This is a genomic window from Achromobacter sp. UMC46 (assembly GCF_014170335.1).
In the GTDB taxonomy this organism is placed as follows: Bacteria; Pseudomonadota; Gammaproteobacteria; order Burkholderiales; family Burkholderiaceae_B; genus Achromobacter.
In genome coordinates this window covers 1-216,637 of sequence record NZ_LZZS01000016.1, presented here as the reverse complement: position 1 = coordinate 216,637, position 216,637 = coordinate 1, and the positions used below count along the sequence as shown (strand labels likewise).

188 protein-coding genes, 1 tRNA gene and 2 pseudogenes are annotated in these 216,637 nt (G+C 66.1%); 89 read left to right on the top strand and 102 right to left on the bottom strand.

Annotated elements, in window-relative coordinates:
- From A9973_RS15520 to rpsP, 9 genes are all read right to left on the bottom strand, one after another.
- Window positions 1–386, bottom strand: a 386-nt coding sequence (locus tag A9973_RS15520) for a helix-turn-helix domain-containing protein (protein ID WP_183014628.1), incomplete at its 3' end; no start/stop codon positions are given.
- 89 nt (window positions 387–475) lie between these two features.
- Window positions 476–1,765: an FAD-binding oxidoreductase gene (locus A9973_RS15515; protein WP_183014627.1), complete on the bottom strand. Its 1,290-nt coding sequence runs from the start codon at window positions 1,763–1,765 to the stop codon at window positions 476–478.
- A 12-nt stretch (window positions 1,766–1,777) separates the two neighbouring features.
- Complete coding sequence (locus A9973_RS15510; RefSeq protein WP_006224000.1) at window positions 1,778–2,509, bottom strand: amino acid ABC transporter ATP-binding protein; 732 nt, start codon at window positions 2,507–2,509, stop codon at window positions 1,778–1,780.
- Complete coding sequence (locus A9973_RS15505) at window positions 2,506–3,159, bottom strand: amino acid ABC transporter permease (RefSeq protein ID WP_169270486.1); 654 nt, start codon at window positions 3,157–3,159, stop codon at window positions 2,506–2,508. Before A9973_RS15505 ends, A9973_RS15510 begins: the two co-directional genes overlap by 4 nt.
- A 120-nt stretch (window positions 3,160–3,279) precedes the next feature.
- Entirely contained in the window at window positions 3,280–4,035 is a 756-nt protein-coding gene (locus A9973_RS15500; RefSeq protein ID WP_183014626.1) for an ABC transporter substrate-binding protein, read from the bottom strand.
- Window positions 4,032–4,733, bottom strand: coding sequence for a helix-turn-helix domain-containing protein (locus A9973_RS15495; protein ID WP_255469171.1), 702 nt, complete (start codon window positions 4,731–4,733; stop codon window positions 4,032–4,034). The genes A9973_RS15500 and A9973_RS15495 overlap by 4 nt, the downstream gene beginning before the upstream one ends.
- Window positions 4,734–4,839: 106 nt before the next feature.
- Window positions 4,840–5,688, bottom strand: a complete 849-nt coding sequence (gene trmD / locus A9973_RS15490; protein WP_183014625.1) for a tRNA (guanosine(37)-N1)-methyltransferase TrmD — start codon at window positions 5,686–5,688, stop codon at window positions 4,840–4,842.
- Window positions 5,688–6,305, bottom strand: coding sequence for a ribosome maturation factor RimM (rimM, locus tag A9973_RS15485; RefSeq protein WP_183014624.1), 618 nt, complete (start codon window positions 6,303–6,305; stop codon window positions 5,688–5,690). The genes trmD and rimM overlap by 1 nt, the downstream gene beginning before the upstream one ends.
- An 83-nt stretch (window positions 6,306–6,388) precedes the next feature.
- A complete protein-coding gene (gene rpsP, locus A9973_RS15480; protein ID WP_006224007.1) occupies window positions 6,389–6,649 on the bottom strand; it encodes a 30S ribosomal protein S16 in 261 nt (86 codons plus the stop codon).
- Window positions 6,650–7,102: 453 nt separating this feature from the next.
- On the opposite strand from rpsP, the gene A9973_RS15475 reads away from it, so the two are divergent.
- Window positions 7,103–7,684 (top strand): hypothetical protein, encoded by a 582-nt coding sequence (locus tag A9973_RS15475; protein WP_183014623.1) that lies wholly within the window; start codon window positions 7,103–7,105, stop codon window positions 7,682–7,684.
- Window positions 7,685–7,752: 68 nt separating this feature from the next.
- Here the strand turns inward: A9973_RS15475 and A9973_RS15470 are convergent, their stop codons facing one another.
- From A9973_RS15470 to A9973_RS15445, 6 genes are all read right to left on the bottom strand, one after another.
- Window positions 7,753–8,022 carry a sulfurtransferase TusA family protein gene (locus A9973_RS15470; RefSeq protein ID WP_183014622.1) on the bottom strand — a complete coding sequence of 90 codons (270 nt, stop codon included), beginning with the start codon at window positions 8,020–8,022 and terminating at the stop codon, window positions 7,753–7,755.
- Window positions 8,022–10,646 (bottom strand): alanine--tRNA ligase, encoded by a 2,625-nt coding sequence (gene alaS, locus A9973_RS15465; RefSeq protein WP_183014621.1) that lies wholly within the window; start codon window positions 10,644–10,646, stop codon window positions 8,022–8,024. Before alaS ends, A9973_RS15470 begins: the two co-directional genes overlap by 1 nt.
- A gap of 17 nt (window positions 10,647–10,663) precedes the next feature.
- Window positions 10,664–11,080 carry a helix-turn-helix domain-containing protein gene (locus A9973_RS31375; RefSeq protein WP_183014620.1) on the bottom strand — a complete coding sequence of 139 codons (417 nt, stop codon included), beginning with the start codon at window positions 11,078–11,080 and terminating at the stop codon, window positions 10,664–10,666.
- Window positions 11,081–11,162: 82 nt separating this feature from the next.
- The gene (locus A9973_RS15455) at window positions 11,163–11,900 is read right to left on the bottom strand and encodes a sulfurtransferase (protein ID WP_183014619.1); all 738 of its coding nucleotides are present in this window, start codon (window positions 11,898–11,900) and stop codon (window positions 11,163–11,165) included.
- Between the two features lie 85 nt (window positions 11,901–11,985).
- Entirely contained in the window at window positions 11,986–12,783 is a 798-nt protein-coding gene (locus A9973_RS15450; protein WP_183014618.1) for an META and DUF4377 domain-containing protein, read from the bottom strand.
- A gap of 137 nt (window positions 12,784–12,920) precedes the next feature.
- Window positions 12,921–13,451 (bottom strand): META domain-containing protein, encoded by a 531-nt coding sequence (locus tag A9973_RS15445; RefSeq protein WP_183014617.1) that lies wholly within the window; start codon window positions 13,449–13,451, stop codon window positions 12,921–12,923.
- Between the two features lie 301 nt (window positions 13,452–13,752).
- On the opposite strand from A9973_RS15445, the gene A9973_RS15440 reads away from it, so the two are divergent.
- A complete protein-coding gene (locus A9973_RS15440) occupies window positions 13,753–14,901 on the top strand; it encodes an acyltransferase (protein ID WP_183014616.1) in 1,149 nt (382 codons plus the stop codon).
- Here the strand turns inward: A9973_RS15440 and A9973_RS15435 are convergent.
- Complete coding sequence (locus tag A9973_RS15435; protein WP_183014615.1) at window positions 14,882–15,277, bottom strand: helix-turn-helix domain-containing protein; 396 nt, start codon at window positions 15,275–15,277, stop codon at window positions 14,882–14,884. The genes A9973_RS15440 and A9973_RS15435 overlap by 20 nt on opposite strands.
- Window positions 15,278–16,003: 726 nt before the next feature.
- On the opposite strand from A9973_RS15435, the gene A9973_RS15430 reads away from it, so the two are divergent.
- Both A9973_RS15430 and kch read left to right on the top strand, forming a co-directional pair.
- Window positions 16,004–16,816 carry a response regulator transcription factor gene (locus A9973_RS15430; protein WP_183014614.1) on the top strand — a complete coding sequence of 271 codons (813 nt, stop codon included), beginning with the start codon at window positions 16,004–16,006 and terminating at the stop codon, window positions 16,814–16,816.
- 477 nt (window positions 16,817–17,293) lie between these two features.
- Complete coding sequence (kch, locus tag A9973_RS15425; RefSeq protein ID WP_183014613.1) at window positions 17,294–18,505, top strand: voltage-gated potassium channel protein; 1,212 nt, start codon at window positions 17,294–17,296, stop codon at window positions 18,503–18,505.
- A gap of 6 nt (window positions 18,506–18,511) precedes the next feature.
- On the opposite strand, the gene A9973_RS15420 is transcribed toward kch, so the two are convergent.
- Entirely contained in the window at window positions 18,512–20,068 is a 1,557-nt protein-coding gene (locus A9973_RS15420) for an EAL domain-containing protein (RefSeq protein ID WP_370539490.1), read from the bottom strand.
- Window positions 20,069–20,478: 410 nt separating this feature from the next.
- Here A9973_RS15420 and A9973_RS15415 point away from each other — a divergent pair, with 410 nt between their 5' ends.
- Complete coding sequence (locus A9973_RS15415; RefSeq protein ID WP_183014611.1) at window positions 20,479–20,949, top strand: hypothetical protein; 471 nt, start codon at window positions 20,479–20,481, stop codon at window positions 20,947–20,949.
- Window positions 20,939–21,682 (top strand): acetoacetyl-CoA reductase, encoded by a 744-nt coding sequence (phbB, locus tag A9973_RS15410; protein ID WP_183014610.1) that lies wholly within the window; start codon window positions 20,939–20,941, stop codon window positions 21,680–21,682. Before A9973_RS15415 ends, phbB begins: the two co-directional genes overlap by 11 nt.
- 21 nt (window positions 21,683–21,703) lie before the next feature.
- Here the strand turns inward: phbB and A9973_RS15405 are convergent, their stop codons facing one another.
- On the bottom strand, window positions 21,704–22,600 hold the full coding sequence (locus A9973_RS15405) for a LysR family transcriptional regulator (protein ID WP_183014609.1): 897 nt from the start codon (window positions 22,598–22,600) through the stop codon (window positions 21,704–21,706).
- 139 nt (window positions 22,601–22,739) lie between these two features.
- Between A9973_RS15405 and A9973_RS15400 the strand changes: the two genes are divergently transcribed.
- Entirely contained in the window at window positions 22,740–23,357 is a 618-nt protein-coding gene (locus A9973_RS15400; RefSeq protein ID WP_183014608.1) for a nitroreductase family protein, read from the top strand.
- Window positions 23,358–23,374: 17 nt separating this feature from the next.
- On the top strand, window positions 23,375–24,259 hold the full coding sequence (locus A9973_RS15395; RefSeq protein WP_370539493.1) for an EamA family transporter: 885 nt from the start codon (window positions 23,375–23,377) through the stop codon (window positions 24,257–24,259).
- A 26-nt stretch (window positions 24,260–24,285) separates the two neighbouring features.
- Here the strand turns inward: A9973_RS15395 and A9973_RS15390 are convergent, their stop codons facing one another.
- Window positions 24,286–24,960, bottom strand: a complete 675-nt coding sequence (locus tag A9973_RS15390) for a GntR family transcriptional regulator (protein WP_183014606.1) — start codon at window positions 24,958–24,960, stop codon at window positions 24,286–24,288.
- 178 nt (window positions 24,961–25,138) lie between these two features.
- Here A9973_RS15390 and A9973_RS31160 point away from each other — a divergent pair.
- From A9973_RS31160 to A9973_RS15360, 7 genes and pseudogenes are all read left to right on the top strand, one after another.
- Window positions 25,139–25,260 (top strand): annotated as a pseudogene (locus tag A9973_RS31160) (alpha/beta hydrolase); the annotation flags it as partial.
- A gap of 292 nt (window positions 25,261–25,552) precedes the next feature.
- Complete coding sequence (locus A9973_RS15385; protein ID WP_183014605.1) at window positions 25,553–26,989, top strand: cytochrome ubiquinol oxidase subunit I; 1,437 nt, start codon at window positions 25,553–25,555, stop codon at window positions 26,987–26,989.
- Between the two features lie 4 nt (window positions 26,990–26,993).
- The gene (gene cydB / locus A9973_RS15380) at window positions 26,994–28,001 is read left to right on the top strand and encodes a cytochrome d ubiquinol oxidase subunit II (RefSeq protein ID WP_183014604.1); all 1,008 of its coding nucleotides are present in this window, start codon (window positions 26,994–26,996) and stop codon (window positions 27,999–28,001) included.
- 8 nt (window positions 28,002–28,009) lie between these two features.
- Complete coding sequence (locus tag A9973_RS15375) at window positions 28,010–28,153, top strand: DUF2474 domain-containing protein (RefSeq protein WP_183014641.1); 144 nt, start codon at window positions 28,010–28,012, stop codon at window positions 28,151–28,153.
- Between the two features lie 40 nt (window positions 28,154–28,193).
- Complete coding sequence (locus A9973_RS15370) at window positions 28,194–29,606, top strand: PLP-dependent aminotransferase family protein (RefSeq protein ID WP_183014603.1); 1,413 nt, start codon at window positions 28,194–28,196, stop codon at window positions 29,604–29,606.
- A 133-nt stretch (window positions 29,607–29,739) separates the two neighbouring features.
- Window positions 29,740–30,462, top strand: a complete 723-nt coding sequence (locus A9973_RS15365) for a hypothetical protein (RefSeq protein WP_183014602.1) — start codon at window positions 29,740–29,742, stop codon at window positions 30,460–30,462.
- 63 nt (window positions 30,463–30,525) lie between these two features.
- A complete protein-coding gene (locus A9973_RS15360; RefSeq protein WP_183014601.1) occupies window positions 30,526–31,002 on the top strand; it encodes a hypothetical protein in 477 nt (158 codons plus the stop codon).
- Between the two features lie 13 nt (window positions 31,003–31,015).
- Here the strand turns inward: A9973_RS15360 and A9973_RS15355 are convergent, their stop codons facing one another.
- From A9973_RS15355 to A9973_RS15325, 7 genes are all read right to left on the bottom strand, one after another.
- Window positions 31,016–31,594 (bottom strand): hypothetical protein, encoded by a 579-nt coding sequence (locus A9973_RS15355; protein ID WP_183014600.1) that lies wholly within the window; start codon window positions 31,592–31,594, stop codon window positions 31,016–31,018.
- Between the two features lie 64 nt (window positions 31,595–31,658).
- Window positions 31,659–32,636, bottom strand: coding sequence for a tripartite tricarboxylate transporter substrate binding protein (locus A9973_RS15350; RefSeq protein ID WP_183014599.1), 978 nt, complete (start codon window positions 32,634–32,636; stop codon window positions 31,659–31,661).
- A 73-nt stretch (window positions 32,637–32,709) separates the two neighbouring features.
- Window positions 32,710–33,939, bottom strand: a complete 1,230-nt coding sequence (gene tcuB, locus A9973_RS15345; protein WP_255469170.1) for a tricarballylate utilization 4Fe-4S protein TcuB — start codon at window positions 33,937–33,939, stop codon at window positions 32,710–32,712.
- Complete coding sequence (gene tcuA / locus A9973_RS15340) at window positions 33,936–35,342, bottom strand: FAD-dependent tricarballylate dehydrogenase TcuA (protein ID WP_183014598.1); 1,407 nt, start codon at window positions 35,340–35,342, stop codon at window positions 33,936–33,938. The genes tcuB and tcuA overlap by 4 nt, the downstream gene beginning before the upstream one ends.
- Before the next feature lie 77 nt (window positions 35,343–35,419).
- Complete coding sequence (locus A9973_RS15335; RefSeq protein WP_183014597.1) at window positions 35,420–36,346, bottom strand: LysR family transcriptional regulator; 927 nt, start codon at window positions 36,344–36,346, stop codon at window positions 35,420–35,422.
- Between the two features lie 21 nt (window positions 36,347–36,367).
- A complete protein-coding gene (locus tag A9973_RS15330; protein ID WP_183014596.1) occupies window positions 36,368–37,069 on the bottom strand; it encodes a glutathione S-transferase N-terminal domain-containing protein in 702 nt (233 codons plus the stop codon).
- 122 nt (window positions 37,070–37,191) lie between these two features.
- Window positions 37,192–37,635, bottom strand: a complete 444-nt coding sequence (locus tag A9973_RS15325; protein ID WP_183014595.1) for a hypothetical protein — start codon at window positions 37,633–37,635, stop codon at window positions 37,192–37,194.
- A gap of 136 nt (window positions 37,636–37,771) precedes the next feature.
- Between A9973_RS15325 and A9973_RS15320 the strand changes: the two genes are divergently transcribed.
- Window positions 37,772–38,596: an alpha/beta hydrolase gene (locus A9973_RS15320; protein WP_183014594.1), complete on the top strand. Its 825-nt coding sequence runs from the start codon at window positions 37,772–37,774 to the stop codon at window positions 38,594–38,596.
- Window positions 38,597–38,616: 20 nt separating this feature from the next.
- Here A9973_RS15320 and A9973_RS15315 read toward each other — a convergent pair whose 3' ends face one another.
- The 12 genes from A9973_RS15315 to A9973_RS15260 all read right to left on the bottom strand — a co-directional run bounded on the left by A9973_RS15315 (window position 38,617) and on the right by A9973_RS15260 (window position 55,207).
- On the bottom strand, window positions 38,617–39,531 hold the full coding sequence (locus A9973_RS15315) for a DUF6708 domain-containing protein (protein ID WP_255469169.1): 915 nt from the start codon (window positions 39,529–39,531) through the stop codon (window positions 38,617–38,619).
- A 14-nt stretch (window positions 39,532–39,545) separates the two neighbouring features.
- Window positions 39,546–42,170, bottom strand: a complete 2,625-nt coding sequence (locus A9973_RS15310; protein WP_183014592.1) for a T6SS effector BTH_I2691 family protein — start codon at window positions 42,168–42,170, stop codon at window positions 39,546–39,548.
- Complete coding sequence (locus A9973_RS15305; RefSeq protein WP_183014591.1) at window positions 42,160–43,002, bottom strand: DUF4123 domain-containing protein; 843 nt, start codon at window positions 43,000–43,002, stop codon at window positions 42,160–42,162. The genes A9973_RS15310 and A9973_RS15305 overlap by 11 nt, the downstream gene beginning before the upstream one ends.
- 7 nt (window positions 43,003–43,009) lie before the next feature.
- Window positions 43,010–45,697, bottom strand: coding sequence for a type VI secretion system Vgr family protein (locus A9973_RS15300; RefSeq protein WP_183014590.1), 2,688 nt, complete (start codon window positions 45,695–45,697; stop codon window positions 43,010–43,012).
- A gap of 17 nt (window positions 45,698–45,714) precedes the next feature.
- Window positions 45,715–48,408 carry a type VI secretion system ATPase TssH gene (tssH, locus tag A9973_RS15295; protein ID WP_183014589.1) on the bottom strand — a complete coding sequence of 898 codons (2,694 nt, stop codon included), beginning with the start codon at window positions 48,406–48,408 and terminating at the stop codon, window positions 45,715–45,717.
- A 19-nt stretch (window positions 48,409–48,427) separates the two neighbouring features.
- A complete protein-coding gene (gene tssG / locus A9973_RS15290) occupies window positions 48,428–49,522 on the bottom strand; it encodes a type VI secretion system baseplate subunit TssG (RefSeq protein WP_183014588.1) in 1,095 nt (364 codons plus the stop codon).
- The gene (gene tssF, locus A9973_RS15285; protein ID WP_183014587.1) at window positions 49,486–51,324 is read right to left on the bottom strand and encodes a type VI secretion system baseplate subunit TssF; all 1,839 of its coding nucleotides are present in this window, start codon (window positions 51,322–51,324) and stop codon (window positions 49,486–49,488) included. Before tssF ends, tssG begins: the two co-directional genes overlap by 37 nt.
- A 54-nt stretch (window positions 51,325–51,378) precedes the next feature.
- Window positions 51,379–51,864 carry a type VI secretion system baseplate subunit TssE gene (tssE, locus tag A9973_RS15280; RefSeq protein WP_183014586.1) on the bottom strand — a complete coding sequence of 162 codons (486 nt, stop codon included), beginning with the start codon at window positions 51,862–51,864 and terminating at the stop codon, window positions 51,379–51,381.
- Window positions 51,865–51,935: 71 nt separating this feature from the next.
- A complete protein-coding gene (locus A9973_RS15275; protein ID WP_006395404.1) occupies window positions 51,936–52,439 on the bottom strand; it encodes a type VI secretion system tube protein Hcp in 504 nt (167 codons plus the stop codon).
- A 41-nt stretch (window positions 52,440–52,480) separates the two neighbouring features.
- The gene (gene tssC / locus A9973_RS15270) at window positions 52,481–53,974 is read right to left on the bottom strand and encodes a type VI secretion system contractile sheath large subunit (protein WP_169271377.1); all 1,494 of its coding nucleotides are present in this window, start codon (window positions 53,972–53,974) and stop codon (window positions 52,481–52,483) included.
- A complete protein-coding gene (gene tssB, locus A9973_RS15265) occupies window positions 53,967–54,491 on the bottom strand; it encodes a type VI secretion system contractile sheath small subunit (RefSeq protein ID WP_105557015.1) in 525 nt (174 codons plus the stop codon). Before tssB ends, tssC begins: the two co-directional genes overlap by 8 nt.
- Window positions 54,492–54,559: 68 nt before the next feature.
- Window positions 54,560–55,207: a M48 family metallopeptidase gene (locus A9973_RS15260; protein ID WP_183014639.1), complete on the bottom strand. Its 648-nt coding sequence runs from the start codon at window positions 55,205–55,207 to the stop codon at window positions 54,560–54,562.
- Window positions 55,208–55,405: 198 nt separating this feature from the next.
- On the opposite strand from A9973_RS15260, the gene tssJ reads away from it, so the two are divergent.
- The 5 genes from tssJ (at window position 55,406) to A9973_RS15235 (ending at window position 63,978) form a co-directional block, all read left to right on the top strand.
- The gene (tssJ, locus tag A9973_RS15255; RefSeq protein WP_183014585.1) at window positions 55,406–56,023 is read left to right on the top strand and encodes a type VI secretion system lipoprotein TssJ; all 618 of its coding nucleotides are present in this window, start codon (window positions 55,406–55,408) and stop codon (window positions 56,021–56,023) included.
- 65 nt (window positions 56,024–56,088) lie between these two features.
- Window positions 56,089–57,435 carry a type VI secretion system baseplate subunit TssK gene (gene tssK, locus A9973_RS15250; RefSeq protein WP_183014584.1) on the top strand — a complete coding sequence of 449 codons (1,347 nt, stop codon included), beginning with the start codon at window positions 56,089–56,091 and terminating at the stop codon, window positions 57,433–57,435.
- 25 nt (window positions 57,436–57,460) lie between these two features.
- Window positions 57,461–58,240 (top strand): type IVB secretion system protein IcmH/DotU, encoded by a 780-nt coding sequence (gene icmH / locus A9973_RS15245; RefSeq protein ID WP_183014583.1) that lies wholly within the window; start codon window positions 57,461–57,463, stop codon window positions 58,238–58,240.
- A 25-nt stretch (window positions 58,241–58,265) separates the two neighbouring features.
- A complete protein-coding gene (tssI, locus tag A9973_RS15240; RefSeq protein ID WP_183014582.1) occupies window positions 58,266–63,374 on the top strand; it encodes a type VI secretion system Vgr family protein in 5,109 nt (1,702 codons plus the stop codon).
- Window positions 63,355–63,978, top strand: coding sequence for a hypothetical protein (locus A9973_RS15235; protein WP_183014581.1), 624 nt, complete (start codon window positions 63,355–63,357; stop codon window positions 63,976–63,978). The genes tssI and A9973_RS15235 overlap by 20 nt, the downstream gene beginning before the upstream one ends.
- A gap of 82 nt (window positions 63,979–64,060) precedes the next feature.
- Here the strand turns inward: A9973_RS15235 and A9973_RS15230 are convergent, their stop codons facing one another.
- From A9973_RS15230 to A9973_RS15210, 5 genes are read right to left on the bottom strand one after another with little or no spacing between them, the layout of a single operon-like run.
- Window positions 64,061–66,373, bottom strand: coding sequence for a DUF2235 domain-containing protein (locus tag A9973_RS15230; RefSeq protein ID WP_183014580.1), 2,313 nt, complete (start codon window positions 66,371–66,373; stop codon window positions 64,061–64,063).
- A complete protein-coding gene (locus A9973_RS15225; protein ID WP_255469168.1) occupies window positions 66,366–67,175 on the bottom strand; it encodes a hypothetical protein in 810 nt (269 codons plus the stop codon). Before A9973_RS15225 ends, A9973_RS15230 begins: the two co-directional genes overlap by 8 nt.
- 6 nt (window positions 67,176–67,181) lie before the next feature.
- Window positions 67,182–68,162 carry a DUF4123 domain-containing protein gene (locus tag A9973_RS15220; protein WP_183014579.1) on the bottom strand — a complete coding sequence of 327 codons (981 nt, stop codon included), beginning with the start codon at window positions 68,160–68,162 and terminating at the stop codon, window positions 67,182–67,184.
- A gap of 13 nt (window positions 68,163–68,175) precedes the next feature.
- Window positions 68,176–71,049: a type VI secretion system Vgr family protein gene (locus A9973_RS15215; protein WP_183014578.1), complete on the bottom strand. Its 2,874-nt coding sequence runs from the start codon at window positions 71,047–71,049 to the stop codon at window positions 68,176–68,178.
- A gap of 26 nt (window positions 71,050–71,075) precedes the next feature.
- Window positions 71,076–72,005: a hypothetical protein gene (locus A9973_RS15210; RefSeq protein WP_183014577.1), complete on the bottom strand. Its 930-nt coding sequence runs from the start codon at window positions 72,003–72,005 to the stop codon at window positions 71,076–71,078.
- A gap of 191 nt (window positions 72,006–72,196) precedes the next feature.
- Between A9973_RS15210 and A9973_RS15205 the strand changes: the two genes are divergently transcribed.
- The 5 genes from A9973_RS15205 to A9973_RS15185 all read left to right on the top strand — a co-directional run bounded on the left by A9973_RS15205 (window position 72,197) and on the right by A9973_RS15185 (window position 80,129).
- Window positions 72,197–73,048, top strand: coding sequence for a M15 family metallopeptidase (locus A9973_RS15205; RefSeq protein ID WP_183014576.1), 852 nt, complete (start codon window positions 72,197–72,199; stop codon window positions 73,046–73,048).
- A gap of 78 nt (window positions 73,049–73,126) precedes the next feature.
- Complete coding sequence (locus A9973_RS15200) at window positions 73,127–74,530, top strand: hypothetical protein (RefSeq protein WP_183014575.1); 1,404 nt, start codon at window positions 73,127–73,129, stop codon at window positions 74,528–74,530.
- A 120-nt stretch (window positions 74,531–74,650) separates the two neighbouring features.
- Window positions 74,651–78,352, top strand: a complete 3,702-nt coding sequence (tssM, locus tag A9973_RS15195) for a type VI secretion system membrane subunit TssM (RefSeq protein WP_255469176.1) — start codon at window positions 74,651–74,653, stop codon at window positions 78,350–78,352.
- Window positions 78,349–79,332 (top strand): type VI secretion system-associated protein TagF, encoded by a 984-nt coding sequence (gene tagF / locus A9973_RS15190; RefSeq protein ID WP_183014573.1) that lies wholly within the window; start codon window positions 78,349–78,351, stop codon window positions 79,330–79,332. The genes tssM and tagF overlap by 4 nt, the downstream gene beginning before the upstream one ends.
- A 2-nt stretch (window positions 79,333–79,334) precedes the next feature.
- The gene (locus tag A9973_RS15185; RefSeq protein ID WP_105557032.1) at window positions 79,335–80,129 is read left to right on the top strand and encodes an OmpA family protein; all 795 of its coding nucleotides are present in this window, start codon (window positions 79,335–79,337) and stop codon (window positions 80,127–80,129) included.
- 42 nt (window positions 80,130–80,171) lie between these two features.
- Here A9973_RS15185 and tssA read toward each other — a convergent pair whose 3' ends face one another.
- Entirely contained in the window at window positions 80,172–81,302 is a 1,131-nt protein-coding gene (gene tssA / locus A9973_RS15180) for a type VI secretion system protein TssA (RefSeq protein ID WP_183014572.1), read from the bottom strand.
- A gap of 175 nt (window positions 81,303–81,477) precedes the next feature.
- Here tssA and A9973_RS15175 point away from each other — a divergent pair, with 175 nt between their 5' ends.
- The 3 genes from A9973_RS15175 to A9973_RS15165 all read left to right on the top strand — a co-directional run bounded on the left by A9973_RS15175 (window position 81,478) and on the right by A9973_RS15165 (window position 83,572).
- Window positions 81,478–81,729, top strand: a complete 252-nt coding sequence (locus A9973_RS15175; RefSeq protein ID WP_183014571.1) for a hypothetical protein — start codon at window positions 81,478–81,480, stop codon at window positions 81,727–81,729.
- 36 nt (window positions 81,730–81,765) lie between these two features.
- Entirely contained in the window at window positions 81,766–82,038 is a 273-nt protein-coding gene (locus A9973_RS15170) for a PAAR domain-containing protein (RefSeq protein WP_183014570.1), read from the top strand.
- Between the two features lie 142 nt (window positions 82,039–82,180).
- Complete coding sequence (locus A9973_RS15165) at window positions 82,181–83,572, top strand: hypothetical protein (RefSeq protein ID WP_183014569.1); 1,392 nt, start codon at window positions 82,181–82,183, stop codon at window positions 83,570–83,572.
- Between the two features lie 32 nt (window positions 83,573–83,604).
- Here A9973_RS15165 and A9973_RS15160 read toward each other — a convergent pair whose 3' ends face one another.
- Window positions 83,605–84,507 (bottom strand): LysR family transcriptional regulator, encoded by a 903-nt coding sequence (locus A9973_RS15160; protein ID WP_370539492.1) that lies wholly within the window; start codon window positions 84,505–84,507, stop codon window positions 83,605–83,607.
- Between A9973_RS15160 and A9973_RS31370 the strand changes: the two are divergent.
- The 5 genes and pseudogenes from A9973_RS31370 to A9973_RS15140 all read left to right on the top strand — a co-directional run.
- Window positions 84,481–84,549, top strand: a pseudogene (locus tag A9973_RS31370) (hypothetical protein); the annotation flags it as partial. The gene A9973_RS15160 and the pseudogene A9973_RS31370 overlap by 27 nt on opposite strands.
- Before the next feature lie 85 nt (window positions 84,550–84,634).
- The gene (locus A9973_RS15155; RefSeq protein WP_370539489.1) at window positions 84,635–85,792 is read left to right on the top strand and encodes an ABC transporter substrate-binding protein; all 1,158 of its coding nucleotides are present in this window, start codon (window positions 84,635–84,637) and stop codon (window positions 85,790–85,792) included.
- A gap of 9 nt (window positions 85,793–85,801) precedes the next feature.
- Window positions 85,802–86,869, top strand: coding sequence for an aromatic ring-hydroxylating dioxygenase subunit alpha (locus A9973_RS15150; RefSeq protein ID WP_183014566.1), 1,068 nt, complete (start codon window positions 85,802–85,804; stop codon window positions 86,867–86,869).
- A gap of 1 nt (window position 86,870) precedes the next feature.
- A complete protein-coding gene (locus A9973_RS15145; protein ID WP_183014565.1) occupies window positions 86,871–87,833 on the top strand; it encodes a PDR/VanB family oxidoreductase in 963 nt (320 codons plus the stop codon).
- A gap of 71 nt (window positions 87,834–87,904) precedes the next feature.
- Window positions 87,905–88,069, top strand: coding sequence for a hypothetical protein (locus tag A9973_RS15140; RefSeq protein ID WP_183014564.1), 165 nt, complete (start codon window positions 87,905–87,907; stop codon window positions 88,067–88,069).
- A gap of 9 nt (window positions 88,070–88,078) precedes the next feature.
- On the opposite strand, the gene A9973_RS15135 is transcribed toward A9973_RS15140, so the two are convergent.
- Both A9973_RS15135 and A9973_RS15130 read right to left on the bottom strand, forming a co-directional pair.
- Complete coding sequence (locus A9973_RS15135) at window positions 88,079–89,269, bottom strand: serine hydrolase (RefSeq protein ID WP_183014563.1); 1,191 nt, start codon at window positions 89,267–89,269, stop codon at window positions 88,079–88,081.
- Between the two features lie 67 nt (window positions 89,270–89,336).
- Window positions 89,337–90,383 carry a tripartite tricarboxylate transporter substrate binding protein gene (locus A9973_RS15130; protein ID WP_255469167.1) on the bottom strand — a complete coding sequence of 349 codons (1,047 nt, stop codon included), beginning with the start codon at window positions 90,381–90,383 and terminating at the stop codon, window positions 89,337–89,339.
- Window positions 90,384–90,512: 129 nt separating this feature from the next.
- On the opposite strand from A9973_RS15130, the gene A9973_RS15125 reads away from it, so the two are divergent.
- Window positions 90,513–91,415, top strand: coding sequence for a LysR family transcriptional regulator (locus tag A9973_RS15125; RefSeq protein ID WP_183014562.1), 903 nt, complete (start codon window positions 90,513–90,515; stop codon window positions 91,413–91,415).
- 17 nt (window positions 91,416–91,432) lie between these two features.
- Here the strand turns inward: A9973_RS15125 and A9973_RS15120 are convergent, their stop codons facing one another.
- A complete protein-coding gene (locus tag A9973_RS15120) occupies window positions 91,433–91,969 on the bottom strand; it encodes a thioredoxin family protein (RefSeq protein ID WP_183014561.1) in 537 nt (178 codons plus the stop codon).
- A 30-nt stretch (window positions 91,970–91,999) separates the two neighbouring features.
- Complete coding sequence (locus A9973_RS15115) at window positions 92,000–92,689, bottom strand: cytochrome c biogenesis CcdA family protein (RefSeq protein WP_183014560.1); 690 nt, start codon at window positions 92,687–92,689, stop codon at window positions 92,000–92,002.
- Between the two features lie 173 nt (window positions 92,690–92,862).
- Here A9973_RS15115 and A9973_RS31155 point away from each other — a divergent pair, with 173 nt between their 5' ends.
- The 3 genes from A9973_RS31155 to A9973_RS15105 are packed head-to-tail and all read left to right on the top strand — an operon-like array spanning window position 92,863 to window position 95,081.
- The gene (locus A9973_RS31155; RefSeq protein ID WP_255469166.1) at window positions 92,863–92,991 is read left to right on the top strand and encodes a hypothetical protein; all 129 of its coding nucleotides are present in this window, start codon (window positions 92,863–92,865) and stop codon (window positions 92,989–92,991) included.
- A gap of 36 nt (window positions 92,992–93,027) precedes the next feature.
- Complete coding sequence (locus A9973_RS15110) at window positions 93,028–93,768, top strand: response regulator (RefSeq protein WP_183014559.1); 741 nt, start codon at window positions 93,028–93,030, stop codon at window positions 93,766–93,768.
- A complete protein-coding gene (locus A9973_RS15105; RefSeq protein WP_183014558.1) occupies window positions 93,765–95,081 on the top strand; it encodes an ATP-binding protein in 1,317 nt (438 codons plus the stop codon). Before A9973_RS15110 ends, A9973_RS15105 begins: the two co-directional genes overlap by 4 nt.
- A 22-nt stretch (window positions 95,082–95,103) precedes the next feature.
- On the opposite strand, the gene A9973_RS15100 is transcribed toward A9973_RS15105, so the two are convergent.
- Window positions 95,104–95,865 (bottom strand): 5'-methylthioadenosine/adenosylhomocysteine nucleosidase, encoded by a 762-nt coding sequence (locus tag A9973_RS15100; RefSeq protein ID WP_183014557.1) that lies wholly within the window; start codon window positions 95,863–95,865, stop codon window positions 95,104–95,106.
- Window positions 95,866–96,109: 244 nt separating this feature from the next.
- Here A9973_RS15100 and A9973_RS15095 point away from each other — a divergent pair, with 244 nt between their 5' ends.
- On the top strand, window positions 96,110–96,535 hold the full coding sequence (locus A9973_RS15095) for an organic hydroperoxide resistance protein (RefSeq protein WP_183014556.1): 426 nt from the start codon (window positions 96,110–96,112) through the stop codon (window positions 96,533–96,535).
- Between the two features lie 126 nt (window positions 96,536–96,661).
- On the opposite strand, the gene A9973_RS15090 is transcribed toward A9973_RS15095, so the two are convergent.
- The 13 genes from A9973_RS15090 to A9973_RS15030 form a co-directional block, all read right to left on the bottom strand.
- Window positions 96,662–97,966, bottom strand: coding sequence for an ABC transporter substrate-binding protein (locus A9973_RS15090; RefSeq protein WP_183014555.1), 1,305 nt, complete (start codon window positions 97,964–97,966; stop codon window positions 96,662–96,664).
- Between the two features lie 36 nt (window positions 97,967–98,002).
- The gene (locus A9973_RS15085) at window positions 98,003–99,127 is read right to left on the bottom strand and encodes a zinc-dependent alcohol dehydrogenase family protein (RefSeq protein ID WP_183014554.1); all 1,125 of its coding nucleotides are present in this window, start codon (window positions 99,125–99,127) and stop codon (window positions 98,003–98,005) included.
- 61 nt (window positions 99,128–99,188) lie between these two features.
- Window positions 99,189–99,941: a glucose 1-dehydrogenase gene (locus tag A9973_RS15080; protein WP_183014553.1), complete on the bottom strand. Its 753-nt coding sequence runs from the start codon at window positions 99,939–99,941 to the stop codon at window positions 99,189–99,191.
- Between the two features lie 25 nt (window positions 99,942–99,966).
- Window positions 99,967–101,403: an aldehyde dehydrogenase family protein gene (locus A9973_RS15075; protein ID WP_183014552.1), complete on the bottom strand. Its 1,437-nt coding sequence runs from the start codon at window positions 101,401–101,403 to the stop codon at window positions 99,967–99,969.
- A 17-nt stretch (window positions 101,404–101,420) separates the two neighbouring features.
- On the bottom strand, window positions 101,421–102,077 hold the full coding sequence (locus A9973_RS15070; RefSeq protein WP_183014551.1) for an ABC transporter ATP-binding protein: 657 nt from the start codon (window positions 102,075–102,077) through the stop codon (window positions 101,421–101,423).
- 3 nt (window positions 102,078–102,080) lie between these two features.
- On the bottom strand, window positions 102,081–102,821 hold the full coding sequence (locus tag A9973_RS15065; RefSeq protein WP_183014550.1) for an ABC transporter ATP-binding protein: 741 nt from the start codon (window positions 102,819–102,821) through the stop codon (window positions 102,081–102,083).
- Window positions 102,822–102,823: 2 nt separating this feature from the next.
- Complete coding sequence (locus A9973_RS15060) at window positions 102,824–103,840, bottom strand: branched-chain amino acid ABC transporter permease (protein WP_183014549.1); 1,017 nt, start codon at window positions 103,838–103,840, stop codon at window positions 102,824–102,826.
- Window positions 103,840–104,745, bottom strand: coding sequence for a branched-chain amino acid ABC transporter permease (locus A9973_RS15055; RefSeq protein ID WP_183014548.1), 906 nt, complete (start codon window positions 104,743–104,745; stop codon window positions 103,840–103,842). Before A9973_RS15055 ends, A9973_RS15060 begins: the two co-directional genes overlap by 1 nt.
- A gap of 318 nt (window positions 104,746–105,063) precedes the next feature.
- Entirely contained in the window at window positions 105,064–105,615 is a 552-nt protein-coding gene (locus A9973_RS15050) for an electron transporter SenC (protein ID WP_183014547.1), read from the bottom strand.
- Entirely contained in the window at window positions 105,615–107,000 is a 1,386-nt protein-coding gene (locus tag A9973_RS15045) for a Gldg family protein (protein ID WP_183014546.1), read from the bottom strand. The genes A9973_RS15050 and A9973_RS15045 overlap by 1 nt, the downstream gene beginning before the upstream one ends.
- Window positions 106,997–107,710, bottom strand: a complete 714-nt coding sequence (locus A9973_RS15040; protein WP_183014545.1) for an ABC transporter permease — start codon at window positions 107,708–107,710, stop codon at window positions 106,997–106,999. Before A9973_RS15040 ends, A9973_RS15045 begins: the two co-directional genes overlap by 4 nt.
- Entirely contained in the window at window positions 107,707–108,663 is a 957-nt protein-coding gene (locus tag A9973_RS15035; RefSeq protein ID WP_183014544.1) for an ABC transporter ATP-binding protein, read from the bottom strand. Before A9973_RS15035 ends, A9973_RS15040 begins: the two co-directional genes overlap by 4 nt.
- Before the next feature lie 11 nt (window positions 108,664–108,674).
- Entirely contained in the window at window positions 108,675–109,541 is an 867-nt protein-coding gene (locus tag A9973_RS15030; protein WP_183014543.1) for an N-acyl homoserine lactonase family protein, read from the bottom strand.
- Between the two features lie 367 nt (window positions 109,542–109,908).
- Here A9973_RS15030 and A9973_RS15025 point away from each other — a divergent pair, with 367 nt between their 5' ends.
- A complete protein-coding gene (locus tag A9973_RS15025; protein WP_183014542.1) occupies window positions 109,909–110,466 on the top strand; it encodes a ribonuclease in 558 nt (185 codons plus the stop codon).
- 4 nt (window positions 110,467–110,470) lie between these two features.
- Here the strand turns inward: A9973_RS15025 and A9973_RS15020 are convergent, their stop codons facing one another.
- From A9973_RS15020 to A9973_RS15005, 4 genes are all read right to left on the bottom strand, one after another.
- The gene (locus A9973_RS15020) at window positions 110,471–112,486 is read right to left on the bottom strand and encodes an aconitase family protein (protein WP_183014541.1); all 2,016 of its coding nucleotides are present in this window, start codon (window positions 112,484–112,486) and stop codon (window positions 110,471–110,473) included.
- Between the two features lie 14 nt (window positions 112,487–112,500).
- Window positions 112,501–113,478 (bottom strand): tripartite tricarboxylate transporter substrate binding protein, encoded by a 978-nt coding sequence (locus A9973_RS15015; protein ID WP_183014540.1) that lies wholly within the window; start codon window positions 113,476–113,478, stop codon window positions 112,501–112,503.
- Window positions 113,479–113,630: 152 nt separating this feature from the next.
- Complete coding sequence (locus A9973_RS15010; RefSeq protein WP_183014539.1) at window positions 113,631–114,533, bottom strand: LysR substrate-binding domain-containing protein; 903 nt, start codon at window positions 114,531–114,533, stop codon at window positions 113,631–113,633.
- Window positions 114,534–114,617: 84 nt separating this feature from the next.
- Window positions 114,618–118,175: an indolepyruvate ferredoxin oxidoreductase family protein gene (locus A9973_RS15005; RefSeq protein WP_183014538.1), complete on the bottom strand. Its 3,558-nt coding sequence runs from the start codon at window positions 118,173–118,175 to the stop codon at window positions 114,618–114,620.
- A gap of 105 nt (window positions 118,176–118,280) precedes the next feature.
- Here A9973_RS15005 and A9973_RS15000 point away from each other — a divergent pair, with 105 nt between their 5' ends.
- Window positions 118,281–119,186, top strand: coding sequence for a LysR family transcriptional regulator (locus tag A9973_RS15000; protein WP_183014537.1), 906 nt, complete (start codon window positions 118,281–118,283; stop codon window positions 119,184–119,186).
- Window positions 119,187–119,203: 17 nt separating this feature from the next.
- On the opposite strand, the gene A9973_RS14995 is transcribed toward A9973_RS15000, so the two are convergent.
- Window positions 119,204–120,112: a LysR family transcriptional regulator gene (locus A9973_RS14995; protein ID WP_183014536.1), complete on the bottom strand. Its 909-nt coding sequence runs from the start codon at window positions 120,110–120,112 to the stop codon at window positions 119,204–119,206.
- Window positions 120,113–120,235: 123 nt separating this feature from the next.
- On the opposite strand from A9973_RS14995, the gene A9973_RS14990 reads away from it, so the two are divergent.
- The 13 genes from A9973_RS14990 to A9973_RS30975 all read left to right on the top strand — a co-directional run bounded on the left by A9973_RS14990 (window position 120,236) and on the right by A9973_RS30975 (window position 135,579).
- A complete protein-coding gene (locus A9973_RS14990; RefSeq protein ID WP_183014535.1) occupies window positions 120,236–120,829 on the top strand; it encodes an amino acid synthesis family protein in 594 nt (197 codons plus the stop codon).
- Window positions 120,826–121,611 (top strand): alpha/beta fold hydrolase, encoded by a 786-nt coding sequence (locus tag A9973_RS14985; RefSeq protein ID WP_183014534.1) that lies wholly within the window; start codon window positions 120,826–120,828, stop codon window positions 121,609–121,611. The genes A9973_RS14990 and A9973_RS14985 overlap by 4 nt, the downstream gene beginning before the upstream one ends.
- Before the next feature lie 50 nt (window positions 121,612–121,661).
- On the top strand, window positions 121,662–122,633 hold the full coding sequence (locus A9973_RS14980; protein WP_183014533.1) for a tripartite tricarboxylate transporter substrate binding protein: 972 nt from the start codon (window positions 121,662–121,664) through the stop codon (window positions 122,631–122,633).
- A 126-nt stretch (window positions 122,634–122,759) separates the two neighbouring features.
- Window positions 122,760–123,575, top strand: a complete 816-nt coding sequence (locus A9973_RS14975; protein ID WP_255469165.1) for a hypothetical protein — start codon at window positions 122,760–122,762, stop codon at window positions 123,573–123,575.
- Window positions 123,576–123,654: 79 nt separating this feature from the next.
- Complete coding sequence (locus A9973_RS14970) at window positions 123,655–125,547, top strand: sigma-54-dependent Fis family transcriptional regulator (RefSeq protein ID WP_183014531.1); 1,893 nt, start codon at window positions 123,655–123,657, stop codon at window positions 125,545–125,547.
- 211 nt (window positions 125,548–125,758) lie between these two features.
- The gene (locus A9973_RS14965; protein ID WP_183014530.1) at window positions 125,759–127,561 is read left to right on the top strand and encodes an NAD(P)/FAD-dependent oxidoreductase; all 1,803 of its coding nucleotides are present in this window, start codon (window positions 125,759–125,761) and stop codon (window positions 127,559–127,561) included.
- Between the two features lie 143 nt (window positions 127,562–127,704).
- Window positions 127,705–128,415 (top strand): GntR family transcriptional regulator, encoded by a 711-nt coding sequence (locus A9973_RS14960; protein WP_183014529.1) that lies wholly within the window; start codon window positions 127,705–127,707, stop codon window positions 128,413–128,415.
- Window positions 128,415–131,030: a Fe/S-dependent 2-methylisocitrate dehydratase AcnD gene (gene acnD / locus A9973_RS14955; RefSeq protein ID WP_183014636.1), complete on the top strand. Its 2,616-nt coding sequence runs from the start codon at window positions 128,415–128,417 to the stop codon at window positions 131,028–131,030. The genes A9973_RS14960 and acnD overlap by 1 nt, the downstream gene beginning before the upstream one ends.
- Window positions 131,031–131,105: 75 nt before the next feature.
- Window positions 131,106–132,290: a 2-methylaconitate cis-trans isomerase PrpF gene (prpF, locus tag A9973_RS14950; RefSeq protein WP_183014528.1), complete on the top strand. Its 1,185-nt coding sequence runs from the start codon at window positions 131,106–131,108 to the stop codon at window positions 132,288–132,290.
- Between the two features lie 89 nt (window positions 132,291–132,379).
- A complete protein-coding gene (locus A9973_RS14945; protein ID WP_183014527.1) occupies window positions 132,380–132,712 on the top strand; it encodes a type II toxin-antitoxin system PrlF family antitoxin in 333 nt (110 codons plus the stop codon).
- Window positions 132,709–133,182, top strand: coding sequence for a type II toxin-antitoxin system YhaV family toxin (locus A9973_RS14940; protein WP_183014526.1), 474 nt, complete (start codon window positions 132,709–132,711; stop codon window positions 133,180–133,182). Before A9973_RS14945 ends, A9973_RS14940 begins: the two co-directional genes overlap by 4 nt.
- 541 nt (window positions 133,183–133,723) lie before the next feature.
- Window positions 133,724–135,427 (top strand): sodium:solute symporter family protein, encoded by a 1,704-nt coding sequence (locus tag A9973_RS14935; protein WP_183014525.1) that lies wholly within the window; start codon window positions 133,724–133,726, stop codon window positions 135,425–135,427.
- Window positions 135,428–135,456: 29 nt separating this feature from the next.
- Window positions 135,457–135,579: a putative transporter small subunit gene (locus tag A9973_RS30975; RefSeq protein WP_220805524.1), complete on the top strand. Its 123-nt coding sequence runs from the start codon at window positions 135,457–135,459 to the stop codon at window positions 135,577–135,579.
- A gap of 19 nt (window positions 135,580–135,598) precedes the next feature.
- Here the strand turns inward: A9973_RS30975 and A9973_RS14930 are convergent, their stop codons facing one another.
- Both A9973_RS14930 and A9973_RS14925 read right to left on the bottom strand, forming a co-directional pair.
- On the bottom strand, window positions 135,599–136,039 hold the full coding sequence (locus tag A9973_RS14930; protein ID WP_183014524.1) for a PaaI family thioesterase: 441 nt from the start codon (window positions 136,037–136,039) through the stop codon (window positions 135,599–135,601).
- Between the two features lie 4 nt (window positions 136,040–136,043).
- Window positions 136,044–136,844, bottom strand: coding sequence for an IclR family transcriptional regulator (locus tag A9973_RS14925; protein ID WP_183014523.1), 801 nt, complete (start codon window positions 136,842–136,844; stop codon window positions 136,044–136,046).
- Window positions 136,845–137,023: 179 nt separating this feature from the next.
- Here A9973_RS14925 and A9973_RS14920 point away from each other — a divergent pair, with 179 nt between their 5' ends.
- Genes A9973_RS14920 through A9973_RS14905 form a run of 4 tightly spaced genes read left to right on the top strand, consistent with a single transcriptional unit; the run spans window position 137,024 to window position 142,069 of the window.
- The gene (locus tag A9973_RS14920; RefSeq protein ID WP_183014522.1) at window positions 137,024–138,610 is read left to right on the top strand and encodes an acyl-CoA synthetase; all 1,587 of its coding nucleotides are present in this window, start codon (window positions 137,024–137,026) and stop codon (window positions 138,608–138,610) included.
- Between the two features lie 20 nt (window positions 138,611–138,630).
- Complete coding sequence (locus A9973_RS14915; protein ID WP_183014521.1) at window positions 138,631–139,776, top strand: MaoC family dehydratase N-terminal domain-containing protein; 1,146 nt, start codon at window positions 138,631–138,633, stop codon at window positions 139,774–139,776.
- Between the two features lie 28 nt (window positions 139,777–139,804).
- Window positions 139,805–141,061, top strand: coding sequence for a CaiB/BaiF CoA-transferase family protein (locus tag A9973_RS14910; RefSeq protein WP_255469164.1), 1,257 nt, complete (start codon window positions 139,805–139,807; stop codon window positions 141,059–141,061).
- Window positions 141,062–141,103: 42 nt separating this feature from the next.
- Window positions 141,104–142,069, top strand: coding sequence for a tripartite tricarboxylate transporter substrate binding protein (locus A9973_RS14905; protein WP_183014520.1), 966 nt, complete (start codon window positions 141,104–141,106; stop codon window positions 142,067–142,069).
- A 37-nt stretch (window positions 142,070–142,106) separates the two neighbouring features.
- Here the strand turns inward: A9973_RS14905 and A9973_RS14900 are convergent, their stop codons facing one another.
- Window positions 142,107–143,519, bottom strand: a complete 1,413-nt coding sequence (locus tag A9973_RS14900) for an MFS transporter (RefSeq protein WP_183014519.1) — start codon at window positions 143,517–143,519, stop codon at window positions 142,107–142,109.
- Between the two features lie 158 nt (window positions 143,520–143,677).
- On the opposite strand from A9973_RS14900, the gene A9973_RS14895 reads away from it, so the two are divergent.
- On the top strand, window positions 143,678–144,565 hold the full coding sequence (locus A9973_RS14895; RefSeq protein WP_183014518.1) for a LysR family transcriptional regulator: 888 nt from the start codon (window positions 143,678–143,680) through the stop codon (window positions 144,563–144,565).
- Window positions 144,566–144,581: 16 nt separating this feature from the next.
- Here A9973_RS14895 and A9973_RS14890 read toward each other — a convergent pair whose 3' ends face one another.
- The 4 genes from A9973_RS14890 to A9973_RS14875 form a co-directional block, all read right to left on the bottom strand.
- Entirely contained in the window at window positions 144,582–146,144 is a 1,563-nt protein-coding gene (locus A9973_RS14890) for an argininosuccinate lyase (protein ID WP_183014517.1), read from the bottom strand.
- A 230-nt stretch (window positions 146,145–146,374) separates the two neighbouring features.
- Window positions 146,375–148,042 (bottom strand): ShlB/FhaC/HecB family hemolysin secretion/activation protein, encoded by a 1,668-nt coding sequence (locus A9973_RS14885; protein WP_183014516.1) that lies wholly within the window; start codon window positions 148,040–148,042, stop codon window positions 146,375–146,377.
- 104 nt (window positions 148,043–148,146) lie between these two features.
- Window positions 148,147–152,880, bottom strand: a complete 4,734-nt coding sequence (locus A9973_RS14880) for a YDG domain-containing protein (RefSeq protein WP_183014515.1) — start codon at window positions 152,878–152,880, stop codon at window positions 148,147–148,149.
- Between the two features lie 267 nt (window positions 152,881–153,147).
- A complete protein-coding gene (locus tag A9973_RS14875; protein WP_183014514.1) occupies window positions 153,148–155,190 on the bottom strand; it encodes a sensor histidine kinase in 2,043 nt (680 codons plus the stop codon).
- A 69-nt stretch (window positions 155,191–155,259) separates the two neighbouring features.
- Here A9973_RS14875 and A9973_RS14870 point away from each other — a divergent pair, with 69 nt between their 5' ends.
- Both A9973_RS14870 and A9973_RS14865 read left to right on the top strand, forming a co-directional pair.
- Window positions 155,260–155,958, top strand: a complete 699-nt coding sequence (locus A9973_RS14870; protein WP_183014513.1) for a response regulator transcription factor — start codon at window positions 155,260–155,262, stop codon at window positions 155,956–155,958.
- Between the two features lie 121 nt (window positions 155,959–156,079).
- Window positions 156,080–157,288 (top strand): benzoate/H(+) symporter BenE family transporter, encoded by a 1,209-nt coding sequence (locus A9973_RS14865; RefSeq protein WP_183014512.1) that lies wholly within the window; start codon window positions 156,080–156,082, stop codon window positions 157,286–157,288.
- Between the two features lie 11 nt (window positions 157,289–157,299).
- Here A9973_RS14865 and A9973_RS14860 read toward each other — a convergent pair whose 3' ends face one another.
- The 4 genes from A9973_RS14860 to A9973_RS14845 all read right to left on the bottom strand — a co-directional run bounded on the left by A9973_RS14860 (window position 157,300) and on the right by A9973_RS14845 (window position 161,824).
- Window positions 157,300–158,799, bottom strand: a complete 1,500-nt coding sequence (locus A9973_RS14860) for a PLP-dependent aminotransferase family protein (protein WP_183014511.1) — start codon at window positions 158,797–158,799, stop codon at window positions 157,300–157,302.
- Between the two features lie 80 nt (window positions 158,800–158,879).
- On the bottom strand, window positions 158,880–159,656 hold the full coding sequence (locus A9973_RS14855) for an SDR family oxidoreductase (protein ID WP_183014510.1): 777 nt from the start codon (window positions 159,654–159,656) through the stop codon (window positions 158,880–158,882).
- 32 nt (window positions 159,657–159,688) lie between these two features.
- On the bottom strand, window positions 159,689–160,603 hold the full coding sequence (locus A9973_RS14850; protein ID WP_183014509.1) for a 3-keto-5-aminohexanoate cleavage protein: 915 nt from the start codon (window positions 160,601–160,603) through the stop codon (window positions 159,689–159,691).
- A gap of 9 nt (window positions 160,604–160,612) precedes the next feature.
- On the bottom strand, window positions 160,613–161,824 hold the full coding sequence (locus A9973_RS14845) for an ABC transporter substrate-binding protein (RefSeq protein ID WP_183014634.1): 1,212 nt from the start codon (window positions 161,822–161,824) through the stop codon (window positions 160,613–160,615).
- A 148-nt stretch (window positions 161,825–161,972) separates the two neighbouring features.
- Here A9973_RS14845 and A9973_RS14840 point away from each other — a divergent pair, with 148 nt between their 5' ends.
- The gene (locus tag A9973_RS14840) at window positions 161,973–162,725 is read left to right on the top strand and encodes a Crp/Fnr family transcriptional regulator (RefSeq protein WP_255469163.1); all 753 of its coding nucleotides are present in this window, start codon (window positions 161,973–161,975) and stop codon (window positions 162,723–162,725) included.
- A gap of 40 nt (window positions 162,726–162,765) precedes the next feature.
- Here A9973_RS14840 and panB read toward each other — a convergent pair whose 3' ends face one another.
- From panB to A9973_RS14790, 10 genes are all read right to left on the bottom strand, one after another.
- Entirely contained in the window at window positions 162,766–163,641 is an 876-nt protein-coding gene (gene panB / locus A9973_RS14835) for a 3-methyl-2-oxobutanoate hydroxymethyltransferase (protein ID WP_183014508.1), read from the bottom strand.
- 99 nt (window positions 163,642–163,740) lie between these two features.
- On the bottom strand, window positions 163,741–164,784 hold the full coding sequence (locus tag A9973_RS14830; protein WP_183014507.1) for an RNA methyltransferase: 1,044 nt from the start codon (window positions 164,782–164,784) through the stop codon (window positions 163,741–163,743).
- Between the two features lie 72 nt (window positions 164,785–164,856).
- Window positions 164,857–165,579 carry an SDR family NAD(P)-dependent oxidoreductase gene (locus A9973_RS14825; protein WP_183014506.1) on the bottom strand — a complete coding sequence of 241 codons (723 nt, stop codon included), beginning with the start codon at window positions 165,577–165,579 and terminating at the stop codon, window positions 164,857–164,859.
- A gap of 2 nt (window positions 165,580–165,581) precedes the next feature.
- On the bottom strand, window positions 165,582–166,625 hold the full coding sequence (locus A9973_RS14820; RefSeq protein ID WP_183014505.1) for a histone deacetylase family protein: 1,044 nt from the start codon (window positions 166,623–166,625) through the stop codon (window positions 165,582–165,584).
- A 30-nt stretch (window positions 166,626–166,655) separates the two neighbouring features.
- Entirely contained in the window at window positions 166,656–168,254 is a 1,599-nt protein-coding gene (locus A9973_RS14815; RefSeq protein ID WP_183014504.1) for an ABC transporter ATP-binding protein, read from the bottom strand.
- A gap of 3 nt (window positions 168,255–168,257) precedes the next feature.
- Entirely contained in the window at window positions 168,258–169,094 is an 837-nt protein-coding gene (locus A9973_RS14810) for an ABC transporter permease (protein ID WP_183014503.1), read from the bottom strand.
- Window positions 169,091–170,068: an ABC transporter permease gene (locus A9973_RS14805; RefSeq protein WP_370539491.1), complete on the bottom strand. Its 978-nt coding sequence runs from the start codon at window positions 170,066–170,068 to the stop codon at window positions 169,091–169,093. The genes A9973_RS14810 and A9973_RS14805 overlap by 4 nt, the downstream gene beginning before the upstream one ends.
- Before the next feature lie 16 nt (window positions 170,069–170,084).
- A complete protein-coding gene (locus A9973_RS14800; protein WP_183014501.1) occupies window positions 170,085–171,677 on the bottom strand; it encodes an ABC transporter substrate-binding protein in 1,593 nt (530 codons plus the stop codon).
- A gap of 85 nt (window positions 171,678–171,762) precedes the next feature.
- Window positions 171,763–173,088 (bottom strand): aspartate aminotransferase family protein, encoded by a 1,326-nt coding sequence (locus A9973_RS14795; protein WP_255469162.1) that lies wholly within the window; start codon window positions 173,086–173,088, stop codon window positions 171,763–171,765.
- Window positions 173,089–173,099: 11 nt separating this feature from the next.
- Window positions 173,100–174,206 (bottom strand): phosphotransferase, encoded by a 1,107-nt coding sequence (locus A9973_RS14790; protein ID WP_255469173.1) that lies wholly within the window; start codon window positions 174,204–174,206, stop codon window positions 173,100–173,102.
- A gap of 316 nt (window positions 174,207–174,522) precedes the next feature.
- Here A9973_RS14790 and A9973_RS14785 point away from each other — a divergent pair, with 316 nt between their 5' ends.
- The 3 genes from A9973_RS14785 to A9973_RS14775 all read left to right on the top strand — a co-directional run bounded on the left by A9973_RS14785 (window position 174,523) and on the right by A9973_RS14775 (window position 177,363).
- Window positions 174,523–175,221 carry a GntR family transcriptional regulator gene (locus A9973_RS14785; protein WP_183014499.1) on the top strand — a complete coding sequence of 233 codons (699 nt, stop codon included), beginning with the start codon at window positions 174,523–174,525 and terminating at the stop codon, window positions 175,219–175,221.
- A 199-nt stretch (window positions 175,222–175,420) separates the two neighbouring features.
- Window positions 175,421–176,503 (top strand): type IV toxin-antitoxin system AbiEi family antitoxin, encoded by a 1,083-nt coding sequence (locus tag A9973_RS14780; RefSeq protein WP_183014498.1) that lies wholly within the window; start codon window positions 175,421–175,423, stop codon window positions 176,501–176,503.
- Window positions 176,491–177,363, top strand: coding sequence for a nucleotidyl transferase AbiEii/AbiGii toxin family protein (locus A9973_RS14775; protein ID WP_183014497.1), 873 nt, complete (start codon window positions 176,491–176,493; stop codon window positions 177,361–177,363). Before A9973_RS14780 ends, A9973_RS14775 begins: the two co-directional genes overlap by 13 nt.
- 81 nt (window positions 177,364–177,444) lie before the next feature.
- Here the strand turns inward: A9973_RS14775 and A9973_RS14770 are convergent.
- Window positions 177,445–177,518 (bottom strand) — tRNA-Gly (locus A9973_RS14770).
- A gap of 187 nt (window positions 177,519–177,705) precedes the next feature.
- Here A9973_RS14770 and trmB point away from each other — a divergent pair.
- From trmB to lysM, 5 genes are all read left to right on the top strand, one after another.
- Window positions 177,706–178,530, top strand: a complete 825-nt coding sequence (trmB, locus tag A9973_RS14765) for a tRNA (guanosine(46)-N7)-methyltransferase TrmB (protein WP_220805523.1) — start codon at window positions 177,706–177,708, stop codon at window positions 178,528–178,530.
- Window positions 178,530–179,471 (top strand): prolyl aminopeptidase, encoded by a 942-nt coding sequence (gene pip, locus A9973_RS14760; RefSeq protein ID WP_183014496.1) that lies wholly within the window; start codon window positions 178,530–178,532, stop codon window positions 179,469–179,471. Before trmB ends, pip begins: the two co-directional genes overlap by 1 nt.
- An 11-nt stretch (window positions 179,472–179,482) precedes the next feature.
- Window positions 179,483–179,683: a sulfur carrier protein ThiS gene (gene thiS / locus A9973_RS14755; protein ID WP_006222389.1), complete on the top strand. Its 201-nt coding sequence runs from the start codon at window positions 179,483–179,485 to the stop codon at window positions 179,681–179,683.
- Between the two features lie 338 nt (window positions 179,684–180,021).
- The gene (locus tag A9973_RS14750; protein ID WP_175174830.1) at window positions 180,022–180,342 is read left to right on the top strand and encodes a hypothetical protein; all 321 of its coding nucleotides are present in this window, start codon (window positions 180,022–180,024) and stop codon (window positions 180,340–180,342) included.
- A gap of 45 nt (window positions 180,343–180,387) precedes the next feature.
- Window positions 180,388–180,834 carry a peptidoglycan-binding protein LysM gene (lysM, locus tag A9973_RS14745; protein ID WP_006222391.1) on the top strand — a complete coding sequence of 149 codons (447 nt, stop codon included), beginning with the start codon at window positions 180,388–180,390 and terminating at the stop codon, window positions 180,832–180,834.
- Window positions 180,835–180,958: 124 nt separating this feature from the next.
- On the opposite strand, the gene ffh is transcribed toward lysM, so the two are convergent.
- Window positions 180,959–182,365: a signal recognition particle protein gene (gene ffh, locus A9973_RS14740; protein ID WP_183014495.1), complete on the bottom strand. Its 1,407-nt coding sequence runs from the start codon at window positions 182,363–182,365 to the stop codon at window positions 180,959–180,961.
- Window positions 182,366–182,471: 106 nt separating this feature from the next.
- Here ffh and A9973_RS14735 point away from each other — a divergent pair, with 106 nt between their 5' ends.
- The 4 genes from A9973_RS14735 (at window position 182,472) to A9973_RS14720 (ending at window position 184,865) form a co-directional block, all read left to right on the top strand.
- Complete coding sequence (locus A9973_RS14735; RefSeq protein WP_183014494.1) at window positions 182,472–183,314, top strand: inner membrane protein YpjD; 843 nt, start codon at window positions 182,472–182,474, stop codon at window positions 183,312–183,314.
- Between the two features lies 1 nt (window position 183,315).
- Window positions 183,316–183,570, top strand: coding sequence for a PP0621 family protein (locus A9973_RS14730; RefSeq protein WP_183014493.1), 255 nt, complete (start codon window positions 183,316–183,318; stop codon window positions 183,568–183,570).
- A gap of 76 nt (window positions 183,571–183,646) precedes the next feature.
- A complete protein-coding gene (gene ampD / locus A9973_RS14725; protein ID WP_183014630.1) occupies window positions 183,647–184,225 on the top strand; it encodes a 1,6-anhydro-N-acetylmuramyl-L-alanine amidase AmpD in 579 nt (192 codons plus the stop codon).
- A gap of 19 nt (window positions 184,226–184,244) precedes the next feature.
- Window positions 184,245–184,865 carry a glutathione S-transferase family protein gene (locus A9973_RS14720; RefSeq protein WP_183014492.1) on the top strand — a complete coding sequence of 207 codons (621 nt, stop codon included), beginning with the start codon at window positions 184,245–184,247 and terminating at the stop codon, window positions 184,863–184,865.
- A gap of 6 nt (window positions 184,866–184,871) precedes the next feature.
- Here the strand turns inward: A9973_RS14720 and A9973_RS14715 are convergent, their stop codons facing one another.
- From A9973_RS14715 to A9973_RS14705, 3 genes are read right to left on the bottom strand one after another with little or no spacing between them, the layout of a single operon-like run.
- Window positions 184,872–185,831 carry a tripartite tricarboxylate transporter substrate binding protein gene (locus A9973_RS14715; protein WP_183014491.1) on the bottom strand — a complete coding sequence of 320 codons (960 nt, stop codon included), beginning with the start codon at window positions 185,829–185,831 and terminating at the stop codon, window positions 184,872–184,874.
- Window positions 185,832–185,874: 43 nt separating this feature from the next.
- Window positions 185,875–186,897: an NAD(P)-dependent oxidoreductase gene (locus A9973_RS14710; protein WP_183014490.1), complete on the bottom strand. Its 1,023-nt coding sequence runs from the start codon at window positions 186,895–186,897 to the stop codon at window positions 185,875–185,877.
- A gap of 5 nt (window positions 186,898–186,902) precedes the next feature.
- Window positions 186,903–188,378: an aldehyde dehydrogenase gene (locus A9973_RS14705; protein ID WP_183014489.1), complete on the bottom strand. Its 1,476-nt coding sequence runs from the start codon at window positions 188,376–188,378 to the stop codon at window positions 186,903–186,905.
- Between the two features lie 102 nt (window positions 188,379–188,480).
- Here A9973_RS14705 and A9973_RS14700 point away from each other — a divergent pair, with 102 nt between their 5' ends.
- Window positions 188,481–189,425, top strand: coding sequence for a LysR family transcriptional regulator (locus A9973_RS14700; RefSeq protein ID WP_183014488.1), 945 nt, complete (start codon window positions 188,481–188,483; stop codon window positions 189,423–189,425).
- 6 nt (window positions 189,426–189,431) lie between these two features.
- Here A9973_RS14700 and A9973_RS14695 read toward each other — a convergent pair whose 3' ends face one another.
- The gene (locus A9973_RS14695; protein WP_183014487.1) at window positions 189,432–190,253 is read right to left on the bottom strand and encodes an IclR family transcriptional regulator; all 822 of its coding nucleotides are present in this window, start codon (window positions 190,251–190,253) and stop codon (window positions 189,432–189,434) included.
- A gap of 237 nt (window positions 190,254–190,490) precedes the next feature.
- Here A9973_RS14695 and A9973_RS14690 point away from each other — a divergent pair, with 237 nt between their 5' ends.
- The 8 genes from A9973_RS14690 (at window position 190,491) to A9973_RS14655 (ending at window position 200,622) form a co-directional block, all read left to right on the top strand.
- Entirely contained in the window at window positions 190,491–191,516 is a 1,026-nt protein-coding gene (locus A9973_RS14690) for a 2-dehydro-3-deoxygalactonokinase (protein ID WP_183014486.1), read from the top strand.
- Between the two features lie 9 nt (window positions 191,517–191,525).
- The gene (locus A9973_RS14685; RefSeq protein ID WP_183014485.1) at window positions 191,526–192,179 is read left to right on the top strand and encodes a 2-dehydro-3-deoxy-6-phosphogalactonate aldolase; all 654 of its coding nucleotides are present in this window, start codon (window positions 191,526–191,528) and stop codon (window positions 192,177–192,179) included.
- On the top strand, window positions 192,176–193,324 hold the full coding sequence (gene dgoD, locus A9973_RS14680) for a galactonate dehydratase (protein WP_105557095.1): 1,149 nt from the start codon (window positions 192,176–192,178) through the stop codon (window positions 193,322–193,324). The genes A9973_RS14685 and dgoD overlap by 4 nt, the downstream gene beginning before the upstream one ends.
- A gap of 25 nt (window positions 193,325–193,349) precedes the next feature.
- Window positions 193,350–194,660, top strand: coding sequence for an MFS transporter (locus tag A9973_RS14675; RefSeq protein WP_183014484.1), 1,311 nt, complete (start codon window positions 193,350–193,352; stop codon window positions 194,658–194,660).
- Window positions 194,661–194,835: 175 nt separating this feature from the next.
- Window positions 194,836–195,546, top strand: a complete 711-nt coding sequence (locus tag A9973_RS14670) for an ABC transporter ATP-binding protein (protein ID WP_183014483.1) — start codon at window positions 194,836–194,838, stop codon at window positions 195,544–195,546.
- Window positions 195,543–196,931 carry an ABC transporter permease subunit gene (locus tag A9973_RS14665; protein WP_183014482.1) on the top strand — a complete coding sequence of 463 codons (1,389 nt, stop codon included), beginning with the start codon at window positions 195,543–195,545 and terminating at the stop codon, window positions 196,929–196,931. The genes A9973_RS14670 and A9973_RS14665 overlap by 4 nt, the downstream gene beginning before the upstream one ends.
- Window positions 196,932–196,941: 10 nt before the next feature.
- The gene (locus A9973_RS14660) at window positions 196,942–198,402 is read left to right on the top strand and encodes an ABC transporter permease subunit (protein ID WP_183014481.1); all 1,461 of its coding nucleotides are present in this window, start codon (window positions 196,942–196,944) and stop codon (window positions 198,400–198,402) included.
- 45 nt (window positions 198,403–198,447) lie between these two features.
- Window positions 198,448–200,622, top strand: a complete 2,175-nt coding sequence (locus tag A9973_RS14655) for a TonB-dependent siderophore receptor (protein WP_183014480.1) — start codon at window positions 198,448–198,450, stop codon at window positions 200,620–200,622.
- 50 nt (window positions 200,623–200,672) lie between these two features.
- On the opposite strand, the gene A9973_RS14650 is transcribed toward A9973_RS14655, so the two are convergent.
- From A9973_RS14650 to A9973_RS14640, 3 genes are all read right to left on the bottom strand, one after another.
- On the bottom strand, window positions 200,673–201,869 hold the full coding sequence (locus A9973_RS14650; RefSeq protein WP_183014479.1) for an MFS transporter: 1,197 nt from the start codon (window positions 201,867–201,869) through the stop codon (window positions 200,673–200,675).
- A gap of 112 nt (window positions 201,870–201,981) precedes the next feature.
- On the bottom strand, window positions 201,982–202,755 hold the full coding sequence (locus A9973_RS14645) for an IclR family transcriptional regulator (RefSeq protein WP_183014478.1): 774 nt from the start codon (window positions 202,753–202,755) through the stop codon (window positions 201,982–201,984).
- Window positions 202,745–203,542, bottom strand: coding sequence for an IclR family transcriptional regulator (locus A9973_RS14640; RefSeq protein WP_183014477.1), 798 nt, complete (start codon window positions 203,540–203,542; stop codon window positions 202,745–202,747). Before A9973_RS14640 ends, A9973_RS14645 begins: the two co-directional genes overlap by 11 nt.
- A 211-nt stretch (window positions 203,543–203,753) precedes the next feature.
- Here A9973_RS14640 and A9973_RS14635 point away from each other — a divergent pair, with 211 nt between their 5' ends.
- The 6 genes from A9973_RS14635 (at window position 203,754) to A9973_RS14610 (ending at window position 211,333) form a co-directional block, all read left to right on the top strand.
- Window positions 203,754–204,920: an acyl-CoA dehydrogenase family protein gene (locus tag A9973_RS14635; RefSeq protein WP_183014476.1), complete on the top strand. Its 1,167-nt coding sequence runs from the start codon at window positions 203,754–203,756 to the stop codon at window positions 204,918–204,920.
- A 93-nt stretch (window positions 204,921–205,013) separates the two neighbouring features.
- The gene (locus tag A9973_RS14630) at window positions 205,014–205,997 is read left to right on the top strand and encodes a tripartite tricarboxylate transporter substrate binding protein (RefSeq protein WP_183014475.1); all 984 of its coding nucleotides are present in this window, start codon (window positions 205,014–205,016) and stop codon (window positions 205,995–205,997) included.
- 18 nt (window positions 205,998–206,015) lie between these two features.
- On the top strand, window positions 206,016–206,993 hold the full coding sequence (locus A9973_RS14625) for a tripartite tricarboxylate transporter substrate binding protein (protein WP_183014474.1): 978 nt from the start codon (window positions 206,016–206,018) through the stop codon (window positions 206,991–206,993).
- Window positions 206,994–206,998: 5 nt separating this feature from the next.
- Window positions 206,999–208,168 carry an acyl-CoA dehydrogenase family protein gene (locus tag A9973_RS14620; RefSeq protein ID WP_183014473.1) on the top strand — a complete coding sequence of 390 codons (1,170 nt, stop codon included), beginning with the start codon at window positions 206,999–207,001 and terminating at the stop codon, window positions 208,166–208,168.
- Window positions 208,169–208,187: 19 nt separating this feature from the next.
- Window positions 208,188–209,183, top strand: a complete 996-nt coding sequence (locus tag A9973_RS14615) for an acryloyl-CoA reductase (protein WP_183014472.1) — start codon at window positions 208,188–208,190, stop codon at window positions 209,181–209,183.
- A 44-nt stretch (window positions 209,184–209,227) separates the two neighbouring features.
- Complete coding sequence (locus A9973_RS14610; protein ID WP_183014471.1) at window positions 209,228–211,333, top strand: acetate--CoA ligase family protein; 2,106 nt, start codon at window positions 209,228–209,230, stop codon at window positions 211,331–211,333.
- On the opposite strand, the gene A9973_RS14605 is transcribed toward A9973_RS14610, so the two are convergent.
- The 4 genes from A9973_RS14605 to A9973_RS14590 all read right to left on the bottom strand — a co-directional run.
- Window positions 211,317–212,573 carry a type II toxin-antitoxin system HipA family toxin gene (locus A9973_RS14605; RefSeq protein ID WP_183014470.1) on the bottom strand — a complete coding sequence of 419 codons (1,257 nt, stop codon included), beginning with the start codon at window positions 212,571–212,573 and terminating at the stop codon, window positions 211,317–211,319. The genes A9973_RS14610 and A9973_RS14605 overlap by 17 nt on opposite strands.
- Entirely contained in the window at window positions 212,570–212,836 is a 267-nt protein-coding gene (locus tag A9973_RS14600; protein WP_183014469.1) for a helix-turn-helix transcriptional regulator, read from the bottom strand. Before A9973_RS14600 ends, A9973_RS14605 begins: the two co-directional genes overlap by 4 nt.
- Before the next feature lie 243 nt (window positions 212,837–213,079).
- On the bottom strand, window positions 213,080–214,978 hold the full coding sequence (htpG, locus tag A9973_RS14595) for a molecular chaperone HtpG (protein WP_183014468.1): 1,899 nt from the start codon (window positions 214,976–214,978) through the stop codon (window positions 213,080–213,082).
- Window positions 214,979–215,100: 122 nt separating this feature from the next.
- Window positions 215,101–216,637: DKNYY domain-containing protein (locus A9973_RS14590; RefSeq protein ID WP_255469161.1), on the bottom strand; the 1,537-nt coding region annotated here is incomplete at its 5' end.

Genomic DNA, 216,637 nt, shown 5'->3' with positions numbered 1-216,637 from the left:
TCCTTGGACACGGGCTCCGGTGGGTATTTATGGGGCATGCTTGCTCCTGGACGCTTGCGCGCCAACGCCTCTATACCCCCAGCATCATACTGGGCTCGCCACTTCCCAATATGACCTGAACTGCGGATCCCCAGCAGAGTCGCAGCCTCGGTGTCGGATAGCCCTTGGTCGCGGATCTTGCGCAACACAGACTGCTTAAAGGGTGCGCTGTACGTGCCTGACTGCCGGCGCAGGCCCGATAAACCATGCACGCGATAGCTCTCAACCCATCGTCGGACAACTGAATGGTCCAGTTCGTGACGCGCCGCCACCGACCGACCGCTCTCAGTACCCTTCAAATACTCCCGCACCACCTTTAACTTGAACTGCTCGTCGTACTTCGCCATGTAAAAACCCCCGAAGGTTGGATCAATGTCCAACTTTCGGGGGTCAGTTCAGCGGCGGGGTTTTTTCATTGCGGCGGCCGCCGGTGCGGTCAGACGCCTCCGTCGGTCATGCGATACCAGGTCACCACCGCATTGACGTAGAGCCGCCGCAGGCCGTACAGCGGGAACGGCACGACCGGCGACAACGGCACGGGCAGCGCGTTGGCATCGCCCGTCGCCACATACTGGGCCATCGCGCGCCCCATGCTGGTCTGCAACCCCACCCCGCGCCCCTGGCACCCGATATCCACCAGCAGGCCGGGTTGCGGCTCGTGCAGATGCGGCAGGTAGTCGCGGGTGACCGCGACGCGCCCGCACCATCGGTATTCGAACGGCGTGCCCGCCACCTGCGGGAACAGCTTCAGCATGACCCGTTCCAGGTGCGCCCAGTCTTCCGGCCCCCTGGGTTCGCGGAACGGTCCGCGCCCGCCCATCAGCAACCGGCCCTGATGGTCCAGCCGGAAATACAGCAGCAGGTTGCGGGTATCGGAGGTGACGTGCCCCTCGGGAAAGATGCCCGCCCGCACCGATTCCGGCAAAGGCGCCGTCGCAACCTGGAAGGTATTGGCGTCGATGATCGAGGTCTTCAGGCCGGGCAGCAAGTCGCCGCCATAGGCGTTGGTGCACATCACCACCCGGTCGGCGGTGACCGTCGCGCCACGCGCGGTCGCTGCCACCCACTTGCCGCCATTGCGGGTCAGGCCGGTGACCGGCGTGTCCGTATGCAGGATAGCGCCAGCATTCAGCGCGGCGCGCGCCAATCCGCGCGCATAGCTCAACGGCTGCACCGCGCCTGCGCGGTTGTCGACCCAGCCGCCCAGATAGCGGTCCGTGCCCAGCAGGCGGGCGACCTGCCCGCGGTCCAGTGGCTGCGCGTCCACGCCGTGGCGCGCCCACTGGGCCGCGCGGTCATGCGCGATACGCAGCGCCTCCGCATTGTGGGCGCCCTGGACCCAGCCTTTGCGGACATGCGGCACGTCCATCGCATGACGGTCGATCAGGTTGAACACCGAGTCGGCCGTCGCACCCGCGAACCGCAGCAGCCGCTCGCCGCGCTCCTGGCCGAACATCGAGACCAAGGCATCAGGGTCGTACTTCAGGCCCGGAATCACCTGCCCGCCATTGCGGCCCGAGCCGCCGAAGCCGATCTCGCGCGCCTCCAGCACCACGGTGTTCACGCCGCGCTCGGCCAGGTGCAGCGCCGTGCTCAGGCCGGCGTAGCCGCCGCCGATGACCAGCACGTCCGCTTGCGCCGAGGCGGCAAGCGGCTGGGTCGGCGGCGCCGCCGAAGCGGTCGCGGCCCACAAGGACGGGGAAAGAGGAAACGGCACTTGCTGCATGATGATTCCTTCCTACATGGGATGCAGCACACGGCGCAGGAAATCCTGCGTGCGGGGGTGCTGCGGATGATTCAAAAGCTCTCGGGCGGCGCCCTGCTCGACCATGACCCCGCCATCGAAGAACATGACGCGGTCTGCGACTTCGCGCGCGAAACTCATTTCATGCGTCACGACGACCATGGTCATGCCCGCCTCGGCCAGCTTGCGCATCACGCCCAGCACGTCACCCACCAATTCGGGGTCCAGCGCGGAGGTCGGCTCGTCGAACAGGATGGCCTTGGGCTGCATGGCCAGGGCGCGCGCGATGGCCACCCGTTGCTGTTGCCCGCCGGACAACTGGTTGGGGTGCGCATCGGCCTTGTCCGCCAGCCCCACGCTGGCCAGCAGTTCGCGCCCGCGCTCCAGCACTTGCGCGCGCGGCTCTTTCTTCACGAAGATCGGCCCTTCGATCACGTTCTCCAGCGCCGTGCGATGCGGAAACAGGTTGAAGCGCTGGAACACCATCGCCACCTGCGTGCGGATGGACACGATGGACGGCGCGTCGGCGTCGACCAGCTCGCCATCCACGGTGATGCGTCCGGCGTTGTAGCGCTCCAGCCCGTTGATGCAGCGCAGGATGGTGGATTTGCCGGAACCGGACGGGCCGATCACGCAGACGACTTCGCCCTTGGTGACTTCGGCGTCGATGCCCTTCAGCACCTCTAGCGGGCCGAAGCTCTTGCGGACTCCCTTGAGCTCGATCATTTCGTGGCGCTCCTTTTTTCCAAGTGCCGCACCAGCAGGATCAGCGGCACGCACATCACCAGGTACATCAACGCCACCAGCGAGAACACGGTGGCGTTCTTGAAGGTGGACACGGCGATCAGTTTGCCCTGCAAGGCCAGTTCGGCCACCGTGATCGTGGACGCCTGCGATGAATCCTTGAGCATCATGATCATGATGTTGCCGTAGGGCGGCAGCACGATCTTCACGGCTTGCGGCAGCACCACGCGCCGCATCGTCATGCTCCAGCTCATGCCCATCGCCATCGCGGCCTCGATCTGGCCGCGGTCGATGGCCTGGATGCCGGCGCGGAAGTTCTCGGCTTGATAGGCGGAATACGCCACGCCCAAGCCGATGATGGCGGCCTGCACGGCGGTCAGCGACACCCCCATGTCGGGCATCACGAAGTAGATGTAGAACAGCAGCACGATGATCGGGATACCGCGCAAGAGGTTGATGATCCCGCCGCTGAGCTTGGACAGGAACGTGTTCCCGGAGACGCGCATCAGCGCCCACACCAGGCCCAGCACCGTCGACAACGCCAGCGAACCCAGCGTCACCAGGATCGTCAGCTTCGCCCCTTGAAGCAATATCGGCAGGTATTCCGCCGAGTCCTTGAAGAATTCCGTCATGACTTCACCCACCCCGACAAGACAGCCCACGGGCACGCAGGATGCGCCCCGCCCGCCGGCACGCGAGAGCGCGCCGACCGGGCTTGCGACAACGTTTGATTGCTTCAGGTCAGGCCGGCATCACCCGCCGGACAGGCCCCACTTCTTCAGGATGGCGTCGATGGCGCCGTCCGCCTTCAGCTTGACCAGCGCCTTGTTGATGCGGTCGAGCAAGGCCGTATCGTCCTTGCGCGTGGCCAGGCCCAGGCTGCCCATGATGGTCGGCTGGTAGGACGTCGCCATCTTCAGGTTGGGATAGTTGCCCTGGGTCAGGATGTAGGCCGCGATGGGGTAGTCCATGAAACCGCCCTGGATGCGGCCGGCGTTGGCGTCGCGCATCATGTCGGGCGGATTGTCATAGAGCTTCACTTCCTTGAACATGCCGCTTTTCTGGATGGGCTCGACAAATGCGGTGCCGACCTGCACGCCGACGGTCATGCCCTTCATGTCGGCAAACGACTTGTATTCCTTGTTGTCGGTCTTCAGCACCATCAGGCCTTCGCCATAGCGGTACACGGGCTCAGAGAAACTGACGACCTGCTGGCGCTGCGGCGTGATGAACATGGCCGCGGACACGATGTCGATGCGCTTGGAGGTCAGCGAGCCGATCAGCGCCGAAAACGCCATGGGCTCGATCTGCACCTCGAAGCCCGCTTCTTTGCCGACGGCCTTCACGATATCGACCATCACACCTTCGATGCTGTTGGTCTTGGTGTCGAGAAAGGTGAATGGACTGCCGGTGGGTGTGGACCCCACTTTCAACACCGTCTGGGCTTGCGCGCCCGCGGCCATGGACAATGCTGCGAATACCGAGACAACCAGAGTCTTGAATTTCATGACATATCCTCATCTTGATTGATGTTGGAGATGGCCCAGATGACCTCTGTCGTCTGCGACCCGGGATTGCGCCAGCGGCGCGGCGAACTGCTGGCATAGCAAAAACTGTCGCCTTCATTGAGCAGCATGACGCGGTCGCCCACCCAGAGCTCAAGCGAGCCCTTGAGCACCACGCCGATCTGCTCGCCCTGCCCCGTCACGAAAAGCTCCTGCCCGGTGGAACCGCCAGGCTCGATGGTGGCGCGGCACAGGTCCATGCTGCGGCACGCGGGCGGCGTGTACATCTCTTTGCTGATGCCCTTTTCGCTCAGATCGATAAAGCGGTGCGTGCCGGCCCGGGCCACACGCCCGCCGTCTTCGCTTTGGGTGTGCTCGGCGTTGCGCAGCAGCGAGTTCACGGACACGTTGAATTCGCGCGCCAGCACGTGCAGGACTTTTACCGACGCGGAACTCAAGCCGCGCTCGATCTGGCTCAGCAAACCCAGCGACATGCCGCAAGCGCGCGCCACTTCCGCCAGCGAACGCCCATGCTGCTTGCGTAACTGGCGCAGTTGCTGGCCCAGCCACAAGTCGACGGCGGACTCCGGCCTGCCCGCCAGTGCGCTTGCCGCCAGCGGCAAGCCGGCGCGGCGTTCAGGGGCGGATTGGCCTGCAACGGGTCGACCAGACAAGGATCGACTGGAAGGAAGTCGGGTCATATGAAAATTTCATTTGCATGTAATTTTCAATACTAAGGAGCGGCCGGAATGCCCACAACCTAGGAACATCCCTAGCGCTTGCGGGCAGGACCGGATGACGAGCGGTTTACGACGCGTCGGGCGTCTTGGCAGGCTGGACGGGCTTGGCCGACGGTTTGCGCCTGCGTTTGGGCGCGTCGGCAGCGGGATCGTAAGTGCCGGCCAATTCGGCCAGGAAGCGCTCGTCGGCCTTGTTCAGCCACCCTTTGGCACGGGCCGATTCGATCAGCTCCGGACGCCGGGCAACCGTGAGCGCAAGCGAACGCTCGCGCCGCCAGCGGGCGATGTTGGCATGATGGCCGCTTAGCAGCGGCGCAGGCACGGACTCGCCCTCGTACACTTCGGGGCGCGTGTAATGCGGGCTGTCCAGCAAGCCTGACAAGGTGTCGTTGAACGAATCCTGCAAGGCGGAATCGCCATCGCCCAGCACGCCTGGCACCAGGCGCACGGCGGCGTCGATCACCGCCAGCGCGGCGATCTCCCCGCCGGACAAGACGAAGTCGCCCAGCGAGATCTCATGCGTGACGCAGCGTTCGATGAATCGCTGGTCCACGCCTTCATAGCGGCCGCAAATCAGGATCATCCCGTCGCTTGCGGCCAATGTTTCGGCGCCCGCTTGATCGTAGCGCTGGCCGACTGGCGCCAGCAGCGCCACGGGGGCACGGCCCAGGCCAAGCGCTGCGCGCGCATCCTGGGCGGCATTGACAGCGGTTTCCAAGGGCGCCGCCATCATTACCATTCCGGGGCCGCCGCCATAAGGGCGGTCGTCCACCGTGCGATGGACGTCCTGCGTGAAATCACGGGGATTCCAGGCGTGCAAGGACCACCGGCCCTGGGCATGCGCCCGGCCGGTGACACCCAGATCGCGCACTACCCCGAACATTTCGGGAAAGAGCGTAATGACGTCGAATCGCATCAAAGATCCGCCGGCCAGTCGCTGTCTATGCGGCGAGCAGCCAGATCGACGGCGTGTATGTGCGCGCGTACGAACGGAACAAGCATTTCGGCGGGTCGGCCCTTGGCGTTCAGGATAGGCTCAGGCCCTTCGGCCCCCACCTTCTGACACAAGACCTTCAAGACGGCATGGGCGCCGTTATCAAGGACTTCGTCCACCACGCCAATCAGCGCGGGTTCACCGTTGGCGCTGGTGTACAGCGAACAACCGATGAGGTCGACCCAGTAGTATTCGTCTTCCTTGGGCGCGGGAAAAGACCCGCGCGGCGCTTGCACGGAATATCCGCGCATGGCTTCCGCCTGATCGCGATCCGCAACGCCTGCCAGCTGGGCCACCACGGTGGCGCCCTGCGAACGGACTTGCAAGACCTTGATTGCGACAGGCGCAGACGCGACAGCGCCCCGCGCCAATTCAGGCACAGGGCGAGTCAACCACCATTGAGATGCTGAGAGCAGCACTTCGGCATTGGCCGAATGTGGCTGCACCTTAACCCAGCCTTTCACACCGTAGGCTGCACTGATGCGGCCCAGCTCGATCAAATCCGTAGGCGCCGCGTTAGAGGTTGCGGCATCAGACATGTATCGTGCTCTTCGTAATGATGAAACAGCTAAGAATGGTAGCTTTACAGCTGAACTAACGGCTTGGCTGTACGACGCGGCAATTAAGCAGCGGCGGAAACCTTGGCCGAGTAGTCCTTGACCAGACGCTCGACAGCGGGCGACAGTTGCGCGCCAGTGCCGGTCCAGTATTGCACGCGATCCAGCGCAATGCGCAGGTTTTCCGTGCCTTCGCTAGCTACGGGGTTGTAGAAACCCACGCGCTCGATGAAGCGGCCGTCGCGACGGTTACGCGAATCGGTGGCCACCAGGTTGTAAAACGGACGCTTCTTGGACCCACCGCGGGCCAGGCGAATCACCACCATAGGTAATCCCTTGAATTAGTTGTGAAAAACGGGAAATTCTAGCACTTAAACAAGCCGGCTGGCAAATGCAGGTGCTGAATCAGTCGTGGCGGCGCAATTTGTATCCTAAAACACCACATCCGGGTATTCTACAAATACGGGCCGGAGCCCGCCGCAGGTGAAAGTGTAGCCCCCAGCCGCGCTTCGCGCCTGCATTTCGTGCGTTTCGTGCGTTTGAACCTGAGTGCGTGTGAAGAATAACCCGATTGGAGAGATCGGTTTTATGTCGACCTGCGCAAGACCCAACGCTTTGCTCCCCCTGGCTACGCCGCAACGGCGCCGCCCTTCCCCTGTTTTCAAGCCTTCGTCCTGAGGGCGGCACACCCCCCTTCCGCCCTTTCGCCGTGCCCCCCGGTTTTTCCCGCGTTTTTTCGTGTTTTTTCCCAACACTTCCTCTTGGAGAGGTGCCACACCATGAAGAACCAGAAATCCGTCTTCACCCCCGTCGCGCGCCTGGCTCTGACCGGCCTATTGCTGGGCGCGCTGGCGATGCCGTTCGCCGCCTCGGCCCGCGTCGTCGGCGCGGCATTGACCACCGCATCCGGCAAGGTCACGGCCGTCGATCCCGCCACCCGCACCATCACGCTGCAAGGCACCAACGGCAACACCGTGAACGTGCTGGCCGGCCCGGACGTGCGTAATTTCCAACAGATCAAGCCGGGCGACACGTTGACGCTGGACTATTACGAGTCCGTCGCGATCGATGTGCGCCGGGCTGGTGCGGGCGCCCCCGAAGTGGTGACCGAAACCGCCGCCAACCGCAACGCTGAGGGCGCCAAGCCGGGCGGCGCGATGGGCCGCCAGACGACGATCACCGCCGAGATCTGGCATATCAACAAAAGCGCCAACCTGGTCACCCTGAAGGGCCCACAAGGCGGCATGCGCACGATCCAGGTGAAGGACCCCGCCCTGCAGGCACGCCTGCAGCAGCTCAAGGAAGGCGACCTGGTGGACTTCACCATCACCCAAGCCGTCGCGGCAGCCATTCACAAGTAAGCACACCACCACCGACGCAAAAAGGCCCGCGGAAAGCGGGCCTTTTCATTGAAGCGGGGCCAGGCCCCTCAGCGCCTGCGCAGGTAATGCACGCCGCGGCCGTCGTCCTCTTGCTGCAGGACCAGCGTGTTGCCGGTCTGCCGCGCGAACGCCTGGAAGTCGCGGATGGCATTGCGGTCCGTCGTGATGACGCGCAAGACTTCGCCGCTGGCCATCTGCGCCAAGGCCTTCTTGGCGCGCAGGATGGGCAAGGGGCACGTCAGGCCGCTGGCATCCACTTCCTGCTCGAAAGCAGGCGCTTGCGCACCCGCATCGAGGCCGGGTTCAGCGCCGCCCATCAAAGACGCTCGTCCACCCACTTCTGCACGCCGGCAATCGCCGCGGGCAAGGCGGCGAGGTCGGTGCCGCCGCCCATGGCCATGTCGGGGCGGCCACCGCCCTTGCCACCGACTTGGCTGGCCACGAAGCCCACCAGGTCGCCGGCCTTGATGCGGTCGGTCAGATCGGCCGTCACGCCACCCACCACGCTGATCTTGCCGTCGGCCGAGCCGGTGGCAAGCAGCACGACGGCCGGCTTCAGGCGGTCTTTCAGGTTGTCGACCATGCCGCGCAGGGCCTTGGGGTCCACGTCGCCGATGCTGGCGGCCAGGACCTTGATGCCCTTGACATCGACGGCCGCGCTGGCGGCCAGGTCGTTACCCGCGCTGGCGGCCAGCTTGTTGCGGGATTGCTCCAGGTCCTTTTCCAGCGCCTTGACCTGTTCCTGCACCTGCGCGATGCGTGCCGGCACGTCGGCCGGCGTGCTGCGCAGCATGCCCGCGATCTGGGTCAGCAAAGCGTTCTGGTTCTGTACCCAAGCCAGCGCGTTGTCGCCGGTGATGGCCTCGATGCGGCGCACCCCCGCAGCCACGCCGCCTTCGGAAATGATCTTGAACAGACCGATATCGCCCGTGCGGCTGACGTGCGTGCCGCCGCACAGTTCGCGCGAGAAGCCGATGTCCAGCACGCGCACGGTATCGCCATACTTTTCGCCGAACAGCGCCATGGCGCCGCCCTTGACCGCGTCGTCGTAGGCCATCACCTGGGCCACGGTGGGCTGGTTGGCCAGCACTTCGGCGTTGACGATGGCTTCGACACGCGCGATCTGCTCAGCGGTCATCGGCGCATCCTGCGCGAAGTCGAAGCGGGTCTTGTCGGGATCCACCAGCGAGCCGCGCTGCTGCACGTGCGAGCCCAGCACTTGGCGCAAGGCCTTGTGCATCAGGTGGGTGGCCGAGTGGTTGCGGATCGTGCGCGCACGGCGGACCGCGTCGACACGGGCCAGCAGGGTGTCGCCCACCGACAGCGAACCCGATTCCAGCACGCCGTGGTGGCCGGACACGCCGGCCTGGATCTTCAGGGTGTCGGCGACGGCGAAGCGCACGCCGTCCGCTTCCAGCAAACCGGTGTCGCCGACCTGGCCGCCCGACTCCGCGTAGAACGGGGTGGCGTCCAGCACGACCACGGCGCTTTGGCCGGCGCGCACTTCTTGCACCTGGGTGCCATCGACGTACAGGGCGGTGACCTTGACGTTGTCCAGCTCCAGCTTTTCGTAGCCTTCGAAGCGCGTCTCGGCGCCTTCATAGCTAAGGCCTTCGGCCATCTTGAACTTGCCGGCGGCGCGCGCCTGGTCACGCTGGCGTTCCATGGCGACCTCGAAGCCGGCCATGTCGATTTCCACTTCGCGTTCGCGGCAGATGTCGGCCGTCAAGTCGACGGGAAAACCGTAGGTGTCGTACAGCGTGAACAGCGTGTTGCCGTCCAGCACACCGCCGTTGGCCACATTGGCCAAGGCCGTGTCCAGGATGCGCATGCCGTGCTCCAGCGTTTCGCCGAAGCGCTCTTCTTCCTGCTTGAGCACCTGGCCCACGCGGTCGGCCATGGCGGCCAGTTCCGGATAAGCCTCGCCCATCTCGGCAACGAGGTCCGGCACCAGACGATGGAAGAACGGCTTGGTCTGACCCAGCTTGTAGCCGTGGCGCAGCGCGCGGCGCACGATGCGGCGCAACACGTAGCCCCGGCCTTCGTTGCTGGGGATCACGCCGTCGACGATCAGGAACGAGCACGCGCGGATGTGATCCGCGATGACCTTGAGCGAATTGTTTTCCAGGTCTTTGATGCCGGTTTCGCGGGCGGCCGCGTGGATCAGTTTCTGGAAAAGGTCGATTTCGTAGTTGGAATGCACGCCCTGCAGGACGGCGGCGATGCGCTCCAGACCCATGCCGGTATCGACACAGGGACGCGGCAGGCGCGGCATGTTGCCGGCGGCGTCGCGTTCGAACTGCATGAACACCAGGTTCCAGATCTCGATGTAGCGGTCGCCGTCTTCCTCGGGCGATCCCGGGGGGCCGCCCCAGATTTCCGGGCCGTGGTCAAAGAAGATTTCCGAGCATGGGCCGCAAGGGCCGGTGTCGGCCATCTGCCAGAAGTTGTCGGAGGCGTAACGCGCGCCCTTGTTGTCGCCGATGCGGATGATGCGCTCGGTCGGCACGCCGACTTCCTTGGCCCAGATGTCGTAGGCTTCGTCGTCTTCCTGGTACACGGTGACCCAGAGCTTTTCGGCCGGCAGCTTGTAGACCTGCGTCAGCAGTTCCCAGGCGTACTGGATGGCGTCGCGCTTGAAGTAGTCGCCGAAGCTGAAGTTGCCCAGCATTTCGAAGAACGTGTGGTGACGGGCGGTGTAGCCCACGTTCTCCAGGTCGTTGTGCTTGCCGCCGGCGCGCACGCTGCGCTGCGACGACGTGGCGCGCGTGTACGACCGCGATTCCTTGCCGGTGAAGACGTCCTTGAACTGGACCATGCCCGAGTTGGTGAAAAGCAGGGTCGGGTCGTTGCCGGGGACGAGCGACGACGAAGGAACAATGGTGTGCCCCTTCGACTGGAAGAATTGCAGGAACTGGCGGCGAATCTCAGAGGATTTCATCGTGGATGACGCAGGATTTAGGCGAATCTTTGATTATAGAGGGTTGGCGAAAAAGCGCGGAACGGACGGGCCCACGCCCTACCGGACGCAGACATAGCCGGTGGTCCACCCTTCGGTTTCGGTCCATTTCCCGCCCGCCGACACGATGACTGGCTGATAACCCGCCGGGCATGAACACGCCCCGGTGCGCGGATTTGCCGTCGACTGTCCGGAATAGTGCTGGCACCCGAAGCGGTTGACTGCTTAAAGGGTGCGCTGTACGTGCCTGACTGCCGGCGCAGGCCCGCTAAACCATGCACGCGATAGCTCTCAACCCATCGTCGGACAACTGAATGGTCCAGTTCGTGACGCGCCGCCACCGACCGACCGCTCTCAGTACCCTTCAAATACTCCCGCACCACCTTTAACTTGAACTGCTCGTCGTACTTCGCCATGTAAAAACCCCCGAAGGTTGGATCAATGTCCAACTTTCGGGGGTCAGTTCAAACTGGCGGGCTTTTTTTTGCATGACGGAAATCAGGCCTTGCTAGGCGCCAGCCCCGGGTCCAGCGAATGCCGTTCGTCGAACACGAAGCACTTGCCTTCGTAGCCCGGGCCGCCGGTTTCTTCGAAGTACTTCAGGATGCCCCCGTCCAGCTGATACACGTTCTGGATGCCGGCTTCGTTCATGTAGATGGCCGCTTTCTCGCAGCGGATGCCGCCCGTGCAGAAACTGACGACGGTCTTGCCGTCGAGTTCGGCGCGGTGCGCCTGGACAGCGGCGGGAAATTGCGTGAAGCGATCGATGCGCCAGTCGATGGCGTCCTTGAACGTACCTTCGTCCACTTCGAACGCGTTGCGGGTATCGAGCATGACGACGGGGCGGCCGGCGTCGTCCGCACCCTGGGCCAGCCAGCGGGCCAGCGTCTGCGCATCCACGCCAGGGGCGCGGCCGGCCTCGGGGCGGATCGTGGGGTGATCCATGCGGATGATCTCGCGCTTGATCTTCACCAGCAGCTTGCGGAAGGGTACGCCTTCGCTGTGGCTGAATTTGACTTCCAGGTCGGCGAAACGCGCATCCGTGCGCAGCGCTTGCAGGAAACCGTCGATGCCGCCGGCCGGGCCCGCCAGGAACAGGTTGATGCCCTCTTCAGCCAGCAGGATGGTGCCCTTGAGCGCGGCGTCGCTAGCCTTGGCCAGCAGGCGGGCGCGCAGTTCCGGCAGGGAATCCAGTGAGACGAATTTGTAGGCGGCGATATTGACGACGGAAGTCATGGCAAAGCGAATAAAAGCGGACGGCGAAGCCCGTAATAGTAATCGCTGGGCGGGTTATCCCGCCCCCTGCCCGCCTTGATCCGCCTCAACGATTGACGATTTCCTGCTCGACCACCACGTCCAGCACCCAGCGCATGGACGAGCCGCCGGCGGGCGGATTCGGGTCGGAGACTTCCACCACGCGCAGGCGGTAGCGGATGCCCGGCTGGAAATTGAAGCCGGTAATGTCCCCGTACCAGAGCTGCCAAGGCTGGGATGCGCTGTCGCGCACCTGGTAGCACATGGCGCGGCCCGCGCCGGCGTTGCAGGGCACGCGCTCCGAGTTCACGTAGACCAGCTTGCTGGGCCCCGCCTGGCCGCCCGCCACCGGATCGATGCGGCGACCGAAGTCCAGCGTATCGCCCGTGCTGAGCACCCACGTCATGCGCTGCGGGTTGTTGGTGTTGTCCAGCGACGTGGCCGTGATGCGGGTCAGGCCCGCCAGGAAGGCCTGTTCAAGCGCCATGTTCTGCGGGGCGCAGGCCATCATGGTCGCCACGGGGTTCGCCTGGACGATCAACTGGCCGTTGGCCACAGTGTAGGGCGCGTTGTACTGGTTGCAGCCCGAGAAGCCGGACATGCGGGGGGACCCGCGGTCATGGATGAACGTGACCGTGAGGGGACGGGAATTCGAGGACGGATGCGGAATGGTGCGCAGGCCCCCGCCCGGCTGGGTCCAGCGTGCCAGGTCCCAGCTGGTCTGCGCCAGGATGTCCGACGCCGAGGCCGGCTGGTAGCGGGGATCCTGCCCGTCCGCGGCCCGCTGGGGCGGCGATGCGCATGCGGCAAGGCCGACGGAGAGGACGCACGGCGCGAGCCAGCGCAAAGAAGCGGTAAAGGACATGGGGATCTCCCGGAATCGGCAAGGAACGCCCCGACCCCGCGAGAAGGCGCCAGGATCGGGCAGCGCCATTGTAGGCGCGCCCCGACCCTGTTTTCAGCCCGATAACGTCCTGAAATGGATATTCGCGGCGCCGGGCATTACGGCGTGGGGGGATCCTGGCGGCGCTCGAACTCCAGGACATCACCGCCGCGCAGATTGAACGTCAGGTGACGCGGGGCGCCGCCGTTGTCCAGCGTGAACGTATCGATGGCCGTCAGGCCACGCAGATAGTCCGCTTCCAGCTTGGCGCGCTCGGGCGCCGGGCAAGCCATGCGCGTCGAGGCAGGCGCATTGATGAAGAGCTTGCCGCTTTCCAGCTTGTACGAACCCATGTAGCGGTTGCAGCCCGAAAACCCGTTCACCTGGTACTGCTTGCCTTGGGCCAGGAACGTCAGTCGCACGGGTTCACCGTTGTCGCCATGCGGAATGTCGCGCAACGCGCCGCCGGCTTGCGTCCAGCGCACCAGCTCCCAGCTTGTCTGGGCCAGCGAATCCGAGCTGCTGGCGGCATTGGCCGCCGCGGCGCCTTCCGGGCGCGCGCCCCCGGTGGACCCCGCGCAACCCGCCAATGCCACGGTCAGAAGGCTCAGGCATAGCGCCCGGCCGCGCGAAGACAAATGGGTAAGCATGGATGGGACTCCTAAGAAATTCACACCCCCGACTGTAACCGGCACGGGGCCGGATCGTCCTTTTCTCCCCCCTACAGCCGTATCCAAAAGCAGCAAACGCAGGGATGGCGCTAACACCGATGGTGCAGGGGCTGCATCGAATGCCGCATGGCGGCGCCTCCGGCCGACGCGCAGAATCAATGCAGACCATCTTTCCGGCCCGCCCCGGGCAGCACGGGGAAACGCCACCGGTCGCATACGTACCGCAAACGCAGGTGTCCGGCCCGAGGGGCCAACAATAAGACGACCGGGAGACACGGCGATGGGCTTTTTGAGAACCTTACTGGCGCTGTCAGTGGTGCTGGACCACCTGGGCGGCGGCTATGCCGACCACCTGGTCGGCGGCCGGCTGGCGGTGCAACTGTTCTATGTGATTTCAGGCTTCCTGATTTCCTATGTGCTGACCGCGACGGACAACTACCAGGGAGCTACCGGCAAGTTCTACGCCAACCGCTTTCTGCGGCTGTTCCCCATCTACCTGGCGGTGGCCGCCCTGACGCTGATGGCCCACGTGTTGAGCGGCGGCGCGTTCTTCCGCTTCTACGACGCCCTGCCTTTTTCCGCGGAACTATTCCTGGTGCTGGCGAATCTGGTCATCCTGGGTCAGGACTGGCTGATGTTCTTCGGCATCGAACACGGCGCCCTGGCTTTCACGGGCAGCTTCGCCCACAGCGAGGTGCCCTTGTACCAGGGGCTGCTGGTGCCGCAGGCGTGGACGCTGGGCGTGGAGATGAGCTTTTACCTGGTCGCGCCCTTCGTGCTGCATTCCCCGCGGAGGCTGATCGCCCTGCTCGCGGCGTCGCTGGCGTTGCGCGCGGTGCTCGTCGCCGCCGGCATCGGCATGACGGACCCGTGGACCTACCGCTTCTTCCCGACGGAACTGGCGCTGTTCCTCGTCGGGTCGCTGTCCCATCAGGTGCTGCTGCCGCGATGCAAGGCCTGGACCCGGCGCATCCACCGGCTGCCGGAACTGGGCACCGCCGTGCTGTTCATCTATTGCCTGCTGCATTTCTCGATCGGCCTGAACCACAATGTGCGCGACGCGCTGGCGGTGCTGCTGTTCGCCTCCCTGCTGCCGCTGGCGTTCCTGTTCCAGTCGCGTCACCGGCTGGACAAGGCGATCGGGGAATTGAGCTACCCCATCTATATCTGCCATTCGCTGGTGATCATGTTCTTCAGCTGGCTGCTGAACGAAGTCGAAACACATCAGCCCATGCTCTTCGCGGGGCTGGTGGTCACGGGCTGTATCGGATTCTCGGCGCTGCTGAATGGATTGATCGCCGACCCGATGGAACGACTGCGCAGCCGTTTGCGCAGCGAACCGCCAGGACGCGGCCCGACGCAGGCGCCGGACACACGGCGGCCCGCGCAACCGGGCCAGGCGTTGGGTTCTATTCGCCGCGCGCCTTGATATAAGCGGCCAGCACCAGTTCGATCTGCCGCTTTTCCTGCGAGCTCAACCGCGAATAGGTCGCGTACGACACCGATTCGAACGGCCAGACAGGCGGCTGGGCGATATCGCCGGCATTCGCGGGTACATCGGCATAGCCCGAATTCAGCATCGCCCCCTCTCCGGTGCTGAGCCACATCGGGCTGACCCGCAATGCGCGGGTCAACTTGATGAGGGCATCGCTGGAGGGTTGCAGGCGTTGCCCGCTTTCGTAGTTGCCGATGGCGCTTTGCGACAGGTTGCTTGCGACTGCCAAGTCCTTTTGAGTCCATCCCTGAAGCATTCTTGCATTGCGCAGACGATGGCTAAACGTGTCCAATCGATCAACCTGAGACATTAATATGAATTTATTTATTTGATTAAAACATCTCAATACTGGCGCCAAATAAACGGATTGCACCCCAATTTCAGGGTTAATCCATAAATCGCAACATTCGCCTGCTTGCCCGCCTTGCCCCCGGGCCCGCTCCGGCAAAGCGCCTGCGGAAAATTCTAGAAAAAACCCATGCCTGCCATTGACTTACGATGGCGCCCCCAAGGAACCCCGTGTCGGCCGCCTGCCCACGCGCGGGCGATGCCCGCGCCGAAAAGCCGCACAAGTTTATGGGCATTCCCGCGTCAAAAATAGAAAATAATGTATCGGTAATACTTAATAATCAATTGCCGGAAAGACCGAAATGAACAGCGTTTCAATCGTTTCCAGCTGGTTTTCCCTGGACGCAAAGTTACCATCAGAAACTACAGAAACGTATCTTCACAAAAAAACACGCCCGTGTTTAAATGAAACACGGGCGTGACTTCCATGCAGGATCGGGTCATCGGCGGCCAGCGGCGACAACGCGTTGGCCACGCGCCGGACAGAATCCCGGATCCGGCCTTGGCAGGCCGCCAGCACACGGAACCTGGGCATGGGTCCAGACCTCTCGCCCACATTCCTACAACACCGCCAGACGGTCCCGTCATGGCGTGCACCTTAGAGGGGAGGTATGCCAGGACTGCCGACGCCGACGCGCTTCCCCGTCAAGCGCCGCGCCCATGCCGCGCCACCTCATTGGAAGCATCAATGAACAATACGCTGGATGTCATTTTCCTCGGACAGGACGACGCCAGGCACGCCAGGCTAGTGGACGCCCTGTCCCATCTGGGCTTCAGCGTCCGCCGCTGCTACGACCTGGTGGACGTCTATGACCGCTACTCCCGCCGGCCCAGCCCGCTGGTGGTGCTGGAGGCGCCGCTGCCCGACATCCATAACGCCGCGGTACGGCTGCGCGCGGTGGACCGGGGCCTGGGCATCGTGGCGATCGCCACATTCACGGATACCGAAAGCCGCATCCGCACCCTGCTGTGCGGCGCTGACGCCTGCCTGCCGCCCGACGTCAGCGGGCTGGAGCTTGCCGCCGTGCTGCAAGCGCTGGTGCGGCGCGCAGTGGGGCTGGACGGCATCGACGCCGCGCCGGACGCGCATACGGAAGAGCCTGTCCAGGAAACCTGGCGGCTGGCGAACAAGGGGTGGACCCTGATCAATCCCAGCGGCCGCATATTGGGCCTGACGACAGGTGAACGCGACTTCCTGTCGCGCCTGGTGACCGCGCCCGACCGCAAGGTCAGCCGCGACGCGTTCTACGCCGATGGCGCGGAAGATGCCGACAGCGGCATCACGCGCCGCCGCTTCGTGGACGTGATGATCAGCCGCCTGCGTCGCAAGGCCGCCGCCAACCAGATGACGCTGCCGATCCGCGCCGTGCACGGCTGGGGCTACATGTTCGCCGCGGACATCGCGCTGGACCTGGACTATCGGGATGCTGGGGATAACAGCCGCGTGGACGGGCTGGAAGACTGGCGCCGGGAGACGGCGGACGCAAGCGCCGCAACGTGAGGCGTGAGGCGGGCCGGGCTGCGAAGTCTGGGCTGAAAAGGCCGGGCGGCCTGCCCCGCGACGCAATGCGACAGGCGAAAAAAACGCGGCGCTGCCCCCGAGAGGTAAGACGCCGCGCTAAAACAACACGTGAACCCGGAGTCATCAGCCGGCACTGATGCCTTCTACCTGGATCACGCGATTCCAACATTCGTGCCTCATACTATTCACGCACGGTCCGACCGTGAACTTGAGCGGGGTCTCTAGTCCCCGCAAAAGCTGCAACGTGATCAACGCCTGGGGTCTACGTCCGCCCTGACTACTGGCGGGCTTATCGCCCGTATCAGCGGTTTTCCTCCTGGATAGCCGCGTGATGGAAGAAGTTTAGGACTTCGGGCCTGAATCCAGTAATTCTTTGTTGATAGCCTTCTATACCTATTAGATATAGCAGAGCGCTGTGCCCGCCCCCCTAAAATGGCGGAAAAGGACACGCCCCCCATGCCCATCACTCCCCCATCCCTGCGGCAGCGTTTGAGAAAAGTGCTGGCGTTCTTTCCGCCCAACTGGTGCCTGGCCATCCTGGTGGCGCTGGACGGATACGCCTTCATGCATCCCGTGCTGCGCGAAGTGCGCGCCCGCGAATATTCGTTCTGGCTGGCGCTGGACAACTGGCATGAGGTGATGCGCGTCGTCGGCCTGCTGGAGATTCCTCGCCTGGTGCTGGGCGTGGGCTTGCAGGTGATTGCGCTGGGCCTGATCTTGAAGGCCCGCATCGCGTGGGCGTTCTCGCTGGTGCTGCTGATCGGCATCGGCACCTTCGGCATCCTGGGCCAGGGCGGACGCGCGGGCTTGGGCATCTACACGCTGGTGCTGGTGATCGCGCTGATCGCCTATTGGCGGCGCTTCGACCGCGCCAGCGTCACCGCGGGTTCGCTGTTCGCGCTGGTCAGCGTGCTGTCGCTGCTGATCTACGCGGTATTCGGCACGCTGTACCTGGGCAGTGAATTCAATCCGCCCATCCTGGACGCGGGCACCGCGTTCTATTTCTCGATCGTGTCCATGTCGACGGTGGGCTACGGCGACATCACGCCGCACACCATCACGGCCAGGCTGTTCACCGCGTCGATTATCATTCTTGGCATCACCGTCTTCGCCACTTCCATCAGCGCGATCGCCGGCCCGGTGATCGGCGGAAATCTGAAGCGGCTGGTCAAAGGCAGGTTCTCCACCGCCATGCGTAAAAATCACATCATCATTGCAGGCGAGACTCCGCTGGCGCTGAGCGTCTACGACGGCCTGCGCCGCCGCGGCGAAGAAGTCACGGTCATCGTGCCCGCCGGCTCGCCGCAGGAATATCCTGCCGCCACCGATCTGATCGAAGGCGATCCCTCAAGCGTGGACGTCTTGCGTGCCGCCGGCGTGACGCGGGCGCGCTATGTGCTGGCGCTACGCGCCGACGACGCCGAGAACGCGTTCATCGTGCTGGCGGCCAAAGAAGCCACCGGCGACAGCGGCGCCAAGACGGTCGCGCTGGTCAACACCAGCAAGCACCTGGAGAAGATCCGGCGCGTGCAGCCGGACATGGTGTTCTCGGTGCAGTTGCTGGGCGCCGAATTGCTCACGCGCGCCATTAACGGCGAACCCATGGACAGCCAGGCCATCACGGACCTGTTCTTCGCCAAGGCCGCGACGCCGGCCAAGCCGGCCTGACCCGGCTCAGGCGCGTTGGGCGCCGGGCGGCGAGTGGCCCGCGTACCAAGGCACGAATTCCACCGAAGGCATGGGACGGGCGAACAGGTAGCCCTGGATGAACGCCACGCCGCGCGACGTCAGGTAGTCGAACTGCGCCTGTGTTTCGACACCCTCCGCCACGACCGCCAGGTTCAGCCGATGCGCCAGCGTGATGATCACGTCCAGTACCGGCGCCTCTTCGCCCGAGGGCTGGATGGCATGCACGAAGCCCTTGTCGATCTTCAGATAATCCACCGGAAACATCTGCAGATACGACAGTGAGCAATGGCCGGTGCCGAAGTCGTCGATAGCCACGCGCACGCCTTCCGCGCGCAATGCATCGATGTTGCGGCGCGCCTGCCCGTTGTCCGAGATCAGGCTGCGCTCGGTGATCTCGAGGACGATCAGGGGCTGGCGCGAGGCGATGTTCGCCCGGAAGGCCTGGATTTCCGGCACAAGCCCGGTGCTGGACAAGTGTTCAGGCGCGATGTTCACGGCGATATGGAAATCCGGCGGCGTTTGCCAGGTTTGCAGGTCGCGTTCAATCAGCCGCAGCACATGCTGCGTCAGCGGAATGATCATCTCTTCGGCTTCGGCCGCCGCAATGAAGATGTCCGGCCGCACGAACCCCACGCCGGGCCGGTTCCACCGCATCAATGCTTCGACGCCTTCGCATTGCCCCGTCTTCTGGCCATACACCGGCTGGTAGCACACCTGGAATTCGTCGGCCTTCATGGCGCGCCGCAATTGCTCTTTGAACGACAGGCGGTTCACTTGCAGGCGATACGCGGCGAACGCCAGCCCCGCCCCGATCGCGATGGCCGCGGGCAGATAGCTCATCATCAGTTGCTGCCAGGCGCTGACCACGCTTTCCCACGGCGCCATGACATTGATGGACAGCGCCACGCGGCCGTTGTTGCGCGTGACTTCCTCGTATATGAGATCCGCGGGGCCGGCCGAACCCTGCCAGGAATCGCTGCGGATAGGCGTCCCTTTCCCCACCTTCAGTTCAAGCCTGTAATCCCCCAGCGTCGCGACGGCATTCAGCAAGTCCAGCACATAGCGGCCGTCCACAGCGACCGCGCCGCTATACCCCGGTGCGCCCGGCTTGCCCAGCAGGATCGCCGGACGATCTGGCGCCAACGGCGTGCCCGCCACCGAGAACAGCCATTGATCTGGCGTGCCGTCGATCGGCCACTTGCGGAAATCCCCGATGGCGAAGTCCACGGTGCCGATCACCGACGAACAATAGATGTGGTCGCTGTTGGCCAGCACCAATGCGCGGAAGTAGGGGTTCAGCGCGCTCCAGCGTTGCAGCGAGGGCAGCACGTCGGCGCAAGGCTGGGGCGTCAGGTCCGCCACGCGGTCCAGCAGGGACCAGGCTTGCGACAGGATGTTCTCGACCTGGACGCGAACGATTTTGGCCGCGTCTTCGGCAGCATGGCGCTGTTCGCTCTTGGCATGCAGCCAGGTCCAGCCCACGCACAGCAGGACGGGAACGACCAGGGCGAATGCCACCGGCAGATAGCGCCAAGATGGCACGCGAACTGTCATTCCTGATGTCGACAAATGTGCCTCGCTGGAAATTCCGTCACGGTGCGGTGACTCCCTGAATGGATAGGACACCAAGCGCGGCGAAGCGTCAAGGAGCTAAGGCGGGCGCGACGGGCGGTGGCCGAGGTGCGCGGGCTGCCATTCTGCCTCAGGTCCGCCAACGTGGGCAGGTCACGGCTTCCCGGCCGGCTTGACACGGGTCAAGGACCACTTGGATCGGGGCGTTCACAATGAAGGGGCCGGAACTGGCCGTATCGCCCTTGGGTGGGCTATCGTTGACGTTCGCAGTTCGCTACGCCCTCCCCGGACAACTTCACGGCGGCGCCTATTCGCAAGACCTTGAGCCAGACGGCTTGAGGGCTGATTCGTTACCCCTTACCACTCTTGTAAAAGGACGGATGATGAAGAAGACTACTGCCCCCACGCCCCAAGGCATCGCCGGCGCCAACGCCGCCTACTGCCAACGGCTGGCTCAGCTTGCGCAAGAAAGCCAACAACGCTGGATGGAGCTTGGCCGCCGCCTGGCCGACGACAACGCGGCCCGATACCTGGCGACCCTCAGTCCGCTGAACCATGGCGGCGATTGGCAGGAGATCGCCCCGGCCCTGGGCGAGATCACCCGCAAGCAATGGCAATGCCAATTGGAAGCCAGCCAGGCCATCACCCACGCCGCGCTGGAAGAACAGGCGGCGCTGGCCGCCGGCCTGGGCGAAGCCATGAGCGGCTGGTTCAAAAGCGCCACCGGCGCCGGCATGACCGCTGGCGCGTCGCCCATGACGCAGATGTGGACCACGATGTCGAACCAGATGGCGGCGGCGTGCTCGGCCTTGCGCGACGCGAGCCAGCCGGGTGGGCGCCATGACGGCTAAGCGCACGGCGCTGGTCACCGGCGGCGGCGGCTTGGGGCGGGCCATCGCCCAAGCACTGTGCGACGCCGGCCATGACGTCATCGTCACCTACCACGCCAGCGAAATGGCGACGCGGGCGTGGGCCGACGAAGAAGCGGCCAACGGGCGCCGCTTCACCCTCTACCAGGTGGACGTGGCCGACTATGCCTCGTGCCAGGCATTGATGGGGCGACTGGAACGCGACGGCCAGCAGATCGACATCCTGATCAACAATGCCGGCATCACCCGCGACGCGCGCCTGCGCAAGATGAGCTTCGAGAACTGGTCGGAAGTCATGCGCAGCAATCTGGATTCGATGTTCAACATGACCCAGCCGCTGTGCGGCGGCATGGCCGACCGCGGTTGGGGCCGCATCGTGAACATCTCTTCCGTGAACGGCAGCAAGGGAGCGTTCGGGCAAACCAACTACGCGGCGTCGAAGGCCGGCATACACGGATTCACCAAATCGCTGGCGCTGGAGCTCGCCGGCAAGGGAGTCACGGTCAATACCGTATCGCCCGGCTATCTGGACACGCGGATGGTGCAGGTGGTACCCGAGGATGTCCTGAAGGAAAAGATCTTGCCGCAGATCCCGGTCGGGCGGTTGGGCCGGCCCGAGGAAGTCGCGGCCCTGGTCGCCTTCATCTGCAGCGATTCGGCAGGTTTCATGACCGGCAGCAATGTGGCCATGAACGGCGGCCAGCACATGGATTGACGTCTGGACGGCGCGTGGCGGTCACGACGGCTGCGCGCCCAGTTCCTCAAGCAGGAAATCAACGAACGCCCGCACCTTCGCCACCATGTGGCGGCGTGACGGATAGACCGCGTAGACATAGGTCTCGACAGGTTGCCAGTCGGGCAGCGCCGCTTGCAGCGCGCCGCTGTCCAGATCGTGCTGCACGTACACGCGCGGCACCAGGCTGACGCCGAACCCCGCCCGTAGCGCATCGCGCACCGCCAGGCTGGAACTGACCTTGTAGCGCCCCCTGACCGGCACGCGCTGGGTCTGCCCGGCCCGAGTGAACACCCATTCGTCCGCGTGGCCGGACAACGTGAACTGCACGCGCTCCATGGCGCGCACGGCGTCGGGCGAGGCCGGCATGCCCACGCGCTGGAAGTAGGACGGCGCCGCGCACAGGACATGGTCCAGCGTCATCAGCTTGCGGGCCACCAGGCTGGAATCTTCCAGGCGGTCGGTGCCGCGGATGGCCAGGTCGAACCCTTCTTTCACGATATCGACGCGCCGGTCTTCCAGATTCAGGTCCAGCGACACCTGCGGATAGCGTTCCAGGAACGCCGGAATGGCGGGACAGATGCGAAGCAGGCTCAGCGACATGGGCGCACTGACGCGCAACGTGCCCGAGGGCTCGCTCTGCATGGGGCCGAGTGACTGCTCGGCTTCCTGCAGGTCGTCCAGAATGCGCGCGACCTGCTCGTAATAGCGCGTGCCGGCCTCGGTCAGGCTCATGCGGCGGGTCGTGCGGTTCAGCAGGCGGGCCGCCACATGCCGTTCGAGTTCGGCGATGTTCTTGCTGACGGCGGCGGGCGACAAGCCCAGTTGGCGGGATGCCGACGCGAACCCGCCCTGCTCCACGACTTGCCTGAACACCTTCAGCGCCGTCAGATGATCCATTGATTATTCACCCATAGTGAATGATATTGCGAATGGAATGGATATTATCGTATCAGGAGGGTTCAATTAGTCTGTGGACATGGATCCGGCAACACGCAAACGCCGCCGGTGCCCCCCTCACCCACTGGACGATATCCCCATGAGCCACCCGCTGACCGACGCCATCGCCGCCCGTAATTCCGCCAACTTCTTCGACCCGGCCCGCACGCTGGAAGACGAAACGATCCACACCCTGATCTCGTGGGCCACCCGGGCGCCCACCGCCTTCAACTTGCAGAACTGGCGCTTCATCGCCGTGCGCAGCGACGCCGGCAAGCGCCGTCTGCGTGAATTGGCATGGAACCAGCCCAAGGTCACCGACGCGGCGGTGACTTTCATCGTCGTGGGCGTGCTGCCGCAAGCCGCCTGGACGGCCGATCGCCTGCAACCGTCGGTGGCGGCGGGCTTCATGCCCGCCGGCATGATCCCGTCCTGGGAAGCCGCCGCCAGCCAGCTTTACACCGGCGCGCCGCAGACGCAGCGCGACGAAGCGGTACGCAGCGCCACGTTCGGCGCATCCACCTTGATGCTGGCCGGCCAGGCGCAAGGGCTGTCGGCCAGTCCCATGACGGGCTTCGACCCGGCGGGCGTCACCAGCGCCTTCGGCTTGCAACCGGACGAGGTGCCGGTCATGCTGGTCGCCATGGGTTACGCCACGCCGGACAATTGGCCGCAGAAGCCACGCCGCCCGGTCGCCGACGTCCTTGAACTGGCCTGAGCCCACCGGGAGCGACCATCATGAGCCGCAGTTCCGATCTTCTGCTGACCGCGCTGGCGCCCGCCATCTGGGGCAGCACCTACGTCGTCACCACCTTGATGCTGCCTGCGGACTATCCGCTGACCGTCGCCATGCTGCGTGCGCTGCCCGCCGGCATCCTGCTGCTGTTGGCGGTGCGCCAGTTGCCGCACGGCATCTGGTGGTTGCGCGCCTTCATCCTGGGCGCGCTGAATTTCTCGGTGTTCTGGGCGCTGTTGTTCGTTGCCGCGTACCGCCTGCCTGGCGGCGTGGCGGCCACCTTGGGCGCGCTTCAGCCCCTGGTGGTGATCCTGCTGGCCCGCGCGCTGCTGGGCTCGCCGGTCCGCAGCCTGTCCGTCGTGGCGGCGATCAGCGGCCTGGCCGGCGTGGCGCTGCTGGTGCTGACGCCCAAGGCCGCGCTGGACCCGGTGGGCATCGCCGCCGGCCTGGTCAGCGCGGCATCCATGGCGTTAGGCACGGTGCTTAGCCGGCGCTGGCAGCCCCCCGTGTCGGCATTGACCTTCACGTCGTGGCAGTTGACCGCCGGCGGCATTCTGCTGCTGCCCGCGGCGTTGCTGGCCGAACCCGCCTTGCCGCCGCTGACGGCCCTGAATGTGACGGGACTGGCCTACCTGGGCTTGATCGGCGCCGCCTTGACCTATGTGCTGTGGTTCCGTGGCGTGGCAAGGCTGGAACCCGCGGTGGTGTCGTCGCTGGGGTTCCTCAGCCCGATATCGGCCGTGCTGTTGGGCTGGGGCGTGCTGGGCCAAAGCCTGAGCGCCGCGCAAATGGCCGGCATGGCGATCGTGGTGGCCAGCGTATGGCTGAGCCAGCGCGCGCAGCGGCTGCCATCCGCCCCGCTGGCCGCGCGGCCGGCGCCCTGACCATCAATGCGCGCCGGCCCTCGCCCTCAGCCGTCTTGCCGCATGCGGTGCATGGACACGAGGTTCTTCCGGGTTTCCCGGATGTGCGCTTCGACGAGGCTTGCTGCCAACTCGGCGTCCTGATTGCGGCAGGCCTCCAGGATGCGGCGATGGTCCGCCTGCGAGCCGTCCGCGCCAGCGGCCTGTGACATCACTTCGTGCGTGTAGCGGCTGGTGTTCAGGCCGTGTTCCTCGATCAGCCGGCGCAAGCGCGTGTTGTTCGCGGGCGCGCACAGGGCCAGATGGAAACGGCGTATGGCGTCCACCCGGCCCGGCACGGAATCCGCGTCGTCGTAGGCAAGCAGAATGGCTTCCAACGCTTCCAGATCCGCCCGCGCCATGTTCGGCACGGCGGCGCGCACCGCAAAGCCTTCCAGCGCGATCCGGATGTCCAGCAGTTCGCAGATCTGATCGATCTCCATGCCGATGACCACCGCGCCGCGGTTCAAGGGATAGGCCACCAGACCTTCCGTCTCCAATTGACGCAGCGCCTCGCGCACAGGGATGCGGCTGGCCTGGAAGCGCGCAGCCAGCGCGTCTTGCTTGAGGGGCGTGCCCGCGGGCAGGGCCCCCGTCAGAATGTCGAAACGCAGCTGGTCGCGGATCCGGTGCGGCAGGGCCTGGGCGTGACGGGGCGCGCCCTTTTTTCGGGTGATGCTCATGGCTATCGGGGTTCTCAGGGGCAAAGGCCGGCGGCCTGCTGCCAAACGTCGATGCGGGTTGATCCGACGGGCCCCCATCGTAGCCCAGCGGGCGGCCTCGGCGGGGCGCGCGTCCGGACGCAATCAGGCGCGTGGCCCGATAGCGAAATACGATGGCGACGCGCACCTGCCCCAGGCATGCCAGGACCTGCCGGCCGACGAAGACCTGGTGATGGGCATCACGCAGAAAGCGCCGCTGGGCAGCACATTCGGCGATACCGTGGCCCCCCCGCGTGGCACAGCAAGCCGTCGTGGTATCAGGGGGAAGGCCTGCCTTCCCCCGGCTAGCGGATCAGGGGACGCACCCTGCCCCTCTGTACTGCCTTTTTTGTAACTACCGTCAAAATATCAATTCTGAGCTGATAGTAATTCCCCTACGAAAATACGGATTTTTTGCGTCCTCGGCCCCCAACTGATCCGCTATTTTCTTCGTTTTCTGAATCTGTACTAATCAGAGCTGCTGTCCTAACTTCGTGTTGTAGGTTCAACACCCGCCCGCGCATGCCGTCTTGTGACGGTTGCCCGCGCCGGCAACGAAGTCAGGAAGACCGCTATGGATAGCGACGCGCTATTGCTTGCCCGAATACAGTTCGGCTTCACCATCTCTTTTCACATCGTTTTCCCCGCGATCACCATCGGGCTGGCCAGCTATCTGGCCGTGCTGGAAGGCCTGTGGCTCAAGACCCGGAAAACCGTCTATCGCGACCTTTACCATTTCTGGACCAAGATCTTCGCCGTCAACTTCGGCATGGGCGTGGTGTCCGGCCTGGTGATGGCCTATCAGTTCGGCACCAACTGGAGCTTCTTCTCCGATTTCGCCGGCAGCGTGACGGGGCCGCTGCTGGCGTATGAAGTGCTGACCGCCTTCTTCCTGGAAGCCGGGTTCCTGGGCGTGATGCTGTTCGGCTGGTCGCGCGTGGGCCCGGGCCTGCACTTCTTCTCGACCATCATGGTGGCGCTGGGCACGCTGGTGTCGGCCACCTGGATCCTGGCGTCCAACAGCTGGATGCAGACGCCTGCCGGCTACGAGATCCTGGACGGCCGCGTGGTGCCCACCGATTGGCTGGCCGTGATCTTCAACCCGTCGTTCCCCTACCGCCTGGCGCACATGGGCATCGCCGCTTTCCTGGCCACCGCGCTGATGGTGGGCGCGTCCGGCGCCTGGCACCTGCTGCGCGGCGACCGCAGCCCGGCCGTGAAGAAGATGTTCGCGATGGCGATGGGCATGCTGCTGCTGGTGGCGCCGCTGCAAGCGGTCGTGGGCGACATCCATGGCTTGAACACGTTGAAGCATCAGCCCGCGAAGATCGCCGCCATCGAAGGCCACTGGGAGAACGAGCCGGGCGCCGGCGTGCCGCTGACGCTCTTCGGCATTCCCGACATGGAACGCGAGGAAACGCGCTTTGCATTGAACGTGCCGCGCCTGGGCAGCCTGATCCTCACGCACAGCTGGGACGGCCAGTTCCCCGGATTGAAGTCGTATCCGCCCGAAGATCGCCCCAACGCGACCGTCGTGTTCTGGTCGTTCCGCGTCATGGCCGGACTGGGCATGCTGATGATCCTGCTGGCCGGCTGGGCGCTGTGGACCCGCTGGCGCGGCCGCCTGTACGAATCGCGCGCGCTGCAGCGCTTTGCGCTGTGGATGGGGCCGTCGGGCATCGTGGCGATGCTGGCCGGCTGGTATGTCACCGAGATCGGCCGCCAGCCCTGGATCGTCTACGGCGTGATGCGCACCGCGGACGCGGCCACGCCCCATGGGCTGGGCGAGCTGACGCTGACGCTGGCCTTGTTCGTGGTCGTGTACGTGCTGGTGTTCGGCGCCGGCGTGTCGTACATGCTGCGGCTGATCCGCATGGGCCCCAGCCCTGCGCCAGGCCACGCGCCGCTGTCCGGCGGCCCGGGCGAACCGCGCCAGCCGTCGCGGCCGCTGTCCGCCGCATCCACCCAGGCGGGCGCCGAGCCCGCGCAACGCACGCATTCCGGAGCTTGAGGCCATGGGCATCGATCTTGCACTGATATGGGCCGTCATCATCCTGTTCGGCGTGATGATGTATGTGGTGATGGACGGGTTCGACCTGGGCATCGGCATCCTCTTTCCGCTGATCCGCGACCGCGATGAGCGCGATGTCATGGTCAACACCGTGGCGCCGGTATGGGACGGCAACGAGACCTGGCTGGTGCTGGGCGGCGCGGGCCTGATGGCGGCGTTTCCGCTGGCCTATTCCGTCATCCTCAGCGCGCTGCACCTGCCGCTGGTCTTCATGCTGCTGGGCCTGATCTTCCGCGGCGTGGCGTTCGAATTCCGCTTCAAGGCGGACGAGCACCACCGCCCGCTGTGGGACCGGGCCTTCGTATTCGGCTCCGTGTGCGCCACCTTCTTCCAGGGCGTGACGCTGGGCGCCTACATCGAAGGCATCCCGGTGGTCGACCGCGCCTATCACGGCGGCGCATGGGATTGGATCAGCCCGTTCTCGATGTTCACGGGCCTGGCGCTGCTGGCGGGCTACGCGCTGCTGGGCTGCACCTGGCTGATCATGAAGACCGAAGGCCGGCTGCACCGCCACATGTGCGACATCGCCCGGCCGTTGACGCTGGCGCTGCTGGCCGTCATCGCGGTGCTGAGCATCTGGACGCCGCTGGCGCAGCCGCATATCGCGCAGCGCTGGTTCAGCCTGCCCAACATGTTCTGGTTCTTCCCGGTACCCCTGCTGGTGGCGGCGGCCGGCTTCGACCTGATCCGCCGCGTGCGCGGCCTGCCGTCGGCCGGCCCGTTCCTGCTGTCGCTGTGCCTGGTGTTCCTGGCCTACAGCGGCCTGGGCATCAGCATCTGGCCCGCCATCATCCCGCCTGACGTATCGATCTGGACCGCGTCTGCGCCACCGCAAAGCCAGGGCTTCGCATTGGTGGGAGCCTTGCTGATCATTCCGATTATCCTGATGTACACCGCCTGGTCATACTACGTCTTCCGCGGCAAGGTCCGCACCGGCGAGGAGTTCCACTGATGAATGCGATGAACCGCCCCGCCCCCGCGCTGCCGTCGTGGCGCAGCCGCCTGCTGTGGCTGGCGATGATCTGGGCAGCCAGCGTCGCCGCGCTGGGGATCACCGCCTACGCGCTGCGCCTGGTCATGCGCGCTGTCGGCATGTCCTCTTGATCCCTAAGAACCGTCGGCAATAGAAAGAGAAGGACCTGCCATGAAGCGTTATGAACGGCTGACAGAAGACATCACCGCCTCGATCCGGTCGGGCCTGCTGCAAGTGGGCGACCGCCTGCCGTCGGTGCGGCAGACCAGCGCCAGCCGCGGGGTCAGTCCGTCGACGGTGTTCAAGGCCTATTACCTGCTGGAAGCACGCGGCCTGATCCGCGCGCGCGACCGTTCCGGCTACTACGTGCTGCGCGACCCGCACGCGGCCCTGCCCGAACCCGACGGGTTGTCCGCCGCCAGCGCGGGCCGCCATCCCGTGGACGTCAGCGACAACGTGCTGCAAGTGCTGAACGCCACCTTGCGCCGCGACATGGTCCCCTTCGGATCGGCCTTTCCCAGCCCGTCCCTGCTGCCCTACGGGCGCTTGGCCAAGTTCATGGCGTCTACCGTGCAGCGGCTGGATCCCTGGGGCTCCATCGACGACCTCAGCCCCGGCGACGCGGCGCTGCGCCGCGCCATCGCATTGCGCTATCTGGCCGACGGCCTGTCCGTGCCCGTCGACGACATCATCATCACCAACGGCGCGCTGGACGCGCTGAACCTGAGCCTGGCCGCGGTCACGAACCCCGGCGACGCGGTGATCGTCGAATCCCCCACGTTCTACGCCGCGCTGCAATCGCTGGAACGCAATCAGCTGCATGCCATCGAAGTCGCGACGCACCCGCGCGAAGGCATCGACCTGCAGGCGCTGGAGCAGGCCATCCTGCAGCACCGCCCACGCGCCTGCTGGCTGATGACGACCTTCCAGAATCCGCTGGGAAGCCTGATGCCCGACGCCAAGAAGGAAGCGCTGGTCAAGCTGCTGACCAAACACGGCGTGGCGCTGATCGAAGACGACGTCTACGGCGAACTCTACTTCGGCGAAACGCGGCCGCGCCCGGCCAAGGCGTTCGACAAGGAAGGCATCGTGATGCATTGCTCGTCGTTCTCGAAGACGCTGGCGCCGGGCTATCGCGTGGGCTGGGTGGCGGCCGGGCGCTATACGCGCAAGATCATGCGCAACAAGCTGACCACCAGCCTGGCCACCGCCGCCCCCACGCAAGCCGCCATCGCGGCCTATCTGGAAAAAGGCGGCTTCGACCGCCACCTGCGCCAGTTCCGCCAGGCACTGGCCTTGCAGCAAGGCGAACTGCTGCAAGCCGTGGCCCGCTACTTTCCAAAAGGCACGCGCGCCACGCGTCCGTCCGGCGGCTACTTCGTATGGGTGGAACTGCCGGCGCACATCGACACGCTGAAAGTACACCGCGCCGCGCTGGACCATGGCATCAGCATCGCGCCGGGGCCGTTGTTTTCGCCATCCGGCGCATTCGGGAATTTCCTGCGGCTGAACCACGGCCATCCCTGGAGCGTGGACCTGGAACAAGGGATGGCGACATTGGGCAAGCTGCTGGGCAGCGCATGAAAAACGGGTGATTAACACCTTCAGGACATGAAATCCCGATTCTTGATACAGATCGAAACCGGGACCGCGACAGCCATCCATTAGAGTTCGAGGCCTTTCATTTCCTGTGGTGCCGCGTCGCGGCCCCTTGCCTATGACCGCCTCATATCCCCGCGTTTTTCCGCGTTATGCGTTGGGCTGCTATGCCGCCGCATTCGCCCTGCTTTACCTGTTCAGCGCCCAACTGCTGGCCACGCTGGACATCTGGCTCTTGCCGCGCAGCCTGTTGATCGAAATGCTGCGCTACCGCGCGATGTGGCTGGTGTTCTTCCTGACCTTGCCGGCCGTCGGCTATCTGCTCTGGCGCGGGTCAGACCTGCCTGCCTGGTGGCGCGCACCGGACGAACTCACGCTGGACAGCCACGCGCTGCACATCGGCCCCCGCCAGGTGGCCTATGCCGATGTGACCGCGATCCGCCACCAGCACAACCGCGACCATCTGGTGCTGACCCTGCACAACGGCGAACGCGTGCGCATCCGCCTGGCGATCTGGCATGACGCTTATGGGCTTGCCGACCAGCTTGAAGAATCGATTGGCGGCGACCTGGAGGCCGCCACGATGCGCCGGCTGCAGGCCCAGGACACCGTCGACTTCGGCCCGCTTTCCATGAACGCCTCGGGGCTGGCATACAAGGGCCAATTGATTCCATGGGCCGCCATCGACTCTATCCGCACGCAGTCCGACAGCGAAGGCATGGAGACCGACGAGACCCTCATCATCGTCGCGCGCGGCAAGACCTACAAGATCGACCGCTCCAAGATCGTCAACGAACCGGTCATGCTGGCCTGTCTGCGCCAATACCTGCCCGGCGCGTAAGGCAACGCCTTCCGGCGCCCGCCGGCCTGGCATCCCATCATCTTTTTTTCACGTAGCCCCGACATGGAAATCTACAGTTCTGCCGCCCGCCAATCCGACACGCTTGCGGATCGTCCGGTGTACTTTTCACGCAATCGCCTGATCGCCGGCGCCGTCGTGTGGACGGCCGCCACACTGGCCTTCGGCGCGCTGACCTTGAACGCGCGCGGCAACACGGGCGCAATGGCGTTCTTCGGCGCCATCACCGCCATCGCCATCTGGCTGGTCGTCAAGTGCCTGAAGCGCGCGTTCAGCCCCGCGACGCCCGTGATCACGTTCACCCGCGACGGCCTGAAACTGACGGACGGCACCATCATCCCGTGGAGCGCCATCAACGAAAACACCTACGTGAACCAGCACTACGTGGGCATCCCGACTGCCAAGCAGATCCAGTTGAAGACCTCGCTGCCGAACAGGAAACGCGTGCTGATTTCCGCGATGGCGCTGGACATCGACGGCGACGAGTACCTGGCGCTATGCGACGCCTATCAGGCGCGGTGACGTAACGCGGCGGCTACCGCGCGGCGGCGCGCGCCGCCTCGACCTCGCGCATCAAGGAGGCCGCATCGGGTCGCAGCGGCAACGCAAGCCGGCCCTGGCGGTCGATCGCACCCCACTCGCCGCCCGACATGAAGCTGTGTTCGCCGTCCTGCGTGAACGCCTTGCGGCAGCCTTCGCACACGATGGCCAGCCCGCCGCTGAAGCGGTCGACCCACTCGTAAGGCGTGGCCAGCACGCGGTCTAGCGCCGTGTCGTAATAGGCCATGCCGCCGGACCAGGGGCCGCGCGTCAGGCCGGCTTCGAAATCGTCGGCGGAGTTGTCGTAGGTCAGCACTGGTACCGACTTGCCGTCGGGCCGTACCCAATGCCAGGAACGGCGGGTGAACAACGGCGACAGGCCGTCGCCGTTGAAATCCATCGACTGCAAGATTTCTGGCCGGATCACCAGCGCGTCGTCGTTCATGCGCGCGCATTGCTGGGCGGATTCGAGCATTCCCCCGGTGCCTTTGCGGGCGTAATAGCAATCTAGGTCGAAGGCGGCGGCGTTGCCCGGAACAGCCGCCAGCAGCGAGAACAGCAAGGTCGTCAGCATGCCGGGGATCCTAGCATGCGGCGGCGCGCGGCCCGCCATGGGCCACGCCCTTACGCCCCTGGCCTCAGTTCGCCGTCGCGCCCGAGTCCTTGACGGCCTGCGCCCATGTGGCGATTTCCGACTGGATGAACTGGCCGAACGCGGCGGTGTTCACGCTGGAGGCCTGCGCGCCCTCTTCCATCAGGCGCTGCTTGACGGCGGGCGCGGCCAGCGCGCTGCTCAACGCCGCATTCAGCGTGGCCACCACGGCGTCCGGGGTGCCGGCCGGCGCGACGATGCCGTGCCACGACACCGCCTGGAAGCCGGGCAAGCCGGATTCCGCCATCGTCGGCACATCGGGCATGGCCGGCGAACGCTGGGGCGAGGTCACGGCCAACGCGCGCAAGGTGCCCGCCTTCACGTGCGGCAACACGCCGGGGATGGTGGTGAACATGAAGTCGATCTGGCCGCCGATCAGGTCGGTGATGGCCGGGCTGCCGCCCTTGTAGGGAACGTGCGTGAACTGCAGCTTGGCCGCGCTCTTGAACATCTCGCCGGCCAAATGGCCCGGCGTGCCGGCGCCCGCGGACCCCATGTTCGTCTTGTCGCCGCGCGACCGGATGAAGGCGATCAGTTCCTGCACGTTGGCCGCTTTCACGTTGGGGCCGATGACCAGCACGTTCGGCACGGTCGCCAGCAGCGTCACAGGCGTGAAGTCCTTCACCGCGTCGTAGGAGATGCGCGAGTACAGCGACGGATTGATGCCATGCGTGCTGGCGGTTGCCAGCAGCAGCATGTAGCCGTCGGGCGCGGACGACGCCACCTGCTTGGCCGCGATCGTGCCGTTGGCGCCGCCCTTGTTGTCGATGACGATGGTCTGGCCCAAGGTCTTGGCGGCTTCAGCCGCGACCGTGCGCGCCAGGATGTCGGAGGTGCCTCCGGCCGAATGCGGCACCACCACCGTGATGGGTTTGGTGGGGAAGGATTGCGCGTGCGCCGCCGGCAAGGCCGGCGCCAGACAGGCGGCCAGCGCAACGCGCGCCAGCAGTCGGGTACGGAACATGGAAGTCTCCTGGTTTGTAATCGAATGCGGCGCCTTCAAGGGACGCCGTCATGCCCGCGATCAACAGATCCGCTCAGTCGGATCCCAATTGCAGTTTGTTGGGCTGGCGCTTTTCAATGGACCACTTCAGCAACGCGGCCGAGCGGTAGATGCCGTGCGCGAACTTGCCGTAAGGCAGCGTCAGGAACAGCGCCATCACCACGCCCAGATGAATCGCCAGCAACAGCGCCATCGAGCTCCCATCGCGTCCCGCCAGCAGCGCGAGGCCCGTGGCGCTGGTCAGGAACAGCAGCAGGATGAAGCCCCGGTCCATCGGCTTTTGCGCGGCGTCGCCTTGTTGCGGATGGCGCTTGACGTTCAGCCACAGCAAGCCCGCCGGCCCGATCAGGAGGCCGATGCCGCCTGCCGTGCCCAGCAGCACCGGCGCGCTCCAGAACGGATACGGCGCCTGCTGGCCCAGCAGATAGTGATAGAGCGTGGCCACGCAGGTGGCCGCGAAGCACAGCATGAAGCCGTAGAACGTGAAGTGGTGGAATCGGCGACGCCACAAGGTGAAGGCGTCGTCCGCGTTGTTGCAGCCCTTGCCGTGCCCGCCATCCAGATAGCGCAGGCGCAACGCGTCGTGCGCCGCCTCCGCCACCGCCGCGCCGGAGGCCGCCCCCGGACTGACGTTGCGCCAGAAGCGCGTGACGCCCACGCCCAGCGCCAGCATCGAAAATCCGAACACCGCGCCGAACATCAACGCCAGCGTGTTGTGCGGGAACACGGCGTAGAAATTGCCGGCCAGGGGCTCGTGGAACAAGCCGCCCGCCAACAGCACCGCCAGCACCAGGAACAGCGCCAGGCCGCCCGCGGTGGCCAGCGACAAGGCCAGGCCGTTGCGCTTGTATAGCGTGCCCAGTGCTGCGGGCCAGGCGTAGTCGGTATAGGTCTGCATGCGGACGCGGGCCATCGACTGCGGGACGTTCACCGCGAATTCATGCGGCGGCGCGTACTGACAGGCGTGCAGACAGGCGCCGCAGTTGTGGCACAGGTTGGCCAGGTAATTCAGGTCGGCCTTGCCGAATTCCAGGCGCCGCGTCATGGCCGGGAACACGGCGCAGAAGCCTTCGCAATAGCGGCAGGCGTTGCAGATCTGCATGACGCGCGCGACTTCGGTTTCATCGGCCGTCAGAAGTTCGGCCTGGGGCTTGGCCTGCTTGCCCAGCCAGCGCACCGGCTGCTCGGCCATGGCGGGCGCGGGCTCGGCATGCTGGGTGGAAAACGACTGCGCCTCGCGGGCCAGGGCTTCAAGCTGCTTCATGTCGTCCTCTTCGCAAGGGTCTGGGCGCGCGCGGCGGCGGCGGCCTGGGTGCCGGCGATGCGGCCGAACGCGGTGCCGATGGACATGCCCACCCCCGCCGTGTAGCCCTTGCCCAGCACGTTGCCGGCCATCATTTCGCCGGCGACGAACAGGTTGTCGCTAGGCACATCGTTGAACCGGACCGCGGCGGTGTCGTCCACCTTCAGGCCCAGGTAGGTGAAGGTGATGCCCGGGCGCAGCGCATAGCCGTAATACGGCGCGGTGTCGATCGGCCGCGCCCAGTGTGTCTTGGCGGGCGTCACGCCTTCGGTGTGGCAATCGTCCAGCGCGGTATGGTCGAACGTGCCGACGCGACAGGACGCGTTGTAGTCGCGCAGGGTCGCCTCGAACGTTGCCGGGTCCAGGCCCAGCTTTACGGCCAGCTCGGGCAGGGTATCGGCCTGCACGCCCGGAAACACCGGCGGCATGAAGCGGCCGATGGCCTTGGCGTCGATGATGGAATAGGCGATCTGCCCGGGCTGCATGGCCGTCAGCCGCCCCCAGATGGCGTAGCGCTTGGGCCAGAAGTCCTCGCCTTCGTCGTAGAAGCGCACGGCGTCGCGGTTGACCACCACGCCCAGCGATACGCAGTCGATACGCGTACAGATGCCGCCGTCGTACAGGGGCGCCCGCGCGTCGATCGCCACGCAATGCGATTGGGACGGGTCGCCAATGCCGTCGGCGCCCGCATCCAGCATGAATTTCAGCAACACGCCCATGTTGAAGCGGGTGCCGCGGATCAGGAAGTTGTCGGCCGGCCATTCGCCGCGTTCGTTCTGGCCCCACGCTTCGCGCAGCCATTCCCGGTTGGATTCGAAGCCTCCCGCCGCCAGCACGCAAGCGCGCGCCTCGATGCGTTCGGCCCCGATGCGCGCGGCCTTGAAACGGCCGTCTTCGAGTTCCAGCGCATCGACCGGCGCGTTGTAGCGGATCTGCACGCCCAACGCCTCGGCGCTGCGGTAATAGGCGTTCACCAGCGCCTTGCCACCGCCCATGAAGAAGGCATTGGTGCGCGCCACATGCAGCGCGCCCGACAGCGGCGGCTGGAAGTTCACGCCGTGGCGGCGCATCCAGTCGCGACAGGTCGAGGATTCGCGGATGACGAGCCGCGCCAGATGCTCGTTGGTCAGCCCGCCCGTGACCTTCAGCAGGTCCTGCCAGTATTCCTCTTCGGGATAGGCGTCGGTCAGCACGTCCTGCGGCGCATCGTGCATGCAGCGCAAATTGCGCGTGTGCTGCGAATTGCCGCCGCGCCATTCACGCGGCGCCGCTTCCAGCAGCATCACGCTTGCGCCGGCCTCGCGCGCCATCAGGGCCGCGCACAGCGCCGCATTGCCCCCTCCCACCACCAAGACGTCCACCATGCCATCGTCCCCGAATCAAGGGACCGACTGTACCCAGCGGGCGGCGCTTGCGATATCAGGCAGGCGTCAACGGGTGTTCACGATTCGTGAAGGGCCACCACCGGCCATTTGCCGTTGCGCGCCAGCGTGCGCGACACGTCGGCCAGCACCAGGCGGGCGGCCAGCGCGGCTGGAGACAGTTCCTCGTCGGACAGGCTGGCCAGCAGATTGGGGCGGAACAGGTGCGCGTCGTCGATGCGCGCCATGTGCAGCTGGCCGGGCGCCATCCGCGCCGTGGCCGAGCTGGGCTGGATGGTGGCGGCGTTGCCCAGTTGCACCACGTCCATCAGCAACGACAGTCCGTCGACTTCGGCCACCACGCGGGGCGCCTGCCCCAATTGCTGGAACGCGTTGTTGACCAGCGCGCGCAAGCCATGGCGGCCGCTGGGCAACACCAGCGGCAGGTGTGCAATGGCCTCCAGCCGCGTCGTGCCGCCCTCGGGCACGCCCGGCATGTCGCGCCGGGCGCAGAGGTACAGCGGTTCATCCAGAAGCGGCATGAGGCTCCAGCGCCGCGCGGACTCGGCATGGAACACGATGGCCAGGTCCAGCAGGCGGCCGTTGAGCATGTCGGCCAAATGGCCCGACAGCGCCTCGACCAGATGCAGGCGGATGTCGGGGTAGCGCTCGTTCATGGCCTGCAGGAACGGCGCCCCCAGAATGGCGGCCGTGGTCGACGGCAGCCCCACGCTGACATGGCCCGCCAGCCGCGCCTGCTGGGCGGCCGTCACGGCGTCGTCGGCATGGCGCAGGGCAAGCTGGGCCTGGCGGAAGAACGCCAGCCCGGCGTCTGTCGGCACGACGCCGCTGGCGCTGCGCTGCAGCAATCGGGTCGAAAGCTCGCCTTCCAGCCGGCTGATCTGCTGGCTGAGGGCGGAGGTGACCATGCCCAGGGACATGGCCGCGCGGCCGATGCTGCCCGCCTCGACAACGCGGACGAAGTAACGCAACTGGCGGAGTTCCATGGCGGCTGCCTGGCCGCGCCGTCAGGCGGCAGGGATCGTCAGGCCCTTCGCCACTGCCGGGCGGGCGACGAAGGCTTCCAGCACGCGGGCCACGTTCTTGAACTGCGAGAATTCGACCAGGTCGCCGGCGCCGTAGAAGCCGACCAGGTTGCGCACCCACGGCAGGATGGCGATGTCGGCGATGGTGTATTCATCGCCCATGACCCAGTCGCGGCCTTGCAGGCGCTGGTCCAGCACGCCCAACAGGCGCTTGGACTCGGCCACGTAGCGGTCGCGCGGACGCTTGTCTTCGTATTCCTTGCCGGCGAACGTATGGAAGAAGCCCAACTGGCCGAACATGGGCCCGATGCCGCCCATCTGGAACATGATCCATTGCAGCGTCTCGTACCGCCCCGCCGTGTCCGCCGGGATGAACTGGCCCGTCTTGCTGGCCAGGTAGATCAGGATGGCGCCGGATTCGAACAGCGCAAGCGGTTTGCCGTCCGGGCCATTGGGATCCAGGATGGCCGGAATCTTGTTGTTCGGGCTGATCGACAGGAATTCGGGCGTGAACTGGTCCTTCGTGTCGAAACTGACGCGGTGCGGTTCGTAAGGCAAGCCCAGCTCCTCCAGCAGAATCGATACCTTCACGCCGTTGGGCGTGGGCAGCGAATACAGCTGGATACGGTCGGGGTGGGCGGCGGGCCACTTCTTGGTGATGGCAAACGAATCAAGGGAGGTCATGCGGGGGTTCTCCAGGCGGGGCGGAAACGTGCGGCGGTATTTGCGCGGTAATCCTAGCGCAATTCCCGGAAATTTCGCGAGATTCCCCGGTCACCGACCAGGCTGAACGCCGGCTGTCGGCCCTAGCCCGGACGCCGGCCGGCCAGGCGCCAAAGTGCGCCCCGAAGCACCGCTACGACCAGCGCGATCGGCAGCACCAGCCGCCACTGCGCCAGGAAGAGTTCCCGCGTCGCCTCGCCAGACGCCCAGGTGTTGCCGAAGACCTGCGGCGAGGGCGGCGCCAGGTACAAGGCCAGCAGCGCGGCGGCCAACCCCGCCCCAGCCCGCCACCCGGCCGACCGGGGCACTTTCAGCAGCCGCTCGGCCGCGATCAACGCCAGCAGGCCCGCCAACCCCGCCAGCCCCGAGTCGGCATAGAAGTCGCGGGGCTCGTACAGGTACGGCGCATCGGGAATCACCCAGCCATAGGCGTCCGTCGTCAGCAGCGAGGTCAGGCAGGCGCCGAAGAGCGCCGCGGCAGCAGCCAGCAGCAGGAAGTCGCAAACTCGGAGCAGGAAGCTAGGCATTGCGGAAAGGCGTCGTCGCACAGAAGGAGAAGATCGGCCGCAGCATGCCACAGGTGGGCGTCTGGCGCAGGCCCGGGCCACGGCATCCCGTCCCGCGTTACAGTAACCCCGCCCTCGTTCCCCGCCCCGGACGTCCATGCGCGCCCTTCGCCTGCTGCCCGCCTTGTTCCTGACCGCCGCCCTGCACGGGCCGACATCGGCCGCCTCGTTGCCGGACCAGCACTACGGGCCGGACGCTGCCCAGGCCGCCGACGTCTATCTGCCCGCCGGCGCGCCGGACGCTGCCCCCATCCTCGTCGTCGTCCATGGGGGATCGTGGAAGAACGGCGACAAGGCGGCGCCCGAAGTCGTCCAGAACAAGCTGGCCTATTGGCTGCCCAAGGGCTTTGTGGTCGTGTCGGTCAACACGCGGCTGCTGCCGCAGGCGCGCCCCGAAGCCCAGGCCGAGGACCTGGGTCGCGCATTGGCCTGGATCCGCCAGCGCGCCGGGCAATGGCATGCCGACCCGGACCGCCTCGTCGTCATGGGGCATTCCTCGGGCGGCCACCTGCTGGCGCTGCTGGCCGCCGACGAATCCATGCGGCAGCGCACCGGCGCGCAAGCCTGGCTGGCCAGCGTGATCCTGGACGGCGCAGGCTTCGACCTGCTGGACGTCATGCCCCGCCCGCACGCCCCCTTCTACGACGAGGCCTTCGGCGCCGCCCCCGAGCAATGGGCGGCGGCGTCGCCCGCCGCGCAACTGCGCGGCCCGCAACCGCCGGCGCTATTCGTGTGTTCGACGCTGCGGCCCGACCCGTGCCGCCGATCGCAGCGCTATGCCGACCAGCTGAAAGCGCAAGGCGGCCAGGCGGAACTCGTAGGCGTTGCGCGCAACCACGCGCAGATCAATGCCGACGTGGGCGCGGACAACGACGAGACCCGCGCGATCAGCGCATTCATCGATGCGCGGCTTGGGCGCTAGCGGGGCAAGCGCGCCGCCCCCTACCGCAAGTCCTCGGGGTTGATGGACGCGTCGCGCACGTACATGTCGTTGGGGTCCGGCGTAAGCGACGCCTCGATGTCGGCGGGAAACGCCGGAATTCGGCTGGTCCGCATCACCGCCCACCGCATGAGTGTGTGCAGATAGTTGAACGGGATCATCGTGACGTACATCAGCCCCGGGCTTTGCGCGTCGTTGGCGAAGACCCGTTCCTTGCTGAAGGCGAAGCTCTCCCGCCGGCCGTCTACCGGCATGCAGAATTTGACCTCCTGGATGACGGCCTGGGGCCCTTCCTCCATGTACCGGCGTAGAAACTCCCAATGGGAGCAGGCGTTCTCCTCGCGGCTGGTCGCGATGCAGAAGGCGAAGGTCTCGCGGACGGTCTGGCCGTCATCGTCCAGGATCAGCCCGCGGATGTCCCAGTTGAACGAACCGAACAGCCCCTTGCCTCTGCCCAGGGTGAAATAGATCTTGTCCCAGGGCGCCGACAACACCGTGCCGTCCAGGCGGAACACGTGCACCTGGCGGTGCTTGCGGTCCAGCATGATGGGATAGTGCGTCCAGCGGAACAGTTCCTTGCCGGCCAGCCACGCCCCGAACGCGCCCAGGGCAACAAACATGGCGATGCAGACATAGACGGCTTCCCACAAGCCGTTCTCGTCGGGAAGCCCGCCGAACGCGAGCAGCCAGGAGAAATAGGCCACGCCCCAGATCGCGAAGGCGACGGGGATGGCGCCCATCAGCGCCACGAAGCCGCGCCAGCCGTACCAGCGGTCCACCGACACCAGGAGTTGCGAATCCATCTTGACCACGCACAGCTGGGCCAGCAACGGCACGTCCAGGCGCTTCTTCTGCGACAGCCGGTGTTGCCGCTCGGCATCCGACAGCGGCCGGTTGTTCTGAAACTTCGGGATCAACCCCGTGAAATCCATCAATCCCCTCCCAGGGCCAGGCGCAGATTGTTCATTTCGTCTTGCAACCCATAGTAGTAGTCCGTGCCCGACTGCCCCTGGAACTTGCCCCACAGGCAACGCTTGAGCCACTCCTTGATCTTGTCGTCCTTAAAATACTCGATCAGGATGGCGACGATGATCAGGGCCACCGCGAAGATGATGCCGAAGACCGTGGACGCCATGGCAAACGCGGCGATCAGCGCCAGGCTGAAGATGCCCGACGCGATGTACAGACCGCCCATCAGGCCATTGCGCTCGACGTTGATCTGCTGCGCGCCGCTCTTGAAATCGAAAATGGCCATGATGACGCCCGTGACGACGCCGATCCGCCCGCCCCAGCGCGCCAACAGCGTGCCGGTGGCTTCCAGCCCGATGCCCGCGCCCAGCCGCATGCCGGCCGCGCCCTGCGCCTTCAGCGCCACGCCCAGCACCTCGGCGAACGAGCCTCCCGCCCCCGCGATGCCCACGACGAACTTCCAGCTGGCGTCCTTGCGCTCGTGCAGCATCGCCGTGTCCAGGTCGCTCCACAGCTTGTAGAGCGTCACCGCCTGGAACAGGCAGCTGACCGCGCCCACCCGAACGTCGGTGTTGATGACGGTCCGCCAACGGGACATTTCCCGCGCTTCGTATTCCTCGATGGTCATAGTGGACTGAGCCAGGCGACGCGCCTGCTCATTCCCATTCAGGTCGGTCGGCACGCTGGACGCCGCCTCTCGGTCCACCACCATAAACCACTGCTTCTTGTCCGTCCCTTCCAACTGCTCGCCCTTGATCTCCAGGCGCCGCAGTTCGTCCGAGACGGCCCGCTCCATCTGGCGCACGTTGACCTGCGAACCATGCTGGCGCAGGACCTCGCGGATCAGCGCGGCGCGAAACGCCTTCTTGCTGCCCACCACATCGACGATCACAACGGGTTTTTCGGTCACCAAGCCCAGCAGCACCGCGATCTTGCGCGCGATCCGATGGTCGACACCCAAGCGCAACAGGCCCACGATGGGGCCCATCAATTGCTCCATCAGCCGCGCCGACTTGTCCAGGCGCCCCTTGCTCAGCGACTGCAGCGCGGTCTTGTAGGTCTCGTGCAGATTGCCCCAGGGGATCGCCTTCCAGTCGACGATGGCGTCATGCGCCTCCACCACCTTTTCAGCGATCAGGTCCTGGTTGTGGACCATGGCGCGCAACAGCAGGTTGCTGGTGTCCGTCGGTTCGCCCTGCAACCACCGCGTATACAGGTCGAAGCAGGCCTTCTTGTCCTGGGTGCCGTCCACGCATAGCGAGAACACCGTCTGGAAAACCTCGCCGCTGTCCACGTTCTTGACGTCGTAATTGCAGCCGAACGACGAAATGGTGTGGTCGCAAGTCATCCAGGCGACGTGTGCCTTCGCCAGCGGCACGATGACTTCCGCGTCGAACTTCCCCAGCCGGCCGTCAAAGTCCTTTTGCCAATCGGCGCGCGCCTTCTCGTCGTAGGCGTCCAAGTAGTCCTTCCATTCGTTCCATTTGACCGTCCAGCGCTCTTGCTCCGTCGGATACCGGTAGCGGTCGGCTTCCGCCTCGCGCTGCTCGCGATGGCCGTCGATCAATGCGTCGGCCAGGATCTGGCCCAGGGCCGAGCCTCCGCCGCCCGTCCCCATCATGTTCGGGGTGGTCGTTCCGTACACGGACTGGTTGGTCGCATCGGTGGCGCGCTGGTTGAGGAACCGCGTCTCGGCGGTCTGCATGACGATCTCGCGCAGCGACTCGATGGACTTGGATACCGTCAGTTGACGGATGTCTTCGCGGTTCGAGACGAACTCGTCAAAGCGGTAGCGCATCAGGCGCGCCACGTCCTGCAGCACGCCGGTGCCGTCGGGCAGAGCCAGCATCAGCCCGTTGCCGGGCGAAAACGCTTCCGCCGCGTCTTCGATCATGCCGCCCATCCAGCCCTTGACGTCCATGTAGCCGACCGTGCTCCATCCCAGCACCCGGGTCTTCTCGCTATGGGTAAGGTTCTGCTTGCGATGCACCACATAGTCCGCCGCCGTATCCTTCAGCGTATTGATGCGCTTGGCGTTCGGATGCTGCTTGCTGCTCAGCCACGCCTGCACGTCGAACTTGAACATGTGCCGCTCGCGCATCTGCGCGCCGGCCCTGCCCTTGTGCGCCTTGCAGGTGTCCTTCGTCCACTGCACGTCCGAAAACGCCAACCACACGAACGTGGCCCGGCGCGCGTTCGGGATGGTCAGCAGCGACGCCCGCGCCTCGTGGTCCATCGTGCAGGTGAAAGCGCGGTCGCAGGCTTCGACCGGCTTGTCCAGGTCGAAGTTGTACAGCGTGGCGTTCTCGTTGACGTAATACCCCTTCAACTCCCGTTGTGCTTCGTCGTACACGTACAGGTAGCCCGTGCGCAACAGGCGCACCCCGTAACGCGCGCCTTGTCCCAACGGCTTGTCCACGAGTTCGATGCCTTCGAATTCGCCCGTCAGCGGCGCGAACATGTCGTCGGCCGGCAGCACCGCGTAACGCAGCGGCATGATGGGCAGGCCGACGCGATGGAAGGGGCAGTCTTCCTCGCAATTCAACGAGGACCGCTTCTTGCCGCAATTCTTGGGATCATCGGCCATGCTGCTCTCCAGTTCGGCTCATATCGGTGTGAATCCGCGACCAATCTTCGTCGTCCAGCGCTTGCGTGGCGGCGACATAGGGATGGTCGTCTTGGTCGTCCATTGCGCGCAGGCACGCCTGCACCTGATCGTGGCGGTAGAAGTCGGCATGCACCGCCAAGGCGTGGCGCGCAAACGCCTTGCGGTCGGGCAGCGTCCGCAGGCCCAGATCCCGCGCGGTGCGGAAATGGCCGATGACAGCGCGGCCCAGCCGGATGCGTCCGTCGATGTCCAGCCCTTCCAACCCGGCCAGGACTTCATTCATCGGTTGCACGTGGACCAGCGCGAACGATTGTTCGGGCGTAAGCGCCAGATGCGGCGCCGCCTCCGCTGCGGGGCGTTCGACCGTATGCCAAGCCTGGTGCAGGCACACATGGAAGGCTTGCACGGGGCCGAACAGCCAGGCTAATTGGGCAGGCGCCAGCATCCACGGCAATTGCACCAGCACGCGCGGATCGAAGAAGCGGAAGAAGCACGGGCCGGTCCCCGCCATGTCGATCACCAGCCGGGACCGCAGATGCCTCGCCACCCGCTCCGGCCGGTCGGAACGCAGCAGCGCCGCCAGCCAGGGGGCCTCGCCCGCCTGCACCTGCTGGTTCAAACTGGCCAGCACCGCCACGGCCTGCCCGGCGTCCAGGCCGGCCAAATCCGCCAGCCGGGGCATCAGGGCCGGCATGCCGGCCAACGCCGGCGGCACGATGGGCTCGGGGTCGATGAAATCGGGCATGCCCCGTGCCTGGTCATCCTGCACCAGGCCCAGGTGAAACGCCTTCAGGATTCGATAGTCCAGCATGGCGCGCCTAACCCAGCGGCACCAAGGCGCCGCCCTGTTGGGCCGCGCCGCGCACCCGGGCTTCGCACAGCGGCGAACCGTCGTTGAACGCCAGCCTGGCGTCGCTGGTCTGCGGTCCGACCCAGTTATGCACGCCCGCCTTCAGTTCCACCTTGCCCGGCGCGTGCAGCTGGATGCCGCCGCCTTCAATGCGCAGATAGGCGCCGCCCGCCGTGGCCAGCACGCGTTTGGCGGCTTGGACGGTCACGTTGGCGTCCGCCGACGCGACCGTCACGGCCTTCTCGGCCGTCAGCGTCATCTTGGCCTCCTGGCTGTGCACCCGCAACTTGCCGCCTGCCGCGTGCAGGCGCAGTCCGCTTTCCTTGACGGGCCGACCGCCGGAGGCCGCAAGCCCCATGGTGTACAGCACTGCGCCCGCGGCCACGCCCATCGCCAGGTTGGCGCTGCTGGCCCAGTTCACATCCGGCGCCACTTGGGCGAATGTCTTGCCCGCCACCAGGAAGGCGTCGGCCGGCGTGTACTGGCCAATGCCGCTGGGCGCGCTGACCTGGATATGCGGTTCGCCATAGGCCGCCACCGCCACGCCGGCCGTATTCGGGTCGTCCTGCGTCGCCTCCACCACCGCCAGGATGCTGGCCAGCGCGGCTTGCGCAGGCAGCGTCTGCGGGTCGCCTTCCAGAACCGCCTTTTGCCTGACCGCGGTGTCGGCCAGCTCCTTGGCGGCCGTCATCGCGCCCTTGACCTGTTTGGCGGCTTCGGCGCTGTCCAGCAGCGCGCCGTCGGCGTTTTCGCGCAGGTCGGCGCTGATCAGCAGGCCCGAACCGCCACGCACCGCCACGGCTTCCTTGGTGGAAAGTTCCGCGCCATAGCCCAGGTCTTCCAGCCGCTCGTTGTCGCGTTGCTGCTTGATATGGCCCAGGTTCAAGCGGCTGTCCGCCTGCGTCGTGGAGGCGGTCAACCGCGACTGCCCCGGCGTATCGTCCTGGACCAGCTGGTTGTATCCGCCCGTGCCCGTGCCGCTGTCGGACAACGCCTGCGTCTTGAACCCGGACATCACCACGTTGTGCGCGTGGCCGTCCTGGCCGCCGGCGAACCAGGCGGGCGCATTGCCGGTCGCGTTGGCGCCGCCCGCCTGCACTTGATTGTGCGACGCGTCTTCGGCGCCCTCGCCGTTGTACAGCGCCCCCACCACGACGGGTCGGTCGATATCGCCGTGCAGGAACTCCACCAGCACCTCCTGCCCCACTCTAGGCACGAAATGGCCGCCCCAATCGCCGCCGGCCACCGGTTCCGCGACGCGGACCCAGGTGCCCAGCTCATCCTTGGCGGGCGCGTTCTCGTCGCCTGAAGGGTGCGCCAGGCGGCTGCTGGAGGCTTTGCCCCGCTGCCAGTGGAATTGCACTTTGATGCGATGGTCGCGGTCCGTCAGCACAGGCGCTTCGGCCCCCACCACCAGCGCCGTCTGCGCGCCGAACACCGTGGGGCGCGGATGCACGCGCGCGCCGTGGCCGTCCACCGTCGTGGGGCGGAACTCGGTGTCGACGCCGATGCAGGTGAAGCGGTTGCGGTAGAAATCCTCGTCCGCCTCCGGGGCCCCCGCTTCGCCGACGGCTCGTCCCAGATCGGCGTCGAAGTTGTTGCGCGCCTGATGTGTCATGGCGATCACGACATACGCGCGCTGCCCGTCCTGCTGATAGTGGCCTGTCAGCTCGAAACGCTGCCCGGGCGCCAGCGTGCGCACGGTGCCCGCGCCTTCCACGCAGTCTTGGCGCGCCCGCAGCGCGGCCAAGGCGTTGTGCGCCAGCCGCTCGCCCTGCGCGCTGTCCTCGTAGGCGTATTGCCCCGGATAGTCGCAGTGCACCAGCTCCCTGTCGTTGGCCAGGTTGCCGGCGGCCGCCTGCGCGGACACGGGACGCGCCTGGGCGCCACGGTAGTCCCAACTGGCCAGCCGCACGCCGTTGGTCTGCCAGCGCTGGCGCCGGCTCCATTGCTGGATGCTGTCTTCGGTTTCCGTCACGTCCGCCCGCGCGAAACGCACGCTGGCCTGCGGCCCGGGCTTGAAGGCGCCGTTGTGGTCCGCGATGACCAGGGTGTGGCCGTCGTCCTTGTGCTCCACCCAGTAGAACAGCCCCTCTTCCGCCAGCAGCCGGTCCACGAAGGCGTAGTCGGTTTCGCGATACTGGACTGTCAGGCTGCGCTTGGCGTAGCTGGCCCGGTCCCGCAGTTCCCAGCGCCATTGCGGCGCCAGCACGCCGCTGTCCTTGTAGTCGGCGAAGATGCTCTCGACGATATCGAACACCGTGCGGTCCTGGTACGCGAAGCTGTCGTGCCGCTGGCGCAGGAAGGCCAGCCACGGCTCCACGGTCAAGCCATACCTTGCCATGCCGCCGTTGGCGCCTTGATACGCCGCGCCCGTCACATGGCCGTGCCACAGCCGGGGCTGCCCGCGCTCCAGCGCCGTTTGCAGCCGCAGCGTCACCGGTTGGCCCAACAGGGCCTTCAACGGGATATGCGCGTCTTCGGACAAGGCGGTCAGGTCCAGGCGGAACCCGCCGCCCGACAGGCTTTCCACCCCTGTCAGCGTTTCAGCCACCAGTTTGTTCGCGCCCAGCGGCGTGCTCAGGTCAAGCAGCCGGTTGGCCTGATCGGTACCGGCGGCGGGCAAGCGGGAGAGGGACACGGAATCGGGAGGCATGGCGTGGGGTTCCGGAGTCAGGTCAGGCGGTAGCGGAAATCGCCGTTCTTGCCCGCCGTTACGCGGATGCGCGCGATCGCCTCGCCCTGCGCCATGCGGCCCAGGACCTGCTCGGCGATCTGCGGCAGCAGCGTGCCGTTGAGGATGTGGTCGACGTTGCGCGCGCCCGTGTCGACTTCAGTGCAGCGCGCCAGCACGGCCTCGATCAGCGCGTCGTCCCAGTCGAATACGGCGCGGTGGTTGGCCTGCACGCGCGCGGCGATGCGGCCCAGTTTCAAGCCGATGATGCGCGCCAGCGCGTCGTCGTCGACGGGGTAGTAGGCCACGGTTTTCATGCGGCCCAGGAATGCGGGCTTGAAGGCCTTGTACAGCTGCGGCGCCAGCAGGGCTTCCAAGCCTTCCGCATCGGGCCGTTCCTCGGCGCTCTTGTTCAGGCAAGCCTGCATGATCGCCGACGAACCCACGTTGGACGTCAGGATGATGAGCGTGTTGCGAAAGTCGATCTCGCGGCCTTCGGCGTCATCCATCACGCCCTTGTCGAACACCTGGAAGAACAACTCCAGCACGTCGGGATGCGCCTTCTCGATCTCGTCCAGCAAGACCACGCTGTAGGGCTGCCGGCGCACGGCTTCCGTCAGCACGCCGCCTTCGCCATACCCCACGTAGCCCGGCGGCGATCCCTTCAGGCCCGACACGCTGTGCGCCTCCTGGTATTCGCTCATGTTGATGGTGACCAGCTTGCGCTCGCCGCCATACAGCACGTCGGCCACGGCCAGCGCGGTTTCGGTCTTCCCAACGCCCGACGGCCCGACGAAGAGGAACACGCCCTTGGGCTTGTTCGGATCTTCCAACCCGGCTCGCGCCGTCCGCACGCGCTGCGCGATCGCGTGCAGCGCGTGGTCCTGCCCGATCACGCGTTCCGCCAGCAACGGCTGCAGTTCCAGCACGGTGCGAATCTCGTCATTCACCATGCGGCCCAGCGGAATGCCGGTCCAGGCCGAAACGATCTCGGCAATGACCTGGGCGTCGACAAAAGCGGGCACCAGCGGCGCGTCGCCTTGCAAGACGCGCAGTTGCTGCTGCAGCTCGGCCAGTTGCGCCTGGCCGGGCGACGGTTCCGTCGCCTTGGCCGGACGGCGTTTGGCCGCAGGCTCGGGCGTCGCCGGCACGCCAGCGGCTTCCAGTTCTTCGCGCAGCGCATGGATCTGGCGCACCAGCTCGCTCTCTTGCGCCAGCCGCGCCTCGGCGTCGGCCAGCCCCTGGCGCACGGCCGCCATTTCCTCGTCCAGTTCGCGCAGGCGCGCAGCGGGGCTTGCGCCCGCAGCCGCCTCGCGTTGCAGCGCCGCGCGCTCGGTATCCAGCCGCGCCAGGCGATGGCGCGCATCGTCGATCAGCGCCGGCGTGGCGCTGCGGCCCAACGCCACCCTGGCGCACGCCGTGTCCAGCACGCTGACGGCCTTGTCGGGCAGCTGCCGGCCGCTGATGTAGCGGTGCGACAGGCGCGCCGCGGCCACGATCGCCTCGTCCAGCACGCGCACGCCGAAGTGGCTTTCCATCAGCGGCGCCATGCCGCGCAGCATGCTGGCGGCCAACGCTTCGCTGGGCTCTTCCACCTTGACGACCTGGAAGCGGCGGGCCAGCGCCGCGTCCTTTTCGAAGTACTTCTTGTATTCGCTCCACGTGGTGGCGGCGATGGTGCGCAATTCGCCGCGCGCCAACGCCGGCTTGAGCAGATTGGCGGCATCGTTCTGGCCCGCCTGCCCACCCGCGCCGATCATCGTGTGCGCTTCGTCGATGAACAGGATCACAGGTGCCGGGCTTTGCTTGACCTCGTCGATCACGTGCTTCAGGCGGTTCTCGAATTCGCCTTTGACGCTGGCGCCGGCCTGCAGCAGGCCCAGGTCCAGCGTGCGCAAGGCCACGCCCGCAAGCGCAGGCGGCACATCGCCCGCCACGATGCGCAGCGCCAACCCTTCGACCACCGCCGTCTTGCCCACGCCGGCCTCGCCGGTCAGGATGGGGTTGTTCTGGCGGCGCCGCGTCAGGATATCGATCATCTGGCGGATTTCGGCGTCGCGCCCGATCACGGGGTCGATCTTGCCTTCGCGCGCACGCTCCGTCAGATTGGCCGTGTACTGATCCAGCGCCGGCGTCTTGGACAGCGCGGCCGCGGGCGCGGCGGCATCCTGGCCGGCGGCGGCATCGGCGCCATCGCCCAACGCGACGGACTGGCCCGCCTCTTCCGAGCCCGCCGTCAACGCGGCGAAGTCGTGCTTCAGCGCATCCAGCCGGAACGACTCAAACAAGCGCGATCCGCGCCGCGCCAGCGCCGCCAGGTCGGGCTCGGTCAACAGCGCCAGCAGCAGATGGCCCGAGCGGATACGCGTCGTCTGCGTATCCAGCGACGCGATCAGCCACGCGTGTTCGAACAGCCGCGGCAAGTGCGGCGAGAACACCGGCGTCCGGGTATTGCCGTTCTTGAAGCCGCGGATCTCGGCGTTCAAGTCGGCCTCCAGCACCGAGGCCTCAATGCCGCTGCGCCGCGCCACCATGCTGAAGTCGCTGGCGGGCCGTTCAAGCAAGGCCAGGAAAAGGTGTTCAAGGTCCACTTCGTAGTGCCCCTGCGCCATGCACAGGCTGGCGGCGCGTTCGGCGGCCTGGCGGCAGGTCTGGTTCAGCTTCGCGATCAGGGTTTTCAGCGGGGTGGCCATGTTCTCGTTCGTCTTGTTCTCAATGAATGGTGTGCAATTCGTAGCTGGCGTCGTCGCGGTCGGCGTCGACCGGGGCGGTGCACAGGAAGGAATTCCAGCCCAGCCGGGCGCCGTCCCCGTCCCCGCCCAGCACGCTGCCGGCGACATCCGTCCGGGCCATGATCAGCCGCACTTCGTATTCGAAGCTCATGCCGCCGAACATCGTCAGCAGCTTTTCCAATGCTTGCGCGCGGGCGCCGCCCGGCAGGAAATCCGCGAACGCGGTCCGCGACAAGGGGCCGATCCACAGGCGGATGCGCAAGTCGCGCTGCCAAATGCGGTCGCCGGCCATCGCGGACACGCCCAGTACCGCGCCGGGCATGCCCAGCTGCGTGCGGTTCTCGGGCGGCACGTGGTACCAGCGCCCCACGAACTGTTCGACCCGCATGTCCACCTGGAAGTAGTCGCACAGCACCTGCTGCAGGAAAGCCGCGGACACCGGACGTTGCCGCGCGGCGGCGGCATAGTGCGCCAGCGATTCATCGAACACCTGCCCCTCGCCCTGGTGCAGGCGGTCGCGCAGCGCGGGATGGCCGATGCCGCCCAGCGCCAACAGCAGCGGCAGATAGTGGTGGTCCTGCTCGGTCTCGTGGCGCATCGGCATGCGGTACTTCTTCCATGCCGCGTAGAACAGCGCCGCTGCGCGGTTCGAGAAAATGTCGAAAAAGGCGCGCGCGCCACGATCGCGCGTGGCGCTCTCGCGGTGACTCAGGATCTCGGAGTAATGCAGCGGCAGCGCGCCTTGCGCGCCCAGCAGGCCGAAGAAGGCAGGCTCGATCTCCACGCGCCCCAATTTGCCGGACGCAAGCGCCGCCAGGCGCGACTCGGTATCGGCCAACGGCAGGCCGTCCTTGTCGTAGGCCGTCAGCGACGCGATCTCGCTGGCCGGAAAGCCCAGCGACGACGAGTTCAGGAAGCGCAGGTGCGCGGGCACCGCGTTCTTCGCCCGCGTGCCCTCCTGACGGGCGAACCACAACTCCAGCACCCGGACGGCCTGGAAGAACTTGAAACGCTGCGGCTCGGCCAGCAGCGATTCGATTACGCTAGGATCGCGTCGCCGTTGCATGGGGGGCACCGTAAGATTTCTTCCGCGCTTCTGCGCGACAAAACGACCAGCTGCACGAAGCTGTTGGCGTGCACATAAAGGCCGAAGAAGCGGTTGATCACCGCCACGAAGGCATGCAGGCTGGTACCGACGAAGTTGTCTTCATTGATCGTCAGCCGGATTTCGATGCCGCGCACGAAGGTCGCGAACGGCTCGCCCGGCATCCAGTGCGTGGCAGGCTTGTAGTCCAGCCCCACCAGGCCTTCGATCTGGCGCGCGGCCACCGCCGCGTGCGACAAGTCGTACAGGCGCAGCGTTTCCTTCAAGGCGGGCAGGCCGCTTTGCACCAGCGACAGGTGGTTCAGCGCCAGATGCGAAATCAAGCGCCAATGCGCGGCGCGGCCCTGCTGGAAGCGATGGGTGTGGGTCGGCCGGCGCAGCATGCGGATTTCGCGGGCGACGGATCCCCCTTCCAGGAACAGGTCCCCGCCCGACTGGCCCACGGCCAGATGCGCGGGCAGGTCCCGGTTGGTGCAGGTCAGGTCAAGGCTCAGGGTTTCGGTCTGCGGCACCGAGGGATCGAAATCGATGTCGACGATGGACATCTCCATCTCGTAGCCGGGGCTGCGCTCCGCCACCATCGCGTCGCGTCGCGCCGTCCAGTAGTGGCTTGCGCGATCCGGCGTTTCGCCATGATGCAGGGAATAGAACGGACGGAACTCCACCACCGAATCGCCTTGCGCGTTCTGCCGTACCTGCCGGACGCGGTCGATCGAATAGACCTCGTAGCCATAGGCGCGCCGGGCGTCCGCCACCACCGGATAGGACGCCGCCGCGTGGGTCACGCGGATGGGGTCGGCGCGTTGCGAAAACAGGTTGACCACCGGCGTGCAGCCCAACCGGAAATGGTCGGGCGACGCCGATTCCAGCAAGCGCGCCGTATTGGAATCGGCGCGCAGTCCCTTGACGGGCAGGTGCAGGGTGAATTCTCGCGCCGTGCCCACCGCGCGACGCAATGCGGCCAGATCGATGTCCACGAAGTTGAACTTCTCGGAGAAGACGAAGTATTCGGCCAACAGCCGGTAGGCGGGATGCGAACTGGCTGGAAAATCGATCAGCGCGTCGGTCTCCGCCAGCCCCACTTGCGCCAGCGGCACCGTGTCCAGGCGCTGCCAGCGGCCCGGCTGCGTTTCGACGTAGGCGGCCGCCGTGCGCAGGAACAGGCAATCCCGCAACGCGGCGACGAACGACGGCTCGCCGTGCAGATAAACGCGCAGCGTATCCACGGCCAGGTTCGAGAAATTCTGCGTCTCGGCCAGGCACGCCAGCGTCAACGACAACCGCCCCGTCACGCCAGGCGGCAGCGACGTCGACGAGGGCGCGTTGGCGGTGGACGCGAAGCTGGCGCGGCGGATGGCCACAGGCGCCAGCGTCACGTCGTAGGCCGTGCGGAAGCGGCAGGCCACGCCGCGCACGGGATAGGACTTCAGCTCGGTCCCGCGCGGCATCCGCACGGGCGCCGTCAGTTGCGCCGCCACGCCGCCCATGTCGAACTGCGCCACCGAGCACGACGGGAACGGGCGCAGATAGTGCGGGTACATCACCTCGAACAGCGCTTCCGTGAACTCCGGATAGTCGTCGTCCAGCTTCTTGTTGATGCGCGCGCCCAGCAGGGCGAACGACTCGATCATCCGCTCCACGTGCGGGTCTTCGCACGTTTCGCCGGACAGGCCGAGTCGCGCCGCGATCTTGGGATAGCGTTGCGCGAAATCGCGCGACGACCCGCGCAGGAAACCCAGCTCGCGTTCGTAATAGGGCAGCAGTTCTTCCATCTTTCCCTTCCTCGCCGGCGGCGTGCCGCCTGCGCCCGCGTGCGTTGTTTTTTATCAGGCGACCGCTGCGGCCTTGGCCCAACCCTTGCTGACGGAATACTGCAAGGTGGACGGCTGCAACGTCGCGTCGAACGTCACCGGCTCGTGCGCCGGCCCGGCGTCCAGCATGGCGGTGATCGCGAAATACAGGACCGATGTCGCGCGGCTGTCCACCTGCAGCACCACCCTCACATGCGTCAGCCGCGGTTCATGGCGTGCGATCGCCTGCTCCAGCGACCGGCAGATGAACTCGCGGTCGTAGTGGCTGGCCAGGCTCAGCCCCGAGAAATCCGACAGCCCATAGGTCAGGATCGACCGCTGGCAATGGGGGTAGCGCTTCAGCGATTCTTCCGTGAAAACCATGCGCGTGTTCAGCAGGGCCTCGATGTCGCGCGCGACCGTTTCCTTGATTTCTTCCACCGACAACCGCCGCAGGGCATGCGGAGATTGCCCGTCGCCGTCGAACAGCTTGTCGAACAGGCTGGGTTCGAATCCTTTCATCACGGACCTCCGTTCAGCACCTGCCGCGCGCCCGCAAAGGGGCGCGGCACGTGCTGCCTACGCGGTCGCGTTCAGACCGAATACGTCTTGTCGTTCTTGGTCAGGCTCCAGGCGCCCTGCGCATTGCCGCCCTGGTTGCCGCCCACCTTCTGCTGCGTGTACTTCCACTGCACGGCGGCGTACTTCAGCGAGAACGATTCGTGCGGCAGGCCTTCGCTGACGACTTCCGGCGCCACGCGCGAAATGATCACGTACTTGAGCTTGATCTCCAGGTACTTGACGCGGTTGCCTTCCCCGTCGGCGCGCAGGAAATCGATGGTCACTTCGTCGAAAGTCGTGCCGCCCGAGGCATGCTGATACAGCAGCGGGCTGACGACATCCAGATCCTTGGTGAAGACCATTTCGCCGTGCTCGGTGCGCTCGGCGGTGTGGCCGCCCGAGGTCGAGGCCGTGGCCGAACGCGGCTGGATGATCTCGTGGCGCCACGAACCGACTTCGATCCAGTCAGGGTGGTCCTTGTCCTGGGACTCGCCCTTCAGCGCAGGATTGCCAAATTTGACGTAAATGTCCTTCATTCATAGCCTCTCAAGTTGAAAAACCGCTTATCGGACGGGCATCAGGATTTCTGGGCCTGGGCGGGAAGCTCCGCGACCAGACGCAACGAAATCGAAAGCTCGTCGAGCTGAAAGTGGGGCCGCAAAAACGCCACGGCCCGGAACACGCCGGGGCGACCCGGCACTTCGGCGACTTGCACCGAGGCTTCCCGCAACGGGAATTGCGCTTTCTGTTCCTGGCTGGCGTTGTCGTCCAGCAGTACGTACTGCGAGACCCAGCGGTTCAGGAAACTTTCGACTGACTGCGCGGATGCGAAGCTGCCGATCTTGTCCCGCATCATGGCTTTCAGGTAATGGGCCACGCGCGACACCGAAAAGATGTACTGCAACTGGGCAGACAGCACCGCATTGGCGTTGGCGCTGTCGGTGTTGTATTTCTTCGCTTTCTGCACCGACTGCGCGCCGAAGAAGGCCGCATAGTCGGAGTTCTTGCAATGGACCAGCGGGATCAGGCCCAGGTCGCTCAATTCCTTTTCACGGCGGTCGGTGATGGCGATTTCCGTCGGGCACTTGAGCGCGATTTCACCGTCATCGGTCTTGAAGGTATGGGTCGGCAGGTTCTCCACCAGGCCGCCGCCTTCCACGCCCCGGATGGCCGCGCACCAGCCGAAGTCGGCGAACGCAGCCGTCAGGCGCGCGCCGAACGCCCAGGCGGCGTTGCACCACAGATACTTGGCGTGGTCCGTGCCGTCCACGTCCTCGACGAAATTGAAGCCTTCCACCGACGTGCCTTCCTTCGGGTCGTACGGCAGGCGGCCCAGGAAGCGCGGCATGGTCAGGCCGACATAGCGGGAATCTTCCGAATCCCGGAAGCTGCGCCACTTGGTGTATTCGACGGTGTCGAACACCTTGGCCAGGTCGCGCGGGCGGCCCAGGTCGGCAAAGCTGTCCAGGCCCAGCAGTTCAGGCGACGCCGACGCGATGAACGGCGCGTGCGACGCGGCGGCCACATGCGACATCTGCTCGATGAAATACATGTCCTCGGGCTGGCGCGTGATCTCGAAATTGCCCAGCAGCGCGCCGAAAGGCGACCCGCCGAACGTGCCGAATTCTTCCTCGTAGACCTTCTTGAACATCAGGCTCTGGTCGAAATCGATGGCGGTCTGGAAGTCCCGCACCAGATCGCGCTTGGTGACGTTCAGCACCTTGATCTTCAGCATCGGGCCGGTGTTGCTCTCCTGGCACAGGTAATGCAGGCCGCGCCAGGTGCTTTCCAGCTTCTGGAATTCCGCGCCGTGCATCACTTCGCTGAGCTGCGCGGAGATCAGGCGGTCCAGTTCGGCGACCCGGGCGTCCAGCATCGCCGACAGGTTGTCCGACACCACCACGGTGCCCTTCATGACTTCGCGGGCCAATTCGCCGATCAGGTCTTTGGCGCGGTCGTGCTCGGCAGTGGACTTGGCCACCCGGCTCTGTTCGACGATCTGGTCGAGCAGGCCCGAATCGGCCTCGGCGGCCGGAGCGGCCGAGTTCTGCGCGGCGGCGGAATTACTCATGGCTGCCTCCCTTGCCGTTCTTGCCGGCTTCGCTGGTCAGTTGCTGCAATTTTTCCGTGCTGCTGAGCACCTCGCCCAGCAGGTCTTCCAGCCGGTCGTTGCCGGCGAGCTTGTTGCGCAGGTCGGCCAGCTTGGTGCGGATGTCCAACAGTTCTTTAAGCGGTTCGATCTGCTGCACCACGGCCTCGGGCCTGAAATCTTCCACTGAGCGGAATTTCAGGTCGACGCCGAAGGTGCCGCCCTCGTCCGTCAAGCGGTTCTTGACGCGATAGGCCGCGCGCGGCTCCAGCCCGCTCATCACGTCATCGAAGTTGTCCACATCGATGTTGACGAACTTGCGGTCCTTCAGGCGCGGCAGCTCCGCTTCGGATTGCGCGCTGAAGTCGCCCACCACGCCCACGACGAAGGGAAGCTCCTTCTGCTCGATCGCGTCGCCCTTCTCGACGTCATAGGTCAGTTGAACGCGCGGCGGGCGCACTTTCTGGAGTCGTTTCTGAACGCTTTCTTTCTTAGCCATGAGGGCTCCCAGCGAGGTGCGTGTTGGTAAGGCTGACAAGGCCGGCGGCGCCGGCTCCCGCGAGCCGATCAGGGTTTGAGAAGATTGCCGAACGGATCCGGCGCACGTCCGCCAGCGGCGGGCGTGGCTGGCGGCGTCGCACCCGGCGCGGCGGGTGCCGGGTTCGAGGGGGTTACAGCGGGTGTAGCGATTCTGGCGGGCGCCGCCGTGGCCGGCGCGGCGGTTGACGGCGCGCCCGTGTCAGCGGCGGGCGGATCGACGCGCTTGGGGGGTTGGCGAGGCCGCACGGGCGGCTTGCGCCCTTCGGGGAACAGGACGTCCTGGCCCAGCGTTTCGCGCATCGCGGCGGCCAGCGCCACCGCGTCCGTGCGGGCATTGCCCGCCAGGAGCGCATCGGCGCGCAGATCCGCCAGTGACTGCATGGCCACGCGCAAGCCACCGACGGCACGGACCGTCTTGGCGGTGAAATCCTCGGGGTCGCGGTTCAGCGCTTCATCCGCCGCCACGATCGCTTCGCCGTACTTCTGCTCGTCGAAACGGATCTTCGCGATGTAGGACCAGGGCTCGCCTCGCGAGGGATTGCGCTGCGCGATCTCCTCGAACTGGGCCACAGCCTGATCGCCTCCCTTGGAGGCAAGGCTCTGCGTGGCCTGCGTAATCGACTGCTTGAATTCGGCGTCGGTCTGCGGCTTGACAGTGGCTGCGCAGCCAGTCATCAGAGCCACGATTGCGCCGATCATGAAGAGACGAGAAAGTTGCATTTTTGGGCACGTGGGGTTGTAACCAAGGCCGCGTATTTCAACAACTTTTTGTTAGTACACCACTACAGTGATTAACTCGATGTAACGTCGCACGAAACGTCGCTTAACGTGCTGCGATCTTCATGCCGCAGCAATGTTCCGGTATAAAGAGCCATGTCAAAACATCTCAATTTATCGCGATGCTTGGCGGCCTTTTCTCTGGTTGCGGCGAGCTCGGTAATTAGCGGTTGTGCGGCCGTTTCGGCGATCGGCGCCGTGGCCGGAATGACGGGCAGCGCGCTCGACATCACGGGCCTGAAAAAGGACCCGAATGCGCCTATCGACGTGAAATTGGCGATTCACGCCGGAGAAAATTTGAATGCGAGTAGTGGCCAGCCCATGGCCGTCGTTACGAAAACATACTATTTGAAGAATGCCGAGGCATTCCTGCGCGCACCGCTCACGCAATTGGTTGATACTGCGCAGGAAAAGGCAGCACTGGGCGATAGCGTCATCGCTTCCCGCGAAGTCATCCTGACGCCTGGGCAGCGCTACGAGAACGTGGAAAAAGTGCCTAAGAGCGCCACGTACATCGCTGTCGCCGCCCTGTTCTACGCGCCTGCGCCGCAGCGCTGGAAGTATGTGTTCGAAGTGAAGTCCGCCGAGGACTCCGGCATTGTCTTGGGCGCCCACGCCTGCGCGATGACGGTCACGACCGGCAAGATCGTGCTGCCCCCGGGCGTGCCTGAGTTCGATCCGTCCCGGCTCGCTTCGGTGCAGTGTCCGAACTGAAGGCAGTTGCAACCCACGTCATTACGAAACGCCCGCTATCTATATATAAATAAGAGCCAGCCAACGTGAGTTATTCAGCGAAAGTCCTATGGGGTGAGGGCCTGTTTCTGCGGCCCCAGCATTTTCAGCGGCAAGACGCCTACCACGAGGCCCGCCTCGCAGAGATGAGCCGCGCGCTGCATCCCTATTCATGGGGGCTGCGCACCGTGCGGTTCGATGCCGCGGCCCTGGCCAACGGCATGCTGCGCGCCACCGAACTGTCGGCCATCTTCCCCGACGGCGAAATCTACAACGCGCCCCATAACGACGACCTGCCGCCCGCCGTGGCGCTGGACGGCCTGGACGGCGCGAGCGAAGCGGTGTTCTATCTGGCGCTGCATCCCATGAAGGACATCGGCGGCAACTACCGCGATGGCGCGCAGGGCCAGGGCTTCGACGCCCGCTACGCGCATCAGAACAGCCCGGCACCCGACCTCTATACCAACGCCAGCACCGCCGACCTGGCGTTCCTGCGCAAGAACGTGCGGCTGCTGTCCGAGCACGAACCCCGCGACGCGCTGCTGACCATCCCCGTCGCGCGCGTGCGCCGGACCGCCAGCGCGGGGTATGAACTGGACACCAGCTATATTGCGCCCAGCCTGACCGTGCAGGCCTGCGGCGCGCTGTTCGAGCAGTTGCGCCGGCTGCTGGACGCCCTGCAGGCGAAGGTCAACGCGCTATACGGCTTTCACCGCGAACCCAGCAAGAACATCATCGAGTTCCGATCGGGCGACGTCGCGTCCTTCTGGCTGCTGCACACCGCCAACGAAGCCTATTCGGCGCTGTCGCACCTGTTCCACAACCCGCAGCTGCACCCTGAACGCCTGTTCCAGGAAATGCTGCGCCTGGCCGGCGCGCTGATGACGTTTTCGAAAGTGCACACGCTGGCGGACTTGCCCGCGTACCGCCACGACCAGCCCGGCGCCGCGTTCGCGCAGCTGGACGAGATCCTGCGAGACCTGCTCGACACCGTCATTTCGACCCGCTATTTCTCGATCGTGCTGGACGAGGTGCGCCCGTCGTTCCACGTCGGCCGCCTGGACTCCGGCAAGCTGGACGAGACCACCGCGCTGTACCTGTCGGTATCCGCCGCTACGCCGGCAAGCGAACTGGCCGAAACCGTGCCGTTGCGCTTCAAGGTCGGCGCGCCTGACGATGTGGAAAAGCTGGTGCTCTCGGCCATGCCCGGCGTGCAACTGGTCTATACGCCGCAGGTGCCGCCGGCCGTCCCGGTCAAGCCGGGCGCCTGCTATTTCACCTTGCAGACGCGCGGATCGCTCTACGACCGCATGCTGCAGGCAAGAAGCATCGCCATCTATGCCCCGTCCGGCATCCCTGAACTGAAGCTGGACCTGATCGCCGTCACCCGCTAACCGCTTCCCACCGAAAGAGCCCGCCATGACCGCCGACGCGCCCTCTCTGATGCCCGGAGCCACGCTCCCTCCCCGTGCCGCCGACTTCTACGGTTCACGGCCCGCGAAATCGCTGCTGGACTTGCTGTACGACGGATTCCTGATGCTGTTCCTGCTCAAGAGCGGGCAGCAGCCGGCCAGTGCGGCATCGTTCTCCGCCCGCGTGCAGCAGTTCCTGGCGGACTTCGAACGCACCGCGAAGAAACTGGAGATCCCCGCCGAAGACGTCTACGCCACCAAGTACGCGTTCTGCGCCGCCGTCGACGAGACCGTCCTGAATTCCGGGTTCTCGATCCGCGACGCGTGGATGCTGCAACCGCTGCAATTGACGCTGTTCGGCGAACAGCTGGCGGGCGAGAATTTCTTCGCCCGGCTGGAAGACCTGCGCGCCCAAGGGGCGCCGCGGCTGCAATCCCTGGAAGTGTTCTACATGTGCCTGCTGCTGGGCTTCCAGGGCAAGTACATGATCGAAGGCCAGGAAAAGCTCGGCTACCTGACCGCGCGCCTGGGCGACGAGATCGCCCTGCTGCGCGGCAAGCGCGCGGGCTTCGCGCCGCATTGGCCACTGCCCGACAAGATCGCGCACACCTTGAAGCGCGACGTTCCACTGTGGAGCATCGGCGCGATCTTCGCGCTACTGGGCCTGCTGGCGTACCTGGGCATGAGCCATTTCCTGAACGGCGACATGCAGACAGCGATGGCCCCGTATCACGACATCGTCAAGCTTGGCCCGCGCGCCGCCCACCTGACCATCTCGCTTCCCTGACGGTTCCTTCGGACGGCCACGCACCATGACCGATCGCACTTCCTTGCCTGCGGGCTACAGCAGCCTGGACGCCACCGCCTTGTCCCAGAACGCGCGCCTGATACAGGTGCGCACGCCCTTGGGCGACGCGCTGACGGCCGAACGCATGCGCCTGCAAGAAGGCGTCTCCGAACTTTTCGCCCTGACCCTGGACTGCCTGGCGCCCTCGGCGGAGCTGGACGTGGAGCCGCTGCTGGGCAAGGAAATCAGCGTTGACCTGCTGCTGGCCGACGGCAGCCGCCGCCGCTGGCATGCGGTCGTGGAAGGCGTGGACGCATTGGGCGCGGATGGCGGCCTGGCGCGCTATCGCCTGCATGCCGCCCCCTGGCTGTCGACCCTGCGCCTGCGCCGCGACAGCTTTCTCTACCAGGACAAGTCGGCCACCGACATCCTGACCGAGATCTTCGCGGACTACCCGTTGGCGTCGTTCGCCTTCGACATCAGCGAACCGCTGGCGCCCCGCCCGGTCCGCACCCAATACCGGGAAACCGACCTGGCATTCGTGCTGCGCCTGATGGCGGAGTCGGGCCTGAGTTTCCGCTTTGACCATCAGCAAGACAGCGGCCAGGATGCCGGCGGCACGGGCGGCGCGCAGCATCGCCTTGTCGTGTTCGACGCGGGCGCCGCGCGCCCGGAGCACCCCGCGTCGCCCCTGCGCTTTCACCGTGCCGATGCCACCGAATCCGAAGACAGCATCGTCCGCTTTAGCGCAGCGCGCGCCGTGCAGCCCAACCGTGTCACCCGTGTCGCGTGGAACGAGCGGGCCCTGCTGGCGCACGGCGCCGAAGCCAGGTCGGACCTGGACGCGGGCGCGGTGCCGCCGCTGGAAGACTACGACTTCGACGGCCACGGCCGCTACACGGACGATGCCGGCGCCGAGGCCCTGGCCGCACGCAGCCTGCAAGCGCATGAATCCCGCATGGTGCGGTTCGAAGGCGGCGGCACTGCCCGCCAGATGATGCCGGGCCACACCTTCGCCCTGACACAGCACGACCGTTATGCGGAAGGTTCGGGCCAGGCCGTGGACGAAATGGGGGGCAACCGCTACACGCTGCTGCGCGTGACGCATGAAGCCGCCAATAACCTGGGCGCCCAAGCCGCGCAGGGACTCAAAGCGCCGGACCTGGAACGCGGCGCCTACCGCAACACGTTCAGCGCCCTGCCGGCCGCGGCCTCGCTCCTGCCGGCCTGGCGGGCCAAGCCCACCGCGCCGGAAGGCGTGACGGCCGTCGTCGTGACGGCGCAGGACGCCGCCATCACCTCGGGCCGCGACCTGCGCGTCAAAGTCCAATTCCCCTGGCAGCGCGGCAAGCGGCCCCTGGCCGGCGGCCTGCCCCACCGCAGCCACGGCGACGACGCCGGCAATGCGCCGGGCGACGACAGCTCGGGCACCTGGCTGCGCGTGACCGGCGCCCAGGCCGGCCCCAACTGGGGCGCGCACCACCTGCCGCGCCAAGGCACCGAAGTGGTGGTCGAGTTCCTGGACGGCGACATCGACCAGCCGGTCGTGGTCGCCCAGCTTTACAACGACGCGGACTTGCCCCCCTGGTCGGCCGGCGTGGACGCCGAGGCCAATCACCCCGGCACGCTGAGCGGCTGGCACAGCCAGGGCCTGGACGGCCAAGGCCACAGCCAGTGGCTGTTCGATGACACGGCGGGCCAGGTCCGCACCCGGCTGTCCAGCTCGATCGCCGCCTCGCAACTGGGGTTGGGCTATCTGGTCAAGCAGGCGGCGGACGAATCCAGCCGCGGCGAATGGCGCGGCACCGGCTTCGAACTGCGCTCGGACGCGTGGACCGTGGTCCGGTCAGGCCAAGGCATGCTGCTGTCGGCCACTGCGCAGGAGGACGCCCGGTCGACCCAGGCGGACGCCTCGCAGGCATTGGCGCTTATGCGCGGCGCGCAGCTTTCCGCCCAGCGCATCAACGCGGCCGCCACGCAGCGCCAGGCGCGGCCGCTGGCCGCGACAGACCAGTTCGACGCGTTGACCGAAGCCGTGGACCCCAAGGCCCGGGGCCGCTATCCGGCCAGCGTGGGCGGCCAACAGGCGGTCAAGGCCAGCGACGGCGAACGCAGCGGCACGGAACCCGTTGAACGCATCGACGGCGCGCGCATGTTGATCGACGCGCCCGCCTCGCTGAACCTGGCCACCCCGGCGTCCGCCATCCTGCACGCCAGCGAAAACCTGCATGTCACCGCGCAAGCCGACGGCCATGTCGCCGCGCGCCAGACGTTCGCCAGCGCATCGGGGCGCGCCACCAGCCTGTTCGTCCAGGACGGCGGCATCCGCGCCATCGCAGCCAATGCGCCGGTGTCCCTCCATGCGCATACCGACATGCTGGAACTGCTGGCCGGCCAAGACGTCACCATCACGTCGACCACCGACAGCATCGAGATCCTGGCGAACCAGCGCATCACCCTGCAGGCGGCCGGCGGCAGCATCGTCATGGACGGCGCCGACATCCTCTTCAAGGGGCCGGGCATGTTCTCGGTCAAAGGCGCATCGCACAACCTGATCGGCCCCGCCAGCGACGCCGCCGCCTTGCCGGCGCTGCCGTCCACGCAAGTGGGCGACGTGATGCTGGTGAAGGCTGAACTGGTGCACCGGCCCGATCAGATGCTGCAAGCGCTGGCGGGATCCGGCCAGGCGGTCAATGCCGCAGGCGCGTCCGACGCCGTGGCAGGCACCGCAGCGGCCGCCACAGCCGCCACAGGCGCCTCGGGCGCGGCGGCGGCGGGTGGTGTAGGGGCCACCCTGGCCAAAGGCGCCAGCGCCGTATCCAGCGGCCTGGCATCGTTGCAGGACAGCGCATCGGGCATGCTCGACCGCGCCAAGTCCATGGCCAGCGATGCGCTCAAGCCCGCGCAGGACATCGCGGCCCGGGCGACCGGCGCCGTGGCCTCGGCCCAGCAGGCGGGCGCCGGCATGATGTCGGCCGCGGCCGGGAAGGCAGGCGACATGGCGGGCAACATGGCGGGCGCCGCCATCGGCAACGCCGGGGCCGGCCGGATGGCCGGCGCCGCCTTGGCGGACGCGACGCCTTCCCTGATGGGCGGCGCCACGCCGTCGTTGATGGGTGGCATGCCTTCGTTGACGGAAGGCGCGGCCGGCGCCTTGGCATCGGCAATGCCGGCATCGGTCACCGAGGCTGCCGGCGCCGCCGCCCAAGTCAGCGGCATGGCCGCGCAGGCCACGGGCATGGCGAAGCAGGCGGGCGACATGGCCTCGTCGCTGTCGGCGGCCTCCGGGCTGACCACCGCAGGTGGCGCGCAGGGCGGCGTCGGCGCGGCGATCCAGCCCATGATGACCCAGGCGATGAACGCCATGGGCGACAAGGGCGCGTCGCTCGGGTCCGCCGTCAATACGCTGATGGCCATGCCGGACGTCAATGCGGACAACATCCCGGCAGTCGCGGGCGCGATCCTCAGCACGCCCGGGCTCAGCGACTCCGCCATCCCGGTCGTGGTGGGCGCGATCCTCCAGTCGCCCAGCGTGACGAGCATCACGCTGCCCAAGGTGGCCGAAACCATCATGAACATCCCGGCGGTGGCGAATTCGCCCTTCCCCGGTCTGGCCCGCCGCGTCATGGACGCCGCAGGCATCGGCCTGCCGGGCACCGCGACGCGACCCGCCGGCCAGGACGGCGCGGGCGGCATGGCGGACAGCGCCGGGACGGAAGGCGGCGGAACCGAAGGCGGTACGCGAGCCGCGTCGACCTACCGCAGCCAGAGCGGCGCGCAGTTGCAGTACGTGAACCTGAAGACCTCGGAAGCGCGCTGGAACGACGGCCAGGCATTGAACAGCCTGGACCGCCAGACCAACCGGCCCAAGATCCGCGTGTCGTTCAACCGCCGGGGGGAACACCGGTTCACGGTCAAGGTCATGGCCCGCCGCACCAACGCCGTCTACACGGCCCGCGAGCGCAGCCGGCAACCCCTGTACCGCGACCCCGACCAATCCACCTACCAGTACGTGACCGATCCCGACGGCACAAAGGTCGTCGACAACATCACGCTGCCCGCGGCCGGCCTGAACACGTATCTGTTCGAAGTCTTGAACGACCAGAACCAGACGGTCATGACCGAAATGATCGAGACCGTCCGCCGCATGTACATCCAGGAAATCCGCATGCCCGGCCCCGAGAACATGGAGCGCCGCTACGGTTTCCAGCCGACCGCCAACGAATACGCGCGCCATGGCATCGACGTGCTGCAACTGCCGTACGTGCAAACGCGCGGCGACGCCAACTCGGATGTCTGGACGGACGAGGGCGACGCGCGGATGCGGCAACTGGTCCAGTCGGTGTATCCCCGGTCGGAAGGTGCGCGGCACGAGCCCTACACCATCGCGGTCTGCCATATCGACCGGCTGGCGGCGCAATGGCCCATCGCCCCGCTGATCATCCGCGCCAATGCCGGCCCGGGCGTGGGCGACGTCGAGATGGATCTGCTTGGCCCCGACGGCAACCCCGCGTACCTCTGGTTGAACATCGACCCGAACGACGATTGGTTCCTGGAATGCCTGTTCGAATACACCGACGCGGCAGGAACGGTCAAACGCGCCGTGGTTCCCAAAGACCGCGTCACGCCGATCACGAACAGCACCACGGAACCCAGCGCCTGCCTGAGCGTCAGGGTGCGCATGGCGGGCCTTTTGCCGACGCCCGCGTCCGGCCGGATCATCCTGCGCGTGAAACTCATGGAAAGCGCCGCCGGCGGCGTGGCCTTCCTGGGCACCAACATCCTGGGCGTCGCTGTGCGCACGCCCTGGCAACAGGCGACGATGGCGTATCAGCAAGAAACGCTGGTCCATGAAATCGGCCACCTGCTGGGCATGACGCCCAGCGGACCGGAGTGGGCCAACGCCAACGAAGGCGGCGAACTGTATGACGTGTCCAAACTGGATGGCGGCCGCTACTTCTATTCCGAATCCGGCAACCACTGCCACTTCGGCCTGCCCGCCAGCCAGGCAAATGCCAACAACGTCGGCGCCTGCGTGATGTTCGGCGGCGACTGCCAGAGCATCCGCTTCTGCCAGTCGTGCGCGGATGCCGCGCGCAAGGTGGACATGTCCAATGGCTGGACCTCGTCCTGACGCGAGGCGCCGCTTGCCGGCGCGCGCCTTCGCCCTGCTGTTCATCGCCGCCGCCTGGGCCGTCAACCCGGCGGCGTCGGCTCACCCCCCATCCGTCACGCCGCAGAAGACCATGAATCCCGACTGGACCGATCCCGCTTCCTTCGCCTCCGTTCCGATCAACAGCATGCGCGACCACGCCTGCATGCCCGCCAACGACGGCTACGACGAACAACTCCATCTGGCGGCGCCCGCCCGCGTCTGGCCACAAGCGTCCGGCGCGCTGGTCATCCCCGTGTGCGCGCGCGGCATCGTGCCTGCGGTGCAACACCCGGCCTTGCCGCGCATCGTGGCGACGGACATCGAAACGCGGAAGGTCTACGAAGGCGTGGCGTTCGAATACAAGCTGCCGACCCGCCCCGGTGTCGAGGTCGACACCATCGCCAGTTCGCGCCCACCCCGGGGGCAACCGGTCGCCCCGGGCATGAGCGTCGGCACGCAGTTCAGCACGGATCTGGCGGCCCGTGCCGGACTGCCGGCCAACCCGGCTACGTATGAGGTGTACGTCGAAGCCAACGGCTTGCGGTCCAATACTGTCAAGGTAGAGGTGCAGGCGGCGAAGTAGGCGCCGGCCTGATTTGCCGCCGCCGACGTTAGCCTGCGCATGTCCACCGGCACGCCGTCAGGCCTCGGGTGCGTCATCCGAGCTACAGGCGCGCAGGCGCCAGCCCTTCGAGATTTGCCCGCATCTTCTCCGTGCGCGTGACGTTTTCAAGGTCCGCTTTCATCTTTGCGTCCTCGGCCTTGTAGTCCGTCTTGCCGAAGATGTCCTTGTCACGCACGCGAAAGTACATCGACGTACTGGCCAGCAAATGGTCGGGCCAGCTACTCAGCATGGCGTCGTGCACCAGAAAATCGAACAGCGCCATGACCTTCTCAGGAAGCGGATTCGTCCCCGCGCTGGCTTCGCGCCATACCGTCAGCAGGCGTTGCTGCATGACGCGCTTGGCCTTCATGTCGGCCAGGGGGTCTTTGGGCTTTTCATCCTCGCTGACGGTAAGGCCCTGACGCCGCATAATCTCGTCGCGGACCCTTGCCGGTTCGTTCATGATGGTGTTGACTTGTTCGATACGCCGTACGCGCTCGGGATCGGTGCGGGCCACCTCCTCCCGGTATCTTTCCAGCTCGGCCTCGTCATTCTCTTCCTTCTCAAGCGCCCGATACTCTTCTTCCAGACGTTGCCACAACGGCTTGAAGCGTTTGGGCGGCAACTCGCCGCGACTGGCATCTGCCCTGGCCCGGCGATCGTCCTTCAGGGCTTCCAGTTCTTTCAGGCGCGCCGTGTTTTCAGGCTTGGCCCGGTCCTCTCTAGACATTGCGCCGACGCGCCGGAACTCTTCGTCGTAAGCCTGTTGCGGCGTGAAGAAGTCCCGATCCTGAATCCATTTTTCCGCAGGATCTGACAGTTCACTTTTGAAGACGGGATCTTGGTACCGGACGGCGAGCCAGCGCAGGAAGATTTCCATATGCGGCAGGAATTCGACCCCGGGCTCGTACTTCACCACGCCACGGTAGGCGTCCACCAGTTCCGTGATCTGGTAGCTTTTCCCGCCGTCCTTAAGGGGAGCGGACAGGGAGAACTTGTCGAAGATCAGCGGCCGGATTTCGAATAGCTGTTCGATGCTGTACAGGGCCGCACCGTGGGCCATTGCCCGATTCAACATGTCCCGCAGCGGGACTCTGGACAGTTCGCTGCGGCTACCCAGCGACCCCTCCGCACTGACACCCGTCACGTCGCCGCTGGACCCGGGGTACAGATATTGTTCACCGCGCGTCTTCTCCAGGCTGTCCAGACGCTGATTCGCGCGCAGTTCGTGGCCGGCTGCGAAATGTACGCATTTCTCCACCGCAGACGGAACCGTCAGCGTACGGTCCTTGTGGGTCTGCTTAAGCAAATCGGTAAACGGAAAAAAACCAAGGAACGTACTTTCATCCATGATCGACGAAACCGAGTCCAGCAGCCCCAGAAAGCGTATCCGGATCTCGGCGTCCGGGGCTCCGTTCTCCCCGCGTATCGCCAGATCCTTATCGTTGCGGCGTCGATACTTCTTGATCACGTCATTCACGAACTGCCGCGCCATGACGCCGCCTCGATCTCCACCAAACACACAGATCTCGATGTGGCGCACTTTATTCATTCCAGCGCTGACCGACTCGTGGGCAGCCTTGAGTTGGCGCAGCGCGGCATCCACACGTACGTCGACCCCTGTTCCCATAAGGTAGGCCACCGTCTCGTTATCACGAATGACAGGCACGCCCTCCATCACGGTGGATTTGACGGCCTCTTTGCCGGCCGTCCATGCCACTTTCAGCGGGTTCTTCTTGAAGCCTGACCAAAACCCGCGGATGGTTCCTTTCGCCCGGTTCGTCAAGCGCTCCGGATCCCATGCGTTCCAGATCCGGACCACTTTATCCGGCAGTTCCTTGACGTCCTTTACAACGTCTTTATATGCCTTCACCATCGGCTGGAACGAGCCATCCTTGACCATCTTCTGCGTCGCGCCCCGCAGGCGCTTCATCATGTCATGCTCAGGGATCTCATCGGTTCGAGTGATGTTTTTCGCCGCCGAACTCAGGATCTTCGCCCCTTCACTCAGGATCTTGGCGCCCGCAACGGTGGCGGCATAAATCATATCGTCGGACTTGGCGTCCTCATTGAGCTCCGTGCCCAAACCAGAGTAGTAGAAGCGGAACCAGAACTGATTCTCCGGACGACCGCGATCAGTCTGTATGTAATGGGCCTCCCAAAGCCGGCAGATGTTCGAATAAAACGTGGGATGCGCCCGATCGGCATCACGGCTGCGGCCAAATCCATCGAAGAAGAACCCGATTCTGATCACCGCGCCACATTCTTGGCAATCATTTTTGGGATAGGCTGCCTGGTTCTCCGCCATCTTTTTCAACACGGACGCAGGCGTTCGATCCACCGGCGGCAAGCTGCCGGACGATTCATCAAGCATTTTTATCTCCCGGTGGCGTCCCGGTCGCCTTAAGCCGCGCGACCTCCTCTTTCGACAGGGCTTGCACCGCGGCCGCGAATTCGCCTGGCTGCCGGCCAGGCTTCGCCAACATTGCTGCGATTTGGGGATCTGCGTCGAAATTCGATGCCACGGTGAAGTACAAATACATGTATTGCTGCAGATCCCGCTTGTCCTCAAGGCGATACTTGACCCAGGCCGTCTTCGCCACCTTTCCTAGAACACGCAGCACCTCATCGCCGTTCTTATAATTTCCGAATGCGCTGCGGTGCTCCTTGTAGATCCAGTCCGTGACCGCGACCAAGGGCAGACGCGTCTGCCCGAGCAACTTTCGGCTAAGCGCGATTTCCATGTGCTCATCCGGATAGATATGCAACTCGAGATAGAGCGGGCCGTTGCCCGCCGGCAACGCAGCGGGGGGGAAATGGACGCGTGTTTCCTTGTTGAAGATGACCTCTTCAAGTTTTCCGTCAAACATGTGCTTTTTGGCCAACTCCCCGTCGGCACCACGCCATTTCACTATGAAGTCCGTCCCTTTGAGCGTGTAGCAACACGTTCCCGATCCTTCACCACCTCCCACCCCCATTGCGCCCGAACTCGCCGTACGGCCCTCGCTATCGATGATTTGTATGGTGTCGATATCCCAAGGGGTGTAGTTGAACGCAACAAACGTCAGGCCCTTGTAGCTAGGCTCGCCATTGCAGCCCGCCAACATCCCTAACCACATCAGCAAGACGATCAGGCCTTTACGCATCCAGGCCTCCAACAACCGCTTCGAATCCATACGCTCTCATAGCTCGCTCCGCTGTTCGCGTTCTTGCTCGGCCCGCAGCAGCTCGTCCCACACGGCATCCGGAACATGCTCCAGCGCCTGCGACAAGCCCTCTCCTTGGCCTTTGAATGCACGTAGCGCCGGCAGAATCGCTTCGTGCTCGTCAAAGCGTGGGGAAATCGTGATTCCCCACGCCACGTAATCCAGCATGTCGCGCTCTGTCTCTACGCCATGGGAACGTGCCCGCGCCATCTGCTCAAGCACGCGGCCATAGAGTTCGTCCTGACGCAGGCCGCTGCCCAGGACGCCCAGGTAGATGCGGCGGATCTGTACGGCAAGTTTGTCCGGGTAGTCCAGGTCCAGAAGGGCCTGATGCTGGTCCAAGCTAAACGGTTGAGGCCGACTCAGCCCCGATGCGGCATCCGGCTTAACGCCTGGCCCCGTCCATTGGGCGACCGAACCGTCTCGGCGCACATAGCGCATGACCTGCACGGGCGCCAGGAAACGCTTCTGCTCGGCGTCTGTCCAAACCTGGAACGCGCGGTCCAGGATGCGGCTATCGTAAAAGTGCAGGTAATACTCGCGCCCGTCCGGCAAGACGTATTCGCCGTAATAGGCGAAGTGCGTCATCAGCTCGGTCAACGTCAGCGGCGACACGATGTGCGTCACCGCGAACTCTCCGCCGTCCGCCTTGTGCAGCCTTCCAAGCAACCGCAGCAACTCGGACTCCTCCGGGTCTGCTCTGCCGCGCCACAGACCGAAGCGGGTCAGATCGTCGACTTCGATCAACAACGGCGCAATCTCGTCGTATACCGCCAAGTCGGTGCCCACCCAAACGGATCCATAGCTAAGATCCGCGCACGCCTTGACCGGCCGGGCAAGCGCCGTGCGGCCGCGAAAATCCACGAGCAGGTACGTATTGAGCGCCGTGCCGGCATCGGACCCCAGCCTTTCCGCCTGCGCCAGCGTGTCATTCAGCCGTTCTTCCCAACCGCTCATGCCGGTATCCACCTCAGACCTTGTCGGTGATGGACTGCACGCCGTCGTGGGCATCCAGCACGCATTGCTTGCAAACCGTGAACTGCGGGAACGCATAGGGCATGCGGTCCGGCCCCGCGAACTGCTTGTTGCCTGTCTTCACGTCGATGCGGCCCGGCGCGGTCACGGTGATGTTGCCGCCTTCCAGCACGATGCTGGCGCCCGCTGCGTTCGCGATCCGGATGCGTTTGGGCGCGGCATAGTCGACGGCCGTCTGCGCGCTGCCGATCGTGATGTCTTTCTGGGCCTGGACGCGCAGGATGTCGTGCTGCGCCTGGACATCCACGTCGCCTGTCGCCGAGATCAGGTCCAACCCCGAATCGGCGCCACCTTGCTGCAGGCCGGCGACGATCCCCAATCCTTGCCCCGTATGCAGGCGCAACGTGCCCATCACGGCCAGGTTCTGGTCCTTGCCCGATGAAAAGTGCACCGCGTCGCCAGCCACGTACTGCATGTGCTGCGCGGCGATCTGCGCCAGCCCCGCCCGCGCGGCCATCAGCACGACCGGGTCGGTGGAATGCGGAACCTTGCCCTCCGCGGCCTGCGTGTGCTTGGCCGACGCGTCGGCCCGTGCCGGCTCCAGGCCGTCGCCCGCCACTGTGCCGGAAACCATGCGGTGCATCGCCGCCAGCGGCGCTTTTTCGGTGTCCGGCACGCTGGCGTCGGGTCCTTTAGTGCCTTGCACCGTGGCCAGGCGCAAGCCTTGATGGGCGCCCACGACCGCGTCCAGCGACCGGGCCATCTGGTCCGTCTGGCTGGCCAGGGCCTGCACGCCGGCGGCATCACCGACGGCGCTGGCGTTGCCGTCGCTGGCATAGGTGCTGAGCAGCACGCCCGCCCCGCCGCGAACGGCGCCGTAGCCGTCGGTGCGCAGCTCGGCACCCAGGCCGCGCAAGCCGCCGCGGTAATTGCCTGCCTGATGGATCAGATGCCCCAGGTTCAGCTCGCTGGCGTCCTGGGTGCTCTTGATCTGCGTGCGCAGTTGGCCGTCGGTATCGTCAAAGACAATCTGGTTGTAGCCCGAGCCGCCGAATTCCTTGCTCTTGAAGCCCGTCAGCGCGGCGGCGTTGCGGTGGTTCTCGTCGCCACCGGCCGCGCCGTGCCAGGCCGGCGCGTTGCCCGCGGCCAGGTTGGCCTGCGCGCTGGGCATGCCATCGCGCGCGGCGGCGTAGACCTGTGTATCGACCTGGCCGCCCGGGCGCCCGCCCGGCGTGGCCGGCGTGCCGCCTTCGCCGCGGCCGTTGTACAAGGCGCCGACCACCACGGGCTGGTCGACATCGTCGTCCAGGAAGCGCACCAGCACTTCCTGCCCGATGCGCGGCACGAAGCTCATGCCCATGCCCGCGCCCGACTGGCGCTGCGCCACGCGCACCCAGCGGCTCTTGGCCTCGCCGTCCTTGCCCTCGGCTTGCCAATGGAACCGGATACGCACGTCGCCGCGGTGATTCCTGAGTATTTCGTCCTGCCCCTTGGCCTGCGTGGCGCCTTCCGCATCCGTCACGACCGCTGTGTGCACGCCGTGGACCGACGGCGCGCCCGCCAGCCGCGCGCCGCGCGTCTGCGGCAGCTCGGGACGCCACGGGCGATCACAACGCACGGCGTCGAAACGGTTGGCGTAGCCGACTTCGCGGGCCTTGGCCAGCACGGCCGCGTCGGGGGCCTGCGCCGGGGCGTCATCGCTTCCTGCGCCCGGCGCTGCAACCGCGTCCTCGTCCAGCACCAGATGCGTATCCAGTCCGCCCAGGCGTTGCGCCAGCGAGGCCCGGGTTTCAGGCGGCAGGTTGTTGATGCCCGCGTGCTCGACGCGGTCCAGCGCGAAGGTGGGTTCGAAGCCTTCTTCGTTGGCAGGCCCCAGCGACGACATGCCTTGCAGCGTGAAGCGCGTGCCGGACCGGAAAGTACGCACGCCGCCCAGGCCGACGAAGGTCTCGGCCTGCGCGCGCACGGCTTCCATGGCCAAGGTGGCCTGGCGCTTTGCCTGGGCCTCGTCGGCCACGCCGCCGTGGCCCAGCGGCTCGTACCATTCCAGGCCCGCCGCGTCGTCGTCGCCGTTGGCCGGGTTCACCAGCGCCTCGGCAGCGATGGCGCGCTTGCTGCTGGCGTGCCAGCCCAGCACGGTGATGCGGTCTGGAATCCGGCGGCGACGGCGCGCAAGCGCCTGCACGGTGTCGCGCGATTCGGTGGCGCCCGCCCGATGAAAGCGTATGCCGCCGCCGGCGGAATCCGCGTCCTCGTCCAGGTTGCGGCTATCCGAGAAGATCAGCACGGCGTGCTTGGCCGGCACGTCGGCGGCCTCGACCGCCGTCCATCCCAACCCCGCCTCGGCCAATAGCCGGCTGATGAATTCGTAGTCCGTCTCGCGGTACTGCGTCACGTACTGACGCGGCGCCAGCTCGGCCAGCGTCTGCTCCACATCGGCCGCCACGCGCATGACGTAGCCTTCGTAGCCGTCCAGCACATGGCGCACGATGTCCAGCACCGGCTTGCCTTCGAAAACGCGGCTTGCGCGTTGCTGCGTGGCTAGCCACAACCAGGGCACGACCGTCAGCCGATAGCGCGCCAGGCCCGCATCGCCGGCCAGCAGCTCGGCCTCGCGGACCAGGCCGCTGCGGCTGGTCTCGCTGCCGTCCGCACGCGTCGTCCACAGCGTCACGGGCCGCGAAATCATGTCGTGAAGCGCCAGGCCGGCATTGTCGGCCAGCGCCACGATGCGCAGCTGCGCGATGCCGGACAGCGCTTCCCGCGCCACCCATCCTTCCACTTGCAACGCGGCGAGCGCGCCTTCGCCCTCCAGGCGGTAGAGGCGGGCGGCGGAGCTGAACAGACCGTTCGTCGCTGTCGAATCCATCAAGGAAAAACCTTTATCAATGGCGCTCAAGGCTCGGTGTGAGCTTGGGCGTTGGGGCATTCCGCAGCGGTGCCCCAATGGCCGGCGCACACGCGCAGGCGGCATTGCTCGCTTTCCAGGAAGCCCAGCTTGCGGCATTCAGCCAGCCGCGCGGACAACGGCGAGCCCGGCAGTTCGCGTATGAAAATGCCGTCGCTCTTGTAGACCTTGGTGCCCGGCGGCGAGGCCGGCGGCAAGCCGTAAGACATCAGTGTGGCCAATAGCGCGGCATCGCTGTCCTTGCCTGGAGCCGCCTTGCCACGTGCGGCAGAGGCCCTGGCGTTGGCGGACGCGGACGCGGTCGCCGTGGCGGTGCCGGTAGCGGTCGCAGCCGGTACCCGCGCCTGCTCGGCGCGCTGCACCGTGGGCCCCGGCGCCTTGGCGCTTGCGGGATGCGGCGCAGCAGGGGTAGCGGCAGGCTTGGGCGCGGCCGCGGTTACGGCCAGCGCGGACAATGGATTGGTCGGTTCCCCAGCTTCGCGATCGCGTTCCCGCGTCAACTGCGCCAGCGGATGGTCTTCCACAATCGTGGCCGCGGTGGATGGCGGCGGTTCGGGCTCGCTTGCCGCAGGCGCTTGCGCCATGGCGGCGGTCGGCAAGGCGGCCTGGGGCCGATCCAGGGTATTCGGCGTGGCCGCCGGCGAATCCGCGGTGGCCACGACATCGGGCAGGGCGGGCGTGTCGTACACGGCCCACAGCCCCGCGCCCGCGACGCTCAGCAACAACAGCAGCAACACCGCCATCGGCGCCCTGGAGCGGCGCTTGGGCGCCAGATGCTTGACCTCGGCATCCGGCACGCGCCCTTCCAGCGCGGCAAGGATGCGCGACGATTCGCGCGCCTCCGCTGAGGAGGCGCGCCCGGCCAGCAAACTTGGAATAGAGGTCGGTGTGCTCGATCTTTTTTCGTCTTCTGCCATGCGAGGTCCCGTGTCGGCGAAGGACCTGTGGATCCCCCGTAACCAAGGTGATCGAGAATACCCGAGCCACGCATTTTGATCACCGCTTCTTGTTACGATTCCTAAGGCACAGACGCTGTTTGCAACGCCCAAGCGCTTGCCTCAATCCCAAATAGAACAAAAGATTACGCCTTCGTGATCGAGGGATACCGTTGCTACTTCTGCTGCCCCTATATTTTCTGCTTGCGATAGGCGTATCCGCGCTGCTCGTCTTCCCGTCTTTCCGCGTGGGAACGGCGCGCAGCGTGCGCGCGTTGGCGCTTGGCGTACGCCGTACGCTGGCCCGCCGCGCGGGTCAGGCGGCAGGCGTCGTAGGCGGGTCCGCGCAAGGTGTTCGAACGGGTTTCGGAAAGGCCAGCGGCACGTTCTCGGCCTACCGCTGGCAGATCGCCGCGGTGCTCGCAGTCGTGTTGCTTCCGTCACTTTTCGCTTTCGTCATGCGACACAATCACACATTTTTTTACGAGGACCGAACGGCCGGTCCGGACCCCAGAATCCAGGCGTTATTGACGGGCGAACGGCTGGTTCCGCCGCCCCCGCTGCCCCCTGAAATCTTCACGACGCGCGAAGTCGAATTGGTGCGCCCGAACCTGGGCGGCGCCAGCCGCGACTGGAACCTGCTGGATGCCGATTACCGTCAGCGCCTGTTGGCCGCATACCGCGTGATGCGTGAAGAACACGGCTATGAAATGGTGCTGATCGAAGGCTATCGCAGCCCTGAGCGGCAGAGCGAACTGGCAGCCAAGGGATCGCACGTGACCAACGCCGGCGCCTACCAGAGCTATCACCAATATGGCCTGGCGGCGGACAGCGCCTTCCTGCGCGACGGCAAGGTCGTCGTGTCGGAAAAAGACCCGTGGGCCATGCGCGGCTACGAGCTGTTTGGCCAGACCGCCGAGCGCGTCGGCCTGACGTGGGGCGGACGCTGGAAGCTGATGGACTTCGGCCACAGCGAACTGCGCCGCCCCGGCGTGATGCGCCGCGATGCGGGGGCCGCGCAATGATGCCGTCATGCCACGCCGCCAGCATGCACCGGATACCGCCTTGGCGCGCCTCAGCAACCGTCACTTTCATGGGGCCTCATGACCCGCGTGCTTAAAACCGGCCTGGTGCTGGCCCTGGTCTTCGGAGTGGTCTGGCTGGCCGTCATCATCTGGTGGCAGGAATCGCACACCCTGCCGACGGGAATGGACATCGGCCTATACCTGTTCGCCTTGCCGCTGGCGCTGATCGCCGCAGGCTGGGCGGGCAAGCGCATCGTGCAGGCACGACGCGAAGCCCGCGCCAACCCCGCGCCGGCCGCCGCCAATGGCGACGGCCAAGCCGCCCCCGCAGCACCCCTCACCGCCCGGCTGGTCGTGCTGGCCAGCACGGCGCGCGCCGCGCTGGGCAACGACCCTGCGGCCATCCATGCCGCCGTGGCCGAGCAGCAGCGCCCGGCGCTGGATGCGTCCTTGATGAACGCCAAGGGATTTCCCATCTTCAGCGCGCGCGCCGCGCATCTGGACACCGAACTGCTGCGGGATGCCGCGGCCGGGCAACAAGCCCCCCAGGCGGCGCAGGCCGAGGACATCATCCGAGCCACCGCCTTGCTGGGCGAAGTCGTCCAGGCGCTGTCTCAGGAGGCGCGCGCGCACGTGCTGGATACGGGCACACCGGAACGCGACGACGCCTGGCCGCTGCTGCAACTGGAACTGCTGTTGCCTGCGCAATGGCCCGAGACGGCCCGCGACCATGCCCTTGGGCAGGCGCTTGCGGCGGCCGTCTGGCCGGCAACGCGCCTTGGCATGCGCCCCCATGCCGCTCAGGACGCGCTGGCCAGCGATAGCCTGCTGCGCCAACTGGCGCAGGAACCCTTGACGCCCGCCACCGCCACACTGCGTGTGGTGGCGGCGGCGGATTCCTACATCGACGCGAACCGCGTGCAGGACTGGGAAGAACAGGGCACGCTGGCCGGCAATGCCACGCCGCAAGGCCGCATCCCCGGCGAAGCCGCGGCCGGCCTGCTCCTGGACCTGGCGCTGAGCGCGCCGGACGCCGCAGCGCCAACAGTTCCGCCCGCGCCGCCTGCCGGCGCGCTGGCGTTGACGTTGTCGCAGACGGCCCAGCGCGCCACGCGCGCCGATGCGCGCGGCGCCCAGAACGAACCCATGCTGGCGGCGTTGGCGACCGAATTCCTGGAGCGCCAGGCGCAGCCCGCCGACGGGATCGCCGCGCTGGTCAGCGACGCGGATCATCGCGGCAGCCGCCCGCTGGAAGCCGCCGGATTGGCCAGCGCGCTGTTTCCCGCACTGGATCCGAACCTGGATTGCCTGGCGGTCGGCGCCGCGTGCGGCTACACCGGCGCGGCCTCCCACCTGCTGACGCTTGCCATCGCCAGCGAAGCTTGCGCCCAGACGGATGGGCCGGTGCTGGCCGTCTTGACCCAGGACCCCGCGCAACGCGCATTCACCCTTATTGCTCGCGCTCCCTCCCTCTCCGCCTGACCCACAAAAAAACAGTCAAAAATCATGCGTAGCCCTTCAGGTTTCTTTTCCGGAATTTCCAGCGCACTCAGCGAGGGCCGGCACTGGTCGTCGCGCATCCTGGCCAGCCCCCGCACCTTCATGGTGATCGGCCTGCTTGCCTTGGTCGTCTTCCTGTTCCTGTTCGCCGACACCGTCGAGATCGGCCTGACCTGGGCCGCCATCGCATTGGCGATCTTCCTGTTCCTGTGGCTGTGCGTGTTCCTGTGGCGCCGCCGCCGCACGCGGCACGCCAACAAGAAACTGGGCGACATGCTGGAGCAGCAGGTGCAGACCGGCGCCGCCGCCAACCGCGGCGAAGTCGAGGCGCTGCGCGCGCGGCTGACGCAAGCGGTGCGCACGATCAAGACGTCGAAGATCGGCCAGGTCTCGGGCAACGAGGCCTTGTATGAGCTGCCCTGGTACATCGTGATCGGCAACCCCGCGGCTGGAAAAAGCAGCGCGGTGATCAATTCGGGCCTGCAATTCCCGTTCGCCGACAAGAACGGCGCGGCCGTGCGCGGCGTGGGCGGCACGCGCAACTGCGACTGGTTCTTCACCACCGAAGGCATCTTGCTGGACACCGCCGGCCGCTACTCGGTGCATGAAGAAGACCGCAATGAATGGATGGGGTTTCTGGATCTGCTCAAGCGCCATCGCCCCAAGGCGCCCATCAACGGCATCATCGTCGCCGCCAGCATCGAAGAACTGACAGGTTCGGGTCCCGAGTTCGCCATCAACCTGGCCAAGAACCTGCGCCAGCGCGTGCAGGAACTGACCGACCGGCTGGAGGTGTTCGCCCCCGTCTACATCATCTTCACCAAGGCCGACCTGATCTCCGGGTTCAGCGAGTTCTTCTCCGACTACGACCAGCACGAGCGCGACCGCGTCTGGGGCGCCACCCTGCCCTACGGCGCGGAAGAAAACCGCGATGTGCTGGCGCTGTTCGATGAGCGTTTCGACGAACTGTACGAAGGCCTGAAAGAGATGGGCACCGCCCAGATCTCGCTGCGGAACAACCGCGAGCTGCCGCCCGGGCTGCTGACCTTCCCGTTGGAATTCGCCGGCATCAAGCCTGCCTTGCGTACCTTCCTGTCCACGTTGTTCGAAACCAATCCGTTCCAGTACAAGCCCGTATTCCGCGGCTTCTACTTCACCAGCGCGTTGCAGGAAGGCGTATCGCAAAGCACCTCGACCGAGCGGCTGGCCGAACGCTTCGACCTGCATCCCGCCCAGCGGGCGCAGCCGCGCAACGTGTCCTCGCACAACGGCTTCTTCCTGCGTGACCTGTTTTCCAGCGTCATCTTCGCCGACAAGAAGCTCGTGCGCCAGCACGCCAGCCCGGCCAAGACCCGCATGCGATACCTGACCTTCTTCGGCCTGGTGCTGGCGCTAGGCCTGGTGCTGGGCGGTTGGAGCTGGTCGTATCTGGGCAACCGGCAACTGGCGCAGAACGTGCAGGCCGACATGGACAAGGTCGTCCGCCTGCAAAGCGAACGCACCGACCTGCAAAGCCGCCTGGAGGCCATGGAGATCCTGCAGGACCGCATCGAGCAGCTGGACCGCTATTCGTCCAGCCGGCCGTGGTCGCTGGGGCTGGGCCTGTATCAGGGCGACGTGCTGAAAGAACGCTTGCTGGCCGAGTACTACAACGGCGCCCGGCAGTTCATGCTGACGCCCGTGAAAGCCAGCCTGGAGGACTTCCTGGCCAAGGTGGACACGTCGGCCGCCGCGGCCGCCACCGGCGGCACGCCGCAGCCCGCGCCCCAGGCGGCGCGCGCCACGCACAACGCGGGCGGCGACACCCTGTTCCAGGATGCCTCCCCCACCAACGCGGACGACGCCTACAACGCGCTGAAGACCTATCTGATGATGGCCAACCATCAGCACGTGGATCCCACGCACCTGTCCGACCAGATCACGCGCTTCTGGCGCGGCTGGCTGGAGACCAATCGCGGCGCGATGCCGCGCGACCAGCTGATCCGCAGCGCCGAACGCCTGATCTCGTTCTACGTCAGCCGCGCGCCGGACGCCGGCTGGCCGCAGATCGAGACCAACCTGGCGCTGGTCGAGAAAACGCGCGGCAGCCTGCGCTCGGTCATGCAAGGCATGCCGGCCCGCGAACGCGCCTATGCCACATTGAAAGCGCGCGCCGCGACGCGCTTCCAGACCATGACGGTGGCGCGCATCGTCGGCGAGAACGACGCCGGCGTGGTGGCGGGCAGCTACGCCATCCCGGGCACGTTCACGCGTGAAGCCTGGGAGCAGTACATCCAGCCGGCCATCGGCGAAGCGGCCAAGAAGGAAGTGCAGACCAGCGACTGGGTGCTTGGCGTGAACGCCCGCGACGACCTGACCCTGGAAGGCAGCCCCGAGCAGATCCAGAAGAGCCTGGCGACGATGTACAAGATGGAATACGCCGAGGAATGGCAGAAGTTCCTGCGCGGCGTAACGATCAAGCCGTTCACCAGTTTCGACCAGTCGGTCGCCGCGATGAACCGCCTGGGCGACCCGCAGACGTCTCCCATCGCCAAGCTCATCAACACCACCTACGAGCAGACCTCCTGGGACAACCCGTCGTTGATCAACGCCGGGCTGCAGCAGGCGCAAAGCGGCGTCGTGGGCTGGTTTAAGCGCGTGATCCTGCGCCAGACGCCCCCCGCGCAGGCGGCGGCCGCCGCCAATGGCGAGGCGCTGCCCATGGGCCCGATCGGCCGCGAATTCTCGGACGTGGCACGCCTGGTCGTCACGCGTGAAAACCAGTCGCTGCTGGGCAACTACATGGGCGCGCTGTCGAAGATCCGCACGCGCTTCAACCTGCTGAACAACCAGGGCGACCCGGGTCCCGGCGCGCTGACCCTGATGCGCCAGACGCTGGAAGGCAAGGACTCCGAACTGGCGGATGCGCTGAAACTGGTGGACGAACAGATGCTGGCCGGCATGAGCGCCACGCAGCGCGAAACGCTGCGCCCGCTCTTGGTGCGCCCGCTGATCCAGGCGTATTCGGTCACCATGCAACCCGCCGAATCCGAACTGAACAAGGTCTGGAACGCGCAGGTCTACCAGCCCTTCAACCAGACGCTGTCTGAGAAGTACCCCTTCGCTGGCCGCGCCAGCGTGGAAGCCAGCAGCGATGAGATCGGCCAGGTCTTCGGGCCGCAGGGCAGCATCGCCAAGTACGTCAACGACACGCTGGGGCCGCTGACCGTGCGCCGCGGCGACATCCTGACCGCCCGCACCTGGGGCGACATGGGCGTCAGCCTGCAGCCGACCTTCACGGCCAATTTCGCGCAATGGGTCGCACCCCTGTCCGGCGGTGCGGCGGGCGGCGGCGCGGCTAGCCAGCCGCAGACGCTGTTCCAGATCCAGCCCAAGCCGGCGGGCGGCGTCACCGAATACACCATCGAGATCGACGGCCAGCAACTGCGCTACCGCAACACGCCGCCGCAGTGGGTCAATTTCGTCTGGCCCAACGCGCAAGGCGCGCCCGGCGCCCGCATCACCGCCACGACCTTCGACGGCAGCGTGGTCGAAATCGTCAACGAGCCGGGCCGCTTCGGCCTGGAGCGCCTGATCTCCACCGCCCAGCGCACGTCCAACCCGGACGGCAGCTTCAACATGAGCTGGGGCAAGTCCAACGTGACCGTGCCCGTCAAGCTGCGCATCATCAGCAACGCCCAGGCGCCCGGCGCCGGCGGCAGCGAGCCCGGCAGCCAGGGCTTGCGCAACTTGCGACTGCCCTCGTCCGTCGTGGGCACATCCCCCGAACCCTCCGCCCAGCCGCGACCCGGAGCGCCGCAATGAGCAACGTGCAGTCCCCTCTGTTCCGAACGGCCTATTTCGGCAAGATCCCCACCCGCGGCGATTTCGTGAAGAACACGTCGCACCCCCAGTTGATGGCCACGCTGGACGCGTGGGTCGCCAACACCATGGAGATCCTGGCGCAGGAACCCCACTGGAAGGCGCTTTACGACGATACCGAGCCTACGCCCTTCGCCATCCTGGGGTCGCGCGGCAAGCTGGCCATCGCGGGCCATCTGCAACCCAGCCAGGACCAGTCGGGGCGGCGCTTCCCGTTCCTGTCGGCAACGTCCGTCGAGGTGCAGCGGCCGCTGGAGTTCATCGCCCGCAGTCCCATCGCCTTCAGCCGGATGTGGAACCGCATGAGCGGCGCGGCCGGCATGCTGATGACCGACGCGGATCCCAGCGCGGCCTTGCAACAGCTGAACGAACTGGAAGGCGAAATCCGCACGGCCGCCGACGACGGCTTCGACGCCTTCGTGGACCTGCAGACGGTCGAGCGGCTGGAAGCCATGCTTCGCGGCAACGGCCATGCCGCCAGCGTGCACGACATCATCCTGGCGCTGGGCATCTTGCTGGAGCCCGTCATGTCCAGCGGCTCTTCGCAGCTGGACAAAGGGCTGGCGCTGCCGCTGCCGGACGATCCGCTCTACATGAACCTCGTGGCCGCGTACTGGATGACGCTGATCGCGCCGTTCCTGTCGCGGGCGGATTTCGAGATCACCATCTTCATCGGCCGCATCGCCGGCAAGCACCGCCTGGTAGCCGGTTTCCGGGGCGCGTCGCCGCAGACGCTGGCCAGCCTCTTGTCCACCCCCCAGGCGTTCGCCGAACAGCACATCGTGCTGGAAGACGCGCCCTGGGTGCGCAACCACGTATCGGCCAGCCACGGGCTGGCCAAGCTTTCCAGCTATCTGGATCAACCGCGGCTGTCCCTGCGCATGGCGCTGGACACCTTCCGCGAAGTCTTCACCGGAGCCTGACCATGCGCGTCTCTCTCCTGATCATGGCGGCGCTGTTCTCGTGCGCCGCAGCGGCCCAGGACGGCGCGACGGTCGTCCCCGCCAACGTCGTCCCGCAGCCCGGCCAGGTGGTCGCCAGCGGTTCCGTGCCCGACGAAGCCACCAAGGCCGACGTGCTGGCGCGGCTGCAGCAGGTCTATGGCGTGGGCAATGTGATCGACCAGATCGACGTGGGCGGCGTCGTCGCGCCGCCCAACTGGTCCGAGCACGTGGGCAAGCTGATCGGCCCGCCCCTGAAGCAGATCAACCGCGGCCAGCTGGAAATCGACGGCACGCAGATCCGCCTGCGCGGCGAAGTCCAGAACGAAGCGTCCCGCCAGCAGATCGCCAGCACCTTCGCGACGTCGCTGAACCCCACGTACAAGATCGTCAACGGGTTGCGCGTGTCCGCCAGCAAGGACGAACAGGGCCTGCTGGACAAGGTGCTGACCAACCGCGTCGTGGAATTCGAAACCGGCAGCACCACGCTGACCGCGCGCGGGCGCGAATTGCTGGACCTGGTGGCCGACGTGGTGCCCAAGCTGCATAGCGAAAAAGTGCAGATCATCGGGCACACCGACAGTTCCGGCAGCCGCAGCACCAACCTGGCGCTGAGCCAGGCACGCGCGGACGCGGTCAGGGCCTATCTGGTGGACAAGGGCCTGCCGCCCGCGCGATTCGAAACGCTGGGCGCTGGGCCCGACCAGCCGGTGGCGACGAACGCCACGGCCGAAGGCCGCGCCAAGAACCGCCGCATCGAATTCCGGGCCAGCCGCTAGCGCCCGGCGGCCCCGCCCGCCTGGGCGGGGCCGCGGCCGCCCTTAGCCGTTGTGGTCGGGCGGCTTCGGCACGCCCAGAAGCTCTTCCAGCCCCGACAGCGCCTCGCCGTTCTTGACGACGGTGCGCAGCCACAGGTGCAGTGACATCTCGCCCCAGCTGGCGGCCTTGTCGGCCAGATAGGCCACCGGGCTGTGGGGCTCGGTACGGCGGAAGAACTCGGCCACTTCACGCAACTGCGCCAGCGCCTGGTCGCGCGTTTGCAGCGGACCGCGGGCGGTTGCGACGGAAGCGATGGAGGCAGCGGAGGTGATCGGCGTTTCGGCGGCGGACAAGGAAGGCTCCAGTCGAGTGGCGGCGGGCGGCCCCCCAGGCGCAGGCGCAGCGGGCGCGGACGGCGCCAGGTCGGCACGCACCAGCAACCCGGCTTCGCGGGCAAAGCGGTGCACCAGCGCGGTCACGTCCTTCAACGCATCGCGCACCGGCGAAAACGCCGGCCCCTCGTCGCCCAGATGTTCGGCCAGCGTCCGTTCCAGCACGTCGACCGCGGCAAAGCAGCTTTGCAGATTGGCTTCCAGTTCGGAGTAGAAGGCCGGCGGCGTATCGCGGCGCGCGGCGTCGAACTGGTCCATCGTGACCTTGCCGCGCGTCAGGTCCGCCGCATGCTGCGGCGTGCGCTTGACCGCGTTGGCCAATTGCGCCGCGCTTTCCCATATCGCCGCGCCAAACCGGCCGCCTTCCGATTGCGTCAGCGGCAATTCGCGGATCAGTTGCTGCGAGCGCGACAGCAGCCAGGCCAGATTGCCCACGCGTTGCTGCACGTCGCCGTCTTCCGGCACGGGATGCAGACCGTCCCAATAGCGGCGGCACAGGCCGTCCAGCAGCAGGTAGCCGTCACGCAAGCCCGCAAAGCCGCGCGTCTTGGCCCAGGCCTCGGCCAGCCAGGCCGCCACGCGCACATCCTTGCTGCGGTCGCGCAGCACCTCGGTGCAAACGCGGATCACCTGCGGCCAGTCGGCCTCTTTGATGTCGATGATCCAATCGCCTTGATCCAGATGCGGATCGTCCTGGCGACGGGCTTCGCGGATGACGTCGAATTCGGCCGAGAACACCATGTCGGCGCCACAAGGCGCATCGCCCGGGATGGGCTCCAGCAATGTGTCGATATCGCTCATATTGGTCTTGTTGAATGGCAGGATCGCGGCCGCCCGGCTTGCGGGTGAGACCGCCCGAAAGAGGCCCGATCATCCCATATCTGTAACCCGCTTACGTTCGAAGATGACACGTCCTATTACAAAGCGCATCACGGACCGTGGATATCATTCGTGTTCCCGCAAGCAAGGAACCGCGATGAAAAAATCCTTCCACCAGATGCCTGACGGTCGCTTCATCAACGGCACGCCGCGCCGCTGCCCCGACGGCACCTATGTCGGCGACGGCGGCCCTATCACGCGCGCCCCCGACGGCACCTATGTGGCCGGCAAACCGCAGCGCGCGCCCAACGGCCGTTACCTGGGCGGCGACGGTCCCGTCCGCATGGCGCCCGACGGCACCTTCGTGATCGGCACCCCCAGGATGGCGCCGGACGGCACGTACCTGTAAGCACTCTTTACCAACACTCCGGAGCCCCACACAGCCATGGCAGAGCGATCCGTGATACGCAAGGGCGACCGCACCTCGCATGGCGGGGTGGTCGTCACCGGCGACGACAATGTGATGATCTTCGGCCAGGCCATGGCGCGGCTGGGCGACCGCGTCACCTGCCCGAAATGCGGCGGCCAGCACGTCATCGTGGAAGGCACGCCAGGCGTCAGTTCCGACCGGCGCACCGCCCTGGAGGGCATGAAGACGTCTTGCGGCGCCACGCTGATCGCCAGCCAGCAGTTCTACCGGCTGGAACACGGCGGCTAGGCGCCCGCGCGCCTGCCCTGACCCGATCTGACACGATTGCCCCGGGGGGCCACCCGCCCTGCCGCGCGCCCGGATTCGCCGTGGCCTGCGTTGTCGTGCACAATCCGGCCACGCCAACCCTGCGGCATCCCATGCAGTCCCTATGACGTCCTTGCAGCACACCCCGATCACCGCGCTAGTACTCGCCGCCGCGCTATGGCTGATGCCGCCCGCCGCGCTAGCCGCCGACACGCCCGCCCCCGTCAAATCCTCTGCCCGCACGGCGTCGCCCCCGGCCGGCATGCCCGAATACGGCGAAGGCAGCCACGGCCGCAGCCTGACGTTCGGCGTGTACGACGGCGACACGTTCAAGCCCGCCGCCAACACCCCGTACCGCCTGTTCCTGACCGCCAAGGGCGAAAAGATCCACGGCACGCCCAGCGGCGACGGCATCTTGCACGGCGTCACCGACGCGCAGGGCCGCACTGCCTGGATCTGGACCGCGCAACCGCACGCCGCCAGCGATTTCACGCTGATCCGCCGCATCGGCGACGGCCCGTGGGGCCATTTCTTCCAGCTGAGCGCAAGCGGCGACAATGAACCGTTGCCCGCGTGGCCATACATCCTGACGATGCGCCAACGCTGGGGCGAGCAATGGGTCGACCTGGGCTACACGACCCGCCAGGGCGGCACGGCCTACTTCAGCCACGACATGCCGGCCGCCGCGATTTCCCTGTCCATCGAATCGCGGACCACCGATAACCGCATCTGCTTCGGCGAGCTGGATGCCGTCAACCGCAAGTTCGCCCAGGACGACGAAGCGGGCGCGGAACAATTGATCGCCGCCATGCGCTGCGCCGATACGCCGCGGCAACAGCTGGACCTGGCCCACCTGCTGCTGATGGCCGGCCACGAAGAGCAAGCCCGCCACTGGGTGCAGCGCGCACGCCAGTGGCGCTTTCCGGAATCGCTCAAGCGTCCAGACAAGGCCCTGCTGGAAGACCGCCTGAACCTGGAACGCCTGCTGGCCATGCCCGACCTTGCCCTGGCTGATGCCCTGGCGCTGCAATACCGCCAGGTCAAACGCGGACGGGCACCGCGGGCAGACGACCCTGACCTTGCCAACGAAATCGCCTACTACCTGGCGGACTTCCAAGACTATCTGCCACAGGCCGAAGCGCAAGTGCGCGAGTCCATCCGCCGCGCCGGCCCCAATCCGTACAACCAGGGCACGCTGGGCTGGATCCTGGCGCTGCGGGGCGACACCGATGAAGGCCTGCGCCTGATGCGCGAGTCGTACCGCGGCATTCCGCGGAACGAAGAGATCGTGGCCGATTACGGGCTGACGCTATGGCGGCACGGCCAGCCGGAACATGCCGGGCGGCTATGGGACGAAGCCCGGGCGCAGTGCGTCTGGGGCCGGCGCCTGCACGACGCGATGCGCGAAGCGCAGTACCCGCACCCGTATTTCCAGGCGGCGGATTCCCCGGCGGTGCAGAAGTACCGGCAGCGCTGCGATCAGCCTCGGACCAAGCGGAAAACGGTGGCCAGCTGACCGCCGGGAAGCGGGGTCATGGTCAAAACCGGCTAGTCCGGTATCAACGGATACGCGTCGAAGGTCTCTTTCACGAGCTCCCGCAGCCAGACGATGGCGGGGTCTTGATGAAAGCGCGGATGCCAGTGCTGGCGCAATGCGAATGACGGCAAGGGCATGGGCGGTTCAAGCACCCGGACGGACCCGTAGCCGGCGAACACATTACCCAATTCCTGGGGCACGGTCGCAATCAGGTCCGGGTGCTGGTCGATCAGCAGCGGCACGACCAGGAAATGCGGCGTCGACAGGAAGATGTTGCGTGTGATCCCCTGCTCTTCGATCGCGCTGTCATAAGCCTCGGACGACCGCCCCGCCAACGTCACCACGATCTGCGGCATGCGTTGGAACTGCTCGAGCGTCATCGTGTCGCCCACCTCCGCGTTCTTCACGCTGACCAGCGTGACGAACTTATGCATGAAAAGCTGCTGCTGGAACAAGCCGGACGGCGCGGCCCGCAGCGAGCCCAGCACAAGGTCCACTTCGCCTGACGCCAGCAAGGGTTCGACCTGCGGAACCGGCACTTGCCGCGACCGCAACGTGCAGTGTGGCGCCAGCTTGCGCAATCGCTTGATCAGCGGCGGCAAGAACACGAGTTCGCCCATGTCAGTCATGCACAGCGTGAACGCGCGCCTGGCCACGGCAGGATCGAACTGGGCCTGGGACAGCACCTGCGCGCGTATCGTCGCCATCAGGTCCAGCACCGTTGGCGCCAGGCTTTCCGATTTTGGCGTGGGCTGCATGCCCTGCCCCGTCTTCACGAACAAGGGGTCATCGAAAAACGACCGCAGCCGGTTAACCGCATGGCTCATCGCGCTTTGCGACAAACCCAGCTGTTCACCCGCGCGTGTCACGCTACGTTCACGCAGCAGGCTGTCGAAAACGGCAAGCAGGTTCAGGTCGAACTTCTCGTTATGCATAACGTGCATTTCCAGTATTAGACCCATGACATTGACGCATATTCCGCGTCTGCCTATCTTGCTGTCAAGCGCCGCGCAGATCGGCGTTCCGACTAGGAGACAAATCTTGAAACCCCGTATCCGCCTCACTTCAGGGGCCCTGTTTTCCTGCGCCCTGCTTTCCTGTAGCCCCGCCATTGCCGACATCAACGTGGGCGTCGTGCTGTCGCTGACCGGGCCCGCCGCGTCGCTGGGCGTACCGGCGAAAAACGCCATCGACCTGCTGCCGCGCGAACTGGGCGGCGAGGCGATCCACTACACCGTCCTGGACGACGCATCCGACACGACCCAGGCTTCCCGCGCCTTCCGCAGACTGGTCGACGAACACAAGGTAGACGTGATCCTCGGCACATCGGTGACACCCGCCACCTTGGCGCTGGTGCCCATCGCACATGAAAAGCAGGTGCCGCTATTAAGCCTGGCTGCCAGCGCCAAGATCGTGGAACCGATGGATCCGCAACGGCGTTGGGTGTTCAAAGTCATCCAGAATGAGAACCTGATGGTGGCCGCCACGGTTGCCCATATGAAGGCCCAAGGCATCAAGACGCTGGGCTACATCGGCTTTGCGGACGCCTACGGCGACAGCTGGCTGGCCGAAACCCGCAGGCAGGCCGAACTGGCCGGCATCAAGCTGGTGGCGGCCGAGCGCTATGTGAAGACCGACACCAGCGTCACCGCCCAAACGCTGAAGCTCCTTGGCGCGCGCCCCGACGCCATCCTGGTGGCGGCATCGGGCACACCGGGCGCGTTGCCCCAGAAGTCGCTGCGCGAACGGGGCTACCCGGGCGGCATCTATCAGACCTACGGCATCGCCAACCGCGAGTTCCTGCGCATCGCCGGCAAAGATGCCGAAGGGGCCGTGTTCGCCGTCGGCCCCGTGGTGGTCGCAAGCCAGCTGGACGCCGCCAACCCGATCCGCGCGATCGCCACCGACCTGACGCAACGCTACGAAGCCGCCTACGGCAAGGATTCCATGTCGGTGTTCGCCGCCAATGCATGGGACGCCAGCATCGTGCTTCAACAGGCATTGAAGGCTGCGCGGGACTCGGCGAAGCCCGGCACCCCCGAATTCCGGTCTGCCTTGCGCGACGCGCTGGAAGCCACCCGGGACGTTGTGACGTCGCAAGGCATATCCACCATATCGGCCAGCGACCACGTCGGCTATGACGCACGCGCCGCCGTCATGGTCCAGATCAAGAACGGCGCATGGCGCTACGTGCAATAGGAATCGATCATGTTCGTCAAAAACACCTGGTATGTGGCTGCCTGGGACAAGGAAGTCGGCACGGAAGGTCTCTTCTCGCGCACGATCATCGGCGTTCCCGTGCTGATGTACCGCGACAGCGCCGGCCGGCTGGTGGCGCTGGAAGACCGTTGCTGCCACCGTGGCGCGCCGCTGTCCGTGGGCAGGCGCGAGGGCGACTGCGTGCGCTGCCTGTATCACGGCCTGAAATTCGATGCGACGGGCGCCTGCGTGGAGGCACCCGCTCAGCCCCGCATTCCGCCGCAGGCCCGCGTACGTACATTCCCCATTGAAGAACGGCACCGCTGGATCTGGATCTGGATGGGGGACCCGGCACGCGCCGACACGGCCCTGATCCCCGACACGCAATGGCTGGACCATCCCGACTGGCGCAGCCAGGACGGCTACATCCACTACGACGTCAACTATCTGCTGATCGCCGACAACCTTCTGGATTTCTCGCATCTGCCGTTCGTGCACCCCACGACGCTGGGCGGCAGCGAAGACTACGCCGCGGTGTCGCCCAAAGTCGAAAAGTTGGCTGACGGCGTGCGCATCACGCGCTGGACCATCGACACGGAAGCCCCCGCCTTCGCCACCAAGGTCAAGCAATGGCCGGGCCGAGTCGACCGCTGGAACATCTACAACTTCACCCTCCCCGGCATCCTGCTGATGGATTCCGGCATGGCCCCCACCGGCACCGGCGCGCAGGAAGGCCAGCGCGTTGATGCCGCCGAATTCCGGGGCTGTCAGGCCTTGACGCCGGAAACGGAGAACTCGACCCACTACTTCTTCGCGCATCCGCACAATTTCGCGATCGACCGGCCTGAAGTCACCGCATCCATCCACCAAAGCGTGGTTGACGCCTTCGACGAAGACCGCGACATCATCACGGCGCAGCAACGCTCCTTGTCGCTGGCGCCGGACTTCAAGATGGTGCCCCTGTCCATCGACGCCGCGCTTTCGCAATTCCGCTGGGTCGTCTCCCGGCGGCTTGAAGAAGAGCGGCAACAGGCAGCCAGCATCATCCCGATTGCCGCCAGCCGGGAAGTCGCCTGACATGCGGCCGCTGATCATCAGCCGGATCACGCGCGAGGCGGAGGGTGTGCTGGGGCTGCTGTTGCGCAGCCCCGACGGCGCCGATTTACCTGCCTATGCGGCGGGCGCCCATGTCGACGTGAAATTGGGCAACGGGCTGGTCCGCCAGTATTCGTTGTGCGGTGACCCTGCCGACCGTGGCGTGTACCGCTTGGGCGTGGGGCTGGCCGCCGATTCGCGCGGAGGGTCGCGCCATATCCACGACACGTTGCGCGAAGGCGATCTGCTGGCTGTTGGCGAGCCTCGCCCGCTTTTCGGTCTGCACCCCCAGGCCCGCGCCCATCACTTCATCGCGGGCGGCATCGGCATCACCCCCATCTTGAGCATGATCTTCGCGTGCGAAAAACGCGGGGAATCGTGGACGCTGCTGTACTGCGCGCGCAGCCGCAAGCACGCCGCGTTCTTGAATGAGCTGTCGGCCCATGCCGACCGCCTCCGTCTGCCTTTCGACGATGAACAAGGCGGCGCGCGCTGCGATCTGGATCCGCATCTGACCGGTGTCCTGCAACCGGGCTCCCATGTCTATTGCTGTGGCCCCGGGCCGTTGATGGACGCGGTAGCGCGGGCCTGTGAACGCCAACGCCTGCCTGCCGCGCAGCTGCATGTTGAACGCTTCTCCACAACCGGGACCGCAACGGAACCTAGCGCCGCCGATCCCAATTCCGGCTTCACCCTTGTCCTGGCCCGTAGCGGCGGACGCTACGACGTTCCTGCCGGGACGTCCGTTCTGGAGGTACTGGAAGCCGCCGGCATCGCCTGGCCGCATGCCTGCCGCGAGGGGCTATGCCGAAGCTGCGAGGCGGGCGTCCTGTCCGGCCAGGTGGACCATCGCGACTACGTGCTGAGCGACGAAGAACGCGCAGCGAACCGCAGCATGATGGTTTGCGTCTCCCGCGGTTGCGGCACGCTGGAGCTGGATGTGTAGCGCGCCGCCCTATAATCGTCACCGTGCGCTGCACGTGACGCGGCTGCCTTGGGCAGCCGCAGGAGACCGCCATGAAATCCCCGTTGATGTCTTTGCTCGCCCTGCTGGCCACCGCCCTGCTGCTTGCGGGCTGCGCCCCCGGCAATGGCGGCCCGCCCCATCCGGGCGCCGTCAATCCCTACAGCAGCGGCGGCTTCCATGACGCCGGCCCCAATTACCCTGATACGGGCCGCTAGACCTCCCGCTTAGACGCCGTCCCGGATCGCCGCGATCACGCGGCTCAGTTCCGCGTCACGGTCCGGCTCGTTCGCGCTGGCGTAGCGCGGTTCCGGATAGGCGGCCAACTGCACCACCACCAGCGCATGGCGGCGGTCGATGTAGATGCGCTGGCCCGAATGGCCCATGGCCATCATCGCGCCGTCTTCGCGCAGCCACCAGCTGTAGCCATACCCCGTCAGCCCCAGCGCCTGGCGGCTGGCGGAATGGAAGGCCTCGGGCACTGTGTGCGCCACGGCCCCAGCCTCTTCGATCCAGCCCTTGGGCAATACCCGCTTGCCGCCGATCACGCCGTCGTCCAGCACGAACTGGCCCACGCGGCCCAGGTCCCGCAGCGTCATGCCGGCGCGGCTGCCGCCGATCTCCTGCCCGCCCTCGGATTCCAGTGTGTAGAAGGCGTCGAACTCCATCCCATAGGGCTGCCACATTTTCCGCGACAGGTAGTCCGCCAGCGTCATGCCGGTAGCGGCCGAAATCAGCGCTCCCAGCAGATAGGTGTCGCCGGTGTTGTAGTGCCACACCGCGCCCGGCGCATGCTGCTGCCGGCACGCACGCAGCAACGCCAGCACGCCGCCGGGCGCCTTGTCGGCCAGCGACTTGCTGTAGCGGTTCACGTCCGACTGCTTATCCGTGTAGTCTTCGGTCCATTCCATGCCTGAGCACATCGTCATCAGGTGGCGCACCGTCACGTTTTCATATGCGCATCCCCGCATCACGGGCAGATAGCGCGTGACGGGGTCGTCGATGCTGCGGATGGCGCCGTCTTGCACGGCTGCGCCCACCAGCAACGACGTCACCGACTTGATGGTGGACATCGTGGACCAACGGTCATGCGGCTGAAGCCCCAGGCCATAGCGTTCCAGCACCACCCGCCCGTCGCGCATCGCCAGCAGCCCGGCCACGTTGTTGCGGTCCATGAATTCGGGCAGCCCGCGTTCCACGCCCTCAGTCACATACTGCACGCGTGCTTCTGGTCCACGTGCCAGTTCTCGCACCGCGGCGCCGCGTGCCACGGTACGGGTCGCGAACAACTGATCCACGATGCGGTAGCCATAGGATTGCAGGCACGGCGGCCACAGCAGGAAATCTTCGCTGCGCGGCAGATGGACGACGGAGCGGGAAACGGCCGCGGCATCGGAAGGAAAAGACAGATCGGTCATGGGCAAGGCTCGATGCATGGCGCCGCTGCCGGCATGGCGGCAGCGCGGTCAGGAAGAAGGAATGAGGTCAGTCGTTCTGGATGCCCAGCCGTTTGATGATCGGCCCCCAGGTCGCGGCTTCGCGCTGCATGGCTTGTGCCACCGCCTGGCCGCCGAATTCCGCCGGCGGCAGCATGTAGATCTGCGCCATCTGCGCGCGCGCTTCGGCGTCTGCCCAGAATTTACGCGTGGCGTCGGTCAGCTTGGCCAGCACATCAGGCGGCGTGCCCTTGGGCGCCATCAGGCCGTACCAGCCGTCGCTGGGAAAATCCTTGGCGCCCACTTCGTAGATCGTCGGCACATCGGGAAGCTCGGCCACCCGCTGGCTGCCGAAAACGACCAGCGGCACCGCCTTGCCGGTCTTGATCTGCGGAATCGCCCCGGACAGCGCATCCGCCGTCAGGTCAATCTGCCCGCCCACCAGATCCATCATGGCGGGCGCCGCCCCCTTGTATGGGACGTGCGACATCTCCAACCCGAAATGCTGCGCCAGGAAGGCGACGTTCAGATGCGTCGAATTGCCCATCCCCGCCGAACCGTAGTTCAAGGCGCCCGGACGGCCCTTGGCCACCTTGACCAGGTCCTGCACGCTCTTGATGCCGCTGGCCGGGTTCGTCACCAGCACCTGCGACGTGCCGGCGATCATCGTGACCGGATCAAAATCGCGTACGGGGTTGTAGGCCAGGGTCTTGTACGAGAAGGGATTCAAGGACATGTTCGACGTGCTGCCGAACAACAGCGAATAGCCGTCCGCCGGCTGTTTGGCAACGTAAGCGGCGGCAATGCTGCCGTTGGCCCCGGGCTTGTTCTCAACAATCACCGTGCCGCCGATCGCCTTGGAGACGTAGCTGGCCCAGGCCCGCGCCAACGCATCCGCCGCACCACCAGCCGACACCGGCACCACCACTGAGACCGGCTTGGCCGGAAAGACCGCCTGCGCCGATGCCGGCACGGAAACGACGGAGGATAGCGCAACGGCCGTGCCGACAGCCGCCATCACGTTGCGCAGCAACGTCCGCAAGGGGCCGGTCGAATCGGCCGGGACGACAAAACGGGGGGACAGCGTCGGGACCATGGCGGCTCACTGAATGGCGGATGTCGGAATACGCGGGATGAGCAGCGATCTTAGGAGCGTCACTAATTGCCGTCCAATGCATAATCAGCTTATCTTCCATAATTAAAATGAATAATTCTGGCCGACCCCATGAATCTTCAACAGCTGGATCACTTCCTGGCCGTGGTGGAAACCCAGTCCTTCAGCCGCGCCGCCGATAAGCTGCACCTGACCCAGCCCGCGCTCAGCCGCAGCATCCAGGCGCTGGAAGAGGAACTGGGCGGGCCGCTGCTGGAACGCGGCAAGAACAAGACGCTGACCGCCCTGGGCGAATTGGCATTGGCCCGCGCACGCCGGGTCCGCGTCGAACTGGCCGAACTGCGACGCAGCGCCAACATCCTGGCGAACGTCGAGGCCGGCACGCTGCGTCTGGGCCTGGGGCCCGCCCCGACCGCCATGCTGTCCGTGCACTTGCTGCAGCACATGATGCAGCGCTATCCCGCCATCAAGGTGCAGCTAAGTGGAGGCACCGCCGACATGCAGTTGCAGGAATTGCGCGAAGGCGCGGTCGACGCGCTGATCCTGCACCGCACCCAGGTCCCGCCGGACGACGACCTGACGCTCGACCTGTTTCCGCGCACGCCGCTGGGCTTCGTCTGCCGCGCCGGGCATCCGCTGGAGCACCGCCATGCGCTGTCTTTCGCCGAACTGCGCCAGTATCCGTTGGCCGCCAGCGGCCGCGCGATGAGCCACGACATTACGCACCGCTTGAACGAATACTTCGGCAACCGCACGCACTTCCACGACGCAATCCAGTACCAGTCGAACGACGTGAACGCCCTGGTGGAAGTGGTTCGCCGCACGGATGCCGTGTTCTTCGGCGTGCTGCAGGTCGCGCGCACCCTGCTGGACCGGGGCGAGCTGGTGCAATTGCATCTGTCGCCGGCGCTTTCGCTAAGTTCGGAATTCATGTTCATAACGCTGGACGGCAAGACGCCGCCGCCCGCCCTGGAAAAAATCCGCGACTGGTGCGCGGAACAGATGGGGGGCTAGCCCCTGCTGGCACCGGCCTAGCCTGGTTGCGCCAGCAAGCGCTGGATCTCGGCCTCGGTCTCGGCGTAGTTGCCTTCGCCGAAATGGCGGTAGACGATCTGGCCTTGCTTATCGATCAGGTAGACGGCCGGCCAGTACTGGTTGCTATAGGCCTCCCAAGTGGCGTAGCGGTTGTCCTGCGCCACCGGATACGTGATCTTGAAGCGTTCCAGCGCCTTCTGGACATTGGCGGTCGAGCGTTCGAAGGGGAACTCCGGCGTATGGACGCCCACCACGACCAGGCCCTGGTCCTTGTACTTCTGATGCCAGTTGGTGACGTACGGCAGGGTGCGGATGCAGTTGATGCACGTGTAGGTCCAGAAATCCACCAGCACGACCTTGCCGCGCTGCGAGGCCACGGTCAGCGGCGGGCTGTTCAGCCAGTTTTCGATGCCGGTGAATTCCGGCGCGGGGACCGGCGTGGCGGCGGCCTGCGCGGTGCCGGGCAGCACGGACGCCGCCAGCGACGTGGCGATCAACGCGCCCAGCGCGATCTTCTTGATGGAAGCAAACATGGTCGGACTCCTTGGGGTGAGTGGCAAAGTTCAATTGAAAAGGTTGCTGATCCAGGCGTAGGCCAGGATGTCGTACTGGAAGTAGATGGCTGCCGCCGTCAGGATCAGCAGCACGCCGAAGCCCTGCTGCAAGCGATGCGTGTAGCGGGACAGCCCGCGCACCCGGACCGCGATGGCCTGCCCGCCGTAGGCGATCGCCAGCATCGGGATGCCGGCGCCGATGGCGAAGACCAGCAGCAGCGTGCTGGACTGCGTCAGGTCTTGGGCTTTGGCCGCCAGCACCAGGATCGACGCCAGCACGGGGCCCGCGCACGGCGTCCACACGGCGCCCAGCGACAAGCCCAGCAGGAAGCCGCCCGCGTTCCCGCTGCCGGATCCGCCGGCGCTGAACGCCAGGCGTTGCAGCGGTCCGCCAAACCGGGCGATCAGCCGGTCATAGGGCTGCGGCCAGATGCGCACCAGGCCGAACAGCGCCAGCAGCGCGATGGAGGTGGACCGCACGGCTTCATGCACCGTGGCATTCAGGTTGGAAAGCAGGCTGAGCGCGATGCCCAGCCCGGCAAACGCCAGCACGAAGCCGGACACGACGAACAAGGGGCGCATCCGGCCGGGGCGTTCAAGCGAGGTGCCAAGCAGCACCGGCAGCAAAGGCAGCACGCACGGCGACGCGATGGTCAGCATTCCGGCCAGCAGGGCGATGGGGGTGTTGATCAGGTCCATGGGGTGTCCTTTGGAAAGAGGCCCCATTGCACCCGCGGCACGTATCCGGCTTGTGCCGGTTTGGCGCGGTTTTTCCTGCTTATGTATCCGCCGCTGGCGCGTATACAGTACGACACACATCCCGGCTCGGGCGGCGCTATAAACCGTTCATCGCAGTCTGTGGAGCCCCTCCGATGAAACGCTTTCTTGCCGTCCTGTTGCTGCTTTTCGGCGGCTTTACCGTCGAAGCCGCCAAGCCATTCCAGTGCCAGTTGATCGCCAATTCCCGCCCGCGCCGGGATCCCCTGCCCCCAGTATCATGAACGCCACGTCCTCCCACCCTGAAAAGGCATCCTCCGATGGATCACGTTGATCACGTCATGATCGTCGACGACGATCGCGAAATCCGCGAACTGGCCGGCAACTTCCTGAAGAAGAACGGCTTGGCCGTCACGCTGGCAGCGGACGGCCGGCAGATGCGGTCGCTGCTGGAAAGCTTGTCCGTCGACCTGATCGTGCTGGACATCATGATGCCCGGCGACGACGGGCTGGTCCTGTGCCGCGAATTGCGCAGCGGCAAGCACCGCCGCATCCCCATCCTGCTGCTGACGGCGCGCAGCGACGACATGGACCGCGTGCTTGGCCTGGAAATGGGCGCCGACGACTATCTGGTGAAACCCTTCGTGGCGCGCGAACTGCTGGCCCGCATCAAGGCGATCCTGCGGCGCACGCGCATGCTGCCGCCCAACTTCCAGGTGACGGAGCCGGGCCGCGAGATCACGTTCGGCACCTGGCGCCTGGACACCACCGCCCGCCACCTGCTGGACGCCGACGGCACCATCGTGTCGCTCAGCGGCGCCGAGTACCGGCTGCTGCGCGTCTTCCTGGACCACCCGCAACGCGTGCTGAACCGAGATCAGCTGCTGAACCTGACGCAGGGCCGCGACGCCGACTTCTTCGGCCGGTCCATCGACCTGCTGGTCAGCCGCTTGCGCCAGCGCCTGCGCGAAGACGCCCGCGAACCCCAATACATCAAGACCGTGCGCAGCGAAGGCTATGTGTTCGCCGCCGCCGTCGACGTCTCGGAATCCGATCAGTGAATTCCGACGCCCCGCGTCGCTTCGCCTGGCCCGGCACGCTGGTCGCGCGGCTGTTCCTGATCTTCCTGGCCGGCCTGCTGCTGGCGTACGGCTTGTCGTTCGCGTCGTTGTTCTACGAACGCTACAGCGCCACTAAAAGCATGATGCTGGGCGACCTGGAACGCGACGTCGCCATCGCCATGGACATTCTTGACCGCCTGCCCGCCGCCGAGCGCCCCGCCTGGCTGCCGCGCCTGTCCAGCGGCGACCGCGAATACCTGCTGGGCAACGGCGATGCCGACCAGCCCCTGAAGCTGGAGGCCGCCCGCACGGCGGCGCTAGCCATCGAAGCCGCCCTCGGCCCCGCCCGGCCCGTCGCCATCCGTGCCATGGCCAACGATCCCCGGCACATCCAGGCGCGCGTCGTGCTGTCCGACGGCCAGCCGGTGACCCTGGACATCCACCTTGCCATGATGGGCCTGGCCCCCTGGCTGGTGATCGTGCTGGCGGTGCAACTGGTCTTGCTGATCGGCTGCGCCTGGCTGGCCGTAAGGCTGGCGGTCCGCCCATTGACGCGCCTGGCCGAGGCCGCCGAAGCGCTGGACCCCAACAGCAAGAGCCCCGCGCTGGACGAACGTGGCCCCACCGAAGTCACCCACGCCCTCGCCGCCTTCAACGCCATGCAGGAACGCATCGCCACGCACGTCGCCGAACGCATGCAGATGCTGGGCGCCATCTCGCACGACCTGCAAACCCCGATCACCCGCATGAAGCTGCGCACGGAATTCATGGAAGATTCCGTCGACCGCGACAAGCTCACGAACGACCTGAACGAAGTCGAACGGCTGGTGCGCGAAGGCATCGACTACGCCCGCAGCGCGCACGGCAAAGTCGAGCCATTGGCACGCGTGGAACTGAACGCCTTCCTGGAAAGCCTGGTGTACGACTACCAGGACACCGGCAAGCGGGTCAGTTTGTCTGGCGACCGGGCCGGCCCCTTGCTGACTCGTCCGCATGCGCTGCGCCGGATACTGGGCAACCTGATCGACAACGCGCTGAAGTTCGCGGATGCCGCCGACGTGCAGGTCTTGGCCCGCACCGATACGACGCTGTCGATCTTCGTGCTGGATCGCGGGCCGGGCATCCCTGAGCACGAACTGGCGAACGTGCTGCAACCCTTCTACCGCCTGGAAGGCTCACGCAACCGCGACACCGGCGGCACGGGGCTGGGCCTGGCCATTGCGCATCAGCTGGCCGACGTGCTGGGCGCCAAGCTGATCTTGAGCAACCGCGAAGGCGGCGGCCTGTCGGCGGAAATCCGCATGTCGCGTTAAGGCTGCCGGTACGCGGCGGATGCTAGTCTCCGGCCAAGGCACCCGACTTCAGCAACGGCTCCATAATCCCGGCGGTGTACACGCGCGCCACGTTCTGCAGGAACGCCGTGAAATCGGTCTTTGCGGCATGGTCGGCGCGATCGGAAATCACGCGCATCACGGCGAACGGAATCCCGAATTCGTAGCAGACCTGCGCCATCGCCGCACCCTCCATTTCTACGCACAACGCATCAGGCAGGCGCTTGCGAAGCGCCAGGGCCTCGTCGTTGTGGCTGACGAAGACGTCCCCCGTGGCGATAAGACCCAAATGGACATTAGGCGCGGCAAGCGTCGCCCGGCCGATGGCCGCCGACGCCCCTCTCGCCCGGATGAACTGCCCGGCGTGGTCATGCAGCAGCGCGCTCAAGCCCGCATCCGCATCGAAGCGCACACGCCCCAGCAAAGGAATCTCGTGCTGATCGAATAAGGGCCGCGCGTCCATATCGTGCTGCATCAAACTGCTGGCCACCACCACATCGCCCACGTCCACATCCGCATGCAAACCGCCCGCCAGCCCGGTGAACAACACGCGCGACACCTGAAATTCCCGGATGACAATCGACGCCGTCGCAGCCGCCGCCACCTTGCCGATGCGGCTAAGCGCAATCACGCACGGGGTGCCCCACAGCGTACCCACATGGAAATCGCGCATGGCAATGCGATGAATGGTCGTGCCCGGATCCATCGCGGCAAGCAGGTCGGCGATCTCTTCGTGCAAGGCGCCCAGAATGGCAAGACGGCCCATGATGTCCTTTTATGTGGCTGGCGACACGGCGGAATGCCGTGCAGGGCGGAACATACTTTAAATGAGGCAGGGTTTCCAATGGGCGGGGGCTTGGCGCTGAGTATCCCAGTGTATCCAGCGGCTTGGTGGATACACGGCAACACGGCCGGGGCTCGCTGGCGACATAAACCGGATACAGGCACTTGTTGCAATGCAGGCTCGATTCCCTCCCCGCGGCTCTGCCGCGCCACCACCCGGAGCCATCATGGCCAAGCAACTTGAAGAAGTCCTCTACACCGCCAACACCCACACCACCAGCGGCCGCGACGGCACGGGCCGCAGCAGCGACGGCGCGCTGGACGTGCAACTCAGCCCGCCCGGGTCCGGCAAGCCGGGCACGAATCCCGAACAACTGTTTGCGGTGGGGTATTCGGCATGCTTCATGGGTGCGATGAAACGCGCAGGCGCCGCGCATGGCATCGCCGTGCCGAACGACGTGGCGATCGACGCCAGCGTGTCGCTGGGCAAGGTCGACGGCGGGGCGAATTTTGCGTTGGGGGTCGTGCTGGCGGTGTCGCTGCCGGGACTGAGCGAGGAGGAGAAGCGGACGCTGGTGGCAGGCGCGCATCAGATGTGCCCGTATTCGCGAGCAATCAAGGACAACGTGGATGTGCGGTTTGAAATGGTTTGAGGGGTGGGGTGGGGCGGTGGATTTTGTCCGCCGCCCGGTTCGAAATGATAGGAAATTCGAGAGTGTAGAAAAAACCCCGGCGATTGCTCGCCGGGGACGTCCCTGCACACACACAACACCGATTGATCAGTTCGCGAACACCTTGATCTGGTCGCTTTTCAGCACGTCCGGCGTCAGGCTCTTTTCGATCCATTCCATCGACGTGTCGGACACGCCCGGAGTGACCAGTTCGGCCGGCACGATGGTGATGTCGGCCAGCACCTTGAACGGGTACTTGTCGCTCTTCTTGGTCACACCGAACAGTTGCGCTTCCAGGCCCTGGCCGTCGGCGCGATGCATCTTGACCTCGCGGCCGTAGCCCTTGAAGGTCACGTCGTGCATGGCGGCGGCCACTTGCTCCGGGCTGGGCCAGGCGCCGCCGTTGTCCTTGATGGCCTTTTCGTAGCCGGCTTTCAGGCCCTGGATGGCCTGCACCATGTGGTAGACCGAGTAGATCGGATAGGCGCCGGTCTTATCGTGGAATTTCTTCACGAAGGCCTGGTGCTGCGGATCGTCCTTGGTTTCCGGATGCAGGAAGTAGTGGTCGCCGCGGGCGCCGACGTACACGCCTTCGGGCAGGGCGTTGCCCAGGCGCTCCAGCGAGCTTTCGGCCAGCGACAGCACGAACGTGGAGTTCTTGAACAGGTTGCGTTGGGAAGCCTGACGCACGAAGTTGTCCAGGTCGCCGCCCCACGACGTGGAGACGATGACGTCCGGGCGCAGCGCCTGCAGGCGGCTGATTTCGGTCGAGAAGTCGGCGGCGCCGAACTTGGGGAACATCTCGGCCACGACCTTCACGTCCGGCTTGAACTTCTTCAGCGCGGCCAGGAAGATGTCGCGCGAATCGCGGCCCCAGGCGTAGTCCTGGTTGACGATGGCGATGGTCTTGAAGTCGGGCTTGACCTTCATCAGGTACAGCACCTGCGCGACCATTTCGGTGGTGGCGTTGGCCTGGGTACGCACGACGTACTTGTACTTCTTGCCTTCCAGCGCCTTTTCGGTACCGCAGTCCCACAGCACGTTCAGCACTTTCAGGTCTTCGGCCACGGGCGCCACGATGTTGCAATGGCCGCTGGAGATGGCGGACAGCATGACGCGCGTGCCGCCTTCGGCCAGGCGGCGATATTCGGACAGGAGCTTTTCGCCGCCGCCGCCTTCGTCGATGTAGCTGGGAACGAGCTTGACGCCGTCGATGCCGCCGGCGGCGTTGATGTCCTGGATCAGGATCTCGGCCGCGTCGCGGGCCGGCACGCCGAACACCGAGGCGGACCCCGACAGGAACGTCGAAATGCCGATATTCAGTTCCTTCGGCTTGTCGGCGGCGCTGGCCAGCGCCGTGAAGCCTGACAGCAGGGTGGCGCCCAGAAGGGCAGCCAGTCTTGAGGTTTTCATGGTCTTGTCTCCAGTGTTGTAGTCGGGTCTATGCCCTTAGAAAACGATGGCGTCGCGCAGGCTGCCGCCGGTAGCGAGGTGATCGAACCCCTCGTTGATCTGGTCCAGCGAAAAGGATTTGCCCATCATCCGGTCTACCGGCAACTGGCCGGCCTTGTACAAGTCGATGTAGCGGCTGATGTCGATGGCGGGCACCCCCGACCCCAGATAGCTGCCGCGGATGTCGCGCTCTTCGCCCACCATCTGCGACAGCGACAAGGGGAAGCTGAACTTCGGGTTGGGCAGGCCCGACGTAACGGTGGCGCCGCCGCGGCGGGTCAGCTTGTAGGCGGTCTCGAAAGCGGGCACCGCGCCAGCCATGTCGAAGCCGTAGTCCACGCGACCGCCGGCCAGGTCGAAGAGGTCGTCGTCCGTCTTGACCTGCTTGGGGTTGACGGTGTGGGTTGCGCCCAGCTCCTTGGCCAGCGCCAGTTTTTCGTCGCTGAGGTCGACGGCAACCACGCGGCGAGCGCCGGCGGCCACGGCCGCCAGCAAGGCGCTCAGCCCCACGCCGCCAAGACCCACGATGGCCGCCGTGTCGCCCGCCTTGATCCGCGCGCGGTTCAGTACCGCGCCCGCGCCAGTCAGCACGGCGCAGCCGAAGAGCGCCGCCTCGCGGTGGCTGAGTTCGACGTTGACCTTGACGCAAGACCGGCGCGACACCACCGCGTATTCCGCGAAGCAGGACACGCCGGTGTGGTGGTTGATGTATTCGTCACCGATGTGCAGGCGGCGGTCGCCGCCCAGCAGAGTGCCCTGGGTATTCGCGGCGGCGCCCGGTTCGCACAACGCAGGACGGCCTTCCATGCACGGGTTGCAGCAGCCGCAGCTGGGCACGAACACCATGGCGACGTGGTCGCCCGGTTTCAGGTCCGTCACGCCCGGGCCGGTTTCCACCACCTCGCCGGACGATTCGTGCCCCAGCACGATGGGCACGCCGCGCGGACGGTCGCCGTTGATCACCGACAGGTCCGAATGGCACAGCCCCGCCGCCTTGATCTTCACCAGGACTTCGCCCGTGCCGGGCGGATCCAGTTCGATCTCGGTGATGCTCAATGGCCGGGTCTGGGCGTAGGGACCTTGCCCCCCTACGTTGCGCAACAACGCCGCTTTGATTTTCATGCGTCTGACACCCACGATAGAGAGAAGACGGCCCGGCCGGCGCCGGGCCTGCCAAGAACGGTCAGACGGTACGGCCGCCGTCCACGGGAAATTCCACGCCGGTGATGAATTCCGCCGCGTCGCTGGCCAGAAACAAGGCTGCCGCCGCCACGTCCGACGGCTGGCAGAAGCGGCCCAGCGGAATCGTGGAGACGAACTTCGCGCGGTTCTCGGGCGTGTCGGGCAGGCCCATGAACAGTTCGAACATGCCGGTGATGCCCATCACGGGGCAGATGGCGTTGACGCGGATGCCGTCGGGGCCCAGTTCCACCGCCATGGATTTCGACAGCACGTTGACCGCGCCCTTGGACGCGTTGTACCAGCTGAGCCCGGGACGCGGACGGATGCCGGCCGTCGACCCCACGTTCAGGATCACGCCGCGCTTCTGCTTGCGCATCACGGGCACCACGGCCTGCGCCATGTGGTAGATCGACTTCACGTTGATGTCGAACATGCGGTCGAACATGGCCTCGTCCACGTCCAGCATCGGCTGGTTCTTGTGGGTGATGGCGGCGTTGTTGACGACGATATCGACCGAACCGAACGTTTCCAGGCAGACGCGGACCGCATTGTCGATGTCGGCGCGGCTGGACACGTCGGCTTTGACGGCAAGCGCGGCGGCGCCGACTTCGGCGGCCACGCGGTCGGCGGCTTCCTTGTTGATGTCGGCGATGACGACCTTCGCGCCCTCTTTGGCGTACAGCTTGACGATGCCTTCACCGAACCCGTTTCCTCCGCCGGTGACGATGGCGACCTTGCCTTGCAACTGACTCATGACTTGTCTCCGGATAGCCTGGCGATCATTCGCCGTAGAATTGGATCAACGTTTTGGTCGTGCTCATTTCTTCCAGGGCTATGAAGCCCTTTTCGCGTCCATGGCCGCTCTTCTTGACGCCGCCAAACGGCAGTTCCACGCCACCGCCCGCGCCGAATCCGTTGATATAGACCTGGCCGCACTTGATGCCGCGCGCCACGCGCTGCTGGCGTCCGCCGTTTTCGGTCCAGACCGCGCCCAGCAGTCCGTAGTCGGTGGCGTTCGCCAACCGGATGGCATCGGCTTCCGTTTCGAACGGCAGCGCCACCAGCACAGGCCCGAAGATCTCTTCGGTCAGCAGCGTGCTGTCATGCGACGGGGCGCTGAACAAGGTCGGTTTGACGAAGTAGCCGCCCGCCGGCACGCCGTCGGCGATGGCGCCTTCGGCTGCCACCTTCAAGCCGTCGGCCAGGCCCCTGGCGATGTAGTGGTTGACGCGGTCGAACTGCGCCTTGTTGACCACCGGGCCGCAAGTCAGGTCCATGTCCGGCGTGCCGGCGCGGACTTTCGAGAATTCTTCCGCCAGCGCCTTCATGAACTCGGCGTAGATGCCCTTCTGCACCAGCAGGCGGCTGCCGGCGGTGCACGTCTGGCCCGCGTTGTGGACGATGCCCTTGACGATGGCCGGAATGGCCAGCTTGAAGCGGGCATCGTCGAACACGATATGAGCGGACTTTCCGCCCAGTTCCAGCACGCACTTCACCGCGTTGACGGCGGCGGCCTGCTGGATCAGCACGCCGACTTCGTTCGATCCCGTGAACGTGATGAAGTTGATGCCCGCATGGCGCGACAGACTGGCGCCCGCTTCTTCGCCCAGGCCCGTCACGATGTTCAACGCGCCCGCCGGGAAGCCCACTTCCAATGCCAGCTCGGCCACGCGGATGATCGACAGGCAGGCATCTTCCGCGGGCTTGACCACGGCGGCGTTGCCCATGGCCAGCGCCGGCGCCACGCTGCGGCCGAACATCTGCGCGGGATAGTTCCACGGGATGATGTGGGCGGTCACGCCCAGCGGCTCGCGGATCAGCTGGACCGAATAGTCCTTCTGGAACGGGATGGTCTGGCCGTGCACCTTGTCGGCCGCGCCGCCATAGAACTCGAAGTAGCGCGCCAGCACGGTGATGTCGGCGCGTGCCGTGGACATCGGCTTGCCCGTGTCGCGCGATTCCAGTTGCGACAATTCTTCGTGGTGCGCCAGCACGGATTCGCCCAGGCGCAGCAGCAACCGGCCGCGCTCCAGCGCGGTCATGGCGCCCCAGCCGCTGTCCAGCGCGGCGCGCGCCGCCTGCACGGCTGCATTCACGTCGGCCTGCTGGCCACGCGGGATGGTGGTGAACACCTTGCCGTCCACCGGCGACACCACATCGATGGTGCGTCCGTCTGCGGCATCGGCCTGGCGGCCGTCGATAATCATCTGCGTCATGGAAAGTCTCCGGGTATTCAGTTCAAGGTGATCGAGCCGCGCTCGATCGTCCATATCTGGTCGGGAATGTCGCCAAGCAACTTCACGTTGGACTCGGTGATCACTACGCATAGGTCGGGTTGCAGCTCTTTCAGCCGCGCCAGCGCTTCGGTGTAGTCGCGCGCCAGCTTCGGGGCAAGGCCCTGGAAAGGCTCGTCCAGCATCAAGAGGCGGGTGCCGACCATGATGGCGCGCGCCAGCGCCACCATCTTTCCCTGGCCGCCCGACAACGCAGAGCCGGACCGGCTCAGCATGGGTTCCAGCTGCGGCACCACCTTCAGCACCGTGGCGATGCGCGCGGCGATCTGAGCCTTGGACTGGCCTTGCACCTCGCACGGCAGATTCAGGTTTTCTTCCACCGTCATGGTGGGGAAGATCACGCGGTCTTCGGGTGCGTACCCTACCTTCAGGGCGGCGCGCTTGTGCCCGGGCAAGGCGGTCAGGTCCGTGCCGTCGAAAGCGATCTTGCCCGACTTGATCTTCGTCAGGCCCATGATGGTGCGCAGCAGCGTGGTCTTGCCCGCGCCGTTGCGGCCCACGATGCCGATGGTCTTGGACGGTTCGAAACTTGCGCTGACGTCGCGCAGGATGCGGTTGCCCGCCAGGTCGACGTTGATGGCCGATAGGTTCAACATGGTTCAGGCCCCCAGCACTTCGCTTTTGATCTGCGGGTTGTTCAAGACCTCGTCGGGCGTGCCGTCCGCGGCCACCTTGCCCGCGATCCAGGCGGCCACCCGCGTGGCGTAGCGCGACACGATGTCCACATCGTGCTCGACGAACCAGCTTGTCACGCGGCGTTCGTCCAGCGCATGCATCACGGTTTCCATCAAGGCGAACTTGTCCTCGGACGCGACGCCGCTGGTCGGCTCGTCCATGATCAGTAATTTGGGTTGCAGGGCCAGCGCCATCGCCACGTCCAGCAGCTTGCGCTTGCCTTCCGGCAATTCGATGGAGGCTTCGTCGGCTTCGGGCAGCAGGCCCACCAGGTCCAGCGTGGCGTCCACTGCTTTGTCGTCGATGGTGCTTTCCAGCGACCGGAACCAGCTGAGTTCCTTGTTGCGGCGGGCGGCTGCAATCTGCACGCATTGGCGCACCGTATGCTCGGTGAACAGCTGCGGCAGCTGGAACGACCGCCCCAGCCCCAGGCGCACGATCTTGCGCGGCGCCATGGCCGTGACGTCACGACCGTCGAAATACACCTTGCCCTTGGACGGCGCCAGATACCCCGTGCAGATGTTGATGAAGGTGGTCTTGCCGGCGCCGTTCTGTCCGATCACGGCCAGGCGTTCGCCTTCATGCAGTTCGAAGTCGATGTTGTTGGCCGCGACGACGCCGCCGAAAGCCAGATACAGGCCGGTGGTTTGAATGAGGGGTTTCATCTTCAGTTCCTCACCGAGGCTTGCGCGCTGGCCTGAACCCGAGCCTGCACGGTGGCGCCGGCGCGTGCCTCTGCACGTGCCTGGTCGCGCTTTCGGGCCGCGGCGCGTTTCATGATCTGGCCGACGAATCCGGTGGGGAACATGAAGATCACCAGGATCAAGGTCAGCCCCAGCAAGAACTGCCACAAACCAGGGAAGTAGGCCGCCGACACGAGCTTGACCGTCTCGAAGCCCACCGCACCCAGGAACGCCCCGGCCGCGTGGCCGGCCCCGCCCAGGATCGTGATGAACACGAATTCCCCCGAGCGCAGCCACGATCCGATTTCCGGCGTGACCAGACCCTGCATCAAGGCCAGGATGGCGCCCGAGAAGCCCACCACGACGGCCGACAGCAGATAGCCCTTCCACATGATGAAGTACGCGGAAAACCCCAGGTATTCGATGCGCGTCTCGTTCGTCTTGATCGCCGACAGGGCCTGCCCGCTGCCCGACCGGAAATAGCGCTGCACCCACCAGGCCAACGCCATCGACAGCACCAGCGTCAGCACCAGCAATGCGCGTTCGAACGATTCGCGCTCCATCAGGACACCGGCCATGGCCGGGCGCACGATGCGCAAGCCGTCCGAGCCGCCTGTCAGGGTGTAGAGCTTGCCCAGCAACGCGAACAGCACCATGCTCAGCGCCAGGTTCAGCATGCCGAAGAAGATCCCGCGGTAGCGCACCACGAACAGGCCGATCACGACGGCCGATGCAAAGCTGGCGACGACACCCGCCAGGATCAGCACCAGGGCGTCGGTGCCGGGCATGGCACGCGCCAGGAAGGCGACGGTATAGGCCGAGATGCAGGAGTACATCGCGTGGCCGAACGAGATCTGGCCGGCGCGGGCCATCACCGACACGCCCAGCGCGGCGATGGCGTAGGTCAGGCCGATGACGATGGGCGTGATGGTCCAGGAATAGGAATAGCCCAGGAATAGCGTGGCCAGCGCGGCCACGAGACTGAGTACGGCGACTTTCATCAGATCCTCCGCGCTTGAGCGACCGTGAACAGGCCGTGCGGCCGGATGATCAGCACCAGCACCATGATGATGTACGGCACCGCCACTTCCAGTTCGGGTGCGGCATAGACGGCAATGGCACGGATGATGCCGATCAGCAGCGCGGCGATCAGCGCGCCCGTGATCTGGCCCAGGCCGGCGGTCGCGACCACCGCGAACGACAGCACCGTCATGTCCGTGCCGGCACCCGGCACCAGCGACGTGGTGGGCGCGGCCATCGCGCCGCCCAGCGCGCCCAGGATGGTGGCGATCACGAAGGTGACGTAGCCGATCTTCTTGGCGTTGATGCCCAGCGACGTCGCCACCTCGCGGTTGTGCGTGGTGGCCACGGTCTGCTTGCCCAGCTTGGTGTGGCGCAGGAAGAATTCCAGGCACACGTAGGCCAGCACCGCCGTCACCGGCACCACGACCAGCTGATAGGTGGTGTAGGTGATGTCGCCGATTTCGATGTTGCCCAGCCGGTTGACGACCTCGCTGGCGCTGTAGGGCTGCGCGCCCCACAGCAGGCGCTGGATGTCTTCCAGCATCAGGAAGCCGCCGAAGGTGATCAGCAGTTTCAGGATGGGGTCGTAGTTCTGGGCCCGGCGGATCAGCACGAATTCCATGATGCTGCCCAACGCCAGGCCCACGGCGATGGCGGCCACGAACAAGGCCGCGAACAGCAGCAAAGGGGAGTCGGTCTTGGGCGCCAGGAACATCACCAGGCTGGCCGCGGCGTAACCGCCGAAGGCGTAGAAGGCGCCGTGGGCGACGTTCAAGATGCCCATCACGCCGAACACCAGCGTCAAGCCCATCGACACCAGGAACAGCAGACTGGCGTAGGCCACGCCGTCCACCAAGGCAAGAGGCAGTAGATCCCAGGTCAAGCGTCTTCTCCCAATACGCTAAGCACCTGCCGCGAGGGCGACGCGTTGCCGCGGCAACGTGGAATCCCCAGCACGGCGGTACGGGCTTTTAGCCCCGGACGCGCTTGGCGCGCCCTTGTCTCTTTATGGACCTTGCCGTACCCGCCGTCGATGCGAGGCGAGGCGGGCCGGAAGGCGTTTATGTGGGGGGATCGCCGGGCGGATAAAGCCGCCCGGCGATCCCCTCCGATAGTGGAAACGAAGTATAGGTATGCCCCTTTTCAGCGCCTATTTATCTTTGTGCAAGCCGGGCTTCACAAGCGATAGAGTGGCCGTCGCCTAGGGGATTTCCGCATGCGGGTTTACCTGCACCATCGCCGCCATCGGCGCCCGGGTCTGGTAGTCGGGGATGATGCGGATCTGCGCTTCACCAGGCAATTGCACATAACGGCCTAGGCCATCCGGCGCCAGCGCGCCTACCTCCATTTGGGCGAGGCGCACGCCCGTCGCGTCGCGGATGTCGATGCGCAATTGGGGTGGGCTCAATCCGTATGGCTGGTCGGCATGGGGCGCCAGCGCGCGGTCGCTGCGGGCCTGTGAAAACAGCGCCAGGAACTGCGCCGCGTCGAACCCGCCGGCGGCGCCCTCGGGCATCGCCGCCCACCCTTGGCCGGCGCGGGTCAGCGTGACCGACGCGGCGGGCGTGGCAAGCGTGACGTGCGTAGCCTGGGCGGCGTCCCAGGCGTACAGGCGCGCCGGTTTGCCGGCGTCGTCGTGCAGGTGCGTGTGGCCGCCATGGCTGGCCGTCCCGTCGGCCGCCTCGTGCCATTGCCAGGCCGACAGCCCCGCGCCGGCCACCAGCAACAGCGGCCACAGGGCGCGCGCCGACATCACCGCCGCCTCCACCACAGCAGCAACCCCGTCATCAACGCCAGCAAGGGCAGCGCGACCGTGCTGGTCCAGAACACCACCCGCATCTGCCGGTTGGTGAGTTCGACGCGGCGGCCTTCGTAATGGCGCGGCCGCAGGGTCAGCAAGGCGTCCTGGCCCGCCAGCAAGGTCACCGCGCTGGTGAACAAGGCGCCATTGCCCAGCGTGGCGAAATGGCGGTTGGTGGCGAAATCGCTGTCGCCCGCCACCAACAGCGCCGGGTGTGCCGTGCCGTCCGCGCTGGCCGCTTGCGCGTTGCGGGTGGCTAGTGCGATCAGGGTGTAGCGCGCGGCGGGCTGGCCGGGCAGATGCGCCTGGCCGGAGGTCTGCGCCAACGGGGTCACGACGACGCCCTTGGGCAGGCTGTCGCCTGCCGGCTCCAGACCCGCCGCGCCGGGGAAGAAGCTCAGCGGCAAGCCGCGCGTCATCTTGTGGCGCGTGTAGTCGCTGACAGCGGGGCTGCCTGGATCATTGCGGTAGTGGCTGCCCGGATCGGCCAGTGCCCCTGGCGGACGGGCGATGCCGAAATCGCCCAGCAGCGCGTCCAGGCCGTGGGGGGTATCCGGCTCCAGCAGCAGCAGGGTCTTGCCGCCCGCGGCCGTCCAGCCGCGCAGCGCCTGGGCGTCGTCGTCGCCGAAGGGCGTGCGCGGCCCCGCCGCCACCACCACGGCGCAGGCCGGCAGCGCTTGCGTCAGGCTGCCGGCGTTCACGCCCCGGGTGGCAAAGCCCAGCGTCTGCAAGGCGTTGCGCGCCATGGCCATGCCATGCTGTTCATGGACCTCGACGCGCGCCACCAGATTCTCGTCGTCGCCGTGGTCTTCCAGGTCGTCCAGCGACGTCAGGCTGTCCAGCGCGGCTTCGCGATGGCCCTGCGTGAAGCAGACCGTTTGCGCGCCGCGTTGGCTGATGCGCAGCAGCGCATTGGTGAAGTCGGTTTCCGTGCCGCCATTGATCGTCAGCCTGCGGCTATCGGCGGCCAGCACGGCGCTGCCCGCGAATTGGATGCCCGCTTCGCGCGCCTCGGCCGGCCGCAGCGCCGGATCCACGCCGCGCACGCGGATCAACGGATTGGCGTGCTCGTACTGGCGCAGCAGTTCCAGCGCGTCGACCATGCTTTTGTTGCGCAGGTCGTAGAACCACGTGACCGTGACGGGCTGCTTGACCTGGCGGGCCACCTCGACGCTTTCGGGCGCCAGGCTGTAGAGCCGCTGCGCCGTCAGGTCCATGCGCCCCAGGTTGCGCGCCGCCCACAGGTTCAGCGCCAGCAGCAGCGCGGCCACCGCCAGCACAGGCAGCCATAGCGACAAGCGCTTGCCGGCGCGCCGCCAGGACGTACCCGGCATCATCGCAGCCTCCAGCGCTTCAGGTTGACGGCGGCGATCATCAGCGCCAGCACGGCTACGCTGGCCAGCGTCACGGTGGCGGGTCCGGGCAGGACGCCACGGATGAAATCCACATGCTGCGCCGACAGGGACAAGGCCTGGAAGAACGGCGACAGCGCCGGAAACGCGTCCAGCGCCGCAGGGTAATCGATGAACCACAGCAGCACCAGGATGCCCCAGGTGGCGCTGGCGGCCACGATCTGGTTGGTGCAGGCGCTGGACACCGCGATGCCGATCGCCAGGAACAGCGCGCCATACAGGAACACGCCGATGTAGCCGCCCAGGATCGGGCCGTAGTCGGGCTGCCCGTACCAGGCCAGCGGCAGCACGGCGGCTGTCGTGCCCGCCAACATCAACGCCAGCACCGTCAACCCGGCGGCGTACTTGGCGGCCACCAGCACCGCGTCCGACAGCGGCAGGGTCAGCAGTAGCTCCAACGTGCCCTGCCGCGCCTCTTCGGCAAACGCCCGCATGCTGACCAGCGGCATCACCAGGATCAGCAGGATCGTCATGTTGTGGAACGCCGTCACCATCTGCCCGGTGCTGACGAAGAACAGGTTGAAGCTGAACAGGTAGCCCGACAGCGCCCAGAAAACGGCCACCACCACCAGCGCCACGGGCGACCCGAAGTCGGTCCGCAATTCCTTCCGATACAACGCCCCGAAGCCTTTCATGCCCGCCTCCGCAGCAAGGGGTCGTTAGGGGCCAGCGCAGCCAGCAGACGGGTTTCCACCGCGTCGTGCAGCGACAGCACGGCGCGCAGTTCCGCATGCGCCAGGACGATGCGCAATACCGCATCACACGTCGCCCCGTCCTCCTCCGCCTCCCAACTGACGCGCCACTTGCTCAGCCCCGAGTCCGATGCCGCGGCATCCACGCCGCGCACGCCCGGGCAGGCCGACAATGCCGCGTGCAGCGCCGCGTGGCGCGCCGCCGGCAACGCCAGCTGCAGTTGCAGAGCCGTCTGCGCCTGGCCCAGCGCCGCGTCTTCCACCAACCTGCCTTGGCGCAGGATGGCGATCCGGGTGCACAAGGCCTCCACCTCTTGCATCAAATGGCTGCTGAACACCACGGCACGGCCCTCGGCGCAACGCCGGATCATTGCGCGCGCCTCGACGATCTGCACCGGATCAAGGCCATTGGTGGCTTCGTCCAGCAGCAGTACCGGCGGGTCGTTCAGCACGGCCTGCGCCAAACCCACGCGCTGGCGCTGACCCTTGGACAGTCGGCCGATCATGGTGCGCGCCACCCCTTGCAGATCGAAGCCGTCGATCGCGCGTTCGATGGCCCGGCGGCGCGCAGACGCCGCGCCCGCCACCTTGACGCCCGCGCCGAACTCCAGGTACTGCGTCACCGTCAGCGTGTCATAGAGCGGCGCCCGTTCCGGCAAATAGCCGATGTCCGCGTTGCCGCGGCCCGGGGCCGGTTCGCGCCCGCAGACCGTGATGCGGCCGCTGTCCGGCGCATGGAATCCGGCCATCAAACGCAGGGTCGTGGTCTTGCCGCTGCCGTTCGGACCCAGCAGGCCCACAATTTCACCGGGCCTGACGGACAGGCTCAGCGAATGCAGGACCTGGCGCGGCCCGAACGACTTGCAGACCTGGTGCAAGGCAACTGCCGGCTGCATGGCGCCGCCCGTCAGTCAAAGACTTTGGTCTTGGCGTTCTGCGCGTGCTGCTCCGCGTCATGGCTGTACCAGAGCTGGCCCTGGCGCGCGTCGCGGATTTGCTTCAGACGGTCGATGGCCTGCATGGATGCCGCCGTGTTCCAAGTAATGCCGGGGATCACGCCCGCCTCGTTCTCGCCTGTGTAGATGGCGTCCGCCGCCAGCAGCACCGTGCCGGTGTTCTTCAGCTTCACCTGCAGGGATTGATGGCCCTGCGTGTGCCCCTTGGTGTCCAGCAGCACGATGGTGCCGTCACCGAACAGGTCGAAGTCGCCTTCCACCTGAATGAAGTCGTAGTCGCGCGTGGTGTCGAAGTCCTTCATCACGTAGGCGGCGCGCTGGAACTTCTCGGGCCACCAGGCGGCGCGCAGTTCGGCCTTCTGCACGACGTGCCTGGCCTTGGGGAACATCTTGATGTTGCCCGCGTGGTCCAGGTGGAAGTGCGAATAGACGACGTACTTCACATCGCTGACGTCAAAGCCGGCAGCCTTCAGCTGGCGGTCCACGACGTCGTCGCGGCCCTGGATGGAATTGAAGGCGCCGCACAGGCCCTGCCCCCAATAATTGGCGCAGTTGCCGTCGGCGGTGGCCTGATTCATGCCGGTGTCGAACAGCACCAGCCCGCGCGGATGCTGGATCACATAGGCCGGCACGGGAATCTTGATCTTGGTGCCCACGTCCACCATCGCGGTCATGAAGCCCTTGTCCAGCTCGATCTTGCCGACCGACAGCTGCATCAGCTTGATGTCCGGCGGCGCGTCGGCGGCATATGCGCCGCCCGCCCCCATCATTGCCACCGCACCCACTGCACCCACAAACGACTTCCAGCTCTTGCTCATTGTTGTCTCCTCGGACCAACAGGGGGAGCCGACGCCTGATGGCGGCAGCCGATAGCAAGCAACCCGGTGTGTCCCGGGCTTCTTTTTGATAGGTTCGTCTGTGCGGGGGATTGCGGCTGGCTGCGGAAAGACCCGTAACCGGAGACGGCGTCTGGCGGCCGTTGACTCTGTTGCGCACTCTGACGCAACGCCTACGGACTGCCAATTAAGGTTTCATTAAGCTGGGCTTCGCTGCGCCTGAAGTGGGAGGAACCCGTAGATGAAAAGGGTGAGGCTGTCCAACCCGCTGGACGCAATCGGGCACGCACAGCAGCGCCATCCCGTGTCAAACTGCGCCGATATCCCTTGCCCTGAATCCCGCCGAATCATGAACCAGCCCTTCACGCCTCCCAGCTACCGCAGCGCGCCTGACGTGAACTGGTCGACGGCAGACCTGTGCGACAGCTGTCTGGATCAGCCTGCCGCGGGGCTGCGCATCCTGCCGCCCGTGTTTCGCCCCTATGGCGCACGGTCGTGGTATTTCGGCCAAGTGGTGGCGGTGGCTTCGCCGGTGGCGGACGGCGCCCTGTCGCTGGCCGGCTTGCTGGCCGGCCCCGGCCACGGACGCGTTCTGGTGGTGGACGGTTTGGGCAACGCGGACCATGCGATCCTGGGGGACCGCATGGCGGGGATGGGCACGCAGAACGGGTGGTCAGGCGTGCTGCTTAACGGCTACGTGCGCGACACCGCCGTACTGGCGCGCATGCCGCTAGGTGTGCATGCGCTGGGCGCGGTGCCAAACCGGGCCGGGACGCTCGCGACGGCCAGCGCCGGCGACCACGTGCGGATCCAGGGCATTGATATCCGTACCGGAGACTGGCTCTACGCCGACACGGACGGCGTCATCGTGCTGTCTTGCCGGCACACCGCGCTGGCCACGGGATAGGCCTTCAAGCCGCGTACCCTGCCCGCAATTCCGCAAACGACATCAGCTTGCCGGCCAGGGCGCTGGCCATCACGGTCGGCGGGCTGCCGAGCCACACGCTGCCCGGGCCGGAACGGCCGGGGAAGTTCCGATTGATGGCGCTGATGGTGACCTGCCCCGGGTCGGTGGACGAACCCGGACCGCAATTGGCGCAAGCGCCGCAAGACGGTTGCAGGATGCGCGCGCCAATGGCGGCGAAGGTGCGGTCATACCCTTTCGCCACGCAGTAGTCGCGAACGGCCGTGGTGCCGTATTGCAGATAGAGCGTCACGCCGTCGGGCAGCCTCAGGCCGCGCTCCACGGCCCAGGCCAGCACCTGGTGATACGCATCGAAGTCTTCGCGCTTGCCGGCGGTGCAGGAGCCTCCATAGGCGATATCGATGCGCGGCCGCGCCTGCAGGCTGGAAAGCGGAATGCCATTGCCCGGATCGCCGGGCGCGGCCACAAGCGGCGACAAGGCCTGGCAATCCACGCGCAAGGTGGCCGCGTAGACGGCATCGGGATCGCTATGCATCCAGGGTTCGATCGCCACGTCTACACCGCGGCGTTCTCGCAGGAAGCGGACGGTTTCGGCGTCGGGCGCCACAATGCCCGTCAGCCCGCCCAATTCGGCCGTCATATTGGTCAAGGTGGCGCGTTCGTCGATGGACAGGCCCGCAATGGCGTCGCCCGTGAATTCAAACACCTTGCCCACCCCGGCGCCGGAACGGATCTCGGGCAAGGCCAGCAAATGCAGCACGATGTCCTTGGCCGTCACCCCCGGCGGCAAGGCGCCTGCAAGCTCGATGCGCAGCGACGCCGGCATCGTCAGGCGCACCGCCCCCGTCACAAAGGCGTTGGCCATGTCGGTAGTGCCCACGCCGAACGCCACGCACCCCAGCGCGCCGCTATGGGGCGTATGCGAATCGGTGCCCACCACCACTTGCCCCGGCAGCGCGTAATGCTCTGCCATCATCGCGTGTGAAATTCCAGCCACGTTGGCGCCCGGGTCCTGCGCGGCTTCGGACTCGGTCAGAGTGCGGTGATGGCGCAACTGGTAGGCGTCGACGAAATCGCGCTGGGCCTGGCACATGATGCGGACATTGGGCACGATGCCCGCCCTGACATGGTTGGGGCTTTCGTCGACATACGAGGTGTGGTCCTCGAATACGACGATGCGCGCCGGGTCCGCCAGCCGCAGCGGACGGCCAAAGCGCGCATGCAGCATGTGCGCGGCCATGCCGGTGTAGTACTCGTGAATGAAACGCCAATCGGCACGGATGAACACGCCCGCGCCTTGCTGCGCGTCGCTGGGCGTAACCGGCGTTTCCAGCAGGTGGCGCCGGATGATCTTCTCGAACAGCGTACTTGGCGCGTCCCCATGCGCTGCCCGGGCTTGCCGCCCGCCGCCGGCCAGCGCCTGCCCCACGGCCTGCAAATGCGCCTGCCCGAACGCCAGCAATCCGCCCGCCCGCACGATGGCGGCCGACAGGTCGTCGCGGCCCGCCACGAGCTCGTCCACCGTGACCGGCTCTCCGCGTTGCAAGCGCGCCACCAGGCCCGGGTCGGTGCTGGTGTACAAGCCGATGTTGTCCGCATTCTGCCGATAGATGCGTTCAAAGCTCTCAGCGATGACCAGGCGTACGCCGGCCGACTTTTCGGCCATGGGGCTATGTTCACGCGACGAACCCTTGCCGTAGCGCTTGCCGGCCACTACCACATTGATGCCGGTCCGCTTGACCGCATCGATGCCGATGGGATGGGCAGCCCCCGCCGTAAGGCCCGTATAGGGGTAGCGCCCCAGTCTCTCGTCGAAATGCGTCAAGATCGGCACCGGCGTGATCTCGTCGGTGGAAATGTCGTCGCGCAACGGCGCTGCAGACTGCAAGCCGCTGGGGGGCCCGCCCAACTGCGCCGCGATGCAGGAAGGGTCCTGCGACAAGAACAACAATCGAGGCGGCGCATCAAGCACGCAAGCCGGTAACGCCACAGCAGCAGTCATCGCCTATCTCATCCTTATTCAGCCGTCACCGCGGCAGCCTTGACCAGCGCCCGGCTCTTGGTGATTTCTGCGTTGAGTGTCTGCACCGCCTGTTCGGTGCTGCTGCCCTGCGCCACAAATCCCTGCGGCGACAACGTCTTCAGCACGGCCGGATCCGCCATGGTCCGCTGCGTGGCGCCCTGCAGCGTCCGCACCAGATCGGCCGGCAGCTTGGCTGGGCCGATCAGCGAAATCCAGGCGTCGTAGGAATAGTCCTTCACCCCGGACTCATCCAGTGTCGGCACATTCGGAAGCGCCGCCACGCGCTCAGGCGTGCTCACGGCCAGCGCGTGCAGCTTGCCGGCCTGCACCTGCGCCAGCACCGACGGCACAGCCAGGAATGCCACCTGGATCTGGCCAGACATGACATCCGTGATCAACGCGTTGCCGCCGCGATACGGAATATGCATCATGTCCACGCCCGCTTTGGATTTCAGCAATTCCCCCGCCAGGTGCAGCACACTGCCGTTGCCCGAGGACCCATAGTTGATCTTTCCCGGTTGCGCGCGGGCTGCGGCCAACAGATCGCCGATGGTTCGGTACGGCGAGTTTTCGGCCACGACCATGACCAGCGGCGTCGTGCCGATGACCGAAATCGGCGTGATGTCCTTCACCGAGTCGTATGGCATGCTCTTGTACAGGCTGGGGTTGATGGCGTGGTTGGACGACACGATGGCCAGCGTGTAGCCGTCCGGCTTGGCGGCCACCAATTGGCGCGTGCCAGGGATGCCCGCCGCGCCAGCCAGGTTCTCGACGATCAGGGGCTGCGCAAGCGTCTTGCCCAGGCTTTCCGCCACCACGCGGGCGACGACGTCGGCGGTGGACCCCGGCGATGTCGGCACGATCAAGCGGATGGGATGGTCGGGGTAGCCAGCCGCCTGCGCGGACATCGCGGGCAGCAAGGCGCTGAATGCAAGCGTACAGCTCGCCAGGAATCTGGTGGGGGTGCTCATGTTGTCTCCGTATCGTCGCCGCGGGGTCTGTCTGCCCCGGCTTGGGCCGCGCCCGCAAGTCTCTTCAAAGGCGCGCTTTGACTATAAGGAGCCGGCATCGATTGCCGAAGTGTCGTCTCGGCAATCCAGCCATCTCGAATGGAGATGCCGGATCAGCCTTGCTGGGCCAGAAATTTGACCAGGGTTGCCGCGGTGGCCGACAACTGGCTTTCGTCAGGGAATACGATGCACAGCTGCCGCCGCGCCCACTCGTCGGACAGGGGACGCACCATGACGTCCAGCGATTGCAGATAGAGTTCAGCGACTTGCTGCGGCATCACGGCGATGCCCAGGCCCGCATGCGTCATGCGGCACAGCGCGTCCAGGCTGGCCACACGGATCTTCACCGACAGGGTCGCGCCCAACGCCTGGGCTTGCGCCGCCAGCAGCTGTGTCAGCGCGCTGTTTTCGCGCAAGCCCACAAAGGTTTCGCCCACAATATCCTGCAGGCTCAGTTGCCGGGCAGCTGCTTTGGGATGCTGCGACGGCAGCATTACCGCCAGCCGGTCGCGACGGTAAGGCAGTTGCGTAAGCCCCTCGGCGCCCGCGATGCGGTTGCAGATGCCGAAGTCCGCGGCGCGCTCGCGCACCAGGCGCAGCACATCAGGGCTGTGCTGCTCTTCCAGATCGATGTCCACTTCTGGAAACAGGCGTTGAAACGCCGCCACGTCTTCGGGGAGAAACTGCACAATGGCAGACAGGTTAGCGACCACCCGCACATTGCCCTTTACTCCTGCAAAGAAGCGCGACAGCTCCGCGCCCATGGACTCGACGTCGCCGATGATCTGCTGCGCATGACGCAGCACGGTCTGGCCGGCGGGCGTGACCGTCACGCCACGCGTATGGCGTTCAATCAGCGGCAGCCCGACCAATGACTCCAGCTCCGCCATACGCCGGCTGACGGCCGATGGCGCAATGAACTCGCGTTCGGCCGCCCGCGCGATGCTGTTCTCCTGGCAAACGGCCACGAACAGGCGAAGCGAAGTCAGATCCAGTTTGCGTACGAGGTTTTCCATGGCCGGGCGGACAGATGCGCGGCGTATGCCGCATTGACGGGGGATCGTACACCGGGCGATCCCCCGCCTGCCTGCCCTGCAGCTCTACGCGGCCAGCGAATCCCGCGTCGGGTGGCGGTAGCGTTGCAGCAGCCCATCCTGGCGTGCCCGCGCCTGTTCCACGCTTTTCTCCTTGACGTGACCGTACCCGCGGATGGTGTCCGGCAGATTGGCCAGTTCCAACGCCGCCTCTCGGTTGCCGGCGTCCAGCGTTTTCGCGAACTCGTCGGCCAGCGCCAGGAAGTCGGCGGCCAATTGGCGTTCCATGCGGCGTTCGGCGGTCTTGCCGAACACGTCCAGCCAGGTGCCGCGTACCCGCTTCATCGGCGCCAGCATGCGAAACGCCACGCCCATCCACGCGCCGAAGGCGCGCTTTTTCAAGCGGCCCTGCGCATCGCGGCGTGCGAAGGCCGGCGGCGCCAGGTAGTAGCGCACGCGGTAGTCGCGCCCCGGCTCGCCCTCGAACTGGGCTTGCAACTTGGCCTTGAAGGCGGGGTCGGTGTACAGGCGCGCGACTTCGTACTCATCCTTATAGGTCATCAATTTGGCCAGGTTGCGCGCCACGGCACGGGTCACCTCGTGGCGGCGCCCCTCCAGGATCGCCGATTCGCGCACCTGCACCGCGTCCACGGCCGCGCGAAAGCGCGTCGCGTACGCGGCGTCCTGGTAGGCCTGGACATGCGCAACCAGCCGCTCGACCAGCCCGTCCAGCGATTCGGGCAACGCCACCACTTGCCCAGCCCCTCCCGCGGCCTTGGCCGGGCGCAGCGCCGCCACGCCCCGGTGCGCGGCCTGCCTGCCCAATTCGAAGGCGGCCAGGTTCTTGTCCACGGACACGCCATTGATCTCGATCGCGCGGCGCAGGCTGTCGTAACTTAGGGGCAGGCCGCCCTTCTGCCATGCGTAGCCAAGCAGCAGCGGATTGGCGTAGATCGTGTCGCCCAGCAACGCTTCGGCCAGCGGCCCCGCATCGATGAAGTCGCAGTTGCCGCCGGTGCTGGCCGCGACCGCGGCTTCCGCCTGCGCGCCCGGAAAGCGCCAGGCCGGCTGCGACAGGAATGCCGCCGTCGGGGCCGCCGCGCTGTTCACCACCGCGCGCCCATGGTCGGGCCGCAGCCGCGACAGCACCTCGGGGGATGCCGCCACCAGCGCGTCGCAACCGATGACGAGGTCGGCCTCGCCCAGCGCCACGCGGGTGGCGTGCAGGTCCTCGGGCCGGTTGGCCAACTGCACATGGCTGAGCACGGCGCCGCCCTTTTGCGCCAGGCCCGCCATGTCCAGCACGGTGACGCCCTTGCCTTCGATATGCGCCGCCGCCCCCAGCAGCGCGCCGATCGTCACGACGCCCGTTCCCCCCACGCCCGCGATCACCATCCGGTAGGCCGCGCCCCCGGCGATGGATGCCGGCTCCGGCAATGGCGCGTCAGGCATCGGCGGCTGGCCCGCGCCCGCCAGGGCCGGTTTGCGCAGCACCGCCCCTTCGGCCGTGACGAAGCTGGGGCAGAACCCCTCCACACAGGAAAAGTCCTTGTTGCACGACGACTGGTTGATGCGGCGCTTGGTGCCCAGGGGCGTATCCAGGGGTTCCACCGACAAGCAGTTGGACTTGACCGAGCAGTCGCCGCAGCCCTCGCACACGGCGTCGTTGATGAAGGCCCGGCGCAGCGGATCCGGGTAGTCGCCGCGCTTGCGGCGGCGCCGCTTTTCGGTGGCGCAGGTCTGATCGTAGATCAGCACCGTCGTGCCTTCGATGTCGCGCAGCGCGCGCTGCACGTCGTCCAGCGACTTGCGGTGATGCACGTCGATGGCGCCGGGCAGCGCCGCCGCGCCCGTGTACTTTTCGGGCTCGTCCGTGACCACCACGGTTTTCACGACGCCTTCCGCCTGCATCTGCGCCGCGATCTGCGGCACCGTCAACACGCCGTCCACCGGTTGGCCGCCGGTCATCGCGACGGCGTCGTTATAGAGGATCTTGTAGGTGATCGACGCGCGCGCCGCGACGGCCGCGCGGATCGCCAGCAGGCCCGAATGGAAGTAGGTGCCGTCGCCCAGATTGGCGAAGATGTGGCGTTCGCTCGTGAAATCCTTTTGCCCCAGCCACGCCACGCCTTCGCCGCCCATCTGGCTGAAGGTGTCGGTGTCGCGGTTCATCCACATCGCCATGTAATGGCAGCCGATGCCGGCCACCGCGCGCGACCCTTCGGGCACGCGGGTGGAAGTATTGTGCGGACAGCCCGAGCAGAACCAGGGCTTGCGCTCTTCCACCAGCGTGGGGCGCGCGGCCTCGCGTTCCTTGGCGTCGATCACCGCCAGGCGCGCGGCGATGCGGGCGCGCAAGCCGGGGGACAGGTCCGCCTTGTCCAGCCGCGCGGCGATGGCGCGCGCGATCAACGCGGGCGACAGTTCGTAGCGCGCCGGCAGCAGCCAGCCGCCGCGCGGCGTGGACCATTCGCCGCCGCCATGCTCGCGCTCGTCGAACTTGCCGTAGACGCGCGGACGCACGTCGTCGCGCCAGTTGTAGAGCTCTTCCTTCAGTGCGTATTCCAGGATCTGGCGCTTTTCCTCGACGACCAGGATCTCTTTCAGGCCCGTGGCGAACTCACGCGCGCCTTGCGCGTCCAGCGGCCAGATACAGCCCACCTTCATCACGCGGATGCCCGCTTCGGCACAGGCGGCCTCGTCCAGCCCCAGGTCGTTCAGCGCCTGGCGCACATCCAGGTATGCCTTGCCGGCCGTCATGATGCCGAAGGTCGCCTGCGGCGAATCCAGCACGACGCGGTTGAGCTTGTTCGCCCGCACGTAGGCAAGCGCCGCATACCATTTGTGATCCAGAAGCCGCGCCTCTTGCGCCAGCGGAGAATCCGGCCAGCGGATGTTCAGCCCGCCCTCCGGCAATGCCTCGTCGGGCAGCACGATCTGCACGCGCGCCGGGTCCACGTCTACCGACGCGCTGGACTCCACGACGTCCGTCACGCACTTCATCGCCACCCACAGGCCCGTGTAGCGGCTCATTGCCCAGCCGTGCAACCCGTAGTCCAGGTATTCCTGCACGTTGGACGGGTACAGCACCGGAATGCCACTTGCGATCAGCACATGCTCCGATTGATGCGCCACCGACGAGGATTTGGCGGCGTGGTCGTCGCCCGCCAGCATCAGCACGCCGCCATGCGCGGACGACCCTGCCGAGTTGGCGTGCTTGAGCACATCCACCGAGCGGTCCACGCCCGGCCCCTTGCCGTACCACATGCCGAACACGCCGTCGCGCGTCGCGCCGGGGAACAGGTTCAATTGCTGCGAGCCCCACACGGCGGTGGCTGCCAGGTCCTCGTTCACGCCGGGCTGGAACACGACGTCGTGCGCCTTCAGATGCTTCTTGGCCTTCCACAGCGCCTGGTCCAGGCCGCCCAGCGGCGAACCCCGATAGCCCGAGATGTAGCCGGCGGTGTTCAGGCCCGCCTGCTGGTCGCGCAGCTTCTGCAACAGCGGCAGGCGTACCAGCGCCTGGGTGCCGCTGAGATAGATGCGGCCAGTGGCCTGGGTGTACTTGTCGTCTAGCGTCAGGCCATGGGTATCGGCCACGCCGGGGGGTAGTGGGGCGTTCACGCGTTTGTCTCCTGCCGGATGCGGATTTGAGTGTTTTCCGCAGTGTAGGAACGCCGTTCGTTATCGTATATTCATAGTTTCAGGTAGCAGGTATTCGAAAAACAGATGGCAAACGACGTCACCCTGCGGCAACTGCGCTACTTCGCGGCCGCCGCCCGCACGGGCCGGTTTTCGATGGCGGCCGCCGACGAACATGTCTCGCAATCCGCCGTCACCAATGCCGTGCTGGCCCTGGAGTCGCAGTTGGGCGTGCGGCTGTTCGACCGCCATCCGCACGGCGTCACGCTGACCCCGGAAGGCCACAACTTTCATCGGCGCACGCAAGACATCCTGGATTCGCTGGACGACGCCATCCGCGAACCCGGCTTTCAGCGCTATGCGCTGCGCGGCACGGTACGGATCGCGGCGTCGTACACAGTGCTGGGCTACTTCCTGCCCGACCTGCTGGCGCGCTTTCGCCGGCGCTACCCCGATGTGGTGCTGGACCTGGTGGACCTGGACCGCCCCGAGATCGAAGCCGCGGTCGCCAGCGGCGACGTGGAGTTGGGCGTGGCACTGCTGTCCAACGTGGAAAAGCGCGAGCGCTTCGGCCATCAGGTGCTGGTGCGGTCGCGGCGGCAGCTCTGGACGGCGTCCGGCCATCCGCTGCTATCCGTATCCGCGCCGTCGCTGGCCGACATCGCCGGCTATCCCTACATCCTGCTGGAAGTGGACGAAGGCGAACGGTCCACGCTGAACTACTGGCGCACGCACGGACTGCGGCCCGACATCGCCCTGCGTACCCGGTCCATGGAAGCGCTGCGCGGGCTGGTCGCGCATGGCTTTGGCGTCACCATGCTGTCGGACATGGTCTACCGCCCCTGGTCGCTGGAAGGCCGCAAGATCGAGGCCCTGCCGATCACCGACGCCGTGCCGCCCATGGAGGCCGGGCTGCTATGGCACCCGCGCGCGGCGCTGGCAAAGCCCGCCGAGGCGTTCCGGCAATTCATGATGGTGGCGTGCGGGGTGTAGGCGCCGACTTCAGCCGGCTAGACCCGCACGGCCCCCTTGCGGCGCGTGAACTGCGTCAACGATTCAAGCGCCAGTGCATGCATGGCCGCCACCGACGGCAGCAACGTTTCTTCCTTGCGCGTCAGCACGCCGACAATGCGTTCCACCGTCGGTTCGCACAGTGGCACAAACACCAGATCCGAGCCGGCCGCAGGCCTAGCCAACACCGGCAACACCGTGACGCCCAGCCCGCCGACCACGCTGGCCAGCAGCGACGCGCGGTTGGACACTACCATCGCGGGATCGTCGATGACGCCGCCTAACTGCCGGTTCTTCAAAGTGTCGAACGTGGCGTTGCCGATCAGCCGTTCGGCTGCCAGCGCCGACCACGGCACCGGCCCGCGCCGGCGGGCCAAGGGATGCCCCTTTCGGCACACCAGCCCGAACGCGTCGCGCGCAACCGGGGTGAACGCCACGTCAGCCGTGCGCGGCACCTGCCCCGCCACACCCACCTGCACTTCACCGGTCAGCACCAGCCGGTGCACATCCTGCGACGATTCATCCACGGCGCGCAGGCGGATGTCGGGGTGGCTGCGGGCGTAGCGCTCCAGCAGCTTCGGCAGCCATTCGTCCGCCAGCGACGGCATCACCGCCAGCGACACGGGCCCGGTATGGCCCAGCCCCAACTGGCGCGCGGCACCCAGCACGCGGTCATGCGTGGCCAGCAGTTCGCGCAGCAGCGGCGCCACGGCATGCCCCAGCGGCGTCAGCTGCGCCCGCTTGCCGGCTTCGAACAACGGCGCGCCCAACTGCTGTTCCAAGTCCTGCATGGCGGCCGACACCGCCGCCTGCGAACGGTGCGTGCCCTGGGCCGCCAAGCGGAAGCTGCCATGGTCGGCCGCCAGCAGGAACTGGCGCAGGTGTTGGATCTTCAGGGGCGATGGCATGGCGTCGGAACCCATTAAATTCAGATTTTCCGAAATTAACTTACGTTAATTTGGATTGTCAAAATTCCATGCCCGCTTCAACAATGCACCCATCGTTCATCACGTATGCATTGGAGCAATGGAATGGCTTTGCAAGTGCGCAAAATCGTCAGTTACGTCGAGAAGACCTTAGTTGAAGGCGGCAAGGCAGCCGAGCGGCCGTTGATCATGATCGTGGCAGCTGCCGTGATCCGCAATCCTTGGGCCGGCCTGCCCTTCCAGGAAGACCTGCGCCCGCAAATCCTGGAAGCCGCGCCGCCGCTGGGCGAGTTGCTGGTGGACGAGATCCTGCGCCAGGCGGGCTCCGCCGACCAGATCGAAGCCTATGGCAAGGCCGCCGTGGTGGGCACCGCCGGCGAAGTCGAACACGCGTCGGCGCTGATCCACACGCTGCGCTTTGGCAACGCCTACCGCAATGCCGTGGGCGGCACCAGCTACCTCAGTTTCACCAATACGCGCGGCGGTCCGGGGTGCGTGATCTCGGTGCCGCTGATGCACAAGCTGGACGAAGGCCTGCGGTCGCACTACCTGACCGTGCAGACCAACATCAACGACGCCCCGGCACCGGACGAGATCGTCATCGCGCTGGGCGCCGCCACCTCCGGCCGGCCGCATCACCGCATTGGCAACCGCTATTCCGATCTGCAGGAACTGGCGCAAGAGGCGCAATCGAAATGAGCGCGCCCCGCCGCCGTTCCGGCCGGGGCGCGCCGCTGGTGCTGCTGCACGGCGTCGGCTTGGACCACACGCTGTGGGATGACCTGGTTCCGTTGCTGGAATCGGATTTCGACGTGCTGCGCTATGACCTGCTGGGCCATGGCGCGGCTCCCGGCATCTCGGGCGAGGCCCTGGTGAAGGACTTCGTCGCGCAGTTGGACGCTGAACTGGATCAGGCCGGCTGGCAGCACGCCAACGTGCTGGGCTATTCCATGGGCGGCTTGATCGCAGGCGCCTATGCCGCCGCCCGGCCGCAACGCGTCGAACGTCTGGTGTTGCTGAGCACGGTATTCCAGCGCACGCCGGAAGAGGTCCGCGCCGTGACGGCGCGCCTGGCCGCGGCCGCTACCCAGGACGTGGAAGCCGCCGCCGCGATATCGCTGCAGCGCTGGTTCACGCCCGGCTTCCAGGCCGCGCGTCCCCAGCGGGTGGCGGCCATCGGCCGGCGCCTGATGAACAACGACCGCGCGAATTTCCTGGCGGCATACCGGCTGTTCGCGCAGGGCGATCCGATACTGGCGCAGGCGGCGCCCGATATCGCTTGCCCGGCGCTCGCCATGACCGGCGAGGAAGACGTCGGGTCCACCGCCCGCATGACGCGCGGCCTGGCACGCGCGCTGCCTGACGGCCGCGCCCGCGTCGTGGACGGCCAACGGCATATGCTGCCAGTGGAAGCTCCGGCCGTGGTGGCTGCGGCGCTGCAGGCCTTTTTACTGCCGACAACCGCTGAATCGTCCGCCTGACAGAGACGATCGGCCAACGCCCCGAAAGGGGCGGAGATGGAGACAAACCCATGCATCGCAGAACCGTACTGAAACACCTGGCCATGGCCGCAGCGGCGCCGGCTGCCCTATCGCTGACCCGCCATGCGGCGGCGCGCGAAGCGCCCTTGCGCGTGATCGTGCCGTTCCCGCCAGGCGGCGGCACCGACGTGCTGGGGCGCGTGATCGCCGCCACACTGGAAAGCGCGTTGGACCGGTCCGTCGTCGTCGAAAACAAGCCCGGCGCCAGCGGCATGCTGGGCGCGGACTACACCGCCAACGGCGCCAAGGACGGCAGCGTGCTGCTGTTCGCGGGGCTGGTGCCTTCGGTGCGCTACTACGCCCGCCCACCGGAAGACGTATTGACGCAGCTGGCGCCCGTCTGCCCCATCGCGCGTTCGCCCTACATGGTGGCCGTCAATAGCGATCTGTCCGCCAAGACACTGGCGGAACTGGTCGCCCAAGCCAAACGCGAACCCAAAGTGCTGACCTTCGGATCGCCCGGCAATGCCACGCCGCAGCATCTGGCCACCGAATTGCTTCAAGCCGCCTGCGGCATCGACATGCTGCACATTCCGTATCGCGGCACGGGGCCGATGATGACGGATCTGCTGGGCGGCCAGATCCAGCTCGTCGTGGCGACGGTCGCCGCAGTCGAGCCCTATATGAAGGGCGGACGCCTGCGCGTGCTGGCGGTGACCAGCCCCGAACGCCTGCCGAAATATCCCGACATTCCCACCGTCGCCGAAAGCGGTTACGCGGGTTTTGACGCGCAGATTCGTTTCGGCACGTATTGCGCCGCCGGCACACCAGAAGCGACAATCGCCGCGTTGAACCAGGGCATCAACCGCGCGCTGCAAACCGACGCCGTGCACGCCAAACTGGCCGAACAGGGGTTCCAGCCGACCGGCGGCACGCCCCAGCAGTTGCAACAGGCGTTGCTGTCCGAAATCCGCGACGTGGCCGGGCTGGTACAAGCAGGCAAGGTGCGGGTGGACTTGTAGCGATCTGTAGCGGCCGGTAGCGAAAGGGGCGCAACGCCGACAGGCGGCGTGATTAGAATTCGGTCTTCTCGTCCCTGCCCGCCTACGATGCCCCGCCCCCTATCCTTCTTGACCGGCGCCTTGACCTTGTCCGCCCTGTTGACGGGTGGCGTGGCGCACGCCGCAAGCGGCCCTTGCCCCGAGGCGGCCGACATCGTTCGCAGCGTGTATCAGAACCAGGACAAGCCCGACCGCGAAGGCCGCATCCGCTTGAAGCAAGGCCACGCCATCGTGACGCTGTCTGACGCGGACGTCGGCGCGCCCTTCGCGGTAGCGTGCAAGGCCTGGCCGGCCAACCCAGACTTGCTGCTCGTGGCGGTGCCGTTGATGCAAGCCACGCCCGACCCCGAAAACGGCCACGTCGGCGATCTGGAAGTGCTGGTGCTGGACCGCCAGACATTGCAAGTGCGGCAACGCCGCACGCTGGTCGATCTGATGTCGGACGATGCCTTGCGCATCGCCAGCCTGTCGTTCGATACGGCGCGCTATGACGTCACGGCCGATCGCCGTGCCTTCGGTATCCGCATCGAACGCGAAGGCGCCTCGCGCGCCAACCCCATGGACGAAACCAGCTTGCGGCTCTTCACCGTGGAAGGCAACGATTTGCGCCTGGTGCTCGACGGCCTGATCGTCAACCACTCGTCCGGCCAATGGGACACCAGCTGCGCGGGAAAATTCACGGAACGCGTGGTGAGCCTGTCGATAGGCACGGCGAAAACCAAGGGCTACCGCGACGTCGTCGCCACCGACTCGCACTCTTCCAGTCGTGCCGCGGTGCAGCAAGGCGGCTGCGAAGAGAAAACCGTCAGCCAGGGCAAGACGCGCCACACGCTGCGCTTTGACGGCAAGCGTTATCGGATTCCCAAAGCGCTGCGTTCGATCGACAGCGAGACCGCTGGATAACCACCATTTACAAGCACCGTCGTCTCTGTGCATGCTGCTCCACTGATCCGGCGTAGATCGGGCGCACCATGGAGACGACATGCCCAGTCAGGAATCCCTGCATTCCGCCCATATCCGCGAAATCGAACAGGTCGGCCAAGGCCGTCCCACGCAGCGCGACGCGCATGTAGTTCGCAGTTGGCTGCGCTGCCTGGACCAATACCAGCTGGATCCGGCCCAGGCGTGCGAAGCGTATATCGTCCCCGACGGCCGGCTGCGCGAACACCGCCAGCAATCCGAAGCCCTGATCCGCATCGCCCGCAGCGGGCTGGACCACCTTTTCCGGCAGGTCGCGGGCCAGAACTACGTGCTACTGCTGGCCGACCGCCAGGGCGTCACGGTCGAGTTCCTGGGCGACCCGCTGCAGACCGACAAACTGCGCAAAGCCGGCCTGTATCTGGGGTCGGAATGGTCGGAGCCGCGCGCCGGCACCTGCGCCGTGGGCGCCTGCCTGGAAACCGGCGAAGCGCTGACCATCCACCAGACCGACCACTTCGACAACACGCACACGCCGCTGTCCTGTACCGCCGCCCCCATCTACAACGCCGACGGCGAACTGGCGGCCGTGCTGGATATTTCCCTGCTCAGTTCCCCCAGCCTGAAGACCAGCCAGAACCTGGCGCTGCATCTGGTCAACAGCACCACGCGCCGCATCGAACTGGCCAACCTGATGGCGCGCACCCGCAACGAATGGGTGCTGCGCTTTGCGCGTTCGCCCGAATTCCTGGACGTGGACCCCGAGGCCGCGATCTCGCTGGACGGCGCCGGCCGCATCCTGGGCATGACGCATTCGGGCGCCAAACTCCTGGCCCGCGCCGCCGGGCTGGACTGGCGTAACCCGGCCGGCCTGATCGGCCAGCCGGTCACGCGCTTCTTCGAGGTGCAGTTGGACGACCTGCCCCAATTCACCCGCGGCCATGCGCCGCAAGACCGCCTGATCGTCGCGCGCGACGGCAACGCGCTGTTCGCCCACGCCATCGAACCCAACCGCCATGCGCGCGGCGCCACCGTCGCCGTGCGCGCCGCGACATCGGCGCTGCGCGGGCTGGACGGCGGCGACGCCAAGATGGCGGCCGTGCAGGCCCGTGCGGCCAAGCTGGCGCGCCAGGGCTTGCCCATCCTGCTGCAGGGCGAAACCGGCGTCGGCAAGGAATACCTGGCGCGCGCCATTCATGAAGACAGCCGGCGGCCCGGCCGCTTCGTGGCGGTGAACTGCGCGGCCATCCCGGAATCGCTGATCGAAAGCGAATTGTTCGGCTACCTGCCGGGCGCCTACACCGGCGCCGCGCCCAAGGGCCGCAAGGGCCTGATCGAGGAGTCCGACGGCGGCACGCTGTTCCTGGACGAGATCGGCGACATGCCCCTGACGCTGCAAAGCCGTTTGCTGCGCGTGCTGGCGGAGTCCGAAGTCACCCCCATCGGCGCCAACGCGCCCCGCGCCGTGCGCCTGACCTTGGTGTCGGCCTCACACCGCGACCTGGGCACGCTGGTGCGCGAGGGCCGGTTCCGCGAAGACCTGTATTACCGTATCAACGCGGCCACCCTCACGGTGCCCCCGCTGCGCGAGCGCCAGGACCTGGACTGGCTGATCGCCCGCATGCTGGCGCGGCATCAGGACGAGTCCGGCGCGCCCGTGCTGTCGGCCGGGGCGCTGCGCGCGCTGAAGGCGCACGCCTGGCCCGGCAATATCCGCGAACTGGCCAACGTGATCGCGGTGGCAGCGGCGCTGTGCGAACACGGCGTGATCGAACCGCAGGACCTGCCCGAAACGCTGGCGCCCGCCGGCCACGCCGCCACCGCGGAAGAGGCCGCGCTGCGGTCGGCACTGGCCAGTTGCGCCGGCAATGTCTCGGAAACCGCCAGGCGGATGGGCGTGGACCGCTCCACCGTGCATCGCCAGATGCGCCGCTACGGGCTGAACCCGCGGCGCTGACGCCGCCACACTGCGCTGCCACAGGTGTGGCGCACGCCACACCTGCTGCACGCCCGTGCGCCCCTGCCACCCAGCGGACACGGGCTTCGCACCGCCCTCCGCAAGTTGGCACGGCAATTGCATGCTGATCCATGACGCCCACCAGCCGGCACAGGCCGGGGCCGTTTTCGGAACGCCACGACAAAGCCCGCCACGGGCAAGGAGACAAGACATGCCGAACGATCACGCCGACGCCGCGCTGGACGCGGTGCTAGCGCGCCTGAACACCGCGCTGCGCAACAAAGACGTCGAAGGGGTTGCCCGCTTGTTCCAGGACGACTGCTATTGGCGCGACCTGGTGCTGTTCAGCTGGAACCTGCGGACCCTGGAGGGCCACGCCCAGATCCGCGACATGCTCGCTTCACAGCTGCCGCAGGTCGAACCCGTGCGCTTCACCCGCGACGATCGCGAAGCCGTGGCCGACGAAGACGGGCTATTGCAGGGTTGGCTGCACATCGACACCAACCTGGCGCGCGGCTACGGCCACATCCGCGTCAAGGACGGCAAGATCTGGACCTTGCTGACCACCATGTCCGAACTCAAGGGCTACGAGGAACCCAGCGGCACGCGCCGCCCCAAGGGCGCCGAACACGGCAATCGCCGCGAACGCCAGACCTGGCTGGAAAAGCGCGAGCAGGAAGCGGCCGAACTGGGCTACCAGACGCAGCCCTATGTGCTGATCATCGGCGGCGGGCAAGGCGGCATCGCGCTGGGTGCGCGGCTGCGCCAGCTGGACGTGCCCACGATCATCATCGAAAAGAACGAACGCGCAGGCGACAGCTGGAGGAAGCGCTACAAGTCCTTGTGCCTGCACGACCCGGTCTGGTACGACCATCTGCCTTACATCCCCTTCCCCGAAAACTGGCCCGTCTTCGCGCCCAAGGACAAGGTCGGCGACTGGCTGGAGATGTACACCAAGGTGATGGAGCTGAACTACTGGACGTCCAGCGTCTGCCAGTCGGCGCGCTACGACGAACACAAGCAGGAATGGGAAGTCACCGTGCTGCGCGAGGGCAAGCCGGTGGTGCTGCGGCCCAAGCAGCTGGTGCTTGCCACCGGCATGTCGGGCAAGCCGAACATCCCGCGCTTTCCGGGGCAGGACGAGTTCCAGGGCGAGCAGCAGCATTCGTCGCAGCACCCCGGCCCGGACGCGTACCGCGGCAAGAACGTGGTGGTGGTCGGCGCCAACAACTCGGCCCACGACATCTGCGCGGCGCTGTGGGAAGGCGGCGCCAACGTCACGATGGTGCAGCGCTCGTCCACCCACATCGTCCGCTCCGACACGCTGATGGACATCGGCCTGGGCGGGCTGTATTCCGAACAGGCGCTGGCCAACGGCATGACGACACGCAAGGCGGACCTGACGTTCGCGTCCCTGCCCTACAAGATCATGGCGCAGTTCCAGATCCCGCTCTACGACCAGATGCGCGAGCGCGACGCCGAGTTCTACGCCAAGCTTGAGAAGGCGGGCTTCATGCTGGACTGGGGCGACGACGGTTCCGGCCTCTTCATGAAATACCTGCGGCGCGGATCGGGCTATTACATCGACGTGGGCGCCTGCGACCTGATCATCGACGGCAGCATCAAACTGCAGTCCGGCACCGATGTCAGTCACCTGGCGCGCGAAGCCGTCGTGCTGAAGAACGGCGTGACCCTGCCGGCGGACCTGGTCGTCTATGCCACCGGCTACGGCTCGATGAACGGCTGGGCCGCCGATCTGATCAGCCAGGACGTGGCCGACAAGGTGGGCAAGTGCTGGGGCCTGGGGTCGGACACCACCAAGGACCCCGGCCCCTGGGAAGGCGAACAGCGCAACATGTGGAAGCCCACGCAACAGGAAGGCCTGTGGTTCCACGGCGGCAACCTGCACCAGTCCCGCCACTACTCCCAGTACCTGTCCCTGCAATTGAAGGCGCGGCAGGCCGGGCTGCCGGTGCAGGTCTACGGGGTGCAGGGGGTGCACCACAAGCGGTAGCCACCGGCCCCGCCCCTTCCGCGCAAGCGGCGGCTCAGTCGCTTGCGCGGAAGGGGCGACCCAAGGTAAATTGTTGACAATCCGGCGTCCAGCAACGCCTTAATCCGAATATTTCCGCTAAATACGGATAGATTGTTGACACCATGAGCAAAGTGCTAACGCTGCCGGGCACCCCGCCTGGCGATGGCGAAACGTTGTCGGATCACATCTTCAAGAAGATCCAGGCCGCCATCGTCAAAGGCGAGATCGCCCCGGGCAGCAAGATTTCCGAGCCCGAACTGGCGCGCCAGCACGGCGTCAGCCGGGGGCCGCTGCGCGAGGCCCTGCACCGGCTGGAAGGCCAGAAGCTGCTGGTGCGCGTGCCCCACGCGGGCGCGCGCGTCGTGTCGCTGTCGCAGCAGGAACTGTCCGAGCTCTACGAGATCCGGGAATCGCTGGAAGGCATGGCCTGCCGCCTGGCCGCCGAACGCATGCCTCCCGCCGAAATCGCCGAACTGCGCGGCGTGCTGGAAGCTCACGAACGCGACGCCGCCTTCCAGGCCGGCCTGGGCTACTACCAGCAGGAAGGCGACTACGACTTCCACTACCGCATCGTCAAGGGCAGCGGCAACCAGATGCTGTTCCGCATGCTCTGCGACGAGCTCTACCAGCTGGCGCGCATGTACCGCATCCAGTACTCGACCACACCGAACCGGCCGCGGCAGGCCTATGCCGAACACCACCGCATTCTTGACGCCATCGCCGACCGCGACGGCGAGCTGGCCGAAATCCTGATGCGCCGCCACATCCGCGTATCCCGAATCAACATCGAACAACAGATCGCCCAGAGCAACCTGCGGCGCACGGAGGCATGATGAACCACTCGTACCGCAAGACCCTGCCCGGCACCCGCCTGGATTACTTCGACGCGCGCGCCGCTGTCGAAGCCATCGCGCCCGGCGCCTACGCCGGCCTGCCCTACACGTCCCGCGTGCTGGCGGAAAACCTGGTGCGCCGTTGCGACCCGGCCATGCTGACCGACGCGCTCAAGCAGTTGATCGAACGCCGCCGCGACCTGGACTTCCCGTGGTTTCCCGCACGCGTGGTCTGTCATGACATTCTTGGCCAGACGGCGCTGGTCGACCTGGCCGGCCTGCGCGACGCCATCGCCGACATGGGCGGCGACCCGGCCAAGGTGAATCCGGTCGTGCCGGTGCAACTGATCGTCGACCACTCACTGGCCGTGGAATTCGACGGCAACGACCCTGAGGCCTTCGCCAAGAACCGCGCGGTGGAAGACCGCCGCAACGAAGACCGCTTCCACTTCATCGACTGGACCAAGCAGGCCTTCCGCAACATCGAAGTCGTGCCCCCGGGCAACGGCATCATGCACCAGATCAACCTGGAGCGGATGTCGCCGGTGATCTACACGCAAGACGGCGTAGCCTTCCCCGACACGCTGGTCGGCACCGACAGCCACACCCCGCACGTTGACGCGCTGGGCGTGATCGCCATCGGCGTGGGCGGCCTGGAAGCCGAAAACGTGATGCTGGGCCGAGCGTCGTGGATGCGCCTGCCGGACATCATCGGCGTCGAACTCACCGGCCGCGCCCAACCCGGCATCACCGCCACCGACGTGGTGCTGACGCTGACCGAATTCCTGCGGAAAGAGAAGGTCGTGGGCGCCTATCTGGAGTTCTACGGCGAAGGCGCCGCCAGCTTGACGCTGGGCGACCGCGCCACGATTTCGAACATGGCCCCCGAGTACGGCGCCACCGCCGCGATGTTCTCGATCGACCAGCAGACCATCGACTACCTGCGCCTGACCGGCCGCGAAGACGAGCAGATCGCGCTGGTGGAAACCTACGCCAAGACCGCCGGTCTGTGGTCCGACAGCTTGAAGACCGCCGAGTACGAACGCGTGTTGCGCTTCGACCTGTCCACCGTCGTGCGCACGCTGGCTGGCCCGTCGAATCCGCACCGCCGCCTGCCGGTGTCCGACCTGGCCGCGCGCGGCATCTCGGGCGTCGTGGAAAACGAACCGGGCCTGATGCCCGACGGCGCCGTCATCATCGCGGCCATCACCAGCTGCACCAACACCAGCAACCCGCGCAACGTGATCGCGGCGGGCCTGCTGGCGCGCAACGCCAACCGCGCCGGCCTGTCGCGCAAGCCCTGGGTGAAGAGCTCGCTGGCGCCGGGATCCAAGGCGGTGCAGCTGTACCTGGATGAAGCCGGCCTGACCGAAGACCTGGAAAAACTGGGCTTCGGCGTCGTCGCGTTCGCCTGTACGACGTGCAACGGCATGTCGGGCGCGCTGGACCCCGTGATCCAGCAGGAAATCATCGACCGCGACCTCTACGCGACCGCCGTGCTGTCCGGCAACCGCAACTTCGACGGCCGCATCCACCCCTACGCCAAGCAGGCCTTCCTGGCCTCGCCCCCGCTGGTCGTGGCCTACGCCATCGCCGGCACGATCCGCTTCGACATCGAACGCGACGTGCTGGGCACCGGCGCCGACGGCCGCGAGATCCGCCTGAAGGACATCTGGCCCACCGACGAAGAAATCGACGCCGTGGTCAAGGCGTCCGTCAAACCCGAACAGTTCCGCAAGGTCTACGCGCCGATGTTCGGCATCCAGGACGACCGCAAGGCCGGCATCAGCCCCCTGTACGCCTGGCGTGAGCAAAGCACCTACATCCGGCGCCCGCCGTACTGGGAAGGCGCGCTGGCAGGCGTTCGCACGCTGCACGGCATGCTGCCGCTGGCGGTGCTGGGCGACAACATCACCACCGACCATCTGTCGCCGTCCAACGCCATCATGCTGGACAGCGCGGCAGGCGAATACCTGGACAAGATGGGCCTGCCCGAAGAGGACTTCAACTCGTACGCGACCCACCGCGGCGACCACCTGACCGCGCAGCGCGCCACCTTTGCCAACCCCAAGCTCTTCAATGAAATGGTGACGAACGACGACGGCACCGTGAAGCAAGGGTCGCTGGCGCGCGTGGAGCCGGAAGGCCAGGTCATGCGCATGTGGGAAGCCATCGAAACGTATATGGGCCGCAAGCAGCCGCTGATCATCGTCGCCGGCGCCGACTACGGCCAGGGCTCGTCGCGCGACTGGGCCGCCAAGGGCGTGCGGCTGGCGGGCGTGGAAGCCATCGTGGCCGAAGGCTTCGAACGCATCCACCGCACCAACCTGATCGGCATGGGCGTGCTGCCGCTGGAATTCAAGGCTGGCGTGAACCGCAAGACGCTGGCGCTGGACGGCACCGAAAGCTATGACGTCATCGGCGAACGCAAGCCGCGCGCGGACCTGACGCTGGTGATCCACCGCCGCAACGGCGAGACCGTGCAAGTACCCGTGACCTGCCGCCTGGACACCGCCGAAGAAGTGTCCATCTACGAAGCCGGCGGCGTGCTGCAACGCTTTGCCCAGGACTTCCTGGAAGCCTCATCCGTGGCCGGCGCCAAGCAGGCCGGCTGACACCGCCGGGCGGCGGGCGCCGACGCGTCCGCCGCCCTACCCGAAGACATCGCACCCAGACATCAGGACGACCCCATGGCCCATGCACCCCAAACCAAGATCGCCGCCACCTACATGCGCGGCGGCACCAGCAAAGGCGTGTTCTTCAAGCTGGACGACCTGCCTGAATCCGCGCGCGTCGCCGGCGCGGCGCGCGACGCGCTGCTGATGCGCGTGATCGGCAGCCCCGACCCCTACGGCAAACAGATCGACGGCATGGGCGCGGCCACCTCCAGCACCAGCAAAACCGTCATCGTCGGCAAGAGCACCCGGCCGGACCATGACGTGGACTACCTGTTCGGCCAGGTCTCCATCGACCAGCCTTTCGTGGACTGGAGCGGCAACTGCGGCAACCTGTCCGCCGCCGTCGGCCCGTTCGCCATCACCAACGGCCTGATCGACCCGGCCCGCGTGCCCACCAACGGCATCGCCGTCGTGCGCATCTGGCAGGCCAACATCAAGAAGACCATAATCGCCCACGTGCCGATGACCGACGGCGCGGTACAGGAAACGGGCGACTTCGAACTGGACGGCGTAACCTTCCCCGCCGCCGAACTGCAGCTGGAATTCATGGACCCGGCCGAAGAAGGCGACGGCGGTTCGATGTTCCCCACGGGCAACCTGGTCGACGACCTGGAAGTCCCCGGCGTGGGCACGTTCAAGGCCACGATGATCAATTCCGGCATCCCGACCATCTTCCTCGATGCCGAAGCGCTGGGCTACACCGGCACGGAATTGCAGGACGACATCAACGGCGACGCCGCCGCGCTGGCTCGCTTCGAGACCATTCGCGCGCACGGCGCGCTGCGCATGGGCCTCATCGCCAAGGTCGAGGAAGCCGCCAGCCGCCAGCACACGCCCAAGGTCGCGTTCGTGGCGCCCCCCAAGGCCTATGTGTCGTCCAGCGGCAAGCAGATCGGCGCGGGCGACATCGACGTGCTGGTGCGCGCGCTGTCCATGGGCAAGCTGCACCACGCGATGATGGGCACGGCGTCGGTTGCCATCGGCACCGCCGCGGCCATTCCCGGCACGCTCGTGAACCTGGCGGCCGGCGGCACCGAGCGCGACAACGTCAACTTCGGCCACCCCTCCGGCACGCTGCGAGTGGGCGCCCAGGCGCAGCGGGTGGACGGCGAATGGAAGGTCACCAAGGCCATCATGAGCCGCAGCGCGCGCGTGCTGATGGAAGGCCGCATCCACGTGCCGCGACAAGGGTTCTGAGCGCGGGCTGGTGGTGACGGATTCCAGGGCAGCGTTGATTTGGTAATGCAATTGCATTACCATGGAAAAATTCCACTTAGGAGACCGCCATGCCTGCGACCCTGGAAATTGAGTCGACGCTAACTGACCGCTACCAAACCACCATTCCCGATACTGTGCGCAAAGCGCTCGGGCTCAGTAAGCGCGACAAGCTTCACTACAGTATCCGGCCCGGCGGAGAAGTCCTTTTGACCCGCGCCGATACGTCGAACGACGACGACCCGGCCATCTCCGCCTTCCTGGCCTTCCTTGCGCACGACATCACTGCGCACCCTGATCGCCTGCAAGCCCTGCCCGCAAGCTTGGTGGATTCCTTGCGCGACCTGACTTCGAAGGTTGGTGAGCTGGATCTGAATGCACCGCTGTCCAAGACTGACGAATGAGCGCCACAGCAGGCGCGGTCAGCATCCATGGCTGGACGATTTACCTGCACCCTCTGTTTCGCCAACAACTGGAACAGCTAGCCGGCCAAGTGGCTGCGCAGCGAGCCAAAGATCCTGACGGCTATACAAGACACAATGCGGCCAAGCGTCTCGCGGCCATCACGAAGCTGGCATTCGAAATCATCCCCGAAGATCCCAGCCGACCAGAATACCGGCAAGGCGGCACGCTTGGCGCGCACCATAAGCACTGGTTCCGCGCCAAGTTTTTTCAACAATACCGCCTGTTTTTTCGCTACCACGCTGCCAGCAAAATCATTGTCTTTGCCTGGGTCAACGACGAGAACACCAAACGCGCCTATGGACACGACGATGACGCGTATCGGGTATTCACGAAAATGTTAAGCAACGGGAATCCACCCGACGACTGGACCGCGCTGCTGGCGGCAGCCTCGATTTCCTCCGGAAATTGAGGCATCAAAGCTGCGAGTAAAAACTCGCAACCCTAATTTTTGCCCGCTTTTTAGGCATCAAGGGTAGACGTCGCCGCTGTCTATCCCTATACTTCCGGGCTGTTGTTACTCATCATCGGACCCTGACGATGCATCGTCATCCCAGGGCACCCGTCACACGGCCGCGCACAGCGGCCCGGCGCCAGCGCCGAAACACCACCACCCAGCCGCCAGGCTTATATCGGCGGCTGCGGAACAAAAACCTGCTTACCCAGCAGGACTATTGCTCACCGCATTGAGCTACGCCTGCATCTAAGGCTTCGAGCTATGGCGTCGAATTACGCGTTCTAACTACGCGCTCGAACGTCGTTTTCGTATCCGTGATGCGCCGGCCCTATGCCGCAGCAAGACACCATCACGGTGTGTCTTGTGTCTTGTCCACTCCGGGCTGCCACCCCCTGCCCGGGCGGGCAGGCACGTGATCGCGCGCGAAACGTGCAGCCTCGGCGCGCGCGATCAATGGTGTTTCGTTCCTGGCCGTCTACGAGCAAGGATCTACACGATGCAAGAGAGTGTTTTCTTCCAGTTATCGGCGACCACCGCCATCCTGTTGCTGGCCGGCTTCTACGGCGCGACGTTCCTGATGTCGCTATTCATCGGCGAAAAAAACGAGAACGTCGACGGCTACATGGTGTCGAACAACGCGGTCGGCTTCGGCTTGTCGACCGCCAGCATGATCGCCACCTGGATCTGGGCCGCCTCCTTCTACGCCAGCGCCACCTCCGGGTACAAGTACGGCTTGTCCGGCCCGCTGCACTACGGATTCTGGGGCGCCCTGATGATTCTCTTCATCTACCCCTTCGGCAAGCGCTTCCGGCAACTGGCGCCCAAGGCCCACACGCTGGCCGAAGTCATCCACGCGCGCCACGGCACCTCCAGCCAGATGATCATGGCGGTGTCGAACATCGTGGGCAGCTGCATCAGCCTGATGGTGAACTTCACGGCCGCCGGCGCGCTGGTCTCGATCCTTAGCCCGCTGACGTTCATCCAGGGCGTGCTGATCGCCGGACTGGGCGTGCTGTCCTACACGTTGTGGTCGGGCTTCCGCACGTCGGTCATGACCGACTTCGCGCAACTGGCGGCGATGATCATCGCCGCCGTCATCATCATCCCGCTGATCTTCATCAACGCCGGCGGCCCGGACATGCTGCAAGCCAACATGTGGCGCTTGAACAGCGACCAGGCCGACTTCTATTCCACCAAGGCCATCCTGGAGCAAGGCGCGCCGTACTTCGTCGCGGTGCTGGCGTATGCCATCGGCAACCAGACCATCGCGCAACGCCTGTTCGCGGTGCGCGAAGACCTGATCAAGCCCACCTTCCTGACGGCCACGGTGGGCTACGGCGCGGTGGTGATCGGGCTGGGCATGCTGGGCCTCCTGGCACTGTTCGTCGGGCTGGAGCCGGCCAACGGCGACATGAACAACATCATCCCGCAGATGGCGTCCACCTACCTGCCGCCGTTCGGCATCGCACTGTTCTTCCTGCTGGTCGTGGGCTCGCTGTCATCTACCGCCGACTCCGACCTGGCGGCGCTGTCCGCCATCGTCATGACCGACGTCTACGCCAAGAACCTGGCGCGCGGGCGTCCGGATCCGCGGCGCATGCTGTGGTGGGGCCGCGCCACCATGATCATCGCCACGATGATCGGCGTGATCTTCGCCAGCCTGCGCCTGGACATCCTGGTCATGCTGGTGTTCGTGGGCGCGTTGTGGGGCGCCATCGTTTTCCCGGTCATCGCCAGCTTCTACTGGGACCGCGTCGACAACCGCGCCTTCGTCTGCTCGGTGCTGTCCGCCGTGGCGCTGTTCGCGATCGTGCGCTTCGAATTGCTGCCCATCACGGGCGTTGTGGCCGTGTTCTTCGAGATCAGCGCGGCCATCGGCGGCGGCGTGGTACTGGGCCTGATGGCGTTCGGCTTCCTGGGCCGCAAAGTGGCCATCACGGTGGGCACGATCGGCGTGGCGGTCATGCTGCCCGCCTTCATCGGCAATCTGCGCGACTACATCGTGCTGCTGGCGTCGCTGACCGCCTACGGCGCCAGCGCGACGGTCTGCGTGGCGTTGAGCCTGCGCAACCGCGAACGGTTCGATTTCAGCGTGCTGGCGGACCGCGTCACGTCGTTCCACGTTCAGCAGGAAGCGGCGACGAAGCCCGCGCAATCCGCGCCGTCCGGTCCGCTTGCCGCGGACGGCGCCGCGCGCTGATCCCCATCCATCGAAACAAGGAGATTGATATGTGGTTGACCACTTATTTTCTGATCTGGCCGGTGATATCCGCCGCCATCCTGACCCTCTTGTGCGTGACGTTGTGGAAGGACGTCCGCGTGGCGAAACAGAGCGGAAAGTCGATGGTGTAGCCGCCGGCCGCGGCCGATCCTATTGGGCGCCGACCGCCGGCGTCCCGATCATTTTCAGCACCGCGGCGCCCGTCGCCACGGTCTCGCCGGCGACGCTTAATTCACCTTGCATGAACACCAGGCTGGCCGTGGCCCGCAGCACGCGGCCGCGCACTTCCAGGAACTGGCCGGCGCGCGCCGCCATCAGGAAGTGCGTGTCCAGCTGCACCGTCGCGCAAGCGCGCCGCGCCATCGCTTCCCAGGCGATGGCGCTCATGCCATGGTCCAGCATCGCCGTCAGCAATCCGCCATGCACCACGCCGGCCGGATTCAGATGATCGGCGCCCGCCAACAAGCCATAGGCCCAGCCATCGGCTTCCTTGCGCGCCCACAACGGGCCGATCAGGCCCGCGAAACCCGGCAGCGATTTCTGCCGCCAGCCATCGGCCGCCAGTGATTCGATCGTGGGGGTCGCGCGCATCGGTTCAGCTCCGGGCAGCCAGCAGTTGCGACAGCGTATGCGCTTCGGCTTGCAGGTCCTTCGCCAAGGCGTGCGCGCGGGCGTCGTCAAGCTGTTCGGCCAGCCCGGCCGCGACCAGCGAATGCGTCATGCGATTCTGGCTGTTCAACACCGGCACCGCGACGACGACGACGCCGTTGATGTAGTTGTTGCGGTCCATGCTGTAGCCGTCCCGGCGCACCGCGTCCACGTCGGCTTTCCACGCCGCGAATTCGGGCGCCTGGTCCCATCGCAACGCCTTGAAGCGGCGCTCCAGCTCCTTGTCCGTCAGGTCCGTGAACGCGGCCACCAATCGGCCGGTTGCGCTGATCAGCGCAGGGAAACGGCTGCCCACATCCACATGTAGCCGGAACGGCGCCGTGGAGCGCGACAACGCCAGCACCACCATGTGGTCCCCGCCCGCCACTTCCACCCCGATCGCCGTGACATTGGCCGCGCTGGACAGCTTGTCCAGCACCGGCTGCACCAGCGTCGGAAAGGGACTGCTTTCGATCACGCTGCGCGCCAGCGTCAGCATGCCCACGCCCAGGCTATAGCGCTTGGTGCCGGTATCCACTTTCACCAGCCCCTCGTCCACCAAGACCCGAAGGATGTGCAGGCAGGTGCTGGTCACCATCTCCAATTCCTGCGAGATCGCCTTCAACGTCATCGGCGCGCCGCCACGGCCCAGCAATCGCAGGATGGCGATCGACCGCGTGACGGCCGGCACCGGGCGGACGCGCGGCCCCGCGGCCGCGGAAGATTCCTGGGGACTGGACTGACTCATCTGACTCTCCGTTTTTATTGCGGCAAGCATACCTTGCGCGCCGTCCCTCGCCGCATCGATACCGCCCTGATTTTCCCGCTTGAAATTGTCTATATACAATCAATGAACGTAATTGACAATTTTAAAAGCGGCGCGCACTATCGCTTCAACAGATTGCGGACCCACACAGGCACGACGACATGACGACGCTGACACAGGCCACTTCTTACGCGGACGCCCAGGCGCTCTGCACGCCGGACAAGCTCTGGGAACTGTTCGACGGCGACCGCCGGCAGATGAACATCGCTCACGAGTGCATCGACCGCCATGCCGGCCGCGACCAGCCGGCCGTCATCCTGGTGCGCGCAACGGGCGACAGCGAGTCTTACGGCTTCCAGCAGATATCCGAGGCCTCGTCGCGTTTCGCGCACTATCTGGCCGCCCAGGGCATCCAGCCCGGCGACCGGGTCGCCGTCATGCTGGAGCCGTCGCTGGCCTTCTACGTGGCGATGTTCGGCGCGATGAAACGGGGCGCCATCGCGGTGCCGCTCTTCACGCTGTTCGGCCCCGACGGCATCCGGTTGCGCGTGCAGGACTGCCAGCCCCGCATGCTGGTGACCAACGCCGAAAAGGCGCCACTGGCCGGCGGCCGCGACGACATGCGCGTCGTCATCGCCGACGACGATTTCATCGGCATGCTGGCCGACTTTCCGTCCCGGTACGAATGCCGCACGAACGCCGACGATCTGGCCATCTTCCAGTACACCTCGGGCACCACCCGCGAACTGCCCGACGCGGTCAGGCACACCCACCGCGCGCTGGTCACGCTGATGCTGGCCGCGTTGTACGGCACCGGCGTGCGGCCCGGCGACCGCTTCATGTGCCCGTCGTCGCCCGCCTGGGGCCACGGCCTGTGGCACGGCACGCTGGCCCCGCTGGCCCTGGGGGTCACCATCGGCGCCTATGCCGGCAAGTTCAACGCAGAACGCCTGCTGCAAGCCTTGCAGGACCATGGCTTCAACAACATCTCGGCCGCCGCCACGCACTACCGGATGATGCGCAACTCGGGCATGGCGGACCAGTACCGCTACCAGCTGGAGAAGGTGTCCTTCACCGGCGAACCCATCGACAGCGAAACGTCCGCCTTCGTGCAGTCCGCCTTCGGGCGCCCCGTCTGCAGCATGTACGGCACCACGGAAATCGGGGTGTGCCTGGTGAACTATCCCGGCGCGGCGGACTTCACGGTCAAGCCCGGTTCGCTCGGCAAGCCCGTGCCCGGCCTGCGGGTCGAAGTGCAGGACGCCAGCGGCGCGCCTTGCGCGCCCGGCGTGACGGGAGAACTGAAACTCTGGCGCCGCGACGCCTGGGTCGCCACCAAGGACCTGGGGCGCATCGACGAAGACGGCTACTTCTGGCATGGCGGCCGTGCCGACGACGTCATCATCTCGGCCGGCTGGACGATGAGCGCCGTCGAGATCGAAGACGCCATCCTGAAGCACCGCGACGTGACAGAAGCGGCCGCCATCGGCGTGCCCGACGCCTTGCGCGGCCAGGTCGTCAAAGCCTTCGTGGTGTCGGCCCGGCCGGGCGACGACACCTTCATCGAAGAGATCCAGAACACCGTCCGCAGCCAATTGGCCCAGCACGAATATCCGCGCCAGGTGGTGTTCGTGCCGGAACTGCCCAAGACGCCCGCCGGGAAGATCCATCGCCGGAAACTGCGCGAGCAGGAGCTTGCGACCGCCCAGGCCTCAACCGTAAACGCCGCGCCCGCCGCGCACGTCTGACCCATCCCCCTGGAGACATCATGCTGACCAAGACCAAGACCGAAAGAAGCTTCCCGACCATCACCGAACGCGGCCTGGACGAACTCCGCGCGCGCATCGGCGTCAAGATCGGCGCCACCGCCGAACCGTGGTGCTACGAGGCCACGCGCGACAACATCCGCCACTACGCTCACGGCATCGGCGACGACAACCCCCTGTGGTGCGACCCGGCCTACGCGGCCAAGACGCAGCACGGCGGCATCATCGCGCTGCCCAGCTTTCTGTTTGCAACCAGCCGCATCGTGTCGGGCTACGTGGGCGGGCTGCCCGGCGTGCACGCCATGTGGTCGGGCGCCGACTGGACCTGGCACAAGGCCGTCAAGCGCAACGACGTCATTTCCACCGAAGCGCACTTGAAGAACCTGATCGAACACCAGACCCGGTTCGCCGGCCGCGCGGTGCAGCAGATCTATCACGTGGACTTCTTCAACCAGGATGGCGACAAGGTCGCCGAAGCCGACAGCTGGTGCTTCCGCACGGAACGCGACCACGCCCGCGAACAGGGCAGCAAGTACAAGGAAGTGCGCGCCCGCGAGCCGCGCCGCTACAGCCCCGAGGAAATCAAGGAAGCCTACAAGCTGTACGCGCAGGAAGACGTGCGCGGCGCCACGCCCCGCTATTGGGAAGACGTGAAAGAAGGCGAAGACCTGCCCGTGATGTTCAAGGGCCCGATGACGGTGACGGGCTTCATCGCCTATGCGCAAGGCTGGGGCGGCCTGTACATCCGCGCCAACAAGCTGGCGTGGCAACTGATCGACGCGCACCCTGGCGTGGGCATCACCAACCGCTTCGGCATCCCCGACGTGCCCGAGCGCGTGCACTGGGAAGAGGAATTCGCGCTGGAAGTGGGCGCGCCAGGCGCGTACGACTACGGCCCGGAACGCAACTCGTGGCTGACGCACCACTTGACCAACTGGATGGGCGACGCCGGTTTCCTGCGCAAGTCCACGTGCAAGATACGCCGCCACAACCCCGAGGGCGACATGCTGTTCTTCAAGGGCCGCGTCACGCGCAAGTTCATCGAAGACGGCCGGCATCTGGTCGAGATCGAACAGGAAGCCCGCAACCAGGACGACGAGCTGTCCGTACTGGGTTCTGGCGTGGTTGAATTGCCCACCCGCGGATAACGCGTCGGACACGGCCAAATCGAGGTCAATGATGTCTGGTTCATCGGAGCTTGCCGAACACGCCCCGGATGCCCCCCAGGCCCGCGCCGCGGGCGCGCTGGCGGGCATCCGGGTCATCGACCTGTCCCGGGTGCTGGCGGGGCCGTTGTGCACCCAGATGCTGGCCGACCAGGGCGCCGACGTGATCAAGGTCGAACCGCCTGGCGGCGACGAGACCCGCACGCTGGGCCCGCCCGTCAACGCCGAGGGCGACGCGGCCTACTTCACCGCCGTCAACCGGGGCAAGCGCGCGATCGGGCTGGACCTGTCCCTGGCAGGCGGCCGCGACGTCCTGCTGCGGCTGCTGGAAGACGCCGACATCCTGGTCGAGAACTTCATTCCCGGCACGATGGCCAAATGGGGGCTGGACTATGAGACGGACCTTAAAGCCCGCTTTCCGCAACTGGTCTACTGCGCCATCTCCGGCTTCGGCGCGGACGGCCCGCTGGGCGGCCTGCCCGGCTACGACGCCATCCTGCAAGCCATGTGCGGGCTGATGAGCGTGAACGGCGATCCGGCCAGCGGCCCCACCCGCATCGGCATCCCCATCGTGGACCACCTGACGGGCTACACCGCGCAAGCGGGCATTCTGCTGGCGCTGTACCACCGCGCGCGCACCGGGCAGGGCCAGCGCGTGGACGCCACGCTGTTCGACACGGCCCTCAGCCTGCTGGTGCCGCACGCCGCCAACTGGATGCACACGCAACGCGTGCCGGCGCTGCTGGGCAGCGCGCACCCCAACATCGCGCCATACGACCGTTTCGCCTGCCGCGACGGCGAGATCTTCCTGGGCGTCGTCAACGACCGCCAGTTCCGCAAGTTCTGCGATTACATCGGCCAGGCGCCGTTGCTGGAAGACGAGCGCTTCGCCACCAACCGCCAGCGGCTGGAACACCGCGACGCCTTGCGCACCGCCATCGAGGCGGCACTCTCCACGCGCACGCGCGACGTCGTCTGCCAGGACCTGATGCATTTGGGCGTGCCGACGGGGCCGGTCCACAGCGTGCCCGAAGCCTTCGAGCAGGCGCATGCGGCGCATCGCGGCATGCGCGTCGACCGCGACGGCTACCACGGCATCGGCGCCGCCACCCGCTTGTCCGACGCACCCGTGCGCGTGCGCCGGCTGCCCCCTGCCTATGCGCAGCATACCGACGAGGTCCTCCGGGAGGCCGGCCTCGACGACACCCGTATCGCGGCCCTGCGGGAGCAGGGCGTCTTGCCGCGATGGCCTCCTCCAAAGCTGTAGCAACACCCACCGCTACCCAATAAGAATATCCAGGAGACCACCATGAAAGCCATACGCCTGATCGCCGCGCTAGCGACGTCCCTGCTGTTTACGCAACCCGTCGCCGCGGCCGACAACTACCCCTCCAAACCCGTCAAACTGATCGTCCCCTATCAGGCCGGCCAAGGCACCGACGTGGCCGGACGCTATCTGGCCGAGTATCTGGCCCGCAACCTGGGGCAACCCTTCATCGTTGAAAACCGCCCCGGCGCGGGCGGCAACATCGGCGCCTCCGAAGCCGCGCGCGCGGCACCCGACGGCTATACGTTGCTGATGGGCACCAACGGCACGCACGTGCTGAACCAATACATGTATGCGTCCACCGCATTCGACCCCGACCGGGACTTCGAACCCGTCATGCTGGTCAGTTCGTTCCCGATGGTGCTGCTGACGCCGCCGGGTTCGCCGTATGCCACGCTGGCCGACCTGCAGGACGCCAAGAAGGCGAAGGCCGACAGCATCAATGTCGGCATGCCCAGCACCACGGCCCGCCTGGTCTTCGAACTGCTCAAGCAGCAAGGCGTCAACAGCATCCGCGGCATCCCCTACAAGGGCTCGGCCACCGCCACGACGGACCTGATGGGCGGCCAGGTGCAGATCGGCATCGACACCGTCAGCGCGGCCCGCTCGTTCATCACCAGCGGCAAGCTGCGGGCGCTGGCCGTGACGTCGTTGAAGGAATCGGCCCTGCTGCCGGGCGTGAAGTCCGTCGCCGAACAAGGCTTGCCGGGATTTCAGGTCATCGCATGGAATGGCCTGTACGTGCCCAAGGGCACCCCGCCCGCCGTCGTGCAGCGGCTGAACGCCGAACTCACGAAGATCCTGGCGCGGCCCGAGGTGCGGCAGCGCCTGTTGGAGCTGGGCCATGAGCCGGGCGGCGGCACGCCGGCGGAACTGACCGCGTTCTCGCGCAGCGAACGCCTGAAGTGGGAGCCGCTGATCGTTCAGGCAGGCTTGAAAGCCGAGTAGATGACGACGGGCGCCGCCTAGCCGGGCGGACGCCCGGCTACGCCTGCGCGGGCCGGCTTCGATCCCGGCCCGCCACCACGATCACCAACGCCAGCAAGAGCAGCGCCGCCGCCAGGCCATACGTCCAACGCATGCCCGAGCCCAGCGCGGCGGGCGATGCGGACCGCAGATCGCCCGCGCCCCAGGCGAATACCGCGCCCATCAGCGACGCCCCGGTGATGAACCCCAGATTGCGCGACAGGTTCAGCAGGCCCGACACGGCCCCGCGTTGCGCCGCGCCGGCTTGCGCCATGACGGCACTGCTGTTGGCCGCCTGGAACAGCGCATAGCCTGCCGTGATCACCGCCAGCGGCGCCACATAGCCCAACGCGCCGAACACCGCCGGCACCAGGGGCAGGATAAGCGCCCCGGCCGCCATGGCGATCAGCCCCGCCAGCATCACGCGCTGTGCGCCGAAGCGGTCCACGCCCCGGCCCGCGGGAACGCCCGCCAGCGCGGCGACGGCCGGCCCGCACGACATCGCGAGGCCTACGCGCGCCGCATCCAGCCCCAGCGCACCGGCAAGATAGAACGGCCCCACGACCAGCGTCGTCATCATGACCGTGGACACCAGCGCATTCGCGGCCACGCCCGCGCTCAGCACCGGCTGGCCGAACAGCGCCGGCCGGATCAGCGGCGACGCCGAGCGGGCCTGCACCCGTACGAACGCGACGGCCGCCGCCCCGGCGACGGCAAGCAGCGCGGCGACCATCGTGCCGGCGCCGCCTCCCGTCCGGGTCATCGCCAGCGCATACGCGGCGATGCCCATGGCCAGCAGCAGCGATCCCAACGCGTCGAAACGCGGCCGCGACTCGGCCGCCCCGCGCTGATCCGGCGGCAAATGGAACCAGGCCAGCCCGAATGCCAGCAGACCCAACGGCAGATTGATCAGGAAAATCGACGGCCAGCCCGCCCCCGCGATCAGCAAGCCGCCCAACGTGGGCCCCAACGCCGTGCCCACGGCCGACATCGTGCCCAGCAGGCCCATCGCGCTGCCGGTCTTCTCCCTGGACACGACCTCGCTGGCGAACGCCATCGTCAACGCCATCATGACGGCCGCGCCCAATCCCTGGACGGCCCGCGCGGCGATCAATCCGCTCAGCCAGGGCGTCGCCGCGCACAGCGCCGAACCGGCCGTGAACAGGCCGATACCGGCCAGCATCAGCCGGCGACGGCCGACCAGGTCCCCTAGCCGTCCCACACTGACGATCAGCGTCGTGATGGCAAGCAGGTAGGCAAGCACGATCCACTGCACCGACGGGAACGGCGCATCGAAAGCTTGCGCCAGGGTCGGCAACGCGACATTGGCGATGCTGGTGCCCAAGGCGGGCAACAGCATCGACACGGACAGGCAGGCCAACACGGGCACGGAGGGCCGGGAGGGGGAGACGGACGGGACGGAGGTATGCATGAGCTGGCCTGCAAGATTTCAAGGCGCCAACACGACGCCATGCATCCATCCTAGGCGGGTCGATTACCTGGCGGAAGGCGCAGCATTTGCATTAAATACCTGCACCAGGCGCCATGCCAAAACCGCTGCCTGCGCGCCGATCGTGCTACGTTTGCAGCATGGCCACCCCCGACCTCAACCTCTTGACCACCTTGGACGTCCTGCTGGACGAGGGCAGCGTGGCGCGCGCCGCCCGCCGGCTGCGCCTGAGCCCGTCCGCCATGAGTCGGGCGCTGGCCCGGCTGCGCGAGGCCACCGCAGACCCGCTGCTGGTGCGGGCCGGCCGCGGCCTGGTGCCCACGCCGCGCGCGCTGGAGCTGCGCGAGCGGGTGCATACGCTGGTGCAAGACGTGGAAGCCGTCCTGCGCCCGGCGGCGCAGCTAGATCTGACACAGTTGGCGCGCACCTTCACATTGCGTACCAGCGACGGCTTCGCCGAGAACGTCGGGCCGGCGCTGCTGGCCCGCACCAGCGCCTGCGCGCCCGGCGTGCGGCTGCGCTTCGTGCAGAAAACCGACAAGGACAGTGCGCCGCTGCGCGCGGGCGCGGTGGATCTGGAAACAGGTATCGTCGGCGACGCGGCCAGCCCCGAACTGCGCACGCGGGCGCTGTTCCGGGACCGCTTCGTAGGCGTCATGCGCGCCGGGCATCCGCTCAGCCAAGGCAAGGTCACGCTTGCCCGCTATGCGTCCGCGCGCCACATCCTCGTCTCGCGCCGCAATCTGGACAAAGGGCCGGTCGACGATGCACTGGCCGCGCACGGACGCGATCGCGTGATCGCCACCATCGCCGGCGGATTTTCCACGGCGCTTGCGCTGGCGCGCGGATCCGACCTGATCGCCACGGTGCCGGAACGGCACACCGGCAATCTGCGGGCAGGCATGCACAGCTTTTTGCTGCCCTTCGCGATGCCGGCGTTCACGGTGTCGATGCTGTGGCATCCGCGCATGGACGGCGACGCCGCCCATCGGTGGCTGCGCGGATGCGTGCTGGACGCCGTCGGCTGACGGCGCCCGCTGCCGCCTACTTCCCCTTCGGGGCGTTGGCGGCCAGCGTATCGAACTTCTTGTCCAAGTCCGCCAATGACTGGTCGATGTGGTCGCGGCGTTCCTTGATCCACTTGCCTTGCGAGGCCAACTGGTCGCGCGCCTCTTTCAGCATGCGGTCCATTTCGGCGGGCTGCGGACCGCCGCTGGTGGCGCGGTTCTTCACGATGGCCACCGGGTCCAGCGTCGAGCGGAATTCTGCTTCGCTCATCGGCAGCTCGTTGCCGTACTTCGAGTCCTTCATGGCGTCCGCATAAATGCGGCGGGCCTGTTCGTACGGGAAGTCCAGCGGCTTGATGTTGTTGGTCTTGGCGTAGGTCACCACTTCGGACGCAAAGTGGTGGCCGTCACGGAACGGCAGCTTGTACTTGCGCATCAGCACGTCGGCCAGTTCCTGCGACGCGGTCCAGTCACTGTTCAGTTCTTCCAGCGCACGCTCGGGGCTGATGACCATCGCCTTCAACACGCGGTCCCAGCGCTTGAGCGCAGAGATGCCGCTGTCCACCATGGCCGAATTCTGCTTCACGTCCTTCGGGTCGCTCATGCCCGGCGTGATGTTATGCGTCTGGATCACGGGGCCCATCGCCAGCGTCACGGCGGTCGACGCGTCGCTGCGGGTGTCGTTCAACAGACCGGGGTTGCGCTTTTGCGGCATGGCGCTGGACACGTAGGTGTTGCCGCCGCCCTCTTCCAGCAGGATCCAGGGGCGCGACTGCGCGTACTGCGTCATGACGTCTTCGACGAAGTTGCCGGTGCGCAATGCGATGCTGGTCACGATGGAGGCCACTTCCACGGGCTGATCCATGGACGAGATCTGCGAGGCGTCGTAGGCGTTGTCGACCAGCGCCTCGAAACCCAGGTATTGCGCCATGCGCTTGCGGTCCAGCGGCCAGCTGGTGCCGTTCAGCACCGTCGTGCCCATGGGCGAACGGTCGATGCGGACGTAGGCCTCGCGGATTCGCTGCGCGTCACGCGCCAGGCCGGCTGCCTGGCCCAGCAGATAGTGCCCGTAGCTGTTGGGCTGCGCGGCCACGCCATTGGTGTAGTTCGGCACGATGGTGCCGGCGTGCTTGCCAGCCAGCTCCACCAGCGTGGTGGACGTCTTGTTCAATTGGTCAGCCAGGTCCAGCAGCTTGTCGCGCAGGATGGCGCTGCGGTAGGTCGCGTGCATGTCCTGGCTGGAGCGGCCGGCGTGCAGCAGCGTCACGTCTTCGCCCGCCGCCTTGATCAGCAGCGGTTCAAAGGTGATGACGCTGGCGGGCCGCTTGGCGCCCGGCTGGTTGCCGTCGCTGATCACCTTGGCGACGCCGGCGGCCAGGCGCGGCGCGATGGATTTGTCCAGCAGGCCTTCATCGGTGTTGATGACGGCGGTGGCTTTGTTGATCTCCCCCAGCCAGAAGAAAGGGTCCCGGGGGACGGCAGCGGCGGCGGCAGTACCGGCGGCCGCAGGCGCGGCGGCAGGCGCTTGCTGGGCCAACGCGGCGTGCGTGCCCAGCGACAAGACCAGGGCGGCGCCCAGGGGGGGAAGAAACTGTCTCATGGCGTTCTCGTTATGGGGGGCGTTATAGGAGGTTGATCTATGGCGTCGATACCAGGGCGGTCCGGTAGTTTATGGAAAAGCCCCCAACCCGAGAACCGGGTATTACACGGATAGCCCGCGGATGCGTAACAAGAGCCGTCTTGGCTGAATATTCCCTTACGCCATGATGCGCCGCAAAAAAAAGCCCCTGCCTCCGGGAGGAAGGCAGGGGCCCAAGCCGGCGCGCTGGCTTAGAACAAGTACTGCGCGCTTACCCAGAACAAGGGTTTGTGATCCCGGCTGTCGGACTGCGGCGGGCCGCCATCGGTGCGCCATGCCACCGTGGCTTCGCCGCGCCAGCCGCCCACCGCAACGCGGGCGCCGACACCCGCCCCGGCGATGCGGCGGAAATTCTCGCCGGCCAGCCAGGGATGGGAGGAAATTTCTACCCGGCCCGCGTCATAGAACGCGAACGGGGTGACCGCGCCCGCCGCGTAGCGGACTTCCAGCTGGGCCAGCCAGCCGCGGTCGCCGTAGCCTTCGCCGACGGGATAGGCGCGCACGCCAGCCGGGCCGCCCAGGCCGAAGTCTTCGGACGAATCCAGGTTGTCGTTGGTCCACTGGCCGCTGAAACGGCCGAACAGGCTCCAGCGCGACGACACGGATTGCAGGCGGGCAATGTCGAGATTCAGCTTGCTGTAGTGGCCCGCCGAATTCGCGCTCAGGCTGTCGGCCGTGGCAAGGTTGCCGTCCAGCTTCAAGGTGCCCGGCGTCCAGCTCAGGGCGCCATACGTCAGCCCGCCGCCGCCCAGGCTGTCGCGCACATCGAACTGCGCGGCGATCGGCACGCTGTTGCTGAACTTGTTCAGCTCGACCTCGGCGGCGCGATAGTCGTCGCGCAGCTTCTTGTGCATGAAGTCGATGCCGATCGTCAGGTTGCGGCTTTGCGAACGGATCAGCGGATAGCTCAGGCCCACACTGGCGACCTTGGCGCTGCCATGCGCGTCCAGGTCGCTGAACTCCTTGCCCAGCTCATAGCCGGTATAGCCGTAGCCGACCCGGCCGCGCAGGCCCGAACTGCCCAGCGGCGCGCTGTATCCCACGTCGCCGTAGTTCAGGTCTTCGCTGGTGCGCTGCGCGCGCAGCGTGATCTGGTCGCCCAGCATGAAGGGGCTGTTGATCGACAGCGCCGCATTGGCGCGGTACTGGCCCGTGTAGCGGTTGCCCTGGTTGTCCAGGCCGACGCTGCCGTTCACAAGGTCGCCGCGCTCCACCTGCACTGCCAGATCGCCCGTGCCCATCTGCTGGCCGGGACGGATGATGGGGCTGGCGTTGACGCCGGGCAGGTCGGACAGCAGCAGCGCCGCGCGTTCCAGCGAGGCGCTTTCGATGATATCGCCGGATTTCAGCGGACTCAGGTAGGACTGGGCCCGGGCCGCCAGCGCCGCATCGCCTTCGGCCTTGACCTGGCCGTAGCGGCCCTCGACGACATGCAGGCGCAGGACGCCGTTCTCAAGCCCCTGCGCCGGCAGGTAGACCCGCGCAAACGGATAGCCGGCGTCGTGGTAATAGCGCGTCAGCTGATTCGCCAGCCCTTGCATGCCAGCCAGGTCATAAGCCTTGTCTTGATAGGCGCCCAGCTGCGTCATCAACTGCTCCGACGAAAACACCTGGTTGCCGTTCAGCTCTACGCGGGACACGTTGGCTTGCGGGCCGCCGGGCGCGACGGCGCCAGGGACGGGGCTGCTCAGGTTCAGTTCCGGCGACGGCGCGGGCGGCTGGGGTTCGGTCGCCTGTTCCTGGAGGATGCGGCCGGCGTTGGGGATCTGCTGGGCCCAGGCGGGCGCGGCGGCGGGCAACAGCGCGGCAAGCGCCAGCGCCAGATAGTGCGGACGAGCGGTAAACAAAGCGAGCGTCATGATCTTGTGAAATCGGGTGTTCTTGGCGGCTGTCCGCGGCCCCGGAAGGCCGTGGACACCGGTAGAAGGTGAAGTGAAAACGTCGACGTTCCGGCGTGCCGGGATCAGATGCCGCCCTGGGCCGCGCCCTCGGGCAGGCGGATACCGCCATCGATCACCAGCAGTCGGGCCGGACCCTGCACGCTACGCGCGCCTTGCCCCGCGTTTGGCGCCGGCTGCGCGTTCGTGCCCTGGCCAGGCTCTTGGCTGCCCGAGCTGACCGGCACGTAGCTCAGGTCGCCCGGCAGCGTCGGCGGGGTCGTGTTGGCGGTGCCCACGGCGGCCTGCAGCCATTGCGCCGTCGACAACGCCGACTCGCGGCGGCTGTCGGGCTGCACGGCGTTGCTGATGCTCAGCGTGCCGTCCTGCGTCGCGATCAGATAGTTGGCGTTGGACAAGCCGTCCGCACCGATCCGGTAGTTGCCCGCCGTCTCGCCCGCGGCGCGGTTCAACACGCCGGCCAGCGTGTCGTTGGCCACCAGATTGCCTTGCGCGATGCGCCAGGTCAGCGCCGGATCCGCGTTGCCCGCTCGCTTGGTCTTGTCGTCCGCCGCGACGGTGATCGCACGGCGGTCGATGACGGCCTGATGCTGCGTGTCGGCCAGCACATAGTTGGCGGCCAGGCCCGTGTCGCTGTCAGCCAGCGCGTAGCGCACGCTCGCATTGCGGTTGCCGGCGTTGGCGCTGTCGAACGTTGCCGTCGCCCCGACCCCGAGGGTTTCGCCACCGACCAGGTTGCTCAACGCGCCCGCCGACGCCTGCCCGATCGCGCTGCCGTCGTACGTCTTGCCTGCGACCGTAGTGCCGGCCACGCCCAGGACCCGGCGCTCGATCGTGGCGGTGGTCGTGGCATTGGCGCTGAGCGTGTAGTTGCCGGCGTCCGCGCCCGTCAACGTGCCGTTGACATTGACACGTTTGCCGATGGCGGCATTCTTGTCGGCGAAGGCGCCGGACGTCGACAGCGCGACCGTATCGCCCACGACCACCCCGTTCAACGAACCCGTCGTGCTGGCGGCGGTCGTGCCATCGTAGGTCTTGCCGGCGGCCGTGATGGCGCCCGTCAATGCCTTGGGCGTGATGTCGGCCCATGTCATCGTATTGGCCGTCAGCAGATAGTTGCCGGCATCAGCGCCGGACAACATGCCCGATACGGCCACCTGCTTGCCGACGCCGGCGTTCTTGTCGCCGAAGCGGCCCGTGCCGCCTATCCCGACGTTGTCGCCCAGGACAGCGCCGAACAAGACGCCGCTGATCACGGTGTCGAGCGATCCGTCATAGACCTTGCTCGCAGCGCTCAGTGCGCCGGTGATCGCCTTGGGCGTGATGTCTGCCGTCGTGGTGCCGTTGTACGACAGCGTGTAGTTGCCCGCATGGATACCCAGCAGCGAGCCGTCCAACGTCACGGATTTGCCCACGCCCGCATTCTTGTCCGCGAACAAGCCGGTGCTTGCCAACATGACAGTGTCGCCTTGGACGACGCCCGTCAGTCGGCCCGACGTGACGGCATCACGCGTACCGTCATAGGTCTTGCCGGCGGCGGTGATCGCCCCGGTCAGCGCCTTAGGCGTGATCGTGGCGGTGGACTGCGCGTTGAACGTGAACCTGTAGTTCCGCGCATCCAGGCCCGTCAACGTACTGTAGAAGAACACGTCCTTGCCGACGCCAACGTTCTTGTTCAGAAAGTCTCCGCCGCTCATCAGCGACAACATGTCGCCGTTGATGGCGCCATACAGTAGACCGGACACCGTGGCGGTGGTCGTTCCGTCATAAATCTTGTCGCCGGCAGTCAACGCGGCGGTCACGGCCTTGGGAGTGATGGTGGCCGTCAACGCATTCAAGCCTGCACCTAAGACGTAATTGCCGGCATCCAGGCCGCTGAGCGCGAAAACGACCTGCTTATTGGTACCCACGTTCTTGTCGGCAAAGTACATATTGAGGCTGTAGGCATCGCCCGGGAGCAAGCCCGAAACGGAACCCTGCCCATCAGCGCGGATGCCCCCGTCATAGACCTTGTCGCGTATCGTCACCGACCCCGTGAGCTCGCGAGGCGTGATCGAGGCCGTGGTCGTGGCGGACGAGCCCGTGGTGATGAAATAGTTGTTGGCGTCTAGCCCAGTCAGCGCGACCCCGCCGATATAGACGGTTTTCCCCGCGCCCGCGTTCTTGTCCGAAAAGCTGCCAGTGCCGCCAACGCCAAGAATGTCGCCCGCGAGTACGTCGATGCCCACCATACCGTTGACACTGGCGCCCAGGGTGCCGTCATACGTCTTGTCTTGGGCGGTGAAGCCTACCGACACGCCCTTCTTCAAGACGTTCAAGGCCAAACCGTCGGCATAGACGATGTCGTAGCCTTGCTGATTGGAGTACAGGCCGCCATTGACGGTCAGCGTGCCGTCGGCCAACCGGTAGACGCCCGCGTTCTTCGAATTGGTGGTGTAGTTGATGCTGCCGCCCAGTTGGGCGCCCGGCTGCGACGACACGTAGCCGATGCCCCCGCTCACCCGGCCGTCGTAGACCTTGTCGGCCAGGCTGACCGTGACCTGCTTGAGAAAGCCGCGCAGCAGCGGGCCGCCATTACCCTCGTACATGCGCCACGTTGCGCCCGTGCCGCCTGCCGCGTCGATATCCCAGCCGGCGTTCTTGAACGTCGCCAACTGGGACAGCTGCGCAGCGGTCTTCATGCCGCTGTTGCTCGTGTTACCGACGATGCCCGTCAGGCGGGTCATCGGCGCCGTGGTGTACGCGTTGCCCGCCGCGTCCGTGCTGGAGGCAAAGCTGGCGGTGACCGTGCCGGCGTTATAGCCTACCAGCGCGCCGCTCGCGGGCGTGGAGAACATGCCTTCCGTCACCACACTTGTCGAGTACGACTTGTCGACGGTCCCATAATTGGTGCCGACCAAGCCTCCCATATTTCCCATCATCGGGCCGGCAATTTCGGAATTCTTGACCGTCCCCGAGGAGTACGCATTGGAAATGGAACCGAAATTGATTCCGACAAGGCCACCAATGCCACCGCCGCCCATATCGCCGCCGGAGATATTGCCAATCGCATAGACATTGTCTAGCCGGCCCTGGTTGTAGCCGACCAGCCCGCCCGCAAAATCCCAGCTGTTCATGTTGATGTTCACGACGCCAAGATTGCGGATATCGGAGCCGGCCCCCGTAATTCCAAATACCCCCAGGAATCCCTGTTCGCCGTTCACGTTCGAGATCGCATGGCCAAGGCCATCAAATGCACCATTGAATTCAACGTCTGTGCCGACAACGGTCTGGGAAAAAGCCACGCCCGTCGCGTCCAGGTCCTGCGCCAACGCGTAACGGCCAGTACCCAAACCATCGATGGCCTTCAATTGCGCCACGCTGCGAATCAACGTGTACGCATTGCCGTTGACGGAAAAGGTCGAGTTCGCGCCGCTTAGCGTGACCGGCGAATTTACGCGGTAATCGGTGCCTGCGGCGACGCTGCCGTTCTGCGTGAAACCGCCATGGTTCAGCGCCAGGCCCGCATTTGCGCCCGTCGCCGTGATCGGCGCATTCAGGTAGATATTGCCGTGAGCGCTAAGCGTCAGCTTGGTGTCCGCGCTCCAGGTTACGCCGGCATTCACGCTGATGTTGCCCGCTTGGGCGCCGGAGGCGACCGTCTGCAGTTCGATGTTGCCGTTGTTCAGATTGACCGACAGCGTATCCGCGCCGATGCCGCTGTCCGTCTGTCCCGTCGTGCCGGCGCTGACCGTGAAGTCGGTCGGATCGACCAGCCACGAGCCATGCTGGCCGCTGACCGCTTTGGTGGTGATCAACGCGCCTGCCGCCACCGACACCTTGGCCGCCGACGTTTCCACGAAACCACCCTTGCCGCCGTTGGGCGCGCTGGCGTCCAGCGTGCCGGCCACGGCGATGCGGTCGTTGACCATGTCGCCCAGCAGCACGATCTTGCCGTTCTCCCCGGTGGCCAGCGTCTTGGCCTGCGTGATGCCCGTGTGGTTGATGACGGTGCTGGCGAGGTCGCCCGCGGCCTTGGCCGTCAGGTACACCGTGCCGCCGTCGGCGCGGATGGCGCCGCCTTGTTCGATCAGCGCGTCGATCGCGCCTTGTTCCACTTCGATCTTGACCGGACCGCCCAGGTCCAGCTTGACGCGGCTGCCGGCGCCCAGCAGGACATTGCCCTTGTCGGCCGTCAGGTTGCCGGTGTTGGTGATCTTGGCCGCGATCAGCGCGATGCTGCCGCCCGGGGCCGCCGTGATGTTGCCCTGGTTGATGATGGCGTTGCTGCTGGCGCCTTCAAACCGGTAATTGCCCGCCAGGAAATCCTGCGTGCTGATGTTCAGCGTGCTGGCGACGATGCCGCCCACGTTCACTTGCGCGGTCGGCGTGAACACCACGCCATTCGGGTTGACCAGGAACACCTGGCCATTGGCGTTCAGCGCGCCCTGGATCACCGACACGTCGGGCCCCAGCACGCGGTTCAGCGCGACCGAATCGCGGCCGGGCTGCTTGAACGTGACGCTGCTGCCCTTGCCGATTGAAAAACTCTGCCAGTCCACCGCCATCTTGCCGGTTTGCTGGTTGATGGTCATGGCCGAACCGTTCTGGCTGATCGACCCCGCCCCCGCCACCACATTGCCGCCTGTCGGCAGGTCGGCGGCTAGCGCCGGACCGGACAGCAGCAGCGCAGCCGTCAACGCGGCGGCGGACCCGCTGCGCTTGCGACGAGCGCCGGCGAATTCGGCAACCGGCACATACACGCCCAAGGCGTCGTTCCAGACCAGGCGGTAGATGTGATTGAGGGAAGGCTTTTTCATCGGATATTCCTGAATCGGACAGCGTCACAATTTGTAAATTTCGCTGCTGAAATATACCGATGATTGCGTTCTCAAATCTGAGCAAATCTAAGCAGTCCTGAAATTTTCGATATTTCAGGGCTTTTTTTCGCTGAAAATAGACGACGTAAGCGGAGAATTGACCTCATTTTATGTTTCGACGATAAATTCGACAGAAACATATAGATGCGTTTATGCAACAGATTGTCGGGTGTCGACACCTTGGATGGCGCCTATCCCCATGCAAGCTCACCCGGCCGCCGCCGCCCGGGGCAGGCTCAGGCAAAAGCACACGGGCTCGCCTCCGCCCGCGCTCTTCAGGAACACCGAACCACCCAGCCTCTCGGCGATCGTCCTGACCAGATACAGCCCCAGGCCGGCGCCAGGATGGCGCAGCGCATTCGGGCCCCGGTAGTACTTCTGGAACAGGCGATCCTGCTCGGCCGGTGCGATGCGGTCGCCGGAATTCGCCACGTCGATGTGCATGAATCCCCCCTCTTCCCGCAGCGTCACCCGGACCGCCCTGCCCGCCGCGCAATGCCGGTCCGCATTTGCCAGCAGGTTGCGCAACGCAATGCGCAGCATGCCTGCATCGCAAAGCAGGACATGCTCGCCCGCGCCATAGACGCATTGGATGCGGCCCGCGGGAAACTCGCGGTCCAGATCGGCCAGCAGCGCCAGCAGGTCGCATTGCGTCAGGCGCAGCTCGGCGCTGGGTTCGCGCATGCGGTCATGGGTCAGGTATTCGTCGACCAGCGCCAGCAGACGCATGGCAGCGTCGCGGATATTGCCGCAGCGCGCCAGGCTTTTCTCAACTGGCGCGGCAAGATTGCGTCCCAGCTGCTGGGCTGACGTCGTGATGATGGCAAGCGGCGTGCGGAATTCGTGCGACACCATCGCCACGAATTCGCGTTGCTCGGCGAACACGCGGCGCTCCTGCTCCAGCGAGGCGCGCAGTTCGTCTTCCAGTTCGACCCGGCGCTGGATCTCGCCCTGCATTTCCGCGGTGCGCAGCGCCACTTCCCGTTCCAGCCCATGGCTGTGCTGGCGCGCCATGTCCGCCGCCAGATTGGCCTGCTGGCGCTCATTGTCGCGGCGCAGCCGTTCATGGCGCCCGATGATGAACAGGCTCAGCAACAGCATATGCAGCATGGTGCCCAGGGTGGACACGTATTCCGTGAACATGTTGACCGGCAGTACGCCAAGGTTGCGCAGGAACGCGATCAGCACGCCAAGATAGAACACCCCGAACGCCAGCACGAAGAAACGCGCCGGCCGCCATCCTTGCTTCAGCAAATAGCACGCCAAGGCCGTGAAGCCCACGATCAGCGACAAGGCCAGCAACTGGACCGGCTGCATGCCCCACGAATAATGCCCCGACACCACCAGCGCCGAACACGCGAACGCGATGCCCCAGAATAGCCATTCGGTCGCGCGGACCAGGCGCGGATACAACGCGGCAAGATTCAATTGGGCAGACGCGATGCGCAGCGCCACAGGCAGGCTGACCGCGATGCCGATGCCCAGCATCCGGTCGCTCCAGCCGACCGGCAAGCCCGTCAATTGCTGCACCAGTCCCAGCGACATCACTTCGTTGAACACGCAGTTGCCGATATAGGCCAGGAACAGTCCGCTCATGGGCGCGCGCGTGGCCCACCAGAAAACGGCATGCACACAGATCAGCAGCAGATAGAAGCCGAAATACAGCCCGAACAGCAACCCCTCGCGCCGCGACTGGTTGTCGAACGCCAGGCGCTGCCAAACCTCCAGGCGCGTCGCCAGGGCGTTCTTGCTTTGCAGGCGCGCCACGATCACGTATTCACCCGGAACCGGCGGATCGAATTGGATCACCGGGCTGCGATAGTCCACGGGCCAGTCTCGCCGCGGCACGTCTTCTCCGCTGTGCCCCAGCAGCGACCAATCGCCATCCTTGCCGACATAGAGGCGCGCATCGTCAAGCAGCGCGTTGCTCAGCCGCAGCATCCATCCGCCGCGAGGGATATCGTCCACCACGACCGGCAGGCGCAACCAGACGGTCGACGGCGTAAAGCCCGCGCTCAGGCCCGCGGGCATCCCGGCCCATCCGGTGGCGTCGGCCGCCTGAGCGACGGTCAACGTCCCGTCCCGGTCGTCCAGGCGCTCCAGATGGCCTGCCGCATCCGCCTGCCGCAGTTGGGCATTCAGATGCAACGGCTCGGCGCGCGCCTGCCCGGCAACCGCCAAGGCAGCGGCCAACGTCAGCGCCAACAGCACAAATCCAGCCCACACCGTGGGGTAATATTTCCGTTTCATCGAGTCGCGATCCCGTGCAGCCACGCAGATTACACCACCCCTCAAGCGGTTTTCACGCAGGCGCATCGCATGCCTGATGTCATCCTGCTGGAAGACGAACCGGTACTGCGCCAGGAACTGGGCGAGTTCCTGGAAGAGCTCGGCTACGCCCCGCGATGCGTATCCAGCCTGCAGGAGTTCGACCGGCATTTCGATCCCGACCGGCACCATCTGGCGGTCATCGACCTGGGCCTTCCCGACGGTTGCGGCCTGGACCTGATCCAGCGGCTGCGCCAGGAAGGCCAGCGCGTGGGCATTGTCGTGTTCAGCGCACGCCAGACCAGCGCGGACCGGATTTCGGGCCTGGGACTCGGCGCCGACCATTACCTGGGCAAGGGCTGCGACCTGGACGAACTGGCCGCTACGCTGGCGGCGCTGGTCCGACGCCTGGGCTTGCAGCAGACGCCCGCCAGCCAGCCGGCGCCCGGCTGGACGCTGGAAGTGGGTCCGCGGCGGCTGCACATCCCCGGCTCGCCCGACGTGCCGCTATCGCAGCAAGACCTGCTGGTACTGCGCTGCCTGATGAGCCAGCCCGGCGTGAACATCAGCCGCCGGCAGATCATCGAAGCGCTGGGCTTCGACTACCTGGACTACGACCAACGCCGCCTGGACACGCAGATGCGGCGGTTGCGGCGGCGTGTCGAAGACCTCAGCGGGCAGACGCTGCCGGTCAAGACGTTGCGCAACAGCGGCTATTGCTTCTACCAGCCCGCGCAGGTGCTGGCGTAGCCCGCCAAGGTGGTCTGCTAGTTGATGCCAAAGTGGCATGAATTAGCAGTCCACGTCACTCCTATACTTTGCGCCTTGTTCGGGCCGCGCCTGCGGCCCCCTACGCAATGTGGAGTGATTCATGACGACACCGCCGGCTCGCCTTCGACCCGCCGACTTCTTTTCGCCAACCGTCGCCGCCCTGATCTCGGTGCTGGTGAACTACGGCGGAACCTTCGTGCTGGTGTTCCAGGCCGCCGAACTGGCCCGGCTGACGCCCGCTCAGACGGCGTCGTGGGTGTGGGCGGTTTCCATCGGCGTCGGCGTCACCGGCGCCCTGCTCAGCTTCCGGTTCAAGGCGCCCGTCATCACGGCGTGGTCCACGCCCGGCGTGGCCTTCCTGGCTACGGTGATGCCGTTCACGCCCTATGGCGAAGTCATCGGCGCCTACGTCGTGTCCGCCGCAGGCTTTATCGTGCTGGGCCTGTCCGGCGCCTTTGAAAAGCTGGTGCGCAGGATTCCCGGCGGCATCGCGGCCGGGTTGCTGGCCGGTATCCTGCTGCAGTTCGGCGTCAATGCCTTCGGCAGCGCCAGCGTCGACCCGCCGCTGGTGATCGTGCTGGTGGTCTCGTATGCGCTGCTCAAGCGCTATACGTCGCGCTTCGCCGTCGTCGGCATCCTGCTCATCGGCGTCGCCATGTTGATCGCGCAGGACCGCATCGACATCTCGGCCGTCCACCTCAGCCTCGCCGCGCCGGTATTCGAAATGCCCCGGTTTTCGCTTCACGCGCTGCTGGGCGTGGCGCTGCCGCTGTTCGTCATCACGCTGACGGGCCAATACATGCCGGGCATGCTGGTGCTGCGCAACGACGGCTACCCGATCAGCGCCAACCCGATCCTGACCGTCACCGGCCTGGGCTCGCTGATCATGGCCCCGTTCGGCGCGCACGCCTTTAACGTGGCGGCCATCACCGCCGCGATCTGCACGGGCCCCGACGCGCACGAAGACCCGCGCAAACGCTACCTGGCGGGGCTGGCCTGCGGGGGGCTCTACATCCTGGTGGGCACCTTCGGCGTCACGCTGGCGACCTTGTTCATGGTGTTGCCCAAGGCGTTCATCACGACGCTGGCCGGGCTGGCGCTGCTGGGCGCCATCGGCGGCAGCCTGGCCAACGCCATGGCCGACGCCCGTACCCGCGAGACCGCGCTGATCACCTTCCTGGCCACAGCCGCCAACGTCACGCTGCTGGGCGTGGGTGGCGCGTTCTGGGGGCTGGCCGCCGGGCTGACCGCCCATCTGCTGATGCACGGCGGCAACCGCGCGCTGATCGGCAGCCCCGCCAAACCGTAGCACGTGGCCCGCTATCGTCTTCCAAGCGCATGCGACAACCGCTGCATGGCGGTGTCGATCTCGTGCTCGGTCAACGAGGAATACCCCAGTACCCAGCCCTGCCGCTTGTCCGCGCCGGCATATAGCCGGCTCAGCCCCGGCAGCAACAGACCTGCGGCCGCGGCCTGCCGGATCGTCTTTTCCTCGGACCAGCCGCGCAGCAGCATGCAGGGGATCTGAAGCCCGCCCTCGGGCCGCAGCGCGGTGGCGATGCCCGCCATGTGCTTGTCCAGCGACCGCAGCATAGCGTTGCGGCGTGCGGCGTACAGCTTGCGCATGGCGCGGATATGGGTGTTGTAATGCCCGTCTTCCATGAAGCGCGCCAGCGTCAGTTGCAGGATCTGCGGCGTATGCCCGTCCAGGATGCTGCGCGCGTAGGCGAAGGCGCTGACCAGTTCGCGGGGCAGCGCCATGTAGCCCATCCTCAAGCCGGGATAGAGCGTCTTGCTGAAGGTGCCGATGTAAAGCGTGCGCTGGTACTTGTCCAGGCCCTGGACGCAGGCGGTCGGCAAGCCGTCGTAGTGGAATTCGCTGTCGTAGTCGTCTTCGATGATCCACTTGCCGTTCTCGGCCGCCCAGCGGGTCAGTTCCAGCCGCCGCGCCAGCGACAGGGTCGCGCCCGTGGGGTACTGGTGCGAGGGCGTCACATACACGCAGTTGGCGCCGCTGCGGTCCGCGCGCAACAGGTCCGTGCGGATGCCCTGCGCGTCGACGTCGATAGGCACGATCCGGGCCTCGGCGGATTCAAAGGCCTTCTTGGCGCCGAAGTAGCCCGGGTTCTCCAGCAGGATCGGCTTGCCGGCGTCCACCAGCAACTGCGCGCACAGGAACAGGGCCTGCCGCGTGCTGCTCAGCACCAGGATCTGGTCGGGCGACACCTTGGCGCCCCGCTCCAGGTTCAGATAGGACGCGATCGCCTTGCGCAACGGCGCCGCGCCTTGCGGATCACCGTGCAGCAGTACCTGATCGCGATGATCCTTCAGCGCCTGGCGCTGCAAGCGCTCCCACACATCTGTCGGAAACGTCCGGGTCTCGGGCAGCCCCGTCGCAAATGCCTGGACCGCCCGCTGATCGCTGACGCCGCCGCTGTCGAAAATCATCTTGCCCCGGCGGCTCAGGCCCGCCCCCGGCTCGGCCAGGCCGCGCTTGTCGTCGGCAAGCCGGATGCGCCGCGCCGCAGCCCCGCGCAATTCGGCGCCGACGGTGTCGGACACATAACTGCCCGACCCTTCGCGGCGGACGATGTAGCCGTCTCGGTGCAACTGGACGTAGGCGTTCTCGACCGTGTCGCGCGCCACGCCCAACGACGCGGCCATGGCGCGCGTCGCCGGCAATTTCACGCCCGGGTCCAGCGCGCCGTCCAGGATCAAGGCACGCAGCGCCCGCTGGATGCGCTGATGCAGGTCCAATCGCTGGACGTCCGCATCATTCATGCGGATCTTCAGCGTTTCAAGTTCGAATGCCCGGGTCATGCGGTCTGGTCGCTAGAAGAAAATCTGCCATGGAAGCAGACCATTCTATCCGGCGGCCGGACGCCTTCTATTTGCCCTGCTTATCCCAGATACTCGACGTTGCCGCACACCGAGATGCTTTGCCCGCTGATCATCGCGCCTTCATCGGAACACAGGAACGCCACCTGGTTCGCCACATCCTCAGGCTGCGTCATGCGGCGCAGCGAGACTTTCTCCACGAGCTGCATGCGCATCTCGTCGTGGCTGACGCCCCCGGCCGACGCGCGGGCGGCGATCACGCGTTCCACGCGGTCGCCCGCCACCACGCCCGGCAAGACGGAATTCACCCGGATGCCGTCCGGGCCCAGCTCCATGGCCCAGGTTTGCGTCAAGCCAGCCAAGCCGAATTTGCTGGCGCTGTAAGGCGTGCGCAACGAAAAGCCCAGGCGGCCCGCGACCGACGAGATATTGACGATGGATCCGCCTCCCGCCGTCCGCAGCAACGGCACGGCGCTCCGGGCGCACAGGAACGTGCCGGTCAGGTTCACGTCCAGCGTGGTCCGCCACGCGTCCAGCGCCGTATCCTCCAGCCGGCTCGTCGGGCCGGACACGCCCGCATTGTTGATCAACGCGTCCAGCTTGCCCCACCGTCCGGCCAGGTCATCGAACATGGCAAGCACCTGGGCCTCGTCGGAGACGTCGGTCACGCTGGCGCTCAAGGCCGGATACGCGGCGCGCGCCGCCTGGCAGGCGCCGGCGTCCACATCGCAGATATGCACGTCGGCGCCGGCCAGCAGGAATTTCCGCGCAATGGCCAGGCCGATACCGTGCGCCCCAGCGGTAATCAGGACGCGCTTGCCTTTCAAGGATTCGATCATGTCGCTTTGTCGATATAGGTTCGGAAGCCGGGTCAGAGCGCGAACGCCGGCCGGATGCCGCTCTGCAGCGGCAGGCCCAGCATCTCGCGCGCTTCGGCCGGAGTGGCGGGCTCCATGTCCATTTCCCGGATCACGCGGACGATGCGTTCGGTCAGCTGGACGTTGGTGGCCAACTCACCATGACGGTAGTAAAGGTTGTCTTCCAGGCCCACCCGCGCGTGCCCGCCCAGCAGCAACGCGCTGATGTTGGCTTCAAGCTGCGCCGGCCCGATGCCGCTGACGCAGAAAATGCTGTTCTTCGGCAGCAGGTCGACCATCATCTGCAGATGCCGGGGCGAGAACGGCATGGCGTTCTGGAAATTCCGGTGCACGTTCATCACCAGGTTGATGAAATGCGGCGCTTCGTCCAGGCCCTCGTTGATGAGCGTCGTCGCATCCTGCAGGATGTGCGTCGGGCTGAACACCTCCCACTCCGGCTTGATGCCGCGGGCCTGCATGGCGGCCGCCATCTCGCGCGCACGGGTCAGCGGCGTGTTCATCAGGTATTCGCGGTCGCCGAAGGCCAGGTTCAGCGTGGTGGCGTCCAACGTGCACATCTCGGCGCCCGCATCCATGCCTTTCAGCCGCTCTTCCCACAGGATCTCCCAGGTGCCCGGCGACGTTTCCTTGACCATGTCGCCATGCACGCCCCCGCCCGTGGAATTATTCAGGACGATGTCGCAACGGTCGCGGATGCGCCGGTTCATGTCGCGGTAGATATCGGCGTTGCAGGTGGCCAGGTCGTCGGGCCGGCGCGCGTGCAGAGCCACCACGCTGGCCCCGGCGTTGTAGCACCGGTATACGTCTTCGGCGATTTCCGCGGGCTGCGTCGGCAGATGCGGGTTCTGGCTTTTCAGCGCCATGCCCCCCGTCGGGGCGATGGTCACGATGACTTTGCGTTTAGACATGGGTTCTCCTTACTTCCACAGCGCGCACCGACTTTCCGCCTTGGCCGTGAAGGCCTCGTTGCCGTCGATGGTCTGCACCACGTTGAAATAGTCCCAGGGCGCCTTCGATTCGGCGGGCGTCTTGACCTGAAGCAGATACATGTCGTGCACCACCCGGCCGTCCGGACGGACGACGCCGTCCTTGATGTACAGGTCGTTCAGCTTGTTTTCGCGCATATGCGCCAACACGCGGTCGGCGTCATCGGTGCCGGTGGCCTTGACGGCGCGCAGATACTGCAACGCCGCCGAATAGTCCGCCGCCTGCAGCGACGACGGCATGGCCTTGCGCCGTTCGAAGAACTTCTGGCTCCATGCGCGCGTCTCATCCGACGCGTTCCAATACCAGCTGTCGGTCAGGTACAGCCCCTGCGCCGCATCCAGGCCCATGGCATGGATATCGTTGATGAACATGATCAGCCCAGCCAGCCGCATCGTCTTCGTAATGCCGAATTCGTTGGCCGCCTTGATCGCGTTGGTCGCGTCGGCACCGGCGTTAGCCAGGGCCAGGATTTCCGCCTTGCTGCTTTGCGCTTGCAGCAGGAAGGACGAGAAATCGCTGGACGCCAGCGGATGCTTGACCGACCCCACCACCTTGCCGCCCGCCGCCTCGACCACCTTCGTGGTGTCGGCCTGCAGCGCATTGCCGAAGGCGTAGTCGGCGGTCAGGAAGTACCAGCTCTTGCCGCCCGCCTTGACCACTGCGGCCCCCGTGCCGCGCGCCTGCGCGACCGTGTCGTAGGCGTAGTTCAGGGTATAGGGCGTGCATTGCTCGTTCGTCAGCGCCGGAGCGCCCGCGCCCACCACGATGATCGGCTTCTTCTTGTCGGCCGCCACCTTCGACATGGCAAGCGCCGTGCTGGAATTGGTGCCGCCGATCAGCATGTCCAGGCCCTTCTGGTCGAACCACTCGCGCGCCTTGGCCGAGGCGATGTCCGCCTTGTTCTGATGGTCGGCTGTCAGCAGCTCGATCTTCTTGCCGTTGATCTCGCCGCCCATTTCCTCGATCGCCATCTTGATGGCCTCGGCCCCGCCGGGGCCGTCGGGGCCGGAATAGACGCCGGACATGTCGGTGATGAATCCGATTCGAATGACATCGTCGGAAATCTGCGCATGCGCAACACCCGCGCTGAGCGTAACGGCCGCGCCGCAAACAATCGCGGCGCCGGACAACCTGCGTGGCATTGACAACATACCTGTCTCCTCTTATGGTTTTCGGCTCTTAGGGCCTCGGCTATTCTGGGACTGGACCTGCCAGGCGGACAGTCATCAAGTTGACAAAGCGCCCTAGGGTTTACCTGTGCGGGGCCACCACTGCTGAATAGGGAGCACTATGCGCGGACCGCCCACCGGTACCGGCAACGAATCGCCCGGCGCCAAACGCCGGCCGGCGCCATGCCCTGTCGACAACATGCTGGACGTCGTCCCCTGGTACACCGGCTTGCCGGAGCTAGAACGCGGCCTGGTCCGCGCGGAATTGCGCATCCTGTCGCTGCGCACCGGCGAATACCTGTTCCGCGAAGGCGCCAAGTCGCCCGGCTGGTATGGCGTGGTCGAAGGGCTGGTGAAATGGTCGTCGCGCGGGTCAGACGGGCGTTCCCTTTCGCTGGCCGGTTTCAGCACCGGAAGCTGGTTCGGCGAAGCCACCATGATCCGCCGCGAACGGTTCGAATACGAAGTGGTGGCGCTGCGGCCAAGCCGGATCGTGATCTTGCCGCGCGACACCTGCGAGCGCCTGTGGAACAACAATATCGAGTTCACCAAGGCGCTGATGACGCACCTGGCCCAGCGGGTCAACTGGCTGATGGCCTCGTATACCGGCAATGTGCTGCTGGACGTCGACACCACGGTGGCGCGCGCCGTCGCGGCGCAACTGGACGCGGAAGCGCATTCCGGCACCAATGGCCGGTTGAAGATATCGCAGGAAGAAATCGCCAGCCTGTGCGGCGTGTCGCGGCAGCGCTGCAATACGGCGTTGGTGACACTAGCCCGAGCCGGCGTCCTGCAAACGCACTACGGCGGGCTGACGGTCCTGGACCGGGACGCGCTGTACCGCCATGCCAAACTCGATCGGGAGCAATCATGAAAAAGCCGTTCAACCTGGCCGTCATGCTGACCCCGGCACCTCACCAAGCGTGTTTGGCGTCGTCCGGAAACGACCCGTCCTTCACCGCCCGCACATAGCTTGCCATCGCGCTCTGGACGCCGTCGCTGCCTTCCATGAAGTTGCGGACGAATTTCGCCATCCGGCCCAGGTTGACGCCCAGCATGTCGTGCATGACCAGCACCTGCCCGGCGGTGCCGCGGCCCGCGCCGATGCCGATGGTGGCGCAAGCGGCCAGGTCGGCGGTGATGGACGCAGCAAGCGCCGCCGGCACCATTTCCAGGACCAGCATCGTGGCGCCAGCCGCTTCCAGCGCCGCGCTGTCCTCGCGCAAGCGCGCAGCTGCCTCGTCCGTCCGGCCCTGCACGCGGAACCCGCCAAGCGACGAGACCGTTTGGGGCGTCAGCCCAAGATGGCCGCACACGGGCACCCCGCGCTCCACCAGGAACCGCGCCGTTTCCGCCACCCAACCACCGCCCTCAAGCTTGACCATCTGCGCGCCGGCGCCCATCAGCGCTACGGCCGACGCGATCGCCTGCTCTTTGGACACCTGATAGCTGCCGAACGGAAGATCCGCCACGATCAGCGAGCGGCCCTGCGTGCGCCGAACGCCCTCCGCCACGCATCGCGTGTGATACGCCATGTCGTCAAGCGATACCCCGACCGTGCCGTTGCCCCCCTGGCAGACCATGCCCAGCGAATCGCCCACCAGCAGCGTGTCGACCCCGGCCGCGTCCGCCACGGCCGCGAACGTCGCGTCGTAAGCGGTCAGCATGGCGATTTTCTCGCCTTGGGCGCGCATGCCCGCGAAGGTCTGGACGTTGACCTTCTTCGGCGTGTCGGCCGGGCGCAATCCGTAGGGAGCGGCTGCTGGCGGAGAATTCTCGGGCGTATTCATCTTGGGCGGCCTGGCCTTCTGTGGCATTGAATCGTCTGGGATGGCGTGCGGCCGATACGGAACCACACATGCTTTCGCAGGATAACTCAGCCGTTTCGGCTACACCGCCGCACGCTGGCGGTGCAGCGCGACGACCTGCGTTGTGCCGATGGCCCGGGCGCGCAACTGCCCGCAGCCGCCATCCACATCCTGCCCGGCGCTGTTCCTTACCTTGGTCAACAATCCGCGGCTATGGAGGTAGTGGACGATCTCGCGGATACGCTCTGGATCGGGGCGTTGATAGTCGTCGCCCTCAAGACTATTGAACGGGATGACGTTGAGGACGCAGTACTTGCCCTTGAGCAGCCGCAGGACGGCGTCGAGTTCGTCGTGGCCATCGTTGACGCCCTTGAGCAGCGTCCACTGGTATTGGATCGGGTATCCGGTGTCGCGGGCGTACTTTTCGCCAAGCTCGATAAGGTCTGCCGGCGCGATTTTCGGCGCGCGCGGCAACAGGTGTTCACGCAACTCGGCCTTGGTCGAGTGCAGCGACAGCGCCAGGGCGGGTTTGACGCGTTGCTGCGGCAGGGCCTCGAACACGCGCAGATCGCCCACCGTGGAGAGCACCAGGTTCTTGTGGCCGATATTGCCTTCGGTGCCAAGCAGGTCGATCGCTTCGAGCACGTTTTCCAGGTTGTGCGCCGGTTCGCCCATGCCCATGAAGACGACTTTCTTCACGGAGCCCAGACGCCGTGCCAGCACGACCTGGGCAAGGATCTCCATGCTTGATACCTGACGGATCAGGCCGCTCTTGCCGGTCATGCAGAAACGACAGCCCACCGCGCAGCCGACCTGAGACGAAACGCAAAGGCCGTCACGCGGCAGCAGCACGCTTTCCACCATCTGCCCATCGGCAAGCTCGACGAGCAGGCGCGTGCCGTCGTTGCCGGCATGTTCAGAGCGGATACCGGCCAGGCCGTCCAGCTCCGCCGTCAAGGCGGGCAGCGCATTGCGCAGCGACAGCGGCAGAAAGTCCTCTGAACTCCGCCGCCGCGTGCCGGTGTCGAGCGCTTGCCCGTTCAGCCAGACGCGCACGATCCGGCCGCGATGGACGGGCCGGGCGCCGAGTGCGGCAAGGCGATGATCGAAGTCGGAATAGCGCATAAGGAGCAGATTGTACTCAGCCGGGCCCGGGCTAGCCGGACACCAGCCCGGCGCCGCGGCCTCCCTCCACGATCAAAATGCCGTTTCCACCCGCCAGCTGATCGGTATTTCCGCCACGCTGGCCGTGGCGGGAAGCTCCAGCGCCATCCGGGCGATCCGGGCCACTTCCTGGGGCTGGGTCAATTGCGCTTTGACGGAGTCGTCCACGCCGTCGGCCATGTCGGTGGCAACAAAGCCCGGACAGATCGCCGTACAGCGGATCCGATCCCCTTCGCCCGCATGGCGGATTCCGTGGGCCAGCATCAGCGCGGCGGCCTTGCTCATGGAATACAGCCCGCCTTCCGCCGCCCGCACGCGCTTGCCGGCCAGCGAGGCAATCACCAGCACGCGGCCCTCGGGAGCGGCCTGCAAATGCGGCCACACCAGCCGGGTAAGGCGCATGGGCGACTTGACGTTGACGGCGAAGATATCGTCGAAGTCCTCGTCGCTCGCCTCGATCACGGACTTGCCGCTCAGGATGCCGGCGTTGTGGACGATCGCGTCGATTCGCCCGAAATGGCCGTGCGCCGCGGCCACCCAGGCCGCTTCACTTGCCGGATCCCGCGCATCGAAGGGCGATCCGTGGCAACGATCCGCCCCATACTCCGCCAACGCCGCCACCGGCTGGCGTGTTCCCGCCGACACCCGCCAGCCGTGCGCCAGCAGTTCACGCGCCAGGGCAAGCCCGATGCCCCGGCTGGCGCCGCTGATAAGCACCACACGGCCCTCGCCCGCCTCGCGTTCAGCAGTCGTCATGTCTAGGTTCCCTGGCGTTTCAGATAGCCTTCGACCAGCGAGTTGACGTTGGCGCGCAGCGTATCGACCTTGTAGCCCCCTTCCTGAACGAACAGGGTCGGCAGGCCAAGCTGGGCGATTCGGTCGCCCAGTACCGCGTAGTCGGCAGTGTCGATGTCCAGGTTGCCGAACGGATCGTGGCGGAACGTGTCGAAGCCCGCCGCCACCACCAGCACGCCCGGTGCGAAATCCTTGATCCGTTCAAGGGCATGGTCGAAGTAGCCAAGGTAGCCGCTGATCGCCGTGCCGCCTTCCATGGGCAGATTGCAGTTGTAACCTTCGCCGGCGCCGCTTCCAATCTCGTCGGCATAGCCGCAGATGAATGGAAATAGCGTTTCGGGCTTTCCGTGCAGCGACACGGTCAACACGTCGTCGCGGTCGTAGAAGATCTGCTGCGTGCCGTTGCCGTGATGCACGTCGATATCCAGCACGGCCACGCGGCCAAACCGCTTGGCCAGGCGCTGCGCGGCGATCGCCGTGTTCGCGATGTGGCAGCCGCCCATCGCCAGGTCGCGCATGGCGTGATGGCCCGCGGGCCGCAACAGCGCATAGGCGCTGCGTTCGCCCGCGATGATCGCGTCGGCGGCCGCCACTGCGGCGTCGACGCTGCCGTTCATATTGGCCCAGGCGTCCTGGACCAATGGCGAACCGCCGTCGCCCAGGTAGCGGCCGGCGAGCGTCACCGGGATCTGCGTGCGCAACGTGGGGAAATAGCGGTTCGTCGTGATGTAGGGCCGCACTTCGAATGACGCATCCGGCGCCTTGGACCATTCGTCCCAGGCGGTTTCCAGATAGTGCAGATAGTCCGGGGCATGGACTTCGAACAATTCGGCGGGGCGTTCGGCGGCGCGGTGCACGAACTGGCAATCCAGGCGCAGGTCGTCCTTCAGCGCGGCAAGGATTTCGATGCTGCGTTCGGCGCGATCGTGGTGCTGCTTGAGCAGCCCACGGATCATGGCGTTGCCAGGCCAGGGCACGTCATGGGTCGGGGAGATGAATGCTTTCACTGCGCGATCCTATAAAGCGTGTGGGTGTGTTTATTTCCAGCTTCTTCCGGGCACCGCGGCGATCAGTTCGCGGGTGTACTCGTGCTGCGGATTTTCCAGGACCTGGGCGGTCAAACCCTGCTCGACGATTTCGCCATGCTTGAGCACGATGACGCGGTCGCACAACTGGGAGGCCACGCGCAGATCGTGTGTGATGAAGAGCATGGAAAGATGCAGCTCATGCTTCAGTTGGCGCAGCATGGCCAGTACCTGGTCCTGCACCGATACGTCCAGCGCCGACACAGGTTCGTCCGCCACGATCAGCTCGGGCGTCACCGCGATGGCGCGCGCAAAGCCCAGGCGCTGGCGCTGCCCCCCCGAAAACTCATGGGGATAACGATCCAGCGCGGACGGATCCAGCTTGACCAGTTGCATCAGTTCGCGCGCCCTGTCCATCGCCGCGCTGGCCGACATGCCGTGCCGGCGCATGCCGCCGGTCAGGATGCGCGCCACGGTATGGCGGGGGTTGAGCGACCCATACGGGTCCTGGAAGATCATCTGCACCGAACGGCGCCGTGCCGGGTCGGCGAACGCGCCGTCTGCCAGCATGTCGGCCCCGCGCAACCGCACTTCGCCATCGTCGACGGACACCAGACCCGCCAGCATGCGGCCGATGGTCGACTTGCCCGAACCGGACTCGCCCACCAGCCCCACCGTCTCGCCGCGCCGGATATCGAATGACACGCCCTTGACTGCCGGGAACTGCTGGGCCGGGCCGAACCACTTGCCCTTGCGCACATACGTCTTGCGCAGGTTCTTTACCGTCAGCAAGGCGTCGGCCTGAACCTTTCCGGCGGGCGGTGGCCGAAACGACGGCACGGCCGCCAGCAACGACTGCGTGTATGCCTGCTGGGGATCGCGCAGCACCTGCTGCGCCGAGCCGGACTCGATCACGCGGCCGCCCTGCATCACGACGATGCGGTCGGCGATTTCCGAGACCACGCCAAAATCGTGCGTGATGAACAGCACGGCCAATCCCTTGCGTTGCTGGATGTCCTTGATCAGGGCCAGTATCTGCGCCTGGGTGGTGACGTCCAGCGCCGTGGTCGGCTCGTCGGCGATCAGGATGTCGGGCTCCAGCGCCAGGGCCATGGCGATCATGACGCGCTGGCGTTGTCCGCCCGACAGTTGGTAGGGATAGGAATCGACGATGCGGGCATGGTCTGGCAGGCCAACCGAGGTCAGCAGCTCGGCGACACGCGCATTCACCCGGGCGGCATCGCGCATGCCGTGCGTGCGCAACATTTCGCCGATCTGGCGGCCGCAGCGCATCAGCGGGTTGAGCGCGCTGAGCGGTTCCTGGAACACCATGGCAATGCGCTTGCCGCGCACGCGGCGCAGCTCGCCCAGCGGCATGCCGGCCAGCTGCAGCTCGCCCAGCCGGATATCGCCGCCGGCGATCCGCAGGCCGCGCGGCAAGAGGCCAAGCACGGCATGCGCCAACGTGGACTTGCCCGACCCGGACTCGCCCACCACGCACACGATTTCGCGCGGATTCAGGGCAAGGCTGACGCCATCCACCGCCAACGCGCGGTCTCCGCCCGCCGGCAGTGAGATTGACAGGTTTTCAATCTGAAGCAACGACGCCACGGCTCACCCCTTGCGATGGAGACGGGGATTGAGCGCATCATTGAGCCCCTCTCCCATCAGGTTGACCGCCAACACGGTGACGAAGATCGCCACGCCCGGGAACAGGCACATCCACCAGGCCAGGCGCAGGAAGGTGCGCGAGGCGCCCACCATGTATCCCCAGGTCATCAGGTTGGGATCGCCCAGGCCCAGAAAGCTGATCGCGCTTTCCAGCAGGATGGCGTTGGCCACCATTAGCGAAGCCATGACGATCAGCGGCGACACGCAGTTCGGCAGGATTTCGGCAAACACGATGTGGGTGCGCGAATAGCCCTGCACCGTGGCGGCCTCGACGAACTCGCTGGACTTGACCCGCATGAATTCGGCGCGCACCAGCCGGGCGATCGGCGGCCAGCTCACCAGCGCCACGGCGGTAATCACCGAACCGAAAGAGGGCTGGAATATGGCCACCAGCACAATGGCGAACAGAAAGCTGGGGATGGTCTGGAAGATCTCGGTCACGCGCATCAGCAGCTCGTCCCAGCGCCCGCCCAGGTAACCGGCCGGCACGCCCACCAGCATGCCGATGAACACCGCGACCACGGTCGCCACCACGCCCACGAGCAGCGAGGCCTGCGCGCCATGCACGATGCCCGCTGCGATATTGCGGCCCATGGAGTCGGCCCCCAACCAGGCGCCGGCCTGCTCGAACGGATGCAGGAACGGCGCTTCGGTGGCGTCCCAGGGGTTGATCGGATAGAGCCACTGGGCGCCCAGGGCCATCAGCACGATGGCGGTCAGGCAGACCAGCCCCACCACCGCACCGGCATTGCTGAAATATCGCTTGATCAATGACTTCATGATTGACTCTGCATGCGAGGATCGACGACGCGGTAGATCAGGTCAGTAAGCAGGTTGAACGCCACCACCACCACCGACGTGCAGAAAAACACCCCCAGCAGGACGGGATAGTCGCGCTGCTGCAGTGCGTCGAAGGCCAGCCGGCCGATGCCCGGCCAGGCGAACACGGTTTCCACCAGCACCGAGCCGCCGATCAGTTGGCCCGCCTGCATGCCGGCAAGCGTTATGACGGGCAGCACGGCGTTGCGCAGCTGGTGCACCCACACCACCCGGCCCGACGACAGGCCCTTGGCCCACGCCGTCTTGACGAAATCGGCGCCCTGTATCTCGTTCATGGAGGCCCGCGCCAGACGGGTATAGACTGCCAGGTTGAAGCCCGCAAGCGTGACGATGGGCAACAGGGCGTGCTTGGCGATGTCCAGCATGCGCGGCACGCCCGTCAGCGACGAACCCATGGTCTCGTAGCCGAACGCCGGCAACCATCCCAGGCTGACCGAGAACCCCAGCACCAGCAGTAATCCGACCCAGAAGATGGGCGTCGCGTAGAACGCCAGCGACGCCGCGGTGATGACCGAGTCCAGCCACCTTCCCCGGTAGCGGCTGGCCAGCGCCCCCAGCAGGATCCCGCCCAGCAGGGCGATGAGGAAAGCCGGGATCGCCAGCACCAGCGTGGCCGGCAAGCGGTCGGCGATCATGTCCCAGACGGGGCGTTGCTGCCGGTAGCTGTATCCCAGATCCAGCGTGGCGATGGATTGCAGGTAGCTTCCCAGCTGCACCACCAGGGGTTGATCGAGCTTGAACTCCTGGCGCAACTGTTCCAGGAACTTCGCGTCTGACGATCCGGCTTCGCCGGCCAGCACGCTGACCGGGTCGCCGGGCGCCATGTGCACCAGGGCAAAGTTGATGACCGCGACTGCGACCAGCACCGTGACCGATTTGCCCAGCACGGAAAGTAAGGGCCGCAGCCACCTCATCATGCGGTTTCCCCTCTTACTTCTCGATGTAGGTCGTCGCGAAGCTTTCCGCCACGCCGATGGCGGACGTCGTCACGTTCTTGACCTTCTTGTTGGTGATGGTGGGGAACGCCAGTTCGACCAGCCAGGCGGTCGGCGCATCCTTGGCGACCTGGCCGTAGGCCTGCGAATAGAGCTGCTGGCGCTTGACCGGGTCGACTTCCTTCGCGGCGGCGATCAGCGCGGCGTCCACGTCCTTGTTCACATAGCCCGACGTGTTGGTGCCGTAGCCGCCCTTGTGGATATTGTCCGAACGATAGGTACGATCCACGCCCAGCGCCGGATCCGAGTACTGGTACAGGTACTCGACCACGGCATCGAACTCCCAGTTGGAGTAGCGGCGCGCCCAGCTGCCCGCGTCGGTGTTTTCCAGCACGACGTCCACCCCGACTTTGGACAGCGAACTCTTGACGTACTCGGACACCTTGTTCCAGGTATCGCCATAGGGCAGGCCCAGCAGTTTGATGCTGGCGCGCTTGCCGCTGGCATCCGGCTTCAGGCCCATTTCGTCGAGCAGCGCAATGGCCTTCTTCGGGTCGTAGTCGTAGCGCGGAAGCTTGTCGTCGTAGAAGCGCGTCACCGACGACACCGGGCCCGTGGCCGGGCGCGCGGCGCCGAAGAAAATTCGCTCGGCGATGAACTTGCGGTCGATGGCGTACTGGATGGCCTGGCGGAAACGCGCGTCGTCCATCGGTTTGGTGCGGTGGTTGAGTTCGATCGCGGCGTGCGAGCCGGTGAACTCGTACCCCTGGGTCGTGACCTCCAACTGCGGGTTGGCCTTGATCTGCGGCAGGAAAGCGAAATCGATGTCGCCAAAGCTGGCCACCTGCACCGAGCCGCTTTCCAGGGCGACCAGGCGCGAATTGGCGTCCGGAATCACCTGGAAATAGATCTTGTCCAGGTACGGCAGGTTGGGACGCCAGTACTTGTCGTTGCGCTCCAGCAGCACAAAGCGGCCGCGCTGCCATTCCTTGAACTTGAACGGCCCGGTGCCGATCGGCGTCTGGTTGGCCGGGTTGTTGCGGAAGTCTGTGCCTTTGTATATGTGCGCCGGCACAATCGGCGCGGACGACACCTCAAAGGCGTTGATGAACGGCGAGTACGGCTCTTTAAGCGTAATGACGACCGTGAGCGGCCCGGTCTTCTCGATGTTCGCCACATGGCTGAGGTTGTTGCGCGCTCGCGCGTGCACCTCGGGCAGGTATTCCTTGAGTGAGAACAGCACATCGTCGGCGCCGAACGGCTTGCCGTCGTGCCAGGTCACGCCTTCCTGCAGCTCGAAGGTATAGGTCAGGCCATCGGGCGAAACGGTCCACGACTTGGCAAGGCTGGCCTGGGGATTGAGCTTGAAGTCATAGGTCAGCAGGCTCTCGTAGATCTTGCCGCCGACGATCTGGGTGGGCGTCTGCTGGTTCAGGCCCAGCATCAGGACGGGTGGCTCGGGATTCAGGATGACGTTAAGCGTGCCGCCATGCGTCTGCGCCATGGCCGACGCGCCTGCGCCGATGGCAGCTGCGCCCGCCAGCAGGACATGCAGTGCCGTTTTTCTGAAGAACATAGTGTTGCGCATGAGGATTCCCTTGCTTGTTCGACGTGGTGGGGTGGGACCGGTCTTCTTATGAAGCGTCTTGTTGTGTGGTTGTCTTGTTGGCCGCTCAGCGCATCGCCGCGCGGCACTGCTCGTCCAGGGCTTGCGCCAGGATGCCGGCATGCTCGGGCTGGAACACCAGCGGCGGACGGATCTTGAGCGTAGAAGCCTGCCGGCCAGCCGTGCCGAGCAGCACGCCGGACTGGCGCAAGCCATTGACGATCCGTTGGGTCAGGCGAGCGGCATGCGCCGCATCCCCATCGGGCGCGACGATGTCGACACCCCAGTACAGGCCTTGCCCGCGCACCGGCCCCAGGCAATCGTGGCGCTGCGCCAGATCGTCCAGCACTTGCGCCATGACCTGGCCGGTGCGCTCGACGTGGGCTGGCGCATCCATGCGCGCCAGCTCGTCCAGCACGGCCAGGCCGACGGCCGACGACACCGTGTTGCCCCCGAAGGTATTGAAATAGCGGCACTGCAGGCCGAAGACCTCTGCCAGGCGCGACTGCACGACCAGGCCGCCGATCGGATGGCCGTTGCCCATGGGCTTGCCCATGGACACCATGTCCGGGATCACGCTATCGCGCTGGAAAGCCCACCAGTTGGCGCCCATCCGCGCAAAGCCGCCCTGCACTTCGTCAGCGACGAACAGGCCACCGCGGGCGCGCACGCGTTCGGCCGCCAGCGTCAGCGCTTCGCTGGGGTCGGCATACATGCCGTCGCTGGCGAACACGGTGTCGACCATCAACGCGGCCACAGGCGTGCCGGCGGCTTCCAGCTCATCGGCCGCTGCATCCACGCAGGCGGCGAATTTCGCCGCGACCTCGTGCGGCGTACCCTTCAGAAGGCAAGGCGCCGGTATCGTTCGGACGTGCGCCCCGACGGGACGCAGCGACGGCGACACGTCGGCCAGCGCCATCGTCACGCCGTGATAGGCATTCTCGGTGATGATCACGCCCCGCCGCCCCGTCGCCTCGAAGGCGATGCGCAGCGCCAGGTCATTGGCCTCGCTGCCCGTGCAGGTGAACATGGCGGTGTCCAGCGCATCCGGAAACAGCGCCAGCAAACGCTCGGCGTAATGCACCACGCCCTCGTGCAGATACCGCGTATGCGTATTCAGCACGGATGCCTGGCGCGATAGCGCCTCCACCACGGCGGGATTGGCATGCCCGACCACGGGCACGTTGTTGTAGGCGTCCAGATAGCGGCGTCCCGAGGCGTCGTACAGCCACACGCCCTCGCCGCGCACCAGCTCCACCGGCTCTTCGTAGAACAACCGGTAGGCCGGCCCCAGCGCCTTGCGCCGCGCCAACAAGTCTTGCTGCGCCTCGTTGCGGTTTACTGTCATCGCATGTCCTTCGTTCGATTCGTGCGCGGCGACGCGCAGTTCCATGCAGGACGCGCTCAACGGGCGCCCTGGCTCCATTCGTCGTACAGCTCGTTGAACAACGCCGTCGCCGCCGCCCGGCTGCGCAGGATGTAGGCGCCATTGCCGGGAAAACGCAAAGCGCGCCAAGACGGAATCGCCATGCGCTGCACCAGCCGCGCCAACACCAGATCCAGCACATGGCGCCGCTCTTGCGGCGTCAGCGGAGACACCGACTCGTAACCCGCCACGACGGCCGACAGCACGTCCAGGGGATTGCCGGTAGCCGTCATCTGGTAGGAGGCGGCGATGGCTATCTCGGCGATCCGCGGCGCATGGACCATGTCGCCAAAGTCCAGAATGCCCGCCAGGTCCGTGCCGGCCGCATTGACCAGGATGTTGCTGGGCGACAGATCGTTGTGGATGATCTGGCAGGGCAACGCCGCCAACGCAGGCATGACGTCCTGCTCGAACACGTCCAGATAGGCGGCGATGCGCCCCCGTTCGTCTGCGGAATCGACCGCTCCCAGCATCGGCCGCACGCGCGCCACCTGACAGGCATCCCACAGGAACACGCGGTGCGCCGCCGGATGTTCGAAGTCTGCAAGCTGCGCATCCAGCTGCGCTGCCGCTCGGCCCACGGCGTGCCAGGACTGCGGCCCGGCCGACATGGCCGTTCCCGTCTGGCCGAGCAGGTAGCCATAGGCGCGCACCCGCACAGGGCCGGCAACGTCCGGCACATGAAAATCCAGCCAATCCTGGGCCGACGAGCCATCGTCGCAACCCGGCCTGATATCCGAATACTCAGTTGTCAGTCCGGCCGCGTCGGCCGGCTGGTGGTGCGGCGCCCGCACCGGGCCCATGCCGCGCCTGCGCGCTTCCAGGTGCTTGAGCACCGCGATCTGCATGCGCGTTTCATCCAGGCTTTCCGCGCCGTTGATGAACTTCAGCGTCAGCGACTCGCCGTCCGCCCGGCTGATCCGGAAATTCATGTCGCGCTCGCCCGACAACGGGGCGCACTGCACGTAACCGGGGTAGCAGGCGCCGGCGACGCGTTCCGCATCCTTGAGCCGGATCGGCGGCGGCGAATTCACCAGCAGGGCATCCACCGGCTCTTCCATCCCGGCGGCGGCATTCGACAGCATCACGACACATCCTGGTTTAGATATTTGATGCATCATGCATCAGGAAACAAAAATCACGATATCGGTGTAATCCCGGAGGCGCCAAAATCCCGGAAAACCGGCCCCGCCCGTCGGTTTCGCCTATAAGGCTGATAAAGTAGGGTGTGGGCAGCACGCCCGATATCCGCCCGCCCGGACCGACTTTTCCGTGGCGACCTTCAGACTCTTGGCACGTACTTTGATGCATCATCCGAGCGCAAGCCCTCATTCCGACCCTATCCCAGAAGCGCCCGAGCCGTCGCTGCCCCTGCCGCAGACAGAGGCGCGCTTTTCGGCCATGCAGTACGAAAGCATGGGCAAGCGGGTCTACACCAAAATCTGCAGCGCCCTGATGGAAGGCCAGCTCAGGCCGGGAGACCGGCTGCGTATCCGGGAGCTGGCGGCAGAGCTGGGCACCAGCATCACCCCCGTGCGCGACGGCGTGCTGCGCCTGGTACAGGATGGCGCGCTGACCATGCGCAGCGCGCGCGATATCCGGGTGGCCGACGTCACGCTGCCTGAATACCTGGAAATCCGCGACATCCGCCTGGAGCTCGAAGGCATGGCGGCCGCGCGGGCCGCCGAAGTCGCCACGGCCGAAGACATCGCGCGCATGGAAGCGCTGATCGAGCAGAACGAACAGGCGCTGGCCGCCGGCGACGTCCTGGCCGCCATCAGCCTGAACCAGCACTTCCATTTCGAGTACTGTCGGATCGCCAACATGCCGGTGCTCTTGAGCATCCTGGAACGGCTATGGCTGAAGATGGGGCCCTTGATCGCCCAGTGCTATACGGCAGGCGGACGCGACATGATCGACGGCCACTATTCCCTGCTTGCAGCGATGCGCAACCGCGACAGTCAGGCAGCCCGGGTCGCCGTCCAGACCGACATCCTGTCCGGCGGGCAGGTCATCCTGGAATTGAAGAAACGTTCGGCGAAGGCCGCCGACAATGCCGGCACCACGCAGGCGGCAAAACCGGCGCACGCATCAACATGAAGGCGATGGAGTCACGGCCAGTCGAGCCGGCCAGGCATTCCGGGAAAGGCTTGCGGCAATCACCCGATGGATCTCCACTATTGCTCCTTTCGCGCCCATAGGCATTTTCACTCTACAGGATAGTTTCAGCAGATGTTGAAATTCGGCCTTTAAGTGAAATCTTAGAAACGACTTTCAGAAAATATGGTATTTTCAGCGGATGCTGAAAGATGATCATTCAATGAAAGATGTGAAAGCTCGGGCTGGCGAGGCGCTGCGCCGGGCGCTTGAAAAGGTCCCGGTCCTTCAGATAGAAGGCATCGAACCCGAAGCCGTATCCGGCGATTGGGAGCCGGACTTGATCGCTCGGCTGCTCGTCAACGGCCAACGGCACCTACTTATCTGCGAATACAAATCGAACGGGCAACCGCGGTACGCCCGGTCCGCCTTGCTGGAGCTACGGAACTACATTGCGGAGCGAGCTCCCGAGGCGACGCCTGTCTTCATCGCCCCCTACATCTCACCCGCGGTGAGACGGTTGTGCGAAGAGAAGGACGTCAGCTATCTCGACCTAGAGGGCAACGCCCGGATCGCTTTTGGCAGCGTGTTCATCGAGCGCATGGTGGCGGACAAACCGGTGGCCGAACAACGCGAACTCAAATCGCTGTTTAGGCCAAAGTCAGCTCAGGTTCTGCGCGTCATGCTGCGCGAGCCCGGCCGTGCATGGCGCGTCACCGAGTTGTCGACAATTTCCGGCGTCAGCCTGGGGCACGTCAGCAATGTGCGCACCGGCTTGATTAATCGGGAATGGGCACGCGCCTCGGAAGACGGTCTCGTCCTCTCAGAACCCGATGCACTGTTGGACGCATGGCGGGACAGCTACACAGCACCGCCGGGTGAACGTCTGCGGTTCTACACACATCTGCATGGCAGCACGTTCGAAGATGCGGCCCGTACCGCGTTGCGCGCTGACGATGCTCCCAGACGTGCCGCTTTCGCATCGTTCTCGGCAGCGCAGTGGCTTTCGCCCTACGGCCGCACCGGCACGCACTACTTCTTCGCTGACGAGGATGGTCTGCGCAAGCTTCAGGCAGCGCTAAAGCTCGCGCCTGCCACAAAGGGCGAGAACGTGGTCATCACCGTGCCGAAAGACACAGGATTGTTCGCCGACACCATTGAACCTGCGCCGGGCGCAGTCTGCACGAGCCCGGTTCAGACCTACCTCGATCTCACCATTGCCGGCGAACGCGGCGCCGAGGCCGCCGACCACCTGCGCAAGGAAAAGCTTTCATGGCCCCAATGACACCGCCCCAGGAACCACAATCGGCCTCCGAATATGACGACCGCACGACCGCGGCAGTGAAATCCGTGCTGATCGAGATCGGCCAGATACTTGGCAGCTTCAGAGGCAAGTTCGCCATCATCGGCGGTGCAGTACCCTGGCTGCTGCTGGCCAATGAGGACATGCCCCACGTCGGCACGCTCGATGTGGACGTCGGTCTGGACGCGGAAGCACTCGGTGACGGCGAGTACGCAACCTTGATCGGTGCGCTCCAAGGCCATGGATACGCCCAACGCGACGGGCTTCGGCGCTTCCAACTGGTTCGCCAGGTTCCCGTGCGAGATGGCGGGGAGGCGATCGACGTCGTGGTCGATTTCCTGATGCCGCGCGACGCGGAGATCGTCAAGAACACCCCTCCCCTGATCAGCGACTTTGCCGTACAACGGGCCGACGGCGCTGACTTGGCGATGCGGTTCTATCAACTGGTGGCGGTGGCGGGCCCAATGCCGGACGGAGGGACCAACCGCGTGGAGATCGCGGTGTGCTCCATCCCTGCGCTGCTGGCAATGAAAGGCCATGCGCTGGCGGGCCGCTACAAGCAGAAGGATGCCTACGACATCTACTACTGCGTGCGGAACTACCCTGATGGCATCGAGGCGCTGGCGCAGGAATGTCTCCCGCTCCTGGGGCACGCAAGCGGCGAACGCGGTTTCCGCCACATCGCCGACAAGTTCGACGTCTTCGAGGGGCACGGACCCACCTGCGTGAGGCGCTTCGTCGAAGACACGCATGCGCTGGGTGACCGCACGCCCGAACAGTGGCAGCAGGATGCGTTCGGACAGATTGACGCGCTGCTACGCGCGATGGCGCTGCGAGGTTGAGTTACGCCCAACGAATGATCGCCGCATTGGAAAAGGCACAGCACCAGCATGCCAAACGCTAACGAAGGTATGGAGCGTGATTGGAGCGGGTGAAGGGAATCGAACCCTCGTATGAAGCTTGGGAAGCTGCCGTTCTACCATTGAACTACACCCGCTCGGGTGTCGTGCCGCAGCGCAGGGGCCACAGCAGAGCCGACGATTATAGCGCGGCTTTTTTGGGATTCCAGGGGGATTTTTGGCGCTCGCCGCGGGCCTCGACCGCCGTCCTGAATTAAATGCGTCCCTAATTTAGTCCTTACGGCCGACTCCGCCCCGCCGCACCTGCCACTACAATTCGGGGCTATGAATACGAACAACCCCGCGGACAAGCCCGCGACGCCCCCCGTGAACACCCCCGACACGACCGCCGACTCCGCCGCGCCCGCCGCTGCCCAGGCCTCCGTTTCCCCGGAAACCGAGGCGGCGCTGGCCAGCACCGCCCACGCCCCCAACAGCCCGGGCGCCATGCACATCCGCAGCTTCGTGCATCGCCGCGGCCACATCACCCAGGGCCAGTTGGCCGCGCTGGAGCGCTTGATGGGCCAATGGTCCATTCCGTACGCCCCCCGCCGCCTGGACCCCGCCGCCGCCTTCGGCCGACAGGCGCCGACGGTGCTGGAAATCGGCTTCGGCATGGGCGAGACCACCGAGAAGATCGCGCTGGCCCGCCCGGACGACAACTTCCTGGGCGTGGAAGTGTTCAACGCCGGCGTCGGTTCGCTGCTGCGCCGCATTGAAGATTCCAGCATCCCGAACCTGCGCATCATCCAGCACGACGCCGTTGAAGTCGTGCGCGACATGATCGCCCCGGATTCGCTGGCCGGCGTTCACGTGTACTTCCCGGACCCCTGGCCCAAGAAGCGCCACCACAAGCGCCGGCTGCTGCAGCCCGCGTTCGTGTCGCTGCTGGCCAGCCGCATCGCGCCGGGGGGCTACATCCATTGCGCCACCGACTGGGAAGACTACGCGGTGCAGATGCTGGAAGTGCTTAGCGGCGAACCGTTGCTGACCAACACGGCGGACGGCTACGCGCCCCGCCCCGATTACCGCCCCCTGACCAAATTCGAGAACCGCGGCCTGCGTCTGGGCCACGGCGTCTGGGACCTGATCTTCAAGCGAGTCGCCTGATGCTTTATCCGCCGATTGAACCCTACCGCCACGGCATCCTGGACACCGGCGACGGCCACCAGATCTATTGGGAAATGTCGGGCAATCCGGACGGCAAGCCCGCCGTCTTCCTGCATGGCGGCCCGGGCAGCGGTTGTTCGCCCGTGCACCGCCAGTTGTTCGACCCGCAGCGCTACAACGTGCTGCTGTTCGATCAGCGCGGATGCGGCCGTTCCAAGCCGCATGCCGGCCTGGACAACAACACGACCTGGCATCTGGTGTCGGACATCGAACGCCTGCGCACCGAGGTGATGGGTGCGGAGAAGTGGCTGGTGTTCGGCGGATCGTGGGGGTCGACCCTGGCACTGGCCTATGCCGAAACGCATCCGTCGCACGTCAGCGAGCTGGTGCTGCGTGGCATCTTCGGCCTGCGCCGCGCGGAAATCCAATGGTTCTACCAGGAAGGCGCGTCGTGGCTGTTCCCGGACCGCTGGGAAGAGTACCTGGCGCCCATCCCCGAAGCCGAACGCGGTGACCTGGTGGCGGCGTACCACAAGCGCCTGACGGGCGATGACGCAGCCGAACAGCTGCGCGCCGCCAAGGCGTGGAGCAAGTGGGAAGACAGCACCATCACGCTGCTGCCCAGTCCGCGCCACCAGCAAAGCCACGCCGCTGACCGCGCCGCGCTGGCCTTCGCCCGCATCGAAAACCACTACTTCGTGAACGCCGGTTTCATGGAAGAAGGCCAGTTGATCCGCGACGCGCACAAGCTGCGCGGCATCCCCGGCACCATCGTCCAGGGCCGCTACGATGTCTGCACGCCCGCGCGCACGGCGTGGGACCTGCACCGCGCCTGGCCCGAAGCCGATTTCCATCTGGTACCCGACGCCGGACACGCGTTTGACGAACCCGGCACCCTGGCGCGCCTGATCGGCGCCACCGACGCCTATGCGAAACAGTGAGGAGACCTGACATGCACATCACCCTGAACGGCGACGCGCGGGAGTTCCCGCTGGACACTACCGTTATCGAACTGCTGCAGACGCTGGGCTACGCCGGCAAGCGCGTGGCGGTGGAGCGCAACGGCGAGATCGTGCCCAAGAGCCAACATGAGCAGACCACGCTGACCGACGGCGACCAGATCGAGATCGTGGTGGCGGTGGGCGGGGGCTGAGTCCACCATCCCACCGTTTTCGCACCGTTTCTATTGCGGTGCAAACTTGCGATGCGAACACGAAGGGCCGCTGATCCAGCGGCCCTTTTGCTTATGCGTTTTCGATCAGGTCCTGACGCACGGCACCCTGCGCCCGAGGGAGTTTGCGCCTGCCGCCCGACGCTCCCTGCAAACTGACTAGCATTCTTGCGTAGTCTGCCAAGCGACTAGCAACCTGTTACACGTTAACCCCTCGTCTGGCGGCAAGTCCGCGAGTAATAATCGTTGCTGCTGGCGTTGTTGCGTTGTCGTGTTGTTGTTCTAGCGTTGCACATCGCCCCACGGGGCAAGGAGGCATCATGAACACCGCGGTCATCATCAATCTTCTCATCCAGCTTGTCGCTGGCGCAGCCGGCGGCAATGGACTGGGGAAAATGCTCCAGCAGTTCAATCTGGGCCCGCTCGGCAACACCATCGCAGGGGCCATCGGCGGCCTGGCAGGCGGCTCGTGGCTGGCGCCCATGATCACGGCCGGCGCGGGCGCGGCGGCAACGGCAGGCAATACCGGACTGGATCTTTCAGCGATCGCCGGTGACGTGGTGGGCGGCGGCGTCGGTGGCGCCGTGCTTACCCTGATCGTCGGGATCGTGCGCAAGATGCTTGTGGGCCGCGCGCCCTGAAGGCACTACTCGTTTTCTCACCGCAACATCGATAAAGGAAACACTATGGGTCTGCTCAATTTCATCAAGGACGTTGGGGAAAAGCTCTTCGGCGCCAGCGAGGCCAAGGCCGCGACGGCAGACGAGTTGAAGAAAGAGCTGGATAAGCACGGCCTGAACGCAGACGGCCTGCAAATCACGGTGGATGGCGACAAGGTCACGGTGGCGGGCGAAGCCCTCAGCACCGAAGCCGCCGAGAAGATTTCCCTGGCGCTGGGCAATACCGTCGGCGTGGCCGCGGTGGACAATCAGTTGAAAGTGAAGCAGGCCACGCCCGAAGCCAAGATGTACACGGTGCAAAAGGGCGACAACCTGTGGAAGATCGCCGAGGCGCAGTACGGCAAGGGCCAAGGCGCCAAGAACTCGCTGATCTTCGAAGCCAACAAGCCGATGCTGACCAGCCCCGACAAGATCTACCCGGGCCAGGTGTTGCGCATCCCGCCTTTGGCTTGACGCCGCGACGCAATCCAACAACCCGGAGAACACCCATGCGTTTTCCGGCTTGTGTCGCGGCAAGGCGCCCCCTGCCTGCCGCGATTACTTGGCCAGACGCAACGTCTGGCCATTTTTTTGGGTATCACTTCATGCCGAAGCGGCCCATTCCCTTCATGCCGCCCATGGCGCGCATCATCTTCGCCATGCCGCCCTTCTTCATCTGCTTCATCATGCCCTGCATCTGTTCGAACTGGGCAAGCAGGCGGTTGACCTCTTGCACCGGCACGCCCGAACCCGTTGCGATGCGGCGCTTGCGCGAGGCCTTGATCAGTTCGGGCTTGGCGCGTTCGGCCGCCGTCATGGAATTCAGGATGCCTTCCGTGCGGCGCAGCTGTTTTTCCGCCTGGCCGCCCTGCAGTTGGCCGGCGGCCTGCTGAAACTGGGCCGGCAGCTTTTCCAGCAGCGAACCCATGTCGCCCAGCTTCTTCACCTGGCCGAGCTGGTCGCGGAAATCGTTCAGGTCGAACTTGTTGCCCGACTTGATCTTCGCCGCCAGCTTCTGGGCTTCGGCGATGTCGATGTTCTTCTGCGCCTGTTCGACGAGCGAAACGATGTCGCCCATGCCCAGCACGCGCTGCGCCATGCGGTCGGGGTAGAACGGTTCCAGGCCATCCAGCTTTTCGGACACGCCGACGAACTTCAGCGGCTTGCCGGTGACGTGGCGCACCGACAGGGCCGCGCCGCCGCGGGCATCGCCGTCCAGCTTGGTCAGCACCACGCCGGTCAGCGGCAGCGCGTCGGCAAAGGCGCGCGCGGTGTTGACCGCGTCCTGGCCCTGCATGGCGTCCACGACGAACAGCGTTTCAACCGGCTTGACCAGATCATGCAATGCGCGGATTTCGCGCATCATGGCCTCGTCGATGCCCAGACGGCCGGCCGTGTCCAGGATCAGCACGTCGTAGTGATGGCGCTTGGCATGGTCCACCGCGCCCCGCGCGATGTCTTCGGGCTTCTGGCTGGGGTCGGACGGCAGGAAATCCACGCCGACCTGCGCCGCCACGCTCTTCAACTGGTCGATAGCGGCCGGACGGTAGACGTCGGCGGACACCACCAGCACTTTCTTCTTGCCGGTCTTGCGGCCGTGCTGCGTGTGCTGGCCTTCGGACAGCCAGCGGGCCAGTTTGCCGGTGGTAGTGGTTTTACCCGCGCCTTGCAGGCCAGCCATCAGGATGACGGCGGGCGGCTGCACGGCCAGCGACAATTCGTTGGAATCGGCGCCCAGGTCGCCGCCCATCAAGGCGGTCAGTTCCTTGTGGACGACGCCCACCAGGGCCTGGCCCGGGCTGAGGCTGCCGGCGACTTCTTCGCCCAGCGCCTTGTCTTTCACGCGGGCGACGAATTCGCGCACAACGGGCAGCGCCACGTCGGCTTCCAGCAGCGCCATGCGCACTTCGCGCAGCATCTCCTGGGTGTTGGCCTCGGTCAGGCGGGCTTCACCGCGCAGCGTCTTGACGACGCGCGATAGGCGTGTAGTTAGGTTATCGAGCATGAGAGGCGTTTCCGCTTAAACTAGTTGATTGAACGGTGGCCGCAGGCGCGGATTCTGCGCTTTCGGGTGACATGCACCCCAAGGCCCCATCCAGACAACGGTTTCTATGTCACTAGGCATTGTATTTCACACAGCGGCTGCCTTGGCGTACGCAGTGCTAGGGGGATCACTTTGGATCCGTCTGGCCGGCGCCGGGGAAGTGGAAAAGACGGGCAGAATCGCCCGTCTGTGCCTGCTGGGGGCACTGGTTCTCCATGGAATCGGCCTGCAACAAGCGATGCTGGGCGCCCAGCATCTGTTCATTGGGTGGGCACTTGCCCTGTCGGCGGCCATCTGGCTGGGCATGGTGGTGTTCTGGCTGGAAAGCCTGCTGGTGCGTATCGACGGCCTGCAATTGCTGCTTTTGCCCGCCGCCGCCATCGCCAGCGCCCTGGCGGCGCTGTTCCCGCAGGGGCAATTCGTGCCCCACGCCGACGACGCCTGGTTGCGCGTCCACCTGCTGATCGCCCTGGCCGCCTACGGCCTGATCACCATCGCCGCCCTGCACGCCATGATGATGGCCCTGCTGGACCGCCACCTGCACCGCCCGCTGGACGCCCCGGCCGAACGCAGCATCATCGGCCGCGTGCTGGACTCCCAGCCGCCGCTGCTGGTGCAGGAGCAACTGCTGTTCCGTATCATCTGGATCGGTTTCATCGTGCTGACGCTGGCCGTGGGCTCGGGATCGTTCGCGTCCATGAAGCTGACCGGCAAGATCCTGCCGTTCGACCACAAGACCGTCTTCACCCTGCTGTCCTGGCTGACGTTCGGGGTGCTGCTGGTGGGCCGCCACGTATGGGGCTGGCGCGGGCGCGTGGCCCTGCGCTGGACGCTGACGGGCTTTGGTTTCCTGATTCTGGCGTATACCGGCAGCCGTTTCGTGCTGGAAATGATTTTGCATCGAGGCTGACGTGGGCAAGTTGCTGTTTTGGGTGGTTCTGATCATCGCGGTGCTGTTCGTGGCCCGCATCGCAGCCCGCATGGCCGCGGCCAAGCAAGCCGGCGACGCGCAACCCCGCGCCCGCCGCAACCAGCCGGCCCCGGCCGCGCCTGAGTCCATGGTGCGCTGCGCGCATTGCGGCATCCACCTGCCGCGCTCCGAAGCCGTGCTGCAGAACGGCCTGACCTGGTGCAGCGCCGAACACGCTGCATTAGGCAAAAAGTAAGCCCCTACTCCGGATTTGGGAGGCGGCGGCGACCACGGCATAATGCCTGTTGGATTCACCACGCATGTTCTCTCCCATGGCCCTGCTTCTGGATCGACATGGCTGGCTGGCGCCGGCCCCGGGTGTCACCCTCCTGCCTTCGCCCAACCGCGACGCGCGGCCCGCTGGCGCGCAAGTCTCGCTTCTGGTGCTGCACAACATCAGCCTGCCGCCCGGGCAGTTCGGCGGCTCGGAAGTCGCCGGGCTGTTCCTGAACACGCTGGACTATTCCTCGCACCCCTGGCTGGAACGTCTGCGCGGTTTGCGCGTGTCGGCCCACTTCTTCATCCGCCGCGACGGGCGCATCATCCAGTTCGTGCCCACCGAGCAGCGCGCCTGGCACGCCGGCGTGTCGCGCTTTGGCGGGCGCGAACGCTGCAATGACTTCTCCATCGGCATCGAACTGGAAGGCACCGACACGCTGCCCTACGCCGACGAGCAATACCTGGCCCTGCGCAAACTAACGCCGGTGTTGCGCTCGCGCTACCCCCTGGCCGCGGCCTGGGGCCACGAACACATCGCCCCGGGCCGCAAGACCGACCCCGGGCCCGCTTTCAACTGGACGCGCTTTTCGCGCGACAGCGGCTTTGCGAGGCGGCAGCTGCCGCCCGCCTGACACAACACAAGGACTGGATATGTTGAAGATCTGGGGACGCCTGACTTCCGTCAACGTGCAAAAAGTGATGCTGGCCGTGCGCGAGCTGGCACTTCCGCACACCTTTATCCAGGCCGGCGGGCCGTTCGGTGTGGTGGACACGCCGGAATTCGCCAAGCTCAATCCCAACCGCACCGTACCGGTCATCGATGACGGCGGCTTCGTGCTGTGGGAGTCCAACGCCATCGTCCGCTACCTGGCCGCGCGCTACGGCGTGGGCACGCTGTGGCCCGAAGACGCCTGCATGCGCGCGGATGCCGACCGCTGGATGGATTGGCAGACGACGGAATGGCAAGGCGCGATGGTCCCGGCCTTCCTGGGCCTGATCCGCACGCCGGAAGACAAGCGCGACCATGCCGCGATCGAAACCTCGGTCAAGCGGTCGAACGCCCGCGCGCAGATCCTGGACCAGGCCTTGCAGGGCCGCGAATTCATCGCCGGCCGCCACCTGACCATCGGCGACATCGCGCTGGTCTGTGCCGCGCACCGCTGGCTGGCCCTGCCGATCCAGCGCCCGGACACCCCGGCGCTGTCCGCCTGGTACCGCCGCGTCATGATGCGGCCTGCCCCGCAAGGCGTGCTGACGCTGCCGCTGGAGTAACCGGCGCTATTCGACCCAGGGGGTCTTCGCCCAGATCTGCCGCAGACGCACGTCGTCGCCCTTCAGACGCTCTTGCCACTGCGGCCCGTCCACGTAGTCCATCTCGGTGAATTGCTGCTTCATCTGGGCTTGGAAGTCCGGATTGGCGGCGACCTTGCCCAGCGCCTTGCGCAGCTTGTCCGACACCTCCGTCGGCAGGCCCTTCGGCGCGACGATGCCACGTTCAGACGCGAACACCAGGTCCACGCCCAGCTCCTTGAACGTCGGCACATCAGGGCCCAATGCCGACCGCTTGTCGCTGGCCTGCGCCAACACGCGCATGTTCTTGCCGTGGTACGGCATGACCTCGCCCAGGTTCAACCCGCCAATGACGGTATGTCCACCCAGCACGGAACTGCGCAGCGGCCCTGCGCCGTTGTAGGGCACGTGGTTCAGCCGGGTGCCGGTCAGCGACTGGAACAGCACCAGCGCCAGGTGGTCGTCGGTGCCGACCCCGGTGGACCCGTAGCTGATCGAGCCCGGCTTGTCGCGGGCGGCGGCGATCAAGGCGTCCAAGGTTTGATAGGGGCTGTTGCTGGCGACGCTGAACGCGCTGGGGTCGCGCACCAGATTGGCCAGATACGTGAAATCGGCGGTGGTGAAGCCCGCCTTGCGTTCGATTGGCAGGGAAACCAGCCCGGGCATGTTGGTCATGGCCAAGGTGTAGCCGTCGGGCTTGGCACGCGCCACGTACGACAAGGCGATGGCGCTGGAGGCGCCAGGCTTGTTCTGCACCACGACCGTCGTGCCCAGTTCTTTTTCCAGGAACACCGCGAGCGAGCGCGCCGTCAGATCGGTACCGCCGCCGGGTGCGAACCCGACGACGAGTTCAATCGGATGATCGGGCCAGGCCCACGCCGGCAATGCGGCGCACAGGCCGGTGACGGTCAGCGCGGCGCATGCGGCCGCCTTGCGTATCAAGAACATGGTTGTCTCCTCGTTATCTGTTTTTTTTGAATACGGCGGCGGCTCAAGCGGATGCTTGCGCCTCGCGCCAGGCCAGCAGGCGGGCCACGCCTTCCGCCATGCCCACCTTGGGTTCCCAGCCGATATGCTGCCCGGCCAGGTCATGCGGAATGTGGAACGCGCCGCCTGAAGTCAGGCGCACGGTACCCGGCGGGTCCGGCTTGATCTCGGGTTGCAGGCCGCTCTTGCAATAGTCCAGCACCAGGCGCACCAGTTCGCCGGTGGTGATGGGCGCGGGGCCCGACACGTTCACCGCCACGTCCGTGGCCGGGCTCTGGAATGCCGCGACGTTGGCGCGCGCCACGTCCGATACGTGCACGAAATGCTTGGTGTCCGTGCCGTCCCCGGGCAGCACGGGCCGTTCGCCCTTGCGCACGCGGTCATAGGTTTCCATGATGTACAGCGAGTTGGCCGCGCGATAGTGCTGGCGTTCGCCGTACACCGTGGAGTACCGCAGCACCACGTAGTCCAGCCCGGCCTTCTGGTAATACTGCCGGCACAGCTGTTCGCCCATGATCTTGGACGCGCCGTACAGGATGGCGGCCGGCGGCGCGCCCACGGAGTGGAAGGGGCCGTTCTCGGCCAGCGCGCCGGCGATGCCGGTGCCGTAGCCATAGACCGCATTGGACGACGCGAAGACGATCTTCTTCACCTTGTTCGCGCGGCAGGCTTCCAGCATGTTCTGCGCGCCGCGGATGTTCACGTCGACCGCCTGCCATGGGGTCTGGGCAAAACCCAGGGTCATGTAGGCGGCAAGATGCAGCACGCCGTCCACGCCTTCGGTCGCCGCCAGCAGGTCGGGCAGGCGCATCAGGTCCCCGCGCACCACTTTCACGCGCGGATTGTCCTGCAGGTGGGCGATGGCCTCGGGCGTGCCGAACGCGAAGTTGTCCAGCAGGATCACTTCACGCACGCCGGCGGCAAGCAGGGCGTCGGCGGTGTGGGAACCCACCAGGCTGGCCGCGCCGGCGATCAGGATGCGGGATTCGTTCAGCGGCAGGGCCGCGCTTTTCTTGTCGGTCGTCATGTGGTTCACAGTCCCATGGGTTTGTCGTGCATGCCCCAGTACAGGCTCTTGACCTGGCTATAGAGGCGCAAGCCGTGCAGGCCTTTTTCGCGTCCGATGCCGCTGGCCTTGAAGCCGCCGAACGGCGTTGCGATATGCGATTGCTTGTAGGTGTTGATCCAGACGGAGCCAGCCTCGATCTCGCGCGCCACACGCCAGGCGCGGGCGTAGTCGCCCGTCCACATGCCGGCGGCCAGGCCGAAGGGCGTGTCGTTGGCCTGGCCGATCACGTCGTCTTCGTCATCGAAGGGCAGCGCCACCAGCACCGGCCCGAATATCTCTTCCTGGCAGACGCGCGCCTGGTTGCCCAGGCCGTCGATCACCGTGGGCAGGTAGAACCAGCCGTTGGCCAGTTCCGCCTGCGCCGGCGCCGCGCCGCCGACCAGCACGCGGCCGCCTTCGGCGCGGCCGATGTCCACATAGCCCGCGACCTTGTCGCGATGCGCGCGGGACACCAGCGGCCCCATCTGGGTCGCCGGATCGTCGGGCAGGCCGACGCGCACCTGGGCGGTGCGCGCCACCAGCGCATCCATGAAGCGCTGGTAGATGGATTTCTGCACGAACAAGCGGGACCCTGCGACGCAACTCTGCCCGGCCGACCCGAAGATCCCCGAAATCACGCCCGCCACGGCGCGGTCCAGATCCGCGTCGTCGAACACGATGTGAGGCGATTTCCCGCCCAGTTCCAACCCCACCGGAATCAGCCGCTGGCCGGCGATGCCGCCGATGGCGCGTCCGGTTTCCGTGCCGCCGGTGAACGACACCATGCGTACCCCGGGATGCTTGACCAGCGCGGCGCCCACGTCTTCCCCGTGGCCCGGCAACACAGTCAACAGGCCGTCGGGCAAGCCGGCCTCGGTGCAGATGCGCGCCAGTTCCAGCGCCAGCTGGGGCGTCTCTTCCGACGGCTTGATCAACACGGCGTTGCCGGCGGCCAGGGCCGGCGCGGCCTTCTGGGCCTCGTTCATGATCGGTGAATTCCACGGCGTGATCGCCGCGACCACGCCGAACGGCTCGGCCAGCGCCATCGAAAAGTACTCGCCCCGCGGCGAGGTCATTTCGTTCTGCCAGGTCTCGCACACGGCGGCGTAGTAGCGGAAGTGCCCCGCCGCGCTGTCCACCATGTTCAGGCATTCTTTCCAGGGCTTGCCGCTGTCCTGCATCTGCAGCCGAGCCAGCGGTTCCCGCTCGGCCGACAGGCGGCGGCCGATCTCGTACAGCGTCGCCGCGCGCTGGTCCGGGCGCAGCTTGCGCCACGGCTGGCGCTGGAAAGCGTCCTGGGCGATGGCGACGGCCGTGTCCACGTCTTGCGGCAAGGCGCGCGTGACGATGCCCGCAATGCTGCCGTCGGCCGGGTTGAGGGAAGTGATGACGGCGTCGCCGTCTTGGCTGCGGCGCCAGTTGGCGCCCAATCGGAATGGCTTGGGGCGGGATGCGTCCATGGCGTCTCTCGAATCCGGGAGGTTCATCGGGTAGACGCCATCATGGGCAAGACAATTCTTAGACACAAATCGATATTTCTGCCCTATTCTTAGTTAATGGCTATGAATATCAAATACCGGCCTCTCAAGGCCTTCCTGCTGGCGGTGGACAGCGGCTCGTTCACGCATGCCGCCAATCAGCTGGGCGTGACACAGCCATCGTTCACCGCCCTGATCCAGGACCTGGAAGACGTGCTGGGCCTGCGGCTGTTCGAGCGCACCACGCGCAGCATCAGCCTGACTTCCGCCGGGCAGGATTTCCATGCCCGGGTGCAACGCCCGATCGCCGACCTGGAAGAGGCGTACCGCGGCCTGGCCGACCTGGCCGCCATGCGCCGGGGCAACATCGCGCTGGGCGCCCTGCCGTCGACCGCGCTGACGCTGCTGCCCGCCGCCGTGGGCGCGCTGCGCAAAGCGCATCCGGCCTTGAAAGTGCGCGTAGTGGAGGCGCACAACGACGAACTGGTCGCCTTGCTGCGCACCAACCAGATCGAATTCGCGGTGGGCGCCCTGGCCGAGCCGGCGCCTGACCTGGCCTTCACGCCGTTGACCGAAGATTGCTTTTGCGCGATCTACCCTGCGGGCCATCCACTGGGCAAGCAGCGGCGCACGCTGCATTGGCGCGACGTGCTCCGGTATGACTTGATTTTGCTGTCGCAGGGGTCCAATGCGCGCCAGCAGTTCGACCGTGCGGTGCGCGACGAAACCGGCGCGCCCGCCACGGCGCTGCGGTACGACGTCACGAACATGGGCACGGCCGCCGGCATGGTGCGCCAGGGGCTGGGCGTCAGCGTGCTGCCGCGCCTGGCCCTGCCCGAACTGAACCTGACCGGGCTGCGCTGCACCGCGCTGGGCGACGCCTCGGCACGCCGGTACATCGGGCTGCTGCACCGGCGCGACCGTTCGCTGTCGCCCGCCGCCCAGGCATTGGTGGCGCAGCTAGAGACGGTCATTGCCGGCATCGCGCCGCAGCTGCTGCCGTTGCCGCCGCTGGCCCCGGCCCGCTAGGCCGCGTCAGCCGCGGTCCACCTTCCAGCCCATTTCCGTGGAAATGCCTGCCGCGGCGCCCTGCACCACCGCGACCATTTCGCGCATGCGCTCCAGCGACATGTACGGCACGGTGCTGGACACGCTGATCGCCGCCACAATGCCGCTGGACGCATCGCGCACCGGCGCGGCCACGCAGCGGATCGAGGGTTCGTTGTCTTCCAGGTCGAACGCATAGCCATGCGCGGCGTAGTCGCGCATGCGGTCGCGGAACACTTCCCAGCTTTGCTGGCCGCCCGGCGTGCGCGACGACACCGGCGCACCGATGCGGTGCAGCGCCTTCCATTGCGGCTCTTCAGTGTCCAGCAACAGCGCCTTGCCCACGCCCGTGGCGGCCAGCGGCATGCGATGGCCCACGCGCGAGCGCATTTCGAGCCCCTTCTTGCCGGGGATCTTTTCCAGGTACAGCACTTCGTCGTTGTCGCGCACGGCCAGGTGAATGGTGTCGCCCGTCAGTTCGGCCAGGCTGTCCAGGTACGGCCGCGCCAGCGTCGCCATCGGAAACGCCTCGCGCGCCTGGAAGCCCAGTTCGATCAGCTTCGGGCCCAGCACATATCCCACGCCCGGCAAGGCGCGCAGATAGCGCTCTTGCACCAGGCAACTGGCCAGCCGGTGCGTGGTGCTGCGCGCCACGCCGATGCGGGCGCAGATCTCTTTCAAGTCGCGCGCACCATCGGCCACGGCCTGCACCACGGCCAGGCCGCGCATCAGGGTCTGCGTGCCGGCGGGCGCGGCGGCGTCGGGGTCCAGCGAAGGGGAGCGAGCGGAAGACAGGGTGGCGAGGGTCATGAAACGTCGGTAAAAGCAGCAAAGGCGGTGGAATTCCATGAAGCTATGAATTCCCTGTATGTGGGATTAAATTCTATATTTTGAGATTTTTCAAGCGCTGATCTAGAATTTTTCGCAATGTGCGCCCCTCGCGTTGTTGCGGCGGGCGCGTCCGACAACACGGTCCGCAACGCCCCGCCCCCGCCGCGCCACGCGGTCCCGGCAACCGGCATTGCGGCCGGAGACGAGACAGATCAGATGACTACCGGATCGCCCGCCCGCGCGGCGCTTATCGCGCTGGACTGGGGCACCTCATCGTTGCGCGCCTACCGCCTGGATGCCACGGGCCGCACGCTGGACACCCGCCACTTGCCCTGGGGCATCATGCGCCTGCCGCAGCCCTTGCAGGACGGCGCGGCCAGCCACGCCCTGTCCGGCTTCGACCTGGCGTTCGAGCAAGCCTGCGGCGACTGGCTGCGCGCCGAGCCCGCGCTGCCGGTGATCGCCTGCGGCATGGTCGGCAGCGCCCAAGGCTGGAAGGAAGCCGCCTACCTGGATGTGCCTGTCGATCTGGAACGCATCGGCACGCTGCTGACGAAGGTCGACCGCGGCGGCGAAACGCCGGTGCATATCGTGCCCGGCCTGATCCAGCGCCACGGCCTGCCCAACGTGATGCGCGGCGAAGAAACGCAGGTCTTCGGCGTGATGTTCGACCAAGCCGGCGCAGCCGATCCGCATCAGGCGGACAACGTGCTGATCGGCCTGCCGGGCACGCACTCCAAGTGGGTCAACGCCCGCCGCGGCCGCGTCACGCACTTCGACACGTTCATGACCGGCGAGGTCTACGCCGCGCTGCGCGGCCACACCATCCTGGGACGCACCATGAGCGAAGCCCCCGCCGCCGACATGGCCGCGTTCGAGCGCGGCGTGAAAGTGGCGGGCGCCCCCGCAGGACGCGCGGGCGTGCTGTCCACCATCTTCAGCACGCGCGCGCTGGGCCTGACCGGCGAGCTGCCGTCCGCATCGCAGGCGGACTACCTGTCGGGCCTGTTGATCGGCCACGAAGTCGCGGCGCTTGCCGAGATGCTGGCCCAGCAGGGCGAACCGCCCCGCATCGTGCTGTGCGGCGAACCCGCGCTGTGCCAGCGCTACATCCTGGCCATGCGGCACTACGGCCTGGGCACGCCCGAACAGGCCCAGAACGCCACCGAGCGCGGCCTGTGGCACCTGGCCCTCTGCGCCGGGCTGGTCGCGGCAGAAACCCCTTCTTCGGCATCCGTCTAGGAACCCAACATGAACCACCCTGGTCTGCAAACCGCCATGGCCCACTGCGGCCTGATCGCCATCCTGCGCGGCATCACGCCCGCCGATGCAGAAGCCGTCGGCCTTGAGCTCTATGGCGCCGGCTTCCGCCTGATCGAAGTGCCGCTGAATTCGCCGGACCCGCTGGACAGCATCCGCGCGATGCGCGCCGCGCTGCCCACCGATTGCCTGATCGGCGCCGGCACCGTGCTGAACCCCGACGACTGCGCCCGCGTGCGGGACGCGGGCGGCGAACTGATCGTCATGCCGCACAGCGACGCCGCGGTGATCCGCGCCGCCAAGGCGCTGGGCATGGCGTCCTGCCCCGGGGTCGCGACGCCCACCGAGGCATTCGCCGCGCTTGCCGCCGGCGCCGACGTCTTGAAGATGTTCCCCGCCGAACAACTGGGCCCCGTCGTGCTGAAAGCCTGGCGCGCCGTGATGCGCCCGCCCATCGCGCTGGTTCCCGTCGGCGGCGTCACGCCCGGCAACCTGTCCATTTACGCCCAGGCGGGCGCCAGCGGCTTCGGCCTGGGCTCCGCCTTGTACAAACCCGGCCTGTCGGCCGCTGAAACCGGCCAGAACGCACGCGCATTCATCGCGGCCTGGCAACGCGCCTATCCCGCCCAGGAGACCCAAGCATGAAGATCACCAAGCTCACTACCTACATCGTGCCGCCCCGGTGGTGCTTCCTGAAAATCGAAACGGATGAGGGCATCGTCGGCTGGGGCGAACCCGTCGTCGAAGGCCGCGCCCATTCGGTGGCGGCCGCCGTCGAAGAGCTGTCCGATTACCTGATCGGCAAAGACCCGCGCAACATCGAAGACCACTGGACGGTGCTGTACCGCGGCGGCTTCTACCGCGGCGGCGCCATCCACATGAGCGCGCTGGCCGGCATCGACCAGGCGCTGTGGGACATCAAGGGCAAGCACCTGGGCGTGCCGGTGTCGCAGCTGCTGGGCGGCAACGTGCGCGACCGCATCCGCGTGTATTCGTGGATCGGCGGCGACCGGCCGGCCGACACGGCAGCAGCCGCCAAGAGCGCCGTGGACCGCGGTTTCACTGCCGTGAAGATGAACGGCACCGAAGAACTGCAATACATCGATTCGTTCGACAAGGTCGAAAAGTGTCTGGAGAACGTGGCCGCCGTGCGCGACGCGGTGGGCCCCAACGTGGGCATCGGCGTGGACTTCCATGGCCGCGTCCACAAGCCCATGGCCAAGGTGCTGATGAAAGAGCTGGACCCGTTCAAGCTGATGTTCATCGAAGAGCCCGTGCTGAGCGAACACTACGAAGCGCTCAAGGAACTGGCGCCGTTGACGTCCACCCCCATCGCGCTGGGCGAACGCCTGTTCTCGCGCTGGGACTTCAAGCGCGTGCTGTCCGAGGGCTACGTCGACATCATCCAGCCCGACCCCTCGCATGCCGGCGGCATCACCGAAACCCGCAAGATCGCCGCCATGGCCGAAGCCTATGACGTGGCGCTGGCGCTGCACTGCCCGCTGGGTCCGATCGCGCTGGCCACCTGCCTGCAGATCGATGCCGGTTGCTACAACGCCTTCATCCAGGAGCAGAGCCTGGGCATCCACTACAACGCCGCCAACGACCTGCTGGACTACGTCAGCAACCGGGAAGTGTTCGCGTACGAAGACGGCATGGTCGCGATTCCCCAAGGGCCTGGCCTGGGCATCGAGGTCAACGAGGAATACGTGAAAGAACGCGCCGCCGTGGGCCACCGCTGGCGCAACCCGATCTGGCGCCATGCCGACGGCAGCTTCGCCGAGTGGTAACCGGATAAAAGAAGAGGAGACACCCTTGTCCACCGCCACCCACGCGGGCCTGCAAAGCGCCCAGCGGCCCACCCGCAGCCGCTACCTCATCATGGTGATGCTGTTCATCACCGTCGTCATCAACTACCTGGACCGCAGCAACCTGTCCATCGCCGCGCCCGCGCTCAAGGACGAGTTCGGCCTGGACACGGTGCATGAAGGCCTGATCCTGTCCGCCTTCGGGTGGACCTACGCCGCCATGCAGATCCCCGGCGGCTGGCTGGTCGACCGCGTGTCGCCGCGCGTGCTGTACGCCGCCGCGCTGATCCTGTGGTCGGCGGCCACGTTCTTCATGGGATTCGCCGGCAGCTTCGTCATCCTGTTCGTGCTGCGGCTGGCCGTCGGCGCGCTGGAAGCCCCGGCCTACCCCATCAACAACCGCGTGGTCACGACCTGGTTCCCGGAAAAGGAACGCGCCACCGCCATCGGCTTCTACACGTCCGGCCAGTTCGTCGGCCTGGCGTTCCTGACGCCCGTGCTGGCCTGGCTGCAGCACCACTACGGCTGGCACATGGTGTTTGTCAGCACCGGTTTGCTGGGCATCGTCTGGGGCGTGCTGTGGTACGTGATCTACCGCGAACCGCGCCAGTTCAAAGGCACGAACGCCGCCGAGATCGAACTGATCCAGCAAGGCGGCGGCGTGGTCGACCTGGACCGCAACGCAAAGGCCAAGAAGGCCCCGTTCAACTGGAACGACCTGGCGCTGGTCATGAGCAAGCGCAAGCTGTGGGGCGTGTACCTGGGCCAGTTCTGCCTGACGTCCACGCTGTGGTTCTTCCTCACGTGGTTCCCGACCTATCTGGTGAAGTACCGCGGTATGGATTTCATCAAGTCCGGCTTCCTGGCGTCGGTGCCCTTCCTGGCCGCGTTCGTCGGCGTGCTGTGCTCGGGCGTGCTGTCCGACTTTCTGATCCGCCGCGGCGCCACCGTGGGCCTGGCGCGCAAGCTGCCCATCATCCTGGGCCTGTTGATCTCGACGTCGATGATCGGCGCCAACTTCACCGATTCCACGCCATGGGTCATCTTCTTCCTGGCCGTGGCCTTCTTCGGTAACGGACTGGCGTCGATCACGTGGTCGCTGGTGTCGACGCTGGCGCCGGTGCGCTTGTTGGGCCTGACGGGCGGCGTCTTCAACTTCGTCGGCAACCTGTCGTCGATCTGCACGCCGATCGTGATCGGCTTCCTGGTGTCGAAAGCCAGCTTCGCGCCGGCGATCGTGTACGTGTCGTCGCTGGCCCTGCTGGGCGCGCTGTCGTACATCCTGCTGGTGGGCAAGGTCGAGCGGATCGAGGCCTGATCGCCAGCCTTGCTTGAATTTTCGCTTGGAGCGGGCGCCTGCAAAGGCGCTCATTTTTTTGGACGCCGCCTGGCCGCAGGCGTTGCGGTGCCGCATGCAGTCGTCAAGCCTTCTGGTTTTATTGTTATGATATAACGTATCACTAATGATTTTTTGTATCCACGAAGGACCCGCAGTGCTTGAAGCCATCGGCCTGACCAAACGCTACGGCGACCAGATCGCGCTGCATCCGCTGGATCTGCGCATCGAACCGGGCGAGATCTATTGCCTGCTCGGCGCCAACGGCGCCGGCAAGACCACCACCATCAACCTGTTCCTGAACTTCATCGCGCCCGACGGCGGGCAGGCGTTGATCCATGGACTGGACGTGGTGCGCGAGCCCCTGGCCACCAAGCAGCACGTGGCCTACATCCCGGAACAGGTGAACCTGTACGGCACGCTGACCGGGCTGGAGAACCTGCGCTACTTCGCCGCGCTGGCCTTGGGGCACGCCCCGCCGCGCGAACGGCTGACGGCGTTGATGGACGAAGTGGGGCTGGACGCCGCCGCGGCGGACAAGCGCGTCGCAGCGTATTCAAAAGGCATGCGCCAGAAGGTCTGGATCGCCGTGGCGCTGGCCAAGAACGCCCGCGCCTTGCTGCTGGACGAGCCCACCTCGGGGCTGGATCCGTCGGCGGCGGCCGAGTTCACCCGCTTGCTGCAACGGGCCAGCGAATCCGGCGTGGCGATCCTGGCCACCACGCACGACCTGTTCCACGCCCGCCAGACGGCGACCCGCGTCGGCATCATGAAGCGCGGCCGCCTGGTCGACAGCCTGGATAGCCGGCAGATCGCCGGCACGGACCTGCAGGCCTTGTATCTGGACCATATGAGGGCCGACGCATGATCCTGCTGATCGCCGTCAAGGATCTGCGCGAACGCCTGCGCGACGGCCGGCTGTACTGGGCGGGCGGCATCGTCGCCCTGCTGCTGCTGACGGCGCTGGCCGTGGGCTATTCGCACCAGCAGGACGCGCGCGCCGAACAGGCTGCCGCGCAGAATGCCGACTACCGCGACTGGCTGCGCCAGGGCGCGCGCCATCCGCACGACGCGGCGCACCAGGGCATGCATGTCTTCAAGCCGGAGGCGGCGCTGTCGTTGCTGGACCCCGGCATCAATCCCTACATCGGCAGCACGGTGTGGCTGCAGGCCCACCGGCAAAGCGAGGTCAAGTTCCGGCCGGCGCAAGACGCCACGGGGCTGCAGCGTTTCGGCGACCTGTCGGCCGCGTGGATCCTGCAGGCGCTGGGACCGCTGCTGGTGATCGTGCTGGGATTCAACGCCTTCTCGGGCGAACGCGAACAGGGCATCCTGCGCCAGACGCTGAGCCTGGGCGTCGCGCCCTGGCGCTTGTTGTGGGGCAAGGCCGCCGCGCTGGGCATCAGCCTTGCGTTGCTGCTGGCGCCGGCGGCGCTGGTCGCCGTGGGGGCCGTCTGGATCGCGGGCGGGCGCGCCGATGCGCTGTGGCGGCTTGCCGCGCTCGCGTCCGGCTATGCGCTGTATCTGGCGGCCTTCGTCTTCATCACCCTGGGCGTGTCGGCGGCGGCGCGTTCTTCCCGCATCGCCATCACGCTTTTGCTGGCCGTCTGGATCGCCAACACCGTCGTGGCGCCGCGCGTGATGGCGGAACTGTCACGCGCGCTGTACCCCAGCCCGACGCGGCTGGAATTCAACCAGGCGCTGAACAGCGACCTGAAAGCCACGTCCGACCGCGTGTGGATGCAGGCCTTCGGCACCACCGAGCGCTGGAGCCGCGACGTGCCCCTGAACAAATGGGGCCTGGCGCTGAAGCTGGACGACGAGTCCAGCTACGCCGCGTACGACCGCCATTTCGGTGGCCTGTGGGACACCTGGGAACGGCAGCAGACCGTGCAGGAAAGCGCGGGATGGCTGATGCCCATGCTGGCGATCCGCGCGTTCTCGGCCGCCATGGCCGGCACCGATTTCGCGCACCACCGGGACTTCACCGTGGCCGCCGAACACCAGCGGCGCGTCATCCAGGACATCGTCAGCCAAGACCTGGTGCAGCACGCCGACACGCAGGAGCACGCGCATTTTTCGTATCAGGCCAGCCCCGAGCTTTGGGCGCGCGTGCCTGAATTCCAGTACCAGACGCCCCCGGCCGGCTGGGCGCTGCGGCACGGCGCCATGGGCTTGCTGATGCTGTGCGCCGGCCTGCTGCTGAGCATCGCGTTCGCATGGCGCGCCGTCGTCCGGCAGCAACCCCTGTAGGAGCCCCCCGGTGCACGCATTCCAGTTTCCCCGCTTCCGGTTGATCGTTCGGCACGAACTTCGCTTGATGGCCAAAGAACGCCTGTTGTGGATCGCCGGCGGCCTGTTCCTGCTGCTGGTCGGTTACGCGGTCTTCAACGGCCTGCTGCAGACCTCGCTGCGCGACAACGCGCAGGCGGCGTTGGCAAGCGCCGATGCGCAGGCGCGCGGCGAACAGCTGGCGCAACTGAACCGCATCAGGGCCGGCGCCGAAACGCCCACGCCGTTCGGCAACCCTGCCAGCCCCGCCAACATGGGCGGCGGCCTGGGCGCACACTACGCCATGATGCCCAGCGTGGCCATGGCGCCGGTGGCGCTGGGGCAGACCGACCTGTTCCCGTCCCAGTTCCGGGTGACCTACCAAAGCAAGGTCAACTTCATCCACAACAACGACATCGAAAATCCCTGGCATCTGCTCAGCGGGCATTTCGACCTGGCGTTCGTGGTGGTCTATCTGCTGCCGCTGCTGATTTTCGCGCTGGGCTACAACCTGCTGTCCGGCGAAAGGGAAGACGGCACGCTACGGCTGCTGCTGTCGCAACCGCTGACGCTAGCCACGCTGATCGCGGGCAAGATCGCAGTGCGCGCGGGCGTGCTGCTGGGCGCGGCCGTGCTGACGCCGCTTGCCGTGTTGCTGATCGCGCGCCCGCAGGCGTTGCAGGCGTCGGACGCGACCCTCTGGTGGGTGCTGCTGGTGGCCGCGTATGCGCTGTTCTGGTTTGCCGCGGTGGTCGCGGTCAACGCCTTCGGCAAGTCGTCGGCGGCCAACGCCATGGTGCTGATGGTGGGATGGGTTGCGCTGGTGCTGGTGACCCCAGTGCTGCTGAACATCGCAGCGGCGTTCGCGAGCCCCGCGCCGTCGCGTGCTGAATTGGCCACGCGCACCCGGGTCGCTACCGCACAAGCGATGCACGACAACGCGGCACTGCTGTCGGCCGACTACGAACACATGGACACGCCCGACACCCTGCTGCCACGCGACGGCCGCATCCACATCAGCGGCCGCCCCCTGGGCCAGGCCCGAGTCGAACGCCAGGTGGACGACACCATGGCGCCGGAGCTGGCGCGCTTCGAGGCCCAGCTCACGCGCCAACAGGCGCTGGTGGCGCGCTACAGCGTCTTGTCCCCCGCAGCCGTGGCCTATGAAGGCATCACCGCGCTGGCGGGCACGGGGCAGCGCCGGCACGCGCATTTCATGGCGCAGATCGACACCTATCACCGCGCCTGGAAAGCGTTCTTCCTGCCCCGCATCGAACACGGACGCGCCATCACCGCGGCGGATTTTCCGGCGATGCCCGCATTCCATTGGCAAGAGGAAGACCGCAGGGATGTCCGCGCGCAAGCGTTGCGCGCCCTTCTGCAACTGCTGGCCCCTACGCTGATCCTGCTTGGCCTTGCGGCTTGGCGGTTGCGCCGTTACCGCGTCGTCTGACGCCCAACGTTTACCCATTACTCATCAAGTCCATCAGGAAAGATCATGAGGAAAGTCGTATCCGCCGCCGCCATCGCGGCGTGCGCAGCCGTGCCTGCCGTTCAGGCCCAAGAGGATGAAAAAGAGCTGCCGGCCATCCGCGTCGAGGCCGCCAGCGAAACCGAGGGGCTGAGCCTGAACGCCAAGAGCGGCACGGCATCGCGTCTGGGCCTGACGTTGCGTGAAACGCCGGCGTCCGTGGAAATCGTCTCGCAAGCGGCGATGCGCCAGCGCGGTGCCAGCACGCTGAGCGAAGCGTTGCGCGGGGTGACCGGCATGGCCGGCGGCGGCCTGCCTTCGTCACCCACCACGCTGTCTTCGCGCGGCTTCACCGACCTTCTGTACCTGTACGACGGCCTGCGCATGTCGGGCGCCGGTTCCACCAACCGCGTCCAGGACACCTGGAACTACGAGCGCATCGAAGTGCTGAAAGGTCCGGCATCCGTCCTGCAGGGCGACAGCGCGATCGGCGGCATCGTCAACTTCCAGACCAAGCGCCCCGACCGCGACAACCCCGGACGCGAAGCGATGGTGTCTTACGGCAGCTACGGCACCACGCGCACCGGCATCGGCCTGGGCGACAATTTCGGCGAGACCGGCGCCTACCGTATCGACTACAGCCATAACCAGACCCAGATCGGCACCATCGAACGCAACACCAACAAGCTCGACCACCTGACCACGGGGGTCGCCTTCGACGTGGCGCCCGCCACCCGCGTGGACCTGTCATTCGACTATTCCCGCGACACGGGCCACGCGTACTGGGGCACGCCGCTGGTTCCCCGCAGCGTGGCCACGTCGCCCACCGGCGTCGTCAGCACGCCCGACGGCCGCGTGCTTGACCGGGACCTGGTACGCAACAACTACAACGTGCTGGACGACAAGAACGAAGCGGAATCCTACTGGCTGCGGGCGCGCGTCACCCACAACCTGAGCGCTGCCTGGAGCCTGCGCAACGAATTCGCGGTGAACAAGGTCGACCGCCTGTGGAAGAACTCGGAATCCGCGGTGTTCCGCGCGCCGTCGTGGATCGACCGCGATCAGACCACGATCACCCACGACCAGCGCTACATGATCGACCGTTTCGACGCCACCCACACCGGCCAGATCGCCGGCCTGCAGAACAAGTTCGTGATCGGGGGGGAGCTCAGCAAGACGCGCCTGGACAGCGAACGGCGCTTCTCCAACCGGACGGTGGCCACGGGCGACGCGCTGCGCGTGTCGCTGCGCCAGCCTGACGTGGGCTATTACAACGACGACCCCGCCTTGATGAGCGGCGCCGGCAACCGCACCGATTTCTCGACCGACGTGCGCGGCGCCGCGCTGTTCTTGGAAGACTCGCTCAAGCTTGCCGACCCTTGGACCGTCGTGGCCGGGTACCGGTACGACCGCATCCGCGTGGACCGCAGCGTGACCGACCTGAACGCCGGCACGCGCAGCGAATTCGGCACCCGCTATTCCGCCAGTTCCGCGCGCTTGGGCTCGGTAGTGGACCTGACGCCCTCGTCCTCGGTCTACGCGCAGTACACCAACGCCACGCTGCCCGTGGGTTCGCTATTCCTCTTGTCGCAGTCGAGTGCGAGCTTCCCCTTGTCCAAGGGCGAGCAATGGGAAATGGGCTTCAAGCAAAGCCTGGACAACGTGGAATGGACCGCGGCCATCTATCACATCACGCTGGACAACGTGCTGTCGCGCGATCCCGACAACGCCGCCCTGACGGTGAACAACGGCAAGCAATCTTCGCGCGGCGTGGAGTTGTCGGCCGGCTGGCGCGTCACGCCGCAGCTCACGCTGTCGGGCAACGTCGCCATGCTGAACGCCCGCTACGATTCGTTGATTGAAAGCGACGGCGCGTCGCGCATCGGCAACACCCCGCCAAATGTGCCCGAACGCATCGCCAACCTTTACGCCAGCTACCGCTTCCAGGACGTTCCGATGAATCTCTTCGTCGGCTTGAACCACACCGGCAAGATCTTTACCGACCGCGCCAACCAGATCCGCATCAACGGCTACACCACGGTGGACGCAGCCGTCAGCTACCGGATCCGGCCCGCGCTGCTGACCTTCCGCGTGCGCAACCTGACCGACAAGCTGTATGCCTACTACGGCGGACGCGACGCAAGCCAGGTCCTGGTGGCGCCGGGGCGCACCTACGAGCTGGCGGCGTCGTTCGATTTCTAGACGAAAAAAAAGCCGGCCCGGTCGACCCGGGCCGGCGCTCTGCGCAGGACTTAGCAGGCCTGCACCGCCAGCCTGCGGCGCTGGTTGGCGGCGCGTTGCACCAGCACCAGGGCCAGGCCGGCCATGGCGATGATCGCACCGGCGATCGGCACGGCGGCATAGCCCATGCCCGCCGAAATCACCGCGCCGCCCGCCGCGGCGCCCACCGCGTTGCCCAGGTTGAAGGCGCCCACGTTCACCGACGACGCCAGGCCCGGCGCATCCGTCGCGGCGCGCATCACGCCCATCTGCAACGGCGGCACCACCGCGAAGGTCGCCACGCCGAAGATCAGCAGCGAAACGGCCGCGCCGACCGGGGTGGCCCCGATCCACGGGAACGCCAGCAAGTCGATGATGACAATCACCAGGAACGTGATCAGCGTGCCATCCAGCGAACGGTCGGCCATGCGGCCGCCCAGGCCGTTGCCCAACGTGAAGCCCAGGCCGATCAGCACCAGCATGCCGGTAATGAAGGCGGGCGACGCGCCGGTGATGTCGGCCAAAGTCGGCGCGATGTAGGTGTACAGCGTGAACATGGCGCCCGCGCCCAGCACGGTCGTCAGCAGCGCCAGCAGCACGACGGGGCTCTTCAGCACGGCCAGTTCATGGCGCACGTTGGGACGGCGTCCGGCCTCGCCGGCAGGCAGCGCGAACCACAACGACAGCATGGCGACCAGCCCCAGCACGGCGGTGGCGGCAAACGACATGCGCCAGCCGATCACCTGGCCCAGCCACGTCGCGGCGGGCACGCCGCCCACGTTGGCGATGGTCAGCCCCATGAACATGGTCGCCACCGCGCTTGCCTGCTTGTGGCGCGGCACCACGCTGGCCGCCACCAGCGAGCCCAGGCCGAAGAACGCCCCGTGGTTCAAGCTGGTGACCAGACGCGCCAGCAGCAGCGTCGTGTAATTCGGGGACAGAGCGGACAGGATATTGCCGATGGTGAAGATGGCCATCAGCAGGATCAGCGCCTTGCGCCGCGACCAGCGCGAAAACGCCAGCGTCATGAGCGGCGCGCCGACCATCACGCCGATCGCGTAGGCGCTGATCAGCATGCCGGCGCTGGGGATGGACACGTCCACGCCCTTGGCGATGACGGGCAGCAGGCCCATGGGGGAGAACTCGGTCACGCCGATACCGAATGCACCGACGGCGAGCGCCAATAACGGCAGGCCGGCCTTCACCGGTTGGGTTTCTTGCGGGTTCATGCGGATTCCTTGGGGGCACTTCTGGAAGACAGGCGTGCAGTATGACCGCCGGATCCTTGCGGAAAAAGCCGTCTGAAGGCCAAACACTTTTGACTTGGGGTCACGAATCCGGCTAGACCAGCCCCAGCAACTGCTCCGTTTCCCGAGCCAGGGCCACCAGCCGGGGACCGATGTCGGCCGCGCGCGCCCGATACGGGCCGTCGCCAGAGGGCACCCCGCAATTGAACACGTACAACAGCGATTGATAGGGCCGGCACAGTGGCGCCGCAAACCCGAAGGCGTCGGGGCGCCACTGCATGTTGTTGCCGCAATAGCCTTTGCGCTCCAGATCGTGGCCGGCGGCCTCCAGGCTGGGGAAGTGTTGCGCGTAGTAGCCGGCATCGGCCACGCGCAGCTGGTTCAGCACGGCCGCCCGCTCGGTGTCGGGCGCCCGGCACAGCCAGGCCTTGCCGGCCGCGCTGGCCAACAGCGGCAACGACCCGCCGATGTCCGGGCGGGTCTGCAGCGCGTCGTTGGACCGGGCGGTTTCCACGAACACCATATGCAGCCGGTCGCGCACCACCAGCGACACCGCGCCCCGGGCGTGGTCGGCCAGCTGCTTCATCAGCGGCCGCGCCAGCTGGCGGATGTGCATGCTGGCCAACAAGGGGTAGCTCAGCGCCAGCACGGACGCGCCCAGCCGGTACCGCGCAGGCGGCCCCGACCGCTGCAAGAAGCCCAATTCCACCAGCGTGTGGGTCAAGCGCGCCACGGCGCTCTTGGACAGGCCGGTCTGCTGCGCGAAGTCCTTGTTGGCCAGCTCGGGGCGGTCCGCCCGGAAGCACGCCAGGATGTCGATGCCGTGCGCCAGCGTGGTGGCGAAGTCGCGGTCGCGATCAGGCGCCATCCTGGCGCTCCAGCATTTTTTCCACCCGGGCCACCAGGTTCAGCAAGCGCGGGGCGATGCGCTGGCGCAGGTCGCGGCCCCGCAGCCGCCGCAGCGGCACGCCGCAATTGAACACGAACACCTGCCCGTCCACGCGCCGGCGCATCGGCACCGCCACGGCGTGCACGTCGGTGTGCCAATCGCCTTCACCCAGGCAATAGCCATGCTGCGCGTAGTCGTGGCGCGCCTGCTCCCATCCGGCGACGTTCCGCTGCCACGCCGCCGGATCCTGCGCGCGCAACGCGGCAAGCAGCGCATCGGATTCAGCCGCATCGGCCTGCGCCAGCCAGGCGCGCCCCATGGCGGATGGCAGCATGGGCAGCATGGCCCCGATATCGGGCCGGAACGCCACGGCGTCATGGCCGCGGCATGTCTCCAAGTACACCATGTGCATGCCGTGGTGCATGCCCAGCGACGCCGATCCGCCCGCCGCATTCGCCAGGCGCGTCATCAGCGGCCGCGCCAGCTGCCGCAGCTTGATGCTGGCCAGCAGCGGGTAGCTGAGCGACAGCAGGGCCGTGCCCAGCCGGTAGCGGCGCAGGCTGCTGTCGTACCGCAGCAGGCCGCGCTGGACCAGCGTATAGGTCAGCCGCGAGACGGTCGCTTTGGACAGCCCGGTGCGGTCCGCCAATTCGCGGTTGCTGAGCGCCGGTTCGCCATGCCGGAAGGTCTGCAAGAGCGACAGGCCGTGCGCCAGCGTGGTGGCGAATGCGGGATCGGGGTGGCGGCCGCCCAGGGGCGTGGTCATCGTCGCAATCCGGAAGTCGGCGCCGCGGCGACTGCGCGGGCCCTTGCCGCCGATGATAGAGCAAGGCCGGCAGTTACGGCCCGCCGCACGTTCAAGATAGCAAAACACTTGTCTCGGATTCGGCGAGGCTTTGCTAGCCTGGATTCCCAGTCGCCCCGGACCGGCCCACGCCGCCCGGCAGGCACGGCACCTAGAAAAACGGAGACACTTCATGATCAGGGACCCCGACGGCTTTCCCGCCTTTATCGATTCGCTGCGCCGCTTTGTCCGCGAACAGCTGGTCCCGCGCGAAGCCGAGGTGGCCAGGCTGGACGAGGTGCCGGACGATCTGGTGCGCGCCATGGCCGGCCAGGGCATGTTCGGCTACTCGATCCCCGAAGCCTACGGCGGCGCCGGCATGAGCACCGAAGAACTGATCCGCGCCGCGATCGAGCTGTCCCAATGTTCCGTGGCGTTCCGCGCCCGGGTCGGCACCAATACCGGCATCGGTTCCGAAGCCCTGGTGGCCGACGGCACCGAGCAGCAGAAAGCGCGCTACCTGCCCCGGATGGCGTCCGGCGAACTCACCGGCTGCTTCGCCTTGACCGAACCCCACGCGGGCTCGGACGCCACCGCCTTGCGCACGACTGCCATGCGCGACGGCGACAGCTTTGTGCTGAACGGCGAAAAGTGCTTCATCACCAACGCGCCGCTGGCGGGCCTGTTCACCGTCATGGCGCGCACCGATGCGGACGCCCCGGGCGCCAAGGGGATCTCAGCCTTCATCGTGGAGCGCGGCACGCCCGGACTGTCCACCGGCCAGCCCTACGACAAGATGGGCCAGGCCGGGTCGCCCGTATCGACCGTGCATTTCGAAGACTGCCGCGTGCCCGCCGCCAACATCATCGGCGGCCAGGAAGGCATGGGCTTCAAGACCGCCATGAAAGTCCTGAACAAGCAACGCATCCATCTGGCCGCGCTGTGCATCGGCCCGGCCATCCGCATGCTGGACGACACCATGCGGTTCGTGGCCGAGCGCCAGCAGTTCGGCAAACCGCTGATGGACTTCCAATTGATCCAGGCGATGCTGGCCGATTGTCAGACGGAAATCCAGGCCGCGCTGGCGCTGGTGCTGCAGACCGCGCGCGAACGCGACGCCGGCCAGGACGTGACGGGAAACGCCTCGATCTGCAAATACTTCGCGTCGGAAATGTGCGGCCGCGTGGCGGACCGCTGCGTGCAGATGCATGGCGGCTACGGCTATATCGCCGACCAGGGCATTGAACGCTTCTACCGCGACGTGCGCCTGTTCCGCCTGTACGAAGGCACCAGCCAGATCCATCAACTGACCATCGCCCGCCATACGCTGACCCAGGCGGGCTACACGCCCGGCCGCTAGGCCTGGGCGAACCCCGGGACCGCGGCCAGTAGAAGCCAGCGGCCCATCGGGCCCGCTCGAAGAAGCGGGCTTTGAACCAAAGGAGAGACTGACATGCTGCATAAGCACCTGCCCAAATGGATCGCCGCCACGGCGGCCGCGCTGGCATTCTCGGCCGTGGCGCCACAAGCCGCGGCCGCCTACCCCGACAAGCCCGTCCGGCTGATCATCCCGTTCGCCCCCGGCGGCTCCACCGACATCCTGGGGCGCTTGCTGGCCGAAGCGCTGCACCCGATCCTGGGCCAGCCCGTCATCGTCGAGAACAGGCCCGGCGCCGGCGGCAACATCGGCGGCGACTTCGTCGCCCGGTCCGCCCCCGACGGCTACACGCTGCTGCTGGCCGCGGCCGGTCCCACGGTCATCAACCCCAGCCTGTACGCCAACATGCCGTTCAACCCGGCCAAAGACCTGACGGCCATCACCTGCATCGAAAAAGAACACAACCTGATGGTGGTGACGAAGTCCCTACCCGCCACGACGCTGCAGGAATTTTTGCAGTACGCCCGCGCCAATCCCGGCAAGCTCTCTTTCGGCTCGCCGGGCAACGGATCGCCCGCGCAATTGGCTGGCGAACTGCTCAAGCAAAAGGCCGGCCTGCAAGCCGAGCATGTGCCCTACAAAGGCACTGGCCCCGCCGTCACCGATCTGGTGGCCGGCCATATAGACTTCATGATCGACAACATGCCGGCGCTGTTGCCGCAGGTGAAGGCGGGCACCATCCGCGCCCTGGCCGTGCCCAGCGACCAGCGCGCCTCCGCGGCGCCCAACATCCCGACCTTCGAGGAAGCCGGCCAGCCCGGATTCGTGGTGATGGCCTGGAAAGGCCTGATGGCGCCGGTCGGCACCCCGCCTGCCGTCGTCGACCGCCTGCACGCCGCCGTGGTCAAGGCCTTGCAGGATCCGCAACTGCGGACCCGCTTCCAGGAACTGGGCGCCGAACCGCTAGGCAGTTCCCCGGCCGAGTTCGCCAAACAGATCGCGGACGAAACCGTGTGGTGGGGCAAGCTGGTGCAATCCACCGGCACCAAGATCCAATAGCGCGGGACGGAGATCGCCATGCATCCATTCGCCACCATGCTGCGCGCCCTGTGCGCCGCTGCGCTGATCGGCGTGGCCGGAGCGCCCCTGGCCGCCACCGCGGCCTACCCGGACAAGCCTATCCGGCTGATCGTGCCTTACGCCGCGGGCGGCGGCACCGACACCGCCGCCCGCATGATCGCCCGCAAGCTGGCGCCGCTGATCGGCCAGACCATCGTGGTCGAGAACAAGCCCGGCGGCGCCACGCAGATCGGCACGGCCTATGTGGCCTCGGCCGCCCCCGACGGCTATACCTTGTTGATGGGCACCGCCAATCTCGCCACCAACAGCGTGCTCTACAAAAAACTGCCGTACGACGCGCAAAAGCGCCTGACGCCGGTCGTGTGGGCCACCGACGTGCCGGTCTATCTGCTGCTGCCGGCCGCCAGCCCCATCCGCAGCCTGGACGCGCTCAAGCTCGCCGCCACCCAGCAGCAAGGGCTGACCTTCGCGACGGCGGGCACCGGCAGCATCCCGCATCTGGCCGGCGAGCAATTCGCCCATCAGACCGGCATCCCGTTGCGGCACATCCCGTACAAGGGCAGCAGCGAAGCCGCGACGGCGCTGGTCGGCGGACAGGTGCAATTGAGCTTCGACAACCTGGCGCCGGTCTATGCGCAGGTGCAGGCCGGCCGCCTGCGGCCCGTCGCCATCGCCGCGGCGGCACGCAACCCGGAACTGCCCGACGTGCCCACGCTGACGGAATTGGGCGTGCCCCTGATCGCCTCGTCCTGGTGGGGCGTGATGGCGCCTGCCGGCACCCCGTCCACCGCCATCGGCCTGTTGAACAGCCAGATCAATGCCGTGCTGGCGGATCCCGAAGTGCGCCGCTATTTCGCCGGGCTGGGCATGCAAGCCGTCGGCGGCACGCCGGACGCGTTCGGCCGGCATATCGCCGCCGAGACCGAAAAATGGCGCGCCGTGGTCCATCAGGCCGGCGTGAAGATCGAGGAGTAGCCCCCATGCGACCCGAAGAGCAACTCCGCGGCGACACCGCGCAGCAAGACCTGTGCGCCCGCGTGCGCCAGTTCGTGGACGACATCGCCATCCCCGCGGAGTCCCCCGCCATCGCCCGTGACGTGGCCGCCTTGGACCGTTGCGTGGCGCGCCTGCGCGTCCAGGCCCGCCAGGCCGGCCTGTACGCCCCGCAGCTGCCCGCCGAATGGGGCGGGTTGGGTCTGGGCTGGCAAGCCCTTGCCCACGTGCTTGAAGAGGCGGGACGCGGGTTCCTGGGCCCGGCTGCGCTGAACTGCGCCGCACCCGACCAGCCCAACATGCTGACTTTGCTGCGCCTGGGTACGCCCGCCCAGCAAGAGCGCTTCCTGCAGCCCCTGGTGCGTGCGGAACAGCGCGCCTGCTTCGCCATGACCGAACCGGCGCCGGGCGCGGGTTCCGATCCGTCGATGCTGCGCACCCGCGCCGAACGGCGCGGCCAGCGCTGGGTGCTGAATGGGCACAAGCAGTTCATCAGCGGCGGCGTGGGCGCGGACTTCGCGCTGGTGCTGGCGCAGACGGACGCGGGCGTCACGCTGTTCGTGGTGCCCGCCAACACCCCGGGCTATCGCGTCGTGCGCGATATCGGCATGGTCACGGTCTACCAGATCGGCGGCCATGCCGAGATCGAATTGGACGGCTGCGAAGTGGGCGACGACGCCGTGCTGGGCGAACCCGGCCGGGGCCTGGAATATGCCCAGTTGCGGCTCGAACCCGCACGCCTGTCGCATTGCATGCGCTACATCGGCCGTGCCGGCCGCGCGCTGGAAACCGCGCAGGCCTACGTCGCACGGCGTGAATCCTTCGGCGCGCGGCTGGCCGACCTGCAGCAGATCCAGGCCATGGTCGCCGACTCGCACATCGACCTGCACGCCAGCCGCCTGATGACGCTGGACTGCGCGCGGCGCATGGACGAAGGGCTGCCCGTGAAACAGCACAGCGCCATGACGAAGGTGTTCGTGTCCGAAGCCGTGAACCGAGTGGCCGACCGCGCCGTGCAGATGATGGGCGCGTCGGGGCTGTCGGACGATACACCCGTGGCCATGGTCTGGCAGGAAATGCGCCCTTTCCGCATCTACGACGGCGCCAACGAACTGCATCGCGCCACGCTGGCGCGCCGCCTGCTGGCGCGCGCCTGACCGCCTCTTGGAGACCCTGATGTCCATCCCCGAATTCCAGGCTTACCGCTTGCATGCCGGCCAAGCCGGCGAAGCGCCGCAAGGCCGCTTCGACACGCTGACGGCGGACCAGCTGTCCGCCGGCGACACGTTGATCAAGGTGGCCTACGCCGGCCTGAACTACAAGGACGCGCTGGCCCAGGCCGGACGCGGCAACGTCATCCGCGAGTATCCGCGCATCGGCGGCATCGACCTCTCCGGCACCGTCGTCCATTCCGCCGACCCGGCGCTTGCGCCCGGGCAAGAGGTCGTGGTGCATGGCTTTGGCATCGGCGTGGATTGCGACGGCGGCTACGCGGAGTACGCGCGCGTGCCGCACGATTGGGTGTTGCCCTTGCCGAACGGCATCAGCTTGCGCGACGCCGCCGTGCTGGGCGCGGCCGGCTACACCGCCGCCTTGTCGCTGCACTGGATGGAGCACTGCGGGTTGACGCCCGAACAAGGCGAAGTGCTGGTGACGGGCGCCACCGGCGGTGTGGCGGGCATTGCCATCGACATTCTCAGCCAGCGCGGCTACACGGTCTGCGCCATGTCCGGCAAGCCCGAAGCCGCCGATTATTTGCGGTCACTGGGCGCCGCGGACGTCATCGCGCCGCCCGACCTGTCCGGCCCGCTCAAGCCGCTGATGAGCGCACGCTGGGCCGGCGTCATCGACTCCGTCGGCGGCAAGCTGTTGGCCCACGCCTTGGCCTGCGTGCGGCCCGACGGCGTCGTCGCCGCCTTCGGCAACGCGGGCGGCGCGGAGCTGCCCGCCTCGGTCATCCCGTTCATCCTGCGCGGCGTCAAGCTGCTGGGCATCAACGCCAACAGCCCGATGCCGTTGCGCCGCGCGCTGTGGCAGAAGTTGGCCACCGACTACCGCCCGTTGCGCTTGGCGCTTGCCTCGCGCGTGATCGAACCCCGCGACTTGCCGCAGGCCTTGCCCGCGATGCTTGAACGCGGCAGCACCGGCCGCAGCGTCGTGCGCTTTTCCTAAGCGCATTCCTGATCGCGTTTCCCGACATCTCCATCGCACAGACCATGACCCAGCATTCCGATTCCTCGTTGACCCGCCTGTTCAACCCGCGCAGCATCGCCATCGTGGGCGCCTCCGCCACGCCCGGAAAAATCGGCGCCATGCCGGTCAGCCTGCTGCGCCAGCATGGTTACGACGGCCGCATCCTGCCCATCAACCCGCGCGCGGAATCCATCCAGGGCTTGCCCGCGGCGCCTGATCTAACCGCGCTGGACACCGAGGCCGATCTGGTCATCCTGGCGGTGCCGGCGGCGCACGCCGCGCAGGCGCTGGAGCGGGCGCGTCCGGGCCAGGTCGGTGGCGCGGTGGTGTTCACGTCGGGCTTCTCGGAAACCGGCGCATCCGGCGCCGCGATGCAGGAACAGTTGTGCGCCATCGCGCGCGAACGCGGCATCCGGCTGCTGGGCCCCAATTGCCTGGGCTTCATGAACATCCGGCGCAACATCTACGCCACGTTCTCGCCCGCCCCCGCCAACGGCACCGTCGCCCCGGGCGGCATCGGCATGGTGTCGCAAAGCGGCGCCTTCGGCGCCTATGCCTACTGCATGGCGCGCGACCGCGGCTTAGGGCTGTCGCACTGGATCAGCACCGGCAACGAGGCCGATATCGACGTGGCGGACTGCATCGAATGGCTGGCCCGCGATGACGACACGCGGGTCATCATGACGTATATGGAAGGCTGCCGCGACGGCGCCAAGCTGCGCCGCGCCCTGTCCGCCGCGCGCGAGGCCGGCAAGCCCGTCGTCGTCACCAAGATCGGCCGCACCCAGGCCGGCGCGCAAGCCGCCGCCTCGCACACCGCGGCGCTGGCGGGCGACGACGCCGTCTACGACGCGCTGTTTCGCCAATATGGCGCGGTGCGCGCCCGCACCATCGAAGAATTCTTCAACCTGGGCTACGCGCTGGACACCTGGAAGCGCTTGCCCCAAGGCAAACGCCTGGGCATCTTCACGATATCCGGCGGGGTCGGCGCCCTGATGGCGGACGACGCCGAAGACGCCGGCCTGTCGCTGCCCGAACCCGCCGCGGACGCCCAGGCCAGATTGCTGGAAAAGGTGCCGTTCGCCAGCGGCCGCAACCCGGTGGACGTCACCGGCCAGGTGGTGTCCGAACCCGGCCTGCTGCTGGCCACCGCCGAAGACATGCTGGCCGACGGCCGCTACGACGCGCTGGCAGTCTTCCTGGCCGCGGCGGGGTCGTCCGACGCCCTGTGGCCCACCTTTGAAACCTTCGCCCGCGAAATGCACGCCCGCCGGCCGGACGTGCCGTTGGCCATCAGCGCGCTGTTCCCGCCCGAGCGCCGCCGCGAACTCGAACGCCTGGGCACGCTGGTGTTCACGGATCCCAGCGCCGCGATCCGGACGATCGGCGCGGTGGCGGGCCTGGCGGGCCAGGCAGACGCCGACCCAGATCAAACCTTCCCCACCGCTTCCTCGACCGCCCCGAAGCTCGCGTCCTACAACGAAGTGCAGGCGATGGACGTGTTGCGCCAGGCCGGCCTGCCCGTGCCCGAGTGCACGCTGGCCGAAGACGCGAACAGCGCCGTGCGCGCTGCCACCCGCCTTGGCGGCCCGGTCGTGATGAAAGTGGTGTCGCCCGACATCCTGCACAAGAGCGACGTCGGCGGCGTGAAGCTGGGCCTGTCCGGCGAGGACGCCGTGCGTGGCGCCTACGCCGCCATCCTGGACAGCGTCCGTGCCCATCGCCCCGACGCGCGCATCGACGGCGTGCTGGTCGCCCCCATGGCGAAGAAGGGCGTGGAATGCATTGCCGGCGTGCACTGCGACCCCGTGTTCGGGCCCGTCGTCATGTTCGGGTTGGGCGGCGTATTCGTGGAAGTGCTGAAAGACGTCAGCTTCCGCCTGGCCCCCTTCGGCCGCCAGCAAGCGCTCTCGATGATCCGCGAAATCAAAGGCTATGCGCTACTGCAAGGCGCGCGCGGCACAAAGCCTTGCGATATCGACGCGCTGGCCGACGCGCTGGTCGCGCTGTCGCGCTTCGCCTATTCACGGCGCAACGACTTCAGCTCGGCAGAGATCAACCCGCTGCTGGCCTTGCCGGAAGGCGACGGTGCGCTGGCCCTGGACGCGGTGCTTATTCCCACCGTTTAGCGTGTTTGCCGGTGTTCGACGTGATCCACTGGCCCAGGCGTTCAATCAATGTACGCTCGGTGCCGGCGGCAGCTTGCGCCAGCAGCGCGGATTGCACCTGGGTCAATGCAGCCGGCAGCTCGGCCATCAACGCCCTCGCCACCGCCATGACATAGCGCGGATTGAAGCCCAGGCCCTTGGCCATTGCCTCAAGTTGCGCCGGCCCGATGCTGCCGGGCTTCATTTCCCCGCCGATCGAGAATGCGAAGTTCTTGGCCAGGCCCGGATACATCGCCGTGCACATCAAGTCGTAGAACGGCGCCAACCGGTAACGCCCGTCGCTGGACTGCAGCACCGACAAATTCTTGGCATGGCTATCGTTATTGCCCACGCAGAGATTGAAAACCACCCATTGCAGGAACCGCTTCAAATCCGCCCCGCCGACGCTCATGGCTTTCAGCAGCTTGCGACAGTCCGCCAGCGACGGTCCGCCGTCCGCCTCGTACTTCACATCGGACGGTGTGCCCGCCAATTGACACAAATCCAATTGATGCAAGCGCAACAGGCTGCCTTTGCCGTCGGGCAAACGGTCATAGCGCTTGATCAGGCACGCGCGCGTGTCGGGTTGATAGCGGGCTTCTGCCACACCCAGCCCTAGCTTGTCTGCCAACTGCATCACCAGGGTTTCATTCAACGCAGACGCCCACACGCCGTCCAGGCCCTGTATATCCGGCTTCAGGATGTGCGAGGACGGCGCCGCGCCTTCAGGCAGAGCGGGCGCGCCGTCCGGCGCCACCATCAACAGCAACTTGTCTTGCGCGCCTGCCAGCGATATGCGCGCGCCTTCGGCGTTCTCGGCCACCAGCGCCGGCACCGCTGCGTTGCGCAAACGCGCCGCCACCTCCTGCCATGTCGAAGGCCTGTAATGGGGAGGAGCCGGCCGTTCGCCTTGCGGCAGTATCGTCAGTCCGCTGGCGGTATCGCCCCCTACGCTGCGCAGCAAGCCGAATACCGTCGTCGCGTGGCAGCTGATCTGCAAAAACTTGCGGACATGCCCTTCGGGCAGCAGATTTTCGAAGAAGGCATGTACGGCATCACCCGCGTGATTCTCTCCGTTCAGCGGAATTGCTGGCGAGATGGCACGCGCGCCGCGCAAGTTCAACCACGCATCGTCGTAGACAAACCGCAACGGCCGCTCGTCGAACAAGCGGCCGACTTTGCGGTCCGCCTGATATAGGTCCAGGGCGTCGGCGACGGTCATGCCAGGCTCGCGGGCTTGGGCGCCACCTGCACTTCAAGACCCAGCAGATCCAGCATGTCCAGCACCTTCTGCAATTGCAGGGTCGGTTTGCCGTGCTCCAGATCCACCACGAAACGGTTGCCCGTGCCAGACAGGCCGGCCAGGTCGGTTTGCAGCAAACCTTGCGAACGCCGCACCGCCTTCACCAGTTCGCCCAATTCGACCGAAGAGTGGATCGCCATGGGCATCGCCGGAATGCCATCGGATGGGTCTTGCGGGGACATGGGATTCTCCTGAATTACCGTTCGGTAAGTTTATGCCGCTTTCGAGGTAAAAACCAAAAATAATTACCGATCGGGAAGTTTTTACTGGGTAGCGATTTAATTCTATAAAATATTCCCGATCGGTAATATTTCTATAATCCATGGGACCTATGCATTAAAAATTACCGATCGGGAATATTTTATTCGCGGCGCAAACAAAAAAGGCGCCCTCGCAGGCGCCTTTCTCTTCACTCCGCGTACCGCTTACTTCAGCAGCAGCGCGTTCAAGCGCTTCACAAACGCGGCCGGATCCGCGATCTGCGCGCCTTCGGCCAGCAAGGCCTGATCCAGCAGCAGACGCGCCCATTGGTCGAACTCGCCGTCGTCAGCCGCACGGATGCGCGCCAGCAGCGGGTGTTCCGGGTTGATTTCCAGCACCGGCTTCACGTTCGGGGCTTCCTGGCCGGCGGCCTTCAGCATGCGCAGCAGGTGCGGGCTGAGTTCGTTCTGGCCCACCACCACGCACGCCGGCGAATCCACCAGGCGCAAGGTCACGCGCACTTCCTTGACCTGGTCTTCCAGCGTCTTTTGCAGACGCTCGACCAAGGGCTTGAAGTCTTCGGCCACTTCGGCCTGATGCTTCTTTTCTTCTTCGTCGGCCAGTTCGGCCAGGTCCAGGCCGCCCTTGGCCACCGACACCAGCGACTTGCCGTCGAATTCGCGCAGGTAGGACAGCATCCACTCGTCCACGCGGTCCGACAGCAGCAGCACTTCGATGCCCTTCTTGCGGAAGATTTCCAGATGCGGGCTGTTGCTGGCCGCGGCGAACGTGTCCGCCGTCACGTAGTAGATCTTGTCCTGGCCTTCCTTCATGCGCGACACGTAGTCGGCGAACGACACCGTCTGCGCCTGATCGCCCGAATGCGTGGAGGCGAAACGCATCAGCTTGGCGATGCGCTCCAGGTTGCCCGAGTCTTCGCCCGCGCCTTCCTTCAGCACCTGGCCGAACTCTGACCAGAACGTGGCGTAGTCTTCCGGCTTGTTCTCGGCCAGGTCTTCCAGCAGCGACAGGATGCGCTTGGCCGAGCCTTCGCGGATGGCGCGCACGTCGCGGCTTTCCTGGAGGATTTCGCGCGACACGTTCAACGGCAGGTCGGCGGAATCGATCACGCCACGCACAAAGCGCAGGTACGACGGCAACAGCTGGTCGGCGTCGTCCATGATGAAGACGCGCTTCACGTACAGCTTCACGCCATGGCGGCCGTCGCGGTCCCACATGTCCATCGGGGCATGCTTGGGCACATACAGCAGTTGCGTGTATTCGCTGCGGCCTTCCACGCGGTTGTGCGTCCAGGCCAGCGGCGCGTCGTAGTCGTGCGACACCGTCTTGTAGAACTCGCGGTACTGCTCTTCCGTCACGTCCGACTTGCTGCGGGCCCACAGCGCGTTCGCCTGGTTCACCGTTTCCAGTTCGTCGGTCTTGACCTGTTCGCCCTTCTCCTGGTCCCAATCTTCCTTGGCCATGCGGATCGGCAAGGAGATGTGGTCGGAGTAGCGGCGCTGGATCTCGCGCAGCTTCCAGCCGTTCAGCAATTCGTCTTCGTCGGCGCGCAGGTGCAGCGTCACGTCCGTGCCGCGCGAGGCCTTCTCGGCGGCGGCAATCGTGAATTCGCCCTGGCCGTCCGATTCCCACTGGATCGCGTCCGTGGCGCCGGCGCGGCGGCTGACCACCGTGACCTTGTCCGCCACGATGAACGACGAATAAAAGCCCACGCCGAACTGGCCGATCAGCTGCGCGTCTTTCTGCTTGTCGCCCGTCAGTTGGGAAAAGAATTCCCGCGTGCCGGAACGCGCGATCGTGCCCAGGTTGGCCACGGCTTCGTCGCGCGACAGGCCGATCCCGTTGTCCGAGATCGTGATGGTGCGCGCGGCCTTGTCGTAGCTGACGGTGATGGCCAGCTCGCCATTGCCTTCCAGCAGCTCGGGCTGGTCGATGGCTTCAAATCGCAGCTTGTCGCAAGCGTCCGACGCGTTCGACACCAGCTCGCGCAGGAAGATTTCCTTGTTGCTGTACAGCGAATGGATCATCAGGTGCAGCAGCTGCTTCACCTCGGCCTGGAACCCCAGGGTTTCGGGCGTGGAAGACGTGGCGGTTTGGCTCATAGTTTTACGTGAAGGTCGAAAAAATTAGGGACGAATGGGAATCGCATTCCGGGGCGGCAACCGTGCGTGGCATCCCGGAAACCCTACTGTTGTGGGGGCTATCGGGAAGTTTTCAAGACGGGTCAGAACCACGACAGAAACCCCCGATACCGGACCTTTGCCTCCAGCACCTCGTCGCTGGCCGGCGCCACCAGCTTTCCGCCCCGGATCAGCTTGCGGATATCGTCCATCCTGATATCGAAGGTCTGTTGCGAGCGCAGCAGGAAATCCGCCGTTTCGCGATCCATGATCCGGTAAATGGGGCTGAAGACCAGTTGGCTGCTGCCCGTCTGATCAAGGTAGTAGCGCTGGTCGCCGTTCTGCCAGACCGAACCGAACTGGTGATAGACGTCGCCCAGCTTCTTCCATTCGCCGCCCGGCGCGTCCTTCAAGCGCTTGATCAGCGTCGAACGGGAAATCAGCCCACCGCCGCCCCGGGACGAACTCCAGGATTCCGCCCCCTTCAAAAACAGCACCTGCTTGCCGTCCCAGAACACGAAGGGCGACAACGCGGTAAACCCGCCAGAGGCGAAAGGGTCATCGCCGGCCCGCTCCATTCGCCGCTTTTGGCCGTTATAGAAATAGATGCCGTCGCGGCCGGCAAACAGCGCCTGGTTCACGTGCTGGCCGTCCTCGCTAAGCAGCCGGTACGGCGCGTGCGCCGCGTCAAAAGCGTGGGTACCCACGTACACCATGCCGTCGCGCGGGTCGTAGAGATACGGCTCGCGATCCAGGTCCCCCACCTTGAATGCACGGAGCCCCGGATCATCCGACAGGGGCAGCAACGACTCATGGAAATAGACTCGGCGCCCGTCACCAAAGAAGTCATCGCTTAGTAGCGCCCTGCCGTCACGAGACGCAGGCAGACGCCGCAACGTGTCCGGATTCGCCTGCGGGACTTCGCTGCCGCGGTAGAACACCTTTGCGCCATCGGTCGCCAGGTCACGGTCCAACAGCGCCCGGTACGGCTGCGCGCTGGCCGGCAACGCGGCAAAGGGGTACAGGTAGTTCTGCGGTTTCGCGCCGCGCCCCAGCCCGAAGAGGATCGTTTGCCAGACCTCTTCGACCGGGCTCAAGTCGGGGTTCACCACCGAGAACAGCGAGCAGTAATAGGTCATCGACCCATCACTGAAATAACTATTGCCCAGGTATTGCGTGGATGCCGGCGACATGCCCGGCAGTATCCGGTTGCCGCAATACACGTGACGGGCGTCCTTTGCCGCCTGGCGGCCGTCGTAGACCGGGGTGTCGAACTGCTGAAAACTTGCCGGATCCGCCTCATCTATCGGGTAATAGCCGTTGCTGGGCACGGCGGCGTAGACCACGCCCTGATAGCGCTTATAGATGCTGGCCCGATACGATTCGCCCTTATCGGCCGCGGCGTACGGATCGTCGTCCAAGACGAATATCAGCAGCGACATCGGCAAACCGGCGATGACCAAAGCCAAGACAATCCCGATCCATCTCGTACGTTTCTGCATTACGGTTTCTGCATCACAATCCGGCCCGGCGGGCGCCTGGCGGCATGAGGTTGGCGGCACAAATTCTAGCAAGCAGGCGTGCCCAGAGGCTCGCGCGGCCGCTTTCCCCGGCGGGCCCGGGCCTTCCCCGCTAAAATCC

Coding starts and splice junctions, on each gene's coding strand:
- A9973_RS15035 (WP_183014544.1), bottom strand. CDS start 108,663: ATGCAGCCGGCAGTTGCCTTGCACCAGGTCTGCAAGTCGTTCGGGCCG.
- tssM (WP_255469176.1), top strand. CDS start 74,651: ATGGTGATCGGCCTGCTTGCCTTGGTCGTCTTCCTGTTCCTGTTCGCC.
- A9973_RS14860 (WP_183014511.1), bottom strand. CDS start 158,799: ATGACCCGGGCATTCGAACTTGAAACGCTGAAGATCCGCATGAATGAT.
- A9973_RS30975 (WP_220805524.1), top strand. CDS start 135,457: ATGTGGTTGACCACTTATTTTCTGATCTGGCCGGTGATATCCGCCGCC.
- A9973_RS15515 (WP_183014627.1), bottom strand. CDS start 1,765: ATGCAGCAAGTGCCGTTTCCTCTTTCCCCGTCCTTGTGGGCCGCGACC.
- lysM (WP_006222391.1), top strand. CDS start 180,388: ATGGGTCTGCTCAATTTCATCAAGGACGTTGGGGAAAAGCTCTTCGGC.
- A9973_RS15275 (WP_006395404.1), bottom strand. CDS start 52,439: ATGAAGGACATTTACGTCAAATTTGGCAATCCTGCGCTGAAGGGCGAG.
- A9973_RS14735 (WP_183014494.1), top strand. CDS start 182,472: ATGTCACTAGGCATTGTATTTCACACAGCGGCTGCCTTGGCGTACGCA.
- A9973_RS15370 (WP_183014603.1), top strand. CDS start 28,194: ATGAAGCGTTATGAACGGCTGACAGAAGACATCACCGCCTCGATCCGG.
- A9973_RS15075 (WP_183014552.1), bottom strand. CDS start 101,403: ATGACGCAGATGATTATCGACGGCCGCCAGGCCGATGCCGCAGACGGA.
- A9973_RS14600 (WP_183014469.1), bottom strand. CDS start 212,836: ATGTCCCCGCAAGACCCATCCGATGGCATTCCGGCGATGCCCATGGCG.
- A9973_RS15175 (WP_183014571.1), top strand. CDS start 81,478: ATGAAAAAATCCTTCCACCAGATGCCTGACGGTCGCTTCATCAACGGC.
- rimM (WP_183014624.1), bottom strand. CDS start 6,305: ATGTCTGATGCCGCAACCTCTAACGCGGCGCCTACGGATTTGATCGAG.
- A9973_RS15400 (WP_183014608.1), top strand. CDS start 22,740: ATGAGCCACCCGCTGACCGACGCCATCGCCGCCCGTAATTCCGCCAAC.
- A9973_RS15325 (WP_183014595.1), bottom strand. CDS start 37,635: ATGCCTAGCTTCCTGCTCCGAGTTTGCGACTTCCTGCTGCTGGCTGCT.
- A9973_RS14865 (WP_183014512.1), top strand. CDS start 156,080: ATGACGACACCGCCGGCTCGCCTTCGACCCGCCGACTTCTTTTCGCCA.
- A9973_RS15300 (WP_183014590.1), bottom strand. CDS start 45,697: ATGCCTCCCGATTCCGTGTCCCTCTCCCGCTTGCCCGCCGCCGGTACC.
- A9973_RS15015 (WP_183014540.1), bottom strand. CDS start 113,478: ATGAGCACCCCCACCAGATTCCTGGCGAGCTGTACGCTTGCATTCAGC.
- A9973_RS15440 (WP_183014616.1), top strand. CDS start 13,753: ATGGGCTTTTTGAGAACCTTACTGGCGCTGTCAGTGGTGCTGGACCAC.
- A9973_RS14665 (WP_183014482.1), top strand. CDS start 195,543: ATGATCCTGCTGATCGCCGTCAAGGATCTGCGCGAACGCCTGCGCGAC.
- tagF (WP_183014573.1), top strand. CDS start 78,349: ATGAGCAACGTGCAGTCCCCTCTGTTCCGAACGGCCTATTTCGGCAAG.
- A9973_RS14990 (WP_183014535.1), top strand. CDS start 120,236: ATGGCTTTGCAAGTGCGCAAAATCGTCAGTTACGTCGAGAAGACCTTA.
- A9973_RS14785 (WP_183014499.1), top strand. CDS start 174,523: ATGCAGTACGAAAGCATGGGCAAGCGGGTCTACACCAAAATCTGCAGC.
- A9973_RS14605 (WP_183014470.1), bottom strand. CDS start 212,573: ATGACCGTCGCCGACGCCCTGGACCTATATCAGGCGGACCGCAAAGTC.
- tssE (WP_183014586.1), bottom strand. CDS start 51,864: ATGAAAGGATTCGAACCCAGCCTGTTCGACAAGCTGTTCGACGGCGAC.
- phbB (WP_183014610.1), top strand. CDS start 20,939: ATGACGGCTAAGCGCACGGCGCTGGTCACCGGCGGCGGCGGCTTGGGG.
- A9973_RS14915 (WP_183014521.1), top strand. CDS start 138,631: ATGCTGACCAAGACCAAGACCGAAAGAAGCTTCCCGACCATCACCGAA.
- A9973_RS14935 (WP_183014525.1), top strand. CDS start 133,724: ATGCAAGAGAGTGTTTTCTTCCAGTTATCGGCGACCACCGCCATCCTG.
- A9973_RS14615 (WP_183014472.1), top strand. CDS start 208,188: ATGTCCATCCCCGAATTCCAGGCTTACCGCTTGCATGCCGGCCAAGCC.
- A9973_RS15220 (WP_183014579.1), bottom strand. CDS start 68,162: ATGAGCGGTTGGGAAGAACGGCTGAATGACACGCTGGCGCAGGCGGAA.
- A9973_RS15095 (WP_183014556.1), top strand. CDS start 96,110: ATGGCCAAGCAACTTGAAGAAGTCCTCTACACCGCCAACACCCACACC.
- A9973_RS14805 (WP_370539491.1), bottom strand. CDS start 170,068: ATGAGGTGGCTGCGGCCCTTACTTTCCGTGCTGGGCAAATCGGTCACG.
- A9973_RS14650 (WP_183014479.1), bottom strand. CDS start 201,869: ATGAACCCGCAAGAAACCCAACCGGTGAAGGCCGGCCTGCCGTTATTG.
- ffh (WP_183014495.1), bottom strand. CDS start 182,365: ATGCTCGATAACCTAACTACACGCCTATCGCGCGTCGTCAAGACGCTG.
- A9973_RS15405 (WP_183014609.1), bottom strand. CDS start 22,600: ATGGATCATCTGACGGCGCTGAAGGTGTTCAGGCAAGTCGTGGAGCAG.
- htpG (WP_183014468.1), bottom strand. CDS start 214,978: ATGAGCCAAACCGCCACGTCTTCCACGCCCGAAACCCTGGGGTTCCAG.
- A9973_RS14985 (WP_183014534.1), top strand. CDS start 120,826: ATGAGCGCGCCCCGCCGCCGTTCCGGCCGGGGCGCGCCGCTGGTGCTG.
- A9973_RS15445 (WP_183014617.1), bottom strand. CDS start 13,451: ATGCTTACCCATTTGTCTTCGCGCGGCCGGGCGCTATGCCTGAGCCTT.
- A9973_RS15225 (WP_255469168.1), bottom strand. CDS start 67,175: ATGGATTCGAAGCGGTTGTTGGAGGCCTGGATGCGTAAAGGCCTGATC.
- dgoD (WP_105557095.1), top strand. CDS start 192,176: ATGAAGATCACCAAGCTCACTACCTACATCGTGCCGCCCCGGTGGTGC.
- A9973_RS14690 (WP_183014486.1), top strand. CDS start 190,491: ATGACTACCGGATCGCCCGCCCGCGCGGCGCTTATCGCGCTGGACTGG.
- A9973_RS15355 (WP_183014600.1), bottom strand. CDS start 31,594: ATGCTGACGACCTTGCTGTTCTCGCTGCTGGCGGCTGTTCCGGGCAAC.
- A9973_RS14635 (WP_183014476.1), top strand. CDS start 203,754: ATGATCAGGGACCCCGACGGCTTTCCCGCCTTTATCGATTCGCTGCGC.
- A9973_RS15010 (WP_183014539.1), bottom strand. CDS start 114,533: ATGGAAAACCTCGTACGCAAACTGGATCTGACTTCGCTTCGCCTGTTC.
- A9973_RS14855 (WP_183014510.1), bottom strand. CDS start 159,656: ATGATCGAATCCTTGAAAGGCAAGCGCGTCCTGATTACCGCTGGGGCG.
- A9973_RS15350 (WP_183014599.1), bottom strand. CDS start 32,636: ATGTTCCGTACCCGACTGCTGGCGCGCGTTGCGCTGGCCGCCTGTCTG.
- A9973_RS31375 (WP_183014620.1), bottom strand. CDS start 11,080: ATGGCGAAGTACGACGAGCAGTTCAAGTTAAAGGTGGTGCGGGAGTAT.
- A9973_RS31155 (WP_255469166.1), top strand. CDS start 92,863: ATGAAACGCTTTCTTGCCGTCCTGTTGCTGCTTTTCGGCGGCTTTACC.
- A9973_RS15230 (WP_183014580.1), bottom strand. CDS start 66,373: ATGCTTGATGAATCGTCCGGCAGCTTGCCGCCGGTGGATCGAACGCCT.
- tssH (WP_183014589.1), bottom strand. CDS start 48,408: ATGGCCACCCCGCTGAAAACCCTGATCGCGAAGCTGAACCAGACCTGC.
- A9973_RS15050 (WP_183014547.1), bottom strand. CDS start 105,615: ATGTCGGCGCGCGCCCTGTGGCCGCTGTTGCTGGTGGCCGGCGCGGGG.
- A9973_RS15000 (WP_183014537.1), top strand. CDS start 118,281: ATGGCAAACGACGTCACCCTGCGGCAACTGCGCTACTTCGCGGCCGCC.
- A9973_RS15335 (WP_183014597.1), bottom strand. CDS start 36,346: ATGGAACTCCGCCAGTTGCGTTACTTCGTCCGCGTTGTCGAGGCGGGC.
- A9973_RS14610 (WP_183014471.1), top strand. CDS start 209,228: ATGACCCAGCATTCCGATTCCTCGTTGACCCGCCTGTTCAACCCGCGC.
- A9973_RS15120 (WP_183014561.1), bottom strand. CDS start 91,969: ATGTTTGCTTCCATCAAGAAGATCGCGCTGGGCGCGTTGATCGCCACG.
- pip (WP_183014496.1), top strand. CDS start 178,530: ATGCTTTATCCGCCGATTGAACCCTACCGCCACGGCATCCTGGACACC.
- A9973_RS14870 (WP_183014513.1), top strand. CDS start 155,260: ATGCCTGATGTCATCCTGCTGGAAGACGAACCGGTACTGCGCCAGGAA.
- A9973_RS15470 (WP_183014622.1), bottom strand. CDS start 8,022: ATGGGCGGCGCTGAACCCGGCCTCGATGCGGGTGCGCAAGCGCCTGCT.
- A9973_RS14940 (WP_183014526.1), top strand. CDS start 132,709: ATGAGCGCCACAGCAGGCGCGGTCAGCATCCATGGCTGGACGATTTAC.
- tssC (WP_169271377.1), bottom strand. CDS start 53,974: ATGAGTAATTCCGCCGCCGCGCAGAACTCGGCCGCTCCGGCCGCCGAG.
- A9973_RS14905 (WP_183014520.1), top strand. CDS start 141,104: ATGAAAGCCATACGCCTGATCGCCGCGCTAGCGACGTCCCTGCTGTTT.
- tcuA (WP_183014598.1), bottom strand. CDS start 35,342: ATGGTGGACGTCTTGGTGGTGGGAGGGGGCAATGCGGCGCTGTGCGCG.
- A9973_RS14995 (WP_183014536.1), bottom strand. CDS start 120,112: ATGCCATCGCCCCTGAAGATCCAACACCTGCGCCAGTTCCTGCTGGCG.
- A9973_RS15390 (WP_183014606.1), bottom strand. CDS start 24,960: ATGAGCATCACCCGAAAAAAGGGCGCGCCCCGTCACGCCCAGGCCCTG.
- A9973_RS14880 (WP_183014515.1), bottom strand. CDS start 152,880: ATGAAAAAGCCTTCCCTCAATCACATCTACCGCCTGGTCTGGAACGAC.
- A9973_RS14890 (WP_183014517.1), bottom strand. CDS start 146,144: ATGAGACAGTTTCTTCCCCCCCTGGGCGCCGCCCTGGTCTTGTCGCTG.
- kch (WP_183014613.1), top strand. CDS start 17,294: ATGCCCATCACTCCCCCATCCCTGCGGCAGCGTTTGAGAAAAGTGCTG.
- A9973_RS15430 (WP_183014614.1), top strand. CDS start 16,004: ATGAACAATACGCTGGATGTCATTTTCCTCGGACAGGACGACGCCAGG.
- A9973_RS15085 (WP_183014554.1), bottom strand. CDS start 99,127: ATGAAAATCAAAGCGGCGTTGTTGCGCAACGTAGGGGGGCAAGGTCCC.
- A9973_RS15305 (WP_183014591.1), bottom strand. CDS start 43,002: ATGCTGGACTATCGAATCCTGAAGGCGTTTCACCTGGGCCTGGTGCAG.
- A9973_RS14775 (WP_183014497.1), top strand. CDS start 176,491: ATGGCCCCAATGACACCGCCCCAGGAACCACAATCGGCCTCCGAATAT.
- tcuB (WP_255469170.1), bottom strand. CDS start 33,939: ATGAAGCAGCTTGAAGCCCTGGCCCGCGAGGCGCAGTCGTTTTCCACC.
- A9973_RS15110 (WP_183014559.1), top strand. CDS start 93,028: ATGGATCACGTTGATCACGTCATGATCGTCGACGACGATCGCGAAATC.
- A9973_RS14790 (WP_255469173.1), bottom strand. CDS start 174,206: ATGCTGTCGAATGCCGCCGCCGGGATGGAAGAGCCGGTGGATGCCCTG.
- A9973_RS15100 (WP_183014557.1), bottom strand. CDS start 95,865: ATGGGCCGTCTTGCCATTCTGGGCGCCTTGCACGAAGAGATCGCCGAC.
- A9973_RS14845 (WP_183014634.1), bottom strand. CDS start 161,824: ATGCCACGCAGGTTGTCCGGCGCCGCGATTGTTTGCGGCGCGGCCGTT.
- A9973_RS15500 (WP_183014626.1), bottom strand. CDS start 4,035: ATGAAATTCAAGACTCTGGTTGTCTCGGTATTCGCAGCATTGTCCATG.
- A9973_RS15415 (WP_183014611.1), top strand. CDS start 20,479: ATGATGAAGAAGACTACTGCCCCCACGCCCCAAGGCATCGCCGGCGCC.
- A9973_RS14780 (WP_183014498.1), top strand. CDS start 175,421: ATGCTGAAAGATGATCATTCAATGAAAGATGTGAAAGCTCGGGCTGGC.
- A9973_RS15170 (WP_183014570.1), top strand. CDS start 81,766: ATGGCAGAGCGATCCGTGATACGCAAGGGCGACCGCACCTCGCATGGC.
- A9973_RS15375 (WP_183014641.1), top strand. CDS start 28,010: ATGAACCGCCCCGCCCCCGCGCTGCCGTCGTGGCGCAGCCGCCTGCTG.
- A9973_RS15060 (WP_183014549.1), bottom strand. CDS start 103,840: ATGAAAGTCGCCGTACTCAGTCTCGTGGCCGCGCTGGCCACGCTATTC.
- A9973_RS14800 (WP_183014501.1), bottom strand. CDS start 171,677: ATGCGCAACACTATGTTCTTCAGAAAAACGGCACTGCATGTCCTGCTG.
- A9973_RS14970 (WP_183014531.1), top strand. CDS start 123,655: ATGCCCAGTCAGGAATCCCTGCATTCCGCCCATATCCGCGAAATCGAA.
- A9973_RS14685 (WP_183014485.1), top strand. CDS start 191,526: ATGAACCACCCTGGTCTGCAAACCGCCATGGCCCACTGCGGCCTGATC.
- A9973_RS15365 (WP_183014602.1), top strand. CDS start 29,740: ATGACCGCCTCATATCCCCGCGTTTTTCCGCGTTATGCGTTGGGCTGC.
- A9973_RS14625 (WP_183014474.1), top strand. CDS start 206,016: ATGCATCCATTCGCCACCATGCTGCGCGCCCTGTGCGCCGCTGCGCTG.
- A9973_RS15215 (WP_183014578.1), bottom strand. CDS start 71,049: ATGGATTCGACAGCGACGAACGGTCTGTTCAGCTCCGCCGCCCGCCTC.
- A9973_RS14655 (WP_183014480.1), top strand. CDS start 198,448: ATGAGGAAAGTCGTATCCGCCGCCGCCATCGCGGCGTGCGCAGCCGTG.
- A9973_RS15045 (WP_183014546.1), bottom strand. CDS start 107,000: ATGATGCCGGGTACGTCCTGGCGGCGCGCCGGCAAGCGCTTGTCGCTA.
- A9973_RS14965 (WP_183014530.1), top strand. CDS start 125,759: ATGCCGAACGATCACGCCGACGCCGCGCTGGACGCGGTGCTAGCGCGC.
- A9973_RS14850 (WP_183014509.1), bottom strand. CDS start 160,603: ATGTCTAAACGCAAAGTCATCGTGACCATCGCCCCGACGGGGGGCATG.
- A9973_RS15510 (WP_006224000.1), bottom strand. CDS start 2,509: ATGATCGAGCTCAAGGGAGTCCGCAAGAGCTTCGGCCCGCTAGAGGTG.
- prpF (WP_183014528.1), top strand. CDS start 131,106: ATGGCCCATGCACCCCAAACCAAGATCGCCGCCACCTACATGCGCGGC.
- A9973_RS15125 (WP_183014562.1), top strand. CDS start 90,513: ATGAATCTTCAACAGCTGGATCACTTCCTGGCCGTGGTGGAAACCCAG.
- A9973_RS15450 (WP_183014618.1), bottom strand. CDS start 12,783: ATGTCCTTTACCGCTTCTTTGCGCTGGCTCGCGCCGTGCGTCCTCTCC.
- rpsP (WP_006224007.1), bottom strand. CDS start 6,649: ATGGTGGTGATTCGCCTGGCCCGCGGTGGGTCCAAGAAGCGTCCGTTT.
- A9973_RS15495 (WP_255469171.1), bottom strand. CDS start 4,733: ATGACCCGACTTCCTTCCAGTCGATCCTTGTCTGGTCGACCCGTTGCA.
- A9973_RS15065 (WP_183014550.1), bottom strand. CDS start 102,821: ATGAAACCCCTCATTCAAACCACCGGCCTGTATCTGGCTTTCGGCGGC.
- A9973_RS15145 (WP_183014565.1), top strand. CDS start 86,871: ATGCGGCCGCTGATCATCAGCCGGATCACGCGCGAGGCGGAGGGTGTG.
- A9973_RS14695 (WP_183014487.1), bottom strand. CDS start 190,253: ATGACCCTCGCCACCCTGTCTTCCGCTCGCTCCCCTTCGCTGGACCCC.
- A9973_RS15080 (WP_183014553.1), bottom strand. CDS start 99,941: ATGAGTCAGTTGCAAGGCAAGGTCGCCATCGTCACCGGCGGAGGAAAC.
- A9973_RS14715 (WP_183014491.1), bottom strand. CDS start 185,831: ATGTTCTTGATACGCAAGGCGGCCGCATGCGCCGCGCTGACCGTCACC.
- A9973_RS14900 (WP_183014519.1), bottom strand. CDS start 143,519: ATGCATACCTCCGTCCCGTCCGTCTCCCCCTCCCGGCCCTCCGTGCCC.
- A9973_RS15130 (WP_255469167.1), bottom strand. CDS start 90,383: ATGGTCCCGACGCTGTCCCCCCGTTTTGTCGTCCCGGCCGATTCGACC.
- A9973_RS14895 (WP_183014518.1), top strand. CDS start 143,678: ATGGCCACCCCCGACCTCAACCTCTTGACCACCTTGGACGTCCTGCTG.
- A9973_RS14910 (WP_255469164.1), top strand. CDS start 139,805: ATGATGTCTGGTTCATCGGAGCTTGCCGAACACGCCCCGGATGCCCCC.
- acnD (WP_183014636.1), top strand. CDS start 128,415: ATGAACCACTCGTACCGCAAGACCCTGCCCGGCACCCGCCTGGATTAC.
- A9973_RS15385 (WP_183014605.1), top strand. CDS start 25,553: ATGGATAGCGACGCGCTATTGCTTGCCCGAATACAGTTCGGCTTCACC.
- A9973_RS14945 (WP_183014527.1), top strand. CDS start 132,380: ATGCCTGCGACCCTGGAAATTGAGTCGACGCTAACTGACCGCTACCAA.
- A9973_RS15475 (WP_183014623.1), top strand. CDS start 7,103: ATGAAGAACCAGAAATCCGTCTTCACCCCCGTCGCGCGCCTGGCTCTG.
- thiS (WP_006222389.1), top strand. CDS start 179,483: ATGCACATCACCCTGAACGGCGACGCGCGGGAGTTCCCGCTGGACACT.
- A9973_RS14630 (WP_183014475.1), top strand. CDS start 205,014: ATGCTGCATAAGCACCTGCCCAAATGGATCGCCGCCACGGCGGCCGCG.
- A9973_RS14875 (WP_183014514.1), bottom strand. CDS start 155,190: ATGAAACGGAAATATTACCCCACGGTGTGGGCTGGATTTGTGCTGTTG.
- A9973_RS15200 (WP_183014575.1), top strand. CDS start 73,127: ATGACCCGCGTGCTTAAAACCGGCCTGGTGCTGGCCCTGGTCTTCGGA.
- A9973_RS15320 (WP_183014594.1), top strand. CDS start 37,772: ATGCGCGCCCTTCGCCTGCTGCCCGCCTTGTTCCTGACCGCCGCCCTG.
- tssJ (WP_183014585.1), top strand. CDS start 55,406: ATGTCAAAACATCTCAATTTATCGCGATGCTTGGCGGCCTTTTCTCTG.
- icmH (WP_183014583.1), top strand. CDS start 57,461: ATGACCGCCGACGCGCCCTCTCTGATGCCCGGAGCCACGCTCCCTCCC.
- A9973_RS15210 (WP_183014577.1), bottom strand. CDS start 72,005: ATGGCAGAAGACGAAAAAAGATCGAGCACACCGACCTCTATTCCAAGT.
- A9973_RS14710 (WP_183014490.1), bottom strand. CDS start 186,897: ATGACGACCGACAAGAAAAGCGCGGCCCTGCCGCTGAACGAATCCCGC.
- A9973_RS15330 (WP_183014596.1), bottom strand. CDS start 37,069: ATGACCTCCCTTGATTCGTTTGCCATCACCAAGAAGTGGCCCGCCGCC.
- A9973_RS15070 (WP_183014551.1), bottom strand. CDS start 102,077: ATGTTGAACCTATCGGCCATCAACGTCGACCTGGCGGGCAACCGCATC.
- A9973_RS14960 (WP_183014529.1), top strand. CDS start 127,705: ATGAGCAAAGTGCTAACGCTGCCGGGCACCCCGCCTGGCGATGGCGAA.
- A9973_RS15455 (WP_183014619.1), bottom strand. CDS start 11,900: ATGACTTCCGTCGTCAATATCGCCGCCTACAAATTCGTCTCACTGGAT.
- A9973_RS15505 (WP_169270486.1), bottom strand. CDS start 3,159: ATGACGGAATTCTTCAAGGACTCGGCGGAATACCTGCCGATATTGCTT.
- tssI (WP_183014582.1), top strand. CDS start 58,266: ATGACCGATCGCACTTCCTTGCCTGCGGGCTACAGCAGCCTGGACGCC.
- A9973_RS15090 (WP_183014555.1), bottom strand. CDS start 97,966: ATGAAAACCTCAAGACTGGCTGCCCTTCTGGGCGCCACCCTGCTGTCA.
- A9973_RS15030 (WP_183014543.1), bottom strand. CDS start 109,541: ATGAGCAAGAGCTGGAAGTCGTTTGTGGGTGCAGTGGGTGCGGTGGCA.
- A9973_RS14620 (WP_183014473.1), top strand. CDS start 206,999: ATGCGACCCGAAGAGCAACTCCGCGGCGACACCGCGCAGCAAGACCTG.
- A9973_RS14830 (WP_183014507.1), bottom strand. CDS start 164,784: ATGCGCTATTCCGACTTCGATCATCGCCTTGCCGCACTCGGCGCCCGG.
- A9973_RS14810 (WP_183014503.1), bottom strand. CDS start 169,094: ATGAAGTCATTGATCAAGCGATATTTCAGCAATGCCGGTGCGGTGGTG.
- alaS (WP_183014621.1), bottom strand. CDS start 10,646: ATGAAATCCTCTGAGATTCGCCGCCAGTTCCTGCAATTCTTCCAGTCG.
- A9973_RS15025 (WP_183014542.1), top strand. CDS start 109,909: ATGAACCAGCCCTTCACGCCTCCCAGCTACCGCAGCGCGCCTGACGTG.
- A9973_RS14885 (WP_183014516.1), bottom strand. CDS start 148,042: ATGACGCTCGCTTTGTTTACCGCTCGTCCGCACTATCTGGCGCTGGCG.
- A9973_RS15140 (WP_183014564.1), top strand. CDS start 87,905: ATGAAATCCCCGTTGATGTCTTTGCTCGCCCTGCTGGCCACCGCCCTG.
- A9973_RS14750 (WP_175174830.1), top strand. CDS start 180,022: ATGAACACCGCGGTCATCATCAATCTTCTCATCCAGCTTGTCGCTGGC.
- A9973_RS14825 (WP_183014506.1), bottom strand. CDS start 165,579: ATGACGACTGCTGAACGCGAGGCGGGCGAGGGCCGTGTGGTGCTTATC.
- trmD (WP_183014625.1), bottom strand. CDS start 5,688: ATGCGATTCGACGTCATTACGCTCTTTCCCGAAATGTTCGGGGTAGTG.
- A9973_RS14640 (WP_183014477.1), bottom strand. CDS start 203,542: ATGACCACGCCCCTGGGCGGCCGCCACCCCGATCCCGCATTCGCCACC.
- A9973_RS14645 (WP_183014478.1), bottom strand. CDS start 202,755: ATGGCGCCTGATCGCGACCGCGACTTCGCCACCACGCTGGCGCACGGC.
- A9973_RS15435 (WP_183014615.1), bottom strand. CDS start 15,277: ATGTCTCAGGTTGATCGATTGGACACGTTTAGCCATCGTCTGCGCAAT.
- A9973_RS15135 (WP_183014563.1), bottom strand. CDS start 89,269: ATGACCGATCTGTCTTTTCCTTCCGATGCCGCGGCCGTTTCCCGCTCC.
- A9973_RS15310 (WP_183014592.1), bottom strand. CDS start 42,170: ATGGCCGATGATCCCAAGAATTGCGGCAAGAAGCGGTCCTCGTTGAAT.
- A9973_RS15260 (WP_183014639.1), bottom strand. CDS start 55,207: ATGACTGGCTGCGCAGCCACTGTCAAGCCGCAGACCGACGCCGAATTC.
- A9973_RS15235 (WP_183014581.1), top strand. CDS start 63,355: ATGGCTGGACCTCGTCCTGACGCGAGGCGCCGCTTGCCGGCGCGCGCC.
- A9973_RS14795 (WP_255469162.1), bottom strand. CDS start 173,088: ATGGAACTGCGCGTCGCCGCGCACGAATCGAACGAAGGACATGCGATG.
- A9973_RS14700 (WP_183014488.1), top strand. CDS start 188,481: ATGAATATCAAATACCGGCCTCTCAAGGCCTTCCTGCTGGCGGTGGAC.
- A9973_RS14925 (WP_183014523.1), bottom strand. CDS start 136,844: ATGAGTCAGTCCAGTCCCCAGGAATCTTCCGCGGCCGCGGGGCCGCGC.
- A9973_RS15115 (WP_183014560.1), bottom strand. CDS start 92,689: ATGGACCTGATCAACACCCCCATCGCCCTGCTGGCCGGAATGCTGACC.
- A9973_RS15040 (WP_183014545.1), bottom strand. CDS start 107,710: ATGAAAGGCTTCGGGGCGTTGTATCGGAAGGAATTGCGGACCGACTTC.
- A9973_RS14930 (WP_183014524.1), bottom strand. CDS start 136,039: ATGCGCGCGACCCCCACGATCGAATCACTGGCGGCCGATGGCTGGCGG.
- A9973_RS14920 (WP_183014522.1), top strand. CDS start 137,024: ATGACGACGCTGACACAGGCCACTTCTTACGCGGACGCCCAGGCGCTC.
- panB (WP_183014508.1), bottom strand. CDS start 163,641: ATGAATACGCCCGAGAATTCTCCGCCAGCAGCCGCTCCCTACGGATTG.
- tssB (WP_105557015.1), bottom strand. CDS start 54,491: ATGGCTAAGAAAGAAAGCGTTCAGAAACGACTCCAGAAAGTGCGCCCG.
- A9973_RS14980 (WP_183014533.1), top strand. CDS start 121,662: ATGCATCGCAGAACCGTACTGAAACACCTGGCCATGGCCGCAGCGGCG.
- tssF (WP_183014587.1), bottom strand. CDS start 51,324: ATGGAAGAACTGCTGCCCTATTACGAACGCGAGCTGGGTTTCCTGCGC.
- ampD (WP_183014630.1), top strand. CDS start 183,647: ATGGCCCTGCTTCTGGATCGACATGGCTGGCTGGCGCCGGCCCCGGGT.
- A9973_RS15165 (WP_183014569.1), top strand. CDS start 82,181: ATGACGTCCTTGCAGCACACCCCGATCACCGCGCTAGTACTCGCCGCC.
- A9973_RS15150 (WP_183014566.1), top strand. CDS start 85,802: ATGTTCGTCAAAAACACCTGGTATGTGGCTGCCTGGGACAAGGAAGTC.
- A9973_RS14720 (WP_183014492.1), top strand. CDS start 184,245: ATGTTGAAGATCTGGGGACGCCTGACTTCCGTCAACGTGCAAAAAGTG.
- cydB (WP_183014604.1), top strand. CDS start 26,994: ATGGGCATCGATCTTGCACTGATATGGGCCGTCATCATCCTGTTCGGC.
- A9973_RS15360 (WP_183014601.1), top strand. CDS start 30,526: ATGGAAATCTACAGTTCTGCCGCCCGCCAATCCGACACGCTTGCGGAT.
- A9973_RS15185 (WP_105557032.1), top strand. CDS start 79,335: ATGCGCGTCTCTCTCCTGATCATGGCGGCGCTGTTCTCGTGCGCCGCA.
- A9973_RS14705 (WP_183014489.1), bottom strand. CDS start 188,378: ATGGACGCATCCCGCCCCAAGCCATTCCGATTGGGCGCCAACTGGCGC.
- trmB (WP_220805523.1), top strand. CDS start 177,706: ATGAATACGAACAACCCCGCGGACAAGCCCGCGACGCCCCCCGTGAAC.
- A9973_RS14840 (WP_255469163.1), top strand. CDS start 161,973: ATGCGCGGACCGCCCACCGGTACCGGCAACGAATCGCCCGGCGCCAAA.
- tssA (WP_183014572.1), bottom strand. CDS start 81,302: ATGAGCGATATCGACACATTGCTGGAGCCCATCCCGGGCGATGCGCCT.
- A9973_RS15020 (WP_183014541.1), bottom strand. CDS start 112,486: ATGACTGCTGCTGTGGCGTTACCGGCTTGCGTGCTTGATGCGCCGCCT.